Source organism: Pelagibius sp. Alg239-R121 (genome assembly GCF_947331435.1).
Classification (GTDB): domain Bacteria; phylum Pseudomonadota; class Alphaproteobacteria; order Kiloniellales; family Kiloniellaceae; genus Denitrobaculum.
Genome location: NZ_CAMZOF010000002.1, coordinates 400,240 through 630,925, shown reverse-complemented (window position 1 = coordinate 630,925; position 230,686 = coordinate 400,240). Strand labels below are relative to the sequence as shown.

Here is a 230,686-nt window from a genome sequence, read left to right as displayed (position 1 = left end):
GTGCCCATGACCATGCAGACCCTTGTCGTTCTCGCGATCGGCATGGCCTATGGCTGGCGCTTGGGGGCGGCGACGATACTTTTGTATCTCGCCGAAGGCGCTGCCGGTCTGCCGGTCTTTGCGGGAACACCCGAGAAAGGGATTGGTCTGGCTTACATGGTCGGCCCGACCGGTGGATATCTGGCCGGGTTCCTCGTCGCTGCCGTTGCCGTTGGTTGGCTTGCGGAGAGAGGTTGGGACCGCTCGATCCTCAAAACCGCTGCCGCAATGTTTATCGGCAATGCTCTGATCTATCTGCTTGGCCTTCTTTGGCTCGGAACAATCGTCGGCTGGGATAAACCCGTTCTGGACTGGGGTCTCCTGCCGTTCCTCCCGGGCGATGCCGCAAAACTCCTTCTGGCCGCCATTGCGATGCCGTTGGCATGGCGCCTGGTCAAACGCGACAAGCGTTAGACAATTGCGCTAGACGACGAGGAGGGGCTGGGTATGAGCGAGTGGATCGGTAAACCTCTTCGTCGGAAAGAAGATGCCAGGTTTGTCACCGGGGCGGGTAACTATGTCGCCGATGTTGCCGACAAGTTATCGGGCATCGTGTGTCTTCACATCGTGCGCTCGCCCCATGCCTGCGCGGAAATCGGAGCAATCCGTATAGATCGTGCCCTGCAGCAGCCGGGCGTTCTGGATATTTTTACTGGAAAAGAGCTGTCGGCGGCCGGCATTGGCGGTTTGCCTTGCGCCTGGCCGGTGAACAGCCGGGACGGCACGCCAATGGCTGCCCCGGAACACCCGGTTCTGGTTACAGGGCGGGCTCTGCATGTTGGTGATCCGGTTGTAGCCGTTGTCGCGAAAACAGCTGAAGCAGCCGAAGCAGCGGCCGAAATGATCGAAATCGACTATTCGGTCCTGCCCAGCCAAACGGACCTTGCAACTTGCCTGAAACCTCAGGCGCCCGTTGTGCATTCCGGTCTTTCGAACAATCAGTGTTTCGACTGGGAGCTGGGTAATGAGGCGCGCATTGCAGATCTCTTACAGAGTGCGCCGCATGTTGTAGAGCTTGACCTTGTACAAAACCGGGTCAATGCGAGCCCAATGGAAACCCGGGGAACGGTTGGCATCTACGACAGGGGGCGCGATCACTATACGCTCTATACCTCGAATCAAAACCCGCACCCAATCAGAGTGATGCTCTCGGCCAGCACCCTGAAGGTCCCCGAGGAGAAGATCCGCGTGATCTCGCCCGATGTTGGTGGTGGCTTCGGGATGAAGATCTATCACTACAACGAAGAAGTCCTGGTTCTGATCGCCTCGAAACGAACCGGCCGTCCGGTGCGTTGGATCGCGAGCAGGTCCGAGGCTTTTCTTGTCGATACCTACGCCCGGGATCATGTGACGAAGGTTGCGCTTGGGCTTGACGGAGATGGAAGATTCTTGGCGCTCAAGGTCGAGACCATCGCCAACATGGGAGCGTATCTTTCGACCTTCGCACCGGCCATCCCAACTTTCTTTTATGGCAATCCCCTCCCCGGTCCCTATGCACTGCGCGACGTTTATGTCCACGTCCGCGGTGCGTTTACAAATACCACCTCTGTCGACGCCTACCGCGGCGCGGGACGGCCCGAAGCGACCTATGTTCTCGAGAGGATTGTTGAGTGCGCCGCCGAAAAGCTCGGAATGGATCCCTTCGAGATCAGGCAGAAAAATCTGATAACTCCGCCACAGATTCCCTACGAAACGCCCTTTCTCTGGACCTATGATTCGGGTGATCTGCCTCGCGTGCTCAACTCTTGCCAAGAAGCGGCGGACCTGCCGGGGATTGCCGAGCGGAAACAACAATCCCGAGCACGCGGGCGGGCGCGCGGTCTTGGGATCGCCTTCTATATGGAAGCCTGCGGCATGGGACCGTCCGAAATGCTGATCGAGCAGGGTTGCGGTGGCGGGCAGTATGAAGTTTCCACTGTCCGGGTGAGCCCGACAGGCGGCATCACCGTTCTGACCGGCAGCCATTCCCACGGCCAGGGGCACGAAACGGCGTTTGCGCAGCTTGTTGCCGAAGAGACCGGGCTTGACCCCTCTCTCATAGAGATCGTCCATGGCGATACGGACAAGGTGCCCTATGGAATCGGTACCTACGGATCCAGATCTCTTGCGGTGGGCGGAAGCGCCATTTTGGGCTCGACGCGCAAAGTCGTCGCGAAAATGAAGCGCATTGCTGCGCGTATGCTCGACGCGGAACCTTCCGAGGTCGATCTTGAAGACGGAATCTTCAAGGCCCGCCCTACAAATCGGACTGCGACCTTTGTCGAGGTTGCGGGCCGGGCCTATGCGCCGGTGAACTTTCCGGAAGATCTGGAGCCGGGCCTGGAAGAAGTGACCTATTACGATCCGGAAGCCTTCACTTTTCCGTACGGATGCCATCTCGTCGAGCTGGAGGTGGACCGGGACACCGGCCGCGTATTCATTGAGCGCTATTTGGCGATCGATGACTTCGGGAGGGTCGTCAATCCGATGATCGTGGAGGGCCAGATTCATGGCGGGGCAGCGCAGGCGATTGGTCAGGCCTGCATGGAGGAATGCCGCTATGACAAGGAAACCGGCCAGCTTCTAACCGGATCCTTCATGGATTACGCCATGCCACGCGCATCCGATCTGCCTGCCGTCGAATTTCATTCCTTCGAAACCATCTGCAGCACCAATCCCGTCGGAGCCAAAGGTTGCGGCGAAGCAGCAGCCATCGCCGGTCCCGCGGCGACTATCAATGCGATTTGCAACGCCCTGCAGTCTGATGGCGTACGGCATATCGATATGCCGGCGACGCCCGAGAAAGTGTGGCGCGCGATCAACAAGGTTTAACAAGCGGCTGGATGTTCAGCGAAAGGCGTAGGGAATCGTATTCCGGACGTTGGGATCGACTTCCAGCGCGCGCTTTAAGGGTGGAACGGCCCGCTGGTGGCATCCTCGGCGCTCGCAGATGCGGCAGGAGATCCCGATGGGCTCGAAGGCTTGCTCGCGTTCAAGGTCGAGATCGTCCGCATAGACCAATTCCGAGGCATGTTTGATCTCGCAGCCCAATGCAAGGGCGTAGCGCTGAGCGGGATCGCGGAAACCGCCGCCACGCTTGGTCACCGCCATGGCGAGACAGAGATAGCGCATGCCATCGGGCGTTTCGGCCAGTTGCCGGATAATCCGCGTTGGGGTTTCGAATGCCCGATGAACATTCCAGAGCGGGCAGGCCGAACCGAAGCGCGCGAACTGCAGCTTGGTCGCGCTGTGGCGTTTGGTGATGGTGCCGGCCTGGTCGACCCGGGCGAAGAAAAACGGCACGCCCTTTTGCCCCGGTCTTTGCAGTGTGCTCAGGCGATGTGCGACCTGTTCGTGGCTGGCGCCGAATCTGTCACCCAGAAGATCGAGATCGTGTTTGAGTTCACGCGCTGCGCCGGCGAAGGTTTCATAGGGCAGCAAGGCACTTCCGGCGAAGTAGTTTGCGAGGCCAATACGGCAGACGGGAGCGGCATCCTGGGACCGGAACTCGGCGGTTTCCACAATTGAATCGATGATCCGACTGTGCTCCAGGATTGCGATCTGATGGGCAATCTGAAAGGCGTGAGTTGAAGGTGTGACGGTCGGGTTGAGTGTCAAAACCCGGCCTGTCGGGTCGTAGCGCCGGATCGCACCAGGCGCATCGGTATCGTTGCCGATCACAACCCGCACCCGATGGCGCCGTTCCACATAATCGGCGAGTACACGAACCCGGTTGCGCGAGCCGCCCGCGAGTTCGTTAGCGAGCTTTTCGGCTGCCAGATCCAGGTCGTGGATGTAGTTGTCGCGATAGTGAAAGAAATCCCGCACTTCCTCGTAGGGTGTCGGCTCGTTCAAGGCGCCGGAACGCTCCAGAGTCTCGTCCAGCTCCGCCAGCTGTTCGCCGGCGCGGCGCAGGGCCTGATGCATGGAAAGAAAAGCCCGCGCCATGGTCGGGGCGTTCTGGACCACGACCTTTAGGTCTTGTTTGGTGGGTTGCTGGCCGCCGAGGAGTGGATCGGCCACGGCCTCAGCCATATCGGCAATCAAACGGTCGTCGTCATGTTCCGACAAGCTTGAAATATCGATTGTAAAGGCTTCGGCAAGCGAAAGCAGGACCGGCGCGGTGATGTGGCGTTGATTGTTTTCGAGCTGGTTCAGGTAGCTTGTTGAGATGCCAAGCCGATCGGCGAAGGCTGCCTGGGTCAGGGTGTTTGCTTGCCGAATCTCTTTAATCTGGCGCCCGACAAAAAGCTTTCTTGCACGCATTGTTCGCTTTTTTGCAAATAATTAGTTGCAACATTAATAAATTAGCAACGCCACATTTTCAACCCTGATATTAGATCGGTAGGAGGTGTAAACAGCAGCCCAGGTTACCAAGACCCGGCATGTTTCCAAGATATGGAGAGATAAAGTGACATTGCATGCAGCGCTTTCGAAGAATTTTGACGAATCGATGCTCCGGAACGTCGGTATTGCTATTGTCGGGTCGTTGCTCCTGACGCTGTCGGCGAAGGTTTCGATTCCCTTTTACCCGGTTCCGCTGACCTTGCAGACCTTTGTCGTGATCGGTCTGGGTTTGGCTCTGGGTCCAACATTGGGCTTGGCTGCCGTGGGGCTTTATCTGATGCAGGGAGCATTTGGACTTCCGGTTTTTGCCGGCACCCCTGAAAAGGGCATCGGTCTTGCCTATATGGCCGGCCCAACCGGTGGTTACTTGCTCGGCTATCTCTTTGCCGCCTTTGCGGCAGGACTGCTGGCGAAGCGCGGATGGGACAGGAATGTCTTTGGCGCCTTTGCGGCCGCCTTGGTTGGGGGTGTCGTTCTCTATCTCCCCGGTCTCCTTTGGCTTGGGTCTCTCTTCGGTTGGGACAAACCAATCCTAGAGTGGGGGCTTTATCCCTTCGTGTTGGGCGATCTGACGAAAGCTGCCCTGGCAGCCGCCGTGTTTCCAGCGGCCTGGCGGTTCCTTAAGGCGCGGGGGATTGGCTGATGCAGGAGATCCTTGAACAGCTTGAGAGGCGTCGCGAACAGGCCTGGCTGGGTGGTGGTCAGCGCCGGATCGATGCCCAACATGCCAAGGGAAAGCTGACGGCGCGCGAACGGCTCGAAGTTCTGCTCGACGAAGGTTCCTTCGAAGAATACGACATGTACAAAACCCATCGCTGCAGCGACTTCGGGATGGGTGAGGTTGAAATTCCGGGCGATGGTGTGGTGACCGGTTGGGGCACGATCAATGGCCGTCCGGTTTATGTTTTTAGCCAGGACTTTACGGTTCTCGGCGGCTCCCTGTCAGAAACCCATGCCGAAAAGATCTGTAAGGTGATGGATCTTGCCGTCCAGAACGGCGTCCCCATTATCGGACTGAACGATTCCGGCGGCGCGCGCATCCAGGAAGGTGTTGCGTCTCTGGGCGGCTATGCCGAGGTTTTCTGGCGCAACGTTCAGGCCTCCGGCGTGATCCCGCAGATTTCGGTGATTATGGGGCCCTGCGCGGGGGGAGCCGTCTATTCGCCTGCCATGACCGACTTCATCTACATGGTGAAGGACACCAGCTACATGTTTGTGACCGGTCCCGATGTGGTCAAAACGGTCACGAACGAAATCGTTACGGCCGAAGAACTGGGCGGCGCCTCAACCCATACCAAGAAGTCCTCGGTTGCCGACGGCGCCTTCGAAAACGACCTGGAAGCTTTGCTCGAGATCCGGCGTCTCTTCGATTTTCTGCCGCTCTCCTTTCGCGAAGCGCCACCGGTTCTGCCGACAGCTGACGATCCGGAGCGGCTGGAAACGTCGCTCGATACCATCATCCCGGACAACGCCAATAAGCCTTACGACATGCACGAGGTTATCGCGAAGATCGCGGACGAGGGCGAGTTCTTCGAGGTTCAACAGGCGCACGCCGGTAACATTCTTTGCGGTTTCATCCGGCTGAACGGCTCGACGGTGGGGGTGGTCGCAAACCAGCCCATGGTGCTGGCCGGTTGCCTTGATATCGACAGCTCGAAAAAGGCCGGGCGCTTCGTGCGCTTCTGCGACGCCTTTAACATTCCGCTGCTCACCTTAGTCGATGTCCCGGGCTTCCTGCCGGGTGTCGGGCAGGAATATGGCGGAATCATCAAGCACGGCGCAAAGCTGCTCTTTGCCTACGCCGAAGCGACGGTGCCGAAGGTCACGGTGATTACGCGCAAGGCCTATGGCGGTGCCTATGACGTCATGGCCTCCAAACATATTCGCGCCGACGTCAACTATGCCTGGCCGACCGCACAGATTGCAGTCATGGGCGCCAAGGGCGCGACCGAGATTCTCTACCGTTCCGAACTCGGCGATCCTGACAAGATCGCGCAACGCACGAAGGAATACGAAGACCGTTTCGCCAATCCCTTCATCGCAGCGCAACGCGGTTTCATCGACGAGGTGATCATGCCGCACTCCACGCGCCGGCGGGTGGTTCGTGCTTTCGAGTCCTTAAAGACCAAGAAACAGAGTCTGCCCGAAAAGAAACACGACAACATTCCGATTTAGGTGGCTGAAATGTTCAAGAAAATACTGGTTGCCAATCGTGGTGAGATCGCCTGCCGGGTCTTTAAGACCGCCAGGCGCCTGGGAATCGGCACTGTCGCCGTTTATTCTGACGCCGATAGAGACGCCGTCCATGTTCAAATGGCGGACGAGGCCGTTCATATCGGTCCTTCGCCGGCCGCCGACAGCTATCTGGTGATCGACAAGATCATCGATGCCTGTAAGGAGAGCGGTGCGGATGCGGTGCATCCAGGGTATGGCTTTCTTTCAGAGCGCTCCGCCTTTGCCGAGCGCCTGAAGGCTGAAGGCATTACCTTTATCGGTCCGCCGCCCAATGCGATTGACGCCATGGGCGACAAGATCACCTCCAAAAAGATCGCCGCCGAGGCCAATGTTTCGACTGTCCCCGGCTATATGGGACTGATCGACAGCGCGGAACATGCCGCTGAGATCGCATCCGGCATCGGTTATCCGGTGATGATCAAGGCCTCGGCCGGCGGTGGCGGAAAAGGCATGCGCGTCGCATGGAACGACGATGAAGCGCGGGAAGGTTTCGAGCGCTCGAAGTCCGAAGCCGCGTCGAGTTTTGGCGATGACCGGATCTTTATCGAAAAGTTCGTCACTGAACCCCGTCACATCGAAATCCAGATACTCGCCGACCAGCATGGCAACTGTATTTACGCCGGTGAGCGGGAGTGCTCGATCCAGCGACGGAATCAGAAAGTCGTGGAAGAAGCGCCGTCGCCGTTTCTCGATCCGGAAACCCGTAAAGCCATGGGGGAGCAGTCGGTCGCGCTGGCCCAGGCGGTGGGCTATCACTCTGCCGGCACGGTTGAATTCATCGCCGACAAGAACCGCAATTTCTATTTCTTGGAGATGAACACCCGCTTGCAGGTCGAGCACCCGGTGACCGAACTGATCACCGGAATCGACTTGGTCGAGCAGATGATCCGCGTTGCGGCAGGCGAAAAACTCGACTTCACCCAAGAACAGGTGACTTTGAATGGCTGGGCGGTGGAAAGCCGGCTCTACGCGGAGGATCCTTACCGCAAGTTCCTGCCGTCGATCGGACGTCTGACCGGGTACAAACCGCCGGAAGAAACCGCGGGCTCGGATCTTGCCGTCCGCAACGACACCGGCGTCGTCGAGGGTTCCGAGATCTCGATGTTTTACGACCCGATGATCGCAAAGCTCTGCACCTGGGCGCCGACGCGTTTGGAGGCTGTCGATGCCATGGCGGATGCCCTGGACCAGTTCGTTGTCGAGGGCGTGGGGAACAACCTTCCCTTCCTATCGGCTCTGATGGATCATCCGCGTTGGCGCGACGGCCGGCTGACCACCGGCTTTATCGCCGAGGAATACCCGGACGGCTTTATGGGCGTTACGCCCGATGAAACTATGGAACGGCGCCTCGCGGCCACTGCCACCGTCTTGAACCGGATCCTGGAAAACCGGCGGGCAGACATCTCTGGGAACCGTTTCCGCAGGAAACAGGCTGCCGGCACAGAAAAACGTGTGGTTTGCCTTGAGGAAAAGCGCATCCTGGTCGGGTTGGAGACTGAGGTCGACGGATATCTCGTTTCCTTCGGCGGCGATGCGGGATTGGTTGTCAGGACGGCTTGGTCACCGGGATGCGCCGTCGCCGAAATGCAGATTGACGGGGCGGCATATTGGTTCAAGGTTTCCGCAATTCCTGGTGGCTTTCGCCTCCGGCATCGCGGGGCTGACTGCAGGCTTCAGGTCCTTGTGCCGCGCCTGGCAGAGCTTGCCGACCGAATGCCGCGCAAGGAACCACCGGATACCTCCAACCTGTTGCTTTGCCCCATGCCCGGCTTGGTGATCGCACTGCACGTAAATGAAGGCGACACCGTCGAGGAAGGACAGACACTCGCAATCGTCGAAGCCATGAAAATGGAGAACGTTCTGCGCGCCGACAAGTCGGCTGTGATCGGCAAGATACCGGTCAGCGTCGGTGACAGCCTTGCGGTCGACGACATCATCATGGAGTTCGCAGCATGAGTGATAACATCGATAGCTGGAACAGCCTGGCATCTCATGAGCTCAAAGGCGGTGATCTGGGCAAGCTGGAAAAAGCAACACCGGAAGGTCTGACGATCAAGCCGCTTTACACGGTGGATGATCTGCCCGAAGAGGCGGCCGGAGAAGTCCCCGGGGTCGCGCCCTTCACGCGCGGAGTGCGGGCGACCATGTATGCCGGCAGGCCCTGGACGATCAGGCAATATGCCGGCTTTTCGACGGCGGAGGAGTCCAACGCCTTCTATCGCAAGAACCTGGCAGCGGGGCAAAAGGGACTTTCCGTCGCTTTCGATCTCGCGACCCATCGCGGTTACGATTCCGATCATCCACGGGTGGTCGGCGACGTCGGCAAGGCGGGTGTTGCCATCGACAGCGTCGAGGACATGAAGATCCTCTTCGACAGTATCCCGCTGGATCAGATGTCGGTCTCAATGACCATGAACGGCGCGGTGATCCCGGTTCTGGCCATGTTTATCGTGGCTGGTGAAGAACAGGGAGTAGCGCCTGCCAAGCTATCCGGGACGATCCAGAACGACATCCTGAAAGAGTTCATGGTGCGGAACACCTATATCTATCCGCCCGAACCTTCCATGCGCATCATCGCGGACATCATCGCCTACACTGCAAAGGAGATGCCGAAGTTCAACTCGATCTCGATCTCCGGCTATCACATGCAGGAAGCCGGCTCAACCTTGGCGCAGGAGCTTGCTTATACGCTGGCAGACGGCATGGAATATGTCCGGGCCGCCATGTCCAAGGGGCTCGATGTCGACGACTTTGCGGGACGGCTCTCGTTCTTCTTCTGTATCGGCATGAATTTCTTTATGGAGGCCGCGAAACTCCGCGCCGCGCGTCAGCTCTGGGCCAAAATCATGACCGATTTCGGCGCCAGATCCGAGCGTTCGAAAATGCTGCGGACCCATTGTCAGACCTCTGGTGTGTCACTCACCGAACAAGACCCCTACAACAACGTCGTGCGCACGGCCTTTGAAGCCATGGCCGCCGTTCTGGGGGGAACCCAGTCGCTGCACACCAATTCGTTTGATGAAGCTATCGCCTTGCCGACCGAATTCTCGGCGCGTATCGCCCGCAATACACAACTTATTTTGCAACACGAAACGGGCGTGACCGACGTTGTGGATCCGTTGGGTGGATCCTATTACATCGAACGCCTGACCAAGGATCTTGCCGACGAGGCCTGGGCGATGATCCAGGAAGTCGAGGCGCTGGGCGGAATGACCAAGGCCGTCGAGCAGGGGCTGCCTAAGATGCGGATCGAGGAAGCCGCCGCCAAACGCCAGGCGCGCATCGATCAGCGCGAAGACGTGGTCGTCGGTGTCAACAAATACACTCTTGAGAACGAGCCGCCCGTCGATATTCTGGACATCGACAATGTCAAGGTACGCGAAGCGCAGATCGCCCGTCTGACACGTGTGCGCAAGACGCGAAACAAAGCGCTCTGCAATGACGCGCTGAAGGATTTGGCGGCGGTCGCGGCAACGGGACAGGGCAATCTGCTGGAAGCTGCCGTCGTGGCGGCGAGAGCCCGCGCCAGTCTGGGTGAGATCTCTAACGCCATGGAACAGGCCTTCGATCGGCACAAGGCGGCAACCCGGGTCATTGCCGGAGTTTATGACCAAGTCTATGCGGGGGATGTGGAGTACGAATCCCTCCAAAAGCGCATCCTGGATTTCGCCGAAAGTAACGGGCGTAAACCGCATATTCTGCTTGCCAAGATGGGACAGGATGGGCACGACCGCGGCGCCAAAGTGATCGCCACCGCCTTCGCCGACATGGGCTTTACCGTCGACCTCTCGGAAATGTTCGAAACCCCGCAGGAAGTGGCCGAGAAGGCGATCGCTTTGAAGGTTGATGTCGTCGGAGTCTCCTCTCTCGCGGCAGGACATAAGACCCTGATCCCGGAGCTGATCGAGACGCTCAAAGACAAATCGACCGAGGACATCACGGTCGTTTGCGGCGGGGTCATCCCGGAACAGGATTATGGCTTCCTGCGGGCTGCAGGTGTGGCCGACATCTTCGGGCCGGGCACCAATGTGATCGAAGCGGCCAATGCCGTGCTTGGCCGCGTATCCGGCTTCAGACGCAATCGATAGAGCCGAGGTTCGGAGTCTTCGCGGCGCCCCGCAGAAGTCTCCGCAATGGGAATGAAAGGGAGGTTCAGATGACAAGCAATTCGCGGTATCACGAGACCTATGCGCGTTGGCAATCGGACCCGGAGGCTTTTTGGGCAGATTGCGCGGAGGAGTTGGACTGGTTCGAACCCTGGAGCAAGACCTTTGACCCTGACGCCGGCGTCTATGGCCGCTGGTTCACTGGCGCGTCCTGCAACACCTGCTTCAATGCGGTCGACCGTCATGTTGATTCCGGCCGCGCAGAGCAGGCGGCCCTGATCTACGACAGTGCCATGACCGGTGCCAAGCGCAGCATCACCTATGCCGAACTGCTGAGCGAAGTCGAAGCGCTCGCGGCAGTGTTGCGCGAGCGGGGTGTCGAGAAAGGCGACAGGGTCATCATCTACATGCCGATGGTGCCGGAAGCCGCTGTTGCAATGCTCGCTGCCGCGCGACTGGGGGCCGTGCACTCGGTGGTCTTTGGTGGCTTTGCTGCCGCAGAGCTGGCAACCCGGATCGAGGACTGCACCCCCAAGGCCATCATTTCCGCCTCTTGCGGGTTGGAGCCAGGACGGACTGTTGCCTACAAACCGCTGCTGGATGCCGCCATCGACATGGTTGCGCAGAAACCCGATTGCTGCGTTATCCTGCAACGAGAACAGCTTGCCGGCGAGCTGATTGAAGGCCGGGATATCGACTACGCAACCGCCGTTGCTGCGCACAAAGCAGCCGGCACCAAGGTTGCCTGTGTTTCAGTGAAAGCGACCGACCCTCTCTACATTCTCTATACCTCTGGCACCACGGGACAGCCGAAAGGGGTGGTCCGGGACAACGGCGGCCATATGGTTGCCCTGCATTGGTCCATGAAGGCGATCTATGGTGTTGAGGCTGGCGAGGTTTTCTGGGCGGCTTCCGATGTCGGTTGGGTCGTTGGTCACTCCTACATCGTTTATGCACCTCTGTTGAAGGGCTGTACTTCAGTCATCTTCGAGGGCAAGCCGGTCGGCACGCCCGACGCTGGAACCTTCTGGCGTGTGATCGATGACCACGATGTATCTGTGCTCTTCACCGCACCCACGGCCTTTCGCGCGATCAAGAAAGAAGACCCCGCCGGCAGCCTGATCCCAAACTACGATCTTTCCAGCCTGCGGTCATTGTTCCTTGCGGGCGAGCGGGCCGATCCGGACACCATCGAGTGGGCGCAGGCTAAACTGGAAGTGCCGGTGATTGACCACTGGTGGCAGACGGAAACCGGTTGGACGATTGCAGGCAATCCCTTGGGACTCGGCGCTCTGCCGGTCAAGGTTGGCTCGCCGACCGTTCCCATGCCCGGCTACGATGTTCAGGTGCTGAACGATGAGGGGCACCCGGTATCACCCGGCACACTGGGGAACATCGCTGTAAAGCTGCCGCTCCCGCCGTCCTGCCTGCCGACGCTGTGGAATGCGGATGATCGTTTTAAGGATGCCTATCTCGACGAATTTCCGGGCTATTACAAAACGGCTGATGCCGGCTTGATGGATGAAGACGGCTATCTCTTCATCATGTCGCGTACCGACGACATCATCAACGTGGCTGGTCACCGTCTCTCGACCGGAGCGATAGAAGAAGCCATCGCCAGCCATCCCAGCGTCGCGGAATGCGCCGTAATCGGTGTTGAAGATGCACTGAAAGGCCAGATCCCGGTCGGCTTTCTGATCCTGAATGCGGATGTCGAACGTCCGACGGAAAGCATCGAAAAAGAAGTGGTTCAGCAGGTCAGAAATGTCATTGGCCCGGTTGCCGCCTTCAAACTTGCCGTTTGTGTCGAGCGCCTGCCGAAAACCCGTTCTGGAAAGATTCTGCGCGGAACCATGCAAAAAATTGCAGATGGTGCCGAATGGAAAATGCCGGCGACGATCGACGATCCGACGATCCTTGCGGAGATAACGGAAACACTCGACGCGCGCGGCATCGGAACCTTTGCTCCGTCGTGACAGTCAAGCAGGGGCGTCAGGTCGATGGCTGATGTGAATCCTGACGCAGGATAATCTCGCTTCTTATCCCCTGGCCGCTCGGCGAGGGGATAAGTTGAATTCTGCCGCCATGCTGCTGGACAACGTCGCGGGCGATTGCCAGGCCCAGACCGCTACCTGAAGTCGAAGCGGAGCCGTTCACGAAGGGCTCCAGCACCTTTTCGAGATCTGCCTTCGATATTCCGACTCCATTATCCTCGACATAGGCGGTGGCCTGTCCCGATTCAGTCGAAACCCTGACTGTCACCTCTGTTTTAGAAGGATTGTGCGCGAGGGCGTTGTCGATAAGATTGGAGACCGCTTCTTCGATCAGGGTCTTGTTGGCGGTTACCATGATGGGGTTTGCGGCCGACAAAAATTCCAGTGACTGGTCTTGCCTCATGGCTTTCGGTACGAAGTGGCGCGCGACCTCGCGAGTTGATTCCACGAGATCGAAACTCTCCAGACTCTCGGCCCCGCCTTGGGCTGAGTGTATCTTGGCACTGAGCAGCAACTGGTTCACCAGCCTGCTCATGCGATCGCTGGAGGTCACGATACCTTCGACTCTTTCGCGCATATCGTCCTGCGTCTTGGCATTTGCGGCGACCTCGGCTTGTGCTTTCAATCCTGCGATCGGATTTCGGAGCTGATGAGCTGCGTCGGCAATGAAACGCTCTCGCACATCGATGGACTGCTGTACTTTTTTGAAGAGGGCATTCATGGATTGCACGAGGCTTTGTACCTCTATGGGCACCGAACGGCGGATGGGTGACAGATCGGAAGAAGAGCGCTTTTCCACTGCATTCTGTAGGTTGCGCAGCGGTTTCAAACCAATCCGGACAGCGAACCAGACGATCAGACCCGCGCTGGCAACGAGCAAGCCGAGACGAAGCAGGGATTCTCCGAACAGGCGATAGGTAAGATCCTTGCGGGAGTTGATGCTTTGCCAGGCAGTTACGGTGATCCAGCCGTTTAAATTGCGTTCGGAGACGAGCTGCCGAATGGTCACCACACGAACCGGTGTGCCTTTGTAATTTCCATCGTAAAACACCGGCACGCCGCCTTCCAGGACGACACCAGGCGCGCGCGCGGGATAGCCGGTGTAGCCGGTAACGAAGACGTTGTCGGGACCTGCGACGTGATAGAAAAACTGATCGCCGAGGTTTTCGGTGAGAGCTTCCAGAACGTTCTCCGATAACAGGTCGCCGTTCGAAGCCAGGACGTTTTCCGACACTGTAAACATCACAGCCAGCAGCGTTTTGTCGTAAAGTTCGTCCGCCGTCTTTCTGGCGGTGAAGAAGGTCTCCAATGATTCGATGACCGCGATCAGGCTCAGCGGGAGGAGTAGTAACAGCAGCAGACGGGTGCGAATAGCGTGTACGCGCTTCATGGATTTTCTTCCATGCAGTAACCGAGTCCACGGAAGGTTTTGATCGTGAGGCCGCAGTCGACCAGGCGTTTGCGCAAGCGGTGAACATAGAGCTCTGCGGCGGCGGCGTCTGAATCCGACCCTGTGCCATACAAGTGATCGAGGATCTGTTCTTTCGAAATTACCTGCCCCACCCGGCCGGCAAACAGCTCCAGCAACGCAAATTCGCGGCGGGGGAGATCCAGCGGAGCACCAGCCTGATAAACCCGCCGGCCCACTTGGTCGAACACAAGATCGCCGACTCGCGTCTCGAGAGTTTGTTCGAGTGAGCTGCGTCGAAGGAGTGCGCGAACGCGCGCCAGCAACTCTGCCATGTCGAAGGGCTTGACCAGATAATCGTCGGCACCCTTGTCCAGGCCGGCCACACGGTCTTTCGTATCCGAGCGCGCAGTGAGTAGAATCACCGGTGTAGAGGCTCCGCCGGCGCGAAACTCGGCAAGAACGTCAATACCGCTTTTTCCCGGAAGATTGATGTCGAGAATAACCAGATCAAGCTGTTCCTGGGACAGGAACAAGCTCGCCTCTGAGCCATTGTCGATAACGTCAACGCCGTGGCCTTCGTCCATAAGGGACGTCGCAACAGCCTTCGCTAGGGCTAAATTATCCTCGATGACGACGATTCGCACCACTCTCTCCGGTACCTGTTACGCCTGATAGGTTGGTGAAAGGTTTGGGCAGTACTCATAGTATGAGCAACCTTGCCAATGTGCAAAAGCCTGCGCGATCAGCTGGTTGTTGTGAAAAAACAATCTGGTGAAGATCTGGGTAATAGCGTCCGGATCCACCGACGAAAAGTGTTTGGGAGGATTAAATGTCAGGACGTTTTCTTAGTTTTGCGGCCAAAACTCTAGCCGGGGTGGCAGCCGCAGGTCTGCTGGCCGGTTCGGCGCTGGCTGCGGATTTTTCGGGTGAAACCGTCGAATGGGTCATCCCCTTCAAGGAAGGTGGGGGATCCGACAAATGGGCGCGGTTCTACGCGCCGCTGCTTGCTGAGGCCTTGCCGGGCAACCCCAGCATAGTCGTGAAAAATATGCCGGGCGCAGGTTCCACCAAGGGCGCTAATTGGTTTGCAGAACGCGCGAAGTCTGATGGGCTTACAATTTTTGGGACCTCCGGATCGACCCAGTTCCCTTATCTTCTCGGGGATCCGCGCGTCCGCTACGAATATTCTGACTGGAACGTGGTGCTGGCGACGGCGACCGGTGGGGTTGCTTACCTGCCTGCGGATCTGGCCGCACGTTGGAAAAAAGACCCGAAGGATGTCATTGCCAACGTTGATTTTATTTATGGATCTCAAGGCGCAACGCGTCTCGACCTCGTGCCGCTTCTGGCCTGGGAAATGTTGGGCATGAAGGTCGAACCCGTCTTCGGGATCAAAGGCCGTGGTGCAGGGCGTTTAATGTTCGAACGGGGCGAAGTTAACATCGACTACCAGACCTCTTCGGCATTCCTATCCAAGGTAACGCCGCTGGTTGAGGAAGGTAAAGCCGTGCCGATTATGACCTGGGGCGCGCTTGACGCCGAGGGCAATGTCGTCCGGGACCCGACCTTCCCCGATATTCCGACCTTTAAGGAGGTCTATACGGACGTTAAGGGCGAGGCGCCGTCGGGCGATGCTTGGGAAGCCTGGAAAGCCTTCTTTGTTGCCGGCTTCCCTGCTCAGAAAATGGTCTTCCTTCCGAAGGGCACTGAACAGGATATTATTGATACCTATTCAGCAGCCTTCAAGGCTGTGACGGAGCGCGCAGATTTCGCGGATATTTCCAAGAAGCGGCTCGGTGTTTATCCACAGTCAGTAGGTGACGATGCCAAGGCGAAGCTGGTTCAGGGCACGGTCGTGAACCAAGCGGCTAAAGACTGGATCAAGGCCTGGTTGAAGGAACGCTACGGCGTTGAGCTCTGATGTTTGAAGCTGCGCCGGATTTATCACCGGCGCAGCCTTCCTTCTCTCGGGCTATCCGGCCACTTTAAGACCAACCGAAAGAATCACGATGGACTTGCTCTCAATCGCCTTGCCGGCGTTGAGCGAAGCCTTCTCGCTTATCCTGACCCCAACGGCGATGGGATACCTGGCGGGTGGCGTACTGCTCGGACTTTGCGTTGGCGTGTTCCCAGGGCTCGGCGGCATTGCCGGTCTCTCACTGGTATTACCTTTTGTGTACGGTATGGATCCGGTTTCGGGGCTGTCCCTGATGGTCGGCCTGGTGGCGGTGATCCCGACCTCCGACACCTTCGCGTCAGTGCTGCTGGGCATCCCCGGATCGTCGGCGTCACAGGCGACAGTCCTCGATGGCTTTCCGCTTTCCAAACAGGGACAGGCGGCAAGGGCGCTCGCTGCGGCTTTCGTTTCCTCGCTCTTCGGCGGCTTGTTCGGCGCAGTCGTCCTCACATTTTTTATCCTGATTGCGCGTCCTCTGGTGCTTGCCTTCGGCGTGCCGGAGTTGTTGCTGCTCACGGTTCTTGGTTTCTCGATGGTGGGCGTGCTCGCGGGCCGTAGCCTGCTGAAAGGCCTGATCGCGGTCGGGCTGGGTATGACCGTCGGTGCGATTGGTGAAGCGCCGGCCCAAGGTTCGGCGCGACTTGACTTCGGGTCCTGGTATCTGCAGGACGGCTTCAGCCTCGTAGTGATCGGCCTGGGCATCTTTGCGGTGCCGGAGATCATTTCGCTCCTGCGTCAGGATCGCGCCATCGCCAAGGATGCGAAGCTGGGCGCCGGTTGGGGAGACGGCATCGCGGACTGGTGGCGCAACAGATGGCTTTCCATTCGTTGTGCGGCAATCGGTGTTGTCGTTGGCGTGATTCCCGGACTCGGCGGTTCGGTCGTGGATTGGATCGCCTATGGCCATACCGTACAGACGACGAAGGACCGCAGCCGCTTCGGGAATGGTGAAATTCGCGGGGTGATCGGCCCGGAATCGTCAAACAACGCGAAAGAGGGCGGAGGACTGGTGCCCACGCTCCTCTTTGGTATTCCCGGTTCCGGTTCGATGGCTGTGTTCATTGGCGGAATGATTCTTCTGGGTTATGAAGCCGGCCCCCAGATGATCAGCAACGACCTTCCCATCACCTATACGGTGGTCTGGTCGCTGGCGCTCGCCAACGTGGTGGGTGCAGGACTCTGCATCTTTCTTTCCGGTGGAATCGCCCGGCTGACCACTATCCGCTTTCCGCTGCTGGTGCCTTTCCTCTTCATGATGATCTCGTTCGCAGCCTTTCAGTCGAAACAAACGCTTTGGGATCTGGGAGCCTTGGTTGCCATTGGATTGTTGGGCATCTTCATGCGGCGTTTCGACTGGTCTCGGCCGGCGTTCCTGATTGGTTTCGTGCTTGCGGATCAAGCCGAAGTCTATGCCTACCAGGCGACCCAGATCGCCATGGTCAAGGGCCGGACGGGTGGATTGGAAGGAATGCTGTCTTATCTGTTCACGCCCGTCGGACTGATCCTTATCGCGATTATCGTTGCGTCGGTTTGGCTGGGCATGCGGCAGTCTTCGACACTGCACCAGGATGAGTCCAAGCCGGAGACCGGGGATAAACGCGGACCATTGATCTTTGCGCTGCTGGTAACTGCGTTCCTTGCTGCGGCTTTCGCAGACGCAATTTCCGTGAGTGTCCTGATCGACAAGGTCTTTCCGGTCACCGTTGCGGGCCTGTCGCTGCTGGGGGCTGTGATACTTCTGCTTCAGATGCGTCTGAGGCCGGAGACCGACGTTGTCTTCTCAGATGGCGAACGGCACGGCGAGGACGCGACGGCGCCCATTGGCTTGTGGCCGACTCTGGCCTGGTTCATCTCGCTTCTGGTTCTCACGGCGCTCTTTGGCTTCGTCATTGCTTTGGTTCTTTTCTTCATTGCATTCCTCCGGGTGCGTGCGGGGGCGAGCTGGCAAAGCATTGCCGTCATGACGATTGGTGGCGTCGGCTTCATGCTGTTGATGGCTGGAGTTCTAAACCGCGACTTTCCGCCCGGTTTGCTACAGAATTTCGTTGAGCTTCCCTGGCCCTTTGGCGGTCGCTGAGCGTCATCGAGAAATGAAAGAAGGCACGTAATGCCCCAACTGGACATTCCTTGCATAGTGATGCGCGGCGGAACCTCTCGTGGGCCGTACTTCAATGCAGCCCATCTGCCCGAAGATCTCGATCAGCTTGCGCAGGTTTTGATCTCGGCAATGGGAGCGGGATCGCCTCTTCAGGTGGACGGTATCGGTGGCGGGCAACCGACAACCAGTAAAGTTGCAATGCTGTCACCTTCGCAAGACGACTGGGCGGAAGTCGACTATTTCTTTGCTCAGGTCCATGCGGAAAAGCCTGAAGTGGATTTCTCTCCGAGTTGCGGGAATATCCTGGCAGGGGTTGGTCCGGCGGCACTGGAATTGGGGTTGGTAGAGCCTCAAGGTGATGTTACCTCAATCAAAATCCGCAATGTAAACACCGATTCTTTGATTGAAGCGAAGGTTGAGACACCGGCTGGCAAAGTCAATTACCAGGGAGACGCCCGTATTGACGGTGTCCCCGGAACAGCCGCACCTGTGATCCTGAACTTCATGAATGTGATTGGGTCGAAAACAGGTAAGCTCTTTCCAACCGGCAAGCCAATCGATGTGATTGACGGGAAAGCGGTGACTTGTATCGATGTTGCGATGCCGATGATGATTGGCCGCGCAGAGGACTTCGGCCTTACCGGTTACGAAAGCCGGGAGGAAGTCGATGCAAACGAAGCGCTTTTTGCTCTAATCGAGCCTATCCGGATCAAAGCCGGCGAGATGATGGGTTTTTCGAATGTCGCTGAATCCGTCGTGCCAAAAGTTGGTCTGCTGGCTTCACCTCGCGCAGGTGGCGCCATCGCTGCGCGCTACCTGATGCCGTGGAAATGTCATCCAAGCTATGCCGTCACTGGGTCAATCTGCACGGGCTCCTGCGTGCTGGCGCCGGGAACCGTCGCAGAGGGGTTGGAGCATTTAAGCGATGAACGACCGCTTCCACTTAAGATCGAACATCCGTCAGGCGCCATCGACGTTGTCTTCGATTATGCATTGGATAACGGCGAGTTTTACCTGAAGTCCGCCGGCCTGCTGCGTACGGCGCGCAAGCTCTTCGCCGGATCCGTTTGTATTCCCGACGATGTCTGGCCCGCGAACTAGGGGTAACCCGGGCTAGGCGGATTCGCACTGGGCGATCTGTCGTCCCGGTGACTCTAAGCGAGCCCGCTGATCCGTTTCAAAGCCGCCAACTTCAATCAAGCGCCGCTCCGCGCGCCACAGCTGGCCGCAAGGCAGAAAAGAAGCCTGAAGGCGGTAGAGGTACGTTTGCGCAGAACAGGACGATTATCCCGACCAACAACAGCAGGAGCCTGTTTCTGGGTCGTGAAGCCGCCTGAAAATCCGCCAGAATGGCTGCTGCCGGTTGGACGTGAGAGGCGGCTACCTGTAGTTCGATTCCACCCAGGGCGTGTGTTAGGTGCCACGACAATGCCAAGGTATGCCATGGGTGGGCAAAGACCTTGATCCCGGATGACTCGAGCAGTGACATCGCAAAGGCGGCCTCGTATGTGCTGTAGGCGCGACCCACTGTCGTCAATGCCGGGTTGTCCATGGCCGATGGTCCCTTTCGTCGTCGTCGAAAGCACCAAGAATAGAGTTAAGCGCGATAGGCCAGCCAGAAAAAGTTCAGGGCACCGATGACCGTCAAGATGTCGACGAGCGTTCCATGTCCTTCGTTGGTCATGCGCCGCAGGATGGACCGCCCGATCCAGTTGCCGGGAATGGTCACCAGTCCGATAAGAACGCCAAGCGTCAGATAGCGTGCGTCGAGAAGCTCCAGGCCTCCGAAGACCGAAACCCTTGTGACATTGGTCGTGAGGGCGATGACCGCCAAAGTGGCGACAAAGGCCTCTTTCCGGAGACCATAACCGAGCATAAAGGGGATGAGGAGCATTCCGGGACCAATGGATGTGCCCGATAGACCGCCATAAACGGCGCCTGCCGCGTAGAGTGTCGGCTTGCCCGCTTTGATCTCCCGGGATTTGGCCCAGCGCCGGATCGGAATGGAAGACAGAATCACGCAGCCCAGAAGGATAGCGATGGCTGTTGGCTGCAATCGACCGTAAATCAGAGCACCGGCGACAATGCAGGGAATGGCCGGCACGGCGACGGAGAAATATACACTGCGGTCGAAATCCCGCATGTTCATAAGGGCGCGCGCACTATGGCTGATCAGGAGCGCGACACTGATCACCGGCACGATTGGCTTCACGCCGATTAAGGGCGCGATGGCCGCCGACATGAGGAAGCCGCCCGCAACCCCGGTTGCACCGTGAATGGCCGAGGTGACAAGGACCACGAAACCGATTCCGATAATGGTGTAGAGTCCGAATTCGTCAACTACGCTGCCGAGTAATGCCTCGATCACGACGCAAGTACTCTGATCGGCTGCCCATCGAGCCAGGCTTCGATGGCCTCCAACATCTCACGATAAAAGATCTCGTAGGTCTCGCGCGTGACGTAGCCAATATGTGGCGTCAAAAGCAGATTGGGAGTGCTCAAGAGAGGATGATCGGGAGGTAGGGGTTCATGGTCGAACACATCCAGTGCCGCGCCCGCAATTACCCCTCCGACCAGCGCGCGTTCCAGGGCGGCCATCTCAATTATCGCGGCGCGAGAGGTGTTGACCAGATAGGCGTCCGGTTTCATCAAGAAGAGCTCGTTTGCACCGATCAAGCCCTCTGTCCGCTTGGAAAGGCGAAGGTGAACGGAGAGAAAATCGGATTCCGCGAAGAGCTGGGTTTTTTCACGGTAATCAACCCCAACTTCCGCGCAACGCTCTGTGCTCAGGTTCTCGCTCCAGGCGATGACCTTCATGCCGAAAGCCCTGCCAAAAGCGGCAACCTGGCTTCCGAGCCTCCCGAGTCCAAGAAGCCCAAGCGTGGCGCCACGCAAATCGCGCCCGATTCCTGTTTGCCACCGGCCCGCCTGCAGACTGTTGGATTGAGGCAAAAGATTGCGGGCAAGGGCAAGGATCAGGCCGAATGTCAGCTCTGCTGTTGCGTGCCCCGGCGACGATGTGCCACTGACCACGATACCTCTTTCCTCGGCGGCAGGCAGATCAATGGCACCGTTCTTCATGCCGCTGGTCACGAGCAGTTTGAGATTCGGCAAGGCCTTGATGAGGTCGCCGGTGAACGCGGTGCGTTCACGCATCAGACAGATCACGTCGAAGGAACCCAGACAGTCGGTGAGCTGCGCTGGATCAGAGATAGGATCGGTAAAGAACTGGACTGATGCCCGGTCGCGCAGCCGGTTCCAATCGGCGAAGGATCGGGCAAGCGACTGGTAGTCGTCTAGAATCGCGATTTTCACATTCGTCCCTCTTGTGTTGAATTGTATGCATTTGTATGCAATATTGGCAAGAGAAGAATGGAAGGTGATGCAGGCGCGCAGTGGGGCGGATATCTACTCCCTCTTGATCCAGGCGATCGAGGATGGGGACCTGAAGCCGGGAGACCGCTTGCGCGAAACCGAGTTGGCGGAACGTTTCGGCGTCAGCCGCACGCCAATCCGCGAAACCTTAAAGCAGCTCGAAGCGCAGGGGTTGGCGCGCCATGAGCCCAATCGCGGCATGGTTATTCCCACCCTCGAGCATGATGAAATCAACCAGCTCTATATGGTTCGAGAAGTGCTCGAAGGCACTGCGGCTCGCTTTGCGGCGCAGCATGCGACCGATGTTGAAATCGCGATCCTGCAAGACGGGGTCGCTGCCGATCGCGAGATCATCGATGAAGTCGACAAACTGGTTGCCTCCAATCGGGTGTTTCATCGCCGCTTGACCCTGGCTTCGCACAACCGTTATCTGGTCCTGCAGGTTGAGCATATGAAGCAGTACCTTTTGCTCCTGGACGGAACCACCTTTACCGACCCAGACCGCAGAGCCGGTGCGGTGGAAGAGCACAGCCGCCTTATCGAGGCGGTTGCTGCGCGCGATCTCGACAAAGCGGAAGAGTACGCAAGGCTCCATATTCGCAAGGCGCATCGGGCCCGGTTGGAAAGCCTGTGATCTTTAGACTCTCGACGGCATCGCAGTTCCACGCTTTACTTCACCGTCAGGTATGGGGGCTGGAGCGCTGACAGCGTTCTTTTTCTCGGATGACGGCTGAATCGGCAGGCGGAACCAATGAAACACTTTCCGAATTCGGGGGCGCAGTTCTTAGTTGGTGCCGCTATTGGTTCAGGGAATGCGGCGCTTGCTGCCGAGCGGGGCGGCGCGGATTTCCTGCTGGCGATCAATGCCGGACGGTTGCGGAACATGGGGGCCCCGTCAATCGCCTGCATGTTGCCGATCCATGATGCGGCGCCTCTTACGCAGGGTTTTGCGCTGAGTGAACTGCTGCCGCAATGCAAAGTGCCTGTCCTTCTCGGCGTCAACGCCTGGGGGGAAAGCTGTGACGCAGCCGAAATCGCGGAGCAGGTCAAACGCAGCGGCTTCGCAGGCGCGGTGAATTTTCCGAGCGGCATGCACTATTCCCACGCCATGCAACAGCTTCTCTCGCGTGCCGGGCGTGGCATGGAAAAGGAAGTCGAGCTCCTGCGGGCCGTGCAGGACGTGGGCCTGACGACGATGTTTTACTGTGCGACCCGTACCCAGGCGCGGCTCGGTGCAGATGCCGGGCTGGATATGGTCTGTCTCAATCTCGGTTGGAACGCCGGCGGCGCCTTTGGTCATCGGATGCGCGCGTCGATCGAGGAGACGGCGTCGGTCGCCCGCGAAATCGGCCGCTTGATCAAGCGTATTCATCCTGATGTCGCATTTCTGTTGGAAGGCGGGCCAATCGTAACAGCTGAAGATCTGGGGCGCGTGACAGCGCGTGCACCGATCGATGGCTATGTCGGTGGTTCTACGATCGAGAGACTGCCGTTTGAGGCTTCCGTTGCCGATCAGATCGATGCCTACCGGCGGGCCAGCAAGCGGCGTGTGGCTTTGGATGCCGAGAGTGCGAAACTGGTTTCCTGGGGACAACGCTGCGGATTTATCGGCCGATCCAGTGTTTTGGTTGGTTTCCTGCGCCGGCTTCGCGCGCTTGCCAGCCTGCACACGCCGGTCATGGTTATTGCCGAGCCGGGTGTCGACGTCGGCCCGACCATCGCCGCACTGGCCAGTCAAAGCGCGCGCGGCAAAAAGACGGTTCTGGAAATCGACCTCTTGTCCGAGGATTTTCCGGCGGGAGTCGGGCGCAAACTCTTCGGCTCCGCCGAGCAAGGCGGCTTGAATTCCGGTGCGCTCGCGGACGATGGCTTGGGCATGATCATTGTTCACGCGCCGAGCGCCCTGCCGGCAACCGTACAACGCCGCTTGGCACGTGCTCTAAGAGAGGGAAACTTCGTTGTGACCGGCAGCCGCCGACGCCGCCAGATATTGCCCCGCGTGGTGTTGGTCGCTGACGACTGGGACCGGGGCGGTGCCGAGCAAAACTCTTCCAGTCTCGAGCTCTCCCGGGTTATGGCGGGCTGGACTTTGCGGTTGCCGCCTTTGCGGGAACGGATCGAGGATTTGCCTGCCCTTCTTGTCACAAATGCTGCAGCTCTTAACCCAAATGCCGATGGGCGCAGTGTCTTCTCCGCAGCAGCCAAAAAGCTTCTCAGCACGCATACCTGGCCTAGAAATGAAGCGGAACTGCGTGCTCTTTTGGGAAACCTGGCGGGTCGAAAACTACCGGGGCCGATCCAACCAGAGGACATCGCAGAATTGCTTAAAAGTCCCGATCCGGGTGAAAGCGATGCGCGCACGGAAAAGAACCGGGTCGTCGAAGCGCTGTGGCGCAACGGCTTTCATCGGACGCGCACGGCTGAAGCTCTGGGGATTTCCCGCAAGACGCTTTACAACAAAATGGCGAAGTACGGTCTCAAAGGTTAGAGGCTCGGCAGCCAAGACCTGGCTATTGTGGTTCCACTCCGGCGGTTTTCAGCCGTTTTGGACGGCAGACGACGCCGTCCAACACGTCGGGCCAGAGCGTTTCGTGCCCAACCTCTGTTTCTGCCGCAAGTCCAAGGACCGGACCGTGCCATCCGGCAGCACGTAGTACCTCGGCAACATCCCGCGCCGCGGCGCCGCGCTGGCGAAAGGATGGAAAGCCGGCCGCAAAATCGACAACACGCGGTATCACAATGATCGCTTGCGGACTGATTCTGGCGGCCGCCTCGGCAGCTTCCCTGCCAGCGACAACAGCAATCGAATTGAAACCAGATTCTTGTAGGGCCCCGAGCCTCTCGAACTCCAAGCTGCGGTCGAGTCCGACGTCACCAAGCAACTGCACAAACTCGTGGTCTTGTTGTTCGACTGTCGGGAGATTGGCTATCCACTCGATCCCGGCGTCACGCAACCGGCCGGCTTCTCTGCCGGCATGGAAAAACGGATCGGCAAGGAACAGGCCGATGGCCCGTTTCCCCAAGTCGGAGCGGTTCGACGCAACCTCAGATATAAGTGCTGATGCCCCGTCGTTGTTGGGCAGCAGCAAAGCAATTTCATCTGGCATCCCCGTGTCGTGGAATCTGGGTCCCGCAGTCAGGATCGCAGGCGGCAAAGCACCGCTTTCCCACTGTGACTCCCTGCGCAGGGTGATATCCCAAGTCAAGTGATTCCGTAGCATTGCTTAAAATTTTACCCAATATTACCCGAATTTACGCTCAATCTAGGTTGTTTCCAATAATTTTACTCTACACACTCATGGCAACGCCAAAAAGGCTGCAGCGGAAGTTCGTGAGCGCTCCAGGCATTATTGCCAGGGAAAAAGGTTCGGACTTACCCAAAAATATAATGCCGTTTCACTGGAATGAGGCGGCCTTGAGGGAGGCAGAATTGATCATGGCGTTCACGACCATGCCGTTTCGTTTCGCGCCTAGTTTACCGGGAACAACAATCTGCCGCAGCTCTGACCGAGCCTATCGGCAACGCGCCCTCCCTGGCGAGATTACTTGTGCGCGGAGGGCAGCGAGGTGAGGCGCTTCATCGAGCGTCATACCTTCTGGGCGATCATGATTCTGATCGTGGCGGGGATCTTTTTATGGATGATCTTTGCTGTCTGGCCCGACTGGTTGATCTCGGCAATCGGCCGTAAAAAGACCTTCGTAAACACTTTTCTCAATGGCTTGACCTTGGCCGGCCTCTACTTCCTGGTGGCCAGCGGCTTTACGCTCGTCTTTGGATTGATGCGCAACGTCAATCTGGCCCACGGTTCCATGTATCTCTTGGGTGCTTACATAGGCTATGAGGCCGCCGAAGCCTCGGGCAACTGGTTCGTTGGTCTTGGTGCAGCCTTTATCGCAATTGCCTTCGCCGGCATCCTGCTTCAGGTACTGGTTTTCCGGCGGATGGAAGGCGACGACCTGCGGCAAACTCTGGTCACCATCGGCGTTTCCATCGTCGCAGCCGACCTGATGCTGGCAATCTGGTCTGGTACGACCTATCAGTTCGCGCCGCCCGAATGGCTGTTCGGGGCGGCTGAACTCCCGATAATCTCGACCATCAGGTCTTCGGGAAAAGAAGTTTTCCTTAAATACCCGATTTACCGTCTGGCCGTACTCGCGGTTGCCATCGCAGTCGGCATCGCACTCTGGCTGTTCCTGAACCGGACCCGCATCGGCATGATGATCCGTGCCGGCGTTAATGACCGTGACATGCTCGCGGCAACCGGCGTCAACGTTCAGGTCGTCTTCGCGATGGTGTTTGCAATCGGCGCCGGCCTGGCGGGCTTTGCCGGCGTCATCGGTGGCACTGCACTATCGATCGCACCCGGCGAAGATATCCGCTACCTGCTGGCGTCCCTCGTGGTGGTGATCGTCGGTGGCATGGGTTCGGTACCGGGCGCCGCTATCGGCGCGCTATTGATTGGATTGGCCGAGCAGTTCGGATTGGCTTACTTCCCGACCTACGGCGTGGTTCTGACCTTTTTGATTATGGTGGTGGTACTGGCTGTGCGCCCCCAGGGCATCATGGGGAGTAGCTGAGCCATGGCGAATATCAGCCTCATCGCCGGGAAAGGCGTGCTGCCGAACATTCACCCGGCAGCCGCAATCACCGTGCTGTTTCTCCTCTTTTATCCTGCCTTCGCCTCAGACTTCTTTGTTTTTCAGATCGGCGCCTACTCTTTGGTGCTGGGCACCATTGCGCTGTCCTTGGTGATGTTGGCCGGCTACGGCGGCATGGTGAGCCTGTCCCAACTGACGGTCGCCGGACTGGCGGGCTATCTGATGGCAATTCTCGGACATAACTCTGTCGGTGTGATGGGCCTTGGTTGGCCTTGGTGGCTGACTGCGCTCACGGCGATTTTTGCAGCCTCGGTTTTCAGTGCGCTGATCGGGGCGATCTCGGTGCGGACCGAAGGCATCTATACCATCATGATCACGCTGGCGATCGCAGTCGCTTTCTTCTACTTCGTCCGCCAGAATTACGTCATCTTTAATGGATTTACGGGCTACGCCGGGGTGGTTCCACCGACCCTGTTTGGCATTTATTGGCGCGATCCCACGCCATTTTACTATCTCAGCCTCGCGGTTGCGGCCTTCTTTTTCTTCATGGTGGTTTATGGCGCGCGCTCGACCTTCGGGCTGAGTCTACAGGCCATCCGTGACAATCCCCGGCGCATGCGCGCCATCGGATACGACGTCACACTGCACCGGATCTTCGCCTATTTTCTGTCCGGTCTGATCGCGGGAACCGCTGGCGTTCTGATGGTCTGGTTCAATGGGCGGATCTCCCCCGGTTCGGTCGGCGTCGATGTTGTAATCGATATCCTCGTCATTGCCGTTGTGGGGGGTATGCGGCATCCGATTGGCCCATTCGTCGGTGCGCTTGCATTCGTTCTTTTGGAGAACTTCGCCATCGATCTGATCGACCGCGAGCGCTTCAACACAGTCATCGGCACAGCATTTCTTTTGGTCGTTTTGTTCTCACCGGACGGCCTTCTTGGGCTTTGGGCAAGAATCAGAGAGAGACTCAGGCTCAGGAAACACCCGCAGTCGGACGGCAGCGGCGTGCATTGACCGGGATCAGGCGAACGCGCCCGAGCACGGTAAACCTAAAAAGGGAGGAAAAAAAGATGATACCCGATAGTCGCACACTCATAGCCGCCGCCATCGCGGCCGTACTTGCCGGGCCTGCAATGGCGCAAGACGACAGCATCAAGATGGGCGCACTTGCGACCCTGGAGGGCGCCTTCACGGTCTTGGGCGAAGACAGCATGCGCGGGGTCAAGCTGGCCCTGGAAGAGTTTAAATATACAGCGGGCGGCAAAAAGATCGAACTGATCACTGGCTCGTCTGATGCCTCACCGGACAGTGCCATCCGCGCCACTCGGAAACTGGTCGAGCAGGACGGCGTACAGGTGCTGGTTGGACCGCTGTCGGGCTCGGAAGGCCTTGCGGTTAAGGATTACGCCAAGACCAAGCCGAACGTCACATTCCTGAATGGATCTTCGGCCGCCCAGGACACGACGCTGCGCGAGCCGGCGGAGAACTTTTTCCGTTTCGGTACCGAGGGCGCGCAGTGGATGGCGGGCTTGGGAGAGTATGTCTACAACGAAAAAGGCTATCGCAGTATAGCGGTACTAGCCGAGGATTATTCTTTCCCTTACACCCAGGTCTTCGGATTTCTGGAACCCTTCTGCCGTCTCGGCGGTAAAGCTCCGGCCGATGCGCGATTCTGGGTGCCGATCGGCAACAAGGACTACTCTTCTGTCATCGCAGCGCTGCCGGATGACGTCGATGCCATCTACGTCGCTTTGGGCGGCGCGGATGCGGTCAATTTCCTCACACAGTACGAGCAGGCAGGTGGCGATCTTCCCCTGGTCGGCGGGTCCATCACGGTTGATCAGACAGTACTGGGTTCCAAAGGCCGTACCCGTGACTTCGTAATCGGCACACCTTCTGCGGGCCCCATCTCGGATACCTGGGACGACGCAAGATGGCAGAAGTTCGTGGAAGCCTATAAGGCGCAGTTCCCGGACGGCTTTCCTTCCCCATCGCTGTTCGCGCACGCCTACTACATCAATACCAAGGCGGCCCTGTTGGCGCTTAACGAAGTCGGCGGCGATCTTTCGGACGGCGGCAAGAAGTACCGCGCAGTATTGTCAGGCCTTTCCTTCGAGACGCCGACGGGCATGGTGAAACTGGATGAGCGGCGCAACGCCGTTGCCGACATCTTCCTCACAGAGGTAAGCGAGGGGCCGGACGGCAATCTGCTCAACAAGACCATCAAGGTAATTCCTTCGGTCAGTCAGACCCTCGGCGTTTCCTACGATGAGTTCCTGAAGTATGGCCCGGTCAGCCGCGAAAATCCCAAGTGCGGTTGAGGTTGACTTAGTGCTCCGGACCGACGCCCTTACCCGTCTGCAGAGTACCGGCCAATATGCGCTGGAACTCGAGGCCGTCAGCCGCCATTTCGGCGCGCTGGTGGCCCTGGCGGACATTAATCTCACCGTTAAGGCGGGTGAGCGGCGTGCGGTTCTGGGGTCCAATGGTGCCGGAAAAACAACGCTCTTCAATGCAATCACCGGAGATTTTCCGCCCACGACCGGCCGGGTCAGGCTGTTTGGCGAAGACGTCACCGATCTTCCGGTCCATGAAAGAATTCGCCGCGGGTTGCGGCGCACTTATCAGATTTCACTTCTGTTCGACGGCCTGAGTGTCGTCGACAATGTCTATCTGGCCTGTCGCGGTGCGAGCCGGGGACGCCTGTCCCTGCGCCGGCCAAAGCCCGATGACGCCATGACACATGTTGCCGAAACTCTGCTCGATGCTGTTCATCTCGGTGCGGTTCGCGACAGCCTGGTTGCGGAGCTCAGCCACGGCCAGCAGCGCCAGCTCGAAATTGCCCTGGCTCTGGCCGGTGCGCCACGCTTCATACTTTTCGACGAACCCGCAGCAGGCCTCTCGCCGACGGAACGAAGCGAGCTCATCGAAATTCTTCAGTCACTGCCTCCGCACATCGGGTTTATCATCATCGAGCACGACATGGATGTCGCCCTGCGGGTCGCTGAGAGCGTTACCATGATGCACAACGGCCGGATCTTCAAAGAAGGCAACCCGAAAGAAATTGAGAGCGACCCGGACGTCCAGGAACTTTACCTGGGAGGTGGCCATGCCTGAACGCCGGCGCAGTAAGAAACCTGCAGATAGCGTCCTGCAAATAAGAGATTTGCATGTGTTCTACGGCAGCTCGCATGCGCTTCAGGGAGTCGATTTTACGCTTGAACATGGCGTGCAGGCCATTGTCGGGCGCAACGGCATGGGCAAGACGACCCTTTGCAACGCGATTATGGGCCTGGTGCCGGCAAGCCGCGGATCGATCCGGTTCCATGGCGACGAGCTGACGAAGCTGCCGCCGCACCGGATTGCGACCCTTGGCATCGGCTATACACCGCAAGGGCGGCGGCTATGGCCGTCCCTGACGGTCGATGAACATCTGAGGCTTTCGGACAGGGGCGGCAGCACCTGGACCATTGACCGGGTTTACGACACCTTTCCCCGGCTCGCCGAACGGCGCAGCAACGGCGGCGGCCAGCTTTCAGGTGGCGAACAGCAGATGGTCGCGATTGCCCGCGCACTGTTGCAGGATCCGGAGTTGCTGGTGCTGGATGAACCCACCGAGGGTCTCGCACCGGTTATCGTCCAGCAGGTTCAGAGCATGCTGGCCAAACTCGCCGAAGAAGGCGATGTCGCCGTTCTGCTGATTGAGCAGAACATTGGCGTCGCAACCGCAATCGCAGAAGATGTTGCGATTATGGTGAACGGCCGGATTAATCGTGTCATGCCGGCCCGCCAATTGGCCAATGACCGGAACCTGCAGGAGCGTTTGCTTGGTGTCGGACGTCATTCCCACGAGGATTTCGACCAGCCGCCGACTGTAGAGGCCGGACCCGGTCCAGCGCCGGATCCAGCGCCAAGTCCAGCTCGAGATGGGGCGAAGCCTGGCGCTGAGTCCAAACATGCTGAAGCTCAGGCGGAGACAACAACTGCTCCGCAAAAAGTGCTCTATGTTCCCCCCACGCGCTGGTCCAGTGCGGAATGGAAAACCAGAAACGAACATGACCGTCCGACCACACCATCGCAGGCGGCCGTGGAGCCACAAGATCCAGACGTCAAGGTGGCTTTGTCGGACCGTCCCTTCGACGCGAAGCCGGAACCGATGTTCTCGGAACCGCTGACGCCACTGGCCCAAATCCGCGGCAAAGAGGTTCTGGTCGTTGGCACCTTCGATACAAAGAGCAAGGAACTCCGTTACATCCGCGATCAAATCGCCGCGCAGCAGCTTTCCGTGCGCACGGTCGATCTTTCGACTTCAGGAAAGCCGTCCAGTGCTGATGTGCCGCCACATATGGTTGCCGCCTATCATCGTGGCGGCGCAAGTGCGGTCTTTACCGGTGACCGCGGCGCATCGGTCCGAGCCATGGCCAAGGCTTTCGAAGCCTGGATTCGGCGTCAACAGGGGATCGGCGGCATCATCTCGGCAGCTGGATCCGGGGGGACCGCTCTGGCCACCCCTGCTATGCGCAGCCTGCCTGTCGGCGTTCCAAAGGTGATGATATCGACGGTGGCGTCCGGCGATGTGGGGCAATACGTCGGCCCTTCGGACATCATGATGATGTATTCGGTGACCGATGTGCAGGGACTGAACCGTATTTCGCGGCAGGTGTTGTCAAATGGTGCAAATGCACTGGCCGGCATGGTTAAGCAATCCGGCGGCACCGCCAAAATAAGCACTGAAAACGCCGACCTGCCCGGTCTTGGCCTGACAATGTTCGGTGTCACCACGACAGCTATCAGCCAGATCACAGCGCAGTTAAACAGCCACTACGATTGTTTGGTATTCCATGCAACCGGTGTCGGCGGGCGCTCGATGGAGAAACTGATCGACAGTGGGATGCTGACCGGGGCCATAGATCTGACCACCACGGAAGTCTGCGACATGATGATGGGCGGTGTCTTTCCCGCCGATGATGACCGTTTCGGCGCCTTCATCCGCACGCGTGTCCCATACGTCGGTTCGGTTGGAGCACTCGATATGGTGAACTTCGGTGCGCCGGAAAGCGTGCCGCAGAAGTATAAAGGCCGCACCTTCGTCGAACATAATCCACAGGTCACGCTGATGCGCACGACGGCTGAAGAGAACCGGCTGATGGGGCAGTGGATCGTCGAGCGCCTGAATCAAATGGAAGGACCTGTGCGCTTTCTGCTGCCGGAGGGCGGTGTATCGGCGCTGGATGCACCAGGGCAGGTCTTCCACGATCCCGAGGCCGATCAGGCACTCTTCGACGCAATCGCACGCGGCTTTAAAGAGACAGGCAACCGGCGCCTTCTACGCCTGCCGCATAACATCAACGACCAGGCCTTCGCCCAAGCAGCGATCGCCGCTTTAGCAGAAATCGACAGTTATCTTGGGAGAGAGCGACATGCCGCGCTTTGAGCGTTCCGTCATGCTGGAAAAGTTTCAGCAAATGAAAACAAACGGCGAGCCCATTATCGGTGGCGGCGCGGGCACCGGTCTCTCTGCAAAATGCGAAGAGGCCGGCGGGATCGATCTGATCGTAATTTACAACTCAGGCCGTTACCGCATGGCGGGGCGCGGCTCACTCTCCGGTCTGCTTGCCTACGGCAACGCAAATGAGATCGTAATGGAGATGGCACCCGAGGTCCTCCCCATGGCACCCAATACACCGGTTCTCGCCGGTGTTAACGGAACCGACCCTTTTTGTATGTTCGACAGCTTTCTCGACGATCTCAAAAGAACTGGCTTCTCGGGTATCCAAAATTTCCCCACCGTCGGACTGATCGACGGAACTTTTCGGGCCAATCTTGAAGAGACCGGAATGTCCTACGGCCTGGAGATCGACGTGATTCGGATGGCCCATGAAAAGGATATGTTCACCACGCCCTACGTCTTCAGCGAAGACGATGCCGCGGCGATGGCCAGGGCCGGCGCAGATATCGTCGTGTGCCACCTGGGTCTGACGACCGGTGGTTCCATCGGTGCGGAAACCTCGCTTAAGCTCGAGGATTGTCCGGCGCTCGTGGATGCCTGGGCAGCGGCGGCGCTTCGGGTGAACCCGGATATTATCGTGCTGGTACACGGCGGTCCGGTCTCCATGCCGGCTGATGCCACCTATGTTCTCAACAATACAGAAGCCTGCCACGGATTTTACGGCGCCTCCTCGATGGAACGCCTGCCGACCGAGGTTGCGCTGACGGAACAGACCCGGGCCTTCAAGGCCATTAGCGGTCGCTGAAAATGGGAGGAGCAACATGACAAGCGGACTGATCGGCGCGGTCATACTTTGGCTTATCGTCGCGATCATCGGCATCGCGGTCGTCGTCTATCTCTTACATTGGCTTTACCACCGCTCGACCAAAGAGGTCTCATTCGTACGCACTGGCTTTGGTGGTGAAACCGTCGTGATCAACGGTGGCGCGCTGGTGCTGCCGATCATTCACGAGGTGACGCCGGTCAACATGAACGTCGTACGTATTCCGGTGCGCCGGAGCCGCGAGGAGGCGGTCATCACACGTGACCGTATGCGTGTAGACATAGAGGCAGAGTTTTTCGTGCGTGTCGCACCCAAACCCGAAGCAGTCACTGCCGCCGCCGCCACGCTTGGCCGGCGGACCATGGACCCGGATGGTCTGGCTGACCTGCTTTCCGGTAAGTTCATCGGTGCGCTGCGTTCTGTCGCGGCGGAAATGTCTCTGGACGAGATGCACGAAAAACGCGGCGACTATGTTGTCGAAGTCGAAGCGCGGGCGATGGATGTCCTCGCGCGCAACGGGCTGGAGCTGGAATCCGTTGCCATTACGGATCTGGATCAAACGGATTTGGAGTTTTTCAATCCGGCCAATCGTTTTGACGCAGAAGGCCTGACTCAGTTGATTGAGGCGATCGAGACCCGCCGCAAGGCCCGTAACGATATCGAACAGGATTCAATGGTTGCCATCCGCAGCCGTAACCTGGAGGCGGAAAAGGCCACGCTGGATCTTGAGAGAGAAAGCGAGAACGCGCGCCTGGCCCAGGAACGAGACATCGAAGCTTTGCGTGCCGCGCAACGGGCCGAGATCGTCCGCGAACAGGTCGAACGGGAAGCCGATGCGGCCCGTGCCCGGATCTCCACGGAACAGGAAACGCGCAAGCGCGAGATCGAGCGCAGGATTGCTCTGGAGGACACCGAAATCAAGGCGCACGAAGACGTCGAGAAAGCCCGTATCGCCCAGGAACAGGTTCTGGATAAGGCCCGCATCGAGCGGGAGAAGCTGCTCAGATCGCAACAAATCGCGCAGCGTCATGCCACCGAGGTTGCGGAAATCTCGGCAAACGAGGATGTCGAACGCGCACGCATCGTGTCTGAAAGGCAGCTCCGCGAAGCCCGGATCGTTGCCGAGGAGGAAACCCAGGCGCGCGAGATCGCCCGTGGACAGCAGATCGAAAGTGCCGAGATATCGGCGCGGCAGTCAGTCGAAGCTGCCCGGATCCTGCAGGAACAGGCGCTCGACAAGGCTCGTATCGATCGCGAGATGCTGCTCAAATCGCAACAGATCGCGGAACGCCAGGCCACGGATGAAGCCGAAATTTCCGCACGTGAAGAAGTCGAGCGCGCACGCATTGCTTCGAACCGGGGGCTGGACGAGGCGCGTATTCTGCTGGAGCGCGACCTCAAACGACTGGATGTCGAACGTCAGCAGGTCATCGAACTGGCCGAATTGGACAAGCAGATCGCTCTGTTGAACAAACAGTCCGACGAAGCGGCGGTCAGGGTCACAACGGAAGCTGCCCGCGCCGAAGCGGCCATCGCAGAAGAAAAAGTCGCGACCATTCGAGAGATTGAAGTGGCAGATCGCTTGGCCGCTATCGACCGGCTTCTTGCTGCCAAGGACGCTGACACCGCAAAGATCGCGGCCGAGGCCGAGAAAGTCAGAGCCGCGGTCGCTGCAGAGGCTCAACGGCTCATGAACGAGGCCGAAAACGTCCTGACCGACGATGCTCGCGCGAGCCTGCTACGCGGTAAGTTGATCGAGCGTTTGGAGGGGATCGTCCGCGAGTCCGTCCGGCCGATGGAAAATATCGAAGGCATCAAGATCCTGCATGTGGATGGATTGGCCGGCGGTGGTGGCAATGGCGGACCGCGCTCGCCTACCGATGAGGTCATCGAGAGCGCTTTGCGGTACCGCGCCCAGGCGCCGCTGATCGATGAGATGATGAAGGAGATCGGTGTCGAAGGTTCGAATGTCGCACGTATGGGCGATGTCTTCCGCGCTGCAAAGGACGCGCAGAGCCTGGCCAAGAGCAACAAAGACGCAAAGAAGGACGATTAGACTATGACGGAGGTCTACACCTCCTCGATTATCAACGCACCGGCCGACCGGGTCTGGGCGCGTATTCGGGATTTCAACGCACTGCCGTCATGGCACCCCCTGATCGCGGAAAGCCGCATTGAGGGCGGCGCACCACCGGACCAGGTGGGTTGCGTACGGGATTTTCGCTTGAAGGACGGCGGGCGTATTCGGGAAAAGCTTCTGGCACTCTCGGATTATGATTTCTCCTGTAGTTATTCTATCCTCGAGAGTCCGATGGGTGTCGACAACTATGTCGCCACCCTGAAACTTACGCCGGTCACCGATGGCAACCGCACTTTCGCCGAATGGTCGGCGGAATTCGACTGCGCCGCCGAGGCTGAAGCACAATTGGTGGCGGATATCGGCGATGATGTTTTTCAGGGCGGCTTCAACGCCTTAAAAGCGCACTTCGGGACTTAACATGGTCGAGGTTCGCCGCTCCACAGTGATAGATGCGCCGATCGACGAAGTCTGGCGAATCCTGCGCGATTTCAACGGTCATGACCGCTGGCATCCCGCTGTCGCCGTCAGCAAACTGGAGGGTGCCGATCACACGGATCAGGTCGGCGCAGTTCGGGATTTCCGGCTGACGGGCGGTGAGCGGGTTAGAGAGCAGCTGCTCAGCCTCTCCGACAAGACCCGCAGTTTCAGCTACGCAATCGTCGATAGCGACGTTCCGTTGAACGACTATGTCGCCCACGTGGCTTTAAAACCGGTCACCGACGGCACCCGGACCTTTTGGAATTGGCATTCGAAGTTCCGGCCGCCTGCCGGGCGCGAGCAAGAGCTGGCGGCGCTGGTCGCCGAAGGCGTTTATGAAGCGGGCTTCTCCGCCATTCGCACATTGCTGTCCGGACAAGCGGCAGCGCAGATTGCAGGATCGATCGAAGGCCAGGCGATCATGGTTGCGCGCCATGGCGGCCCGGAGGAATTGCGGCTTGCGCCGGTTCAGGTGCCACCACCCGGACCGGGTGAGGTTCGGATCGAACATTCAGCGATCGGCGTGAACTTCATCGACGTCTATTGTCGGACCGGCGCATTCGATCTGCTGCAGCCGCCGGGTATTCCCGGCATGGAGGCCGCGGGCATCGTGATCGATGTCGGTCCCGGCGTGCCACATCTGGCAGCAGGCGACCGTGTGGGATATGCCTGCCCGCCCGTGGGAGCCTATGCCACGCATCGCACAATGGCGGCGGATCTGGTTTTCTGTTTGCCCGATAATGTGAGCAACGAGGTTGCCGCAGCCTGCCTTCTGAAGGGCATCACCGCTGAGTTTCTGTTGCATCGGGTACACAGGCTCAAAGCCGGAGAAAACGTGCTGGTCTATGCGCCGGCGGGCGGAGTCGGCCGAATGCTCTGTCAGTGGGCGTCGCACTTGGGCGCGCGGGTGATTGGCGCCACGTCGAGTCCGGAGAAGGCTGAGGCCGCACGGGCGGCAGGCGCACGTGATATTGTTGTGCCGGATGGCAGGAGCCTCGAAGCTCAAGTGATGGAACTGACCAACGGCCAGGGCGCGAATGTGATTTTCGACGCGGTGGGCCGGGACAGCTTTGCGCATTCCCTTCGGTCGCTCGCTGTCTGCGGACATCTGGTCAGCTTTGGCCAGGCATCCGGGCCTGTCGGTACTTGGGACATCGGGGCTCTCTCGGCACGTTCCGCCACAATATCAAGGCCCAACTTCGGTCATTTTGTCGATACGCCGGAAAAGCTCACCCGCAGCACAGCACGGCTCTTCGAGGCCTTGCGCGATGGTGTCGTGACAGCGGGCACCACCCAGCGCTTTCCGCTGGCGGATGCGGCACTCGCACATCGTGCCCTGGAAGCGCGGCAGACAACGGGATCGACAATTCTCATACCGGGGGAAAGCGCGTGAAGATAGCCGTCTTTGAATGGAATGGAATTCGGCGTGCCGGCAAGGTCGACCAGACGGCCCAAACGGTCGCGCCTTTCGATCTGCCGCTCGGCGCGGCAGACGAAGCCGGTGTCGCGGCGCTGATCGACAGGCCGCTGCCGTCGATGGGCACGCCCCTCCCGCTTTCGGACGTGACCCTTTGTGCGCCGCTACCGAGACCGCGCCGGAACATCTTCTGCGTCGGCAAGAATTATCACGAACATGCGCAGGAATTCGCCTCATCGGGCTTCGACAGTTCTGCGGCAAAGGGGGCCGTGCCCGAGCATCCAATCGTATTCTCCAAGACCCCGGAGACCGTCATTGCCGCCGGTGCGCCGGTGAAGATCGACACTGCGGTTTCAGAAGCTATCGATTACGAAGCCGAATTGGCTGTCATCATTGGGAAGGGCGGACGCAACATCTCGACGGGCGATGCGCTCTCCCATGTCTGGGGCTACACCATCGTCAACGATGTCACGGCCCGCGATCTGCAAGGCCGCCACAGCCAGTGGTTAATCGGAAAGTCGCAGGACAGCTTTTGCCCGATGGGCCCCTGGGCGGTGACGGCGGACGAAGTAAATTTGGATGACGCGGCGGTCCGCTGCTGGATCAACGGTGAACTGCGCCAGGACTCGAACGTGAAACTGTTGATCTTCGACGTGCCAACCATCATCGCGGCGGTCTCGAATGGTTTGACTCTGATGACCGGAGACGTGATTGCGACCGGGACGCCGGCTGGTGTCGGGATCGGGTTTAACCCACCGAAGTATCTCAAATCAGGCGATAAGATGTCTGTCGAGATCGAAGGGATTGGTCGCCTGGATAATCCGGTAGAGGCTTTCTGACTCATGGTCGATATCAAACTTGGCAGCATGGTCAGTGAAATAACCGGAGACGGAGCGGCCGTCGTATTGATTCATGGTCTGGGCGGAAGCTCCAACAGCTTTCAGCCCCTGATGTCGGCCTTGCGTGGCTTTCGTGCGATCCGTCCTGACCTGCCAGGCGCCGGGCGCTCGGCCATTCGGCCGGGACTCGCGGGACTCAAGGGACTCGCGGCTGCCGTCGCCGAGATGCTGCGCGCACAAGCGATCGCAGAGGCACACTTTGTCGGCCACTCCATGGGCACGGTCATCTGTCAGGAACTAGCCGTATCGCAACCTGACCTCGTGAAGTCCATGACCCTCTTTGGCCCGATACTCGAGCCTCCCGCCGCTGCGCGCGAAGCTCTGAAGGTCCGGGCCGAAGAGGCCCGTAAAAATGGCATGAGTGGCATCGCGGATATGGTTTCGACCGCTAGTCTGTCAGCAAAAACCAAGGACACGAACAGCGCAGTCGCCGCCTTCGTGCGCGAAAGCCTCATGCGCCAGGACCCTGCCGGCTACGCCCGCCATTGTGAAGCGCTTGCTGACATGGAACCGCCCGACCATGATGCTATTTCCTGCCCGACCCGGTTGGTCACCGGCGCCGAAGACGTCGTGGCACCACCAAAAATGGGCGAGAATCTGGCCGCGCGCATTGCCGGCGCCGAACTCCATGTTCTGCCCAACTGCGGTCACTGGACGATGATGGAAATGCCGTCTGAATCTGCAGAACACTTATGTTTGCAACTCGGTGTAAATTGATCTGACGAAGCGGATAGGAAGGAAACAGCTATGGCCGATACCAACTATACCGATTGGGGCGGCGGTCGCAGCGGCCTCAGCGACAACGCCATCACCTTCACCAACGTCAGGGTTCTCGACGCCACCGGTGAAGCGCCCTACAGCGGCGAAGTCGTCGTTGAAGGTAACCGGATCAAGAGTGTCAGCCGTTCCAGCGGTGGATACGCCTGGGGGAACGGCGGCGGCCAGCGAATTGACGGACGCGGCGCGACCCTCATGCCGGGTTTGATTGACGCCCACCTCCATCTGAGCTGGAACAATGCGCCTGGCATCGCGCCAATCCAGATGATGCCATTGGAAGAACATGTTCTGGTGACCGCCGAGATGGCGAAAATCATGCTGGATGCCGGCTTTACCGCGGGCCGTGGCGCTGCAGCAGCCAAGCCGCGGCTCGATGTGGTGATCCGCAACTTTATCAATGAGGGGCGCATACCCGGACCGCGTTATACCGCTGCCGGACCGGAAATCACGACCGTTGGCGGCCTTGGTGACACTTCGCCGCCGCATATCCAGCACGAAGGGATGAATCTCGGCATTGTCGTATCGGGTCCGGAAGAAATTCGGCGCACGGTGCGCGAGCTGATCAAGTACGGGGTCGACACGATCAAGCTGAATCTCTCAGGGGAAGAGATCACGGGCATGGGGGCTGAGGAAACGCCGATGTCCGATGAGGAGATTGCGATGGCGGTTCGGGAAGCCCGGATACGCAACAAGTCTCTCGCAGCGCATGCTCGATCTTCCGATTCCGTCATTCAGTGCGTCAAGCATGGCATTGAGTACATCTACCATGCGTCCTTCGCCAACGAAGAGGCGCTGGATATGTTGGAGGCGGTTAAGGACAAACACTTTGTGGCTCCTGGCCTTGCGTGGCTGATCAACACTTCACGGAACGCCGGAGACTATGGAATCAAACCGGGTACGCCGATCACCATTGCCTACGAGCGCGAATTGGAGATGGCGGTCAACACGATGCAGAAGATGCACAAGCGCGGCATCCGCGTGCTGATCGGCGGCGACTACGGCTTTGCCTGGACGCCACAAGGAACCAATGCCACCGACATCCACACCTTTGTGGACCTGCTCGGTATGTCGCCCATGGAGGCCATACAGGCAGCCACCAAGTACGGCGGTCAGATCATGGGAATGGGCAACGAGCTGGGCATGATCCGCGAGGGTTTTCTGGCAGATCTCTTGTTGGTGGATGGCGACCCCATAGCCGATGTTCGGATTCTACAGGACAAGAAACGCCTGCTTGCAATCATGAAGGACGGCAAGTTCCACAAGGCGCCGTCGAACCTGGCATCGGATATGCGCATTACGGCCTGATCACCGTAAACAACCTTGCGCGGCGGTGACCGGTTCCGCCTTCATGAGTGGTTGCGCGCGAAAGCTAAAGCCGGGCATGGCCATTAGGTTGTTGCTGCGACTCCACGCGATGCCTATCGTGAAACCCGTCGTTGGGCACAAGTTCGGGGCTCAAGGACGAGCACTGCCTTTGCCTTTTGGTATGAGCGCCAGAGATGGAAGAGTTTTTTGAACCGGGTCGCTTCGCCGCCGAATTCCAGTCGGTCGTCGAGTGGACTCTGCATCACATCACCAATATCTGGACTCTGTTGCAGGTGGTGTTGCTGGTTCTGCTGTTCGGGCTCTCTGCCTATCTCGGGAAACATGCGCGTCCGGCCTTAAGCAGCCGTCTGGATCGCATCAATATACCGGCGCGCGTGGCCAGTCAGATCAGGGTGTTACCTACGGTATTGACGCCCCTGATTTATCTTCTTCTGCTTGGGACCGCGATCCTTGTCATTCAGCAACTGACCTGGCCGAGTCGCAGCTATCTTCTCGGGATTGCCACCAATCTTCTGACAGCCTGGATCGTCATCCGCCTGGTCACGACCTTTGTAAACAATCCGGCGCTTGCAAAGACTCTCGCCTTTTGCGCCTGGACCGTCGCGGCACTCAATATTACCGAGTTGCTTGATCCGACGGTGGCGCTGCTCGACTCTCTGGCGGTGAGTTTCGGCGATTTGCGGATTTCGCTGCTGACCATCGTCAAGGGCATGCTGACGCTGGCTCTGTTGCTGTGGGCCGCGTCTGCGCTGTCGCGATTTCTGGAACGACGGATCAATCAGGTTCCTGACCTGACTCCGTCGGTGCAGGTGTTACTCGGTAAGCTGCTGAAGATCACGCTGATATCGCTGGCGGTGGTTATTGCGATCAATAGTGTGGGAATAGATCTCACCGCGCTCGCAGTCTTCTCGGGAGCGGTAGGTGTCGGTATCGGTTTTGGCCTGCAAAAGGTCGTGTCCAATCTGATCAGCGGGGTCATCCTGCTGCTCGATAAGTCTATCAAGCCTGGTGACGTCATCGAACTGGGTGAGACCTTTGGTTGGATTTCTTCGCTTGGCGCACGCTACGTGTCGGTCGTCACGCGCGATAGCAAAGAGTACTTGATTCCCAACGAGGATCTGATCACGCAGCGTGTGGTGAACTGGTCATTCTCCGACAAACTTATCCGTATGGAGATCACCTTCGGTGTTTCTTACGACTGTGACCCTCATGAGGTCCGGCGGATCGCGCGGGAAGCGGCATCAAACCCGGATAGAGTGGTGTCCGAGAGGCCTCCGGTCTGTCATCTGACCGGTTTCGGCGACAGTTCGCTCGATTTCGTGTTGCGTTTCTGGATTAAGGATCCTTCGGGAGGCGTCGCCAACATCAAAGGTGAAGTCCTGCTCGCGCTTTGGGATGCCTTCAAAGAGCACGACATTGAGATTCCCTATCCGCACAATCAGATTATCGTGAAAGACCCGATCGTGGTGGAGAGCCGCAACCGGCCCACAGAGGCCTGAAGCCTGCTCATCTGAACGATACCCTTCATGCGGTCAGATTTTATGGGTCTCCTGCATCTGATTGCCGTGGTTTTTAACGCCCGGCATTTAATTCAAAAAAAATTTCCCGGATTTCTGCTGTTTTTCGCAACGCGTTGAATTTTTTGGGAAGGATTCTCCAAAGCAGTCGTTGTTCTCCTGAAACGCCCAATGATCTGGGCTGTGGATCAGGAGATACAGCTATGAAACGTTTATTCGTACCCCTTCTCGCCCTCCCTCTGGCTGCGTGTTCGGTAGGGACAGATATCGAGAGCTTTAAAGTTCCGTCATTGGGGACTTTGTTCGATAGTGCCCGGCCGGAGACCCAGTCTTTAACGGCGTCAATCTCGCCGGTCCAAAAGCCGACAGCGGCCGAACTGCGCAGCATGACCGTAACGAGCCTGGAAAACGGAGAGCGAATGAGCTTTTCCGTCCGGTCCTTTGGAAACGGTATTCGCGTCACTGAGGACAGCGGATGTGTATGGACCCGTGCCGGCGATTGGTTCTCACCTTCGGACAGTTGGTCCAACTGCGGTGTTTCGAACAACTGGCACACGGGACAAGCAAAGGTTCGCGAGCTCGATTCGCTGTACCCCTTGAAGGTCGGAAGCGTTGGCCGCTACGAACGCAGTGCGGTCTCGCACACCGGTCGATCTTATACCCGCGAAACCCGTTGTGAAGTGACCGATGCGGTTGAAGTGGTTCGACCCGGGCAGATTGCAACGCCCGCTTTTGTCGTCGAATGCAATGACAAAAGCCGCCGCCGCACGACCTGGTACGCGCCGGGGAAGGGCCCCGTTGCCTATCACGAAGTACATCGGCGCAACGGTGTGGAAGAAGCCTGGGTTCGCACCAACTGAAGCCGGCTGCCGGGCAAAGATGAATTCCAGATGAAATCGGAATTAATGCTTCACCAAGAAGATGTGAATAGAAATGAAAATTACTGTTAAAAATCAATATTGTAACTTCTCCATCGAGGATGCCGTGCTATGTGCAAAAGCACCAAATGGCGGCATCTTCCGAGGGTGCCGCCGGTTCAAAAGAATCAGCAGTCTTGCAGGAGCGGCGTTGTCCTGCGGCGCTCTCGAGGAGATTGTTATGAATTACTTCCGGTGTATCACATCCGCCATCGATACCTTGCCGTTCCTGAAAGAAATTGCATCGATCGAAGGTGCATGGAACCAATCCACCGGCCGCCAGGCCAAGATCAAGGTACAGCGTGAAGCACGTGCCATTCCACTACGCGGGTTGCGCAAGTCGGCAATTAACGGCCGCAAGCGTAGTGACGTGCACGAGAGCCGCTGGACGACCGGCTCGATCAGTTATCCGATCGCCTCTCGGTTTCTTCGAGATGTAGCCCGGGACGAGAACAGTCAGCTTGGCCGTGCCAAGATTGTGTGTCTGCCTGCGGGCCGGCGCGTCTATCCACATATCGACCGCGGCGAATACTACCTGCTTCGCAACCGATTTCATCTGGTTCTGAAATCGGCGCATGGTTCCTGGCTCAAAGCCGCGGACGAAGAGGTACGCATGCGCGAAGGCGAGCTTTGGTGGTTCGACAACAAGCAGGTTCATGAAGCTCACAACGACGGCGATCAGGACCGCATCCACATTATCTTCGATCTTTTGCCTCATGCCGCTACCGGCCGATCTTCGGTAGTGCGTTATGAAACTGCCTGAAAAGGACACTGAAATGCGTAATGCTATATCCAACCGGCCGATATCCACGCCGTCGGAATCCGTCACACTGCTGCATCGGCCTGCGAAGGGTAAAGCGGCGTTGGCCTGTTGGTTGGCCATGCCCTCGAATGTGGCGTCCGATGCCCAACCTCTCGTGGCTGTTCACGGGATTCAGCGTGGCGCCAAACAACAGGCAGAGCTTCTGGCTCCACAGGCCGCTGCACTCGGTCGCCCTGTAATTGCTCCGCTTTTCGACAAGCACCGCTGGCCGCGCTATCAGCAGGTTGTACTTGGCAAACGGGCCGATCTTGCTCTTCTTGAACTCATGACGGAGTTGCGTCTTGCCGGTATTTGGCGGACGCAGACCTTTGATCTGTCCGGTTACTCGGGTGGGGCGCAGTTCTCGCACCGTTTTGCCATGCTGTACCCTCAACTCGTACGGCGCCTGACGGTGTCTTCCGCCGGCTGGTACACCTTTCCAGATGCCGCAGCTTTTCCTTATGGTCTGGCCGCCAGGCCTGGTCGAACCGAAGACTGGGGACCGCGCCTCGCCGCTGGGATGGAGGAGTTTCTTCAGCGCCCAATCCAGGTTTGTGTGGGGGCTGAGGACTGCGTCTCCGACCCCAATACGCGCCATGGCCCTGAGATCGATAGGCAACAGGGAAAAGACCGGGTGACGCGTGCCGAACGTTGGGTCGCGGCGATACGGCAGGCCGCGGCGGCACGAGGTATCTCACCTCAGGTGACGATGACGATCATGCCCGACTGTGGTCACGATTTTCGAGATTGCATTCAACACGGCGGCCTCGCCGACTTGATTTTGCCGCCCGAAGAAGTCAGCCCCGATAGGCCCCGGTCGCAACATTGGGAATCGGCTCTACTACAGCCCGCCGGATAGCCAAGACGTGCCTTTCATCAGCTGTTCATCTGCTCTTGGAAGGCCATTCATCGCAGCGACAGACGGGTTTTAGAAAAAATCTGCACACTCAAAATTATCGAATTTCGGCCCTTCACCAAGTGCCGGATGAATCCAGGAGAAATTCTCATGACCGTCCTTTCCCCCATTGCCTTCGACATGCTGGATCAAGCGAAGTGGGCCTTTTCTACCCGGCGCGTTGAGCGGCAAGATGCCGTTAGCCTGCTCGATATGCTTACGCACGCTACCTCAGGCGACCTTGTTCTCGGCCGTGTCGAGCGGATCGGCTCCCACAAGAAAATTCAGCTGGCCAAGGGCCGCGCTTCCGAACTCTATGTCGGCGATCTGGTCGTGTTGGCCTGTGGCGACCGCTATGCCCCGGATCAATTTGAAGGACTTGCTGAACTCGATCCCGAAGGCGCGGACATGTTGGCCGGCGGCGGCGTGCTCGGAAGGATGCGGCATCGCCATGCGAAAATGTCGGCTCCGACCCGTATCATTCCTCTCGGAATGCTGGCCAACGCTGCCGGAAAAGCCATCAATTTAGCCGATTATGCGCTCAACAAGGCCGCGCGGCCCGATGGGCTGAAGGTCATTGGCATTGTCGGGGCGTCCATGAATTCTGGCAAGACAACCGCGGTTGCCGGCTTTGCGCATGGTTTGAGCCGCGCCGGTCACCGTGTCGCCGCCATTAAGGCGACCGGTACCGGCGCGTTCGGTGATTTCAATGCCTTCGTCGACACCGGTGCGCGTTATGTCGCGGATTTCACGGATGCGGGCATGGTCTCGACCTATCGCCAACCGCTGGTCCGCATCGAATCCGGACTTGATACTCTTTTGGCGCATGCCAAACGCGACGGCTGTGATGTCGCGGTGGTCGAGCTTGCGGATGGTGTATTTCAAAAAGAAACCGCAGATCTGTTGCGGAACCCCCGGGTTCGTGACGGCTTTGCCGGCGTCGTTTTCGCTGCGCCCGATGCTCTCGCCGCCGCTGGTGGCTGTGCTGCTCTTCGTGCCATGGGTGTCGAACCCGCCATTGTGACCGGCATGGTCAGCTGCTCACCGCTTGGTGCGGCGGAGGCTGAAACGGCAACCGGAGTGAGCGTGGTCACGCGCAGCACGCTGTGTGATCCGGCGCAGGCCAATGCCCTGCTCGCACAGATGCTCGCCAAGCGTTTCGATCATGCTGTGGCTGTATCGGACGTCGGAGTGGCGGCATGATCTGGTTGCGCAAGAGCCGGGTCTCCGCGAGTCGGCTGCCGCGCATTTTCGGCGAAGGGCGGCGACGCAGCATTGCGCTGGTCGCGGTCCTTGCCCTGGGCCAGGCACTTGCTGCCGGCGTGGCGGCTTTCGCGACGCGGGATGTATTCGCTGCGTTGCGTCTGAGCGAAGCCGATTTACCGCTGCTTGCTCTTTCTTTTATTGCTCTGCTCGGTCTCTCGATCGCTGTATTGCGGGTGGCAGAGCGGTTGGTTGCCGAGAGAGTCGGCCAGGACTATGCCGCGTCTCTGCGCCTTAAACTCTTCAAGCATCTTACGCGTATGTCCGCGCGCGATGTTTCCGCGCGCCGGAGAGGTGCACTGGCGATGCGTTTCGTCGGCGACCTTTCGGCCGTTCGCGGTTGGGTCAGCCTCGGTATCGCACGGCTGATTTCGGCCAGTATCGTACTGCCGGTCACGAGCGGCGTTCTGTTTCTCTTGAACCCCGATTTGGCGGCGGCCGCAGCGGTACCCATCGTGCTTGGATTGATCGTCATGGGGTTTATCGGCCCCTGCCTGGGACCCGCGCATCGACGTTTGCGCGCGCGCCGTGCGCGGCTGGCCGCCGACATGAGTGAACGCATTCCGCATGCGCCGGAGTTGCGGTTGCTGGGACGCAGTCAGATCGAGATATCACATCTTGTGCGCCGTACTGAAAAACTGATCTCGTCGGCTCTCGAGAGAGCACGGGGTGCGGCCTTGCTGCGTGCCGTGCCGGATGCCGTTTCGGGATTCGCCGCCGCCGCTGTTCTGTGGACGGCGTTGCGAACCGGCACCTCCGGGGCCGAAGCTGCCGGCGCCTTGGCTGCCGTAGGACTGTTGATCCAGCCTATGCGCGACCTCGCGGGCGTTTGGGATCGGCATAGGGCCTGGGTTGCGGCGCGTGACAAATGCGATGCGATGCTCGCAGCTCCGAAGCTCGATCTTCCACGCAGGCAGCCGGCCAAACCTTTGCCGGACGAACCGCGGTCCCTGAAGTTCAGGGGCGTATCGGCCGGATTGCTGCATGCGATCGACATAACCGCCCAGGCAGGCCAGAAGATCGCAATTGTCGGCGGTAACGGCGCAGGCAAGTCGACGCTGCTTGGCCTCGCCGCGGGATTGGAACAGCCGGACGAAGGCAAGGTGACGCTCGGCGGAAGAACGCCTATCAGTCTGCGCGCCTCTGAACGGCGACGCATTCTCGCACTGGTCGGCAAGCACTCGCCGATCCTTGCCGGCAGCCTGCGCCGTGCCCTGACGATGGGTGTCGCGAGCAGACCTGACGATGACGCGATCCTTGCGCAGGCGGAAGTCTTTGGACTGAAGGAGATGATCGGCCGGCTTGGTGGTCTCGACGGCAAAATCGCCGAAGCCGGACAAAATTTGTCCGCCGGCGAAGCGCGCCGTGTGCTGCTGGTGCGCGCTGCTCTTTCCCGACCGCAGCTCATGCTGCTCGATGAGCCCGATGACGTGTTGGATACGGACGGCCCCGATTTGGTCGAACATCTTACACGTCAAAGCGATGCGACCACGCTGGTCATCACCCATAGCCTGGCGGTCGCCCGGCGCATGGACCAGCTTTGGTTTATCGAGGATGGTCGGATTCTGGAAGCGGGCGCGCCCGAGGACCTGCTTGCCGGAGAGAGCGTCACTGCCCGGTTTTTCGCGCCTCGCCAGGCCGCGTAAGAGGGAATTGCAAGCTTGCGTTATCTGACAAAACTGACGCTGTCTTTCAGCGGGTTGCTTGCGATTGCGCTGATCTCTGCTGCGATCGCTTTTTGGAGCGCCCGATCCGCGGAGCACCATCTTGAGCGTTCCCAACTCGCCCATCGGGTCCACGGGCAATATCTTTCCTTGTCGACCCATACCTATCAGCTGTTCAAACAGTTCGGCGATGCGCTGCTGATCGGCGACCGCGACGGCGGGCGCGGTGAAGCGCTGCTTTTGACCGCAATTCGCACAGATATCCGCAGGCTCAGGGTTTTGATCGCCGAAGAAGTTCAGATCGCCGGCGAGGAAGAGATCGAGGAACTCGAACTCCTCGCCAGGATCGAGCGTCAGATCGAAGGCCTGCTGCAAGAATTCCTGCGCCTGCAATCGGGATTGCAATCAGCCGACCCGGACGGGTTTCAAGCGCGCCTTTCCAAGGTTCTCGACGAAAAGATCGATGCGGATTTCCAAGTGCTCCTCGCCGAGGCGCTGGCCGAAGAGCGCGAGGAAGTCGCGGAAACCGAGGCGGAAATGCAGGCCGCCATCAGTCTGTTTCAGACCGCGGCGATCCTTGCCGGTTTGATCGCAGCCCTGACCGCGGTCTTCGGTATTCTTTTTCTGCGCCGTGGTTTGTCCCGGCCGTTAAAACACCTTTTGGAAGGCGCTGAGGCTGTGGGCCGCGGCGAGCTGGATCATCGCGTCACTGCGTCGGGCGATACCGAACTCGGGCGTGTCGCCCAGGCCTTCAATCAGATGATTGCCAAGGTGGCGCAGCGGCAGGATTCGCTGAGTGCGTCCCGCGATGCATTGGAGAAGGAGGTTTCACGCCGCACCGAGCAGCTCCAAAACCTGCTGAAGACTCTGCGCGTGTCGGAAGAAAACCGGAAAAGACTGCTGGCCGATGTCAGCCACGAACTGCGCACGCCCCTGACCATCATTCGCGGCGAGGCCGACGTTGCCCTCCGCGGTGGCGACCGCTCAGCCGAAGAGTATCGCGAAGTGATGGTTCGCACGCGCGATGCCGCCGACCACACGGCACGGATCGTCGATGACCTGCTGTTTGTCGCCCGGCATGAAAACGGCGAGGTCCGGATCCAACTGCAGGAAACGGACCTTACCAGGTTGGTGGAGCGCGCGGTTGCCGCCGGCAAGGCGCTTGGCGACAGCGCAAAATCGGTGACTTTCGAGGCCATGGTGGCGCAGGCGAAACTGCGCGCCGATCCCAACCGTATCCAACAGGTCATTACGATCCTGCTGGAAAACGCGCTGCGGTACGGAGGCCAGAGCATAGAGGTGCGGCTCGATCAGACCCCGGGCGGTTTTGCGGTCACGGTTATCGATGACGGACCCGGTTTGGCGCAGAGTGAATTGACGCACGTCTTCGAGCGGTTTTTCCGCGGCACCAATGCGGCGACCCGTTATGACGGCGGTACCGGACTCGGGCTGCCGGTGGCGAAAGCAATCATCGAAGCGCACGGCGGTCAGATCGCTCTGACAAGCGAAACGGGGGAAGGGGTGCAGGCACGCTTTACCCTGCCGAACCGCCGTGTGCTTGCCGCTGCTTCCTGAGATTTTCGGCGGTTGATACCGGCCGGCAGAGAGCATTGGTCCCTGGCGGGCAATCCCTCTCTTTAGCGAGCGGCCTCCTTTTCGGCAGGACTTTTAAAGAGCTGTTTTTGTTGGAAATTCCGTCGAACAGATAATTGAATTTTGCCCCGATTTTGTCACAGCTGTGCAGGGATCAAATCATCGCAAGGGCCGTTGTTGTTATGAAAACGCCCCGGACGCCCAGACCTTTGGTTCGGACTTCAGAGGCAAATGGACATCGACCCACTGAGGTCCGTGTGACTTAGAGAATAAGTGGTCCCGCAGGTCTTGCGGCGAGCTGCGGCCTGTCACGCGAAAGCAGAAGGAATGACGACATGCCTCTCTCGCAACTCGGGATCGACCGGCGGCGGGTTCCGGCCCGGATTTCACCCGGACGTCTGTTGGAAGATTCGTTGGAAAACCGACCCGGGAAAACGCGCTGGCTGTCCCGGATCCAAATGGCCGGCGAGGGCCGGGTGCGATGAACCTTCTTCTTGTGGAAGACGAGGCACGGGTCGCCGACTTCATCGTGCGCGGTCTGCGGGCCGAGGGCTGGATGGTGACCCATGCACCCGACGCCGAGATCGCAACCGAACTCTCGCGCCAGGACAGCTTTGACGTCATCGTCCTGGACCTGGTCCTGCCGGGCATGCAGGGCAAGGATTTCTGCCGAAAACTGCGGGCCCGCCGGAACCTGACGCCGATCCTGATGCTCTCCGCGCTCGACGCCCTGGATGAGCGGGTCGAGGGCCTGAAGATCGGTGCCGACGACTACATGGGCAAGCCCTTCGAGTTCGACGAACTGATCGCCCGCATCGAGGCCCTGGCCCGCCGTTCCACCCAGTTCTGCGCCCCCGCCGCCGAAACCCTGATGCAGGCCGGCGCCATTGCCCTGGACCTGGAAAGCCTGGAAGCCAGCGTCGACGATGAACCCCTGGACCTGACCGCCAAGGAGCGCGAGATCCTGAAGCTCTTCCTCTCCAAACCCGGCCGCGTCTTCTCCCGCGAGCGCATCCTCAACAGCGTCTGGGGTGCCAGCGAAGACCCCCTGACCAATGTGGTCGATGTTTACGTCGGCCGCCTGCGCCGGAAGCTGGGGGAGCAGGGAGAGAAGCTGCAGACGGTCCGCGGTGCCGGCTATCGTTTGAGAGCGGAGTGACCGCCGCCGCGATCAGAAACTCAAGAGGACGAGACAGCTTGCCCGGCAGCGGCAAAAAGGGAAGGGGATGGCGGGGAGATTGGGGACAATGGGCATAGAACGCCGGCTTGGCCGTCGCCGGGCGTCGCTTGGGTGACCGTTGGCCTGCCCGCGGAGCCTAAACGGGGGACAGTGGGGACCAGCCGGACTCCGCCCTCCGTTCCAAGGCTCTGGCCCGCTTTCTTGAGACGGTCTTTCAGCTTTGCTTTTTGGGGCCCTTCTTGGGGGTCCTTTGAGGCCTTTTGTCGTCCCTTTTTGGGGACAGTGGAGAGCCTTTTTGCTTTTTCCCCCACGCTGGTCTTTCCTGGTCTTTCCCGGCCAAGCCACCGGTGACAGGGGATAAGTTCGGTTGCTGCGACCGGGTCGCTGCGGCCGGAGAGTTGTCTATACATTTCGAAGACCTGTTGAGGCTGGGTATAGTTTGTTGCTTGGATCTGGATCGTCACGACCTTGGCCAAAGAAAAATCTGAGCGCGCGATTTTCAACGTCATCGGCAGTGAAAGTTATGGAGGGTTTACGGATCATGTATGCTCTTTTTATTTAATATTATGTCCCTAATAATAATTGAACTCGCGATCAATTTGTAACTCTAAGTTACCTACGTATGCGCCGATGAGTTTTTGAGATCACATCGTTCGCGCTCGTCCTGCATGATATCGGCCGGAATAGAAGCAAAGTGGTAGTCTCCATCTCTTCTCTAATCCATCAGACTCCATCTCTGCCCCACCTCACCCATCCCTCACACACGCCTTCAAAATCTCCATCCCGCGCTCCAGTTCGTCCTCCGTGCTTGACGCAAAGCCGATCAAAAGTCCTTTCTTCGGGGCCTGGCGATTGCGGTAGTAGTAGGAGAGCTGCTCCACTCCGAGCCGGCCGTCGTTGCAGCGGGTCAGGATGTTGTCTTCGTCGCGGGACTGGTCCTTGAAGTAGCAGAGATTGTAGAAGCCCGCCGTGAAGTCCGGGGGCTCGAAGCTGTCGTGGAAGTTCCGGTGGAGAATTTCCAGGAGCCGTTCCTGCCGCCTGGCGTAGATGCGCCGGGTTTTGTGCAGGTGGCGGGTGAAATGGCCGTCTTCGATGAAGCGGGCCAGGATCTGCTCGCTCAGTTGCGGCATGGCGCGGTAGCGGACCTGGATCAGGCGCCGGCACTGCGCGGCGAGCGTTCGGGGCATGATCATGTAGCCTACGCGCAGGGTCTGTAACAGGGACATGCTGAAGGCGCCGATGTAGATCACGCGGTTGTCCTGGTCCAGGGCTTTCAGGGGCGGAATGGGGCGGCCCTTGTAGCGGAACTCGCTGCCGAGATCGTCCTCGATGAGGAGCGCGCCGCTCTCGGCGGCCCAGAGCAGGAGCTCCAGCTTTCGTTTGACCGGCATGGCGATGGTGAGCGGCTGCTGCTTGGCAGCGGTGACGAAGGCCAGCTTTACCTTGCGCGCCGACAGGGCCGTTGGATCCAGGGCTGCGGGATTCAGGGACGCAGTATCCAGGGCTGCGGGATCGGCGCCGAAGGCATCCACGGGCATCGGGTGAACGCGGCAGCCATGGGACTGGAAGATCGAACGAACCGCCGACATGCCGGGTTCTTCGAAGGCGACGTCGTCTTGTGGGTCAAGGAGCAGTTCGGTGAGCAGGCTGACCGCGTGATGGGCGCCGAAGGTGGTCACGACCTCCTCGGGCGCGCAGCGGATCCCGCGGCTCAAGGCGACCTGCGTTGCGATCTGCTGTTCCAGGAGCGAAGGCTCGTCCGTATCGCGGTAGTAGGCGGTGCGGCTGTCGATCCGCGACATGACTTCTTTGGTCAGTTTCGACCAGATCTGAAAGGGAAAGAGGCGGTGGTCGGGCGCGGACATGTGGAGATATCTGGCGCTCTTGTTCCTGGAGATGGACTCCCGCCAGCAGAGGCTCTGCGCCCGCTGTGACAGCAGCCGAAGCGTGTCGTTTGTTTCGGGCGCTTCGGCCGTGCCATCGCGTGCGTTGTCAGGTGTGTTGGCGCGCGCGCCGAGAGAGGCCAACGGTGGCGCCTGAAGGTTTGGAATGGCCTCGACAAAGATGCCGCTGCCCGCGACCGGCCTCAGATAGCCCTCGGCGATCAGCTGGTCCAGCGCGGTGACGATCGTGAAGCGGGAGACGCCCAGGCGCTCCGACAGCGCACGGGACGAGGGCATGCGGGCCCCGCTGGGCAAAACGCCCGACAGTACCAGTTCCCGGAGCCTGTTGTAGAGCTGCCGGTGCATCGGCACGCCGCCCGAGGGATCGAGAAGCAGTCCGTCGATGGGCAGGCCGTCATTCGATCTTCCGATGGGTGTGCCTCCCGGCTCTTTTACAGCAGCATGCCAACTGGACTGGTCAAATTTTTAATTTCTGGACATGTCAACAGTACGCTTTTGCGGAGTAGAAACAAGCCGCTTGCTCACGGGCTGATGTGAAACGGCCAAAACGAAGCGCGCCGCGAAAGGCTGCGGCCAACGGCAGGAAAGCCTGCTTCAGGGAGACGAATCATGACCGGACCTTCAAAGAAACTGTCGCGCCGCGGCTTTCTGCAACACAGTGGTGCGGCGGGACTGGCGGCCACCTCCGCCGGTCTTCTGCTGCCGCAGGCGGGCTTCGCGAACAGCCCCAGGAAAGGCGGGCATTTCGTCCTCGGCCTGAAGGGCGGCGAAAGCACGGATACGCTGGACCCGGCCTTGTCGCTGGGCAGTGCCAACTCCTACGCGCTCTATGCCTTTGGCGACTATCTGGTCGACATCACGCCCGACGGCGGGCTGACCCCGGCGCTGGCCGAAAGCTGGGAGGCTGCGGAGGGCGGAAAGGTCTGGCATTTCCGCATCCGTAAAAGCGTCGAATTCCATAACGGGAAGAGCCTGACCGCCGAAGACGTCCTGAAAACTATGCAGCGCCATTCCAACGAGGACTCCCAGTCCGGCGCACTCGGCATCATGCGCGGCGTCGAATCGATGAAGGCCGACGGCGATCTCTTCACCGTCACCTTGACCACCCCCAATGCCGACCTGCCTTACCTGATGACGGACTATCATCTGGTCATCCAGCCGAACGGCGGTATGGACAGCCCGGCGGACGGCGTCGGTTCGGGACCCTACAGGCTGACCGAGGAAGAGCCCGGGGTGCGCTACAGCTTTGCGAAGTTCGCGAACCACTGGAACGGCCAGGTCGGCCATTACGACACCCACGAGATCATCGCGATCAACGACGACACGGCACGGGTCGCGGCCCTGCAGTCCGGGCAGGTTCACGCCATCGACAAGGTGCCGCCCCGCATCGCGAACCTCGTGGGCCGGGCGCCGGGCGTCGCCGTCGGCATCACGCCGGGCCGCGGGCACTACATCTTCGTAATGCACACGGATACCCCGCCCTTCGACAACAAGGATCTGCGGCTGGCGCTGAAGTATGCGATCAACCGCCAGGAGCTGGTCGACACGGTTCTGAACGGATACGGATCGGTCGGAAACGACATTCCGATCAGCGATGCCTATCCGCTGTTCGACGAGACGCTGCCGCAGCGCGCATTCTCACTTGAAAAGGCAGCCGAACACTACGGGCTGTCGGGTCATGACGGATCGCCCATCATCCTTCAGGTTTCGGACGCGGCGTTCCCCGGCGCGATCGACGCGGCGCAGCTCTTTCAGCAGAGCGCGAAGGCGGCGGGCATCCCGCTGGAAATCAAACGCGAACCCGCCGACGGTTACTGGTCCGAGGTCTGGAACAAGCAACCCTTCTGCGCCTCCTTCTGGGGCGGGCGGCCGGTGCAGGACCAGATGTGGTCGACCGGCTATCTTTCCAGCGCCGACTGGAACGACACGCGCTTCAACAATCCCGAATTCGACGCATTGCTGCTGGAGGCGCGGGCCGAACTGGACCAGACCCGGCGTAGGGCGCTCTACGCGCGCATGGCCCGGATCGTCTGGGAGGAAGGCGGCTTGATCAATCCGATGTTCAATCAGTTCATCGACGGCTATTCGGAAAAGCTCGGCGGCTGGACGCAGCACTACAGCCAGATGATGAACGGATTTGCCGCCAAGCTGACCTGGTTCGCCTGAGGGTTACGATCCCGATGCACCCGATGTTAAAGCTTCTGATCCAGCGCCTGGCGCTGGGTCTGCTGCTGCTCTTCGCGTCCACCATATTGATCTTCGTCGGCACGTCGATCCTGCCGGGGGATGTCGCGCAGGCGATCCTGGGGCAGACGGCGACGCCCGAGGCACTGGAAAACCTGCGCCGCGAAATGGGGCTGAACGAGCCGGCTGTCGCTCGGTACTTTTCCTGGATCGGCGGGATCCTTCAAGGCGATCTCGGTACCGCACTGACCAATGGCGCCGATATAACGCAGTCTCTCGGCAAGCGGCTCGGAAATACGCTGTTCCTCGCCTTCTGGGCCGCGGTCGTTTCGGTGCCCCTGGCCATACTGCTGGGCGTCATTTCCGTCCGATACCGGAACCGTTTGCCGGACAAGCTGATTTCGGCGGTGACGCTCGCCACCATTTCGCTGCCCGAATTCATCATCGGCTACGTCGTGATGTTCCTTCTTGCCGTCAAGCTGCAGTGGGTGCCCTCGGTCTCCCTGATCAATGACGGCATGAGCCTGTTGGCAAAGCTCCAGGCGATCGCCCTGCCGGTCATCGTCCTGGTCTTCGTCGTCCTCGCCCACATGATGCGCATGACCCGGGCCGCGATCCTGAACGTGATGGAATCGGCCTACATCGAAACGGCGGAACTGAAGGGCCTGAACGGATTCCGGGTCATCGTCAGCCACGCTTTGCCGAACGCCGCCGCACCCATCGTCAACGTCGTCATGCTCAACCTCGCCTACCTGGTCGTCGGTGTCGTGGTGGTCGAGGTGGTCTTCGTCTATCCGGGCATGGGTCAGTACCTGGTCGATCACGTTTCCAAGCGCGACGTGCCCGTCGTGCAGGCGGCCGGCCTGATCTTCGCCGGTGTGTACATCCTGCTCAATACGGCGGCCGATCTGATCGCGATCCTCAGCAACCCGAGACTGAGGCATCCGAAATGATCCAGGCCGTAAGGAAGATGCCGCTCAGCGCGCTCGCCGGTCTGGTCATCACCCTGCTGTTTTTTCTGATGGCTCTTTCTGCTCCGCTGATCGCGCCTTACGGACTGGGCGAGGTCGTGGGCAAGGTCTGGGAACCCAGCTCCGCGCGCTTTTGGCTGGGCACCGACAATATCGGCCGCGACCTGCTGTCCCGCATGATCTACGGCGGAAGAACCACCATCTTCATCGCGTCGGCGGCGACACTAATTTCCTTCACGATTGGATCGGTGCTGGGCTTCACGGCCGTCGTCATGGGCGGCTGGTGCGATGTTCTGCTTTCTCGCTTTGTCGATCTGATCATGTCGATCCCGGGGCTGATCTTCGCGCTGGTGATCCTGTCGGTGGTCCCGGCGACGATCCTCGTTCTGATCCTGGTGATGGCCTTTCTGGACGCCACGCGCGTCTACCGCCTGAGCCGCTCGGTGGCGGAGAGTATCTATGCCATGGACTATGTCGAAGCCGCCAAACTGCGGGGTGAAGGCACGGGCTGGATCGTGCTGCGGGAAATTCTGCCCAATGCGCTCAGCCCGCTGGTTTCCGAACTCGGACTGCGCTTCATCTTCATGGTGCTCTATCTTTCCACCCTGTCGTTTCTGGGGCTGGGGATTCAACCGCCCTCCACCGACTGGGGCGCCATCGTAAAAGAGAACAGCGACGGCCTGGTCTACGGCATCACCGCGGCCCTGGCACCCGCCATCGCGATCGCGACCCTCGCAATTTCCGTGAACCTGGTCGCCGACTGGGTGCTGTCACTCACCACCAGCCTGAAAGGAGGCCGCTCATGAATAACAAGCTCCTCTTGCTTATTATCGACGGTGTTCCCTGGCGCAATTGGCGCCGTCTCTTCGGCAATCTGGAGGGGTGGGTGGATACAGGCGAAGCGCGGGTCTGGAAAATCCGCGCGCCTCTGCCGTCCGTCTCGGCGCCCTGTTATGCCTCGATACACACCGGCGTGGTTCCAGCCGTACACGGCTGCACCGGCAACTATGACGTAAACAGACTTTCGGTCCCGGACATTTTCTCGGAAATCCGCGGGGCCGGCGGCATAACCGGCGCGATAACGCATTCCTCCTGGTCGGAGTTCTTCAATCGCGCGCCTTTCGATCCGGTGCGGGACATCGAATACGACGAGCCGGAAAGCAGCAGCATCAATCACGGCCGGTTTCACACCATGTCGGGCGATTGGTCGGCCAATCAGATGACCCCCAGCGACGCGGATCTCTTTGCAACGCTGACCATGCTCACGGAACGCTTCGGGATCGACTACGGTATCCTGCATAGCTGTACGCTCGACAGCATGGGGCACCGCTTCAAGCACGACTGCGAGGAAACCGACGGGTCCTGCTATCTGCTGGACGCGCAACTGGCGCCCTATATCAAGCGCTGGCGTCAGGCGGGTTATGAGATCATCGTCACGGCCGACCACGGGCAGTCCGAACGCGGCCATCACGGCGGCCGGGGCGAGGATCAGCAGGATACGGCTCTATACTATTTCGGTCCTGCCAAAGGCCCAGAACCAGAGACGCTTTTACAGATCACCCAGATCGCCCCGACGGTTTTGACCCGGATGCAGGTTCCCCTTCCCGAGACGATGAAAGAAGCGAGCTTTCTCGACTAGAGCGTCGACCCTTTGAGCAAACGAGGGGCTATCTATCCCATTGGACCGTTAAGGTGGATTTACGGCCATCAATAGTTCGGCTAAAGATCTTGTTGCTGTCCTCCTGTGAGGGCGGGTGCCGGAGAAGAGCCGATGACCCAGGAAAACCCGCTTGATCTCTCGATCCGCGCCCTGCGCGTGCTGGTCGCCGTCGACGAGGCGGGCACGATGGCCAAGGCGGCTGAGCGCTTAGGGGCCAGCCCTGCCGCGGTGTCGCAGCAGATCGCCAATCTGGAGGCCTTTGCGCGCACGACGCTGCTTGACCGTTCGGAACGGCCGATCCGGCCCACGCCCGCTGGGGCGCTGCTGCTCAGCCATGCGCGCAAGGTGCTGATGGCGGTTTCGGAAGCGCAGGCGCAGATGATGGAACTCAATCTTTCCTCGCTGCCGCAGCTGCGCTTCGCCGTCATCGACGACTTCGATGCCTCTGTGACTCCGCACCTGATCGGCGGGCTGCACGCGGCCTATCCCAAGACCGCGTTCAGTGCGGTCTCCGGGCGTTCGGACAACATGACGGATCTTTTTGTGCAGCGGGAGGCGGACATTGCGGTGACCGGCCTGCCGCCGGAGGACCCGTCGATCTACGATGTTTTCCCGCTGCTGGAGGAAACCTTTTCCGTGGTCGCCGCGCGCGGTGTTCTGCAGAGGGATGCGCCGCTCCTGCCGCAGCTCCGCCAGCTGCCCTTCGTGCACCATAATGAAAAGATGCCGATGGGCCGGCTGGTCGAGCAGCATCTGCGGCGCCATCGCTTTTCGGCCGAGCGCCGCTTTTCCTTCGAGGCGCCCCGCTCGATCCTGGCCATGGTGGCGCAGGCCGGCGGCTGGAGCCTGGGCACGCCGCTCAACATTCTCGACAGCGCACGTTTTTTGGCGGAGACGGAAGTGATATCCTCGCCCTTCACCCGCCTCAGCCGGAAAATCTTCCTGGTGGCGCGGCGCGGTGAATTGGGCAGCCTGCCGGCCCGTGTCGCCTCGATGATCGGCAGCTTCCTGCGTGAGGACGTGGTGCCGCAGGCGGCGCGGCTTTCGGAGGGCGGGGAGGTGCTGTTCGAGGTGCTGGCGGAGGGGGAAGTAGCGCCAGACGTCGAGGTTTAAAACGGGAGAGTGGCAGTCCCACGTTTTGACACTCTATAGCGCGTCGACTGCGTAACGGTCAGAAGTTCTTGCAGACCCGCAGGGCATCGAGGATTGCGGCATGCAGGTTGCGGCCGGTGACGGCGTCGCCGATGCGCGCCAGCTGGAACCGGCCGTCCGGGTTATCTGTGCGGAAGGGGTCGGTGCCTTCGATCAGCGCCTGATGATCGAGCTGCCCCAGGTTTTTCGACTGTGATTTGAGCTCGTGATAGAGCGCATCCATGGGCGCGAGACCCTGTTCGACGACCACATGATCGACGAGGCGCTCGGTGATCGACCTGGTGAGGACATGGCGCAGACTAGCGCGCAGCTTGTTGCCGTCGCGGGCAACGGCGGTCAGTTCCTGAAGACAGGAAAAGGTGACGCCGTTGGCTGTCAGATCGCGCAGCGCGACGGCAGATGTGGTGGGGCCGAGGTCGTGCAGAAGAGTCCGGTCCGGGGAGACGATCTCGACGGCGGCGCCCGCACGGGCGAGCGTATCGGCGGTGACTGCCGCCGGGTGATCTCCCACCTCGTCGATCAGAAGAGTATCGCCGGTGATGCGGACTTCACCCGACAGCACGTCCCAGCTGGAGACCGTTAAATCGCTGCCCGGAATGGCGGGCGGTTCGGGCCAGCCGCCGGTCGCGACAATCACCAGATCTGGGGACTCCGACAGGACGTCCTGCGCTTCGACATAGCTGTTGAGGCGGATCTCCACGCCAAGAACGTTGACCTCGGAAATCAGCCAGTCCGCCGCGCCCCAGATCTGCCGGCGGGTCATGCCTTTGGCGGCGAGGTTTAGCTGTCCGCCCAGCCGGTCGGAGGCCTCGAATAAAATGACCTGGTGACCGCGCAGGGCACAGACCCGCGCGGCTTCCAGGCCGCCGGGGCCGCCGCCGATGACGACCGCCTTTTTCCGGCTTTCGGTTTTTTCGATGATGTGAGGCAGAGTTTCTTCACGCCCCGTTGCCGCATTCTGCCCGCAGACGGCGGGCTTGCCCTGATTGACGCGATCCACGCAATAGCCGAGCCCGACACAGGGGCGGATACGGTCTTCTTCGCCGCGCTGCAGCTTGGCGACAAGATAGGGATCGGCCATCTGCGCACGGGTCATTCCAACCAGATCGACATGACCTTCGGCCAGCGCGTGACGTGCTGTGGCAATATCTGCAATGCCCCCGGCGTGCAGGATCGGCAGGCGCACGGCCTGGCGGATGCGGCCGGCAATCCCGAGATGCGGCGCCGCCGGCAGGCCCATGGGCCGCACCCATTCCGCAAGACCGAGATCGTCGTAGGGCGCGCCCGCAAGAATGTTGAGGAGATCGACATGGCCGCTTTGCGCCAGTATCTGCGCCGCCGCGATGCAGTCCTCCGCGCTCAGGCCGTCCTCAATCAGCTCGTCCCCGGTCAAGCGCAGGGACAGGATGAAATCCGGACCGACCTCCGCGCGGACGGCGTCCAGCACCTGCAGGGTCAGACGCAGACGGTTCTCCAGTGCGCCACCGTAATCGTCCTCCCGCAGATTGGTCAGGGGGGAGAGAAACTGGCCGAGAAGATGCGAATGAGACAGCAGCTCGATGCCGTCGAAGCCGCCGTGTTGGCAGCGCCGTGCCGCTGCGGCAAAGTCGTCTGTTACGCGATCGATGTCCTGTTGCTCCATCGCTTTGGGAAAGGAACGGTGCGCGCGTTCGCGAACGCCGGAGGGCGCGAGAACCGGCAGCCAGTGCCCATCGTCCCAGGCAGTGCGCCGCCCCATGTGGGTGATCTGGCACATGATGGCGGCGCCATGCTTGTGCACGCCGTCGGTCAGGCGCTTGAACCAGGGAACGATGCTGTCGTCGCCGGCATAAAGCTGTCCGAAAACCGAGGGACTGTCGGGCGCGATGTTCGTCGAGCCGCCGACCATGGTCAGGGCGACCCCGCCTTTGGCCTTTTCTTCGTGATAGAGCCTGTAGCGATCCCGCGGGTGGCCGTCTTCAACGAAGTTCGGCGCGTGGGACGTGCTGACGATACGGTTGCGCAGGGTCAGATGTTTGAGTTGAAACGGGTCAAGCAGGTCGCCCAAACGCCTTCCTCCGGACAGGGAACTGAGGTCTCAGTCCCAGGTTGAGAGGAGACCTGACGTCAGGCTAATCGTTGTGACCCGGATTCGGTTTCGCCGCAAGCGACCTTTGTTCGGGAAATGGCGACGCTGGTGCCAATTCCTGAAGCCTCCAATCATCCGCCGTCCGGTTTCATGCGTTCTTCCGGCAGCAGGATATTGAAGCGGTCGCGGATCGCCCGGTCGGCGGCGGGATTAATGTAGTCCGGATAGTGGCTGGAGAGGATATCGTCCGCCCGGGTTTTGGCGCGGGTCCAGAGGTCGCTGGCGCCGGCCTCGGCCCAGGTCGTGGGTTCGTTCCGGTCGCCCAGCGTTGGGTAAAAGTAATCCCGCTGCATGGCGTCCATAGTCTGCGCCGCACCCAGGAAGTGGCCCTCGCCGGAGACCGCTTCGCGGATGGTCTCGAAGCCAAGCGTCTCCTCGGTGACCTCGATCCCGCGGATCGCGCGGTGGATGTGGCTGAGCATTTCGTCGTCGGCCACGAAGGCTTCGAAGGAGGCGCCCAGCAGGCTGGCCATCATGCCCGAGGATTCATAGATCATATTGGCACCGCCCAGACCTGCGGCCAGTGCCGACAGCGCCTTTTCCATACCCATCTGGGCATCCACGGCCTTGGCATCGGACATGGAGGACGCCACACCGCTCGGCAGACCAAGGTGGTTGCTGATCTGCCCCGAGGCGGCATTCATGATGGAGATCTCGCCGCCGCCGCCGCAAAAGGCACCGGTTCTGAGGTCGATCACCAGCGGCCAGTTGGAAAAGATCATCGGATAGCCCGGCGCGAAGAGATTGACCAGAATCAGGGCCGCGAGGGTTTCCGCGGTCGACTGCACCAGAAAGCCGGCCGGTGTTGCCGGGGCTGTCGCACCGGACATGGCGGCGACGATGGCATTGATAGGCACGCCGAGGCGGATGCATTCCAGGGTCACGCCGACCGCGTCATCGCCGTAGCGCAGGGGCGAGATCACCGGACTGATATGAGCCTTGCAGAAGGGACGTTCGCGGAATTTGCCTTCGCCGCCGAGGGCCATATCGAACATCTCGATTACCGGTGCGACGTACTCCGGCATGGTAAAGGAGGTGCCGACCGGTTTGGTCGTGCCCGCGAGCAGGGCGTAGGCCGTGTTGATGTCGAGATCGAAGTTGTCGGGGATGTCGGTTGCGACGCAGCAGCGGGTGAACCAGCTGACGTTGGGCAGGGTGTCGATCAGGCGGGCAAAGTCATAGAGGTCGGCCAGGTTCGAGGGGCGGTAGAGGCCGCTGTCCCGGTCGAGGGTCTGGACTGCGGCGCCGCCGGTGCCGAAATAGACCTTGTCGCCGCCGAGCTCGAAATCGTGTTTCGGGTCGCGGCCACGAAAAATAAAGCTTTTGGCCGCGCCGGCGATGATGTCCTCGACCATGGAACGCGGAAAACAAAGACGGCCCTGCTCATTGAGGTGAGCCCCCCGGCTCAGGGCCTGTTCCTGGACGACCGGCGGCACCTCGCTCATGCCGATTTCGCTGAGCACGCGGAAGGCATCGTTGCAGATGGCGGTCAGCTTGTGATCCGACAGCGGGCGGTAGCTGCCGCCCGCCTGGCCTGGAGGACAGGGATCGACTTCCACTTCCGGTGCCAGACGTGCAGCCTTCCGGGCCGCCCGGCCTCCACCGCGACGGCTGATCCTGGTTTCCTCCGACGTCATTGTTTCAAACTCCCGCTCTATGCCGGTGCAGTCTGCCTCAAGTTGGCGCTCCATGCATGATCCCACGCACCGGGTTCAGGAAAACCGAAGGGAGACCCTCAATCTGGCTTAACTTAATTTTTCTGCGTTATTTCCGGCGCCCCGATCGCGCATGCTGTCCGTGACGGTTTGCGTTTTTGGGAAAGAAGGAAGCGGTATGAAATCGCATGCGCGCGTGGTTGTGATTGGCGGCGGCATCGGCGGCTGCAGTGCGCTCTATCATCTGACGCAGGAGGGCTGGAGCGATGTGGTGCTGGTCGAGCGGGACGAATTGACCTCGGGCACCACCTGGCACTCGGCGGCACAGGTGACGAACTTTGGCGGCATCCAGGTCATGGTCGGACTGAAGAGCCACTCGATCCAACTCTACAAGGAACTGGCCGACGATCCGGACTATCCGATCAACTACCACCATGCCACCGGCGGATTGCGCCTGGCCTCGACGCAGGATCATCTGGACGGCTACCGCCACTTCATGTCGCTGGCCAAGGGCATGGGCGTCGAGTTTGAGCTGCTCGATGCGGCGGAGTGCAAGCGGCGTCATCCGCTGATTACCACCGACAATCTGCTGGGGGCACTTTGGGATCCCCTGGACGGCGACATCGATCCGGCGCAGCTCTGCCAGGCGCTGGCGCGCCGGGCACGACACGCAGGTGCCGAGATCTATCGCCACACCCCGGTAACGGACCTCACGCAGAAGCCGGGCGGCGACTGGATCGTCCATACCGAAAAAGGCGATATCCACTGCGAGATGGTCGTCAATGCCGGCGGTTACCGCTGCAACGAGATCTCCGCCATGATGGGCGTGGAGCTGCCGGTCGCCTCCATGGAGCACCAGTACCTGCTGACCGAGCCCATCCCCGAGATCGAAGCCCTGGATTTCCGCGTGCCGCTGTTGCGCTGTCCAACCAACGATTTTTACTCCCGCCAGGAGAAGCACGGCCTTCTGGTCGGCTTCTACGAACAGGACTGCAAAACCTGGGGGCTCGACGGCATCGACCCGAACTTCACCAACGCGCTCTGCCCCGATGACCTGGACCGCTGCATCGACACCATGGAGGGAACCTTCAATCGGCTGCCCTGCCTGCAGGAGGCCGGTATTCATACCATCATCAATGGGCCGATCACCTACACGCCGGACGGCGTGCCGCTGGTCGGGAAGATTCCCGGCAGGCGCAACGCCTGGTGCCTCACCGGTCTGCGCGCCGGACTGGGCGAGGGCGGCGGCCACGGCTGGCTGTTGGCGCAGATGATGGTACAGGGTGAAGCCTGCTACGATACCTGGGCGCTGGATCCCCGCCGGTTCACGCGCTATGCCAATGTCGAATATACGGCATTGAAGGCGATTGAAGACTACCAGAACGAATTCCGCTTCCACATGCCGCACGAGCATCGCCCGGCGGGACGGCCAATGAAGACCACGCCGCTGACCTCCAGCCTGAGGGAGATGGGGGCGGAGTTCGGTGTGGTGAACGGCTGGGAGCGGGCGCTCTACTTCAAGCCCGACCCTGATTTCCAGGAGCAGCATTCCTTCCGCTTCAACAATTGTTTCGAAGTGGTTGCCGCGGAGGTGAAGGCGGTGCAGACCGGGGTCGGCATCATGGAGGTTTCCGGCTTCAACCGTTACGAAATCAGTGGAAGCGGCGTGCGGGACTGGCTCGACGGGATCCTTTGCTCGCGGGTGCCCTCGAAGTCCGGCAAGCTGGCATTGACCTACCTTCTGAATGAACAGGGGAACGTGAAGGGGGAAGCGACCATTGCCAATCTGACGCCGGACCGGGTCGCGCCGGACCAGGTCGCGCCGGACCGGGTCGCGCCGGACCGGGTCGCGCCGGACCGGGTCTGGTACGGATCGGCCGCCGCTGCCGAGTACCACGATTGGGACTGGTTGCAGGAGAGGCTCCCCGCCGACGGCTCGATCAGCATCAGCAACCTGACCAACGACTACACTATCCTGGTGCTTGCCGGTCCCCGGTCCCGAGATCTGCTGGCCAAAGCGGCGCCGCGAAGCGACTGGTCCAAGGCGGCCTTTCCCTGGCTGTCGGTCCGCAAGGTCTTTATCGGCAACGCGGAAGCGATTGCCATGTCCGTCTCTTTCTCCGGTGAACTGGCCTGGGAAGTCCATATCCCCAACGCGCAGCTCGCGCTGGCGTTCCAGCATCTCCGCGAGGCCGGCCAAGCCTTTGGACTCAAGCCATTCGGTCTCTATGCAACGGAATCCATGCGCCTGGAAAAAGGCTTCCGGCACTGGAAGGCGGATTTGATCACGGAGTTCAATCCCTTCGAATCCGGGTTGGAGCGCTTCGTCAAACTGGATAAGACTTTCATCGGCAGGGATGCCCTGGAAAGAATGGTTTCGGACGGACCCCGGCGATGCTTTGCGGCCATGACCCTCGACGGCACCGAGGCACCTGCACAGCCCGGAGATTCCATTCTGCAGGATGACGAAGTCGTTGGGACCGTCACTTCAGCCGGTTGGGGGCACCGTGTCGGAAAAAACATCGCCATGGGCTTCGTCGATCCGTCCGCTGCGCCGATCGGAAGCCGCCTTGCGGTCGAGGTGATCGGCGAGAGCGTCGATGCGGTCGTTTGCGAGCCCTGTCTTTACGATCCGGAGTTCACCATTGTGCGTACTTGAGCATAAGAGCACTACGCGCCCCCGGCGACAGCTCACCCTTGCGGGGCGCCGCCGTGGACTTCCGCACAACGAGCGTGGTCTCAAGGGGCCGCGGCGCTGCGATGCGCTCGCCCTGCAATTTTGCAAGAAGATGCCGTGCCGCCTGACGCCCCATTTTTCCGCGCGGGGTCCGGACGGTTGTGAGCGGCGGCGAGGTTTGGCTTGCCAGCCACATGTCGTCGAAACCGGTGACCGACACGTCGCCGGGGACATTGAAATCCATATCGCGGGCTTCGAACAAGGCGCCGTAGGCGTGCGGCTCCGAACCACAGACAATCACGGTCGGTGGATTGGGCGCGGACATCAGGATGTGAAAAGCATCGCGGCCGGCGTCGGGATCAAACGGACGCTGAAGCAACTGGTCGTCTTCAAGGCTCAGGCCGTGCCGGGTCAAGGCGCTGCGGACTCCTTTCAGACGGGCTTGTGCCCGGTCGTTGTGTGCGATGAAGCCGGAAATCATACCGAAGCGCCGATGCCCGAGGGAAACAAGGTAATCGACCAGGTGCTCTGCGGCCGCGGCATTATCGAAACCGACGCAGTGATCGGTTCGGTTATCGCTCGATACCCAGGTCAGGACGTAGGGGATTCCCTGCTGTTCGATCTGGCGGTAGACCTGCGAATCACGCTGGGCGCCCACAAGCAGCAATCCGTCGACCCCGCTCTCCAGAAAATTTCGGACGTGCACCTGTTCCTGCTGATCGTCGTACTCGGAGCAGGCCACCGCGACCGTATAGCCGGCGCTGCCGATTTCTTTTTGAAAGGCCTCCAGCGGTCCACCGAACAGCATATTGTCGAGCGACGGCATGATGGCGCCGATCATTCTCGTTCTGCGGGAGGCGAGGGCGCGCGCTGCTCCGTTTGGAACATAGCCAAGCTGCTCGATCGCATCTTGAATACGGGTGCGTTTTTCGGGGCGCACACTGGCCGGTTGATTGATAAAACGCGAAACCGTCGCGGGAGAAACGCTGGCCGCTTGTGCAACGTCTTCCAGGGTGATGGTTTCACGCCGTTTCAATCTGAAAGCCTTTCCATCGAGAGCCTCGCTTATTCCGAAAAACCCGGTGCATCGAGCTTTTGCGGTCAACAGGCGATTTTTGCTTCCGGAGGCACAAATGGAAAATCACTCAAACATATCAATGCTAAAGTAAGAAGTGAGCCTCGCTTATTGACTCAATGCTAAACTATGTGATCTCCTCTTGGAAAGAGTGCAAATATGAAAGCGCTTTCAAGATCACGGCGGTGGCAGGCACAGTCGGCTGTGACAGAGACAGGGTTTGTAGGCAATGCAGATGGTCTTCAAACTGACGCCGGAGGCTGACAGGTAATGACGGCCTTGGACGGGCAGTGTGAAACAATGACCGGCGTGGTTTTCGCCGGCGATCTGAGTGCACCGGAGCCGGTTCCAGAAGCTGGAATCGAGGCTGCGGTTGGCCTGTTGCGTGACGGGCGGCTGTTTCGCTACGGCGAGGATCGCAATTCTATTCCCGAAGCCGCCCTGCTTGAGCAGGAATTCGCTGATTATCAGGGCCGGAAGTTCTGTGTCGGCGTGAATTCCGGCGGTTGCGCGCTCTTCATCGCTTTGAAGGCGGCGGGCGTTGAGGCCGGCGACAAGGTTCTGGTGAATGCCTTTACCCTGGCGCCCGTACCCGGCGCTATCTCCCATGCCGGCGGCGAACCGGTTCTTGTCGACATAGACGACCGCTATGTCGTTGATCTTGAGGATCTCGACCGCAAGGCCGCAAGCAGTGGTGCGCGGTTCCTGCTGATGTCCTATATGCGCGGCCATATTCCCGATATGGATGCCGTCGTTGAAATCTGTGCGCGGCACGACATCACGATGATCGAGGACTGCGCCCATACCATGGGTGGGGGCTGGGACGGCCGGCTCACCGGCACATTTGGCAAGGCCGGTTGTTTTAGCGCTCAGACTTTCAAACAGGTCAACTCCGGTGAAGGCGGCCTTATCGTCACCGACGACGAGGATCTTGCGGCACGTGCCGTTCTGCTCTCCGGCAGCTACATGCTGTACGCACAGCACCGCGCTCGACCATCTCTCGAGGTCTTCGACCGTCATCGCTTTACGACACCGAACTGCTCGATGCGGATGTCCGGCCTGGTTGCCGGTATTTTGCGTCCGCAGCTTGCCGAACTGGAGGATCGAAACCTCCGCTGGCGGCACATTTACAACAGGCTGGCCGCAGATCTGGCCGGGATCGAGGGGCTGAACCTGCCGGTGCGGCCGGCAAAGGAAGATTTTGCGCCAACTTCGATGCAGTTTTCCGTGAGCCGTGACGTCCTGGACGACACTCAGCTCGCGCAGTTTATCGATGAGGCTGACGCCCACGGTGTGCACGTGAAATGGTTCGGCGCACCGGATCCCATCGGTTTTACGAGCCGGCATGATCACTGGCGTTATATTGATGGAACACGGGCCGGCAGCGTGCCGAACGCGGATCGGGTGTTAAGCCGCCTTTGCGATTTTCGCCTGCCGCTGTGGCTCAGTGACGAAGACTGTCGGACGATCGCCGCAGTGCTGAGTGAGGCAATCGCAACGGCGCGTGCAAATCGCGTCAGCGCGTGCGCATGAAGAAGACGGTATTTCCGGCAGATATGCTGGAAAGGGCAGATATGCTGGAAAGGGCAGACAAGTTGGGGAATTTGTGCTGTCTGAAAGAGGAGAGGTTGGTGTAGCCGGTCTGGCGAAAAAGAAACCATCGCAGCCGGGTTGGAAAGCGACGATTTAAATAGCGACAACGAAAAGCGCAAAACAGGAGTAAGAGGCAATGAAACTTAACAAAGTACTTTCGAGCGTAGCAGTGGCAGCAGTTCTTGTTGCCGCCGTGCCCGCACAGGCGGCGGATGTCATCATCGGTGTACCGAACTGGCCATCCGTGCGCGTGACGGCACATGTTCTGAAAGTCGTTTTGGAAGATAATCTCGGCTTGGAAGTCGAATTGCAGAACGGCACAAATCCGGTTGTTTTCGAAGCCATGGATTCCGGAGCAATGCATGTGCATCCGGAAGTCTGGCTGCCGAACCAGGCCAACCTGAACAACAAGTTCGTCAATGAAAAGAAAACGGTTCGCGTCAACCCCAACGGCGTTGCCGGTGACCAGGCCATGTGCGTGACCAAGGGTACGGCCGAACGGACCGGAATCTCCGAGCTTTCGGACCTGACCAATCCTGATATGGCCAAGAACTTCGACACCGATGGTGACGGCAAGGGCGAGATCTGGATCGGTGCGGCCGGTTGGGCCTCGACCAACGTCGAGAAAATCCGTGCGAAATCCTATGGCTATTCCGAGACGATGAACCTGAAGGAAATCGACGAGACGCTGGCTCTTGCCGAAGTTGATAACGCGGTCGCTCAGAAGAAGGACATCGTATTCTTCTGCTACACCCCGCATCACATGTTCGCTCTGCACGACCTGGTCATTCTGAAAGAGCCGAAGTACGAAGAAGCCAAGTGGAATGTTATCCAGCCGACGGATGATCCCGAGTGGCTCGAAAAATCCGATGCGGGCGTTGCCTGGAACACCGCCTACCTGCACATCCACTACGCTGCCGAGCTCGAGGAATCTCAGCCGGGTGCGGCTGCGGTTCTGGCAAAGGTGAAACTCGACACCAACACGGTGTCCGCCATGACCTACGCACTCGTGGTCGAGAAGCAGGATCCGGAGGATTTTGCTAAGAAGTGGGTCAGCGAGAACGGCACGCTGGTTGACTCCTGGCTGAACTAGTCTGATCGATCGGTTATGCACCGGGCGCTGCTTTATGGGGGCGTCCGGTGTATCCCATTTGGTCAAGATATCGATCGTACTGGCCGGTTTTGGTCGGTTCGGCAGGTTCAAGTCAAAGCAGTTTGCGCTTAAGTTGATTCAAAATCCGCTGCCTCGCGATCAGCATGCTTCTGATTTCGAACGCGCATTTTGAGACCTTACGTTTCCAGAAAAACGCAAACCGCGATAGAGCGCGATCGTTCTGGGTTGACGCAATCTAAAACGTGAATCGCCCTCTAACTTAATCAGGAGGAGACTGATTCACGTTTTGCTTTGTCGCAAAGCACAGCGATCAGACTCCGGGGGAAGCTAAGTGCCGGAAAATGTAATTGAGCTTGAGGGCGTCTGGAAGATTTTCGGCGAGCGCGCTCAAGAAGCCATGGCTGCCATCAAGGCCCGTGACTTAGGTAAGCCGGAAGTCCTTCAAGAATTTGGGTGTGTCGTTGGAATCGCCGACTGTTCCTTTAACGTGGAGCGCGGCGAAATTTTTTGTGTGATGGGGCTGTCCGGGTCGGGAAAATCGACCATGGTCCGCCACCTCAACCGGTTGATTGAACCGACGGCGGGCAGCATTTCGCTATTGGGCCGGGATATGATATCGCTCGGCGGAGAAGAGCTGCGTGAAATGCGCGCCATGCACATCGGCATGGTGTTTCAGCATATGGCGCTTTTGCCGCACCGCACGGTGCGCGACAACGTCGGTTTTCCGCTTCAGGTGCGCGGCGAACCCAAATCCAAGCGCTGGGAGGTTTCGCAGAAATGCCTCTCCATGGTGAACCTCGACGGCTACGAAGACCGTTTTCCGAGAGAGCTTTCGGGTGGCATGCAGCAGCGCGTCGGTCTGGCACGCGCCCTGGCGTCCGACCCCGAGGTGCTCTTGATGGACGAGCCCTTCTCAGCGCTCGACCCGCTGATCCGCAGGCAGCTTCAGGATCAGTTCATGGCCTTGTCGGTAGAGCTGAAAAAGACGACCGTGTTCATCACGCACGATCTGGATGAAGCGATCCGCATCGGCAACCGCATCGCCATTATGAAGGACGGACGCGTTGTCCAGATCGGCACGCCGGAAGAGATCGTCACCCAGCCGGCTGATGATTATGTGCGGGATTTCGTCGAGGGAATTTCAAAGCTCAAGCTGGTGTTTGCGCACTCCATCATGCTGCCGATCGAGAGTTACCAGCCGAACCAATGGGAAGACCTCAGTAAATCACCCCGGGCACCGCACGGGACAGATCTGGATGAGCTCATCGACATCACGACGACCACGGACCAGCCGATCGTCATTCAGGACGATGACGGTAAGGACGTGGGCGTGATTAACAAAACGACTCTGCTCAAGGGCATTCAGGGAGGCAAGGCATGACCGATACAGGCCTCGAACTCGGGCCCAGAGCCCTCGACAGTTCCGTCGGCGAATTCGTCAAGGAAAAGGGAGATTACTACTCGGCAGAGTTCTCGAAGATTCAGGGCGCGACGGGCTTCGCCTGGTCCTGGAACCCCATGGCCGCCGTGTTCGGACCCCTCTGGGGTGCCTACCGCGGGCTCTGGGGTTTCTTCTGGACCTTCCTGGTCCTGGAGCTCTTTGCGCTGGTTCAGCTGGGGCGCGGCCTTTGGGCCGATCTTGGCGCCAGCAGCCTGGCAAGAGTCGAAAAGCTGACCGCAAACATCGAGGCACGCAGGCAAAAAGCCGCCGAGGCTCTTGCGGCCGGGGACGAAGCAACGGCGGCGTCCTCTACCAAGGTGGCCGATAACCTGGAAAAGGCGGTCGCAAAGGCGCAGGTGGCAGCCGATGCGGCGGCGGCCGATGCCTTTGCCATTCTTTTGGTCGGCATCGCTCTTTTCATCCTCGTAAAGGTCGTCGAAGGCTTCTACGCGAACGTAGCCTACGAAAAGCAGTATCTGCGCTGGCGCACCGATGAAAACACACCGTCGGGCCTGAACACCACGAGCGCGGGATTGGGTGCGCTTCTGCTGTTGGGGATCTGGCCGCTGACGCTCTATCGCTTCACGGTCTCGAAACCGCTCGACATCATCACCGAGTTTCCGGTCAAGAAGGAGTTCTTCACCCCGACGGCCAACTGGATGGAGGGTGGATTCGACTGGCTGGCGAACCAGTTCGGCGGCGTCTTCAAGGGCGTGACCACCTCGATCAAGTGGGTGCTGGACGGACTCGAAGTCATCCTGGTGGATACGCCCTGGCCGGTGGTCATGCTGGTCATCTTCGTGATGGCCTGGCGTCTGGCGGGACCGCGCGTTGCGGTCTTCTCGGCGGCGGCGCTGGCCTATCTGGCCTTCTTCGGGCTGTGGGAAGTCTCCATGGTGACGGTTGCCCTGCTGGGGGCCGCTGCCTTTCTCTGCCTGATCTTCGGAATCCCCCTGGGTATCTGGTTCGGCAAAAGCCAGCGCGCTTACAACGCGGCTCTGCCGATCCTGGATTTCATGCAGACCATGCCGGCCTTCGTCTATCTGATCCCGATCATCGCCTTCTTCGGCACCGGCAAGCCGCCGGGCGTCCTGGCGACGATCATCTTCGCCATGCCGCCGGTCATCCGCCTCACCGCGCTGGGCATGCGGCAGGTTCCGGCGGGCACCAAGGAGGCCGCGGTCGCCTTCGGCTGCACCAAGTGGCAGCTGCTGCGTGATGTGGAGATCCCGCTCGCCATGCCTTCGATCATGACCGGCATCAATCAGACCATCCTGATGTGCCTGTCCATGGTGGTGATCGCATCGCTGATCGGCGCCGGCGGTCTCGGGGCGAACATCCTGGAGGCGCTGCAGTACGCCGCCAAGGGGCAGGGTATGCTCGCGGGTCTCGCGATTCTGTTCTGCGCCATGGTGATCGACCGGATCATCCAGGGCAGCTACAGGCGCTCCGAAAACAAGTAGATCGGACGCAGTTTTGACAAGCCCCGGCTTCCATCGTGAGGCCGGGGTTTTTTCTTTGCGCCGCCGCTCAAATGCCTGGAAGTGTCCGGTGTGAGCTGGAAAGATCTGAGTTAGCAGCAGCTTTGCTTCGTTTTAGCTTCGGCTTTTACAGGAGTTGACCGAATGCCGTCTGTTGAATTTTCGAACACAGCTTTCAATCGCTTAAAGGCGCCTTGGATGTCTGCCCTGGGTGCGGCAATATTCATGCGGGCAAAGTCGACCGCGTTCTGATCGAACCATGTCCCCGGAGAAAACCCAAAGCCAGCTTCCGCGTATTTCTGTTTGAGGTCATCACCAGAAAATCCGGTCTCTGAGAAATCAAACCAGATCTGATAGGTCCCTTCGACCGGGTACATCTTCACCTCTGGCAGTTCTTCCTTCAGGAAGTTTTCGATCCAATCGATACTGTCCTTGAGGTAGATCAGCAGCTCGTCAACCCATTGGGCACCCTTGTCGAAAGCTGCAATGGTGGCGAAGGTGGTGAATGTATTGCCGTGACCCAGATACATGGAATCCGACACGCCATACATGGTGTCATAAAGCTCTGCGTTTTCCGTGTAAATATAGCCGTTCGAAATGCTCTGCATGCCGAAGGTTTTGGCCGGGGACCCGATCAGAGCCACGTGATTTTGAGCGTCGACGGACATCAGGCTTGTAAAGGTGTGGCCTGGATAAATGATATCTGAATGAATTTCGTCACTGATGATGGTTACGCCGTGCTTATTGGCAATCTCCGCAACTTTTTCCATCTCCTCTCTGGTCCAGACACGGCCAACCGGGTTGTGCGGGTTGCACAGGATCATGGCATTCACGTCATCTGCGCTCAGGTTGGTGTTCAGGTCATCGAAATCCATCTCATAGCGACCATCGACGATCTTGAGCGGGCTCTTCACGGCCTTGCGGCCAGCAGAGACAATCACTTTGTTGAACTGGTGATAGGCCGGTGCCTGGAACAGCACGCCGTCACCTTTTTTCGTCAGTTCGCGGATCAGCAGTGCGATGCCGGTCAGAACACCGGGCACCTGAACGAATTTCGCTGCGTCCAGCGTCAGATCGTGGCGCCGTTGATACCAACCTGTGATGGCGGCAAAAACGGCGTCGGAATTGAATTCATAGGCAAACTGCGCGCGGTCCGTGATCCGTTGAAGTTCGGCTTTGATCGGGTTGGCAACGGTAAAGTCCATATCGGCCACCCAGAACGGGGTCACGTCTGTTGTGCCGAATATGTCATTCAGCATCGATTCGCTATAGCGGACGAATGTGTTCTCAACGTCCTTGTTTGATTGATCAAAGTTGCTCATCTTGTGCTCCCTACAGAGTTGTGATCACGCGACAGGAATTGAACCGCGGTCGTCACAACGGATTCTTCAACTGATCCTTCGAAGTAACCAATGCCTTCTGCATCTGTTCACACAGTTCCAATTTTACCTGAAGTGCGGCGTCGCCACTGATGGCATTCGCATTGTTGAGCGCAGTGCGATTCATTCATACTATTTCCTTCGATGCATCGAACTTCGATGCTTTTGGGTAAATTTTTTTTACGAACGCTTCTCAATCATTGTGACGCAGTCTTCCAGAGCCCTGGTGATTTTCATCCATTCGCCCAGGCCAACTTTGAAAGCCTCACGCCCCGTTTGGGTGATGGTATAGATTTTCCGTTCACGGCCTGAAACGATCTCCGACTCGAACGTGACATATCCACCTTCCGTAAACTGCTTGAGAACCGGGTAGATCGTGCCCTCCCTGGGCGAGCAGCAGCCATCTGTTCGCCGTTCGACTTCTTTGGCGATGTCATATCCGTGCAGATCCTGTTCGTTCAAAACGCACAGGATAAAGAACTTCGATAAGCTCATCTTAATCGTACTGTTCCAGTAGACGGGGCTCAGTAGATCGGGAACATCGGCTTGCTTGCGCATATTGTTCATGTATACATCGATGGTCGATGCGTCAAGCCATTGCGTGAAGATAGTTACTTTGATCTCGCCGATACGGTTGCTGACGGCGATATCGCAGACCAGCGTTTAAAATCCCCGCCAGTCCACGCAGCAGATACAGCACCGCTAGCAATAGTTGCGAAGTCTCGCCCAACGACTGCTCAGCACTTCAGACCACCTTACAAAGGGCTATTCCTGGCCACCCCAGCGACCGGCAGAGTCAGCTTTCTGCACACTGCATCCATTCGGCAGATTGGGCTCAACCCAGCCCTTCGATACACCGCGCCAAGTTGCGCTATCATTGGCTCGCCAACGGCGGGTGGTGATGTGGCAGGGTGCGGCGTTCCGAAAAAAAGTAAATCGGACCCAGCTAAGAAAGTCCCCACCTCCATTGTGAGGCCGGGGCACTTTTTCGTCGCTTGCTGCAAGCCGGCTACAGGCTGGAGCTTTTCCCAGCAAAGGCGGTCACTTCACTTCACGGCCTCGGCAACGCGTAAACATCCCGAGCAATGCCATCGGGGAAGGTCTCTCGAACCATAAACACGCCGCCGAGCGACTTAACGAGAGATATTGCGGCTGCGTTCTCATCCTTCATGTAGGTCTGAACCAGTTCCCACTTCATCGTTTGGTAGCCAAAGCGAATGGCAGCCTTCGATGCCTCGGTTGCAAAACCCTTGCGGCGTGCGTGGGGGGCGATCCACCATGTCAATTCAGGTCTCGACCAGCCGTTGTGCAAAAACAACCCGCAGCCGCCGACGACTTCCTTGTCGTTTTTTCGCTCAAGAATCCATGGCCCGTATCCGCGCAGATGCCAATGGCCAACGTCGCGGGCGAGCTTGAGCCAGGCCGCATCAGCAGCTAAGGGGCCGCCATAGAACTTCGAGGCCTCGCCATCGGCATAAAAATCCTGATAGGCTTGCGTATCGCTTTCGCGCGGCGCACGCAGCACCAGTCGCTCGGTTTCCAATGTTGGAATTTGCTGCATTGAAACTCTCGTTAAAAATCGCGATCAGCGCGGTGCCCGGACTCTACTGGAAGTACCGAACGGCAGCAAACGTCACACAGCCTGCAACACGCAGGCATTTTAGGACGTCTGAGAAGGGCTCGAAGCGGTTCCAGAGCGGTCATTGGGATTGGGTGATACGAATGGCTGAATAGCGGACAAGCCACCGGTCTTAATTTGGTTGGGTGATCTACCTACGACATATCTCTCACCGTCACTTATGCAAATAACGGGCATAAAACGGGTAGTCTAAATGCCGATTGTTGCATGATTTGGTTTGTGTCGCCTGCACTAATCGAACCTATTTACTCTGTAGGGACTGATGTTGATGTCAGTCTGTTTCCCTGAAATTAGGTCCGCGACGGTTCTGCCAATTCGAGGCCCCATCGTCAGGCCGATATGTTGACCGCCAAAGGCAAAATAGATCGACGGTGCTTTGGGAGACGGCCCAAGCAAAGGCAGGCTATCAATTGTAGACGGTCGCTGCCCCATCCATTTGGTCTCTCCTTCCCACGTCAAATCAGGATAGACGCGCCGTATCTGCCGTCTGATCGCATCGAACACGCGCTCGTTTGGCACTCCGTCAACGCCACCGAAATCCACTGCACCGCCAAAACACAATCCCTCCTCCATTGGACAAACACCCAAGCCTGTGTCGGGAACATTCAAGACGGCTGGCGGCATATGACTTGCCCCTCTAAGCATCAAGTGATACCCGCGCTCTGACTCCATTGCCGCCTGGTGGCCTAATCGGGAAGCAAAGCGCCCAGACCAGACCCCGGCTGCCAATACCACACGATCCGTTTCAAGCCGTCGACCGTCTGTCAATTCCACGACCGCTTTGCTTTGTTTCAGCTGTCTTATATCGACAGCCTCATTGCACAGAATGTTCCCGCCTGATTGCCGAAAATGATCCGCCAATGCGGTGACATATTTAGAAGGCGAGGTAACAAAGACATAATCGCGCATGGCGGTGGCAAAGATATAGGCGCCTGAGATCGCGGGATCATATGCGTCTATTGCCATGCGATCCCATTCTTCCCAAACTGCGCCATGTTTTTTTCTCAGTTCATTCGAAAAAGTATTCCTGGCGAACTCTTCTCGCGCTCGAAATAGGGTGACGTAAGTCCCACGTTGGAGGAAACGTTCGGCAGCGGTCCCAGCCGCCAGCGCAAAATGCTGTTCATTAGAATCTTGAACCAGCGACGACAGGTCTTTTGCGATCTGATACACCTTCTCGCGCCGGCCATTCCACAGGAACCGAACCAGCCAGGGGATCAGCTGAGGCAAATAGCGCCACCTCAAAAAAAGCAGGGTATCAGGATTGCGCAACATTCCCGGTGCCTGCAAGAAAAGACCCGGCGTGGACACCGGCACGACGCTATTGCGCCCCACAATCCCGCAATTGCCATAGGACGACTGTGTCACGTCACCAGGATGAACCCGATCAACTATCGTGACGTCATGTCCATCACGTCGAAGCCATTCGGCTACAGAAACGCCAGTGATCCCGCCACCTACAACTACTACCTTCATTAACTTCCCCGCTCTAAAAATCCGTTGTTTCCTTCAATCTGGCGATAATTGCGTTCGTGTTGACATGCTGCAAACGAATATCCAGTATAGCTAACATGAATTTCACGAATGTCTGGGTGCAAATGTGAAACTCGAAAGCGATTTGATGCGGTGCTTTGTCACCGTCGCCGATCTGAAGAATTTTACCCATGCTGCAAACGCGTTGGGTCGCACTCAATCTGCCATCAGTGTGCAGATAAAACGTCTCGAAGAAATTGTTGGGAAACCACTATTCGATCGAGGACCACGCGGTGTTACGCTTACCGGCTTTGGGGATGAACTTCTCGTAAACGCTCGGCGAATCGTCAATCTACTCGACGAGACAGCGGCATACATCATCGCACCCTCACTAAAAGGTCAGGTAAGGATAGGTCTTCCAGAAGAATATGGATCAGAGATAGCGTCTCACGCCTTGGCTTTGTTCGGCAAGGTGCACAAGAACGTCGAGGTATTGGTCAGATCGGCCTGCTCAAATGTGCAAAAGCAGGCACTGCAAAAAGGCGAACTAGATCTAGCCGTGATCTTTGATTGGGAGCGCTCGTAACAGAGCGAGATCTTGATGTCTGATCCGACTGTCTGGGCAACATCGGATACCCACAGACTGCACGAACAATCACCACTACCGATTGCTATCTACGATCATGGTAATTGGTCCAAAGACTACGCCATCAGATCTCTACAACTGCGAAAGCGAGAGTTCCGCGTTGTCTATCGTGGTGATACGGGGGCCGCTCTTAAACTTGCTGTGTCCGCAGGGCTTGCGATTGCGCCGCTGTCACGTAGCAAAATCCCTCCAGATTGCCGAGAACTGACGGCGGCCGACGGTTTTGATCAAGTCGACATGACAAATATAGTGCTATGGCGGAACAATGACGCGGCTAGTGAGACTGTATCTGCAATGGAAAAAGCGATACGCTCCGCCTTTCAGGTAAGTTCAGTTTGACGAAGGCGAAAGTGTAAATGCCCGTGACGGGCGTCAATTTCGCCGACTTAAAATCATACGCGCCAAATTGCCCGCCTTCCAAACCGTAGATCTATTTTAGATCGCTCGGTTCAGGCTTGCGGTAAGTCTCCCAAGCTGCAGAATCGAAACCGGCGCGCCGGCGATCATCGAGAAAGCTTCGGGAGAATTTATGTCCCTGCCCAACACGCAGGCGTCCCTTCGGGATGATCTTTCCACACTGGGACTTGAACCCGGTACGACCGTGATGGTGCATTCGTCGTTGGGGCAGGTCGGCTGGACGGTCGGCGGGCCGGTCAGTGTCATCCGGGCGCTGCTTGAGGCGCTTGGAGAGGCCGGAACCCTGGCCATGCCGGCCGAGACGCCACAGCTCTCGGATCCAAGCATCTGGAACGACCCGCGCGTGAAGCCCGAATGGCATGATGTCATAAGGGCGCATCTGCCGCTCTTCGATCCTGCGACGACGCCGACGACTATGGGCGCAATACCGGAGGCTTTTCGGACTTTTCCCGGAACGCTCCGCAGTCTGCATCCGCTGGTGTCGGTTTGCGCCAACGGCCGGCACGCCGAAGAGATCACCAGGGATCATGCGCTGGAATTCTGCGAGGGGAGGGGCACGCCTTTCGAGAAGCTGTACAATCTCGATGGCTACACCCTGCTGCTGGGTGTGGGCTTCACCCGCTGCACCTCGCTGCACTACGCCGAATCCCTGGTGCCGAAGCGCAGAACCGAGAGGAACCGTTATCCCCTGCTGCGCGACGGGACGCGGACCTGGGTGGAGGTCACCGACATGTCCACCGATGGCGGGCAGCACTTTCCTGTCGTCGGCGAACTCTTCATGGAGACGGGCGCGGTGCGCAAGGGGCGCGTGGGAGAGGCTGAGGCTCTGTTGTTTTCCACCCGCGCCCTGGTGGATCTCGCGGAGACCTACTTTTCCCGCGTCCTGTAGCGGCACTTAAAGGCTGCATCTGCGACCGGCGGCAATTTGCCCTCAGCGGCCGTCGTCCGGCTTATGCCCCGAGGTCTGAAAGCAGTTGATAATCCAATTGATGACGGTACGGACCGAGGTGTTCCGGGACAGGTCCGGATGGGTGATCGTCCAGTAGTCGGCACGCAGCTCTTCGATGGGCGCCGAGAGCCGTACGAGACCGGGGAGGGAATTGCCGAGGAAAACGGGCAGCACCGCGACGCCGATTCCCTCGGTAGCCGCGACGGTCATAAGGTTGATGTTCATCAGCCGGGCGGCCGGTGGGCGGTCCCGCATCTGCGTGCGGAGCCAGCGCATGGTCACGTAGTGTTCCTGCTCTTCGACGAAGCCGAGCCAAGGAAGAGTTGACAGATCCCTGGGCGCGAGCGGCAGGGTCCGGCCCTCCGCGAAGGCCGCTACCCCGTAGAGCGCGCAGCTGATCGATCCGGCCCGCCGGGTCAGGCCGCTTCCTGCGTCCGGGAGGCCGTGCTGAACCAGAATTTCCGGACTCCGGCCCGTGCCGGATGAGGGAAGTCCCGTGACCAGCAACTCGATATTCGGTCCCTCGGCTATATCCTTCAGGCCACGCGCAAGCACGGCCGCCGCGGTTTCGCCGGCTTCGACCCTCACGGTCTCCGTCAGGCGCCCGACCAGACCAAGCGAACGCTGTTGCACGCGCAAGGCGGCGGTCTCGACCGCGCGGACTTCCGGCAGGAGTTGGGCTCCCGCAGCGGTCAGCCGATGACCTTCGCGGTCCCGTTCGAATAGCGGGATTCCCAGATCGGCCTCCAGTGTTTGGATGCGCCGGGCGATGGTCGGCTGGGTGACGTCCAGCATATCCGCAGCCTGACGCAGGCTTCCGAGTTGCGCCACCGCCAGGAAAGCGGGGAGATCAGACCAGTTCATGTTAAAATTTTTTAACGCATGAGATGGAAATATGCAATTTATGTCTTACGATCCCTATGAGACCTTGCGGCTGTTCAGTCTGTTGGAGCCGCTTCCTTGCACATACCATTGCTTGTCACCATCGGCGCCGTTTTGTCCTGGGCGGCGCTGAGCGCCGTCAGCCGGATCCTCCTGCTGCGGCTGGACCTCGATCCCTGGGCTTTCAGCTTCGTTCAGCTCTTTGCCGGTGGCGTCGCCCTGGTGGCACTCAGCGGACGGCCGTTGTTGGAATTCTCGAGCTTTCTGCGGCCTACAACTTGGCTGCTCGGGATTCTGAGGGTGCTCTCGGCGGCTTTTTACACAGCCGTTCTTGCATGGGTCAGCGTTCTGGAGGCCGGGATACTGGGGGCGGTCAACGTGCCGATGATTGCCATCGCGGTTTGGGTGGCGTTCGGGCGGCGTCCGGCCCGCGGCGAGTGGCTCGGCCATCTCGTGATCCTCGTCCCCATCCCCTTCCTGGTCCTGAATCTGGAAGGCGGGATCTGGCATCCCGTGGTTGGGCTGATGCTGCTCAATGAAGTCTGTTTGGTCGCCAACACTCTCCTGGCGGAACGGCATCCCGACAATGTTTCCGATGAGCCGGGCCTGCGTCTTCGCTTTACGGGCAGCGTTTTGCTGATCACCGCGGCACTGTTTCTTGCCGTCCGGGTCATGCAGGCCGGAGCAGGGGGCGGACTTGAGGGAGGACCGCAGGGTGTGATGACGGGTGGTATCTGGGACTGGCGGTTATGGCTTGCCGGTGCCGCCGTCGGGGTCACACTTCGTGCGCCCTCGATGCTCCTGTCCTTCTGGTCCATCCGTCTGGTGGGCGGGCAGAACTATATGGCTGCGGTTTCGCTGCTGCCGCTGTCCGGCATGCTGTTCGAACAGGCCGCTCTCGCCGCAGGACTGCTCGATGTCTCACGCTTCCGGGTGGAGACCGTTGTTCTGGCCCTGGGCATTTTGGCGGGAAGCCTGCTGGTGGTCGCTGCACGGTTCCGGGAGGCGCGCGCGGCAGCGGTGCAGTCGTGAACGGCCGTTCAGCGAGGCCGTGTATTTTCGTCACGCTTCGTGGCACAGACCAATTACCCGCGCAGTTTGGATTGGATGGATGTCGAGCGGGTTTCTTGGAAACAGATGCAGCCGTCTTTTGTGCTCAATCCAGCAAGAGGTTCGGCAACCAGGTTGCGATGGCCGGGATGTAGGACACCAGAAACAGCACGATGATGTTGGTCAGCAGGTAGGGCGCGATGGCCTTGACCACCGGTGTCAGCGGCAGCTTGGCGATGTTGGCGCAGACGAAGAGGCAGACCCCGACCGGCGGGGTGGTGAGGCCGATCATCAGGTTCAGCACGGCGAAGGTCGCGAAATGCAGCGGCTCCACGCCCACGCCCTGCGCCAGTGCCAGCAGCGGCACGAAGAGAATGATCAGCGCCGCGATCGTCTCCATGAACATTCCGACGAACAGCAGCAGCAGGTTGATGAGCAGGATCACCAGGAATTTGTTTTCGGTGACCGACAGGACGCCTGCCGCGATCGTTTGCGGGATCCTCTCCGAGACCAGGATCCAGCCGAAGACGTTGGCAAAGCCGACCAGTGCCAGGATTGCGGCTGAAGATATCGCGCTGTCGATCACGATGCGGGGCACGGCGCTCATGGGGAGTTCACGGTAGACGAAGCAGCCGACGACGAAGGCGTAGACGCTTGCGACCACCGCCGTTTCGGTCGGTGTCGCCAGCCCACTCAGCAGCCCGCCGATGATCAGCGCCGTCATGGCCAGTGCCCAGAAGGCGCCGAGGAAGGCGCGGCCGAGTTCAGGAAAGCCCTGCCATTGCTGGCGCGGAAAATTCCGGCGCACGGCGACGACATAGGTCGTCACCATCATGGCGATGCCCATGAGCAGACCGGGAATGGCCCCGGCCAGAAACATCTTGCCGACGGAAATTCCGGATAGCGCGCCGACGATAATCATCGGGACGCTGGGGGGAATGATGGGGCCGACCGTCGAGGAGGCCGCAGTGACGGCGGCGGAGAAATCGGCCGGGTAGCCGGCCTTCTTCATGCCGGGAATCATCATGCCGCCGATAGAGGCGGCGTCGGCGACGGCGGTGCCCGAAATTCCACCGAACAGCATGGAGCCTGCGACGTTGGTCAGGCCCAGCCCGCCGCGCATCCAACCGACGACGGCGTTGGCGAAACGGATGATGCGTTCGGTGATGCCCCCGTGGTTCATCAGATTGCCGGCCAGAATGAAACCTGGAATGCACAGCAAAACGAAGACGTCGATCCCGGCGTACATTTTCTGCGGCATCACGACCAGCGGGATATCTGCGGCCAGGAGATAGCATAGGGACGCGAGACCCAGCGTGACGGCAACGGGAATGCCGGCGGCCAGGCCGCCGACGAAGACTGCAATCAGAATGGCCAGGTTCACGGCAGCTCATCCGTCTTTGGGGGTTGGTCCTCTTGTCTCCGCGCCAATCCGTCCGATGCGCCCGTGAGCATGGCGAGGACACGCAATGCCGCAAACAGGAAGAGTGTGAGCAAGAGGACGAGTACGCTCGCGTGGATGAAATCCATTCGCCAGCCGAGCGCAGGCGAGGTCTGCAGCGCCCCGATCGAAGTGTAGGTCCAGGCCGGCAGGATCAGCATCGCGCAGAGTACCAGGGTTGCGACGGCGGCGAGGAGGCGGGCAAGGCGGGGGCCGCGTCCGGGCAGGGCCTCGCAAAGAAGATCGACATTCACCAGTTCGCCGTTGCGGTAGGACGGCCCGGCACCGAGGGCGGCAAGATAAAGCAGGGCAAAGCGTGTCAGTTCTTCGGTCCAGACCGGTGAGCTGGAAAAGACGGAGCGGCCCAGGACCTGAATGATGACGGCTGCCATCAAAACCACAAAAGCGAGCCCGGTGGCTATGCGGATGGGCCTCTCCAGCCAGGACTGCATCTGCCAGGACTGCATTTGTTTGAACATCACTTGAAAGCTGATCCCAACGAAACCGGCTACGCGCATCGCTTAGAAGAATAAGCGATCAGGAGGATTGGCGCCGCTGCGCGTTTTTCAAAGATGCAGCGGCGCCTTTCCAGTTTACTGCTTAAAGAGATCTTCGACGATAGGCCGGATCTCGTCCTTGACGTTGGCCAAAACCGCATCCTTGGCCTTGGAGGCAAAGGCGGCGCCATCGACGTCGACGAAGGTCATGCCCTTGCCTTTCAACTCGTCGACCAGTTTCTTTTCATCCGCGAGAAACAGCTCGCGCTCGTAGGCCTGGGCCGTGGCGGCGGCCTGCATGACCGCTTCCCGGTCGCTGTCGGAAAGCTTGTCCCAGGTAATTTCCGAGATGACGAGATAGATCCAGGACCGCACATGCTCGGTCTTGTTGACGAAGCCCTGGACCTCGTTGAAGTTCGCCGACTTGATCAGTGCCAGAGGGTTTTCCTGCGCGTCGATGGTGCCGTTCTGCAGCGACGTGAAGACTTCCGAGAAGGCCATCGGCGTCGGTTGGGCACCGAGGGTCTTCCAGACATCCACGAACAGCGGGACGTTGGGCACACGCAGCTTCAGGGCATCCAGATCGTCCGGGCTTTTGATCGGCCGCTTGGAGGTCAGGTTGCGCGGACCGCGGGCAAAGTAGGCAATGGGCCGGACCCGGGCCTTGTCGATGATCTCGGCCTTGATGTCGTCACCGATTTTGCCGCCGGCGACCTCGTCCATGTGATCAAGCGATTTATAGGCATAGGGAACCGCAAGCAATGCCGCCATGGGCGCCCAGTTCTGCAGGCTCTCGCCCGAGATCGTCATGTCGGCAGTGCCCAGTTGCATGCCGTTGATCAGGTCGATTTCCTTGCCGAGAGATTCGTTGGGGAAGACCTCGACTTCGATCCGGCCCTTGGTCAGCGTGCTCAGCTCCTCACCGAACTTCACCGAAGCCTTGTGCCAGATGTTTTCTTCGTTGGCGAGGTGACCAAGCTTGAGTGTGATATCGGCTGCGAGTACAGGTCCGCTCGCCATGGCACCTGCCAAGGTGACGCCGGCGAGGCCGGCAAAAAAGGTCTTACCAATATTATCAAATGACAGCATGAGTTCCTCCCTCGTTTGCTGTGTTCGCATTGCGAACGGCTTGGGCTTGGCGCCCTATCGGATGGCTTCGAAAAACTCCGGTTTCGCCTTGGCGATGGCCGGCAGGTCGGTCAGAATTTCACGAAGGTGTTCGCGCAGTGCCGTGTCGGCCCTTTCGGGCGTACCCTTTTCGATGGCGTCTACCACCGCTTCGTGCTGCGCGATCAGTTTATTCATTGGAAAATGCAGCAGGCTCAGGTAGCGGACCCGGTCCATCTGCGCCTTGACGTCTTCGATAATTTTCCAGGCGTAGGGTTTGCCTGCAGCTTCCGACAGGGTGCGGTGGAAAAGCTCGTCGAGCTTCATGAAGCGCTTGTGGTCGCTCGGGGCGACGGCCCGCTGAAGGGCGATCTGCGCGCGCAGCTCGGAGACGACGGCAGGGTCGCTCTTTTCCGCCACCAGTTTCACGACGTCGGCCTCGATGGCTTCGCGCACGAAGCGGGCATCCCTGACCGCGTCCATCGAGATCTTTCGAACGAGCGTCCCTCGTTGGGGTCTGACTTCCACCAGGCCGTCTTCGCTGAGTTTGATGAAGGCTTCGCGCACCGGCTGGCGGCTTAGGGAGAAGGCGCGGGCGATCTCGGATTCTGAAATCAGGCTGCCCGGGGTCAGTTCCGCGCGGATAATTCTTTTACGCAGGATCCGGTAGACCTGAGGTCCGACAGGTGATCCCTGTTCAATCGTCCAGTCGGTTTCAGCTCTTAATTCCACCTGTCTCTCCCCTCGTGCTTTATTATTTCCATACTTCCATACTAGTCAACGGATATCTTAATTTTCTGTCTTCGGAAATGAACTCACTTGATAGAAAACGGCTGTATCCTGGTCGCGCCGGATCACGGTTAAGACCTTGGAATCAAGTACATCTGCCCTTCGATCTCGAGCTCAAGACGAGCCCAATGCGCCGTCTGATCCCATAAGCCGCGATGGAAAGAGTCGCGGTGGATTGAGGTGCCTTGCGGCGTTCATTCCTCATCGCAACTTGACAGTCTTGTATGTGATTGGTTAAAAATGAACAGGTCTAAACAAGTATAATGAACAGGTATGACATTGAGCAGGAAGGCGATGGCTGGAACCAGCCCCGGGGTTGCCAAGCCCGAACGGGTGGCGAACGCGCTTGAGCAGGATATCCGGTCCGGCCTTCTGGGGTTCGGTGATCAGCTGCAGAGTGAGAACGAACTGGTTCAGCGCTTTTCGGTCAGCCGCAATACCGTCCGCAAAGGTCTCGAGGAGCTGAACAGCCGCGGGCTGATCACGACCAGGATGGGGATCGGTTCTTTTGTTACCTTCAACGGGCAGACGATTAATGCCGGCGTGGGCTGGTCACGTGCCCTGGCCGACACGGGGGTCGAGACGGAGACACGGACACTTCGCGTCGAAATCATTCATGACCAGTCCCTCGCGGCTTCGCTTGAAATAGAAGCCACGGAGTTCGTGGCGGTCGACCGTCTTCGCAGCCTGGCCTCGACGAAGCTTGGGATTTCTCTCGAGCGGAGCCGGCTACCGCTTCTCCCCGAACTCGAGGACGTTCCTCTACGCGGCCTGCGGGATGGTTCGCTCCACGAGACCATGCGGGCGGCCGGTCTTATTGCGCACCACGGTGACGAATGGGCCGATATCGAGATGCTGAACGAGGAAGATGCGGCTGTGCTCGGATGCGATCCGGGCGCTGCTTTTTTGCGGGCGCGCAGATTGACGCGCGCCGCGGACGAACGGCCGATCGAATATGTGGTGAGTCTGCTTAACCCGGCCTATTTCGCCCTTCATCTGGAGTTCTGAAGGTTGGTAACAGCTTCGGACGACCAACGACTGGATCGCGCCCTTGGTGCCCTCATCGGAGGCGCCCTGGGGGATGCGCTCGGCATGCCCACGCAACTGCTGTCGCCGGGCGAAATTGCGCAAACCTACGGTTATGTCGACGACTTCGTTGCGCCCACGGCGGATCACCCGGTCTCCAAAGGCTTGCCCGCCGGCGCCATCACGGATGACACCGAACAGACTCTTCTGCTGGCGCGCGTTCTGCTGAACTCGACAGAGGGATTCGATCATGCGGGTTGGATCGAAGCCCTGGTCGAATGGGAGCGCGACGTGCGCGCGCGCGGCAGCCTCGATCTTCTCGGCCCTTCGACCAAGCGGGCGATTGAGGCCATCAAGAATGGCGCGAGTGCGGAGGAAGCCGGTTCGTCCGGCGATACGAACGGCGCGGCCATGCGCATCGCACCGGTTGGAATTATGGCTCACTTTGAGCCGCTCGAGGATCTGATCGAAAGGGTCGCCGATACCTGCCGCGCGACCCACAATACTTCGGTCGCGATTGCCTCCGCCGCAGCCGTTGCGGCGGCGGTGAGCTATGGCGTTGCAGGCGGTGACTGGCGCGCGGCCAGCCTCCTTGCCATTGAGGCGGCGGACCGGGCCGCCGGACAGGGGCATTGGATTGCCGGCGCAGACATTGCAGCCCGGATCAAGTGGGCGCGGGATCTGGTGAGCGGCTGCGACCGGCAGGAGGCGATCACGCTTGTGGTCGATCTTGTGGGTACCAGTGTTGCCTCGCAGGAATCGGTTCCGGCGGCCTTCGCAATTCTGGAGATCGCGCAGGGCGACCCCTGGCAGGCGGCCGTGATTGGCGCCAACGTCGGCGGCGACACCGATACCATCGGCGCCATCGCCGCCGGGATGGCGGGCGCCTGCACAGGCCTGACGGCTCTACCTTCCGATAAGATTGCCAGGCTTAAAGGCATAAATTCGGCTGACGTCCGGCAGTTGGCGGCAGATCTTTTGGCCGTTCGTCCGCAGGAGGGCGAACGCGAGCCGGCCAAGGCCGGTGACACGGATTCAAATGGAAAAGACGCCGCATGACCGGATCCCGACTCCTTCACATGGGCGGCGCGGTCGTCGACTTCGTCTACCGCATTTCACATCTTCCCGCGCCCGGCGAAGAATCCCTGGCGAGTGCCTTCGAGACCTTACCCGGCGGCGGATTCAACATGATGGCAGCAGCGGCAGGCAGCGGCATGACGGTTGCTTACGGCGGGCAGCACGGTACCGGCCCTTACGGCGATCTGATCCGCGCGGCGCTTTCGGAAGAGGGAATTACCATTCTTCAAACCGTGAATTCGTCACTCGATAGCGGAACCTGCGTGGTTCTGGTAACGGCGGACGCGGAACGGACCTTTGTTTCCTGGCCCGGTGCGGAAGGGATTATGGTGCCCGGTGATCTCGCGTCCATCGTTCCCCGACCGGACGATTGGGTTTTCATTTCAGGCTACACGCTGAGCTACGCCGACAGCGGTGAGGCGCTCGCGGCTTGGGTCACGGCGATTCCAGACGGCATTCCGGTGGTTTTCGATCCTTCGCCGCTGGTGGGCAGCATCTCCAAGGACAATCTCGCAAGCCTATTGCAGCGCGCAAACTGGCTGAGCTGCAATCGCGCAGAAGCCGGGACGATCGCAGGTCCCGGCGGGACAGAAGCACAGGCAGATGCTCTCATGGCCACGCACTGTCCAAAGGCGCAGGGCGTCATCATACGTGCGGGCGCCGACGGCTGTTTCCTCAAGCTGCCGGGAAGGGCGTTGGAGCCTGTCCCGGCTTTTGCCGTCGATGCGGTCGATACCAATGGGGCGGGCGATACGCATATCGGTGCGTTCCTCGCCGAGCTTAGCCGCGGTGCCGAACCGCACGAAGCTGTCGTCTACGCCAACGCCGCAGCGGCCATATCAGCGACGCGGGCCGGTGGGTCCAGCGCGCCGGACAGGTCGGAAACCAAGGCGTTTCTGCGCGATAACGCGCATAGCCGGAATCGGAGGGCAGGTTAACGGCCCCCATACCAGATCAATAAATTCAACTAAACTCAGGAGAGGAAGCGGCAATGAATAAGCCAAAACGGATTGCCACGATAACAGCAAGTTTTCTGACGGCGGGGTTGCTCGCCGGTGCGGTGCAGGCGGCAGATCTGCATGTGCTCAACTGGAAAGGGTACGGCACCGACGAGACCTGGGCAGTCGAAGCCTTCGAAAAGGCAAGCGGCCACAATGTTATCCACGACTACTTCAACTCCGAGCAGGAGATGCTGACCAAACTCCGGACCAATCCGGGGACTTACGACGTCGTGATGATCAATGCCGCCTTCACTGGTCAGGCGCTCAGTGAAGGCCTGATCCAGCCGGTTGATGTTTCGAAGATTCCCAACGTCGCGGATGTCGCATTGGAAATGGCCGAGTCTCCCATGCTCAACGCCGATGGAAAGACCTACGGTGTGCCCTGGGTCTGGGGCTTGACCGCAATTGCCGTCAATGAAAATGCCTTTTCACAGCTGCCGACCTCCATCCAGGTGATGTGGGATGAAAAGCACAAGGGCAAGGTCGTACTGCGCGACGACGCGCTGGAAGCCGTGCAGTTCGGGGCGATCGCCACGGGCCAGAACATCAACGACATAAAGGATCTCGGGGCCGTGCGCGCAAAGCTTGCTTCGCTGATGCCCCAGGTCCGCGCCTTCTGGGGTTCGGAGAACGAATGGAACCAGATGGTCGCGTCGGGCCAGCTCGATGTCGGAACTTACTGGAGCGGTTCGGCGTCGCGCGCAAAGACCAACTTCAAACTGCCCGTGGCTTTCGTCATTCCCGAGGAAGGCGTGGTCGGCTGGCTTGACGGCCTGTCCATTCCGACCGGCGCAAAAAACGTCGAGGGCGCCGCTGCCTTCATCAACTACATGATCGATCCGGGCTTCTATGTGGAATGGGATACAAAGGTCGGCGCGCCGGTCTCCGCCAACAGCAAGGCTGTGGCGGCTTTGCCCGAGACGGCTTTTAACCGCACCGTGCTCGGTGATCCGAAAGTCGCCGCCCGTATTCAGTTCCAGGCGCCCGTGTCCGATGCCGACCGCGAGAAGTATCTGGCGCTTTGGCAGGAGTTGAAGGTCGAGGTGAAATAGCGCCGCGCAGGGGGAGGAAGAGCCGTGCCGCAAACCGACGTGAGCCAGCGCGCATCGACTGGACCCCGGTCGCAGTGGCGGCCGGCGCTTCCCTTACTTCTGCCGGCCTATCTCTGGCTGACGGTTGCGATCTTTCTGCCGCTTTCGGCCATGGCTTTCTTCAGCTTCATGACCGAACTGCCGCTTTCGGGAAAGCCCTGGGCCTTTACCCTGGCCAACTACGCGGCCTTTTTCGAAAAGAGCTTCTATGCGGTCCTGCTGCGCGACTCTCTGAGACTGGCCCTTGAGGTTACGCTCTGGTGCGCGCTGCTGGGGTTTCCCTGTGCCTATGTGCTCGCAAAGATACTGAAGGGCAGAAGCCGGGAAGCGATCTTCCTGTTGGTGATTCTGCCCTTCTGGAGCAACGGCCTGGTGCGGGTTTTCTCCTGGGCGATCGCGCTGAGAGGGAACGGGCTCCTGGACCGGACCCTCAACGCGATCCTGCCGTTTCAGGTCAATGTCGATCTGATGTTTTCCTATCCGGCAATCGTCATCGGGCTGGTTCACTCCTATCTCCCCTACATGGTCCTGACCTGTTATCTGACCCTGCAGGCGATCGACGACTCTCTAATTGAAGCAGCGCGATCGCTGGGTGCGTCACGCTTTACCGTACTGCGGCGGCTGATCATTCCTCTGTCCCTTCCGGGCCTGGTTGCCGGCAGTGTGCTGATCTTCGTGCCGGTGGTGGGCTCCTTCATGGAGCCGCGTATTCTCGGTGGCCGTGCAGGAACCTTTTACGGGACGGTGATCGAGGACCAGTTTGTGGCTGTCTTCAACTGGCCGCTGGGGGCGGCTCTGTCCTTCATCCTGCTGGCGGTCGTTTTGATCATTCTCGGCGCAGCCTCGCCGATCCTCAAGAGGGCGGCATGATGGGCACCACGCGATTGCTTGAACTGCTGGGGCGCGCTTTCGTCGGGCTGATGCTCGCCTTTCTCTATCTGCCGATCTTCATCATGGCGTTGATGTCGTTCAACGCCTCGCCCTTTTACCAGTTGCCTATGGACTGGACGACGAGTTGGTATGAAGCTCTCGCCCGCAACAGCGGGCTGATCGACGCGACCTGGAACAGCCTGCGGATTGCGGTCCTGACAACCGTGATCGCGACGATCCTGGGGACCGCCGCCTCCCTCGCCCTGCGCCGCTATGTCTTTCCGGGCAAACGCCTGCTGAGGGCGCTGCTGTTTCCGCCGATTGCGATCCCCTGGCTGATCACGGGCACGGCCATGCTGATCTTCTTTTTCGGCGTCGGGATCGGCAGGGGACTCCATGCGATCGTGCTCGGGCATGTCGCGCTCGCGCTGCCCTATGTCATTGTGGTCGTGTCCGCGCGCCTTGAAACCTTCGCACCGGAATACGAGGAAGCGGCGCGTTCCCTGGGCGCGACCCAATGGCAGGTCACGACCCGCGTGACCCTGCCCTGGATTGCACCGGGCGTGGTTGCGGGCGCGCTCTTCGCCTTTGCCGTGTCGTTCGATCAGTTCGTGGTGTCCTATTTCCTCTCGACGCCCGGCGAAGCCACTCTGCCAGTCGAGATCTACGCTGCGATCCGCAAGGGCTTCACGCCGGAGATCAACGCCGTTTCAACCATCATCATGACCGTATCCATGGGCTCGATGCTGCTCGCAGCACGGTTCTTCAGGTTCGGAGGAGAAAAGTAATGGCCGGCGTTCAGGTTCACGGCGTCTCGAAGACCTTCGGCCTGCATCGGGCGCTCGATGAGGTATCGGTCGACTTTGCCGACGGCGGTTTCTATGCCCTGCTCGGTCCCTCGGGCAGCGGTAAGACGACGCTTCTGCGCATGATTGCGGGATTCGACTTTCCCGATGCGGGGCGGATAGTCATCGGCGATGAAGGGGTGGAGCGAGTGCCTGTGGAGCGCAGGCGTATCGGCATGGTGTTTCAGAACTATGCGCTCTTTCCCAATATGTCCGTTGCCGACAATGTTGCTTTCGGGCTCTCCGTACGCGGCGAAGCGAAGACGGACATTGCACGCGAGGTGAAGCAGGCGCTGGATCTCGTGCAACTCGAGGAGCTCGGCCAACGCCGTCCCCATCAGCTTTCCGGTGGCCAACGGCAACGTGTGGCCCTGGCGCGCGCGATCGTCACCCGCCCGCGCGTCCTCCTGCTCGACGAGCCGTTGAGTGCCTTGGATAAGGCATTGCGCGTGGATATGCAGATCGAACTGAAACGCATTCAGCGCGAGGTGGGGATTACGACGATCTTCGTCACCCATGATCAGGAAGAGGCGCTGACCATGAGTGACCGGATCGGCATCCTGCGTGACGGCAGGCTGGTTCAGGAAGGGCCGCCGGAAGAGATTTACAATTCACCGGCCAGTGAGTTTGCCGCCACCTTTCTGGGCGATGCCAATATTCTACGCGGCAAGGCGTCGGAGGAGGGTATCGAACTGGGCGATGGCACGGTCATTCGATGCTGTAACGCCGGCCATAACCCTGCCGCGAACAGCAGCTGCGCGGTCCGTCCCGAACGTATCCGGATTGAAGCGGCGGAAAGTCCGGAAGCGTCTTCCGGGGAAAATCGCCTGAAGGCGCGTGTCACAAAGCGAATTTTTGCCGGGAACAGCACGACCTATTTTCTCGATCGAGACGGCCAGACCCTGAAGGTTCTGGTACAGAATTCGGGAGGAGAGAGTGTTGCCGACGGGGCGGATGTGATGCTGTACTGGCCAGCGGAAAGCAGCGTACTGGTCGCCTGAGAGCCATATAGACTCAGCGAATTTCACCATGAACGTAGAGCGTGCCGCCGGTCTCGGAATAGACCTCGTCGTGCACGGTCTGCCCGGAAATGACATGATAATCCCCGGCTTTCAGATGAAGTTCACCAATCCAGATCTCGCCGGAGAGCATCAGGCACTCTTCCGTCATGCGGTGGGCGTGGGCCGAAAAGCGGGCGCCTGGAGCCAATCGGATCAGATAGGATTCCGTCCCGAGCGTGGGGTCGGTAAACAGCGGCTTTTTCGCGATGCCCTTGGAGAGTTCTTCCCAGCGACCGTCTGTGCTTCTGATTGTTGTGGAAAATGATTTACTTTCACCGTCCGGCCGCGTCGACTGTTCAATTGCAGCGTCGATTTTATGCCACAGATCACTTGGGGGTGCGGCCTGGGGTTCTGCGTGAGGTTCTGCGTGAAGTTCTGCGTGAGGTTCTGCCGGGGGGGCGGCCTGCGGATCGAGATCGGCCAGCCCGGACAGTCTGTCTTCCCAATTCGCAACTGCCTGGCGTAACGCTTCGGATTCCGACAGTTCGCGCTTGAAGGCGGCGTGCGATTCGGCGCTCAAGGTTCCGAGCACATACTCAGCAGCGCCGAGTTCCTTGTGATCGTGTGCCATCGCTTCAAACTGATCCTTGCCGGTGTGGACCGTGACTATTTTTCGATCCTTCCGGATCGTAAAATCCCTATAGAGAGTCCGGGTTTCTGCGACGGATTTGGTGAAAAATGCGCATCGGGCTTTATAGGCAATCGAACAAATGGTGATTTACGCTGAGAGGTCAAGAGCGTGGCGTTTTCACTTTCGTTCACCGGATTGAGAGCCTCTCGGTATCAGCGCTCCTTGGTATTAGTCGGCTCCTTCCTGCTCGATCGCGGCAAAGTGCGTGCCGCCAAAATCGGTGAGTCGGGCGATTGACGGTACGTAGTCCAAAGATTGAATCGGGCTGGGGACCTCGCCGGTCGGCAGAACGCGGTCGGTCCGGCGCCGCGCCGGATCGGCGATGGGAACCGCGTCGAGCAGCCTCTGTGTATAGGGGTGTTGCGGATTTTCGAAGACCCGGTCGCGGGGTCCTATCTCGACGATCTGACCCAGGAACATAACGGCCACCCGGTGGCTGATCTGTTCAACGACGGCCATATCGTGGGAGATGAAGAGATAGCTCAGCCCCAGTTCGGCCTGAAGCTCATCGAGAAGGTCGAGCACCTGTGCCTGAACCGACACGTCAAGCGCCGAAACGGATTCGTCGGCGATGATGACCTTCGGACCCAGACTCAGAGCCCGCGCGATACAGATCCGCTGGCGCTGGCCGCCGGAGAATTCGTGCGGGTGACGATCCATCATGGCCGGGTCCAGCCCGACGCGGCGAAAGAGTTCCGCCACCCGGTCCGTCAACTCACCGCCCTGGGCGAGGCGATGAATGATCAGCGGTTCGCCGACCAGCTCACCAACGGTCATGCGCGGGTTCAGGGCGGCGTAGGGATCCTGGAACACCAGCTGAATGTTGCGGCGGATCGGCTGCATGTGCACAGAGGACAAGCCGGCAATTTCCTGCCCGCCGATTTTGATGCTGCCCGTCCAGGGGATGAGATTGACCAGCGACTTGCCGATGGTCGACTTGCCGCAGCCGCTTTCGCCGACGAGAGCCAGGGTCTCACCGGGAAAGAGGTCGAGCGACACCTGCTCTACGGCATGAACCCGCTTGACCGGGCGCTGCAGCAGTCCGCCGTGAATGTCGAAACGAACCGTCAAATCCCGAATTTCCACGATTGCCTGCCGGTCCGGCTTTCCGGCTTCGGACTCGACTTTCTCGCCCTGTTTGCTGCCAAGCTGGGGAACCGCCTCCAGCAGTTTTTGCGTATAGCTGTCTTGCGGCGTCGCGAAGAGGTTCATGACCGCCTGGGATTCCACAATGCTTCCGCCGTTCATCACCACGACCCGGTCCGCCATCTCGGCGACAACGCCCATGTCATGGGTGATCAGCATGATGGCTGTACCGAAATCCCGCTTCAGATCGTTCATCAAGGCCAGGATCTGGGCCTGAACCGTGACGTCGAGCGCCGTGGTCGGTTCGTCGGCGATCAGGACCTTGGGGTTGCCCGAAAGCGCCATGGCGATCATCACGCGCTGCCGCATTCCGCCCGAAAGCTCGTGCGGGTATTGCACGAGCCGGCGTTTGCTTTCCGACATGCGCACGGCATCCAGGGCTTCCAGCGCTTTGGTCCGGGCGGCGCTGCCGCGAAGACCGTGGTGCGCGGCAATGGCCTCGACAAGTTGGGCGCCCACGGTCATGACCGGGTTGAGCGAGGTCATCGGTTCCTGGAAAATCATGGCGATGTCGCCGCCGCGAACGTCCTGCATCTGCCGGTCGTTAAGTGTCAGGAGGTTGTGGCCGGCCAGAAGGACCTCGCCGCTTTTGACGCGCGCGGAGGGTGGCAGCAGACCCATGATCGACAGCGAGGTGACTGACTTTCCGGATCCGGATTCACCCGCTACGCAGAGAGTCTCACCCTGAGCGAGCTGAAACGAGACGTTGTCGATAATGGTCTTCGAGCCCTCGGATGTCGCAACCTCTGTCGTGAGATTGCGCACATCCAGTATGGCCCGCTGGTTCATCGCCTGATCAGTTTCCGCCGACACTTATTCTGCTACTCCAAGACCACGCGTGGGAAGTAGAAGGAGACGACCCAGTTCGGCTGATCGACGATCTCGCTGATCCGCAAGTCACCACAGACCGAACAGAGCATATAGGCGTCGACCGGCGCCATGTTGTAGCGCCCGGCGAGCAGGTCGACCATCTGGCTCAAGGCTGCGCGCGCGCCGGCGAAGAGGTCTTCGCCGATACCTGTCGTCACCTCGTAGCCTTTCTCGTCCAGATGTCGCGTCACCGGACCCGGCGTCGTAAAGCGTGGCATGGTGAGTTTGGCGTCTTTCACCAGATCCAGCGTTACCGTCACGTTCATCGGGCTTTCGATGGCTGTGCCGCAGACTTCACCGTCGCCTTGTGCGGCGTGGGTGTCGCCGATTGAGAAGAGGGCGCCCGCGACCTCCACCGGCAGATAAAGTTCCGCCCCGACGGAAAGATCGCGGATATCCATATTGCCGCCGACACGGCGGGGCGGCACGATGGAATGCAATCCCGGTTCCGCGGGCGCAAGACCGATGGTCCCGGCGAAAGGCTTCAGCGGAACCTTGCCGCCAGGCCCGTAGAGTGACGGCGCCATGGAGTCCGGATCGTATTTCCAGATATGGAGGGCAGGCTCTTCGAACTGGTCTGCGAGCAGCCCGAACCCCGGAATGTTCGCGGTCCAGCCGAAACCGGAAGGTTCGAACTGCCGGATCGTTACTTTCACCGCATCGCCGGGCTCTGCACCGTCCACGAAAATCGGTCCGGTCACCGGATTGATCTTGCCGAAATCGAGGGTGCCTACATCCTGGACCGTCGAATCAGGAGTCAGCTGCCCCGCCGAGGAGTCGCGGCATTCGAAATATATTGTGGATCCCGGGGCGACGGTCTCGACGGGTGGGATCGAATGATCCCACCCGAAGTGATGATGCGCGCCGTGGATCGTGTAATCGCTAGGCCCGCACATGATTACTGCGCGCCCTTGTCATAGACGTGATCGTAGTGCACGGGGATGTGCACGGGATCCACGAAGATGCCTTCGGGACCGTCCAGACGGCTCGAACGGATTGTGAAGCGCTGTTCGTTGAAGATCGGCACCCAGGGAGCTTCCTCCTGGATCGCGGTGAAGATCTGCTTCCACTCCTCAATCCGGGCGTCGGCCTGCGAGGGATCGGTCATGGCATCGGCCTTCTTGGCGCGTTCGTCCAGCTCTGCATTGCAGTACCAGGACCAGTTCCAGCCGCCTTGAACGGCACCGCCGCAGCCCAGGATCGGGCCGTAGAAGTTGGAGGGATCGGGGAAGTCCGCAATCCAGGCCATGCCGCCGGACCAGATCATGGGCGCCTGATCTTCTTCACCGCCGGCGGCGATGACGTTGGACTGGGCGAGCGATCTGATTTCCGCCTTGATGCCGATACCTGCCAGATCCTGTTGGATGGCCTGGGCGATGCGCGGCTGCGGATCGGTATTCGCCACGTAGAGTTCAGTGGTGAAACCATCCCCCAAGCCGGCCTCGGTCAGTAGTTTGACCGCGCCCTCGATATCGTAGGCCTGGCCGCTGTACTTGCTGTCGTAGCCGGGCATCAGCGGCGGCAGAGGCTGGTTCGCCGTGACGGCCCGCCCGTTGATGATGCGCACGATGCGGTCCTTGTTGATCGCCATAGCAACGGCTTTGCGCACCCTGACGTCGTCGAAGGGTTTCATCTTCACGTTCATGGTGACATAGCCGGTGTGCAGCTGCTTACCCTCAACGATTTGATCCTTGAACTTCGGATCCTTCATGGTTGCAAGGAACTTCGCCGGAGGAATGCCGTCACCGGCGATATCCACCTCGCCGCGTTCCAGGCGCAGCAAGGCAACGATGGGCTCCTGGCCGACTTCGAAGGTGATTTTGTCGAGCTTTGGCAGACCGGCGTGGTAGTAGTCCGCGTTGCGTTCGAAGACCACGTGCTGGCCACGCGTCCAGTCGGTCATCTTGTAGGCGCCGGTGCCAACCGGATTGGTGCCGAAGTCCTCACCGTGCTCGGCGACGGCTTCTTCCGGGACGACGGACGCGAAGTTCAGCGCCATGACGTGCAGGAAGGTCGCGTCGGGCCGCGCCAGGGTAATGCGGATCGTGCTGTCGTCGGCAACCTCGACGCCCGACAGTCCGCCTGCCGAGCCGTCCGATGCCGCGTCGAAGCCTTTAATCGAGCCAAAGAAACCCGCGCCCGGACTCTGGGTCTTGGGATTGGCGACCCGGTCCAGGGAGTATTTGATGTCCTTGGCCGTCATTTCACGGCCGTTGTGGAATTTCACGCCTTTGCGGAGCTTGAAGGTATAAACCAGTCCGTCGTCCGAGATCTCGAAGCTCTCGGCCAGGTCCGGCACCAGTTCGGTCGTGCCCGGTTTGTAGTCCATCAGCCCGTCAAAAAGGCTTTTGATCATCGACCAGTTCTGCCAGTCGTAGCCGATGGCGGGATCGAGCGTGGACACATCGTCTTTATAGGTGACGATCATCGACCCGCCTTGTTTGACCTCCGCTAAGGCCGTTCCGGCGATGCCGAGCATGGCGGCGCTTGCGACGCCGGTAAGAAGCCATTTTCTCATTTTCTGTCTCCCTTTGTTGAACTGCGGCCGAAAGATGGTCCGGCCCCTCCCTTAAAAATTCTCGTTATTTCAGTTTGATTCTCGGATCGACGAACAGCGCGACGATGTCGGCGAGCAGATTGCCCATCACGATCGAAAAGGCGGCGACCAGCGTCACGCCCATGATGATGGGAATGTCGACCCGCTGGATGGCCTGCCACGCAAGCTGGCCGATGCCCGGCCAGCCGAATACGGCCTCGACCACAACGATGCCGCTCATGAAGATGCCGATATCGATCCCGATCATGGCGATGATCGGCAGCAGGGCGTTGGGCACGGCGTGACGAAAAATGATGCGCGCCTTACCCAGTCCCTTAGCCCGTGCGGTCCGGATGAAATCCTGCCCCAAAACGTTCAGCATGGAGGAACGCATCATGCGCGAATACCAGCCAGCGCCCATGAACCCGAGGGTCATGGCGGGCAGCACCAGATGGCTGAAGGTTCCGTAACCGCCGATCGGGAACCAGCCGAGCTGGGCGGCGAATACATAGAGGAGCAGGAAACCGACCACGAACTGCGGGGCCGATACGCCGACGAAGGAAAGCACCATCAGGCTTTGGTCGGTAGCGCTGTTCCGGCGGATCGAAGAGACGACCCCCATCGTTAGGCCCATGACCAGCTCGGCGAAGATCGCCGCGACCATCAGCAGCAGGCTGGCGGGAAGGCGGGCGGCGATGAGTTCGGACACTTCGCTGCGCTGGATATAGGAGCGCCCGAGATCGCCTTGTACGAGCGAAGAGAGATAGCGCCAATACTGCTCGTAAAACGGCAGATCCAGGCCGAGCTGCTGGCGGATGTTCGCGATGGTTTCCTGTGTGGCGCTGCGGCCGGCGATCTGACGTACGGGATCGGCCGGCAAGAGATACAGCAGGACATAGGTGACGAGCGAGATTCCCAGCAGGATGAACGCGGCTTCGACAATCCGGCGAAAGAGATAGGCGGCCATCAGTGCCTTCCCTTCAGGGTGGGGTCGAGGATTTCGCGCAGCGCGTCCCCCACCAGATTGAATGCCAGGGCCAGTGTCACGATGGCAAAGCCGGGAAAGAACACCAGCCAGGGAGCGCTTTCAAAATAAGATTGGTTCTCGAAAACGATATTGCCCCAACTCGGCGTTGGCGGTTGTACGCCGACCCCTAGGTAACTGAGGGTCGCTTCCAGCAGCACGGTCGTCGAGATGCCGAGCGTACCGAAGACGACGATCGATGACAGAAGATGGGGCGCGATATGGCGAAGCAGGATCCGGATCCGGGATGCCCCGATACTGCGTTCGGCCTCAATGAAGTCGCGCTCGGCCAGAGACACCGTCTCCGAATACATGATCCGGGCAACCTGAACCCAATTGACCATGGCGATGACCATCGCGACGATCCAAAGGTTGGGTTTGAAGATCGCCGAGAGGACGATCGCAAGCAGCAGGGCGGGAAAGGCCATCATCAGATCGGTGAAGCGCATCAGGATCGCGCCGACGGCGCCGCGCATAAAGCCGGCGACGATGCCGACCAATGAGCCGATGAGCAACGAGACACCGTTGGCGACCACACCGATGATGAGCGAGGTCTGCGCGCCGTAGACCAGCCGGGAGAAGAGGTCGCGCCCGAGGGTATCCGTACCCAGCCAGAACTGACCATTGGGCGGAAGGGGCGCACCTTCCAGCGTCAGGCCTTCGAAGGGCTGATAATCGGGCGCGTAGCGTGTGATCCAGTCCGCCGACAGCGCCGCCAGGACGGTGACTGAGATCACCAGCAATCCAAACAGCGAAAGTTTTCGCCGTATGAGCTTCCCCAGAATTGTCATTCCTCGACGCGCCACTTGTCTCTTGATTGATGACGGATCAACTGCGCGAGCCGGTCGGCGTCCAGGCGGCTGCAGAACTCCTCAATGGTGATGCGCTCGTCCATCGCTGCCGAGCGGAGGCAGCTGAAGGCAGTGTCCTCATCCAGCAGCCCGAGCTGCATGAGATTGACCACGGCCCGGATCACGTCCGGTCTGCGCCCCAATCGCGCCTGCAGTTCTTCAAACTGTTCCTGCTGCGTTTTCGCGGCGTCGAAATTTGAGGCGGCGATCACCAGCGCACTGAAGACGCCGCTCGACTGCACGGGCTTGACCACATGGGATGCGATACCCTGGGCCAGCGCCCATTCGAGCCGGCCGGGCAGTTCCGAACCGAGCAGAGCGATCAGCGGCATGGGCGCCTCGCCCTGCGCCCAGGGAAACAGGCCGTCGAAGCCGTTGTCGGCATCGAAGAAAACGACATCCGCGCTACTGCCTTCTGCCGGAAAATCCGGCCAGCAGACTTCGACCGTCATGCCCAGGCGTTCGAGTTGCCGGGCGAGTTGACCGGTACCCTTGCTGCTCCGGTGCAGAATGATGGCGTGACGGCCGCGAAAGTTGGGGGTGCGGAACCTGGTCATTTCACCAGCCTCAGATGCGAGCTGCCGTCGGTTCTTGCCCGGCCGACCTCTTCCGCGAAGGCCTGCGGGTCGAAATCCACCAGATAGGGGTCTGCGGGAACCGGCGATTCCGCGGCCAGGACGATATCGAAACCACCTTTGTCGTTGATGCGCCCGAGATGGGGGATCAAGGCGGCATGATTGGTTTTGGCGTCGATTGTGATGGGGCCCTGTGCCGTATCGAAGGTCTTGGTGAAGAGGGCCTGTTTGACCGGCTCGATCTCATCTGTTCCAGCGCCGGCTATGGCTTCGGCAATCATATGAATCGCCGCATAACCGCCGACCAGGAAGGCTGAGAGGGGACGGTCTGCGCCGAACTTTTCAGTGACTTTGGTGCGGAACAGCGCATTCAGCGGATTGTCCACATCCTCGAAATAGACCGCCGAGCAAAGGTGGCCGGCGGCGGCCTCGAAACCGATATCGGCCAGCTCGCATTCGGTCAGATCGCAGCTTACCACCGGGCGCTTGGCTGGCAGGAAATCGGCGTCTTTGAGGCCCAGTTGGTGATAGGCCTGCAGGAAGGCGTAACTCGAGGTGCCGATCAAATTGTTGAGGATGAAATCCGGCCGCTTCTGTTCGACCTCGGTGATCATCCGTTCGACATCGGTGTCGTCCAGCGGCAGATATCGCTCGCCCAGGATCTCGCCTTTCGTCGCCAGGACAAGTTCCCGTGCGATCCGGTTGGTCTCCCAGCCCCAGATGTAGTTGGACCCGGTCAGATAAACCCGGTTCCCATAGGTGGGGATCAGGTGAGCGAAGAGCGGAAGGATGTGCTGATTGGGGGCGGCACCGGTGTAGATCACGTTTTCGCAGGCTTCAAAGCCCTCGTAGGGCAGGATGTACCAAAGCAGCGCATCGTATTTTTCGATAATCGGGATGACTTCCTTGCGGCCGATCGAGGTGATGGTGCCCACAACATGCCGGCATCCCTGTTCGCGCAGCATCGCCTCACTCATACGGTGGTAGCTGTCGATGTTGCCGCCGGGATCTTTGGAGACGGCCTTAAAGCTGATCGGGCGGGTTTCGTCGCGGTTGATTTCTTCCAGGGCGAGGAGCGCGCCATCGAGCGCGTCACGCCCAATGGCGCCGTAGGTTCCCGTAACCGAATAAAGCAGACCGAGCGGAATTTCCCGGCGCATACAAGCCTCCTGCGAAAACGAAAAAAGCCCCACGCGCCAGAATCCCTGCGGAATTGGCTGTGAGGCTTCGTCGCCGATTGCGGTTTTCCCGCATCATGTCTGCGCGCCACAAATAACGAGGCGCGATTTGGTTTAGCTTAGCCCTTTCGCTGCGCTTGTCAAATGGCCTCGGCCGCGGTCTGCCGCGTTGCACGCGACGGTAGCCGATTGTACCGCGGTGCGCTGCGCCTGCATCGAGATGATGGCGGTCTCCTCGATATGGGCGCCTTGTCAGCCCTTTTTCCGGGCCGGTCCGTCCAGCAGTTCAAGCAGGGCCGTTTCGTCTGAGATGAGATCTCCCAGGCTGTAGCGATCCAGCACGGCGATGTAGGCATCAAGGGCATCCGAGAGCACACCGCGCAGCCGGCAGGCTTTCGTGATCAGGCAGCTGTTGCGTTCCGGATCGAAGCATTCCACCAGGCGGAAGTCGTCCTCAGTCGCGCGCACCACATCGCCGATCCCGATCTCCGCAGGCGGTTTCGCCAGGCGCAAGCCGCCCCCACGTCCACGATGGCTTGCCACGTAACCCGACACGCCGAGTTGATGGGCGACCTTCATCAGGTGGTTCTTGGAAATGCCGTAAGCGTCAGCGATCTGCTGAATCGTGCAGAGATCATCTGGATGGGTGCCCAGATACATCAGAATCCGCAAGGCATAATCCGTGTAAACCGTCAGCCGCACACTGCGCTCCTCGATAAGATGTATTTAAAATATTGCTTTTAGCGGCCGGAGGCAATATATGATCCATCAAAGAGGTATTTAAAATACAGATTACACTGTTTTAAGTGAAGGCTATGACGGACCAGACGCGGAAGAAATCTCCGGAACCAGATGCTGAAGCTGTGCAGAGCTTGGGTGCGATACCAGATCCCCGCTCCGGTTATCCAAAACCTCTGCGCCAGCCCCTGCATCCCGAGATAACCGAAGAGCTCATCGAACAGCTGGTCCGCAGCTTTTACACGAAGGTGCGCGCGGATTCGGACCTGGGTCCGGTTTTTGCGCGTGAAATCGGCGAAGACTGGGAGCCGCACCTATCCAAGATGTTCGATTTCTGGTCTTCGGTCACGCGAATGACCGGCCGCTACCGGGGCAAACCCACGGCGGTTCACCACCGCCTGACGGGCGTCGAACCGGAGCATTTTCTGCGCTGGCTTACGCTGTTTCGCGAAACCGCACGCACGCTTTGTGCGCCGGAGGTGGCGGCTATCTTCATCGATCGCGCGGAACGTATTGGCGAAAGCCTTCAGCTGGCCATGTTCTTCGATCCGGCAAACCCCGGGCGGATACTGCCGCTGCGCGAGACACCTGCCTGAACAGCTGGTCCTGAACAGCTGGTAACGGAAGGAAGGACGGTATGACCATGGCGGGGACGGAACGGCAAGGGCTCTCAATCCCGCTGCTGGAAATGGGTTTCCGTCCGTTCTACCTGCTTGCTGCGCTCTCTGCGGGGCTTGCCGTGCCGCTGTGGCTGGCGAACTTCGCGGGCCTGCTGCAGGGGGGAAGCTACTTGACCGGCGCCACATGGCACAGCCATGAGATGCTGTTCGGCTTTGCGGCGGCCGTCATCACCGGATTTCTCTTTACCGCTGCCGCGAACTGGAGCGGCCGGCGCACGCCGCGCGGTGCCGTCCTGGCGGGCTTTGCGGTGCTCTGGCTATTGGGGCGGGTTCTGGTCGTCACCGGACCGGGGCTGCTTGCCGCAATTGTTGATGTGCTGTTCCTTCCGCTCGCTGCCCTGGCGGTGGCGATACCACTCCTGCGTAGCGGTAATCGGCGGAATCTCTTCGTTGTTGCAATTCTCCTGCTGCTCGGCACAGCCAACGCCCTGTTCCACCTGGAGCAGCTGTTTCCAAGCCAGGCACTGGATCTGGGTGCGTTTGCCGTGCGGCTGTCGGTGGACGTGATTGCCATCCTGATGGCGGTGATCGGCGGGCGAATCATTCCCGTCTTTACGGCAAATGCTGTGCCGGACGCGCGGCCCGTAAGATTGATGCCCATCGAGAGTCTGGCGATCCTCTCGCTCCTCGCCATCGCAGTTGTGGACGTTCTGGAGCCCTGGCGCCCGATCGGCGAGACCTTATTGGCGGTGCTGTTGTGCTTTGCCGCGTTGCTGCATGGTCTGCGGGTTTTGCTCTGGGCACCCTGGTCGACCCGCCGAGAGCCGCTGCTTTGGATTCTGCCGCTGTCTTATGCCTGGATCCCGATCGCTCTCGCCCTGCGTGGCGCTTCGCTCGTGTTCGAGGAGGTTCCGCCGTTGTTGTCGCTGCACGCCATGACGGTCGGGGCGATGGGGGGGCTGATGCTCGCGATGATGATGCGCAGCTCCCGCGGCCACACCGGGCGGGCTTTGTCCGCTTCGGGTCCCGAGACCCTGGCCTTGGTCCTGGTGCCGCTGGCTGCGGTGACCCGGGTATTCCCGGCTCTCTTCTGGCCGGAGGCCTCGCTGACGTTTCTAACGATTTCCGCCGTCTGCTGGTCGGCGTCCTTTCTGATCTTCTTCGGCCTCTACTGGCCGATCCTGACAAGGCCGCGGGCCGATGCCGGGACTGCGTAACGGCAACCGCCGATCTCCTTTTTAAAGAAGACCGGCGGGGTCTGTTTTCGCCTGTTATGCAGATTAGGCTTGCGAAGCCGGCGCTTCCGGCGGGCTGTCGCTGCTCGGCAGAATTTGCGCAGCTTTGCCGTTCAGCTGCTCATTGAGCGCGGCGGTCATGTTGCTCCAATCGCCGTTCTCCAGACCCAGTTCTTTCAGCAGGCCGTCGACCAGCGGTGCCTGCGCCCGGTACTTCAGCGCGCTTTGCACGATCTGATCGGCTCCGCCGCCTCCGGTTCCATTTCCGGCGCTGGCCGCACCGTTGCCGCCCATTGGGGCTATGCCGTCAAGCTGCAGGATCTTGATGGAGTCGATGTTCTCCATCGGCTTGACCGATTCGCGGATGATATCGCGCATCTGCTCGATCAGGGCCAGGCGCACCTTCATCTGCACGATGTCATCTGACAGCAGATTGTCGGCCTCGTTGAGTGCCATGCGACCCTTGGCATCAACTTCGTAACGCAGCCGCGCAGCTTCCGCCCGCAACTTTTCAGCCTCGGCATCACCTTCGGCTTCGATGCGGCTCTTGCTTGCGCCCGCCTGTGCCAGCGTGGTGATGGCATCGGCCTCGTCTTCCGCCGCCATTTTTTCGGCTTCCGCCTTCACCTGGACGGCAATGGCGCTACGTTCGGCCTCTTTGCTGGCTTCGATCAGCTCGATCGCCTTTTCGCGCTCGGAGCGTTCGGTTTCCCGTACCGTCACGACCTGCTCTTCGGCCTGCACGGCAATGGCGCGGGCGCGGTCGGCCTCTGCCTGAGCAGCAGCCTGTTGCTGGGATTTTTCAGCGATTGCGATGGTCCGGTCCTGATTGGCGACCTCGACCGTCTTCTCGCGATCGATATCCTTTTCGCGGATGGTCCGCTCCTTCTCAATGCGGCGCTCTTCCGTCTCCCGTTCCGCACTGATCTTCGCCAGTTCGACTTCCTGGGCGGCAAGAATCCGCGCTTCGTCCGCAATCCGCGTGCGTTCGGCTTCTTCGCGTGCGATTTCACTGGCTTGCGTGGCTTTACGAACCGAGACTTCGCGTTCCTGTTCCAGCCGGGCGTATTCGACATCGCGGGAGATCTGCAGGCGCTGTTGCTCGGCCTGCATATTTTTCTGTTCGATTTCGACGCGCGTATCCTGCTCGATGTCGTTGCGCCGTTTGCGCTTTGCCTCGATCTCCTCGGTCAGCTTGGTCAGACCGGCCGCATCGAACGCGTTGTCGGAGCTGAAGAACTCCTTCTTGGTCTGATCGAGACCGGTGAGCGAGACGGATTCCAGCTCGAGACCGTTCTGCAGCAAGTCCTCGGAGACAGCTTTCTGCACTTTTTGCACAAAGCTGACACGTTGCTCGTGCAGTTCTTCCATGGTCATTTCTGCCGCGACCGCGCGCAAGGCGTCGACGAATTTGCCCTCGATCAGGTCTTTCAGGGCATCGGGCTGCATTGTCCGCTGGCCCAGAGTCTGAGCGGCCGCAGCGATGGATTCCGAGGTCGGCTGAACCCGCACGTAGAACTCGGCCAGCACATCGACGCGCATACGATCGCGTGTGATGAGCGCCTGTTCGTTGGAGCGTTGCACTTCGAGGCGCAGGGTGTTCATGTTCACCGGGATCGCCTCGTGCAAAACCGGAAACACCAGGGTGCCGCCGTTAAGCACAACTTTCTGTCCACCCAGACCCGTTCTCACAAAGGAGACTTCCTTTGAGGCCCGGACATAAAGCCGGGCAAAGATCAAGCTGATGGTGATTAAAGCCAGCAGGGCGAGGCCTGCTGTAATTCCAATACCAATTAAATCATTCATACCAATACTCCTTACGCCGTTATCGAAAATCTATTGTTCGTAGAGGGAATCGCTCGGTGCCGGGATCGCGCGGAAAATGCTGCTTTCGCGGGACACCAAAAGGACGCTGCTTCCCTCCGGGAGAGTCTGGTGGTCCTGGTCGGGTTCCACCAAAACCACGTGACTGTGGCCTTTCTGGTCGTGCAGCCGTGCTTGGGCAGGCTGGCCCTGTTGCGCCGTTCCCACGGTGATCCTGGCCACCCGCCCAACGAAGGTTTCCGAAGACACCGCGTCGGTTTCGACGCTTGGGATCAGTCTTCCGAAGAAGAGCGCGATACGGCCACTCAGGGACGACCCGAGGATCAAGGCAGGCATCGACGCGATGGTTGCGGGAAGGTAAGTGCCTGTGAGCGCTTTAACCAGATACTGCTCCGCCAGCCCGACCAGACCGAAAGAGGTCAGGAACGCGACCAGGACGACGAGGAACGGCACCGTGCCAATGCCGAAAAACCCCAACACACCTTGAAGAAACGACGGGCCGTTGCCGTCAGGCAAATCCGCGTCGGCCTCGATATCAGCATCCAGGTCCAGATCTACGCCCGCGCTCAATCCTTCCGGCAGCACCGCATCGATCAGCTGGGATATTCCCCCCAGGCCGCCAAGCAGGAAACCTATTTCGAGTACCGCAAGGCCGGACATCATTGCTAGGGCGACCGAGAAAGGTCGTGAGTCTGAGGCCAGAAGTAAATCGATCATGAGCAATCTCCCCTACTTGAGTGCGATCGTTTGTGTCGGATTCGGTCAGGAACATTAATCCTTTAACCTGTTGAAAGAGGCACCGGTTGCGGAGCTATCCCCGTTCTCTAAAGGCCACCATGCGTTCCTTTACGCGGTTTCTGCGGGCAAGCTCTTCCAGCTCAGCAGTAGCGGCCAACGTCTTACGGTCGAGGGCGATATCGCCGCGCCCCACACCACTGGCGCGCTCCATGATCCGATCGAAACTTTGGGAGGCTTTTTCCACCCGGCGTTCAACACCGCTGGCACTGTCGGCCGCTCCCAACACTTCAGGCTGAGTTGCTGCGGATTGCGTCGCGTTCAGAAATTGTTTCAACTCCTCCCGCATTTCTCTGCGGCGGGCCTGTAGCGCGCTGATGTAACCTTCCAGTTCCGCCTGCGTTTCCCGGGTTTCCGCGAGGACTGATTCGAGCAGAGGAATCTGTGCTTCGATGTCGAGCAGCCGGGCCACTCCCGCCTCCGCCAGATCCGCGCGCTCCTCCCGGAGGGCAACTCTGATTTTCTCGCTTAAGTCTTCATGGCGCTGATTTTCAGAGCCGATCCGCTGGCTCGCGTGATACTGCCGGGTCATCACCTGGCCAAGCTCGACACGGATGTCGTCGATGGCGGTATCGATCTCGCGGATCGCTTCCTCCATAACCATTTCGGGCGCCATATCTTCCATCGCTGAGACGACCATGTTGGCGCTTCCAGAGATCAGTCGTTTCACACGACCGGCAAGAGATTCACTCATTTTCGTTCTCCATAATTGATGGCGACGACACTATCCAGAAGCCGGGAGACCGCGAGCACAGAAGGCATGCGCTGCAGCAGAACTTTCGGCTCGTAACACTGTTGATCCGCGGTTATTGCCATATTCAGAACCGCAATCATCAAGGCGAAAACACGATCTGCGAGCTCCTGTTCGAGCTCTGCAAGCTGCTCTGGATTAAGCGTTTTCTCGCCGGATCTCGTCATTGCCAGGGCGATGACGTCGGGTAGCCAGTTCAGAACCTGGAGCAGAAACTCCGAGTGAAGATGGTGTCTTGCCTCCGCGACTCTCACATTGTGCGCGGTCGGATTGACCTGCTCTTCGCTCAACTCCAGCGCAGCGTCGAATTGATGCTTCGCCGTTTCCCTCCTGTAGGCGTCTCGAACGAGTTTTCGCAGCTTTTCGCTGGGGGTGATGGCGCCTGGCAATACAAGAGAAGACAGCATTGCCATGTCGTTCGCGCTCATGCGAACGCTCAAGGGAACAGACTTTTCGACCATGTGATTTCACCCAGGGAAAGCGCAATTCAAGACTGAACATGAATCGATTTATATACACTTATAGGAGAAATGTCAACATATGTAGTACAAATAATTACAAATGTAATTTCTCGATCAGGTTGTTTTGATGATAAAGGGGCAGTGTTCGCCGGAGACCGGAGACCGGAGACCAGAAACCGGAAACCAGGGGCCGGTCACAGGTAAGACTCTTGGGGCGTGCCGCCTGTTTCCTGTACCGCGATACCGTGAGAGGGATTTGTGCCTGCGTGCTTAGCCGCGCCGCCGTGCGGTTTGGATCGTCAGGTAGTTCCCGAGGAACACGATGACACCGCCGACGAAAACCCAGATGTCGAGGCTTTCGCCATAGACGATCATGCCGACAACAGCGATCAGGGGGAGCCGAAGGAAATCCATCGGTGCCACGATGGAGGCGTCGGCATAGCGGAAAGCCTGGGCGATGCTGAAATGCGCTGACAGACCGCAGATGCCGACCAGAAGAACCCAGGGAATCGTCGCCGCTTGGGGGATAATCGGCACGCCCTTCAGCATGACCAGCGCCATGACCGTCTGCGACAGGGTCATCCAGAACATGATTGTCAGCGTGGTTTCCGTTCCGGTGAGTTTCTTTGTGCCGATGACAGTTCCGACAAAGCCGGCGACACAGGCGATGGCGGCAAGTTCACCCGGGCCGAGGGTCGTGAAGCCGGGGCGAACGACGATCAGGATACCGATGAAACCGAGTATGATCGCGCCGAGACGCAGGGCCGTAAAGCGTTCGCCCAGCAGCAGAGGCGCCAACAGGGCAACCCAGATCGGCGTGGTCAGTTCGAGTGCGAAGACCTGCGCAAGAGGCACCAGCGCAACCGCGTAAAACCATAGGTTCTGCCCGGCAAAATGGAACAGGTTCCGGATCAGGTGCAGCGGCAGTCGACGGGTTTTTACGGCCGAGACGCCTCGTCGAAAGACCAGGAGGAAACTGAGCACCAGCGTCAGACCGAAAAGGCTGCGGTAGAGCATGATCGAAAAAGTATCGAGATCGGGCGCGATTTCCCGGCCCGCAACCGCCATCACAGAGAAGGAGACAAGTGCCACCGATATCCAGGCCACGGCGCGGCCGATCGAGGGCACGGGCGCGGTCAATTCGTTGGTGGCCGGGATTGAGGACATTGATACCTGTCTAATAAACTAACCGCTGCGCCCGTTCGACGGGTGCCACACTGCGTGGTGTCTGCTTTTGTGCGTTCATTAAGGAATGCGGGAGCAGCACCTAAAGATCATTCTCAGAAAACGCAACGGCCCGACGTCTTACCGCGTGACCAGGACGCGGTAAAGGCTTAGCGTCACCGCTTTAAAGCGGCTTCTTAACACCAAGGATCGACACAGATGCGCCTGACCCGGCTCGATATTGCAATGGGCATCGCCGTTGCCTTCACCTGGGGTATGGGCATTGTCGTGGCGAAGGCTGCCATCGATCACTTTCCGCCGATCCTGCTGATGTCCCTGCGTTTCACGGTTACGGCCTTGGCGCTGGTATGGTTCGTAAAGCCGCCGGTCTGGGCATTGGGGAGGATCTGCGGAATTGCGATCATCTCGGCCGCCATTCAATACAGCCTGACCTTTACCGGGATGCTTGGACTGGATGCGTCGGTTACGGCGCTTGTCGTGCAGCTGGAGGTGCCGTTTCTCGTGTTGTTCGGAGTCCTGTTTCTGAAGGAGCAGCCGAGCGTAAGAAAGTGGTTCGGGATCGCCATGGCTTTTGGCGGCGTGATGCTCATTGCCGGCGAGCCGAAGCTGAACGGTGCCTGGAGTTCAATGTTCATGGTGGTCGGCGGTGCCTGCGCCTGGGCTTTCGGGCAGATCCTGATCCGGAAGCTGAAGGAGATTGACGGCATTACCATGACCGCCTGGGTCGCGGTTTTTGCCGCACCGCAGCTTCTCATTATGTCGCTGGTTTTCGAAGAGAATCATATGCAGGCGATGACCTCGGCCGGTTGGGTCGTGTGGGGGACCGTGCTTTACCTCGGGCTGATTATGACGGCGGCCGGTTATGGTCTTTGGTACACGCTTTTACGACGGCATCCGGTCAACATGGTCGCGCCGTTTCTCCTGCTGTTGCCGGTGTTCTCGGTTATCGGAGGTGTTCTTTTTCTCGGCGAAACGCTGAGCCTGCAGGTCATGGCCGGCGGTGCAATTGTCATCGCGGGTGTTGCGGCCATCCTTATCGAACGAGGTGGCCAGAAGGAAGCTTGCCCGGAAGTATGAAGAGTTATTGTCAACGCTGCTTGGTGTTGATTGCCGGCTCTGCTCTGAGGGATCAGTTCCAAACAAAGGATTGAAGCAGGAAGTCGGGCGTCGCCCCGTGCTTTTCGAAAAGTTCCGAGAGATCCCTGTTGTTGGTATCGGCAAGGATCCCCGCTTTTATCAGAACGCTTGCGGCGCCGATGCCGCCGGCGCCTGCAATGTCGTGTTCGACGCTGTCGCCTATACCGATCACGCGTTCAGGGGCCGGATTACCGCTACGCTCCATGGCGAAGCGATAGATGGCGGACCAGGGCTTGCCGATCCACTGTACAGAACCGCCGAGTGACTCATAGAGCTCGGCGATGCGACCTGCGCCAAAATCCAGGCCAGCCGGTGTAATCATCAATTTGTCGGGATTGGTGCAGAGGCAAGCAACGCCCCGTTGGGCTGCGGGCCGCAGCCGTTCGGCATAGACTTCCAATCCGATCTGGCTGCCTTCGCTGCCGGAAATCAAGACGATGTCAGCCTCGGTACCGTCTTCAACCAACTGCAGATTCAAGCCCTCAACCGCGGACCGGTCGCCGCCTCGCGACAGCAGAAGACAGCGCCGTTTTTCCAGCGTTGCAGTGTTGGAGGAGAGTTGATGCCAGGCAACTTCGCCTGAGGTGACCAGCAGGTGGTAAAGATCTTCCGTAAACCCCAAGCGGCTCAAGCGCTCCGCATTTGGTGCCGAGCGTTTGCCCGAGTTGGAAAGCAGGACGATTTGCTTTCCGCAGGATTTCAACTCTTCGAGAACGCGGATTGCGCCGGCGTAGGGCGTATGCCCATCGTGCAGAACGCCAAACTGATCGACCAGAAAGAGATCGTAGTTCCCGGCAATTTCTTCCAGCCCGCCAAGTGTTTTGGAAGAGGTCATATAAGGCCCGCAGTATGCGCCCCGGACAGGGCCAGCCGGGCCGTTCCCGCGGCAGCGTCCTGGGAAGCCGGCGTCACGAAGGGAACGGAAAGCTTTCTTTGGCGTATGGCCGTCCAGGCTGCGTTCTTCGCGCCGCCGCCTACCGTGCGAAGAAACTTGAGATCCGGCGCGCCAAGTTCTTTGAGGCGCTGATATCCGAGCGCCTCCACATCGGCTATTCCTTCCAGGATCGCTTGCAAATACTGACCGTCACTCAAAGGCCGTGGATCCATACGGGGCGGTAATTCCGGATCATTGATCGGGAAGCGCTCGCCCGCCTTGGTGAGTGGATAGTAGCCGAAGTCCAGAAGCTTATCGGGATCGATCTCCGCGGAAAGCGCTTGGATGCGCTCGGGAGTGAAGTGTTTCGCCAAAACCGCTCCGCCGGAATTCGAGGCGCCGCCTGCGAGCCAGCGATCGCCGATACGGTGACTGTAGAGGCCGTACTCGGGCGCGAAAAGCGGTTCATCCGAGAGCATTTTGAGCACCAGTGTCGAGCCGAGGGCGGTCACGGCGTCGCCGGGCTTTTCGGCACCGGTCGCCAGGAACGAAGCGCAGCCGTCCGTCGTGCCCGCCGCGACCACGGCATTGCGGGCAATCGCGAACTGCGCGGCAACATCCGATTTAATTTCGGCGATGACGCTGCCGGGCTCAGCGACGTCCGGCAGCAGTGGTAATTTGACAGCGGTTTGTTCAAGCCAACCGGGCCAGCAGCGTTCTACGGGATCATATCCGGTCTTCAGCGCATTATTCTCGTCACTGATATCGAAGCGTCCCGTGAGACAGCCAGCAATCCAGTCGGCCTGATGGACAACTTTCGACGTCCCCTCGGTATCCTGCAATCGAATGACTTTCAGCAGGCCGGAGGTCGGGCCGTGGGCGGCAGACGTCTTGGGCGCGTGTGCCGCGAGATCGGCGATGGCGTCCGGAGTGCTGGCCACATCGTTGTACATCAGGGCGTTGCCGAGCGGCATTCCGTTGGCATCGATTGCCAAGAGTGTTCCGGAGGTGCCGTCCACGGCGACGGCCTTGATGCGAGACATATCCACTTCATGCATCAAAGCTTGAAGCGTTCTAGTCGTGGCGGTCCACCAGACTGCCGGACTGCGCGGGTTCGGTCCGGCGATCGCCATCGGCGTGTCTGCGCGGGCAACCTCGGTACCTGATTCATCGATGGCCACGGCTCTGACACCCGTCGTACCGACATCAATTCCAAGCGCCAAATTATCTGAAACTTTCTCTCCGCCGATCACTGCGTGTATCTTTCCTGCGTTGTTTTTACTTTTAGAGTGCGATGCTGAAGCCGAAATCAGGCTCTAGATCGGATCATACAGTTAAGGTGGATTCACCGGGACGACTGATCACCTAAGGCGATTCCGTCTAAACATGTGAATCCGCTCTAAATCATATGGTTAGAGTAGATTCACCGGGACGACAGATCGCCTAAGGCGATTCCGTCTAACCCGGATCTACTCTAGGCACCAACGTCCAACTGCTTTCGGTATTTTTCCGCATCCCAGTTCAAGAGCTCGTAATCCTGTTCGGCTGTCAAATAGCGTATCTCGCTGTCTTCCTGAATACGGCTGGTGACATGCGCGAGACAACGTGCCAGTTCCTCGCCGCTGTCGGAGACCGAATCATGGAGCAGTACACCGACACCTGGAATAAGCAGCATAGCCGGTGCCAGGTTGCCGGAGGCTTCCCGGTCCGAGATCAGCGCCTGCAGAGTCTCGCCGGATTTCAGTGCCGTGCAACCGGTTCCCAAAAAGATCACGTGATCCGGATAGAGTGAACCGCCAAGGGCAGCGCGACGAGACAGAGGGTCGATCGCGACGGCGTGCGTGTCCCTGTGGCGCGGCAGGTGATACGGCGTATCCCTTGCGATCTCTTCCAAGGCGTCAATGTCAGTTTCCGGCAGAGACCGTGCCGCTTCTCTGAGGGCGTCGCAAACATCCTTCAGCAATGCTTCGGCTTCAGCGACCGTATCAGCTGCAACGACAAGCCCGTGATTGGCCAGAACCAGGACGGAGGTGTCCGGATCCGTTCGTTCCGCGATCGCGCGTGAGAGCGGCAGGCCGGGACGGACATAGGGGATCCAGGCCCAATTGAAGGCACTCATGCGGTCCTGCAGCTCGGCTTCGCCGTCCTGACGGATCGACCAGGCGATCGTTTCCACACAGTGGGCGTGGATGACCACCTTCTGCGGCATGGCCGCATGCAGCGTGGTTTCGATCGACGGCCGGAGGCCTTCCGGGTTGGCGTCTTTGACCACAAAGCTCTGGGCTTTTTCCGCTGCAGGGTCGCCGGCGGCAAGGGCCGACTGCAGGGGCTTTAAGCGCACGGGGACCATGATATTCCGATCATGCGCCTGGCTCAACCAAGTGCCCGATGCTTTGATCCAGAGTATGCCGTCATGCTTGATCGAGGTGTTGCCGCCGGCTGCCTGCACAAGGGCGGGGTCCTTACCGATACGTACGGAGAGCGCGCGAAGAGCCCGAAGCTCGTCGAGACTGTCTGCCTGCTGGTTCATGTCATACTGCCTTTGCGATTACGCCTGAGCACCAGGCCTCGAAGCTCTGCCGCTGTTCTTTCGACAGATGCAGCCCATGCTTTGTGCGGCGTTCCAGAATGTCTTCGGTTGTCATGGCCCATTCTCTGTCCATCAGATAGCGGGCTTCGGCTTCATAGAAATCTCCGCCGAAGTGGATACCCAGTTCGCTCAGCGAATTCGATTGGCCGAGAAGGTCGTGCAACCGGGTGCCGTAGAGGCGCCCATAGTGATCAGCGAGACTATCGGGCAGCCAGGAATAGCGTTGTTTGACCGCTGCATGGAAAGCACTGTAGTCGGCATTTTCGATGCCGCCGCCCGGTAAGACCGAGGAGGCGGTCCAGTCCGGCCCCAGGCCTGGAAAATAGGGTTGAAGCTTTTGCAGCGCATGTTCCGCGAGTTTGCGGTAGGTGGTGATTTTGCCGCCGAAGATCGAAAGCAGCGGTGCCCCCTTACTCGCGTCGAGATCGAAGACATAGTCACGGGTGACGGCGCTCGGGTTCTCCGCAGCATCGTCGTAAAGCGGCCGCACGCCGGAAAAGCGATGGATTACGTCTTCAACGCTCAGCTGCTTCCGGAAATAGCGGTTCACCGCCGAGAGAAGATAGTCGACCTCTTTATCATCCACAGTGACGTCGTCGGCCTTACCGCTGTAGGGAGTGTCAGTCGTTCCGATTAAGCAGAGATCGTTTTCGTAGGGATTGATGAAGATCACCCGCTTGTCACTGTTCTGAACCAGATAGGCCTGGGGGCCGTCCCAGAATTTCGGCACCACCAGGTGGCTGCCCTTGACCAGGCGGACAGCGCGCGAGGAATTGAACCCGGTGACCTTGCTCAAAACCTCCTGCACCCAGGGGCCCGCGGCGTTGACCAGGGTCTTCGCGGCTATGGTCCGGGTCTGACCCGTCCGGCCATGCCGCAGCTCGACCCGCCAGAAACCATCTTCACGGCGCGCGGAAATGCAGGCCGTCCGGGTATGGATCTCTGCCCCGCGCTCGCAGGCATCCAACGCATTGAGCACAACCAGACGCGCATCATCAACCCAGCAATCGGAAAACTCGAAGGCCTTACGGTAGTTCTCCTGAATTGCGGCTCCCTCAGGTGCGCTGCGCAGGTCAAGCGTTCGCGTGCCGGGCAGGCGCTTGCGGCCGCCCAGATGGTCGTAGAGAAACAAGCCGATCCGGATCAGCCAGGCCGGCCTGTCCTGTGGACTGTGCGGCAGCACAAACCGCAGGGGCCAGATGATGTGCGGGGCGCTCTCCAGCAGGACCTCGCGCTCGATAAGCGCTTCGCGTACCAGACGGAACTCGTAATATTCCAGATACCGTAACCCGCCATGCACGAGTTTGCCGGACCGCGAAGAGGTCCCCTGTCCTAAATCATCTTTCTCACAGAGTACGACCGAAAGCCCCCGGCCGGCTGCGTCACGGGCGATCCCGGTCCCGTTGACGCCGCCGCCGATCACGCAGAGATCGACGATGCCAGGCTCGCTGCCAATGTCCTTTTCCAGCGTGTTCGTTGCGGTGGGCGGCGGTGTCATTGTTCCGGTTTTGCAGATGCGGGCCGGTCCCGGCCCGGATTCAAGTTACGCGCGTTTCTTTGCTTTGGGTTTCGTTCGGGGTTTTGCCTGGATTTTCGCACGAGGTTTCACTTGCGCTTTTGCGCTGGGTTTAGCTCGCGCTTTCGCGCCCGGTTTAGCTTGCGCTTTCGCGCGGGGCTTGGCGGCGGCCTTAGTCTTGCGGCTGCTGTTCGCAGGCTTTTTGTCCTGGAGACCGTAGCCTTTGAAGCGTTCCTTTACGTTGGCGATCTCTTCGTTGCTCAAGAGGTTAGGGCCGCCGATCAGAAGACTCTGGTAATACTGCTTGGCAATGGTCTCCAGTTCGACGGCAAGCCACATGGCCTTTGCAACGTTGGCGCCTGTCGCGATCATGCCGTGATTGGCGAGAATACAGCCGGTTCGGTCTTCCAGGGCTTTCAGGGCATTGGCCGAAAGCTCCTCAGTACCGAAAGTGGCGTAGTCGGCGCAGCGGATCGTCGGGCCGCCGAAGGCCGCGATCATGTAGTGGCAAGCAGGGATTTCCTTGCCCGCGATGGAGAGGATCGTGGCGTAGGTCGAGTGAGTATGAACGATGCCGCCCACGTCGGGACGATCGATCATGATGTCGAGATGAAAGCGCCATTCGGTCGAGGGTTTGAGCGGACCTTCCCAGGAACCGTAGTTCTTGCCGATCGGCATGGTGGCGAGATCCGACGGCTTAAGAACCTCATAGGCAATACCGCTGGGGGTGATGATCATCACGTCTTTGTAGCGGGCGCTGAGGTTGCCCGAGGTACCCTGATTGAGGCCTGTCGAATTCATCTTCAGGCAATTCTCAACGATTGCCTTACGTATTTCCCGTTCCGTCATGGATCTCTCCGTTGTCCTTGCCGCGCCGGCGTTCAAAACTTCTTGGCGCTCTATCTAGTTGCTTGACCTGCTCGTTAACAGGGATTCTTTGGTGGCTTTCCGTTCAGGAACCGCCGGACCTCGTCGGCTGCCTGTTCGGCCGCATAGGTCACAGTCCGGACCGAGGCACCGGCGATATGCGGTGTGAGTGTTACATTCGGAAGCTGGAGCAGCGGCCAGTCGGCCGGCGGCGGCTCTATTGCAAAGGTTTCCAGCATGGCGCCACCCAGGTGACCTGATGTCAGGGCGTCGTAAAGCGCGTCGTAGTCGACCATCGGCCCGCGGGCCGTGTTGACGAAGAGGCTGCCCGGCTTCATCCGGGCGAAGGCCTCCGCGTTTATGAACTTGGTGGTCTCAGGGGTCACACGTGCATGCAGCGTGACCACATCGGACTGTTCCAGAAGTTCCTCCAGGCTGACCTGCTCGACCCCGGCCTTCATATCGGCGGCCGACAGCTGGACGTAGGGGTCCGAGACCAGGACCCGGCTGCCGAAGGCGCGCAGAAGCGGCACGACGAGGGTTCCGATGTTGCCGTAGCCGATGACCCCGATGGTCATTTCGTTCAGCTCCCTACCGGTCCTGTCCGCGCGGTAGAGGTCGCCGCGCCACTCGCCCTTGCGCAGGGATTCGTGGCCCATCCGTATCAGGCGGGTTTCCGCCAGAATGGCACCGATGGTGAACTCGGCGACAGCGCTGGCGTTGCGCCCCGGGACATTGACCACCCGGATGTTACGTTTGCGGGCAGCGTCCATGTCGATGTTGACGGGGCCGCCACGGGAAACCGCCACGAACTTAAGATTTGGCAGGCGCGCCATCATTCCGTCCGACAGCGGTGCGAGATGGGTCACGAAGATCTCGGATTCGCCGATAAAATCGACCACTTCGTCCGGATCGCCCATGTATTCCTTCAGGCCGTCCATGCCGGGCTTGGCGTAGCCGTGTTCCATGGGTTCGTCCGGCCAGGCAAACTCCAGGCTTCGAATCTGGTGCTCTGCGCCGCAGGCCTTTTCGATGGCATCGCTAAATGCCCCCGCCATCATAAAGCGATCGCCGATGATCGTGATCTCACTGGCCATGGTCGGCTCCATTCCTCTGCGTCAGAGACCGCCAGAGCGGTGGCAGATTGCGCCGGGCTTCCTCGTAGACTGCGAAGGTTGCTTGATAGATTTCGGCGAGATCCGGATCCGGGTCCTCGACTTCACCGAGATAAGGCGAGACCCACTTTGCGGCGCAGGCAGCCATATCCGGATAAACGCCAAGGCAGACGGCAGCCATCATGGCAACGCCGGCGGCACCGGCTTCTTCCCGTCCGCTGGTCCGGACACCTGAATTCAGGGCGGCGCTCAGTATATGACGGATCTGCCTGCTGCGCGCCGCACCTCCGGTCAGGCGCACTTCATTGGGCAAGGGCCCCATGGCGCCGTAGCAGTCGCGGGCCGCGAAGGAGAGGCCTTCGTAAGTTGCGCGCAGGAAGTCGCCATAGCCGTGCCGGGTCGACAGGCCCAGAAAGGCCGCGCTTGCGGTGGCGTCGGTGAAGGGACCGCGTTCGCCCGCTTCTGAAATATAAGGCTGATAAAGCAGGTTGGCAGGTTGCGCCGCGGCAACCAAATCGTCTGCTTTGGACAACAGGTCTGCACGGGACCGCTCGACACCCTCGCTGGAAAGCACGCCGAGCGCCACATCCAGGAGCCAATCGATGTTCAAGGTTCCCGCCAGATTCGACTGCATCTGGGCATAGCTGCCAGGCACCGGGAAGGGCATGGTGTAGCCGGTGCTATGCGGGTTCAGCACAACCTCGTTCGCTGATTTGACGAAACGCATGTGCATGCCGGTGGAACCGACAATGGTGCATCCCAGATCGACGCCCGGTTCGTAAAGGCCGGCCCCCAGCGCCGCGCAGATGACGTCGACATACCCGAGCACGACCGGCGTCCCTTCCAACAGTCCCGTATCCCCTGCCGCTTCGGCGGTCAGGCTGCCGTGCTGACTGGTGCCTTCGATGATTTCCGGCAAAAGATGGATATGGTCGATGAGGCCAAGGGAAGCGACGACGTCGTCTGAATAGTTCCGCTTGCGAAAATCGCCGTAGGTAAAGGTTCCTTCCGACGGATCGGTGACCCGGTCGCCGCAGAACTTATAGTAGAGCCAGTCTTTGCAATGAAAGGCGGTTGCGGCCTTGGCAAGAACCTCCGGTTGATGCCGCTTCATCCACTGAAGCTGCGGGCCTTGCTGGCAGGCGGCAAGGCCGGTGCCGGTGATCTCGAAACGCGCACGGTCGTCCGGCGAAGCCCGCATCTCGTGGACGATCTCCGCGGCACGGGCGTCCAGCCAGACCCAGGCAGGTCCTACCGGTTCGCCCACTGCGTCGATCAGCCAGGTGCCGTCGCCCTGGCCGGTCACGGCGACCCCCACTGTCCGTTCCGCGAGACCGGGCAGTTGTTCGGCCAACCCGCAAATCGACTTTGCCGCATCCCGCCAGGTGCGGCCGATATCCTGCTCGACGCCGCCGTCTCGAAGGTTCTCGTAGCTGTTTGTGCAGGCATAAACGGCAAGCTGTTCGCCGCCGGTCGAAAAGGCGATGGCCTTAATGACTGATGTACCGGCGTCGATTCCGATCAGGACGTCTTTCATCCGACAGCCTCCGTGCCGTGGAGAAGAGCTCTGCCGTCATCCTGGGCAAAAAGATGGATCGCCTGAGGCGAAAGGGAAAAGGTGATTTCCGCGCCGACCTGCTCATCCACACGGCCATAGCTGACGGCAACCATGGTCTGGCCTGCAGCCTCAATGACCACATGGGTCTGATCGCCGAGCCATTGATTTGACACCAGGAGGCCTTTGTTGCCGCCTCTGCCCAGGGAAACGCTGTGCGGGCGCACACCGAGATGAACCGCCGCGCCGCCTGTTAGCCTGCTGCCGGCCGGCCGCGAAACCTCGCCCAGATCCAGGGTGAATCCGGCCGCGGCACCTTCACCTTCCACCACCACATGCAAATGACCGTTATCGTCGGCAAGTCTGGCGGGGAAGACATTCATGGGCGGTTCGCCGATAAAGGTCGCAACAAAGAGGTTGGCAGGCCGGTCCTTCAGTTCCGCGGGGCTGGCGATCTGCTGCAGTACACCGTCTTCCATCACGGCAATTCGGTCGGCGAGCGCATTTGCTTCGGTCTGGTCGTGGGTTACGAAGACCGAGGTCAGGCCGTGTTCGATCAGGTAGCTCTTGATGCGGCCGCGCAACACCGAGCGAAGCTGCGGTTCCAGTTGAGACATGGGTTCGTCGAGCAGATAGAGATCGGCTTTGCGAATCAGGGCGCGGGCGAGACTGGCGCGTTGCTGCTGGCCACCGGAGAGCGAAGAGGGATATTTGCCCAGGATCGTCTCGATTTCGAGCAGGTCTGCGATATGGTCGACTTTTCGATCCACTTCGCCCTGTTCGAGTTTCGCGGCTTTGAGTGCGAAGGCGATATTGTCCCGCACGGTCAGGGGCGGATAGAGCGAGTAGCCCTCGAAAGCCATCGCGACGTTACGCTTGGCGGGGCGGAGTTCGTCGATGCGGCGTCCCGCCAGCTTGATCTCGCCCCGGCTCACAGTCTCAAACCCGGCGATCATGCGGAGGGTCGAGGTCTTGCCGCAACCGGATGAGCCCAACAGCGCAACGATTTCGCCTTCCGCGACCTCCATGGAGAAGCTCTTTACCGCATGCACGGCCGGGTTGGCGGGGTCGCCGTAGAACTTGTCGACGGCATCCAGGTGAAGTGCGGTCCGGGCGGAGGTATTTCCCGCATCCGTTATAACCGGTGCCTGTCCGGCTGTATCAAGCCCGGGTGATGGTGGTTTCACGGCTTCAATACTCATTGCGTCTGCTGCCCAGAGACTTGCGGCCCGGCGTCCAGCGGGTGGATGCGCTGTCCGCTGTCACGGTCGAAGACGAGGACGGCGTCGGGTGCGATACGCGCGAAGGCCGGTCCATGACGGCGGGTCCCGGTCGCGCCATCTTCCGGCGAGGAGGCAAAGAATTCCGTGCCGTCTGCGAGATGCAACAGCATCACGACACGCTCGTTGAGAGGCGTGACGGCGATTAATTCGACCGGCAGTGCGCCTTCGAGGGGCGTTTCCGACACCGAGATCGCCTCGGGCCGAACGCCGACAACGATATCGCGTCCATCCGCATGGTCGTAACCTGTGCCGAGTTCCACGGTTGTTCCAGCGAGGTCGGCCTGCGCACGCCCGTCTGCCACCGTGAGGCGCGTTTCGATCAGATTGATGGTCGGATCCCCGAACAGCTTGGCCACCTCGACATTTACAGGATTGTTGTAGATGTCCTGAGGGGTCGCGACCTGTGCGAAATCACCCTTCAGCAACACTGCGATCCGGTCGCCCAGCGCCATGGCTTCTTTATAGTCCTGTGTGACGTAGAGCGTGGTCGAACCAAAATCCCTGAGCAGGCGAGGTAATTCCAGACGCATCTCGAAACGCAGCTTAGCATCGACATTTCGCAAGGGATCGTCCAGCAGCAGGATCTTCGGGCCGGCGACCAGCGCGCGCGCCAAAGCGGTTCGCTGCTTCTGGCCATTCGAGAGTTCCTTGGGCCGATGACTCAGGACGTGGTCGATTTTCAGCAGTGTGGCGATCTCGCGCACCTTCTCCATGATCTGCGCCGCCGTCCCGCCGCGGGCTTCCAAGGGGCTGGCGATATTGTCGGCCGCTTCCATGTGGGGATAGAGGGCGAAATTCTGAAAGGCCATGCCTATGCCGCGATGCTCGGGCGCGATGCCGACGACGGAACTGCCGTCGAGCCGGATGTCGCCATCGTCGGGGTCGTAGATGCCTGATATCAAGCGCAAAAGAACTGTCTTGCCGGTGCCGGACGGCCCAAAAACCACGACGGTCTCCCCCTCCGTTGCCGATAGGGAGAGTCCGGAAAGAACCTGGTCGTTCTTGAACGACTTGCTGACGGCGTTCAGCTCCAAGCTTGTCATCGCTTTATCCCTTCACAGCGCCGAGAGAGAGACCCTCGACCAGATAGCGTTGGGCATAGAGCGCCAGCAACAAGGTTGGTGTAACCGATAGCACGATGGCGGCAGCCACCTGACCGTACTGAATGCCTGATGCCGTCACGAAGGCCAGAGCGCCGACCGTCACCGGTTGCTTGTCGGCGGAAGCCAGCACCAGGGCGAAGACGAAGTTGTTCCAGCAGAAGATGAAAGCCAGAAGGCTGGCGGCGGCGATGCCTGGCCGTGCAAGCGGAATGGCAATCTTACGGAAGGTCTTGGCCCAGGAATGGCCGTCGATCCGGTAAGCGTTTTCGATATCCGGACTGATGTCCTCGAAATAGCCGCGTACGATCCAGAGAATCAGCGGCAGCGCGATCAGCTGATAGACCCATACGAGACCGAGGTAGGTGTCGCTGAGGCCCAGTTCGCTGAAGTAGAGCGACAGGGGCAGCAGCACCAGCAAGGGCGGCGCGAAACGGAAGGACAGCAGCGTAAAGGCAATGTTCTCCCCTAGACGGAATTTGAAGCGCGCGAAGGCGTAGGCCGCCGGCACGCCCAGGATCAGTGCGACACCGACCGAGAGGCTGGACAGCAGCACCGAATTCCAGAGGTTCCGCATAAAGGCGATGTCCAGATCGCCCGCCACGGTCGACAGACGCCCGGAGATCAGCGCCACGTAGTTTTCAAGCGTGGGCGTGAAAAACAGGCTGGGCGGAATGCGCAGGATGTCCTCGTTGGTCTGGAACGACATCAGGAAGATCCAGAAAATCGGGAACAGGAAGAACAGCAGAACCAAGGTCAGAAGGAGGCCCCGGATGATGCGTTCGGCTGTTGAAGTGTGGTTCATATTCGTCGCGGCCTCACGCGTTGCCGTGCGCGCGTTCGCGCAGCTTCAGCCAGTGTTTGACGAAGAGGTTTGAGAGGAAATAAGTGATGGCCCAGAGCACCATGAGCAGGGCGGCCGAACGCCCGACGTTGGTGTATTGAAAGAACTCCAGATAACTCTGCACCTGGAACACCATCAATTTGTCGCCGGGACCGCCTTGGGTCATGGCATAGATGATGTCGAACTGCTGAATTGAATCAAGCAGGCGGAAGAGAGTCGCCGTGATGATGTAGGGCATCAGCATGGGAAGCGTGATGCGGAAGAAGACGAAGGAGCGCGGCACGCCGTCCAGTTCGGCGGCCTCGAAGGGCTGACGCGGCAGCGAGCGCAGGCCAGCCAGCAGCAGGATCATGATGAAAGGGGTGTAGACCCACATATCCACCAGCACGACGGTAAAGAGCGCCGAGGAGGGCGAGGAGGCCCAGCGGAAATCGTCGAAACCGATCAGGCTGATCAGATAGCTGAGCACGCCGAAATTCGGATTGGTCATCAGCTTCCACATCAAGGCCGCAATCGCCGGCGCCGTCATCAACGGCAGCAGCAGCAAGATCGAAACCATGTTGTTGAAGCGCCCCGGTGTGCGCAGCAAAAGCGCGATACCGAGGCCGAGCAACAGCTCCAGCACGACGGTCAGAAACGTGTAGAGCAGAGAGATCTCAATGGTGTTCCAGAACGCAGAGTCGGAGAAGAAATCGATGTAGTTTTCAAGACCGATAAAACCGCGCGCCTGCGGAAAGGAAAGATTGTAGCGCTGGGTCGAATAGTAAACCGCGGTTCCAAAAGGAATGAGAATGCCGATGCAGACAAGCAGAGCGGGCAGACTCAGCATATAGGGTAGGGCGCGGCGATACACCTAACGGTCTCCGATCAATAAGCGGATAATGTTATACAGCAAAACCGAGTCTCAAGGGTCGTGGCAAGGCTTTGAAGCCGGTCAAATTTTCGACGGGCAATCTGACCGGATGATCTGCCATTTGCTCTCAAGCAGGTTCGTCCACTGACCTTAGGGATGCGGGGCAGCCATGGGAGAACGGCCGCCCCGCAGAGCTCCGGAGTTTTCGCTCCGGAGGCCCTTTGGCGCGCGGCAGTCCTCAATCGAGGCCAATCGAGATCCACCGCGCTCCCTAGCCCGTCAGTCCTTAAAGGCCTGCCGATTTCAGCTGACGATTGACGCTTTCCGCCAGCTGATCGAGACCCTCGTCCACAGGGACTTCCTTGGTGACCATCTTTTGCAATCCGGCCGCCCATTCAGTCGTCAGTGTCGAGAACAGCGGCTGCGGCGTGAAGTAAATCTTCGCGTCCGGCGCCGAGGCTTCGTACTGCTCAATGTAGCCCGGATAGCTCTGAGCGATCCGGTCCCGGAACTCCTGATCCTTCCAGACCGCACCGCGGACCGGATTGACGAAATCCATCTTGCGTGCGCCGAACAGGCCGTGATCTGCGCTCGAGGCCCACTGCATGAAGTACCAGGCCGCGTCCTTTTCCTTGGAGAAGTTGGACATGGCGAGTGACCAGATCCAGACGTTCGACGTCGGTGTCGCCGCATCGGGGTTTGCCTTGAAGGAGGCATAGGCCAGATTGCCGGCTTCCTTGTTGTCGCCGCCGTTCATGAAGTAGCCGAGGATGTCGGCGTCGTAGATCATGCCGGATGCGCCTGCGCCCAGATCGGTTCCGACCTGATACCAGGTATAGGTTGCCCAGTCCTTGGGGCCCGAATCCTGGATCATCTTGACCCACTGCGCCGTGAAGGCCTTGGATTCCGCAGAGTCCATTGCCGCGCGCAGTTTCCCGCCGTCCTGTTTCAGGTCCTTGCCGCCGAAGTTGGTATAGGCGGAAAGGAAACCCGGGTGGATCGTGGCCCAGGAGCGCGAACCGCGTACACCGATACCGTAGGGGCCGCCGGCATCCTTGGTGATCTTGGCCGCGACTTCCATCATGTCGGCCATGTTCTCCGGCGGTGCGAGACCCAGCTTGTCGAAGATCTTGCGGTTGTAGGCGACGTTGTTGAGCTCAAAGCCCCAGGGGATGCACCACTGTTTCGAGTCCGCACCGCCGAGCTCGGCGCCGGGAACGCCGGACCAGGCGGTCGAAGCACGCAGGCCGGGCAACACATCGTCCCAGTTATAGTTCGGGTTCGTTTTTTCAGGATCGCCGATGTATTCGTTCATGTCGGCAATCCAGCCGGCCGGGCCGTATTGCCAGGTCTGATAGGCGCCGGTCATGAAGGCGTCGTACTGGCTCGACTTGGACGAGAGCGCTGCGGTGACCTTGTCGAAATAGACGTCTTCCGGAAAGATGTCGTAAGTTACGTCGACGCCGGTCATGGCTTTGAAGTTGTCGATGTTCGCAATCATGGCATCCGCGTAGGGATGCTTGTTCAACAGCAGTTTGACCGATTTACCCTTATGCTTCATCCAGTCGAAATCGGCCGCCATGGCCGCGGTCGAAGCGCTGTTTAACAGGAAATTTGCCGTCCCGGCCGCAATGCCGAGCTTGAGTGATTTTTCAATCAGCTCACGGCGGCTCATTTTCTGGGCCGCGTAAGACTTAAAGAGATCTTGTTCTCTACTGTACATGACGTTCCCTCCGTTTGAGTGGGGCGATTTTTTCGCCTCTGGTACCTGCTATCCCTTCGCCGATTTAACTGATTTCGGCGGCGAGCCTGCGAGTACATTTGCCGTGAACTCGTTGGTGATCAGGCCCTTTAAAAATCCGCTCTTCAGAATTGAGCGGATGGCATCGGTTTTTTCGCTTCCCCCGGCGACGGCAATCAATTTGCGGTCCCGCAGGTCGTCGCGTGTGAGCGAGAGCGTGCGGTCCGACAGATCGGTTTTGACCGGTGCACCGCTGCGGTCGAAGAAATGCCCAAGCAGTTCGCCGCACCCGCCCTTGCGTTTGATGTCATTGATCTCTTTCCGTTCGATCATGCCCGTCGCCACCAGCGATGCGCCCGGTTCGGCCGTGCCGATGCCGACGATCAGCAGGTTGGCCTGTTTGGCGAGATCGACGACGTCGCTGATGCCGCGCTGATTCAGCAGAACCGAGCGGTCTTCGACCGAATTCGCAAAAAACGGCACAGGCATGACATAGGCTTCGGCGCCGGTGCGTTCCGCGAGACGGTGGATCACATCGTGGGGGTTTGCCGCGAACTTGCGGGTCAGCCCGCCCAGCAGGGAAACGAAGCGGGTTTTTCCGGCAGAGGTTCGCGGCAGATAATCGATACAGGCAGCCAGCGTCCGGCCATGACCGACGCCGATGAGCTGGTCTTTGTCACGTTCGAGGGCCAGTTTGAGATACTGCGCCCCGGCCATGCCGAGCGATTTCAGCGGCAGGGCACTGTTATCGTTTTCTCCTTCATCCAGATCCGGGACGACCTGGCAGAACTCCAGCCCGTAGCGCGCACTCAGCTGTTCTTCCAGTTGGACGCATTCGGAAATCTCACCGTCGATATAGACCTTGATCAGACCTTCGCGGCTGGCGCGCGCAATCAGACGGTGGGCTTTGAGGCTGGTCAGTCCCAGACGCTTGGCAACCTCGGCCTGGGTGAGGCCGCCGGCGAAATGCAGCCAGGCCGCACGGGTCGCCGTACTCGCGTCACTGTCCCTGAGTGCTCCGTTCGCCGATTTGCCTGCCATGAGCCCAAGATAGAAAAAATTATCAACTAATGAAAATTTTTTCATACACAAGGAAAAGAGTCAAGGAGAGTCGGCTCCGGGGCGCGCACGATGCCGGGTAGCAATTGGTCTTACTGGCCTTGGTGAGCTGTGTTTTCGCCACATCTCAATGCGAATCAGTGTTTCGTATGGCCGGACGCACGAGAGGCAGGTTCAGGAACCCGTTCCGGACCCGAACTCAAAGTTGAGTGGCGGCGTTGAATGTCGCGGTGTTTAACTTGATAAGTCCCGGGTGGCTTGCCTAACATCACCTCAGCTCAAGTCATTCAGAGCAATCGGCAAATCAAAATTGGATCGGAATCCTGCATGACGAATTTTCGGCGGCTGGCGCTTGTTATTTCGGCGGTACTGGCGCTCTCAGGGTGCGCGAGTGGCCCCTATGATATCGGAGAACACGATGCGCCGCTTAGTTCTGAGCAAAGCGTTGAGGGTAGTTCAGGGGTGGTCGTTTTCTCGACTCAAACGCAGTACCAGATTTTAAATAATTTATACATCTACTTCATTCGTGAAGGAGCGGTAGATGGCGATTTAAGCCAGATGATTAAAATCTATCGTCCCGGTGGAGTCTCTATTTTGGGAACAAACTCGACATCTAGAGAGTACCAATTGCTACAGATTCCACCGGGAAAATACACGCTGTATGGGCATTCAGTAGGTAGTTTTGGGACTTTAGTGCCTGGGGCAGCGGTATATACAGCAACCGCGGCTACTTACGCTGCCAGACTGTACCCTCGAGGATTGGTAAACTTCGAAGTGATATCCGAAAAAACCACCTATATCGGTGATATTTGGCTGGAGGCGCCGTATTTCGAGGGTGAGCAAGAACCTGACACGAGAGATATGGAAGATCTGTCGGTTCACATAGCGGAACCAAGATTGGATGAGGTGCGGGCGTTTCTCCAAGGTTTTCCCAACATAAAGCGGCAATTGGTAAGTAAGACCGAGCATTCCGACTCATTGGAGTCAAACGTGAAGTGCGAACGGTTCGAGGGGGAATTGGTCAGGCCTTGGACCTGCCCGGATGAATGAAGAATGCTGATGGCTCTGCGGCCAAATGCTGACCTTCGGTTTCACACTGCGTGAATTTGGCTGAGGTCTGATTTTTCGTTGAAGGATGAAAGTGCCAAGCGGGTGGTTCGTAACTCAATGCAGTGCAATGCGCCTGCTTAGGCTGAGAACTCTTACGCGTCTTGAAGCTCTAACCCTGTCCGCCGCGTGCGATAGAGGAAATCGTCGCTTCCTGCGTGCGAGTCTTCCTGTGCCAGTGCCTGGAGCAGTTCATGCTCGGGGGAGAGGGCGCAGGCCGGGTCGACGTTGTCCGCCGCGCCGGTAATTGCGAAGGCCTGGCAGCGGCAGCCGCCCCAGTCGATTTCGCGCCGGTCGCAGGACCGGCAGGGCTCTGGCATCCAATCCGTACCCCGGTAGGCGAGAAAGGCGTCCGAGGTCTCCCAGATTTCCCGCAGGCTCTTGTCGGGAAAGCGGTCGAACGATAGCGAAGTGATCGATTCCGCCGCGTGGCAGGGGAGCACCTTGCCGGCCGGCGAGATGTTCAGGAACTGCTGGCCCCAACCACCCATGCAGGATTTCGGACGCTTGGCATAGTAGTCGGGCACCACGTAGTCGATGACCAGAATACCTTTCAGGCGTTCACGGGCTTCCTCGACGATTTCGGTGGCGCGCTCAAGCTGGGCGCGCGTTGGCATGAGAGCAGCGCGGTTGACGTAAGCCCAGCCGTAGTATTGCACATGAGCGATCTCGACCCGCCGTGCCGTGAGCTCGACAGCCAGCTCAAGCATGGTTTCAAGATTGGCGAGATTCTGCCGGTGCACCACCATGTTCGCTGTCAAAGGAAGGTCGAGCGCATTGACCGACTTCGCGAATTCGAGTTTCTTTTCGAAACCGCCTTTGAACCCGCCGATCCGGTCACAGCCAGCCGCTTCGCTGTCCTGAAAGCTGAGCTGAACGTGGTCCAGGCCTGCGTCTGCAAGGCTGCTCAGACGGTCTTCGCCGACCAGGACTCCCGCCGTGATCAAATTGCTGTAGAGACCGACCTCATTGGCTTTTCTGATCAGGGTTTCCAGATCTTTGCGCGATGTCGGCTCGCCGCCGGAAAAATGAATCTGCAGGGCGCCCAGCTCGGCGACCTCTTCGATTGCCCGCAGCCAGGTGTCGGTATCCAACTCCGCACTGGCGGCTTCAAGGGCCACGGGGTTGGAGCAATAGGGGCATTGCAGCGGACATCGGTGCGTCAGTTCCGCCAGGATGGCCAGCGGAAAGCCGGGGGGCGTGCCTGAGGGCTCGCTGCCTGAGGGCTGGCTGGTCATGCGGTCAGTATCCGCTTGTCCGTGAGATCCTGCAGCAGCGCGATGACGTCCTTCATGACCACGTCTTTGGGCGCGGAAAAGCTGGTGGCGAGGTCATCGGCGATTTCATCGATGTTTGCTTCGCCTTTGCAGCGCTTGACGATTTCCAGCGCGATACTGTCGAGCACGAAGAGGCGTTCAGGTGCCAGAAGCACCCATTGATCGCGCTGTTTATCGAACCGCAACTTGACCCCGCGCGGCAGCGCCGGGACTGAGGTTTCGGTGATTTCTATGCGCTCGGTCATGACACTTCGCCTGATGACCGGCCGACGCGGTGGTGGGTTTCGCCCGTATGTCCATCGGGCACAAAGGCACCCGGCGGGATGTGGCCGGGCGAGACATAGGCGTGATAAAGCGCGTCAAGCTGCGCCCAGAGGACGTCGGTCTTAAAGCGCAGCGCAGCGATGACCTGTTCCTGCTGCTCGCGGTTACGGGCTTCCCGTATGACATAGGCCAAACCGAACTTCACATCCTTCGGCGCCTCGTTCAGGCGATTGGTGAAGTAGGCGATTGTCCGGTCATTGGCAAAATCGTAGTGCTCCAGCAGGCCGGCTATGCGTTCTTCGTGGATCTTGGGCGCAAAGAGCTCGGTCAGCGAGGACGCGACAGCTTCCAGCAGGGACTTGTCGCGCACGAAGCGGACATAGGCTTCGACCGCGAATTTCGTCGCCGGCAGAATTCCATCTGTTGAAGCCACGTAATCGCGTTTCAGACCGACCGCTTCGGCCAGCACGAACCAGCGTTCTATGCCGCCGGCATTTCCCGCATGGCCGTCGTGGTCCTCGATCCGCTGGCGCCATTCGCGCCGCAGGTCGAGGTCTTCCGCGCGCGATAGCAGCGCCGCATCTTTCAGGGGAATGCGGCTTTGATAGTAGAAGCGGTTCAGCACCCAGGCCTGCACCTGCGCGTGGCTGCAGCCGCCGGAATGCAGGAGCTTATGGAAGGGGTGAAGATTATGGTAGCGCTCGGCGCCGACCTTGCGCAGGCGGCGTTCGAATTCCTCTGCGTCAAGAAAGTCGTCAGGGCCGTAATGCGTGATGGCAGACTCAGCGGCGAGGGTCATATGGTTATCTCCATGCCGTCGTAAGCGACCTGCCAGCCCGCGTCTTCGACCGCTGCGCGTTCGGGCGAGTCGGAGAGCAGGATCGGGTTGGTGTTGTTGATGTGAATGAACACCTTGCGTTTGACCTTGCTGTCGGCAAAAGCTGCAAGCGTGCCGTCCGGGCCTGAGAGGCTCATATGCCCCATACGGCGTCCGGTCTTGCTGCCTGCACCTTGCACCGGCATTTCATCGTCCTGCCAGAGGGTTCCATCGAACATGAGCAACGAGGCTTCGTCCAGTTGGCTGGTAAGTCCGCTGGAGAGTTTGGCGCAGGCGGGCACGTAAAGGAAGTAGTCGCCGCTTTTCGTATCCTCGATGCGCAGCGCAATCGTGTCTTCTTCGACCGTTCCGAAATTGTCGCCGGCGGCATCGTCTTCCAGATAAAGGGCAACCTTGCCCGGGACCGCGAAGGGCACGATACGAAGCCCTGTCCCGGTTCCGTCTTTCGTGCGCGGCTCGAAACCTTCGTCGAGAGTGATGGAGCGCCGCTCGACGAATTCAGGATTGAGGACGTTGAAGATGGAATTGGCGCGCAGAACCTCCAGCACCCGGCCAGTGGCATAGATCGCCAGAGGATAACGCTCGCGGAGCGTGAGCAGCCCGGCCACGTGATCGACATCGCCGTTGGTCAACAGCACGCAGGCGATCGGACTGTGCCGGACACCGATTTTGGGATGAAGCTGGTGGTTGTCGTTGATCTGCTGCCGTATGTCCGGCGAGGCATTCAACATCACCCAGTTTTCACCGTCAGCGGAAACAGCGACCGAAGACTGGCTCGACGGCCGGGCAGCAGGGTCGCCACGCCGTGCGCGCTGCGACGCTTCGTTGTTGCTGTTCCACTGTGGAAAGCCGCCGCCTGCCGCAGCGCCTAGCACTAAGACACGAAGCACCCAAACTCTCCTGGGATTAAAAATGAAAAAAGCCGGGAGCGTTTATCCGAAAACAGTGGATGACGCACCCGGCTTTTTAAATAACCACTCCGAAGTGGAGTTTCACAACTCCGCGCAAGCGTAGCAGTTGATTTCCATACCTACGGAGATCTCGATGACTTTTGGGGTTGCCCAGCTCATTTTTTTCTCCTCAGAAACACGTTGGTCTTAGAAACACGTTGGATAAGCGTCCCTCAATGCAAACGACCGTCGTAACGGAAAGCTGCGGCAATCCACAGTCGGGTCTTTGCAATGCTGGCTATGTTAACCTGTCGGCTTGTCCGCGCCCATCCTACTAAAGTCCTAGTCTTGAAGGATTCTAAACTAGCGCGGTCCGGATAGGATGGCAACCTCGCTGTTGAGGGTTCTATCTATTTGATTTGACGACGCTATCCGAACCGATCAAATCAGCGTGAATTCTACGGCGAGATCAGCAGAATATTGCGGCGCAGCAATCGGGGTCAGGCGGCAACGAGCTTTATTTCTGCCGCCAGAAGAGGCAGGATCAAGAAAAAACGACATAAAAATCAGCGGTTCCTGGCAGGTAAGCTATAATCGGGACTGCATATGGGAGGCAACAATGTATCCGGCGGCAGCACAGGAGTCGGCGCAGATTACGACCGGCGTGTCCTGTGCACAGGATCCGGCGTCTGCAGCGAAAGAGTTTTTCGAAGCTGTTAATCGGCCGAATCTGGACACGGTTCTATTCTTCTGCTCTCCGCAGTATGACCTCGCTGTTCTGAGTGGTGAGCTGAACACGCTGTTCGGAGATGTGCATCTGGTTGGGTGCACGACGGCAGGGGAAATCACGCCGCGCGGATATATCGAAGGCAGTATCACCGGTGTTGGGTTCTCTGCGCCGGATTTTGTCGCAGTCTCCGAGGTCATAAGCGACCTGAAGCATCTCAGCATATCTCTGGTCCGCGAAGTGGTCCAAAGCGCCATCGCGCGACTCGATCAGAAAGCACCGAACAGAAGTCCGGGCACCACCTTCGCGTTTTTGATGATAGACGGCATGTCCCAGCAGGAAGAGCAGGTGGCTTCATCCGTCTTCAATGCCCTGGGGGATATTCCTCTGCTGGGGGGATCAGCCGGTGACGATCTCTCCTACGTGGCCTCCTACGTTTTTCAAAACGGCAGTTTCCATAGCGCATCCGCAGCGCTGGTGCTGGTTCACACCCGTCACCCCTTCCGGATTTTTAAAACCGAGCACTTCAGCAGCACCGGTAAAAAAATGGTCGTCACGGCGGCCGGCAGTGACCGGCGTGTGGAAGAACTGAACGCGGTGCCGGCGGCGCGGGAGTACGCAAGGGTCATCGGATTGCCGAAGGAGGAGCTCAATCCTTTGGTTTTTGCGGCTCATCCGCTCGTGGTACGGGTTGGCGGTGAGTATCATGTTCGTTCGATCCAGCGGGTGAACGAAGACGACAGCCTGAGTTTTCTCTGTGCCATCGACGAGGGAATTGTCCTGACAGTGGCCGAAAGCGGCGACATCGTGCAGGATTTGGAAAATCAGTTCGCTGAGCTGCGGGCGTCCGTCAACAACGTGCAGGTCGTCATTGGGTGCGACTGTATCCTGCGGCGCCTTGAGATGGAGCGCAAAGAGGTCAAATCGGCAATTTCGGAAATACTGCTCGGAAACAAGGTCATAGGTTTCAGCACCTACGGTGAACAGTATCATTCGATGCACGTCAACCAGACCTTTACCGCCGTCGCAATCGGACTCGAGCCCGACTGATGTCAATTCAAAACACGGATTCACCGGATAGCTCAGAGACGAAGGCCGATCCGAAGTCACAAAAGACGTCGGGACAATCCTCCGCCGAGCTGATGTCGTTTGAGGAGCATCAAGATTTGGCCGGGACGGACGGCGCGCAGCCCGATTCTGCTCAACTTGACTCTGCCCAGCCGGATTTGGCCCAGCCGGATTTGGCTCAGCTGGATTTGGCCCAGCTGGATTTGGCGCAGCCGGACCTGGCACGAACGGACCCGGCGGAAAGAATAGAAGAGCTCGAGCAGCAGGTTGCGCGGCTGAGCAAGATAAACGACGCGCTGATGAAGCGTGTTGAACGCAGTATCGATTACCACGGCAACTCCTTCTCCTTGTTTCAGACTGCGATCCTGCTGGAAAATCAGGTGCGCGACCGCACGGAAGAACTGAAACACGCCCTCAACAACCTCGAGCACTCCAATACGGCGCTTACCATCGCCAACGAAGAAGCTGAAACCGCAAGGACACGCCTGGCCGACGCGATTGAATCTCTCTCCGAGGGCTTTGCACTCTTCGATGCCGACGATCTTCTGGTTCAGTCGAATTCCAAGTTCCGGGCACTTTATCCGGATATGGAAGATACGATCGCTCCGGGTATGACCTTCGAAGAGTTCCTGCGCAGCATTCTCGAGCGTGACGTCCTGGCAATTCCCAAGAGCGATCATGAAAGCTGGATCGAGCAGAGACTCAGACATCACCGCGACCCGGACGATGCGATTCTGCTGTCTTTGGCGAACGGCCGCTGGATCCAGGTCAGCGAGCGCCCGACCAAAAACGGCACGGTCGGCATCTATACCGACGTTACCGAGATCAAGAAGGTCGAATCGCAAAGGCGTGAACGGGAACTGGAAGAAAAATCGATCCAGCTTACGGCCACCCTGGACAATCTCGCACAGGGCGTTTCTGTGTTCGATCACCATCATCACCTGGCTTATTGGAACAAGCACTTTGTATGGCTGACCGGTCTGTCTCAGCCGATGGTGCGCGAAGGCATGCGTTTCGATCAGATTCTTGGTTCGCCGGAGGTCAAGCGGGCCTTTCCCGACACCGACATGGTGTCCGATCTTGTCGATTGGCTGCGCTATGAAGGGGGCGCGCAGCCGCTGCGCGCCGAGTATCATCGGCGCGACGGCGTCGTGATCGAAGTGCGCCGCAACGCGATACCTGACGGCGGCTTCGTTTCGACCTACACCGATGTGACCGAGCAGCGCCGCACCGCCAAGGTTCTGGAGGAAGCGAAGGAAAATCTCGAAATCCGGGTCCAGGAGCGGACAGCGGAACTGACCGAACTGAACGAGCAGTTGAAGACCGCGAAAGCCATGGCCGAAGAGGCCAACCTCAGTAAGACCAAGTTTCTGGCCGCAGCCAGTCACGATCTTTTGCAGCCCTTGAATGCAGCCCGGTTGTTTGTTTCCGCCTTGCTGGATTCCGATCCTTCCGACGAGGTCAACCGCCTGATCGAACGGGTCTATACCGCATTGGAATCGGTCGACGGTCTGCTCAAGGCCCTGTTCGATATTTCCAAGCTGGACACCGGGACCGTGACACCGGAGTGGCGCGAGTTCCCCGTCGATATTCTGCTCGAAGCTCTGGCCAGTGAGTTTGCGCTTCTGGCCGAAAACAAGGGCTTGGTTTTCCGGGTCGTGCCCAGCCACGTGGTCATCAAGAGCGATATGCTGCTGCTGCGCAGAATTCTCCAGAATTTCGTCAGCAACGCTGTACGCTATACATCGGAAGGGCAGGTGCTGTTGGGCTGTCGCCGAAAAGCCAATGCGCTTTCGATTGAGATCTGGGATACGGGTCCGGGCATCCGCGAAGAGCATCAGCGGGCCGTATTCGATGAATTTCAGCGGTTTGTACATCCCAACTCGGGGAACGATACGGGTTTCGGACTTGGGCTGGCCATCGCCAAACGCTCCGCAAGGATCCTGAATCATCCCTTGAAGCTTCGTTCAGTGGCCGGACAGGGGGCGATGTTTGCGGTCGAGGTTCCCTATGGCCGGGTCAACAGCCTCGACACCATGGACCTGACTCCGGCGCTCCACAAAAACTATGGCCTCGGCAATGCGACGATTATCTTTGTCGAGAACGATCAGGATAACCTGGAAGCCATGGCGGCCTTGCTCGAGCGCTGGTCCTGCCACGTGATCGGCGCCCATGACGGGGTCGAGGCGAGCAGCCTGATGGAGCAGGAACAGATTCATCCCGATTTGATCATCGCTGACTATCATCTGGACGACGGCCGCACGGGTATTGCGGCGATTTCCGAAATCCGGCGGCACTGCCGCTCGCCGGTACCGGGTATTATCGTAACTGCGGATCACACCTCTGCGGTGCGGATGGAAGTCAAGGATGCGGGTTTCGAACTGCTGCAAAAACCGGTCAAGCCTGCCGAACTTCGTTCACTGATGTCGCATCTGCTGGCGTAACACCAAAGGGCGAAACGTCCTCAGTTCCCAGGGTTGCTTTGCCGGGGGAGCTAGTCTTCGCCGGATGCCAGGACGTTTTCGAATTCGATGTTCTGCGCCTTGATGACGGCTTGCGTACGGCTGTAAACCTTCAGCTTGCGTAGAATGGCCGACACGTGGGCTTTTACAGTCGTCTCGCCAACGCTGAGCTCATAGGCGATCTGCTTATTCAGCTTGCCCTCACTCAACATGCGGAGCACGCGGAACTGCTGCGGCGTGAGGGTGGCGAGCTGCTGCGCAAGATCGTTCCCGCCTTCGGAGCCGCTTTCTTCGTCATTGGCATCGCGCTGATAGCTCGGGGGCAGAAAGACGCCGCCGTCCAGGGTCTCCAGAATTGCTTCCTTCAACATGGACTTCGGTGAGGACTTTGGAATGAAACCGACCACGCCATAGCTCAAAGCCTCCGCCACTATGCGCCGGTCGTCATTGCCTGAAACCACCACAACCGGCAGCTTCGGATGCTGGGTCCGGATCGTCAGCAGGCCGTTGAAGCCTGTCGTATCGGGTATATTCAGATCGAGAAGCACCAGATCTATGTCGGAATTGTCGGATATGATCTCGACCGTTTCCTGAAGGTTGCGTGCCTCAAGCACCTCGGCACTTTCGAAAGCCTGCCTGATCGAACTGCAGACGGCTTCGCGAAACAAAGGATGGTCATCGACAATCAGAATTTTTTGCATTGTTTGTTCCAGGTCGGCGCACGCTGGTCCAATCTCGGGTTCCTGGAGAGCGGTTGCTCATGACGGTAAAAGTCAAGAACTTGAAGCGCCCCCTATCCTATCAAATGAGAGGCTGATTCACGTTTTCCGCTGTGCAGTGAAAAACGATCAGACTCTAGCTCGGTCAGTCTCGTGAACACAGGATCAAGCGTGCTCACCTCAGCGAGGTCCGATGCCTTGACATCATTTTTCGTCAATTGGTCTATCGTCCCTTGGCGACCGTCCCTGGTCTTATCGGACCTGCCACAATCCGGATCGTCGTTTTGTCCATCCGACCGGCGCCCAACAGCTCGTAACCCTATTCAACGGCTAGATAATTTCCTGAAGAAGGTTGTCGCACGGTCAAACATTTTGCAACAGGCTTAATCGCTGAGACAGTTTATCCATACCTTTGGGGATTACCGCATAGGACTTTCGTATCACACTCTTCGGAATGCGCTGTTATGGGTCTTCGAATTAGCAGATTGGCGGGGGTTTTCGGGCAGGCAATGGGCCAACGGTCAGGCGATCATCCGGGGCCGGTTGCATCGGTTGCAGGGGGCGTCTTTGCCGGTTCATCCCGGCAGACCCCCGACCAGGGCGGACGCGCAGATGAATAGAGCGCGCCAAAGATATTTTGCCGGGCGAGCCAGGATGCCTGAACCCGATAGGCCTCGCGTTCCCGCAGCGCCCAGTTCATGCAGGGCGTGTTGTCTTCATAGGCGCTGTTGTGTTCCTGAAGGTAGTGAACAAGTTCGTGCAGCAACACGCCTCTGGCCTTTATGTTCAAGACCGGATTCAGCCGCTCGTCGAGAAAAATTTTGCCGCCATATGGATACCAGCCGAAAACTTCACAGGGTGTCTTACAGGCTTGGCGTTGAAGTTCTGCCTGCGCAACGAAGACGACGTCAGGGCGGTCGTTCGCAGGGGCATAGCCCGTAAAGCTTTGCGCGAACAACAGGAGTTCGGCCACGATTTCAGCAAGCTGCGTCAAATGACGGCCCGTGCCGGCGCTACCGGCACCCGCAACACTGAAAACCGAAGCACCCTTCGCCGGGTCGTCGATGCCCTCGGTCCCAGTGTTCCCAATCGGGATATCAGGGCCTTATTGTTCATAGGCATAATTGCTCCGGTTCGCCGGTCTTGCTATCAAGCTATCCAAGGGCAAGTTATATTGGACCTGTGATGACTCCCGATTTTTGGGAGAATTGTCGGGGTCGGCGAAAAGCGAGGTAACGATATGCGGAATCATTTGATCTTACCCGCTTTGTGGATGGCATTGTTGCTGCCCATCGCCGCAACATCTGATGTTTTTGCACACGATGTTACCAACGACTACAGCACGGCGACGCGGGCCGACTACGTTTTTGCCTGTATGTCGACCAATGGTCAAACTCGTCAGGTCCTGGAACGCTGCTCCTGCAGCATCGATGTCATTGCCTCCATCTTACCCTATGAACGCTACATCGAGGCTGAGACCGTCCTGCAGCTCCGCCACCTGGGCGGTGAAAAGGGATCGGTCTTTCGGGCGGGCGTGGGGTTCAAGAATGCGGTTGCCGACCTGAGGCGCGCGCAAGCAGAAGCCGAAATCCGCTGTTTCTGACGTGAACCGCCCTCCAGCAATAGGAAATGGGCCGGCGGTTACCCGAACTGCAACCCCGCCTAAATCATTAGCGCCCTGACGTCAGGAACCTGATGATGCGGATTGGATGTCCCAGGACTTCGTAAAAACCTGATCTTCCGTATCTTCGATCACGACATTGAGCTGGCTGCTGCCATTCGGCACATAGTGAAAACGGATCGAGGGGTCTTCGCTCAATGAAATGGCGCCTTCAACCGCCAGGATAACTTCATCGCCCTGCCGGACTTCGATGTCGCTGACGTAATGTGCGGGAATGAAATAGCGTGTGATCTGGTCCATCTGCAGGCCGGAATGGTTGGGATGGCGGATCATGATCTGCGCTTCCCGCAGCTCACTCATCCCGCCGCTCACGGCGGTTGAGACTTTCGGTGCTGCGGGTTTCGTGGACATGGGGAACTGCCGAAGTTTCATCCTGCCCATGCTGGCCAGGGCCTCGTCGGGATCCTTGCCGGCCGGCGCCGAGCAACCGCCGGAAGCCTTCACAAAACGGCTGACCATGTAGAGTTGTCCATCGTTGGCTTCGGCAATGGCGCGAATGTGGGAATAAGCGTTTACCCGCACCCGGGTCGAGAGCGAGGCAAGGCCGATGGACTTGCCCAGATGAAATACGGCGGCGACCGGCGCCGGGTTTTCATCGATCACCAGGGTGATGGATTTGATGTAGCGGTCTTTCTCCTGCGGACGCAGGGCGGCGATATCGATCGGCACAACCGCGGCGTCGTGTGCGCGGTAGGGGGCTTCGAGCTGAACCCAGTCCTGGCCATCCAGAATGGGGCGATCCCCGAAGATGTCTTCCTTCAGTTCAGGCCAGATGTCTTCCGCGGCAACAGCTGCGCCTGCGGGCAGACTGGCCACGGCGAAGAGTGCCAGAGATGTTAAGAAACGGCGCGCCATATTTGCGCTGGTCAGGGTTAAAGCTCTCATACTTCTACTCCATCCGCTGTGCCGCATGTTCTCCAAGCGGCCAGAAGTCTATGCGAATTCCGTCATCCGGTCACCCTCTGAGGACCGAACTCCGGTCAAAACCGCGTTATTCCCACTCAAGTTCGGCAAAACCTGCCGTGGCATTGCGGGTGTTGAACTCTTCGAACAGCAGCCACTTGTCACGTTCCGACTGCCCCGCAATCGATGACGCATGGCGCATGGTTTTACCTTCGGCGATCAAGCCGCGAAGATCGCCGGCGAGCTTGGTCAAATAGGCGCGCTGGGGTTCCAGAGCCTCGGGCCAGGGTAAAGAGACCGGTCCGTGGCCGGGCACTGCCCGCGTGACCGGCAGGGCCGACAGTTTGTCCATGACCTCAAGCCAGCCCTTCAGTCGCCCATCAACCACCGGCAGGTGTTTCTGGAAGAGCAAATCGCCGGTCCATAGGGTTCCTGTGCTTTCGTCCAGGACCGTTAAATCGGCATCAGTGTGCGCGGTCTTGACGGCATCGAGAACCAGACGCCGTTCTCCAAGGTCGATAACGCTCTGAGACTCCACCGTTTGCGATGGCGGAATAACCTCGGTTCCTTCGAAGGCTGCGGCAGACATCAAAAGCTTGTTGGCCGCCAGATAATGCGCGCCACGGGCCTGCATGGCGCGGGGAAGGTTGCGGTGGCCGATAAAGATCGGCGTGTCCTGTAAAAAAGCGGCGTTGCCGAAGATGTGGTCCGGATGAACGTGCGTGTTGATCACGTAACGGATGGGCAGGTTGCTGCGCTGTTTGATCGCGGCCCGCAAACGCGCGCCGTCCAGAAAACTGCCGCCGCTGTCGATGACCGCAATGCTTTCGCTACCGATGACAAATCCGATATTGGCGATGCCCCCGGCGTTGTTCTTGTCGATCAGGGCGTGAACGCCGTGACGGACGAAGGCCCCCGGGGCGACTTCGGTGACGTCGGCCGGCGTAATTTCCGCGGCTGATACCGGTGCTTGCAGGGATAGCAGGAAGACCGCGAGGGCTGAGGTCAGGCTGAGGTGCATTCTGGTTCAGCCTCAGTCAAATACCGCTGAATTCGCATTCAAAGCCTGATCCAGATCGATGATCTGATCCACGCCGCTGGCGCCGTTGAAGCGCGCACTCTCGATATCCGCTTTTCTGAAAACCGCCCCGCTCAATTCGGCACCGGTAAAGCGGGCGCCCGCCGCCTCAACCTGCATCAGGTTCGCGCCGGTCAGTCTGGCGTTGGAGAAGTCCGCGAATTCAAGCATGCCCATGGCGAGGTCGGCGTTTTCCAGATTCGCGCCGGTCAGATCCGCCTTGATCAGAGAGACCCGCATCAGGCCCATGGGCTGGTTCTTCATATCCGCCGAAAGGGTGGCACCGGACAGATTGGCATCGTGGAGTTTTGTGCGTTCGAAATTGGACACCAACCGCGCACCGCGCAGGTCCGTGCCCGACATATCACTCTCGGCGAAAACGGTCGAAAAGGCGCTGGAGTTTCGCAGGTCCGCGCCTACCAATGTCGCAGCCCGAAAGATCGCCAGATCCAGGTTTGATTCCGAGAGGTTCGCGCCGGTCAAATCAGCCTTCTGAGCCTCAATCCCGCGCAGATTGGTCTTTGAGAGGTCGGTGTTCTTCAAGATGGAGCCGCGCAGGTTCGCACTCAGAAAGTCCAGACCGGAGAGATTCAGGCCGGAAAGGTCCTGCCCGGAAAAGTCCGGCTGTTTCGACTCCTTCGCGGCGACGGCCAGCTGTGCTGCAACCTGCTCTGTCGTCAAGTCCTGCGCGCTCACGGGGTTTGCCACCGAGAGCGTCAACGTCAAGACCACGATGCAGGCGGACCAAAACAGGTGTCGTTTCGATAGGCCGAATGTACAGGCAACAGCGAGCATCTGCATGTGGGCTCCTCCCGGTCGCGAAGACAAACAGTCGCAACAACGGCCTGCACCCATGATGACCTATCGATGGGCGAGGTTGCTTTGCGCCGGTGGTTTCGATTCACAGTTGCAGACTAGCGCAAACACAGGCCTCGCCCCAATGCTGCTATGGTATAAGACCATCGATCGCCCGGTTGATCCGTTGCGCCAGCCCGTCGGTGACGGGCATCATAGGCAGGCGCACCTCAGGGCTGTCGATGAGGCCACCGCGCCAAAGCCAATGCTTGACCGCCGACGGACTTGGTTCCGAGAAGAGTAGCTTCGGGACGCTCGAAAGTTGTTGCCAGTCCGACAGTGCGCCCGGCTGGTCACCTCGCAGCAGGCGGTTCCGAATATCGGCGAAGGCCGCTGTCATGACATGGCCCGAGGCAAGAATGCCGCCGTCCGCCCCCTGGCTCAGTGCGCTGTAAAAGAGAGCATCTTCGCCGGTCAGGACGGAAAAGCCAGAGGGCCGGTCGCGCAGCAGTTCAAAGGATTGGGCCGCATCGGCGCAGCAATCCTTGAGCCCGACGATGTTCGGGCGTTCCGCAAGCTGCAAGAGGGTTTCGTTGCCTAGATTGACGCCCGTTCTATAGGGGATGTTGTAGATCAGGATGGGCTTTTCAGTGCCTTCCGACAGAGCTGCAAAGTGTTGGTACAGTCCCGCCTGAGATGGCCGCGAGTAGTAGGGGCAGGCAATCAGGTAGCCCTGGATGGGCCAATTTGCGGTGTGCGCCAGGGTTTTGGCGAGCTTCCGCGTGTCGCTGCCCGAGAGCCCGAGATAGAGCGGCAGTGGCTTGCCGCTATCGGCGATCACCTCAGCGCTGATCGAAACGAGCTGTTCGACCTCCGTTTCATCCAGGGTCATGGCTTCACCGGTTGTTGCTGCCAGGATGAGGCCGTCGACCGCTTCGGCCAGATAGTGCGAAACCAGGCGCCGTACGGACGCAGCGTCGAGCGCACCGTCGCGAAAGGGGGTGATGAGCGGCAGCCATAACCCGCTGAGGCCCGATGAGTTGCTGTTCATGGTTTTTCGTCTCCTGTTGGGCCGGAGACGAGACAAAAATAAACCCCGTCCAAACCGGCGGGGTTCAATGCGATCTCTATGTCTGCGCTATTTACCGCGCACGATAATCCCAGGTCCCCTTGAAGAGAACCCGTTTCAAAGCGAAGAGTTTCGTGCCTGCGTAAGTCATGTGCCGACCCTGCAAGCAAGCGTTCATTTTGTCAAGCTGTGTCGTGTGGCGAAGTCTTTCCGGGGCTGCCGGTCTGTTTTTGATGCCCAGCCTACTCTTGATTCACGGCTTACTCTTGAAACAACGTGCAATGCTCACGCTGAAACAGGCGCTGCAAGTAACGGAGGACGTTGGGAAGTCCTTCGTCCAGGTAACCGCAGCGCCGGCCCAGGTTGGCCGCATATCCGACGATGATGTCGGCAACCGAAAAACGATTGCCAATCAGATAGTCGGAGCGCTCCAGTTCAGCATCAAGCAGTGTGGCGCTTCGTTTGAAGAGAAAGGCCATCTGGGGACAGATCTCGGGAACGTGCTGTTCTTTCGACAACAATAGTGTGCGACTGTTCAAAACAGCCGTCCAGGCCCAGGCTTCCAACTCGCTGAGTGCAAAAGAAGTCCACTGGTAGTGCAGATTGCGTTCCCAGGTGCCTGGCTTGCCAATCAGATGCCGCTTCGGTGCAAGATCGGCGACGGCGGTCACAATGGCGGAAGATTCGAACAGCGCTTTTCCCCCGATGACAGCCGCCGGTAGCTTTCCGAGCGGGTTGACCTCCTTCAGCTCTGTGCTGCCTATGACCGAGTAGCTGTTGCCCCGCGATTCATAAGCGATGCCGGCTTCGAGCAGTGCCCAGCGACATTTCGCGGAGCGGGTGGGTTCGTATTCGTACAGAATGACAGCTGGCATCTCTAATCCTCAAGTTACGATGGCGTTACCGACAAAACGTCGGCCTGACTCGGATTCACAACTACGACAGAGCGCCCTCATCGATTCTATCTAACCTCGACCCGCTCTAAGCACTGGAGTTTGCGGTGTATTTTATATATGTTCAAAGACATATTAAAATACACCGGCGCAGCTGCACGCCTGAATGATTGGAGAAGCCCCTTGCCTTTGAGCCGTGAACACAAGCGTAACACCCGCCACCGGGTGATCGAGGCCGCGCGCCGCCTCTTCAATCAACGCGGTTTTGTCGAGGTCTCTATCGATGACATCATGGGGGCAGCGGGTTTGACGCGCGGTGGTTTCTACAATCACTTCAAAAACAAGGACGAGGTCTACGCCGAAAGCCTGCGTAGTTTTGTAGCGCGGCGACGCAGGACGATTGGTGAGATCCCGCATAGCGGATCCGATTTGCTCAAGCTCGTCGTCCAAAGCTATGTCTCACGGGATCATCTCGATAACCTCGGCGAGCAATGTCCGTTGATGGCTTTATCTTCCGATGTCGCGCGTGCGGGGCCCGAAGTCAGGCAGGCTTACCAGAGAGCATTCGAAGGTTTGGTTGCGCTTTTTGAGGAGAATCTGGATCGGGAGAAGGATCAGTCCCTGCGTCAGCGCGGAATTGCGGCGGTGGCGGTCTGTGTTGGCGCAATGGTTCTTGCGCGCACCGTTGAGGACTCAGATTTAGCCGCAGAAATCTGCGATACGGTCAGTGCGTTCGCTCTCGAGACAGTCGTCTAAGAGACCATCGTTTAAAGACTGTTCCGGGAATGCCGCGTTCGCATCGGCAGGAAACACGCCTTGAAACCCTAAACAAAACAAGGTTGTGTCCTCGCACCGACCTGTTTCTCTCCGAGAATCGAGTAACCTGCGATATGAAACATCCGATCCACCATGCGCGCGTCACCCCTGAGAAGATCGCCTATCAAATCGCGCAAGACGGCGCGTCCATCACCTTTGCGGAGTTGGATTCGCGCGCCAACCAGGGGGCGCAGGCCTTGCGCAAACTCGGAGTCGAGAGCGGCGATCACATCGCGTTCCTGCTGGAAAACCGCTTGGAATTCATGGAGATCTGCTGGGCCGCGCAGCGCGCAGGCGTCATCTTCACGCCGATCAGCCGCTATTTGCAGTCCGAGGAGGCGGCGTACATCGTGGCCGATTGCGGGGCAAAGGTCTTCATCACCTCCACACGCTATGCCGAGATGGGAGTGCAAATCCGGGCACTTGCCGGCAAGGAATTTCGAAGTCTGACGGTGGACGAAGCGGTGGAAGGATTCGAAGACTGGAATGCCTTGGTTGAATCCATGCCGGACCAGAGGCTGCCGGACGAATCCCCAGGCGCGACCATGCTCTACTCCTCCGGCACGACCGGTCGCCCGAAGGGAATCCTGAAGCAAAATCAGAGCAGCTCGATCGAGGCTCTGAGTCCGGTCTTTCTCAAACTGCTGGGGGAGATTGCGGCGATGGATGCGGAGTCAGTCTACCTTTCCCCTGCACCGCTCTATCATTCCGCGCCGTTGGGCGCGGCGATGGTTGCTGCGGGGCTTGGCGCGACCACCATCATCATGGAGCGTTTTGATGAAGAAGGCCTGCTTCGGGAGATCGAAAGCGCCGGGGTGACGCACACCCAGGTCGTGCCAACCATGTTCGTGCGCCTGCTGAAGATGCCCACCGAGACTCGCCTGCGCTATGACACCGGGAGCCTGGTGACGGCGCTTCACGTGGCGGCCCCCTGTCCGGTCGACATCAAACGGCAGATGATCGGCTGGTGGGGACCGATTCTCCTGGAATATTACGCCGGAACCGAAGGCAACGGCGTGACAGCCGCCACGACCGAAGAATGGAATGCGCATCCAGGGACGGTAGGCCGCGCGCTATTCGGATCGATCCGTATTCTCGACGATGAGGGGCTCGAATCGCCGCGCGGAGAAATTGGAAACGTTTACTTCGACACCGGACTCAACTTTTCCTACCACAACGATCCGGAAAAAACCGCACAGGCCTACAACAAAGAAGGCTGGTCGACACTCGGCGACATCGGCTGGCTTGACGAGGATGGCTTCCTTCATCTGACCGACCGCCGCGCCTATACCATTATTTCTGGCGGAGTGAACGTCTATCCACAGGAAACCGAAGACCTGCTCGTGACTCATCCTTCGGTTGCCGACGTCGCCGTCTTCGGCGTACCAAACGAAGAACTGGGCGAGGAGGTGAAGGCGGTGGTCCAGCCCGTGGATACTCATTCCGCCGGACCGGAACTGGAGGTTGAGTTGATCGCCTTCTGCCGGTCAAAACTTTCGGTCATCAAGACACCGAAGAGTATCGATTTTCGCCGCGAACTGCCGCGCACGGCAACCGGTAAGCTGATCAAACGTCATCTGAAGGCGGAGTATTGGCCGTCGTAGGCAAGCGTCGAAACAGGGTTCAAAGATCAAAAACGGTTACCCACTCCGATTCCACCACCTTGAATCCACGGACCCAAAGCAGATGCCGTAAAACGGCCCGCATATGCCGGGCGCCGAAGAGAACGCCGATGTTCAGCTTTTTGCCATCGGATTTTGCCTGTTCGCGGGCGATGACGTCGATCAGGTGTCGGTCTCGCCAGTCCAGGATGATTTCACCGGCTTGACCGAGGTCCGGACCCTCAAGCGATTCATGCCTCGTTTTCTTCAGATTCATACTCATGCCTGTCGCGACGTCGGCTCTGGTTCCAAAGTGTCGCATGTAGAGACCGAAAAGCGGTGCGGCCAGCGGCAGACCGTAGCGTTGCCAGAATGGCAGTTCGGACCATCGCTTTTCAAAGGCGGATCCCGTCACGTCCGCATGTACCAACCGTTCTTCGAATTTTGACAGGTTCAGCTGATTGTTCTGCAACACAAGGTCAACGCGCGGGACGTCGGCATAAAAACGGTATGACATGGTGAGCAGATTGCCGACCGGCGACTTGATGCCCTCACAGAGAATGGTATCGCAAGCTTCCAGTCGGCGTGTGACTTCGCTGTAGAACGCGGGCTCACCCACGTGGATCATCGGAAACAGGGTAAAGCTTGCTGTATCGCTGTTCGATTCAAGATGCATGACGGCACTGCGCACAGCCCAAGGAGTCGATTCGATAATCTGCATCTGCCAGTAACACCCGAATGCCTTAACCAGGTATCAAACTCATCGCTTCGTGCATGACGACCAAATGCAAAACATGAACAAGGTTAATGTACGCCAGGACGATCTTGAATTTGGGAGCAAGGCGTTTATCCGCCGATGAGCATGTCTTCCTCAATAAGCATTGCGCTTGATCCTGCAAGGCCTTTGCGATCTTGCATCGGGCCGTTGGCAATCCTGTAATCGTTTCCGTGTTCCATGAAGCCGCTCAAGTGTTGTGCGAAGGTACAATTGCCCGCTTACAAGGCCTTTCCTAGGATGCACATAAGCCGACGTTACTGCAAAGCCCAGCCCGTCGACTTGCCGTTTATCGCGTTGGGTTTTGCATAGCGTCGGTGTTTAAGAAACAGGTTCGCAGTGCTTTCGTCGCAAGACGAAGACGCAAGCTGCCGGGTACCTAAAAAGCGACACACCGTGTACGGCAGATTCAATAGCTGCCGATAAAAAATCGGTGGCAATGAAGACTGTTTTCACCCCTGAAAACAGAAGTCGGCAACAAATTTAGGGAGGAACCGGAGTGAAAAGGACTCTCAAATATTCTGGTGTTGTCTTGGCATCGGCCTTGCTCGCGTCTGCGGCGGCTTCAGCCAGTGACGAGCTCTTGAATATGCAGAAGAACGCAGACGATTGGGTAATGCCAACCGGCAATTACGCCAATCAACGCTATAGTGAGCTCGACCAGATCAACAAAGACAACGTGGGCGATCTTAACGTCGCCTGGACGTTTTCAACCGGTGTGCTGCGTGGCCATGAAGGTGGCCCGTTGGTGATCGGCGATACCATGTACGTGCATACGCCTTTCCCGAACATCGTCTATGCCTTAGACCTGAACGACGACGGGCGGATCATCTGGAAGTACGAGCCCAAGCAGGATCCCGATACGATCCCTGTGATGTGCTGTGACACCGTTAATCGCGGTGTTGCTTATGGTGACGGCAAGATCATCCTGCACCAAGCGGACACTTCTGTTGTAGCACTCAATGCCAAGACGGGTGCTGTCGAGTGGAAGGTCGCCAACGGTGACCCCAAAATGGGCGAGACCGGTACTGCGGCACCAATGGTCGTTAAGGACAAAGTGTTGATCGGCATCTCCGGCGGCGAGTTCGGCGTCCGGGGCAGCATGACCGCATACAACATCAAGGATGGTTCGCGCGTGTGGCGGGCCTATTCCATGGGTCCGGACTCGGATATCCTGGTGGATCCCGAAAAGACGACCCATCTGGGTGAGCCGGTCGGTAAAGATTCCGGTACGAACACCTGGGAAGGCGATCAGTGGAAAATCGGTGGCGGAACCACCTGGGGCTGGTTTGCCTATGATGCTGAGCTGGACCTTGTCTACTACGGCACCGGCAATCCCAGCACCTGGAATCCCGCCCAGCGCCCTGGCGACAACCGTTGGTCCATGGCGATCTTTGCCCGCAATCCCGACACCGGGATGGCAAAGTGGGTCTATCAGATGACACCGCATGACGAATGGGATTTCGACGGCGTCAACGAGATGATCCTGTCCGACCAGGAAGTCGGTGGCCAGATGCGCAAGCTGCTGGTCCACTTTGACCGGAACGGCTTCGGCTACTCCCTCGATCGTGACAATGGTCAGTTGCTGGTGGCCGAAAAGTTCGACCCGGTGGTCAATTGGGCGACCCACGTCGATCTGAAAACCGGTCGTCCGCAGGTCGTTGCCAAGTATTCCACGGATCAGAACGGTGAAGATGTCAACACGACTGGTGTCTGCCCTGCCGCTCTGGGTTCCAAGGATCAGCAACCTGCCGCCTTCTCGCCGAAGTCCGGCCTGCACTACGTGCCGACCAATCATGTCTGCATGGACTACGAGCCTTTCCGGGTCTCCTACACTGCCGGGCAGCCTTATGTCGGTGCGACGCTTTCCATGTATCCGGGTCCTGATGGCGACCATATGGGCAACTTCATTGCCTGGGACGCCACCGAAGGCAAGATCGTCTGGTCCAAGAAAGAGAAGTTCTCTGTATGGTCCGGCGCACTTGCAACGGCTGGCGATGTCGTCTTCTACGGCACGCTGGAAGGTTATCTGAAGGCGGTCGATTCCAAGACGGGTGATGAACTTTACAAGTTCAAGACTCCTTCGGGCATCATCGGCAATGTCACCACCTATATGCAGGGCGGCAAGCAGTACATCGCGATCCTGTCTGGTGTCGGCGGCTGGGCTGGAATTGGCCTTGCAGCTGGTCTGACCGACCCGAATGCTGGTCTGGGTGCAGTGGGTGGTTATGCCGCTCTCAGCAACTACACCGCACTGGGCGGGCAGTTGACCGTGTTTGCTGTCGACTGATTTCTAGCTAATCCCTGTTGCCCGGTATTACGTTGTCTCCATCGTAGTACCGGGCATTTTTTTTCAGATCAGGAATATGTGCCGAATGAAGACCGGTACGGATGATCGAGGTTTTGATAACCTGTCCTGCCCACGAGGAAACGAGATGAAATTTCGCCTGCCGTTGATGTTTGCTTTTGCTCTGGCACTCCTGTTGCCGGGTGTAGCTGTACAGTCCAACGAGATTGCCAGTTCCGAAGACGGAAAGTATTTCGATGCGGATGACAATCCAACTTACAAAATCGGCGAAGACGGCACAGTGGATTGGTTCACCTACAGTGGCTTCAGGCGTTACCATTCTGAATGTCACGTCTGCCACGGACCGGATGCGTTGGGAAGTTCCTTTGCGCCGGGATTGGCAGAATCCCTGAACACCATGGATTACGAAGGCTTTCTTGAGGTCGTTATCAACGGCCGCGAAAAAGTCGGCGCCTCTGATAACAGCAAGATGCCGTCTTTCGGCGTTAACCGGAATGTCATTTGCTATCTCGACGATATCTACGTTTATCTGAAGGCAAGGTCCGATGGCGCGCTTGACAGAGGGCGGCCCAGAAAAAAGGAAGCGAAGTCGGATGCGACACGCGAGGAGGAAAACGAGTGTCTTGCCGACTAGAGCTGTCCGAGGCACCGGTTTCGTGAGGATCCGGTCTGCAAAAAAATTGAGCCTTCCCGGCTGTTGTTTTTTGACGGCCGCCGTTGCTGTCTTTGTGGCACCCGCGCAGGTTTCGGCGCAAACATCCGATCTGGTCGACCGTACCGCATTGCGTGTCTGTGCCGACCCGGCCAATATGCCCTTCTCGAGCAGGGAAGAAACGGGGTACGAGAACAAGCTCGCCGATCTGCTCGGTGAAAAGCTGGGCCTTCCCGTCACCTATACCTGGTTCCCGCAGGCAACCGGATTCGTCCGCCGGACGCTACGTCTGCGCAAGTGCGACGTGATCATAGGCTATGCCCAGGGGCACGAGCTTGTGCAGAACACCAACCACTATTTCCGTTCCGCCTACGTCCTGCTGCATCGCAAAGACTCTGATCTGAAAGGAATCGTGAACCTCGACGATCCAAGGCTCGCGGACAAGAAGATCGGCGTTATCGCCGGTACCCCGCCCGCGACGGTGATGGCGTTGAACGGATTGCTCAAGAACGCCAAGCCCTATCAGCTTGTGGTCGATCGCAGGTACTCTTCGCCGGCAGAAGACATCATATCGGAAATTGCCACGGGCAAACTCGATGCCGGCCTGTTGTGGGGGCCGATCGGTGGGTATTACGCCAAGCAAAGCGACACACCGATTACCATCGTGCCATTGGTCAAGGAGACCAAGGGACCGCGCATGAGCTACCGCATCACAATGGGGCTGCGCCCTCTCGAACCGGACTGGAAGCATCAGCTCAACGATTTCATCAAGGACAATCAGGCGGAGATCGACAAGATTCTGTTCGACTTCGGGGTGCCGCTTCTGGATGAGAAAGACCAGTTGATCGAGCAGTGACAATAGCACCTGAGTTCACTTTCGCCCTGGTCCGGCGAATAACAATCGCTTCGGCTCTGGCGCTAGGATTGTGGAGCCTTGAAAACGGTGCACATGCTCAGGCCGTCGAAGAGCTTGCCGGCTATCGCATGGAGGGATTTCGCGCACCGGTTCCCGATCGTTTGACGGGGGCGGAAGTCGTCTCTACCGAGGAAGTGATGGATCTGCATGAGGCAGGGGGCATCATCTTCATCGACGTCCTGCCTCGTCCGCCGAAACCCAAGAAACTGCCCAAAGGTACCGTCTGGCGTCCTCGGCCGCGCAGCAATATTCCCGGCAGTGTCTGGCTGCCCAACGTTGGTTTCGGTGCGCTCAATCCTGAAGCCGAAAGCTATTTCCAGGATAGCCTGGCTCAGCTTACCAAGGACGATAAGGCTGCGCCTATCCTGATCTATTGCCTGTCAGACTGCTGGATGTCCTGGAACGCCGCCAAGCGCGCGTTATCCTACGGTTACGCCAAGGTCTACTGGTATCCCGATGGCACGGACGGCTGGACGGGCTTCGGCGGTGACGTTGAACCATCCGAACCGGTGCCGATGGCCGAGTAGGGCCGCAACAGAAAACGGCTGCACAGCAGTTCGCCGCGCAGCCGGTCTTCATCAAATCGACTATTTAAGCTTGTCGTTGATCCCATCGAATCCGGCAGTGTAGATGCCGCCGATGATCTTCTGCGCTTCGGCTTCCTCGACACCCGCGGGCTCAAAGCTCGAGGACCATTCGATAACCGATTGACCAGCCGTGTCGCCGGGGCGCACCGTTATTTTGGAGACGTAGTTCTGCACCGGCAACGGGCCTTCGACGATGCTGTAGCTGTAGGACATGTCGTCCAGCGAGTAGCTCTGCAGTTTCTCTTTAAGCACGGCGCCGTCGGGCAGGGTCAGCGTCCGGAACAAGCCGTTGCCGCCATCACCGCTGAGTTCCAGCTTGACCACGGCCGGATGCCATTTGTCGAGGTGACCGTATTCGCCGATCAGGGCCCATACCTCTTCGGCTGGGTGATCGATCACCGCAGATTTCATCACATCCGTGGCATTGGCGCCTGATGCGCCACCCAGGCCGGATGCGGCGAAAGCCGCCAGAGAGACAAAAGTTGCAAACTTCATGGTTCTATCCTCCTTGTAGATCTCTTGTCGTTATTACGGGATTGTTTTATTCCAGGTGCGTTGCCAGCTGTCGCGCCAGCGCGAACAGACGCTGCTCCAACAGGACCGGAACTTCGCAGACGTAAGTCAGGGACTGTTCCCGTTCATCGAAGACCCGCGTATCCCACAACAGCTGTTGATCCAGTTCCTCTGCACGATTGAGATCGGCCTGAGTGGCGCCGGTTTTGCTCTGCAGCTCGTTTGAACTCGCAGCCGCCTTCTTGATTTTTTCGGAAAGGGCGATCTGACGGCGTGCAAACTTTTCGATCCCCGCCATGATTTCCGAGCGTTCCGAATTGGTGCGGCTGAGAAGTCCGGTAAAGAGCAGTGTGAGCTTGGTTTGCCTGTCTTCCGTCAGACCCTCGGCATAGTTGTCGATCCGCTGTTCGGCTTCTTCGATCGGCAATCTTCGGGACGAAAGCGTTTCCACGAGGTTTGCCATCTCGGCATCCTTGCGCCAGCTGCGGTCGGACTCGTCGACCAGTGGTCCGCCCCACATCATTCCTGCGGAGATATGCGGTACCTTGCGCTGGATGCAGGGCCAATAGGGGTTGTCCGGGTCAGCCGCGAAGGCCGTGCTGCCCGCGATGGATGCTGTAACAGCGACCGCCGCCGCAGTTACAGGCCCAAGCAACATTCCTCGGGAGTTTATTTTCAAAGGTCTCTTTGCTGCGGTCATGCCGTCAGCCTCCTTTCGGGCCGGGAGCATTTCCACCGGGGCCTCCGCGCCGGGCGATGAGCCCCTTCGAAGGGTTGTAGGCGAAAATTGCGCCGCCGAGAAAAACGACGGTGAAGCCTGCGACGATCGCGAGCGCCTGCAGATTGAGTTGTCCATAGAGTGCAAAGCGGATCAATTCGACGATATAGGTGAAGGGATTGTACTGGCAGATCTCATAGAGCAGCGGACTGGTCTCCTTCATCCGCCACAGCGGGTAGAGGGCCGAAGAGGCGAAGAACATCGGGAAGATCACGAAGTTCATGATACCCGCGAAGTTCTCCAACTGCTTGATGCCGGATGACAGCAGCATGCCCAGCGCCCCCAGCATCAGACCAGACAGGATTAACGCAGGAATGACCGCGAGGTAGCCAAACAGCGGCGGTTCAACCTCCCAGAACCAGGTGATTGCGAGAAACACTGCGACTTGCAGCAACGACACGGCGACGCCGGCCATCAACTTTGAAGTCAACAGGAACCAGCGTGGATAGGGGCTGATGAGCAGCGTGCGCATATTGCCCATCTCCCGGTCGTACACCATGGAGAGCGACGATTGCATACCGTTGAAGAGCTGGATCATCCCGACCAGCCCGGGTGTCACGTAGACTTCGTAGAGTACATAGGTCTCGTAGGGCGGAATGATCGAGACGCCGAGCACCGACCGAAACCCGGCCGCGAAGATAAACAGCCAGACCAGCGGCCGCACCAGCGCCGCGACAAAGCGTTCGCGCTGTTGGAGGAACCGCAAGGCCTCGCGCCAGACGATCCCGCGCATACAGTTGAGATAGCCGGACAGGCTCAAACCGGACACTTCCGAGCGGTTGGGCACGGGTGCAGAGGTCATGCAGCAGCGCTCCCCACGGCTTTATCCTGCGTCAGTTTCGCGAAGGCCGCGCTGATATTTTCCGTTGCGCTGCCCGACAGAACCGCATCATGACTGCCGTCCGCCACAACCTTGCCGTGGTGCAGCATGACAATCTGGCTTTCCGGCGTGACTTCGTCGATCAAATGCGTGGCCCAGAGCACAGCGAGCTGGTCGTCCTGGCAGAGGGCCACGGTGCGCTCCAGGATATCGCGCCGGGAGTCGATGTCGAGGCCCACAGTCGGCTCGTCGAGTAACAGCAGTTGTGGGTCATGGAGCAGGGCGCGCGCGATTTCGACCCTGCGCATCTGACCGCCGGACAGGCGCCTCGCCTTGTCCTTGGCCCGGTCCAGGAGTTTGACCCGTTCCAACTGGCTCTCGGCCCGCGCCCGCGCTTCGCGTGGCGTAAAGCCGTGCAGGGCCGCATGATACAGCAGGTTCTGCATCACCGTCAGATCGAGATCCAGCGTTCTTTGCTGGAACACAACGCCCAGACGTTGCAGCGCCGCACCGGGCGACCGCCGCACATCATGACCGTAAACCCTGATCGCACCGGAAGTGTTGCTGTACAGGCGTGTCACGAGAGAAAAGAGCGTGGTCTTGCCGGCGCCGTTTAGACCCAACAGAACGCAGAACCGCGAAGGGTCGATCGTAAAATTCACGTCGTCCAGCGCTTTGTTCTGCCCGAAAGCGTGCGTAAGACCGGAGATCTCCAGCGCGCGCGGCGGATTTGATCCCGCGGTATCCGGACCAGGGGAGCTCATCGCCTGGACCAATTCCGGCCGGCAGTCAGAAAACGGTCATTATTCATTGGAGATCGCAATGCCCCAGGGAAAGCGTCCAACGCCGATTGATTTCACGACCCGGAGTTTTCCGACATCGATCACCGAGATATCGTTACTGACGCCGTTCGAGGTAAAGAGCAGTTTTTCGTCTGGCGTGAAGGCCAGCTGCCAGACCCGCTGGCCGACCAGCAGGTATTTCTCGACTTCGTGGCTTTCACCATTGATCACTGCGACCCGGTTGGAAGGGCCAAGCGCCACGAAGGCGCGTTTGCCGTCCTTGGTCACGCGCAAGCCGACCGGCTGAATGGCTTCCGGCTGCACCCCGGGTATATCGAAGGAGATTTTGGTGATGATCTTCCGGGTCTTAGCGTCGATGACCGCCACTGTTCCACCGATTTCGGAGGTGACCCACAGCTTGTCGCCCGCATCGTTGAACTCGGCGTAACGTGGCCGGCTATCCACTAGAATGTTATCGAAGATCTCGTTGGTTTCGGTATCGATGAAATGCGCCATATTGGTCGTCTCGGAAGTATTGACCAAGACCTTGCCATCGGGGCTGATCCCCATGCCTTCCGGCTCCACGCCGACGGGAATCTCCGCAAGAACCTTATCGGCCGCGATATCGACCACCGTGACCAGATTGTCATCTTCGTTCGCGATGTAGAGCGGGTTGCCGCTCGGGTGCAGGACAAAAAGTTCCGGGTCGGGGCCTGACGGCAGTTCCTTAACCAACTGCTTGGTCTTGACGTCGAAGACCTGAACTGTGTCGTCGTCACTTGCGCAGATCAGCAGGTGCTTTCCGTCTTTGGTGAGCAGGATGCCTCGTGGTCTCTGGCCGACGTCGATTGTATCGGTCACCTCCAGGCTTGTGCTGTCGATGATGCTGACCGTGTTGTCCTTTTCATTGGATACGTAGACCGTATAAGCAGGTGCGGCCGTCACGACGCCAAAAGACCCCGCAAAGGCGGCAGCCGTCAGAAACTTGATCGTCTTTCTCATACGTTCGTCTTCCTCCTGAAGTTCCGACCCGGCCCCGCCTATTCGCTAAGCGGCGATTGTCGTCCGGTTATTCGAATCGGCATTTAGACTCCGGTTCATCGAGGCCCATGGTATCGAGCAGCGAGCGTTCATGTAGAAAACCCTGCTGGGGTGACGTTGAGACCAACGCCCGCGCCGCCGTCAGCAGGATCGGCTGCCTCAGCTGGCCGTTCCATTTGCGAAAGGTGAGCTTCTGCCCCTTAAAGCCACCCAGTTCAAAGTCTGCACTGCGAATGTAGCCTTCCACATCGGCAAATGCGGCCGATTGGCTGCGCGTGGCTCCCTCGCCGATGGTGCGGATTGCTGCCCAGACGTGGTAATCGAGCGGCAGCATGAAACGGCCGTTTGCCTTTAAAAAGCGACTTTGCAACTGCGCGGCACCCCATTGTTCGTGGGTTCGGTGCCAGGTGGTCGGCGTTAGTCCCTGAGTGCCGACAATTACCTGCGGGTCCCAGGTCCGATAGGCCAGATACTCGCCGAACTCGCCGATTTCATCAGCCACAACCAGAACATCGTATTCGGCATCCTGGGTAAAGGCAGGAACTTCTGCCTGCGCCGTACGGCGTGCATCCGGCCCGTAATCCCAGCGCTTTTCCTCGACGATCTTGCCGCCGAAACGTTTGGCGGCGCGTTTTAAAGCTTCGCCGAAGAGGACATCACCATCCCGGCGCCCAACCACCAGAAACCAGTTTCGCCAGCGCTTCCAGGCCAGAAACTGCGCCAGGGCATCGGCCAGCATGGCACGGCTCGGAACAATGTGAAGAACGTTGGCCCGGCAGTCGGCGCTCCGCAGCCGGTCGTCCATGGCACCGGCGTTAAACAGCAAGACGTCTTTCCCCTTGGCGCGGTCGGCCATCTGCAGCAAGGCGTCGGCCGGTACGTTCAAGACGAAATGCTGGATACCTTCCGCCAGCAAACTGTCGAAGGCCGCCAGGGAATCGCCATCGGTCGGGACTTCGACGTGCTTCAGTGAGAACTCCTGTCCCATGAAGCGTCCGGTCGTGTTGTTGTCCTTGATCGAAAGCTGCCCGCCTGCGAGACCTTCATTGTCCGGCGGCAGGTCGAGGTTGGAGAGCTTCGGGGGCCGCTCGACAACCTGAACCAAATAGGCGATCGGAATTTTCTGCACGTCCGCGGCACTTACCTGCCCGGATGGAGTCGAGAAGCTCAGACTCAGGAGACAGGCGGCTAAGAGTCGAAAAGGCGTCAGACAGCTCCGCCTCTGCTCAGCGGCACCGATCCGTCCGTCAACGGTGCGGCAGTGAATTGCAGTCCTTCCGCCAAATTGATTGGCGATCCATGCGAGCATCGTGGTCAGGGTCATTGCGGTGCCGGTACGCTCCAAAGTTAGTAGGACCAAGCGATAAAATATCACCTGAAGACAAGTCTCTAAATAGCGTTTGCTCGCTTCAGCCTAGTACTATTTGCCAATTGTTCCCAGCCGTCGGCTACGGAGAATTGCAAGAGGTCGTCAGTTCCAGTGCTTTGTGGTCGTCACCTTTTTCTAAAGCTGGTTCTTCTGAAAAGCAGCTTGTGTGAGGACAGATGCGCGTTTCATTCGCTCCAACTTCGTTTTTCCGATCACGGACCGTGTCGGTGGGAACGCTTTTTCTTGCGCTGATGTTCGGCTTTGCAGATTTGTCGATCGCCGATCCAGGCACTCCGCGGGCTGCTGTGTTCAATTTCGAGCTTATCGACACCAGCCTTGAAGGATCGGTGAAGGGAATCAATGACAACGAGACCAAGCGCCTGGTTCTGATCAGCGACTTGCTGAGGGAAAAGCTGTCCGAGTCGGGCCGTTACGAGATCGCCGATATCTCTCATTTGCAGGTACAGATCGAGGAGGCCGGTTATCTGCACAGCTGCAACGGCTGTGAGAGCAAAATTGCGGCGCAGGCAGAGGCGCAGGTCGCGGTGACCGGTGTGGTCCAGAAAGTCAGCAATCTCATCCTGAACATCAATGTTTACTTTCACGATGTGGAAAGCGGCAAATTGATCAGGAGTGCGAGCGCTGATATTCGAGGAAACACGGACGAATCCTGGGCGCACGGGATCTCATGGCTGGCGCGCAATCGGCTGTTAAAGCCGTAAGGAGTTAGGACCATGGTTACGAGATTCTTCCGCAATGCACTACCAACTCTGTTGCTTCTCTGTGCGTCTGCGGCGTCAAGCGACGCCATCGCCGAATCGACAGCGTTGAAAGTCGGCGTTCTGAAGTTTGGAACGGTGAATTGGCAGCTCGACAGCCTCAAGTTCAACGCCTTTGACTCGGCTCAAAGCCTGGATCTGGAAGTTGTCGCACTGGCGTCGAAAAACGCCACCAGCGTTGCTTTGCAGGCTGGGAACGCAGACATGATCGTGTCCGACTGGATCTGGGTGAACCGGCAACGGGCGGGCGGCGAGGATTTTGTTTTCGTTCCCTATTCCAATGCGCTGGGGGCACTTGTTCTAGGACCTGACAGCGCTGTCACGGATGTCACAGGGCTCAAGAACAAGAAGATCGGAATCGCAGGCGGGCCGGTCGATAAGAACTGGCTGTTGTTGAGAGCCTGGACCCGGAAGTTTCACGGTTTCGACATTGCCGACAGTGCCGAGGCCATCTTCGCTGCGCCGCCTTTGCTGAATGAACAGCTGCGCACCGGCCGTCTTGATGCGGTTCTCACCTTCTGGCCTTATGCCGCGCGCCTGGAGGCAGGCGGTGCCACTCGGCTATTCGATGTGAGCGATCTGGTGAAGGACCTGGGCGTTACACAGCCAACGGCGCTGATCGGATATGTATTTCGAGAGCGGCTTCTGAATGAACGGCCGGGTGCGGTAGAAGCATTTTTCGGCGCCGTCAGCGCGACCAATGTCCTGCTCGAAAAATCCGACAGCGAATGGAAACGACTGCGTCCGGCGATGCGTGCCAAGAGCGACGCAGAGTTCGAGGCCTTGAAGTCGGGCTTTCGCCAGGGTATGGCGATGCCGTTCGCTGGCGCAGAAGAGGGCGGCGAAGATCAGGACAGAGACCGCAAGGACGCGGAGCTCCTGTTTGGCATTCTGGCTACTGTCGGCGGCGAGAAACTGGTTGGCCGAAACGTAACGTTTGATCCAAATACCTTTTGGACGCCCGAGACTTCGAAGCCGGACAGCATGACCCCGGATACGCCTGAAGCGAAATGATCGCCCGACTGGCGAGTGCGGCTTATTTTGTCCTGTCGCTGGGTCTTTTCCTATTGCTCTGGCAACTCGCGGCGCTCTGGAGCGATAGTCCGGCCCTGCCGATGCCCATCGCGGTGCTGGAAGCCTTCGTCGAGGCTGTTCAGAGCCGCGAACTGCCCTATCATCTGGCCGTCACACTAGCGCGCACCTTAGTGGCATTCGTTCTCTCGATGATCATCGGCGCGAGTATTGGCCTCGTGATGGGGCGCAGCGGCCGCATGGACCGCTTCTTCGACTCCTGGCTGATTCTCTTTTTGAATATCCCGGCGCTGGTGGTCATCATCCTTTGTTATATTTGGTTCGGTCTGACGGAAGCTGCGGCTGTGTTGGCGGTTTCAATCAATAAGATTCCGAACGTCGCGGCGACAATGCGCGAAGGCGCGCGCGCGCTCGACCGGCAATATATGGACCTGGCGCGCAGTTACCGTTTCGGCACATGGAAAACGCTGCGGCATGTCATCTTGCCTCAGCTTTCGCCCTTTTTCGCGGCGTCGGCACGTTCGGGTCTGGCTCTGGTGTGGAAGATCGTCCTTGTGGTCGAACTGCTTGGGCGCAGCAATGGCGTGGGATTTCAACTTCATTTGTTCTTTCAGCTCTTCGACGTTCCGTCGATCCTTGCCTATACGATCGCCTTCGTGATTGTGATCCAGATGATCGAGATCTTTCTGTTCAAGCCCTGGGAACGCCATGCCAACAGGTGGCGCCCATGACCTGGCTGTCGATTGAGATCGCGCGTAAGGGGTATGATTCCAAACCCAAAGTCAAACTCTCCGCGGCGATAGGGCTGCCCAAACTCAAGGATGCGGAGTCCGATCAAAAGGCGACGGTGCTGAAGGATATCAAGCTGGAGGTCGGCTTCGGGGAATTCGTCTGCATCCTGGGACCTTCGGGTTGCGGCAAAACGACGTTGTTAAATCTGGTTGCCGGGCTGGATGGGACTTTTGATGGCCGGATCTCAGTCAGGCAGACCAACGGTCGGAGCGAACCGCGGATCGGCTATGTCTTTCAAAACCCCGCGCTCCTTCCCTGGCGGACCGTGGGTGAAAATCTCACGCTGGTCATGCGGCCCGATCAGCTCGGCACGGGGGTGGAGCGGGACCTGCTCGCCGAGATGGGCTTGGGGGACTGTTACGACGCTTATCCAAAGGATCTTTCCCTTGGTATGAGCCGCCGGGTCGCCCTGGCCCGCGCTTTGGTGATCGAGCCGGACCTTCTGCTGATGGACGAGCCTTTCGTGTCCCTGGACGAGAGCAAGGCGTCCGAGTTGCGGCGGCTATTGACGCGGGCCTGGAAATCGAGACCGATGACGGTGCTCTTCGTCACCCATGACAGCCGGGAGGCGATCCAACTTGGACAGCGAATCATCGTGATGGCGGGATCGCCGGCGACGATCCAACGGGACGATATGGTCATGCTGACGCACGATCAGCGCATCGATCCGCTCTATATCGAGGCGGTTCGACGTCAGATCCTGAGCGAAACCAGACCGCGGCTGTGATCCGTTGCCGCCGTAGTATTCTCTGCACTTTATAGGTAAGCTAATTAGAGGCGGTACGCGTCGGATGATAGTGCCGATTCGTTTTGCAATGGGATGCTGCCGTTGGCGAGGTTTAGGGTTTTACTGGGGAGGGGAAGGCGATGCGGAGCGTGATGGGAAGATTGGCCTCTGTGCTCGTAGTGCTCGCGCTGTCGGGCTGCGGAACGGTCAAGTTCGTCGAGGATTACGATGTTGTTCTCGATCAGGGCCTGTCCGACTATCAGGGCGAAATGGCCGCCTTTATGGCCCGGATGGCGGCGCTATCAGGCAGCGACGAAGGTAAATACGGCAATGCCGACGTTCAGGCCTTCTATGCGCGCACCTCGGCGGAACTCCAGACCTTCGTTGAACGTGCGGAAGCCATTGATTCGACTGGCAAGTGCGTGACTGCCGACTACCTCGGGCGCGGCATTAAAAGTGTCGTCGAGCGCAGTGCCGGTTTCATCGACGCACAGGAACTTCCGCTGGGTAAATATACCAGCGTGACCGAAATCATCCGCAGCTATGGGGAGGGCGCGGATGAGGTCAGCATGGGAAACTGCACCGTCGTCATCTTGAAAGTCGTTCAGGATAATCATGGTGTTGTGATGGAACTGCATAAGACCAACGGCTCCCTCCCCAAGGTCATCGTCGATATTGCCGGACCGCTTCTGGATCAGTCGGCGCGGATCGCCATCAAGAATGAAGTTCTTAAGAAAACCCGGGGAGATCAGTGATGTCGGTGAATCTACAAGCGTTGAACGTGTCTGCAATCTTTCCGCCGATGCTCTCGGCGGCAAAAGATGTTGCCGGATCCGGTTGGGATGAGATCCGCACGATCGTAAAGATCGAGTTCAAGGCCGTCGCCAAGCGAATCAAGGAAATCGGAAAGGCTTTTGCCGACGGCGAGATCAACAAGCCGACGGCCAAGATGCTGATGAAGATGGTCCGCAACAACGTGGTCGCTGCGATTGCCCTGGTCACAAATCAGATCATGATCGTGGTCGAGAAGATCGTGAACGCGGCACTGAAGATCATTAAGGATGTCGTCAACACGGCATTGGGATTTGCGATTCTCTAGAGTCTCCTTAAATGTGACCCTTCGGATTGGATCAGACATTGGACCATGGGCTGGTTCCTCGGCCGGACCGATGATGGAGGGCGCAAGGGATTGAACAGAGGGTCGGCGTATCTCCTGCGGATCGTCTCCAGCGTCGAATCCACCCTGGTGTCGGCGGTTGGCGACATACGCTGGACCGGCTGGTTCGGCCGCTTGTCCCTGCTCGCCGTTCTCGTCTTCATCGCGCCGCTTGCCCTGCACAGCCTTTCGAACCTTGGACTTCAGGGTTACGCTGACGATTTGCTGGCTGAGACCAGGAAGCGCATTGTCCCGCGCCTCGAAGATGCTACCGGGCGCGAGCTCGGTGTCATGCCCCGGCGTTACTTCGGACAGAGGGGCATTGTGCATGAGGCGGTTCCCAGGAGTTTCGCCAGGATGTACTGGGCCTGTGAAGATGAGCGCGCCAACAGCTATTTCGCGCAGGCTGGCGTCGATCCGGTCGCGATCCTTTCTTCCGTGGCGCAAACTCTGCTGACCGGGCAACTGCGCGGTGCGTCAGGCGTCTACATGCAGGCCGCCCGGACGATGCGATCATCGGCGGCCGGCAACTGGTCCGCAAAGCTCAGACAGATACTCGATGCCGTTGCGCTGGCGCCAAGATTGACCACCCGCGAGGCTCTGGAGCTGATGGTCGCGAACCATGACTTTCTCGATCGGGTGCCGGGACGCCATTCCGGCCTCGGTTTTGCGTCCCGCACGCTCTTCGGTCAGGCTCCCGCGTCGCTCTTTCCAGAGGAAGCTGCGATCCTGGTTGCCGCAGTACGCCGTCCATTTCGTTTCGGCGATCAAGCCCGCTGGGACAATCTGCGCAAGCGCGCCCGCCACTGCCTGCGTAAATCCGGATACGATGCGCCGCTGGTAATGCGCCGCTTGAGCAATCTGGGCGCGCCGGAGGTAGGCGCCGCGCGTCGAAATTCTCCGGTGCGCATCGCTGGGGCGGGGACGGCGGCCGTGCTGTCCGATGCCAGCTTCGAGGCCCTCCTTTCGGGGCACGGCAATGACACTCAACTCCTGTTCAATCTGTCGGGTAAGCGGCAGAAAGCTTGCGACCTGAGCGTCCGGCGGGCGCAAAAGCGCGGTGCACTTGCGCGCTTTAAATTTGCCGAACCCTGGCACGACGTCGGTGGTGCCGAACTCTTAATCGCTGTGCGAGATGAAACCGGATTGCAGTGCCTCTTGTCCTACGGCACGCAGGCGGGAAGATTTCATGGTGCGGCACCCGCCTGGTCGGGCGGCGGTTTCGACTCCGCACAGGATCCCTTTCCGCTTGCTTCGACCGCCAAGATTATTGGCCTGCTTCATCTGAGCGACCGGGCAAACCTGCGCGAACGCTGGTGTCCCGAAGTGGCCTTTGCCAAAGACGGCAAGCCCTTGAAGGCCGGCAAAGACCTGGGTGTGAGTGACTGCGACCGGGCGCAGGACCGCTATCTCGCTGTGCAGGAGGCCATGGCGATTAGCCATAACCTGGCTTTCAACTGGCGCCTGCGCCGCAGCGATCAGGCCGATCTTGCCGGCTTGATCGATCGCCTCGGTTTTTCTACTCCCGACGATATCAACCCCGCCTACGCGGTCTCCTTTGGTCAAGTGCATGCCTCACCGGCACAGCTGCTCGCGTTGATGGATGCGGTTGCAGAATGCGTTCAGGGCAAGCCCGGAGGCTGGATGCCTGCGAGCCTCTTGGCCGTGGATGACGCTTCCGCAACGACCGCATTACAGCGGCAGGTTCGTGCCGTGGTGCGGGAGATCTGTGATTCCGACTCTGCCCGCCTGTTTCTCAGGCGAACCCTGGAAGCGCCGGTTCTCGGTAAGAAGGGCACGGCCAGAGCGACCGTCTTCAAGCCGGGTCGTATGGCACTCGATTTTTCGCTTCGAAAAACCGGCACGCACGATCTGGAGAATGGTCAGACTAAGGTCGTCTGGCTGACCGGCAGTGTCGTGCGGGGTGCGAAGCGCTACTCCTTCGTTGCGCGTCTCGGTTCCGGTCGAGGTGGCGGCAGCCTGGGGCGCCGCAATCTTTACGGGGCCAATCTGACGGCGGTTGCCGATGCTGCGCTCTGTGCCGTGAGCGGGTTTGAGTGCAGGCCGAAATGAACATTCGTTTTTTTCTCGACGGCGTTCTGGAAACCATCCTCACCGCGATTGGCACCGTTGCCATTCTGGCGCTCTTTGTCGAGCGGTTCGACGAGACGGCGGTGATTTGGGTGCCGGTCGTGGTCCTGCTGATCGTGGCATTGAGTATCGTCCGGCGCCTGGCCGCACGCCACATGTCCTATCGGCCACCGCTTTATTTGCTATCGCTCGCCCGTGCCGTCGGCGTGCTGGTGCTCTGTTCCTTCCCGCTGTTTTATTATCAGTCGACCGTGCGGGATCCGGGCGTGCGCAGCGCGACCAACGAAATTCTGAGCCTGGAGGCGGCGAGGATCGGGAGTTATCTTTCGGACTTCGCGGCGACTTCGCAGGCGATCCGCAAACGCGAAGTTGCCAGCGGCTTCACCTGCCCACAAAGCAAAGGCCCTTTGAGGGGCCGGGTGTCCGAACAATGGGGCGATGCCGCGCGCGAATTGCGTCGGTTGGAAGGCGAGCTGACCGGAGTTTTGAACCGCTACGAGCGTGCCCGAATCGGTTTCTACAATGCCTGGAATGATGTTGCCAACATTGCCAGCGCCTTCGAGCGGCCGGTCAATCTTGCCCCCTGCAACGCCGAAGATTTCGTCCTGTCGCTCAATCTGGCCAGTTGGCAGTCGCTGCTGCGCCTCGGCCTGCTGCCGCTGAAGGTGCAGATCTTCGCTGGGCTGGGACCACTGTTTAAAATCGAGCTCTCCTGGAGCTCGACGGTCCTGCTGCTGATCGGCGTAGTGGTTTTTTACACTGCAATCCGTCACATGATTTCGCGTCAGCGTAGATTCGGCCGGTTGTCTGAAAACAGTACGCAACAATTCCAGCACCTGCGGTCACTTGCCCGGGACATGGTCCCGGTCGGCGAACGCTACATCCTTTCGCTTTCGCCCGATGGTCTGAGCGAAGGAAAGAAGGCGGACCTGCGCGCGCTCGAACAAAGCCGGGCGGTTGCCCACGCCGGCTGGCTCGCCTCGTTCATCCTGCGCCGCCATCTGGGGCTGCGGGAAAAAAGGCTGTTTCGCTGGATCGACGATGCGGAACTGGCCCGCCGGGTACTTGAGACGCAGCGCGACGAGCCGGTGTATGAGCACCGGACCTGGGAGCAGGAAGACTCCGCAGATCATGACGAGAACGCTGCCGGTGGCAGAGACTAACGGACCTGGCTTTGTCACCTCATGGGACGACTGTCCAAGGAAGAAAACCGTCAGAATCGATTGGGCGCAGCTAACTTTCGGCGAGGACTCATGGTCTAGTCTCCTGCCATCTCTTGTATTTCAAAACCGCAGACAGACAGTGCTGCGTATAATCGATGCGAGTGAAGGGCTTCTTACGCCCGGCGATGAAGGCGCCGCTATAACCTTTGAGATTGGGCGATTGCAGATGGGTTTCGTCGCCTAAATCGAGCTGGTTCTGATTCGGTTGAATTTGAAGCGCCAGGTTTTTGCGCAGTTCCCAATCGATCCGTTCTTCCAAAGACCTGGCCAAAGAGCTCTCGGGTACACTCAAGGCCAGTGCCGGAATAAGGCCTTCAAGGGAATAGCAGGTGTTTGAATTGAGGCTCCGTCTGGGCCTGAGTTCAGTCAGATAGATTCTCGACTGATCCAGGGCGAAATGCCGAAGCTCTTCTCGACCGGTATCGTGAAACCGCAATGACGCTGCCATGGCGCCCCAATGAAAGAAACCGATGTGCGGCGTGGTTCCGTAGATCGTCATCATGGCGTGGTCGATCTCGGTGAGCAGCGGTTCCAGATGTTCCGCGTCGAAGGTCTGCTTGTAGAAGGCGAGCGCCAACCAGATCTCGCCGTTGTAGTAGTGGGATTCTTCCTGAGCATCGGGCGATTTCAGGAAACCTGCACCGGGTCGATGTAATGCGAGAAGCGCGCGCAGCCAAAGCTCGCGGTCCTGCGCGAACCGACCGTCACCGCTGGACCGATAGTAATAGAGTTCTGAGAGCAGGGCGAGGGCGGAGGCCCCCGCCTTGATGCCGGTCCTTTTGCCGTTGAAGGAAACCAGCGCACCCTTTCCAACCTGGATGGACTTGCCGGCCAGTGCCGCGACCGCCTTTTGAAGCGGCAGCCGCAACTCACTCTTGCGCTGCTGTGAAAAGGCTTCACCCAAAGCGTAGGCCGCGCCAGCCTGTCGAACGATGTTGTTTTTGCCCGTACCTTTGCCGAGCAGAAAATCGAAATCGTAGGTGAATAAGCCGTCTTTTTCTTGAGCTCGCAGCAACTGTTTTGTGGCGAGACCGGCTGCCGATTCCAATTGCGCTGTATAAGCGTTGGTCGCTTCAGCGCCGTTCGCCGCCGTCAGGGAAAATGTGCCCGATAAGAGAACACACAGCCCGAAAACGTGAAGACGGCCAGTGCGAACGTGGTCGTGGAGGGCTCTCTGTTGAGGGTTTCCGCCTGCGCTGGCCCGGGGGCGGCTCTCCTTCACTGCCAATCCGACTGCAGGAGGCGGCTTTCAGCAGCGCCATCAAGCGGTGCATCCTTCATAATTCTGTTCACGAACAGTCCGAGTACGTCGTGGTCCTCGCCGGCCGGCTGATAATTGGTGCTCGTTGAAACCTGCTGGGAGACCGCTATCTGCTGTGTCCAGGAACCGCTGTCGGTCCGGCATGCCACGCCCATCAAGTCCTGCACTCCAAAGGTCGTCTTGCCGATGATACGATATTCGCGGCAATAGCGTTGGTTGGTGTCGATGAAGGTCTGTTGAGGCTCGATCCGATTGCTCGTCAAACCGTCCTCGGAAACCTCCTCGAGCGCCTCCAGGCTGGGCGTGCGTTCGAGCGCGGCATGCAACAGAGATTGTTCCGGGATGGTTCCGGCGGCGACGACGGAGGGTGCGGAGGGTGAAGTGAAGTTTGAAAGCCCGAGGCCGCCGCCGATACCAACGATCAGTGCGACTGACGCAGCAAGAGGGAGGGCATGGCGCCTAAAAACGCTACTACCGTTGGAAGCGGTGGGAAAGCCAGGCTTTTTCGCCTGCCGCGCCGTGCGCTGCTGTGACAGATCTGCGACATTAGAATCTCCCGTGATGCGCGCCTCTGATCCGGGTGTTTCCGCAGCGGGCTCCTCAAAAACTTTCAGCAAACGCTCAGGCACATCCTGTTCAAACGGTGCCGCGAAAGCCTCGGACGCCAACTGGGCCGCCGTTCGAAATTGTTCGATGATTTCCCGGGCCGCCGGATCCTTCTCCAATGCGGACTCTACCTCGGCCGCAGTCTTTTCATCCAACTGACCATCCGAGTATGCGATCAGAACGTCGTCGTTGAGATCAACCATTGTTCGATTCCATGGCCGGGGCCGAACTGATTTTCGCCGTTGTTTCGTATGCGACTTCGTACAGCCGCCGCCGCGCACGCGCCAACCGGCTGGTGATCGTACCTATGGGGACATTGAGGAATTCGGCCGCTTCCTTATACGATCGGCCGTCGATCGATATCAAAGTCAGAACCAGCCTTTGGTCCTCGGGCAGTTCGCCAACGGCGGCCCGGACCCGTTTTAAGGTCAGGCGGGCTTCCATGGCGCGCTCACCATCGTCGCCGGCGATGTCGTTCGCCGCATCCAGGTCATAGCTGTGACCCCGGACCTTCTTCGCCCGCATCTGATCGATCCAGATTGTCTGCATAATCCTAAACATCCAGCTGTCCAGCCGGGTCCCTTGTTGCCATTGGTTCAGCCGGCTAAGTGCACGCTCGCAAGCCGCCTGGACCAGATCGTCGCCAAGATCGGTGGATCCTGTGAGAGCATAGGCAAAGCGGCGTAAACGTGGCAGCATCGCTACCATTTCTTGCTTGGTCTCTTGCGTCACAGGTCAACCAATCCACTCGTGATATACAGACAACGGGTTATCGGCGCATTCCTTCCCCCTAAAAGCAATTTTTTTCATTTTCTTTTAATCTGGGCAAAAATAACCCGGAAAATTCAGTTATTTTTGGAAGTTTTTGACCCTTAAACCGTTGTAGCTATGGATATGTTAAATCAATCCTTATCGAGACACATGCAAAGTTCCATAGATTGAAGTGATTTAGACCTCTATGACCGCGTTGTTTACACAAATTATTCGCATTCTCATTGTATCAGCGCTCGCGTTCTCGTTGATCGTGGCAGCTCGCGTTTTGCCGTTTTTAACCGGCGACGAAAGCACGTTTGTGTCGGCTGCATTAGCTGCGGACGACGACGACGATGATGACGATGATGATGACGATGATGACGATGATGACGATGATGACGACGATGACGATGATGACGACGACGATGATGACGACGACGACGACGACGACGATGAGGAAGGTGACGAGAAAGATGACGATGACCGTCAGGACGGTGGTTCATCCAGTGAAACTGATGGCGCGGGTTACTCTTTCGAGCCCAACGAAGTACTGGCAGTAAATTCCGATGCGCAGTCATTGCGGCGGGCAGCGGATTTAGGCTTCGTCGTAAGATCTCAATCCATCTTCAGCAATTTCCGGCTCGTCGTGACGCGGCTGGGTCTGCCGCCGCAAACCGATGCGATAGCTGCGCGGCGTTTGTTGGCTGAGAACGTACCGGGTGTCTACGAACTCAACCATCTCTACCGCGTCGCGGACGGTAGTTCGAAAACAGCTGCGGTCCCCGACGCTTGTGGTCCGGACCTATGTCTCGGACGGGCAATGATCGGTTGGCGCAACTCAGGCGGCAGTTGCGGTGCCAAGATGAGAATCGGTCTGGTGGATACAGCGGTCAACAGGACACACCGGGCCTTGCAAAACAGCACGATACAAGCACGCAGCTTTACGGGACCCGACCAGATTGACGCCGCGGACGGGCATGGGACCGCGATCGCCGCCCTGATGGTTTCGACCGACCCTGAAGGTGTACGGGGACTGTTACCGACGGCGGAACTCTTTGCGGCCAATGCCTTCCACCAAGAGGAGGACGGCAGTTCAGCCGCCAGTGTCGTGTCCCTGCTGGACAGCCTCGATTGGCTTGCGTCCCAGGGTGTCTCGATCATCAATATGAGTTTGGCCGGACCGCCAAACCTCGCATTGGCGGCTTCGATCAAGCGCCTGGAAGAAGCGGGTATCCTGGTGGTAGCTGCCGCCGGCAACGGTGGCCCGGCTGCGCCAACCGCCTATCCGGCAGGTTATGAGACGGTTGTCGCGGTTACGGCGGTTGACAGCAACCGGCGCCCCTACCGCCATGCAAACCGCGGCGATTACCTTTCGCTTGCCGCGCCTGGTGTGAAGATCTGGGCGGCGAGCGACAACTCCGATGGAAAATTTCATTACGGAACCTCCTTCGCGGCCCCGTTCGTCACCGCCATTGCGGCGGGCATGATCGGCAAGCACCAGAGCCTTGATCCCAGTGGGATTCGCCGTCAGCTGCGCAACGCGGCAGTCGACCTCGGAGCGCCAGGCAAGGACCCGATCTTCGGCTGGGGCTTGATCCAAAGCTCAGACGCTTGCATTGAATAATGCCTGGGCCGGGTTCCTAACCCGGGACAGCCTGGGCGTGGGAAAGAGGACCGACTTCCGTTCCGAACGACGGGTTGGAAATGGCGTCCTTCCCGGGTGGGTGACCGCACTGGCCGAACTCGTTTATGCTGTGCGTCCAGAAACCGAAGCCACCGTTGTTTCCCCATATTGAGAAAACCATATGATCCCCCTTATCGGTTATACCGACCGCCTCTCCGGCAGGCCGGGTGACAAGATTGAATTCAAAGTCTCTTCACAAAGTCCCAAAGCCTATTCTGCCCGCCTCGTTCGGATTATCTCGGCAGATCCAAATCCCGCTGGTCCCGGAATCAGAGAGGTGGAGATCTCGGCTGAGTTCGAGGGCGCCTATCCGTCCCGCAGCCAGGCCTTTTATCCCGGCTCTTATGCACGGGTGAAGGTGCCGGACAGTGTGGTCCACTTGGACAGCTTTACGGCCAGTGCCAACATCTGGCCGACTCTGCCCGATGCAGGTCGTGAACAGGCGATTTTATCTTGGAACGCACCTGATGGCTCGGGCGGACTGGTGTTGTTGCTTGATGAGGCCGGCCGGCCGTCAGCCCGCATCACCGATCTGGAAGGGCGCTGCGTTACGGTATCTAACGGCCAAGCGGTCAAGAACCGGGCTTGGGTTCGCATCTGGGCGTGCTTCGATAGCGGCAAGCAAACTCTGGAGGTTGGGGTTTCGCCTCTGGAGGCATCTGCACGCGCCGGGGAGCGAAGTGCTCTGCAAGTTTCAGGATTTACGCCTGCGCAATCCGCCAGTGACATCCTAATTGCGGCGTCGGGAGGAGGCGGCCGCGGCGATAGAATCACCGCCTGTTTCAACGGCAAGATAGAGGGGCCTGCACTTTATCGCCGCGCGCTGACGTTTGAAGAACTCAAGTCTGCTGATTTGAGCGTGTTGCCAAGCGAAGACATCCTGGCGCAATGGGATTTCTCTCTACGCATCGCGAGTACCGGGATCGAAGATATCGGGCCGTCGGCACTCCAGGGTGAACTCGTCAACCTGCCTGCCCGTGCCATGACCGGTTCGAACTGGACGTCCCGTGAAATCTGTTGGCGTCACGCGCCAGCCGAGTATGGGGCGATTCACTTCCATGATGATGACATTTACGATTTTGGCTGGGAAACGGATTTCAGCTTCACGATCCCTGAAAGCCTGAAGCCCGGCGTCTACGCCGCGCGCCTGACCTGCGGCGACCATGAGGACGCCATTCCCTTTTTCGTGTGCCCGCCGAAGGGCCGGCGGCAGGCGGACCTCTGTGTCCTGGTTTCAACCTTTACCTATTCGGTCTATGGCAATCACGCACGCCCGGATTTCACGGAAAGCTGGAAGGAACGCTTTGCCACTTGGAATGCCTATCCCTGGAATCCCGCCGAACACACAAAATATGGCCTATCGACCTACAACGATCACAGGGACGGCAGCGGGATTTGTCATGCCTCCCATCGCCGCCCCCTGATGAACCTTCGGCCCGGTTACGTCACCTATGGCTACGGCGAGAGCTCGGGTCTGCGGCATTTTCAGGCCGACAGTCACCTGATCGCCTGGCTGGAGGCAAAGGGTTACGACTACGACATCGTAACCGACCAGGAACTTCATGATGAAGGCGTTGCGGCCATCGCTGGTTATGCGGCTGTCACGACTGGAAGCCATCCGGAGTATCACACCAGCGAAACCCTGGATGCTTTGACCGCTTATCGCGATCAGGGCGGGAAGCTGCTGTACCTCGGTGGCAATGGTTTTTATTGGCGTGTCGCGCTGCATGAAAGTGAGCCGGGCGCGATCGAGATCCGCCGCGCGGAAGGGGGTATCCGCGCCTGGGCCGCTGAACCGGGGGAGTATTTTAACGCCTTCGACGGCGCCTACGGCGGGCTCTGGCGACGTAGCGGCCGCCCGCCTCAAAAGCTGGCAGGTGTCGGGTTTTCCGCACAGGGCCAGTTCGAGGGGTCTTACTACAGGCGCAACAGAAAAAACGAACCGCCCAGCGCCGATTGGGTCTTTGCGGGGATCGACGATGACATCCTTGGCGATTTCGGCCTGTCCGGTGGCGGTGCGGCTGGCTTTGAACTTGATCGGGCGGATGTCCGCCTTGGATCTCCGGAGAACATCGAAGTTCTGGCCAGCTCGGAAGGCCACAGCGCCGCCTTTGTTCTGGTACCTGAAGAACAGCTGACTCACATTACCAACTGGCCCGGCGAGCCGGTCGAACATCTGCTGCGTGCCGATATGACCTACTTCGAAGGACTCAACGGTGGCGCGGTTTTCTCGACCGGATCCATCACCTTTTGCGGCAGCCTGCCCCACAACGATTTCGACAACAATATTTCCAAGTTGCTGGAGAACGTTTTACGACACTTCCTGAAAAAAGCCTGACCACAAAAGCAAAGCAAATTGGCCCCTCCCTTTCAGTAGAAATGGCTCTTGGTTGAGGCCACTTGGCGGCTGTAGTGTCCTCTGGAATACCGGAAAGAATGGATACGCCATGAGTAGCCAAGAGACAGTGACGACCAAGCCGACGATTTGCCCGTTGGATTGCCCGGATACCTGCAGCCTGTCGGTCGAGACCGACGGTCGCAGTGTTCTGAAGGTCAGGGGATCCCGTGCCAACCCTTATACAGCCGGTGTCATCTGTAAAAAGGTCTCCAGCTACTACCCGGACTTCGTCCACGGTGACCGCAGGCTGACGGTTCCGTTGCAACGCAGTGGCCCGCGTGGCAGTGGCGAATACAGCCCGATTTCCTGGGAAAAGGCGCTCGATGTGATCCACGAAAAGGTCACGTCGGTGATCGAGACTCACGGTGCTCAATCGGTCGTACCCTTCAATTACGCCGGCCCGCATGGTCAGATCGCCGGCGGCTCCATGGACCGGCGCTTTTTTCATAAGCTGGGTGCCAGCTTCGTCGACCGGGGCCCCCTTTGCGGTGCGGTTCGCGGTGCGGCTTATACTTCTATCTTTGGCTCAGCGCCGGGCATGCCGCCTGAACAGGCGAAACATGCAGATCTGATTGTGGTGGTCGGCAATAACGTCACCGTTTCCAATCTCCACTTCGCGCGCGCGATCAAGGCGGCCCGCCGCAACGGGGCCAAGTTGATTGCGATCGACCCCAAGCGGACCAAGATTGCGGCGCAGGCTGATCTTTTCCTGCAGATCAGGCCCGGCACCGATGTCGTGTTTTTCCTGGCGCTCGCCGCGGAGCTGGAGCGGCGCGGCGGTTTCGATCAGAGCTTCATCGACCAATGGGTCGACGGTTGCGAGACTTACATGCTCGAAGCCCGGAAAATCAGCCTTGCAGCAGCCTGTGATCTTTGCGGCCTGGCCCCGTCGGATGTGGAGAGCTTCATCGAACTCTACACCTCTGCGGACAAGGTGGCTCTTTCGGTCGGCAATGGACCGGAGCGCGGCCATAGTGGCGGGTCCTCTATCCGGGCGGCGATATCGCTGCAGGCCCTCACCGGTAATTTCGGCAGGTTGGGTGCGGGTGTCTTTGCCAAGCCGGGTCTGGCTTTTCCGGCCACGCCCGCGAAGCTGCAACGCCCTGATCTGGCGCCGGAAGGCACCCGTACGCTCAACATCGTAGACATTCCCCGGCACATCCTGGATGACGATATCGATCCTCCGATCCGCGCCGTTTTCCTCTACAACCATAATGCCGTCTGCACCCATCCGGATCAAAACCGCTTGCGCGCGGCCCTTAGCCGGGAAGAGCTTTTCATTGTCGGCTGCGATGTCGAGATGAACGACAGCATGAGCTTCGCGGATATCATTCTGCCTGCCGCCACGCATTTCGAATTCGACGATATCTACGCCGCCTATGGTCAGGCTTACCTGCAGCGCGCCGAAGCTGTGATCCCCCCGCTTGGCGAGGCCCAGCCGAACAGCGAAATTTTCAGGCGCCTGGCGGCGCGGTTTGGCTTCGACGACCAGATCTTCAAGGCAAGTGATGCGGAATTGATGGACGACGCCTTTGATCCCGAGGATCCGCGCCTTAATGGCCAACGACCGAGCGAACTGCCTTTGGATGGCGCGCTGGCCATGACCAGTGGCGGTGAAGAGCTGATCATGTGCAAGACCGTCACGCCGGGTACGCTCAGTGGCAGGATCGAACTCTTTTCCCAGGATTTGGAAACGCGTTTCGGATACGGCATCCCCAGGTACGAGGCAGTGCCAGGAAGCTATCCTCTGGTCTTGATTACGCCATCTTCCTCAAAGCGCACCAACGCGACCTTCGGCGGGCATGCTGAATCACAGGGTCCGGAGCGTCTTGAGATTCATCCGGTCGATGCGGCAGCGCGCGGTATCAAGCAAGGCGACAGGGTCAAGCTGTTGAACGACCTGGGGACAGTCGTCCTGATCGCCGAGATCAGTGAAGATGTTCAGCCAGGTGTGCTTTATTCGCCGAAGGGCACCTGGCTCAGCACCAGTGAAACCGGTCAGACGGTGAACGCGTTGATTTCTGCGGATCTGAAAACCGACATCATGGAAGGCGCCTGTTACAACGACACCTATGTCGAAGCCGAGAGGATCGGTCACTGATCTTGCAATTGGATCGGTTGCAGGTCGGTCCCGTCGGCAAAACGCGTTGTCAGTTCTTCGCGCAACAGCGAGATAAAAGCCGCAGCGGCGGGCGATAACGAAGAGCCGCGGCGCGAGAGCAGGCCGACTTCGCGGAAGGCGGTTGCGTCGTTGATATCCAGAGTCGCGACGCCGGGCGTGTTGCGCGGGACCGAGAGGCGCGGCAGGAGGGTGACGCCGATGTTGCTGCGCACCAGTCCCAACAGCGAAGTGACGTTGCGGACCATGAGTCCGGTGTGCTGCGCCAGATTTTTATAACCCACTGAGGATATGACTCCCGCGGCGCCATTGTCGATCAGGACGTATTCACGAAGATCCTGCCAGTCGACGGCGGTTGCCCGCTGGGCCAATGCGCTTTCCGGCGCGCAGACCAGCACAAATCGGTCCCGGAACAGGGGTTCGAAATCCACCGGCCCTTTTCCACGCGGCTGTCCGGCGATACCGAGATCGATCCGGCTGCGTTCGACCGCGGTCTCCACCGCTGCGGTGTCGCTGTCGCGCAGATCGAGTTCGATCCCCGGCCGCTGTTTAATGAAACGGCCGATGATGTCGGGTAAGAGCTGCGATGCGACCGATGGGACACAGGCAATATCCAGACGTCCGATCTCGTTGCGGGCATAGGCCCGCATGGCTGCGACGGCCCGGTCGAAATTACGCACCTCGCCGCGCGACAGATCGAGCGTGTATTGCCCGAGGGCAGTCAGTTTGGTCTTACGGTCGCTCTCGAACAGCGCCCCTTCGAGGTTTTCTTCCAGCTGTTTCAGGGCCATGGAAATAGCCGAGGGCGTGCGGCCCAGTTTGTCTGCGGCGTCGCTGATGTTGCCAAGTTCGGCAACCTGCACAAAGACTCTCAAGGCCTCGAGTTTGATAGCCATGATACTTCCGTTCGCGCATAATTCAAATTATCTGAAATTAATAACAAAAATTTCGATTTGATTGAAATGATTTCTTCGGGCAGCTTGAACCCTGCACCGGCTATGAGGTGCGGACCCTGATTTTTGGGCGTGGTTTATCCTAGAGGAAACGTAAGAAAATGGCTGACCAATTCGGGAATTACATCGCTGGCCAATGGCGCGAAACTCCGCAGAGCGTTCCCAATGTCAATCCCTCTGATCTTACCGACACGATAGGTCTGTACGCCCAAGCGACGCCCGGTGATCTGGAGGATGCGCTGGAAGCCGCAAAGCGTGCGCAGGCCATCTGGGGCCGCAGCGGTTTGGAAAAGCGCTACAACGTCCTGATGTCGATCGGGGCCGAGATGATCGCCCGTAGCGGAGAACTGGGTGAACTGTTAGCTCGCGAAGAAGGCAAGCCCCGCGCAGAGGGTGTTGGTGAAGTCTACCGTGCCGGCCAGTTCTTTACCTACTACGCCGCAGAAGCGCTGCGCCAGCAGGGTGATACAGCGGATTCCGTGCGCGACGGGATCGAGGTCGATGTGCGCCGCGAGGCCATGGGTGTGGTGGCCGTCATTTCGCCTTGGAACTTTCCGACCGCGACGGCGAGCTGGAAAATCGCCCCGGCCCTCGCCTACGGCAATGCCGTGCTCTGGAAGCCGGCGAACCTGACCCCTGCAAGTGCCTGGGCACTGGCGGAGATCATTTCCCGTCAGGATTTACCCGAGGGCCTCTTCAGTCTGATCATGGGTTCCGGTGGCGCGATCGGCCAGGCACTGATCGAAAGCCGCAAGGTCGACGCCGTGACTTTCACCGGCTCCTACGAGGTTGGCCGCCAGGTTGCGGCTGCGGCCGCCGGTAATCTGACCAAATTCCAGCTGGAACTGGGTTCCAAGAACGCCTTTTTGGTGATGGACGATGCCGATCTGGATCAGGCCGTCGATTGCGCAGTCAACGGCGCTTACTTCGGGTCGGGCCAGAAGTGCACCGCGTCCTCGCGTCTCCTGGTCCACGAGAAGGTTCACGACGCCTTCGTCGAGAAGACAGTGGCGAAACTTGCCCAGCTCAAGATCGGCCATGCACTGGAAGAGGGCACACAGCTCGGCCCCATCGTCAGCGAGGGCCAACTTCAATCTAATCTGAACTACCTGGAACTGGCAGGGCAGGAGGGCTGCAGCCTGGCCTTTGGCGGCGAGCGTCTGGAGCGTGCGACCGAGGGCTACTACATGGCGCCGGCTCTGCTGACGGGCTCGACCAATGCCATGCGGGTCAACCAGGAAGAGATGTTTGGCCCGATCGCCTGTGTGCAGTCGATCGGCAGCTACGAGGAAGGCTTGGCGATCGCAAATGACACCGAGTATGGCCTTACAGCCGGCATCGCGACCCGTTCTCTCGCACGCGCAACGCATTTTCGGCGCAATGTTGAGACCGGCTGCGTTATGATAAATCTGCCGACCGCCGGAACCGACTATCATGTGCCCTTTGGGGGCCGTAAGAATTCGAGCTTCGGTCCGCGCGAACAGGGCCGTTACGCAGCCGAGTTCTATACGCAGGTCAAAACGGCTTATATCAGGGCAGGGGAGCCGGACTAAAGCGGATTGAACTGTTGAAATTGTGACTGACTAAGGCGGTCTGGCTAAGAAATAGGGGAAAGTTCCGTGATCATCGACGCTCTGCAATACAGCAATTGGTCGGAAAAGATTTTCCGGCAGATGAATGAAGGCGGCGTGTCGGCGGTACACGTCACCATCTGTTATCACGAGGACTTCCGGGAGACTGTCGAGCAGATCTCGGCCTGGAACCGGCGTTTCGAGCGCTTCAGCGACCTGATCTTCCAAGGCTTCACCGCGGATGATGTGCGCCGGGCAGAGAGCGAAGGCCGCACTGCGATCTTTTATGGTTTTCAGAATTGTTCACCGATCGAAGATGATATCGGACTTGTCGAAGTTTGCCACCGCCTGGGCGCGCGGTTCATGCAGCTCTCCTACAACAACCAGTCTCTCCTGGCGACCGGCTGTTATGAGGCCGAAGATCCCGGCATAACCCGAATGGGCCGGCAGGTGATCAAGGAAATGAACCGGGTCGGCTTGGTCGTCGACATGAGCCATTCGGCACAGCGTTCCAGTCTCGAAGCCATCGAGATTTCTGAGCGGCCGATCGCCATCACGCACGCCAATCCTGCCTTCTGGCATGCCGCCCTGCGCAATAAATCGGATGATCTGCTGAAGGCCTTGGCCGCTTCAGGCGGCATGCTGGGCTTCTCGATGTATCCGCATCACTTGAAGGAAAAGTCGGACTGCACGCTTGAATCCTTCTGCGAAATGGCGGCTCGCACTGCAGAACTGATGGGCAGTGGGCAAATCGGACTTGGCAGCGATCTTTGTCAGGACCAGCCCGACAGCGTCGTGCAGTGGATGCGCAATGGCACCTGGACCCGGGAAATGGATTACGGTGAGGGATCCGCCAATCAAGCTGGATTTCCTGCCCAACCCGAATGGTTTCGGGACAATCGCGACTTTGCCAACATCGCCGCAGGCTTGCGCGCAGTCGGCTTCAATCAGGCAGAAGCCGATGGGATCATGGGCGGCAATTGGCTGAACTTCTTCGAGCGGTCTTTCGGATCGCACCAGGCCGGTAGTCAAGAGCAGGCGGAGGTTGTGGACTTAGCGAAGGAGCGCAGCCATTCGCTCTGATCACATTCATAAGAACTGGGAAGACCCGGTTGTTGCCCTTCGGTCTCCCGATCAGGTGATGCGGCTTGAGCGCTTGGGAAGCTTTTTTCCATCGCGCCTGAGTTTCATGCCGACTCTGATCCGGCGATTGGTGCGCGAAGACTGGCGTTTCGACCGGCCGCTTTTTCAGCTGGACGCGCAGGGTTTCGGCCATGCGGTCTATCGGGTGTCGCGGGGAGAGCGGCGCTATTCCCTCATCGTCTTTTCTCACGAGCTGGCACCTGAAGATCGCACTGACCGGGTGATTGCCGAAGCCTGGGATGCAACTTTCGTGCTGTTCGACGGCGATCCGACTTCCGGTGACATTGAGCGCTTGTCGCAAAACGCGCCCAAGCAGGAGGCCGGACGGTTCCTCGCCAGCGAACTGGTTCTGTCGCGAGCGAACAAGAGCACCCGTTTTTTCGGCCACCTGGTCGAATGTTTGTCTCAGGGGCGGCAACCCGACCGGACGATGGTCGTTGACGTCGGCTATCTGATGCGAACCACGGCAGTCTACGGGAATGGCAAGTTCGGTATTGCCGATCGGGCCAAGATCGAGGCGCGTCCGGAACTAATGGGGCCTTTTCAGGCCGAAATGCTGACGGTTTATCTCTTCCGCTGTTTCACGCTCGATCTGGTTGAGCATGTGGCACGAACGCGGGCGCCGGAGAGCTTTGTTGAATTGGATCCCGAGCTGCGGCGCTTTATCGGCATCGGCAACTCGACCGGCCTGGGCATGGCGCCGTTTTTGGTGACCCATCCCATCCTGATCAACAATTGGGTGACTGTGCGTGAAACAGCGTTGGCGCGCGTGCGTAGCCTTGCGACTGTGGAATCTCACCGTTTAGCACGTTTCAGGTCGTTACTTTCCCGCGCTATCGGTCATGTTGAAGAATGGTCGGTGGCGGACGAACGCCAGATGAACCGGGTATTGGTTCTACGCGGCGAATTGCAGCGCTTGAACGAATGGGCTGATGACGAGGCGCGGTTCTTGTCCCAGGCTCTACCCTGGGACTGGCTCTACCGACAGTGCGAAGCGGAGCTTTCCACGGAGGCGCAGGAGTTTCTGGTCAGTCTGCTGTTGGAACCTTACGGCGATGAGGTCGATGGCCTGACCGACTGCATGAACAGCGATGCGGTCGCCAAACTCCAGCCGGCCATGACCTTGGCGGAGCTCAGGCATCTGCTCGAAACACATTATGCCTGGGCCTTGCGACTGAACTTCGATGCGCCGGAATCGCAGAGGCAGTTCTGGTATGTCTCGGAAGAAAAGCTGGAGCCACGGTTGGGCGACCGCTATGCCGAACCGGGGGCCGACAAGGAAATGCCTTTGGCCATCGGCCGCGATATCCAGAAACTGCAGGCTGCCGTCATCGACTGGATCGATGCGGGTGGTGCAGATGAATCGATTGCGGCGTTTCTTCTGCAAGTTCCCGGTTTTCGCCATGTCGTACGCCGAGTGCAGACCATGGCCCGGCACCCCTACGGCGAAATCCGCGACAATCTGATCGACCGGAGTTGTCTGCCCATCGATTTGCTGCGCTGTAAGCTATCGTTCTTTGGTGCGTCCAAGTTTGATCCCAAGTCTGATCGCTGGACCCGCATTACCATGTATCAGGGTGCTCCTCTGCCTGAGGATCTCACGAACGGCGACGATGTGCTCGATCCGACCGATTGGTGTTTCCCGAGCTTAAGTCCGCAAGTGGAGGAAACCGGCGGCAGGCAGGTGATCTCGTGATTGTTTCGCTCAATGAAATCGAGGTGAACCTCCGTAAAGCCGGCACAGGTGCAGGCCTGCCATATGGCCTGGCGGAAGATCTGGGGCGGGCTGCGGCATGGTTGGCGGTGTCGGGGTTTTCATCTGTTGCCCTCTGTGTCGATGCTCTGGAACGCCTGGCCGCTGCTACGGTTGCGACACCGGTCTTTTCGAAGGATGAGCAGGGGTTTTGGTCAGCGACCGGCGCCGATCCGTCAGAGAATCAGGCGATGTCTTCGCTCTATGCGGGACCCGCGGCAGGTGATCTGGTCTGTGCCGCCGGTGCGGGCAAACACCCGGCGCTGCAAGTCGATCTCGCGGCCATCGACAATCCCCTGCTGTTTCTGGCTGAGGTCTGTGCCCTTGCGCCGATCAGGCCTGATCTGAGTCTGCGGTTTATCTGCAAGACTTCAGGCGGTGACTCAGTCCTGGCGATTTGGGTCGGGGGTGAAGCGATGGTGGCCGCCGACACGGACAGGTTCGACCAGGCATGTGGCATGAGGCTTGAGATATTGCCGGTCGATGATGCGTTGAACACACAAGGTCTGACTAAGAACGACAGTTATACCGAGCGCCACCGGATCGCCGCAGAACAAGGTGTGGAGGTTTCCGGCCTGGATTGGCGGAGAGTCCAGGATTTGGTTGCCGAAACGCTGGTGCCGGCATCCGAGCTCTCGCGTCTGCAGGGTGCGGGCGCAGGGCTTCGAGACAACGATTAATCAATACCTAGAAACGGGGAAGACGTTATGGAGACGCAGCAACTCAACCTGCAGGAAGTCGAACAACTCGCGCTGGACGCATTGCGTGGCGCCGGGGCCAGTGTGCAGGCCGCCGCCTCCGTCGCGAAATCCACCTATGCTGCTGAACGCGACGGTATTCGCAGCCATGGTCTGCTCTACGTGCCGATCTACTGCGAGCACGTCCGCTGCGGCAAGGTCGATGGTCAGGCCGTACCAGCCGTGACCCGCCCCGCTGCTTCAGCGATCCGGGTCGATGCCGGCAGTGGCTTTGCTCATCCGGCAATCGATGCCGGTTTCGAAGCCCTTACAGATGCCGCGCGTCAAAACGGCTGTGCGGCGCTGACGGTCTATAACTCTTATAACTGCGGGGTGCTTGGCTATCACGTGGAACGCCTTGCGGAAGCGGGTTTCTTGGGCCTGGGTTTCACGAATGCTCCGGCGTCAATCGCGCCGGTAGGTGGCAAGGTCAAGGTGATCGGCACCAATCCCTTTGGCGTTGGCGTGCCGGACGGTAAGGGTGGAGCAGCCATTGTGATCGACCAATCGGCAAGCGTAATCGCCAAGAGCGAGATCGCCATGCGCGCCCGGGAAGGGATGGCGATCCCCGAAGGCTGGGCTTTGGATCCGGACGGCAACCCGACAACCGATCCGGCGGTGGCGCTTCAGGGCAGCATGACCCCCAGCGGCGGCTACAAGGGATTTGGTGTTGGGTTGCTTGTCGAATTACTGGCAGCTGCCTTGAGCGGCGCCACCCTCGGCAAGGATGCCAGCCCCTTCGCGGGCACGGCCGGCGGTCCGCCGCGCACCGGGCAGTGTTTTATCGCTCTGGCTCCGGATCCCATGTCCGGCGGCGGTTTCGCCGAACGGGTTGAAGGACTCGTTGATGCGATCACAGGACAGGAAGGCGCCCGGTTGCCGGGGGCACGCCGGCAGGAGAACCGCCAGCGCATTGAAGCTGAGGGCGTCGCCGTGGACCGGAAGCTGATCGAGACCATCTCCAGCTATATTTCGTAGCGACACCTCAAGCTTCCTCTAAAAGCCATTCCTGGAAGAGCAACGTTTCCGGTTTCTGGCGAACCTCGCCGTCGGGAATTAGCAGGTAGTGGGAGAGCTCGACCGGAATTTCCGCTTCGACCGGGACGACGAGACGCCCGGACTCGACGAACGACTCTGCGAAAGAATTCAAGACCATGGCGCAACGCGGTCCCGTGGCCGCCAGTTCCAGGGCTGCGAGTGACGTATCGACGTTCACCCGGCTGTTAGTTCGGCTGCCTTCGACACCAGCGGCTTGAAAGAACTGGCTCCAAAGGTCTTCAAAGCCGGTGGTCATCACGAGGGGGCAGTCGGCCAATGCCGCAGCGCTGTCAGGTAGGCCGTCCGCATAATGATGAGGACTGCACAACGGAACGGCCGCTTCGTTGCGGATCAGCTTGGCTTCGAAACCTGGCCAGTCACCTCGGCCGAGCCTGATATCAACGTCGGTTTCCTCAGGTGTCAGACCTTCTGCCCAGATTGCCGAACAGACCCGGATGTCAATGCTCGGATGGGCCTGAAGAAACGATTGCAGGCGTGGCGCGAGCCACAGTATGGCGTAGGAAATCGGCGCTCGTATGGTCAGGGACCGGTCGCCGACGGGGCCAAAAAGGCTTGCCGTCGAGCTGGTGAGTTCGTCGAACGCCTTTCTAACCGAGGGAAGATAAGCCCTGCCCATATCGGTCAGTCGAAGGCTTCGGGGCAAGCGTTCGAAAAGTTGAAACCCGAGATGCTGCTCCAGCATACGTACCCGATGGCTGACAGCTGCCTGGGAGAGGTTGAGTTCCGTCGCAGCCGCGGAAAAGCTCAAAAGCCGTGCGGAAGCCTCGAAGGCATGCAGCGCGGTGAGAGGTGGAACTTGGTAACGCATGGGATGGTCGCATCTGCAGCTGAAATTATGTGGCGCATCTTATCGCAGGCTGCGAGGAATGCGACCTAAACAAACCTGCAACCCCGTCCTGCCTACTTAACCCTCGACGGGGAAAGCCACTGCGTTGGTCAAGGCGCCGTGAATCTTCGCCCGCGCGTTTTCCTTCTGCATGTCGCTGCGTGAGAGCAGGCCGATGGTCCGGAAGGTCGGCGGAGCCCCAAACTCAAGCACCCTCAGGCTCGGCGCGAAAGACATACGCATGCCTGTATCGGGGATGATTGAGGCTCCGAAACCCGCGGCAACCATCATGCAGATTGATTCGATCGATTCGATCTCGGCGCGGGTGTCCATGGAGATTCCCATTTCTTCCAGGCGGCTCTCGATCAATGGCGCTGCCCAGGCGCCGCGATTAAAACGGATATAGGGGTGGGCGCCGAAAACCTCATGGGCATCTCTTTCGGTAGAGTCTGGCGGAGCGACGATGACGATCTTCTGGCGTGTAACGGGCTGCCAATCCAGATCGTTTTGCAGGCTGGTCGGTTCGCTGATCAATGCAGCATCAAGTTCGCCTTTGCGCACCTGTTCGGCAAGCGCGCCCGACAAACCCGAAATGACGTTCAGGGTCAATCTTGGCTCGCGTTCGGTCAGCAGCATGACTGTCCGCGGCAGGATGTTGGTCAAAGTCGTCGGGACGGCGCCGAGACGAAATACGCCCGAATAGGGTTGAGTTTCCGAGAGGGCGTCTTGAATTCCATCGTAATGACGCAGGATCTCCCGGGCCTTGGTCAGGACGATCTGTCCAGACTCCGTGAGGCGGAGCGGACGATGGCTCCGGTCGAACAGGGGGGTGCCCAACGATTGCTCCAAGGCATTGACCTGCATGCTGACCGCGGACTGGGTCAGGTGCAACATCTCGGCGGCGGCGCTGAAGGATCCGTATTGGCTCGCAGCAACCAGGGCTTTGAACTGCTTAATAGACACAGCAGCCTCTCAAAGTTAAATATCAAGTTTATTGATGATAACGAAAAAAAATTCCGCTTTGTAGAAGAAAAATTGGTGTTATCTTGATAGCATTCCTGGTGGATTGATCCGCACGGTTGTGTTCGAGGTCAGTTACAATAGCCGAAGTGCAAGTCGGCACTCGCCAGCGAAACATATGGGAGGAAAAACGTGATCAAATCTATGAAGCCTTGCGGTCTTGCCTTAGGCGCTCTGTTACTTGCGGCTGCGCCGCTGGGTCTTTCCGCTGCGGAGCTTCCTGAGAAGCCAGCCGGATTCGGTGTGCGGCCGCTGACGATGATTGTACCTTTCGGTGCTGGGGGCGGTTCCGACCAGCTAGCCCGATCCATGGCCAAAGCCATGGAGGAAGTTGCCGGTTTGAACTTTCAGGTGGTGAATAAACCTGGCGGTGGCGGTACGGCCGCGATCCCAGATTTCATGCTCTCGCCCGGTGACGGCTACACGGTGATGGAGCATATCGACAATGCGATTTCCGCCTATGCAAAGGGTGACATTAAGGAAAATCCCGCTGAGGATTGGACTCCGCTCTGCATGACGCAAATCACCTTCAGCCAGATTTATATTCGCGGCGACGAAGACCGTTTCACCGACTGGAATTCCTTTCTCGAATACGCGAAGGAGAACCCGGGACAAGCTTCTATGGCCAATCTGGGTAAGGTAGGCTCTATGGAGCTGGTGGTCATGTCGCAGCTTCAGAATGCGCTCGGTGTGAAGGTCAAGCAGATCGCATTCGACAAGCCTGCTGAGCGCTATGGCGCGTTGATCGGTGGACATGTCGATGTCCTGTTTGAACAGCCGGGCGATGTTCGTACGTTCTTGGACTCCGGTGCGATGAAGCCGATCCTGACGTTCCTCGACGAACGTCCAGGCGTTTTTGCCGATACGCCAACTCATAAGGAAGTCGGGGCTGATTTCGACGCCTTGACCCGGTTCCGTGGGTTCTATGTCAAGAGCGACGTTCCGCGCGACCGCATGGAATATTTGGCCGCTGCCTGTGAGGCTGGTTTCAAGACCGAGGGTTTTCAGGCCTTTAACGAGAAAAAATATATGAATCTGATCAACAGCTATCGGGATACCGAAGGCTCGGTGACGTTGATCAACGACGCGGTAGACACCTATCGCGCTGTCTACAAGGAACTGGGAATCGGAAAGTAATCTTTCCGCTTGCCGTGCCATCGGATGTGGCGTGGCGAAAATGACGTTCGGAACACCTTCGTTGGAAATTGACGAAGTCGAGGAGCAAGCATTGGCATTGTCCCGGCGAAGGGTTCCCTGCGGCATCATCGCTGCGCCGATCCGATCCTGATACCGGCATCTCCGGCTGTTGCGTCCCCAAGGCCGTTTACAATCTGTCGGTCAAGTGATGCCGACTTACCCATGAGGGCCATCGTGACCCGATCCGATACAAAACTCGAAACGCAGGACCGGACGGTTTCAATCTTTCCGCTCTTTTCGCGCCCCGTTTTGGAATGGCTGTTTTGGCTTCTGCTGGCGGCTGTTGTCTATTCCCTGACCGGCGGTTTCGACGAGCCGATTGCCGAGTACCGTTTCGGTGCGGCTGGTTGGCCGCGCGCCCTTTGTGCCGCTCTGGCATTCGGTGCGACAGGGCAACTGATCTACAAGCTGACGAAAAAGCGGCCTTTGGTGGATCCGCAGGCAGAAGTGGAGCCAGAGGCTGCCTCCCAGAGCCTGTCGTTTCGGGCGAGGCTGCAGCGGATCGGTGTTTTCGTCGCACCCTTCATCTATCTCTACGCGACGCCGCAGATCGGTTTCTACGTCGCGACGCCATTTCTGATTCTCGCCATCCTGTTGTTGCTGGAAGTGCGCAAGCTGAAGGCCTTGGCCGGCGTGACCTTCGTGGTCTACGGGCTGGTTCTGCTGGTCTTCACGCGCTTTTTCTATGTGGCGCTGCCGGTCGGCCGTATCGAAACCTTCTATGACATAAATAACTGGATCATCGCTTTGGTCCGAACCGGAATGTGAGGCTGGTGCGATGGTTGAATTTATTGGCGGTACGCTGACACTTTTCGGGGACCCGACCGCAGTGATGCTGTTCGGACTGGGATTGATTGGCGGCATGTTGTTCGGGGCCATCCCTGGTGTAAATATGCTGACCCTCGGCGCGGTCCTGCTTCCCTTTACCATCAACATGGAAGCGCCTCATGCGGTGATGCTGTTTTCAGTTATCTACTGTTCAGGTGTCTTCGGCGGCGCGATCACGGCGATCCTGTTTAATATTCCAGGCGCTCCGGAAAATGCACCGACCTGCTTTGACGGTTATCCCATGACGGTCAAGGGCCAGTCCGGCAAGGCCATTGGCGCCGCAGTTTCCTGTTCGGCCATCGGCGGCGTGGCCTCGGCCGTCGTCATGATGGCGGCAACACCCTTAATTGCGGGTTGGGCGGTGCGCGCCTTCGGTCCGCAGGAGATCTTTGCATTGATCTTTTTCGGGCTCGCGGTCTCCGCATCGGTTGGCGCGGAGACACTTTGGAAAGGCTGGCTTTCGGTCTTCGCTGGCCTGATCATTGCAACTATCGGGACGGATCCCGTCGGTGGCGTGCCGCGCTTCAATGAAGGCTCGGTGCTGGGTATGGAGTTTTCCTCCTACTATCTCTCGGCAGGAATCCACTTCATACCGATGATTCTTGGTTTCTTTGCGGTCTCCGAAGTCTTTACCCAGGCGATGAGCATTGCCGAGGGTAACCGCAAACGGCCAAAGGCGAACCTGGAGTTCCCGAGTCTCGCCGAATTCTGGGCGGTTCGCTTTACCATGCTGCGCTCCATGTTCCTTGGTTTCTTTGCCGGTATCCTGCCGGGAATCGGCGCGACCCTGGCAGCATTTTTGGGGTACAGCCAGGCGGTCCGTTGGTCCAAGACTCCGGAGCGCTTCGGTAAAGGCGAGTTGGCGGGCGTGGTCGCTTCCGAGACTGCCAATAATTCGGCAACCGGTGCAGCGATGATTCCTCTGCTGGCACTTGGTCTGCCGGGCGGCGCCTTGACCGCCATGATCATGGGAATATTTCAGATCCATGGTATGGAGCCAGGGCCGTTGATTTTCATCAACTCCAGTGATTTGGTCTGGATAACCTTCGCGGCGATGTTCTGGGCCAATCTCTGCATCGTGTTCCTGGGCTGGCTCCAGACCAAGACGGTTGTGCACATTCTTAACGTGCCTTTCCGCTGGCTGGCGCCGGGGATCCTGCTGCTCGCGACAATCGGTGCCTACGCGCTGCGCAATCTCATGGTCGATGTCTGGGTCATGTTCCTGGCCGGTGCCATCGGGTTCTTCCTGCGCCGGACCGGTTATTCGGCAGCAGGCATTGTGCTCGGCCTGATCCTCGGCAAGCTCGGCGAATCAGCCTTCGCCAAGTCAATGCAGCTGATGGACTATGACTTTCTCGGCTTTTTCTCCCGGCCTATTGCCGCGTTCCTGATCATCGCTGCGGTGCTGACCATCGTGAGCAGCATCTGGAACGAAATTCGCGGACGGGAGTTACAAAAGGCGCTGATCGACTGAGCGGCTTTTCATAAATCAAAGTTTCAATACGACGGACGCGCTGCAGTACGGCAGCGCAAGTTAAGGAAGGGATGAAGTATCATGTCGGCTAAGGTATCAGCACTCGAACCCGCGCCCTGTTCTGCCGAGCAGGCGGTAACGGATCTGATGCGGCGGGCGCGCGCTGCCATGGAGACATACGAAAATCACGACCAGACCCGCGTCGATGAAGCGGTGACCGCCTTGGCCTGGTCGATCTACAAGCCCGACAACGCTCAGATGCTTGCCGAGCTCGCAGTCGAAGACACGGGTCTGGGTAACGTCGACTCAAAGATTATCAAGAACACGCGTAAGACCTTCGGAGCGTTGCGCGATCTGCTGCGCGCCAAGACGGTCGGCGTGATCGATGAGGACCCGGACAAGGGGATGGTGAAGTACGGCAAACCCGTCGGCGTGGTCGGCGCGGTCTGCCCTTCGACCAATCCGGCGGCGACCCCTGTCAACAAAGCCATGATGGCACTGAAGGGCGGCAATGCCGTCATCATTGCGCCCTCACCGGCCGGGTACGGAACCACGGCCAAGACCGTCGAGCTGATGCGCGCCGAACTGAAAAGATGCAACCATCCGGAAGACCTTGTGCAGATTCTGCCGGCGCCGGTTACCAAGGACATGACCCAGGCCTTGATGAACAGTTGTGATCTTGCTGTGGTCACCGGATCTCAGAATAACGTCAAGCGGGCCATGACCTCCGGGACTGTCGCGATCGGTGTCGGCGCCGGCAACGTGCCGGTGATCATCGATGATACGGCGGACTTCGACGACGCAGCCGAGAAGATCACAGCTTCGAAGATCTTCGACAATTCGACCTCCTGTTCATCGGAAAACGCCGTCATCATCCTGGAGTCTGTCTACGAACAGGCCATCGAAGCCCTGAAACGTGCGGGCGGACATCTCTGCGACAGCGGTGAAAAATCCAAGGTCCTGGATGGCCTGTGGCAGAACGGTCATCTCAACCGTCATGTCATTGCCAAGGACATGAACGTCTTTGCCGAAGTGATCGGACTGTCGCCGGCGGCCGCCACGGCGAAGTTCGCTATGGTCGAAGATGACCGGCCCGGTCCGGATCGCCCGCTGTCGGACGAGAAACTGTCCCTGATTTTGACAATTTATCGAGCCACGGACTTCGCCGATGCCAAAGCAATCGCCAAAGCCATTCTCGAGGTCAAGGGCAAGGGGCATTCGGTTGGCGTGCACACAGCAAATATGGAACACGCCCGCGAACTCGCCGAGGAGACCGACGTGGTCCGCGTCCTGGTCAATCAGGCCCATACCTTCGGCAACGGCGGCAGCTTCAACAATGCGCTGCCCTTTACCCTCTCGATGGGTGGGGGAACCTGGGCAGGTAACACGATCAGTGAGAATCTGAACTATCGCCACTTCATCAACATCACGCACTTGGTGACAACGATTGGCGAAGATAAGCCCTCGGAAGAGGCTCTGTTCGGTGACTACTGGACGAAATACGGCAAGTGAACTGCCGTAGAGGGAATAAGTCTTATGAATTTCGAAGAATACAGAGCAAAACCACTGCTTGTGAAATCCGGGATTGCCGTTCCAGACAGTGATCTGGCCTCGGACGCTGCCACAGCAAAGGCGATTGCCGAACGCATCGGCAACTGCGTGGTCAAGGCGCAAGTGCCGACCGGCAAGCGCGGCAAGGCAGGCGGGATCAAGTTGGCATCCTCGCCGGATGAAGCCAAAGCGCATGCGGAAGCGATCATCGGCATGGAAATTGACGGCCATCGTGTCGAAAAAGTGCTGATCGAAGCTCAGGTGCCCATTGCAAAAGAACTCTATGCCGCGGTTCTGAACGATGCTTTATCCAAAAACCCCATGGTTCTCTTTTCCATGATGGGCGGGATGGACGTCGAAGAAGTTGCCGAGACAGACCCTGACGCCATGCGCAAGATTCCGGTCGAAATCACTAAGGGCTTCGATCTTGCGGCTGCGCGCCGCGCGCTAGAGGGTTGCGGTCTCGCGGAGGCAGAACAGGCAGTTGCAGATGTGCTGGTGCGTTTGTATCAGGCTTACAGGGAGCTCGATGCGGAATTGCTGGAAATCAATCCACTCGTGCTGACTTCCGACGACCGGGTGATTGCCCTGGACTGCAAGCTGACGATCGACGATTCGGCTTCGCCGCGCCAAGCGGATATCGCCGAACAGGCGGCACCGGAAATCATGACCGAGCTGGAAAGAAAGGCGCAGGCAGCGGGCCTGAAGTACATTGCACTCGGTGGTTCCGTCGGCGTACTCGCCAACGGGGCCGGACTGACCATGACGACCATGGATGCCATCACCCATTACGGCGGCAAGCCTGCGAACTTTTTGGAGATCGGCGGCGAGGCCTACACGAAAGCGAAGATCGCGCTGTCGATTCTGCTGGAAAACACCGACATCCGCAGTTTGCTTGTCAACTTTTGCGGCGCCTTCGCCCGCACCGATGTGATGACCGAGGGACTGGTCGCGGCCTGGAAGGAACTGGCGCCGGATATTCCGATCTTTTTTACCATTCACGGCACGGGTGAAGAGGAGGCGGTGAAAATCGTGAAGGAACAGTTGGGGATCGAGCCTTTCGATCTCATGGATGACGCGGTGCGGGCCGCGGTCACGGCAGCAGCGGAGGCGGCATAACATGATCGTCAGAAAAGAACATAAGGTCCTGGTGCAGGGCATCACCGGCAAGCAGGGGACCTTTTGGACAAAAGCGATGCAGGACTACGGCACCACTGTCGTTGGCGGCGTCAATCCAAAAAAGGCAGGCTCCCAGCATCTGGGGCTTCCGGTCTATGCCACCGCCGTGGAAGCGGCGCGCGACCAGGAGCTCGATGTTTCGGTGATGTTCATTCCGCCGATGGCCGCCAAAGCGGCCGCGATCGATGCCTGCGAAGCCGGTGTGAAGATGGTCGTCTGCCTGACCGAGCATATCCCAGCCCACGATGTGATGGAAATGCATGCCGCGGCCGCTTCGAACGGCGTGCGGATTGTTGGCCCCAACACAGCGGGTTTGGTGACACCGGGCGAGTGTTTTGTCGGTATCATGCCGGCTTTCAATTCCAATGTGTTTCAGCCTGGAGAAATCGGCGTGATTTCCCGCTCGGGCAGCCTGGGAACTCTGGTCAGTCTGAATCTTACCCAGAGTGGCTTTGGTCAATCGGCCTTCTACGGCGTTGGCGGCGATCCCATGATCGGGACGAATTCGCGCGATGCTCTTGAAATTCTCAATGCGGACGAAAGCACAAAGGCGGTCGTTCTCTGTGGCGAGATCGGCGGTTCTGCGGAGGAAAGCGCTGCCGAATATGCGGCCGCCATGTCCAAGCCTGTAGTCGCGTTCATCGCCGGCCGGGCTTCACCACCGGGTAAGAAGATGGGGCATGCCGGCGCGATTGTTTCCGGCAGCAGCGGCGCTTACGATTCCAAACGCGCGGCACTTGAAGCGGCAGGCGTCGCGGTTGCCGACGTGCCCAGTCAGATACCGGTGTTGCTAAAAGAAGGCCTGGACCGGAAAGCCGCCTGACCGAGCGGGTGAAAGGCCATTTGACTCTTGCGGGCTTGAGGCAGATTTTGAGGGTCTGACCTCATCGGTGACCGGCGGAGTTACCCAAACCAAAGTTTGGTTTTTTGCCAACCTGAACTGATCGCTCGGAGGATAGAATGCCTCCGGAAAAGCGTGTTTCGCACAATGGTTGTTTTGCCTAGTGATTGTTGCGCGATAAAGAGGTGTTTTGGCGAAAAATTGCGTGTTTTTGGTAATTTGGGTCTCATTTATGGTGGTTTTTGTCGCGAAACTCCCCTATTCGTACGTTCAATCTATTCCGTTTAATTGGGTGAAGCCCGGAGGCCGTCAGGCGCTGCCGGCGATTTCTCTCATCGTGGGGATGCGTTGATGTTTGCTTCGGTCATTGCATTGAAAGTATGGACGTCATTGGCGGGCGGATGCGCGCGCCTCAGCGGGGGAGGATGGTACGCATGAGCCTGTTTGAACGAGAGCCGGTGGAGACATCTCCCAAAGTCTCTGACGAGGTCCGCAAGACGACCTGTTACATGTGCGCCTGCCGCTGCGGCATCAACGTGCATCTGCGTGACAACAAGGTCCGCTACATTGAAGGCAACCGTGATCACCCGGTCAACAAAGGTGTTCTCTGTGCCAAGGGTTCTGCCGGAATCATGCAGCACTATTCGCCTGCACGCCTGCGCAAGCCGCTGAAGCGTGTCGGCCCGCGCGGCAAGGGTGAATTTCAGGAAATCGAGTGGGACGAGGCGCTCGGTCTTGCGACCTCCTGGTTGAAGGATATTCGTGAATCCGATCCGAAACGCCTCGCATTCTTCACCGGCCGGGATCAGAGCCAGTCGCTAACCGGCTTTTGGGCGCAAGCCTACGGTACGCCGAACTACGCTGCCCATGGCGGTTTTTGTTCGGTGAATATGGCTGCCGCCGGTATCTACACCATGGGCGGCGCCTTCTGGGAATTCGGTCAGCCGGATTGGGAACGCTCCAAGATGTTCATGATTTTCGGTGTCGCCGAGGATCACGATTCCAACCCGATCAAGATGGGCTTAAGCCGACTCAAAGAGCGCGGTGCCAAAATCGTCGGCGTGAACCCGGTGCGCACCGGCTACAACGCCATTGCCGATGAATGGGTGGGGATTACGCCGGGAACGGACGGTCTGTTTATCCTGGCGCTCATTCATGAGCTGCTGCGCGCGGGAAAGGTCGATCTCGACTACTTGATTCGCTACACCAATGCGCCCTGGCTGGTGATCCGTGATCCGGATGCCAATGATCATGGCCTCTTCGCGCGCAATGAAGACGGCGAAGCTTTGGTCTGGGACAGGGCTTCCAACAGTTGCGTCTCGCACAAGCAGTCCGGTGTAAAACCCAGCCTTAAGGGTGAGGTGACTCTGCCTGATGGCCGTAAAGCGGTGCCGTCATTCGAATTGCTGGCGGAAAAGTATCTCGACGGTGCCTACGCACCGGACGCCGTGACCGAACAGACAGGTGTTCCCGCTGCACAGATCAAGCGCCTGGCCGCTGAACTGGCACGCACCGCCTTCGAAGAAGAAATCGTTATCGAGCAGCCCTGGACCGACATGAAGGGCGAGCGCCACGAACAGATGATCGGCCGCCCGGTCGCGTTCCATGCCATGCGCGGAATCTCCGCCCATTCGAACGGTTTCCAGACCTGCCGTTCCCTGCATCTGCTACAGATCCTGTTGGGTTCCATCGAGTGTCCGGGCGGTTTCCGTTTCAAACCGCCCTATCCCAAGCCAATGGAAGCCCATCCCAAGCCACACGCGGAATATGCGGCCAACAGCCCGCTTCCGGGTCCGCATCTGGGTTATCCGCGCGGACCGGAAGATCTCGCTATCAACGAGGACGGCAGCTGCAAGCGCATCGATAAGGCCTTTTCCTGGGATGCGCCCATGTCGGTGCACGGCATGATGCACATGGTGATCTCGAACGCCTATGCCGGGGATCCCTATCCGGTTGACGTCCTGTTCATGTACATGGCGAACATGTCGTGGAATTCCTCGATGAATTCGCGCGGTGTGATGGAGATGCTGGAGGCCAAGGACGACAACGGCGAGTACGTCATTCCCAAAATCATCTATTCGGATGCCTATTCTTCCGAGATGGTCGCCTACGCCGATCTGGTTCTGCCGGACACGACCTACCTTGAACGGCACGACTGCATTTCTCTGCTCGACCGGCCGATCTGCGAGCCTGACGCGGCGGCGGATTCGATCCGCTGGCCTGTGGTGGAGCCGGACCGCGATGTGCGGGGGTTCCAGTCGGTCATGATCGATCTCGGCGCACGGCTGGGTTTGCCTGGCTTTGTCAACGAGGACGGGTCCGCCAAGTTCAGCGACTACGCTGACTACATCGTCAATCACGAGCGCAAGCCGGGCATCGGCCCACTGTCGGGATGGCGTGGCGAAAACGCCGACGAGGCAGGCCGTGGCAAGCCCAACCCCGATCAGCTCAAGCGTTACATCGAGAACGGTGGTTTCTGGATCGAGCATATTCCTGCCGAAGCCCAGTACTTCAAGCACGCCAATGCCGGTTATCAGGACTGGGCCGTCGGCATGGGTTTCTACGATGCGCCGCAGCCGGTCATCTTCCAGCTTTATCTGGAGCCACTCCGGAAGTTCCAGTTGACGGCGGAAGGCAAAGCGGACCAGAAACCGCCCGAGCATCTTAAGGCGCGCATTCGCGATTGTTTCGATCCGCTGCCGATTTGGTATGCCCCATTTGAAGGCGAACAGATTGACGAAGCGGAGTATCCTCTGCACGCCATTACCCAGCGTCCGGCCGCGATGTACCACTCCTGGGGTTCGCAGAACGCCTGGCTGCGACAGATCCACGGCACCAATCCCATGTATGTGCCCGGTGAAGTTTGCGATGCGCAGGGACTGGAAGACGGCGATTGGGCCTGGGTGATTTCTCACCATGGCCGCATCAAGGTTCCGGTCATGCGGATGGACGCCGTGAATGCCAAAACCCTCTGGACCTGGAACGCGATTGGTAAACGCGGCGGTGCCTGGGGTTTGTCGTCCGATGCACCTGAAGCCAAAAAGGGCTTCCTGCTAAACCATTTGATTCACGAACTGCTGCCGGCCAAGGGCGATGGCATGCGCTGGTCCAACTCCGATCCGATCACCGGCCAGGCCGCATGGTATGACCTGCGGGTCCGTGTCGAAAAGGCGGAGCCGGGTGATGAACTGAGCGAGCCCCGGGTCGAAGCCCAGAAGGGACCCGCCCAACCCGGTCCTTCGGAACTGCGCTATGGGAAGGAGTGGACGAAATGACAACTTTGCCCGCTCAAACCGACAAATCACTCGGTCTGGTCATCGACCTGGACGTCTGCGTTGGCTGTCACGCCTGCGTGGTGAACTGCAAAGAGTGGAACACCGGCGGCTACGGCGCGCCGTTGTCAGACCAAAACCCTTATGGTGCAGATCCGGTCGGCTCTTGGCTCAACCGGATCCATACTTTCGAGGTCGATGCCTCGCAAGGCGGGGGGTGTTCGGGGTCCGAGGCCCAGATTCTTGCCGATGGCAAGGATACCCGGGTTGTTCACTTTCCGAAGTCCTGTCTGCATTGCGAGGACGCGCCTTGCGTAACCGTCTGCCCAACCGGCGCCAGCTATAAGCGCAGCGAAGACGGCATCGTTCTGGTCAACGAGGACTGGTGTATCGGCTGTGGACTTTGCGCCTGGTCTTGTCCTTACGGCGCCCGGGAAATGGACGCCGCCGAAGGGGTCATGAAAAAGTGCACGCTCTGCGTCGACCGGATCTACAACGAAAACTTGCCGGAAGAAGACCGGGAACCCGCTTGCGTACGGACCTGTCCCGCTAATGCCCGGCACTTCGGCGATTTCAGCGATCCAAATTCCAACGTTTCGGTGATGGTCGCCGAGCGCGGCGGAATGGACCTGATGCCCGAGCAGGGGACCAAGCCGGTCAACAAGTACCTGCCGCCCCGGCCAAAAACGTCTCCCGTCCAGAGCGCGCCCAGCGATCTGGTCGCACTGGCTGAACCTGAAGCCAAGGGCTTCCTGGGTTGGCTCGATGCCGCTCTAGAGAAAATGGGGTAAGACAATGCATCCTGCTTCCTCGATTATTGTTTTCACCACCTTCTCCGGCATGGGCTTCGGCCTGATTGCCATGCTCGGTCTTGGCGCCGCACCCAGTGACGGGACGGCAGGTTTCGTTACCTGTGCCCTGGCATTCATATTGACCAGCGTGGGTTTGGCGTCTTCGACCTTTCACCTTGGGCATCCGGAGCGGGCCTGGCGCGCATTAAGCCAGTGGCGGTCGTCCTGGCTGTCGCGCGAAGGCGCTCTCGCCGCTGTGACCCTTGGGCTATTCGCCATTTATGCGGTGCTTTGGATCTTTGCTGATGACCGGGTGGCCCCCATCGGCGTTTTGCTGACGGTTCTCTCGATCGTGACGGTGTACGCCACTGCGATGATCTACGGGTCTTTGAAGACCGTGCCGCGCTGGCAAACGGGTCTGACGCCGCTGTGCTACCTTCTGTTTGCCGCCGCCGGTGGCGCGCTCCTGGCTGCCGCGCTATCGAGCCTGTTGGGAGCCTTCTCCGAAACAGCTGTATTAACCGCGCTGGGCCTTATGGTCGTCGCCTGGGTAGCCAAATTCGTCTGGTGGGGCCGCGCGGACCGCACGACACTCGGTTCGAACGGCTCTTCGCCGGAGACCGCGACCGGCCTTGGCCATATCGGCAAGGTGCGATTGCTTGAAGCGCCACATTCCTCGCCGAACTATTTGATGAAAGAGATGGTTTACCGCGTCGGCCGCAAGCATGCCCGCAAACTGCGCCTCTTGGCCGTTGCCCTGGGCGGCGCGGTCCCGGTGCTTGGTCTCTTGGCCGCGATTGCATTGGACGGGGGCGCATTTTTCCTGGTGGTGGCGGTGCTGTCGCATCTGATCGGGATGTTGGCGGAACGCTGGTTGTTCTTCGCAGAAGCGGAGCATTCAGTGTCCCTTTACTACGGACATAGATAATGAGGTGCAGCGTCCCTCTTTTCGGGCGCGAGGAATTTGAATATCTGAATCCGGAGCGAGGTCGTTTTTGACGGAAACGGTCAGGATCGTGGATCGCTCTCTCATCTATCGACCAAGAGCCTGATTGCCGGAAAGGGATCGGCGAGTGAGTTTCAGCAGTGAGTTTTTCAGCAGGGCGCTGCCCTGCTTGACCTGGCTTCCATCAGTTGACAGGGGGACTCTGCGCGCCGATCTTTTTGCCGGTTTCACCAACGCAACGATCGTTTTGCCCCAGGCGATCGCATTCGCCACGATCGCCGGCCTTCCACCCGAGTTCGGAATCTATACGGCAATGATCACGCCGATCGTTGCTGCGATCTTCGGCTCTTCGATGGTAATGATCTCCGGGCCGACAACGGCGATCTCTGCCGTTGTCTTCAATGCGCTTTACCTCAAGCACGACCCCGGCTCTGCCGCTTTTATCGAATCGGCCCTTATCCTCACTCTTCTTGTCGGAGCATTCCAGCTCGCGCTCGGCGTGGCCAAGCTTGGCCGTCTCGTGACCTTTGTCTCGCATTCCGTCCTGGTTGGCTTCACCGCTGCCGCGGCAGTGCTCATCGGTATCAGTCAGATGGGCGATGTGCTTGGAGTCCAAGTGGCGCGCGGGGGAACCGTGGTCGAGCGCGCCTACAATCTCGTGACGTCTGTCGACGTGGTGAACTGGCGATCGATCGTGATTGCCGTTTTCACATTGATTCTGGTTCTTGTGTTCCGCAGGATTTCCGTGCGCCTGCCTGGCTTCATGCTCGCGCTGATTGGCGGTGGGCTACTCGCTTGGTTGCTGGACGCCAGGGAGAATGGTGTCTCGATGGTCGGGGAGCTGCCTTCGATTACGCCGAGTTTTTATCTCCCGAACGTGACGCTGGAGAGCGCCGGCAGCCTGTCGGAAAGTGCGTTCGCTATTGCACTGATTGCGTTACTTGAGGCCGTTTCCATCGGCCGGGCGTTCGCGACTCGGACACATACGCGCTTTAATGCGAATCAGGAGATCATCGGACAGGGGATGTCGAACCTTGTGGGCGGGTTGTTCCAGGCCTATCCAGGTTCCGGATCCTTTACCCGCAGCGGCGTTAACTACGAGGCCGGCGCCAAGACCCCGATATCGGCCATTATCTCCTCGATACTGCTGGGAGGCATGCTGTTTTTCGTGGCGCCTCTGGTCAGCCTGACGCCCCTGCCTGCTATGGCCGGTATCATTCTCTACGTCGCCTGGAAGCTAATCGACCGCAAGGAAATCCGGCACGTCCTGCGCTCCAGCCGCTCCGACAGTGCCGTTGTAATCGCGACGATCCTGGCCGGCTTGTTCGTGCGCCTTGAATTCGCGATTTATGTCGGCGTGATTCTCTCCCTCCTGATTTTCCTCTCGAACTCCGCACGGCCGAAGCTGGCGATCAGTTCACCGGACCCCGGCAGCACCCGGCGAAGTTTCCGCAACGTCATTGCGCACAGTCTGGTGGAATGTCCTGAAATCGTCTTCGCGCGCATCGATGGAGCGGTCTATTTTGGGTCGGTAGAGACCATTGAGGCAGAATTCCGCAAGCTGGAACGCGACCACGCCGGTCAGCTTCATCTGGTGCTGGTACTCAAGGGAGTCGGCGAGATCGATCTGGCGGCCGCGGATATGATGGTTGAGGAACACCTACGCCGTCAGGCGCGTGGCGGTGCATTGTACATTGTTGCGCGCTACCCTCCGATGTTGAAGCGTCTGCGTAAGCTGCGGGTTATTGAAACAATCGGTGCGGAGAACGTCTTCGAGAGCAAGGGGACCGCGATCGAGCAGTTGGTTTCTCGGCTCGCTGACGATACCTGCCGGAATTGTTCGGCACGGGTCTTCCTGGAATGCAAAGGCAGGCCCGGTGCGCCCGAGCTTGAACCCCGCACGCCTGAAGCGGAGGAAGCCAAAATCATCGAAGCACTTGCCAATGCCCGTGAGGAAGAGCTGGCGGCAGTATCGGATGCAGCTGCTGCGCCGGTCGGTCAGGACGAGGCCCCCCCGGCGAACGATGAGTCCGACGAAGCCACCTCTAAGCGTCCACCGGCAGCCGCAGCTGACGCCTGATCACTTTTTCCAATAGGTTTGAGGCCGATCAGATGATCCGGCCGCTCTATTCAAGCGACTCGGTCGCTTGGGTTTAAGCGACCCGGTCGCCTGGTTCCCGGCCGGCGAAAACGGCATCCAGGTTATCGATGGCCCGGAACCCCATAGCATCGCGCGTGTCTTTGGTCGCTGATCCGACGTGCGGCAGCATAAAGACGTTGTCCAACCTGCTCAGTTCCGGATTGCCGCCCGGCTCGTCACAAAATACGTCCAGCCCGGCAGCAAAAAGGCCCCCATTCTTTAGGGCGTCAATCAGTGCAGCTTCGTCGATCAATGGTCCTCTTGCCGTATTGACCAGTACGGCGTCGTTTGGCAATAAGGCAAGGCGTTCGGCGTTCATCAGACCCTTGGTTTCGGGGGTCGAGGGACAGTGCAGGGACAGAACATCGCAGTTTGGTAGCAGGTCCTCGACCGTCTCATGAAAGATCGCACCCTGTTCGAGGTCCTGTGGCAAGCGGCGGCGGTTACTGTAGTGAATCTCCATTCCGAAACCTCGGCCGCGCATTGCCATCACTTGACCGACCCTGCCCATACCGATGATTCCCAAGCGTTTGCCCGTCGTCTGTACGCCGACCATGAAAGCCGGGCTCCAGAAATCCCACCGGCCTTCCCGAACCATTCTGTCACCTTCACTCGCTCTCCGTGCCGCGCCCAGCATGCAGAGGATCGCGATTTCAGCCGTCGCGTCAGACAGGACATCCGGCGTGTTTGTGACGATCACACCTTTTTCTTTGGCTGCCGTTAGGTCCACGTGATCGACCCCCACGGAGTGATTGGCAATGACCTTCAGGCGTTCCGGCAGCGCCGCAATGACCTCGGCAGAGAAGAGTTCAGAGTGGCAGGGAATCACCGCATCTACTGACTGGCATTTGGAAACCAGTTCGCTTTGATCGAACACCCGGTCTTCAAGGTTGAAAACCGGATTGTAGTTCTTCTCCAGGCGCGCATGGACGGCATCGGTCAATCGGCGGGTGACCAGGACAACGGGGCGGTCGGACATCGGTGTCTTCTCCTGCTTATCTGGGGGCTTGCTTCTGCAGCGCGGGGACTGCGCGGCGCAGTGATCAGTTTCTGTGCTGATCTTCAGGTTTGACCCTCGACCGTCAGATTACGGATTGCTGGCGCGCAGACAAGCAAGCCGGCGTGTGAATTCTGCATCGTGGGATGTGGGCTGCGTTACAGACCAGTATTCAACCAGAACCTGTAAATACTGGCGACACCTAGCGTGAAGTGACCACTTCTAAGCTAATTGCGAAGTGAGCGTTATTTAAACATTGCAAGTGCGAGTCATTCTCATTATTGATTGAGTCGAAGTGAGAGTTGCGGCGACCGGGCTCCGCATCGTTGGGTGCCGGTCACCAAGAACCCTCATGTTTGAGGAGAACAAATAAGGTCCCGCAACTCGTTGCTGTGGAGCGGCAATGCTGGAAAAGCCCGAGCGTAGACTCGGCTTCAGTGCGAAATCGAGCTGCGGGAAAAGTCAGGAAGACAATATGACTGTGAAGCCGAAGGAAAGCGGGCGCAATCCGCTCCATCTCGATGGAGTGGGTATGCCGAACCTTTCTTCGCGCAAGATTAAAATGTTGCACAGCCGGGACCTCTTTGCCGATTCCAATGAAGTCGTGATTGAACATGACGGCGAGCACTACCGGTTACGTGCCACCAAGAAAGGGAAATTGATTCTTACCAAATGAACCCAGCCGGCCAGGTTTTGCAGGCCCGGCGAAACGTTCATTTGGCAATAAAACGACGCGTTACGAAGTCCAAGCCAGCCACCCAAGGCCAAGCCGCTTTCGCAAGCCAGCCAGGACACGACATCCAAAGCTTAAAGCCAAGGGGAAGCATTTATGGCTGGTTTCATTCGCCCGAAGAACACGGGCGCGGCGATGACCGTATCGATTATCGGATCCTGTCTTATCTCGGTCGCCGTTCAGGCTCAAGACGGCCTTAAGCCCAGTGAGCCTTTGTCGCTCGTCGACGGACGACCGGAAGGCCAGGGCGAGATAGTCCCGGCAAAAGAACTTGCTCAGAACGACACGGCGAAAAAGGACTCCGAAAGCGGCGCGGTCACTTACGACAAGATCCTGGATCCGATTTCGGTCACCGCGACCCGTAATCCGATCAAGGCTTTCGAATACCCAGGCATGGTCTCGGTCATCGGTCGAGAGGAGATTCAAAGCCGGCAGGCTTCGACACCTGACGACATCCTGCGGTTCGTTCCCAATGTCGAGTTTACGGGCGGGCCGCGCCGTACGGGCGAAGTGCCAAGTATCCGCGGTTTCGATGGCCCAGATGTCATTGTTTTGATCGATGGCGCACGGCAGAATTTCGGTTCGGCCCACGATGGCCGCTTTTTCATCGACCCCAGTCTATTGAAGCAGGTCGAAGTCCTGCGCGGCCCTGCGTCTTCACTCTATGGCAGCGGCGGCACAGGCGGTGTGATCGAATTCCGGACCATCGATGCGAGCGACTATTTGGCCGCAGACGAAACCTTCGGCCTGTCAGCGTCGACCGGCTATCAGACCGTTAACCGGGAAACGAGCGGGACGGTGACCGGTTATGCCACGCCGATCGAAGGTCTCGATTTTATCGGCAGTGTAACCCGGCGGGATTCCGGCTCCATCGAGTTGGGCGACGGCACCGAGCTGGACAACACCGACGATGAAATCATCTCCGGCTTGTTTAAGGGAAGCTACGAGTTTGCCGAGTACCACCGCATCGAAGGCTCTTTCACCACCTTCCGCAACGATGCACAGGAACCCAACAACGGTCAGGCCATAAGCGATGAGGTCTTCGACAAAGAGGTTCTGTCAGACACCTACCGGGTTGCCTACAGCTACAAGGATCCCGACAACGATCTGATCAATCTGGACTTCCTGGCCTACTACACTGATCTGCAGGTTGATGAAGTTGAGTTGGATCCGACGACTTTCGCAGTAACCGGCGCGCTCTTGGAGCGTGATGTCGAAACCATCGGTTTCCGCCTCGACAACCGGTCTAATCTGACGCTCTCGGAAGATCTCGCGGTAACATTCACCTACGGCGCGGAGTACTACGAGGACGAGCAGGACGGCGCTCAGGGTTCTGCGGAGCGGGGCGGCGTGCCGGATGCAGAAGACAGTTTTACGGGCATCTATTCTCAAGCGGAAATTACATTTTCTGAGCCTTTCGGAGTCATCCCGGGTGACCTCCTGATCATTCCGGGCCTTAGGTTCGACAGTTACGAGGTGTCCAGTTCGGTCTCGGACAGCAACACAGAGACTGCGCTCTCTCCCAGACTCGGTGTCAGCTATCTGCCGACCGACTGGCTCCTCGTATTCGCCAACTATGCCGAGGCCTTCCGCGCACCTACGTTTGACGATCTCTTCACGACGGGTGTGCATTTTCAGATTCCTATCGGTCCTGGCATCACCAATCGTTTCGTACCAAACAGCGATCTGAAGCCACAGAAAACCAAGACCATCGAGTTCGGAGGTGGCGTGACCTTTGAGGATCTGGTGGATGCCGGCGATCAATTTCAGGTCAAGGCATCCCACTTCCTTATCTGGGGTGACGACTTCATCGATACAGCGGTCGATCAACCAACACCCTTTGTCGACTGTAATCCCTTCATTCCAGGGAATTGCGATGGTACGACGACGACCTTCAATGTGCCCGAAGCAAAGCTATGGGGCTCAGAGATCGAAGCTTCTTACGAAAGCGAGCGCTTCCTGGTGTCTCTGGGTTTCTCACGAATTGATGGTGAGAACGAAGAGACAGGCGAAAAACTGGGCACTCTGACGCCTGACGAAGTGACCCTCAACACCGCTGTGAAGCTGCCTGAGATCAACTCTCTGGTTGGCTGGCGCGTGCTGGCTGCCGATAAATTTGACGAGGTCGACACGCAGGCCGAGGAGCGCGACGGCTACGCGGTCCACGACATCTACTTTTCATGGCAGCCGTCCGACGACGTGTTGAGCGGTCTGAGGCTCGATCTGGGGATCGATAACGTTTTCGACAAATCCTACGCACGGGTCAACACCAACGCACTGGAACCGGGTCGTAACTTCAAAGGCCTCGTCAGTTATTCGCTGAAATGGTGAGGACGAAGATGTTCAGAACGAGCGTTGTAGCGAAAGGAAGAACAGAATGACCGAAACTGTCGTCATTGACGAAATGGAGCTCAGTGATATCGACGTGTTAGAGCTCAAAACCCGATGGCAGGTCCTAAGAGCGACGGAGCCGCAGCTGCGTGCACGGGATGCGGCCGGGCGGCTGGGCGTTTCCGAAGGCGAGTTGGTGGCTTGTCGCTGTGGCGAAGATGTCAGGCGTCTTGTGGGCCGATGGGGTGAGATTATCAAGAGCTTCCCGAACCTCGGGCAGGTGATGGTGCTGACCCGCAACGATCATGCGGTTCACGAAAAGGTCGGCGTGTTCGACAAGATTTCGATCTTCAAGTCCATGGGCCTCGTTCTGGATGAAGATATCGACCTTCGGCTGTTCCTGGACCACTGGCGTAGCGGTTACGCGGTTACGGAAGAGACCCGCAGCGGAGTGCGCCACAGTCTGCAGTTCTTCGATCTGGACGGAACCGCCGTGCACAAAGTCTACTTGCGCGAGGACAGCGACCGGCAGGCCTATGAAGCCTTAGTGGCGGAGTATCTCGATCCAAATCAGGAACCTGGACTGGAGGTCTCGGCGTTACCGGCACGCCAGCCTGAACGCCCTGACCCCGAGATCGATCCCGCGGAGCTGCGCAAGCGTTGGCGCGAATTGCAGGACGTGCACGATTTTCATGCGATGCTGAAGGACTTGGGTGTTGGCCGTGTTCAGGCTTTCAGGTTGGTCGGCGAAGATTTTGCCTATCGAGTCGATCCCACCAGTTTCCGGTCTGCTCTAGAGACGGCCTCCAGCACCTGCACGCCGCTCATGATCTTTACCGGCAACCCGGGCGTTATTCAGATTCATACCGGTCCGGTGCAGAAACTGAAGGCTTTCGGGCCCTGGTTCAACGTTCTGGACGAAGGCTTCAACCTGCATCTGCGTATGGATTCGATTGCTGCGGCCTGGGTCATCCGCAAGCCGACCCGTGATGGCGTCGTGACGTCGCTCGAGATCTTCGATTCCAGAGATGATCAGATTGCCTGGATGTTCGGCAAACGCAAACCCGGTGAGCTGGAGCGGGATGACTGGCGGAGCTTGATTGCCGCTTTTGAGCCCTACGGAGAGATAGTGTGAGCTTGCTGTACAGTCTTGTGAGGCTGCGTGTTGCCGCTGTGTTCGCGGCTTCGCTAGCCATCCAATCCCAGGTAGCCTTTGCACAGTCGCCGATGGTCGATGCGACCGGCAATAGCCTCGTGATCGCAGACAGTGGCTCGGTGGTGTCGGTCGGAGGCTCGGTCACGGAGATCGTCTATGCGCTTGGACTCGCGGATCGTGTTCTCGCCGTCGATTCCACCAGTCTTTTTCCGGCCGAGGCTACAGACTTACCGAATGTCGGCTATATGAGGCAATTGGCAGCCGAACCCATCCTGGCCATGGGGCCTTCGCTCATTCTGGCCGTGGAGGACTCCGGTCCGCCCGCCGTGCTCGAGCAACTGCGTGACGCCGGCCAACAGATCGTCCTGGTGCCTGACGACCCGACACCACAGGGAATTTCGAACAAGATTCGACTGATTGCCGACGCAATGGCTGTATCGGAAAAGGGTCTGGCGCTATCCCGCAAGGTCGAGAGCGACCTCAAGCATTTGAAGCAAGCGGTCGCCGATGTCGGAACCAGGCCGAAGGTATTGTTTTTGCTTTCCATCGGTAACGGTGGAGCACCACTGGCGGCTGGAAATGAAACATCGGCGGCCGGGATTATTGAACTTGCGGGTGGAGTGAACGCGGTCGATGCCTTTAAAGGCTACAAGGCTCTGTCGCCAGAAGCGCTGGTTGAAGCAGCGCCAGATGTGTTGCTGGTAACCAACCGTTCACTGACCCTGTTGGGCGGATCAGAAAACCTGATGCAGGTTCCAGAAATCGCCGAAACCCCGGCGGGCCGGGATGGACGGATCGTTTCGATGGATGGCCTTCTGCTCCTTGGTTTTGGTCCCCGTACGCCTTTGGCGATCGAACAGCTTGCCGCAAAGCTGCATCCGGACTTTGCCGGTGCAATGAAAAAGGAACCGTAATTGTCCAGATATGTACCGCGTTAGGTTCATGACAAACAGTGTGAGGGGTTATGGCAATTAGTAGTCTGGCTGCCGGCCAGGTTATGACGATCGCTCTGAGACGTCGGCAGCGGACGACCCTTTTTCTCTGGGCCCTTGCGGGTTTGTTGCTGGTCGGTTTCGTGGTTTCCGTTGGCTGGGGGGCCGTCGGCATATCGCTGCCTCAAATCATCGCCATTTTTGGCCACGCTCTGGGATTGCTAAGCGAACACGCCGTCGATGATGCCGGGTTCCAGAACTCGTTGTGGGCCTTCGGCCGGCGGGAAGAGACGGTTCTGCTTGCGATCCGTTTGCCTCGAGCCTGCCTGGCGATCCTGGTCGGAGCCGCGCTCGCTGTGTCCGGGGCGGCTCTACAGGGTCTATTTCGGAATCCGTTGGCGGACCCCGGGCTGATCGGTGTTTCAACCGGCGCCGCTTTGGCGGCGGCGACAACAATTGTATTGGGCAATAGTCTTGCGATAGTTCTGGGCCAGTTCTTTGGTTTCGAACCCCAAGTCCCCGGCACCTCGCCGTTCTCGTTTCTGGCCTTGCCGCTTGCCGCCTTTTGCGGTGGCCTCATCTCAACATTTCTGGTGTATCGCATTGCCAGTCATGCTGGGCAAACTGACGTCGCAACCATGCTGCTTGCAGGTGTCGCCATGAATGCCATCTCGGCGGCCGGGGTTGGTCTGCTGATCTTCCTGAGCAACGATCAACAGCTACGCGACCTCAATTTCTGGATGTTAGGCAGTCTTGGCGGCGTGACCTGGACAAAAATCCTGACAGTCGCTCCCTTCATTGCCGGTGCAACCATCGTATTGTCGCTATTTGCCAGGCATCTCAATGCGCTCCTGCTCGGTGAACGTGAAGCCCAACACCTTGGCTTTCAGATTCAATGGACAAAGCGCGCGGTGGTTCTGCTCGTTGCACTCGCAACGGGAGCCTCGGTAGCGATTACCGGTGTTATCGGTTTCGTTGGTCTCGTAGTGCCGCATCTGGTGCGACTGACACTGGGCGCGGATCATAAGACCCTGCTGCCGGCTTCAATTTTGCTGGGTGCCAGCCTGATGCTTTTCGCCGATCTGGCCGCGCGCTCCGTTGCTCTTCCCGCCGAGCTACCGATCGGCATCCTGACCAGTTGTGTCGGCGGCCCATTCTTTCTTTGGCTGCTGGTGCGGTCCCGTTCCAAGGGAGGCTGGTAGTGCTCGAAGTCAAGAATATCAAGGTTGAGCTTGGCGGGTCCAATATCTTGAATGATGTGTCTCTTAGCGTTGCTGCGGGAGAACTGCTGTCGGTTGTCGGCCCCAACGGCGCCGGTAAATCGACGTTGTTTTCCGTTATGTCGGGCGCTTTCAAGCCACAAGCCGGCTCAGCATTTCTCGAGGGCAGGGCCATGGCGGACTGGCCGGCCGAGGCGCTGGCCCGCAGACGCGCGGTCTTACCGCAGCATTCGGAACTCACCTTTCCCTTCCGCGTTCTGGAGGTGGTCTTGCTTGGCCGCTCGCCCCACGCCGGCTTCAGCGACCAGGGCAAGGACTTGACCATTGCGCGCTTAGCACTGCTGGAAACGGAAACCCTGCATCTGGTGGATCGCGTCTATACGACGCTGTCCGGCGGAGAGCGTCAGCGTGTGCAGCTGGCACGGGTTTTAACGCAGATAGAATTCAGTGATTCTGATGTGAAGGGCCGACAGGTCGAACAAGCGGTGAAAGAAACAGGTGGCCGTTTTCTTCTATTGGATGAACCAACATCAAGTTTGGATCCCTCCCACCAGCACGCGACCCTTCAGGCTGCGGTGCGAGCGTGCGGGCGTGGGATCGGAGTGGTCGCGGTTCTGCACGACCTGAACCTAGCCGCAATGTACGCGGACCGCATTGTGATGCTGAAGGAGGGGAAGGTGGTGGCTCAGGGCAAGCCCGTCGAAGTTCTGACGGAGGGGCTCATCGAGACGGTGTTCGAGTTGCCGGTGAGCGTCATGGCGCACCCGAGGCGTGGCTGTCCTTTTGTGGTTGCTGCCTGATGACCGATCTTACATTTCAGGACGCCGGCACTTTGATGTCTGAAGATCGCGAAGATGGTCACCTGGCCGCTTTGTGTCTTGCTGTCCTGGTTTCGTTTGCAATTCATTGTGCTATGCTTTTCTTTCTGCCCGGCCAGCAAGACAGCGGGGTTGCGAACTTCGGTCAGGGTGGAACGGTGATCTCTCTCGGCCCTTCCGGACGCGAAGCAGGGGGTGAAGTTGCTACGGCAGAAGGAGACCCTGACGCGCCTGAGGAAGTGGCTGCGAGCGAACTGCAGGCTGTCGAGGCCTTCGAGTCTACGGAAGCCATCGACGCTGAAGAGCTTACGCCTGTACTTGAAGCTGATCTGTTAAGGGAGCAAGAGGCGCTTGATAGCCCAGAGATCCATCAACCCGAACCCGCCGAGCAACCCGCGCTGGCCGAGGCGGTTGAGTTGGAACCTGACGCTTCTACAATTTCTGAACCGCTTCTAACCGACACTGACGAAATCCAGACGGCAGAAGTTGTACCTGTCCAGGAAGATCTGACCCAGGCGGCGGCCTCAATAGCCCCGCCCGTCCCGAAACGCCGGCCCTTGATCGAGAAAAAAATACCACCTCCGGCACTGCAAAAGACCGAGAAAGTTGCCGCGCCTCGAAAGAACAAGCAACTGCGCAAAACGCTCAGCGCGGCAGAGCCGACGCAGGACGCTAAATCGCAAGACGCAGTGGAGCAGGTAAAAAAAGGCTCCGCCGAAGGTCAGGATGCGACTGCCAGCGAAAACCAGGTCGCAGGAGAGGGGGGACGTTCAGGCCATTCCGGGCAAAGTGAAATCGGACAGGGTGACAATACTCCAGGCGGCGGCAGACCCGGGGCCGATAGTGATTATTACAAACAGGTCCTGGCCTGGTTGGAGAAACACAAACGTTATCCGCGCCGCTCCAAACTCAGGAACGAAGAGGGGGTTGTCTTGTTGCACTTCGTTGTTACACGCGACGGATCGGTCACCCTCTTCTCCATCAAGGAGAGTTCCGGCCACAAGCGCCTGGATAAGGAGGCACTCGGTATGATCGAGCGGGCGCAGCCTCTGCCGGCCATGCCGGGTGACATGCGGCAAGCCAAGCTTGATTTGGTCATACCGGTGAAATTTCAGCTTCGATAACTGACGAGCCTGCTTGATCTGGATCGCGACCTGAATGACAGCACGGGACCGGATCGCTCGATTTTCCGGCGCTTCCCAAATGACTTTTCGTGACCACGACCAGGGCACGCCGACGTATTTCGTTCTCGGAGGCAAAAAAAACCGCGCAGGTGTAACCCACGCGGACCAGATTTCGATTAAGCGCTCCCTGTTTGGCGCGCCGGGCGGCGTGGACGGTTGTAACCCGCCCTATGCACCAGCCCCACCCCTCGATCTCACCCGACAAGGCTGGCGCCTCATCGACTTGGCGATAGTCCTACACCAAACGAACTCATTTGTCAGCGTTTTATCCAGTTGGTGGAGCCGCGCGGACCGTTATTCGCGCGAATCATCATGTTTTCGCCTGCGGCCTCCAATTGGCGCAATGCTTCAGTGTAGAACAGAGGCTGCCCTTGGAGGTGTGGTGTCCGAGCACGCAGGATTATGAGATCCGCAACGCTGAGGAAGGAGCAAGCCGTGCCTCCGCATGTGGTTTGCGAGGCGGAAACCCGCTTCCATCATCTCTCCTGTGCCATCTGCCTTGATCAGCCATTCTGCAAGCGAGCGCGCCAGCAGGGGTTGCCGGTTTTGACAGGCGGCGACGAAACAGACGACGCTGACTTCATCGGCCCCAAGGTAAGAACAGCAAGGCTGATGATAGCAGATTCTCCGGCGCGCATTGCATTGCAGCGCCTTCAGCAGCCCGGCGAAACCGGAAAGGGCATCGCGCCCGTCCTGGGGGCCGAGCTGGCGTGCAAACTCATTCCAGACGAAATTCCATTGGTCTCCAGTGTTCTGCTTAAGGCCTGAAACCCAGCGGCGAAAGGACCAGACAATGAACTGTTCGGCGGGAGCGAGCTCCGCCGTGGATGTGGGCCATGGCATCTCGGCTTTGTCAGTCTGTGAAATAGGCAATCTTTGCTCCCGGCGTTCGGTCGGTCCCACCGCATTGCTTGGATGCCAAGCGCATTGGTGTGGGCGTTTGAGTATCGTATTAAGAATGATTATCATTATCAAATTATTTAGATAGAAAACTTGTCTTCCGACGCCTTGGCAAGTGCCTCATAAAGAATCTTAAAAAAAATGCAATTGACAATCATTCTTAACGTTTCCACATTATAGGAATGCTGGAGCCTGGGCGTTTCATCTTTGTTCAAGATGGGATGTGTGTCGGTCTCTCGTTCAACGTGGCAGAGCGCCTTACGAGCGATTTAGCGAAGGGCTCTCTTGGAGATATGAATGTACGTCTGTCTTTGTAACGGATATCGAGATTCTGAAATCAGCGAAGTTGCCCGTAGCGGTGTTCGTTGCGCCCGGCGCGCCTATTTCGAAATGGGAAGCGGGCCGCGTTGTGGTCAATGCCTGGAGATGGCTCAGGATATCATCGACGAGGTCCACGAAGAAAAGACGCCCTTAAGGCACGCTCAATCCATGGAAGCGGGCCAGCCCACGCCCCGCGCTAAATACAATCACGGTGTTTCCAGCCAAACTTAACTGAGTCTGTGCCCGTCACTCCCGCAGGATGATCCGTCGGCCGTCGACGACCTGATCGGAGGGATGCAGGACGACCGATTCACCTTCCGCCAGACCATCGAGGATCTGAACCGCAAGTCCGGTGCGGTGGCCCAGTGTCACTTTGCGTAGAGCCGCCCGGCCTTCATGCAGCGCAAAAACCGACCAGTGCACGCCATTACGGAATGGCGCGGTTGACGGCACCTGTAAGACCTCCTGGTTTTCCCAAAGAACGACATCGACTTCGACCCGGTAACCATGACCGAGCCGGGACCAATCTTGCGGCGGATCCTCGAGATCGATGATGACATTAACCCGTTGTTCCTCGATCCCGAGCGCTGAGATCTTCGTAAAACCGTATGGTTCGACGCGTTGAACCCGTCCGGTGAGGGGTTTGGCGCCACCCCAGGCATCGATGATCACGCGTTGACCAGCCTCGATCTTGACTGCATCCTCGGATAGGAAATCGGCCTCGATCTCGAGTGCTTGCGGGTCGCCGATCTCTGCCAGCGCCTCGCCGGCACCGACGACACCCTCACTCTCATGCAGGATCTTGAGAATACGCCCGCTGACCGGTGCAGTGATCGCCACGCACTCGCAGATTCCGCCTTCCGCGCGAACTTGAACCGGCGAGAGCAGGCGCGAGCGCGTCTGTTGCAGCTCCCAGTCGCGCATGCGTAAACGGGCCTTTGCGGTTTCGACGGCGGCTGATTTGGTGCGAAAGTCGCGCTCGGCGTCGTCGAGCCGGCGCTGTGTGATGGTGCCGGATTTGATCAGACGCCGGGCCCGGCTGAGTTCGGTTGTCGAGAAGTCCTGCTCGGCTTCGGCTTTATCCACTTCTGCCAGCGCCAGATGCTGGGCAGCCAGGGCGGTCTCGACCGCAGCCTCGGCTTCGGCTTCGCTGCGGCGATCGAGGAAGGCGGGATCGACCGGTTCGATCTGCGCGACAACTGTCTCGCCGGCGACCACCCGGTCACCGACTTCCAGATCGATGCGCAGGGCGCGCCCGGCGATCGGTGCCGAGAGCACGAAGACATCCATGATCCTGGTTTCGGCCTCCTCATCGAGGGTCACCACCAGGGGCGCGCGCTCAACCTGGGCCAGATCGACCGGCAAGGGTTTCGGCCAGAAAGCATAGGCAAGTCCAACCGCCAGGGCCAGGCCTGCCGGGCTCCAGATCACTACGCGTCGTGACAGATTCGACACTTTTGAGTTACTCCCGTGTCTTGAGGACTTCGATCAGGTCGAGTTGATCGAGCCGACGCCTGACCAGCAAGCCGGACAGTAAGGTGGAGACCAGCGTTGTCGCCACCGCCACACCAAAGGTTGCGGGCGTGATTGCCAGAGGCACTCGAAACAGCTCGCTCTCGAAGCCAAGAGATATGAACCAGGCGAGGGTGAGGCCAAAAAGGCAGCCCAAAGGCAATGCAATGGCGATCAGCAGGCCGGTTTCACCCAGCAGGATGTATGAGATTTCCCATCGACTGAAGCCAAGCACCCGAAGTGTGGCGAGCTCGCGTCCGCGCTCCGAGAGAGCGATGCGTGCGGCATTGTAGACCACGCCGACAGACAGCGTACTGGCAAAAACAATGAAGAAACCGACGAAAACAAGCAGCGAACGCCCCATGGTTTCGTTGAAGCGATCGACCAAAGCCCGCCGCAACGCGACGGCTGCGACCTCTGGCAGGTCTTTCAATTCGGCAAAGAGCGTAACTTCTTGAGTGCGGTCGACGAGGAGGGCGAGCGTGGCGACCCGGTGCGGCTCGCGCATTATGCGGTTAAGGGCCTCTAACTCCATGTATGCAGGCATGCCGAAATATGTTTCAAAGACTCCTGCGACGGTCAGTTGTGTATTCGGTCGCCGCCCCTCCAGTACTTCGACCCAAACCTGATCGCCGACGCTGACGGCGAGTTTTTGAGCCAGCATTTCAGATAGGATCAAGCCGTCTGGCGGCGGCCGTACGATGCCACCGTCGGCATCATAGACGACCTGCAGACGGGCGTCGGCGCTGATCCCCTCGATCGACCCGCGATGACGCCGTGTCCCACTGTGGAACGACGCCACGACAGTGCGGCTGCCTTCGGCGGCGAGTACGCCTGGAAGCGTGGCGAATTCCAGGGCAACGCGTTGGCCCTGGGCTTCGGACAGACCCACGGTCATATCCTGCCGTTGGGCTTGAAAGAAGTCGATGTCAATCATGTGATCGATTGCATCGACCCAGTGCAATGAGGTGATCATCACCGCGACTGCGAGCCCGACACCGGTAATGGTGGCGGCGGCACGCAGCGGCCAGCGAAGAACCTGACGAAAAATCATACGTGTCGGCTGGTCGATCCAGTTGCGTGCGCTGCGGCCACGTCCTGAGGCAGAACCGTGGTGGCGAAAGGATGGTGGCGCGGGCGGCTGCATGGCCTCTGCCGGCGACAGGCTTACCGCTCCGCGCACGGCGATCATGGCGCCGGCAAGCGACGCAGCCAGGCTGACCAATGCAGCGGTCGCAAAGGAATCCGGCCCTGGCCGAAACAACAGAAAGGGAAAATGAAAGAGTTCTGCATAGATTCCCGTGTTGTAGCGGCCCAGCCAAAATCCGAGTGCCCAGCCCAGAAGAACGCCCAAGGCAGTCATGGCCACTGCCATCTTTGCGTAATGCCATCCGACCGCGAAATTGCTGTAACCGAAGGCCTTCAGCAGACCAATCTCGCTGCGTTCGATGGCGATCAACCGTGCCAGAATCATGTTGGTCAGAAAGGCTGCGACCAAGAGGAAGATAGACGGAAGGATCCTGGCCATGGAGCGCAGCTGCTCCAGCTCATTCATCAGGAACCAATGCGAAATCTGATCTTTTCGTTCATAAGCTCCGATTCCACCGTACCGCGCCAATAGGAGGTCGAGGCGCTCCACGACGTCTTTAGGATTGGTTCCGCGTAGAAGGGACAAGGTGACGTTATTAAAGGCGCCATCCAGGTCGTAGGCCGCTTCCATTGTCTTCCGGCCGATCCAGAAAACGCCGTAGCGCTGGTCATCGGGCATCAGTGCGCCCGGCCCGATGGCATAGACAAACTCAGGCGAAAGCGCCATGCCGACGATGGTCATTTTTCGCTTATTGCCACGCATGATCACTGACACTTGGTCGCCGAGCTCCAGTCCATGGCTTTCGGCGAAGGGGGTGCTGACAATGACCTGATCGTCCCGGTTCGGTGCCACCCAGCGCCCGCGCTCGAGAGCGAGGCGGTTGAGAATCGGTTGCCCTTCTTCGGGCAGAGAGACCAGAACCGCCATCACCGGCTCCGCGAAACCGGAGACATCGATCACAGCCTGCTCGGTGATCCGGGTTTCGGCCGCCTGGACGCCCGGAATTGCCTCAATCCGATGGGCCAACGGCGCCGGTGCCCGTTTCACGTCGGCGAAGACTCCTGCAAAGCGGTAACGTTCGTAGTAGGCATCCGCTGTTTCGCGCAAGGCTTCCAACGAAGTCAGGGACATGACCAGGAGCGCGATCCCGGATGCAACGATGAGGGCAATAGCAATCACCTGGCCTCTGAGGCGCCAGAGATCGCGTATTAGCTTTCTATCGAGCATGTTCATGCGCCGGTTACCACTGCAGCTCCTCCGGGTCGCACCGCTCTGAATTGACGCGCACTTCGACAATCCGGCCGTCGCCAAAGGACACCACGCGATCTGCCATGTCGGCGATCGCCGCATTGTGGGTGATTAGCGCAGTGGTGGTCCCGAGTTCCCGATTGACCTGCTGAATGGCGCGCAACACCAGGATCCCGGTCTTGCTGTCGAGCGCGCCGGTCGGTTCATCGCAAAGCAAGACCTTCGGCCGTTTGGCGATTGCACGGGCGATCGCAACGCGCTGTTGCTCGCCACCGGAGAGCTGCGCGGGAAAGTGATCCAGCCGATCGTCCAAGGCGACCAACCCCAAGGCTTCGGCTGGATCGAGCGGCGCCTGTGCGATCTCGGTTACCAGAGCGACGTTCTCCAGCGCGGTCAGGCTTGGGATTAGGTTATAAAACTGAAAGACGAAACCGACGTAGTCGCGGCGGTAACGGGTCAGCGCCGATTCGCCATAACTGGTCAAAACCTGATCGTAAAAGGTCACCTCTCCCGCTGTTGGCTGGTCGAGACCACCGAGGATGTTGAGTAGAGTCGATTTGCCGCTGCCCGACGGCCCGAGGAAGACAACCAATTCACCCTCGAAGAGCTCGAGGTCGATGCCGCGCAGGGCTTGAACTTCAACCTCGCCGGTGCGGTAAAGCTTTGTCAGACCGCGTGTCGCGAGCGTGACAACAGGCGAGCCGGTGGGCGCGGCGACGGGAGCTGTCTGGTCCATCGCGATTGATCTCGCAGAAGGCAAGGCAAAGGTTTCGGCGCAATCTCCTTTGCTGACGGAGACCGCACCACGCCATTATTGCTAGATCAACGGCGCCCGTTTGGCTTTGATGCAAATCAACCGGAGATTCAAATTGAACGAGCTGGCGTGTCTCCAGGCCGTTCAATGTGCGTGCGCGCGGCGATCGCGTGCTCACCAACTGACGAAGAGCCGGAGCCCCAATGGGAAAAGCGGGGTGAGTGCCGATACCAGGCCTGCACCTCCTGGCCTATGGGGCGTTCAGTCTTCGGCGGGACTGCTTTGGAGCTGCGTGTAATTCTCGATACCCATGCGCTCAATCATATCGAATTGCGTCTCGATGAAATCGATGTGTTCTTCTTCGCTGCTCAGGATCTCGCGAAAGAGGTGGCGCGTGGCGTAGTCGCCGACCTTCTCGCAATGGGCGATGCCGTCGCGCAGCGTCGGAAGGGCGTCATGCTCGAGCTTCAGGTCGCACTCCAGGATCTCTTTGACACTCTCTCCGATCATGAGCTTTCCGAGATCCTGAAGATTCGGCAGGCCGTCCAGAAACAGGATCCGCTCAATCAACTCGTCGGCGTGCTTCATCTCATCGATGGATTCTTCGTACTCGTGCTTGGCGAGCTTTGAGACACCCCAATCCTTGAGCATTCTCGAATGCAGAAAATACTGATTGATTGCCGTAAGTTCGTTCTTGAGCGCTGCGTTCAGGAACTCGATGACTTTTTTGTCGCCTTTCATCTCACCACCTCGCTGTTCGAATCCGCTTTCGCCCTAACTATCTTCACTTGTGAAGGAAGCCAGGCGACGGATTTTTGCGTCTTTTAAATTGTCGTTAGAAACTCGGAAGCCAGAGCCTGGAAGAATAGAGTTTAATTTGGTTTTTAACAAGAAAAAATGAATAGAATCAATTGGATAGATGAGAATGAAACGCAATAACCATGATAATGATTGTCATTGCCACATGGAGTTGGGAAGCAGTAGCGAGAGCACAGGAAATGCGACCAGCAGGGCGAGCACGACGATATCCATAGCGAGGAACCTGAGGATGCCTGCAAAGATGCGCTCCAGGGGCACCTCGCTGCCGACGACACTGGAAATAACGAAGACATTCAGTCCGACCGGTGGTGTGATCAGACCGATCTCCAGCAGCTTCACCACCACCACGCCAAACCAGATCAGGTCGAGTCCCATACCCTCGACCAGCGGCACGACAAAGGGCAGGGTGAGAACCATGATGCCAAGAGGATCCAGGAACATTCCCATGGCCAGATAGATGGCTACGATCGCAAGGAGCACCAGCCACGGAGCCAGCTGCGATGCTTCCACCGAGCCGACCAGCGTGGGTGCGATGCCGGTCAGAGCGATGAAGGCGACGAACATCTTTGCACTGGCCGCGATGAAGAAGATTGCCGAGGTTTGGGTCACCGTCTCCCACATTGCGGACTTGAAGTCGGCGAGCGACAGGCGCCGTTGCAGGACGCTGATCAGCAACGTGATGGACAGGCTGATTGCGGCGGCTTCAGTGGCGGTAAAGACGCCGCCGTAAATACCGCCGATCACAATGGCGAACAGCAAAAAGGCCGGCCAGGCCTTGAAAGCGGCGCTGCTGCGTTCTTCAGTTGTGATGGCTGAACCGGGCGCGGGACCGGCGCCCGGATCCCGTTTAACCCAGATATAGATGACCACCAGGAAACCCAGCAGTGACAGCAGCCCGGGGATGACGCCGGCCAGGAACAGCTTGTTGATCGAGGTCTCGGTGAAGATCCCATAGATAATGAACAGGACGCTGGGTGGAATGAGAGAGCCGAGCGTTCCCCCGGCGGCGACCGAGGAGGTTGCCAGCCTTGGATCGTAGTTGAAGCGCAGCATCTCGGGAACGCAGATCCGTCCCATGGCCGAGGCGCAGGCAACACTGGAGCCGGTGATCGCGGAAAATCCGCCGCAGCCGATGATCGAGGCCATGGCCACGCCACCGGGAATCCGCGCCAGCCAGATCCGTGCTGCATGGTAGATGTCAGTGGTGATTCCAGCCCGGTAGGCGACATGGCCCAGCGCGATAAAGAGCGGAACCATGCTGAGGTTATAGGAGTGAATCAGTTCGAAGGTGTTGGAAAAGAGGATCGTTGTGGTCGGCCGGATCGCACGGACCAGATCGAAGTTTCCCGATTTTGTCGCAAAGAACAGAAGTGTGCAGATAGCCGCCATGCCTGCCAATGCAAAGGCGATGGGCACTCGAATGGCGAGTAGAAGCAAAACGACGAGGAAGCCCGCCGCGCCGAGAACGATGGGATCCACCTGCTAAACTTTCCCCGAATGACCGGCACTCGACCCTGCACGCCAGGCTGCTTTAAGATCGCTTGCGGTGAGGAGACAAAGCCGGAGCACAAAAAAGAACAGCCCCACAAAAAATGCCATTTTTCCGGGCCACTCCGGCAGCTCGAGATCGCCAAAGAAATAGGTCTCGGATTCGTATGCGTACACGAATTCGTGCCAGGCAGCGTAGGTAAGCGGTAAGAGCGCGAGGAACCCGAACGCGGTTCCAAAGGCCATGAGATAGATCTGGGTGCGCCGGCCAAGCCGGTTATACAGAACCTCGACCGCGATGTGACTTCGGCTGCTGGTCACATAGGCAAGCGGCAAGATGATCGCGCCGATCATGAGCTCCTGCACGATCGTAACGTCGTCCGGAATACCCCACCCCAAAAGCCAGCGGGAGACGACGGTGCCGGTTATGACGAGACAGAGACCAATCACACAGAGAGCCGCAACGCCGGAAAGAGCGCGTTCGACAATTCCAAGCATCACACTGCTCCCCGTGTCATTGGATTAAGAGAAGTCAGCGTGCCCAGGGATAGCCTTTTTCATCGCGTTCCGTCTGGTATTTCGCGATCAGGCCTTGATACTCTGCCAGAACCGCGTCGCCCGGCATGCCGTTGTCGTTTGCCTTACTGACCCACTCCGACACGTACTTCTTGCTGGCTTCGAGAAGCTTCGCGCGCTCTGAAGCTTCCAGGCGGATGATTTCGACCTTACGGCCATCAATGCCGTCCGTGAAGGCCTTCTCAGCAGCAGTGTTCGCCTTCTCAAGCATTGCGCCGTAGTGATCCGCGAACTCGCCCGAAACTTCCCGCAGAACCGCACGTTGCGAGTCCGAGAGGGCGGCGAGGCTGTCCTTGTTGCCGAACATCACAAAGGCGCCGATCTGGCCCCAGTCGAATATCGTCAGACTGTCAGAGACTTCATACTGTTTCAGAGCCCGGATGGCGTAGGTGTAGCCCTGTGAGCAGTCGATCAGGCCGGTATCCAGTCCCTGATAGGCTTTGTAGATGCTCATCCGTACCATATTGGCACCGAAGTCCTTGAAGACCTTGCCGTAGGCGCCGATGCCACGAACCTTTTTGCCTTTGATGTCTTCGACGGTCCGGATCGCATCACCCTTACAGGCGATCTGGACGGCTGAGGTCGAAAACGCCGCTACGAAGCCGACGTTCTGCTTGTCGAACGAGGCTTTCAGAGCTTCGTTTTTCAAAGCAATATCATAGGTTGCCCGCATGCCGACCCAGCCGTCGGGATTGCCGAGCGGCAGGTCTGCGACCGCAAGGGCATGCATCTGCTTGGGGACATAGGCGGCAATGACCGAGCCCATATCGGCAACGCCGTCACCGATGCCTTTCAACGCCGACTTGGCGTCGAACAATGCCCCGCCCCATTGGAATTCGATCTTCAAATCACCGTTCGAGCGCTTTGCGATCTCATCGGCAAACCAGTTGAGCGCTTTGGCGCGCGCGCCGCGGTTTGGCGATGCCTCTGCATAGGTGAGAACCGTTTCGGCACGCACAGCCACGCCCGTCGTCAGTACGGCTGCACCAGCCACAGCTGCCGCTGTCGCGGCACCTGCGAATTTTGTCCATAAGCTCATTGCGTTCCTCCGCCTTGATGTTTCCTGTCTGCCGGTTTCTTCGAACCGTGTTGCCGGGTGCAGTCTTGTTCCTCGTTGCCGATGATGAGAAACACACCCTCTAACCATACGAATGAAGCCCCGATTCGCGCTTTTCACCGGTTTGGCGGTTCACGGTCAGGCTCTCGTCTTTTTCCACGAAGTTGAAGCCTGTCCCACAGTGATTCACCGTGAAGTGATCAGGATCGCAGGTTTCCAACCTCATCAGCGCCCCAAGAGGCGTTAGTGCCTCGCAACGGTCGCTTAGTTTCAATTCCAACATGCGGAATATAATTCTGCATGTTGACCGAGATGCTACCGCATGATTTTCTGTTGAGCAATCGGCAATCATAATTCCACTCTGTTGCCGCTGATATTCACGGAGTCTGATCGTTCTTCACGAAATCGGCGCATCACGTGAATCAGCTTCCGCGTTAATTGAGTGTACGGCTTTCATCGCCCATTGCACTATGTGCTTGGAGCATTGCAGCCTAAAGACGACAGGAAACAGAATGTCATGTGGCTTTGGGCGAATTTGGCTCGTCCGTAGTTTCGTATTGAGATGTGAAGATAGGAGCGGCAAAGGTTTTGAAGGGCGAGGTCTCCATGCGGCGGATCCATGAAATGCTCGATCTCTGGCTGGAAGAACGGCCGGAGGCGCAGGCCTGCATCGACTTTGATGGCCGGTCGCTTACCTTCAGAGCATTTTCTGACGCCGTGGCACAGGCGGCCGGTCTGCTCCAAAGTGCCGGTGTGCGAGCGGGTGATCGAGTTACGCTGGTCTCCGAGAACTCGGTAGCGTCCGCCGCGGTGATACTTGCCTGCAGCCGGCTCGACGCCTGGGTGAATCCCTTGAACGCGCGCATGACCGAAAGCGAGATCAAACGTATCGTTGCCCACTGCAAGCCTCGGGTTATGATCTTTACCCACAAGTCGTCGGATGCAGCGGCCCGGCATGCGGCCACCTTTTCTGCAAGCGAGTCTGACAAAGCCGCCTTTGGCCAGGTCATGCTGTCCAGCTTTCCCGAGGTTGAAGCAGAGCCGGTTTTCGCAGCGCCCGAGGAACAGGTTGCGGCCCTTCTCTACACGACAGGTACCACGGGCGATCCCAAAGGCGTCATGCTGAGCCACCGGAATCTGCTTTACATGGCCGAGGCCTCTAAAAACGTTCGAGGCCTGCTCGCCGGTGAGTATCTTTATTGTGTCCTGCCGATGACCCACGTTTTCGCGTTCGCCTCGGCTTTTCTCGCATCGATCCGTGCCGGAGCCTTAATTCGCTATGTGCCGCGTTTCGTGCCAGCGGACGTGCTCGCCGCCTATGCTGAGGGTGTCTCGGTGATGCAGGGTGTGCCTGCTATGTATGCGCAAATTCTGAAATACTGTGCCGATCACGATATCACTGACCTCGAGGCGCCGAAGCTGCGCTACCTCTCGGCGGGCGGTGCCCCGCTGGATGTCGATTGGAAGCGTAAGATCGAGGATTTTTTCGGCCTCACTCTGCACAATGGCTATGGGATGACCGAGACCTCGCCTGGAATTTCCGCGACGGTTCCCGGGCATGAGCGCAGCGACGATAGCGCAGGACCGCCTTTGCCCGGTCTCGATGTTCGCCTGATGCCGCCGCCGGGGCAAAGCGAGTTGCGCGATGGCGTCGGCGAGATCGTGGTCAAAGGGCCCAATGTCATGATGGGTTACTACAAGAACCCGCAGGCGACCGCCGAGGTGATCGATGCCGATGGTTATCTCCACACCGGTGACTTGGGGCGGTTCGACGAGACCGGCTGGATCTATGTGGTTGGACGCTGTAAGGAACTGATCATCCGTTCCGGCTTCAACGTCTATCCGCCCGAAGTCGAAACGGCATTGAACAGCTTTCCCGGCGTCGTGCAGTCCGCCGTTGTTGGCGAGCGCATGAAAGACGGCAATGAAGACGTGATTGCCTTCGTCGAGATTCGCAAGGCCGCGGGCGTGACCGAAGAGGCCCTGCGCCGCCATGTGAAGGATCGCCTCGCCCCTTACAAGGTGCCGTCGCGCATGATCCTGACCGACAGATTGCCTGCAGCCGGCACCGGCAAAATTCTCAAACACAAACTGATCGATTTTTTTGCCCGACCTGATGGGGAAATGGCAACCTGAATCGACTCGTGACCTGCTCTCAACCCTAAAGAAAGCCTGGAATTTCTGACAATGCTCGATGCTTACATTTACGATGGATTGCGCACTCCCTTCGGTCGCCATAGCGGCGTTCTCGCTCCGGTAAGACCAGATGATTTGCTTGGACACGTCATGCGTCAGGTCGTCGAGCGTGCGCCATTCGCCAAAGAAGATTATGAAGACGTTGTCATCGGTTGCGTCTGTCAGTCCGGCGAAGACAGTCGCAATGTCGGGCGTTTTGCCGGTCTGTTGGCGGGACTACCTGTCGAGACCGGTGGTTTGACGGTCAACCGGCTCTGCGGGTCGGGCATGTCGGCGGTGCTCGATGTGGCACGCTCGATTACAGTAAAGGAAGCTGATCTTTACATCGCCGGCGGGACCGAGAGCATGACCCGGGCGCCGTTAGTGATGGGTAAGTCGGCCACACCTTATCAGCGTACCTTTGAGATGTATGACAGTGCGATCGGCAGCCGTTTTCCTAACCCCAAAATTGCCGCGGACTTCGGCGTAGAGTCCATGCCAGAGACCGCCGATAACATCGACAAGGACTTCGATATCGGCCGTGAAGCCTCCGATGCCTTCGCTTTCGGCTCGCAGCAAAAATACGAAGCGGCCCGGGCAGACGGCTTTTTCGAAGAGGAAATCTGCGAGACCGAAGTGCCGCAGGGCCGCAAGAAACCGTCTTTGAGTGTCACGGCTGACGAGCACCCGCGGCCGGAAGCGACGCTGGAGAAGATGAATTCACTGCGGCCGTTGTTCGATGGAGGTGTGGTTACGGCGGCCAATGCCTCGGGCATCAATGACGGCGCGGGCGCGCTGATCATGGGATCGCGTGCCGCCGGCGAGAAAGCGGGGGCCGCGCCTAGAGGCCGCGTTATTGCCGGTGCGATCGCCGGTGTGCCGCCGCGCATCATGGGAGTCGGGCCGGCTTACGCCATTCCAAAGGCTCTGGCGCGCGCCGGACTCGAGATGAAGGACATGGACGTCATCGAGATCAACGAGGCATTCGCGACCCAGGTGCTCGGCTGCTGTAAGATCCTTGGTCTAGACGGTGACGATCCGCGCCTCAATCCCAACGGAGGCGCAATCGCGGTGGGCCATCCGCTCGGTGCCTCAGGTGCACGCATTGTCCTGACGGGCTTGCGCCAATTGGAACGCACCGGGGGCCGTTATGCCTTGCTGTCCATGTGCATAGGTGCAGGACAGGGCATCGCCATGGTGATCGAACGGGTCTAAAGCTCAATGCAGAGACCTAGAGATCCGATCGGTTTATTGCAGGCCGACCGGGTCGACGATGCCGTCGTTGCAGCCGGGCGATGTTTTGTCCCCGGCGCCGATGGCGGCTGCAAGGTCTGCGTCTTCGCCGAGCGGTCCGGCCAGGTGGATTTTTAGTTCGGTGATGAGACGGCGGCCGCCATCGTTCTTGCAGGTCACCTGCACGCGCTGACTGCTGCCTGCTCCGAACGACTTCTCAAAAGCCTCATGAATGTCGCTCGTTGAGATGTTCTGACCCACGTTTGCAGCAAAGAGCGACTTAACATCGGAGTTGTTGAGTTGCTCCATCACCCTCAGAGAATCCCGATAGTAGGTTTCCGGTTTTTCCGAATAACAGGTGCCGTGCTTCACCCACTCATGGCGGTGGAGAAAAGACGCGGTGCCGGGCATAACCTTATTCAGTTCTGTACGCGTGCCGGCAGTGAGGTCGAGAAGGGGAAGCCGGTCCCAGCGACGATCCTTGTCGTCCCTCTTCATGCCTGAATCGACGTCGCAATAGACATTGTCGCGTGGCTGCGGCCAGAGGCCGTGAAGGGTGAAGTTCGAAGCATCGAAGCGTTCCTCATGTTGGCTGCGGCATTCCTTTTTGTCGGGACGGGTTTCACAGAAGGCTGGCTGCCAGGACACGGCAAGCAAAAGAGCCGTCTTGCGTGGCGGAACTTCGCGATCGTCATCGTTGCCGTCCCCACCATCCCCGCCTTTGCCGTCGCCACCTTCGCCGTCCCCGTCTTTACCATCATTGTCATCGTCACCGCCCGTAGGGACGTCGGTTCCTGGGTCGTCGAGTTCGGCGCGGACGACATGGATACCACAGGAGACCTTGACCCATCGGTCGGCCTTGCTTTCCGGATCGAGCCTGATCTGATAGTGGGTGGCCTCTGCCTTGTTCTTGCCAAGCATCCGGTAGGCCCGGTCCAACTCCAGCTGTTCCCCGGTCGAAGCGCGCAGGCTTCTCGTGGCGATGCAGGCTTCCTCCGCAATCAGCCATCCTTCCTCTTTGACGAAGGCCGAAGCTTCGCTGGAAACGCTCAGGGAAAAGATTGCGAGGAGTGCATGGGGCGAAAAGCGTTTCATCGGGCCTCTCCGAAACGGTCGTAAATTCAGATGAGTCAGTAGAAGTTTATCACATTTCATACGTATGCGTATAAAAATCGTAATCTCAGCGGTATTTCATCGCAATTTCTCTGGGTTTTGGATTTCGCGCAGGGGTCACGCTGCGAACAAACACTCTGTCTCAACTTATGCCAAAGAAGGTAACAATGAAGAAGGAAATCAACAAAGTAGGAAGGCAAGAGGCGATGCCAACAATCTCAATCCTAACAGAACGGCATGCGCTGTTGAACGCGACTCTTCTCCTGTAGTCAGGCCAAATAAACAAGGACGAGACGCCGGGGAAAATGAAGAATACAAGTAGAAAGAAGTCAATAGCGTCAGAAGGGTCGGTAAGGTCGATTTTCGATCCGAGCGCGACAATCAACGCTATCACACCAGCGTAAAGCAATGATGTCATCGTGATGACGATTGACAGTAGATAGCAACGAAACAGCAGCGTGCTTGGCAGTTGGTACGTTGCCATGAAAAACGCGTTCCTTCGTACGGCGGGTCTTGTCGACGGTCAGTTCAGGACTCCACCGCTGGCGGCGGGAAGCGGAAGTGGCCGATGATGCGGTTGGCGAAAAGCTGGTCGTTGCGGCGGGTGCCCAAGCCACTGTTGTGGATGATCAGCGGGCGCTTGCCGTCGCGGCTGGCGCGGTCGCTGACGATGGCAATGTGGGTCCGGGCGCGGGGAAAGAGATAAGCGACCACGTCGCCGGGCAGATAGTCCGAAGGTGTCTTTGAGTTCGCAAGCGAGGCACCCTGGCGGCTGAAGTAGGTGACCAGGTTCGGCACCCGGCGGTGATCGATGTTGGGATCGGGTTTCTTTAGTTTCCAGAGTTTCGGATAAGCGGCGAAATCGCGGCGCATGTCTTCGTGCACGGCGCGCTGCAGATCCAAGGCGAAGGCATCGCGGTAGGCACGCACGATTACGTCCGTGCAGACGCCGCGCTCAATTGGAATGTCGCCACTGGGGTAGGAAATTCGAACGTAGGCGGGATCGTATCGGACAGTCTTGCCAATCTGGCTCTCCGCCGCCGTAACAAGTTTGGCTGCCCAGCCGTCCGGCGTCATGTAGGGTTCCGGTGGACCGAGAACCGCTTGTTCGAGTTCCGCTTGCAGCACCGGTGCCGCGCGTCCAATGCGGTTTCGTTCCAGATAGGCCCAGCCCGATACCGCAGCGAAGCCCAATCCGGCAGCTAAGAAGCTGCGCCGTTTGATCGTCATGGAATGGGAGTGTCGGCAGGAACTGTGACTTAACTGTGATCGCTTTTGGGCAAGCTTGGGTAAATGCTTAGCTTGCGCTGATCGCGTTCAGGCGCTGGCTCGCCCGAACCATCTCCTGTTCGAACCGTCGCACGATGTCGGCGAGCGGTTCGATGGCATCGGCGAAGACCACCGATTGTCCAACCGACAAAAGTCCGCGGGCGCAGTCGCCGGTCTCGTAGGCCTGCCGTCCAATCTTGCCGGAGACGTAGGGGATCAGATCCTGGATCGTGACCTCTTCCTGCTCCGCCTCGATCCGGGCGACGATCTCGGTGGTCTCGTTGCGCAGGGCGCGCACTGTGTTGCGCACCGACTGCATGATCATGGTGGTGTCGCGTTCATTGGCTTCAATCAGACGGTTTTTATAGCCGTCGTGCGCCCAGATCTCCTTGGCAATGGTAAAGCGCGTGCCGACCACAACACCCGCCGCGCCCATGGCCAGGGCAGCGATGACCTGCGAACCCGTGCCTACGCCACCGCCAATTAAGTAGGGAATCTGGATCTGTTCGTCGGCCATGGCGCTTTGTACGAAGCTGCCGATGACGTCCAGGCCCGGGTGGCCACCGCATTCTGCGCCGACGATGGAGACCGCGTCCACACCGACCGACTGTGCCTTGGCGGCGTAGCGGACCGCCGGCACCTTGTGCAGGATCACGATTCCGGCTTCTTTCAAGGGCGGCAGGTAAGGCTCGGGATTACGTCCTGAAGTCTCTACGAAGCGCACACCCTCTTCGACGATTAGTGCGAAGATCTCGTTGGTCCGCTCACCCTGAACCAGTTTCGGCAGCATCGAAACGTTAACGCCGAAGGGCGCTCCGTCGCAGAGGTCGCGGCACTTGCGGATCTCGTCCCGCAGGCTCGCGATGTCGGGGAAGCTGGCGGCGGTGATAAAGCCGATGATTCCGGCGCGGCCGGCGGCCGAGACATAGTCGGCGTTGGCAAGCCATTGCAGGCCGCCGGCGACGACCGGCAGGCGGATGCCGAAGAGTTCCGTGGCGGTGGTCTTGTAGGCGAGGGGCACAGAATTATCCAACACGGTTTTTATCCAACATGCTTATGCGTCTCCAACCTCATCGTCCGTTGCCGGACGAAAGTTGGCTTTGCGTTTCTCCAGAAAGGCGGCGATGCCCTCGGCCCCTTCCGGCGTGCCGAATGATGCCGCCATGGATTGGGCCTCAAGATCGAGTTGGGTTTCGAGGTCGTTGGTGGCGCCTGCGTCGACCAGGGATTTGATGCGCGCCATGGATTGGCCCGGGCCGCTGGCCAGACGATGAGCGATCTCCTCTGCCGCGTCCAGGGCTTCGCCAGCTTCGACGATCCGATTGATCATGCCGAGGTCGTGGAGCCGCTGCACATTGACCCTGTCACCGGTCAGGCAGAGTTCGTTGACCAGCTGGCGCGGCAGGCTGCGCGCGAGAAAGGCGGTGGCGCCGCCATCCGGCGTGAGGCCGATCTTGACGTAGGCCACCGAGAAGTAGGCGTCTTTGGCCGCAACGATCATATCGCAGGCCAACGCCATCGAGACACCGGCTCCGGCGGCCCCACCCTCGATCGCGGCGACGATGGGCTTGGGGCAGGCACGCATCGCGGAGATCATGCCGTGCAGCTTATCGATGCCCTGGCGGCGCTCTGCTTCGTTCATGCTCGTGCGCGCCTTGAGACCCGCAACATTTCCACCGGAGCAAAAGAAGTTTCCGGCGCCGGTCAAGACAATGGCGGCAACGGAGGGATCGTCGTGTGCTGTTTCCAGCAATTCGCGAAAGCCGCTGTAGAAGTCCGGCGTAAGGGCGTTGCGTGTTTCCGGCGCGCTGTTGATAACGACCAGGACTGCGCCTTCTTTTTTCGTCTCGATCATGAGGGCTTTCTAATTCGACCGCTTGAAGACGCCGGTCGCCGTGGCGATGAGGCGGTTGTCTTCGTCCCGGACTTCCGCTTCTGAAAAGAGCGTCTTGTAGCCGCCGCCTGTCACGCGAGCGATGGCGCGGATCGTTCCTTCGGCGACCGGCGCGATAAAGTTTGTAGTCAGGGACATGGTGACAAAGGGGATACCGGCATCCTCGGCGGCATGGCGGCTGCAGGCATAGCCGCAGGCGGAATCCATCACGGTTACGATGATGCCTCCGTGCAGGACGTCGCGTCGATTCCTGTGTTGCGGCCCGATGGTCAGAAACACCTCCGAACGCTCGGGATACACCCGCGCCATGTAGCCCATGGATTTTTGGGCTCCGGTGTCGTTCTGGAAAATCAGCGCGCCGTCGTCGTCGCGGCGGCCGTGGCTTGCGGTTTCGTTGGTCATTGCGTTGCGCTTTAAGAAGCCTGGGACAGCGCAGCGAAGCGCTCCAAGTGATGGTCCGCATCACCAAAGAGATGATCGATCATGGTGAGGCGCTTGGCGAAGTGCGGCAGGGCGTACTCCCAGGTCATTCCGATGCCGCCGTGCATCTGGATGGACTCTTCGGCCACCAGGCGCGCTGTACGGCCGACCAGATTCTTAGCTGCACTGAGAGCCGCTTCGCGAGCAGCACGATCTTCGTTCATGCGTCCCGCGGCCAGGATCGTCGCAGAGCGGGCCTGTTCGATCTCCAGGCACATCTCGACCATACGATGCTGCAGGACCTGGAATTTGCCGAGCGGCGCTCCGAACTGTTTACGGGTCTGGAGATACTCCAGAGTCATGTCTTTTGCGGTTTCCATGGCGCCCAGGGCTTCGGCACACGCGGCCAGAATGCCGCGCCCGACGGCGCGCTCAATGACGGGGAAGGCCTCGCCGACCGTGCCGACCATGTCTTCGTCCGAAACCTCGACGCTATCGAGTGTGATCTCTGCCGCCCGGCCTCCGTCAACCGTTGCGTAGCCGCGACCGGACAGCCCCTTGGCATCTGCATCTATGAGGAAAAGCGTCAAGCCGCTTTCCGCGTCATCGGCACCGGAGGTCCGCGCCGAGACGATGATTTTGTCAGCCGTGTCGCCATTGAGCACGACCGCTTTTTGCCCAGAGAGGAACCAGCCGTTGCCAGTCTTCTCCGCACGGCAACGGACTTCCGACAGACTGTAGCGGCTTTCCGGTTCGCCGTGGGCGAAGGCGAGCAATCGTTCGCCCGCGATGACACTTTCCAGCAGCGATCTTTGCGTCTCCGACCCGGCGTCGGCCAGGATCCCGGCGCCAAGCACGGCGGTGGGCAGAACCGGTTCGACCACGATGGCTCGGCCCAACTCCTCCATCACCGTCATGATGTCGAAGCCCTCGCCGCCAAAACCACCGACCTCTTCCGGCAGCATGGCACCAATCAGGCCGAGTTCCGCCATCTGAGCCCAGAGTTCCCGGCTGAAACCCTCCTCGGACCCGGCGATCTCGTTGCGGGTTTCGAAGCCGTAGCGGTCCTGCAGAAAACGCGAGAGGCTTTCCTTCAGCATGCGGCGGTCGTCAGACAGATTAAAGTCCATGGTCCGTCTGTTCCTCTACAAGCCCAGCATCATCTTCGCGACGATGTTCTTTTGAATTTCGTTCGATCCGCCGTAGATCGAAACCTTGCGCATGTTGAAGTACTGCGAGGCGACCGGATTGGCCTCATCAGGCCCGATCGGCGGTTCGTTATAGCCCGCGTCCAAAGCCTCCGGTACGAAGGGTGCGGCGTAGGGGCCGAGCGCGCGGCGCAGCAGGTCGGTAATCTCCTGGCGGATCTCCGTGCCCTTGATCTTCAACATCGAGCTTTCGACACCGGGCACGCCGCCGTGCTGGGCCGCCGAAACAATGCGCAGGTTGAAGGTTTCCATGGCCATGAGGTCGATCTCGACCTGCGCGACACGGGTGGCAAAGAGCGGATCTTGCGCCAGGGGTTTTCCGCCCTTCATCTGGCGTGACGCAACCTGTTTCAGGTGAGCGAGACCGCTCTTGGCAAAGGCCACACCCGCGATACCCGTGCGCTCGTAGGTCAGCAGGTACTTGGCATAGGTCCAGCCTTTGTTCTCCTCGCCGACAAGATTACCCACCGGTACGCGCACGTCCTCGAAAAAGACCTCGTTGACCTCATGCTCGCCGTCCAGGGTAATGATTGGTTGCACCGTAATGCCGGGAGTCTTCATGTCGATCAGCAGAAAGGAAATACCTTCCTGCGGCTTGCAGTCGCTGTCGGTGCGCACCAGGCAGAAGATCCAGTCGGCGAAGTGCCCTAATGTGGTCCAGGTCTTCTGACCATTGACCACATAGTGATCGCCATCGCGTACAGCCTTGGTCTTCAGCGACGCGAGATCGGAACCGGAGCCGGGCTCTGAATAACCCTGACACCACCAGTCGTCACCGTTGAGGATTCGCGGCAGGTAGTGGGACCGCTGTTCGTCACTGCCGAACTTGATCAGGACCGGCCCCAGCATGTTAAGGCCGAAGGGCACCACTCTGGGCGCACCGGCAGCGACGCACTCTTCCTCAAAGATGTGTTTTTCGATCGGTGTCCAACCGGTGCCGCCGTGCTCGGCCGGCCAGTGCCAGGCCAGCCAGCCGCGTTTTTTCAGGCGGTCGTGCCAGAGCTCGTAGTCGGCCTTGCCCAGGCGCTTACCACCCTTGACCTTAGCGGCCAACGCGTCCGGCAGCCGGTCTGCTAGAAAGCTGCGGGCCTCGTTGCGGAAGATTACCTCCTCGGGCGTGAAGTTCATATCCATGACGCTTCGCCTTTCCCTAAGCGGACTGATTCAGGCTCTCGAAGTTCTCGCCGCGCTCGACCAAGTCGACCAACAGTTTGGCGGGTTGCCAGGCGAAGGCATCCTCTTCGGCGTAGCCACGGATGTCGGCGAGGATCTGATCGAGACCGACCATGTCGGCATATTTCATGGGGCCGCCGCGCCAGCGCGGAAAGCCGTAGCCGTAGAGCAGGGTGACGTCGATATCCAGCGGGCGCAGGGCGATGCCTTCCTCCAGCACCTTGGCGGCTTCGTTGATCATGGCGGCCAGATAGCGGCGCTGGATCTGTTCCGGCGACAAGGCTTTCGCTTCGATACCCTTCTTGCGGCGTTCCTCGATCACGATGTTTTCGACCACCGGATCCTTCGCGCCACGCCGGTCGCCGTCGCTGTAGAGATACCAGCCTGCGCCTGATTTCTGGCCCATACGGCCGGCTTCGTAGAGCCGGTCAGCAACTTCCACGTAACGTTCCCGTGGATCGCGGGTTGCATCCAGGCGGCGGCGGGTCATCCAGCCGATGTCGACGCCTGCCAGATCGCTGACCTGGAAAGGGCCCATGGGAAAGCCGAAGGCGCGGATGGCCTCATCGACTTCGTAGGGGCTGGCGCCATCTTCGACCATATAGTCGATCTGCTTGCGGTAGGTGGCCAGTATGCGGTTGCCGATAAAGCCATCGCAGACCCCGGCGCGCACGCCGATCTTGCCCAGGCGCTTTGCCAATGCAAAGCCAGTCGCGACAACCTCGGGCGCGGTCTGATCGCCAACCACGATTTCCAGCAGCTTCATGACGTGTGCGGGCGAAAAGAAATGCAGTCCGATCACGTCCTCGGGGCGCGAGGTTCCGGCCGCAAGGGCATTGACGTCAAGATAGGAGGTGTTGGTCGCGAGGATGGCTCCGGGTTTCAGGACGGCATCAAGTTCCGCGAAGACCGCCTTCTTGACTTCCATATCCTCGAAGACCGCTTCGACAACGATCTCGACATCTGACAGCGCGCCATACTCCACAGAACCGGCGAAGCTCTCCGCCATGACGGCAGCTTTGCTGTCCTCCGTCAGCTTGCCGCGCTTTACTGAGGCATCCAGGATTTTGTCGACGGTTGCCAGACCACGCGCGAGGCTTTCTTCGTCCCGTTCGATCATCATCACGGTCAGGCCGGACAGCAGCATGGAGACGGCGATTCCGGCGCCCATGGTTCCGCCACCTACGACACCGGCGGACATCAGTGGCCGCCGTGCCGCGCCCTTCAGGCCGGGGACCTTGCCGACTTGCCGCTCGACAAAGAAGGCGTGAATCAGGCCGGCACGCTGCGGTGAATCAAGGCATTCACGGAACAGTTCCCGCTCGCGCGTGATGCCATCGTCGAAGGGCAACTCGATTGCGGCCTGAATTGCATCGACGATCTTGTGGGGCGAGAAGAGGCCGCGGGCCGTCTTTTGCAGTTTGGCCCGCGCTTCATCGAAGACTTCGGTCTTGCCCCGATCGGAGAGGATTTCGTCCTCCAGGTCACGGACCCGGCGGAGAGGATAGGCGCCGTCCACCACCTGGCGGGCAAAGGCTAAGCCTGCTTCCATCGGTGTTTTGGCGCCGCTGACCTGGTCGATCAGGCCGAGTTCCAGCGCCTTGTCGGCGGCCACGAAGTCGCCCGAGAGAATCATCTGCAACGCTTTCGCTGCGCCGATCAGCCGTGGCGTGCGCTGGGTGCCGCCGGCGCCAGGCAGGATGCCGAGTTTGACCTCGGGCAAACCGACTTTCGCGTCTGCGAGGGCAACCCGGTAATGGCAACCGAGTGCGACCTCGAAACCGCCACCCAGAGCCGTCCCGTGCAGGGCAGCGATGATCGGCTTCGGACTGGCGTCCATTTCTACGATAACGTCGGGGAGGGAAGGCGGCTGCGGCGGCTTGCCGAACTCGCGGATATCGGCACCGGCGATAAATGTTCTGTCGGCACCGAGAATCAGAATCGCATGGATTGCGTCGTCGCCGACGGCTTCGGCGAGCCGTTCCGAGAGGCCTTGCCGAACGGCCTGGCCCAGTGCATTGACCGGGGGATTGTCCACCACGATGGCTGCGATATCTCCGTGGCGTTCAAGACGCACCACTTCACTCATTCCGATCTCCCGGCTTCTGCTGCATTGCTGTTTTCAGCTGTTATTCTAAAGCAAGTGCCCGGCGTCTTCGACGCCTTTCGGACATGACGATCAGACGCCTAACAAGCGTTTGCCCGAAGGATAACGATCAAGTTTCTTAATTCCAACATTTAAAATATAATTCCGCATATCGGAATTCGACGAAATCGAATTTAGATGCTTGATCATCTTGATTGAGGACAAATTTGTGCGGTCTTACCTTGCCGCTATCTGCCCCGTCATCGATTCCAAGTCGCCGATTCTGCGCCGTAGGAGGGGACCGACTTCCGTCAGTATCCTCTGTTCCGACAGGTTTTCCTGCAGCGCGCCGCAGTTGAAGACGAAGGCCTGCGAGGCCTCGTGGCTGCGGAACGGCACGGCGACTGCGTTGATGGTCTCCACCCAGCTGCCGATCGAAGGCATAAAGCCGAGGGAGAAGAACTGCCGCCGGGACTCCTTGACGATCCCGTCGAAGGCTGCACCGGTCAACTCGCCGGAGGTCTCGAAGTCCCGGCGCAGCTCGCGCAGTTCCAGTTCCGATGCCGAGGCCAGGAAACAGCGTCCCGAAGCCGTCTTGTCGATGGGGATCTTGCGTCCGACTTCAAGCCAAATGGTCGCCACGTTGCGCGGCCGCCAGCAGTGGGCGTAGAGCATGGAAAGGTTATCGCGGACGGTAAAAGCCACCAGCGTGCCGGTTTCGTCAGCCAATTCCTGCATAATCGGTTGAGCGGCTTCCAGAAATGACAGATTGACCCGCGCAATGTTGCCAAGCGCCAACACGGCCGGGCCCAGGCGATACTTTTCGATCGAGCGAAGATGATCGAGATATCCAAGTTGAGACAGCGTGTAGGTCATGCGCGAAACCGTCGACTTGGGGAGTCCCGTGCGTTCCGCCAGATCCTGGTTGCCGAGCGGGCCGTCAGAGGTGCGAAAGGCGCGCAGAACGCTCAAACCACGGGCGAGTGTCGTGGCGAAGCGGCGGTCCGGACCTGAGGTCTCATCGCCCTTATCGTCAGTGCCGCCTGATTTTTCTGTCGGATTCACGCCCGTACCTTCGTCCCTGTCATGAAACCGGACTACAGCAGAAACCCCACGCGGGTCAAATAATCCAAAGGGAGGGAACGATCACCCTGTTCGGCGCGCAGTGGTTAGTTCCAACCATTCTGTAAGGCGATTCTCGGGGTTTTCGGCCAGTAAGACATCGGTGACCGCTGAGATAACGTCTGCGCCGGCATCGTAGACGGCGGGCGCGCGTTCGACGGTCATGCCCCCGATAGCAACGAGCGGTATCGTTCCGACCTTTTCTTTCCAGCCGGTGACTTTCTCAACGCCCTGTGGCGCCCATTTCATAGCCTTCAGGATGGTGTGGTAGACCGGCCCGAGCGCCACATAGTCGGGTGCCAGATCAAGGGCGCGGAGCAGTTCGCTGTCATCATGGGTGCTGACGCCCAGGCGCAGGCCGCCGGCGCGAATCGCCGCCACATCAGCGTCGTCCAGATCCTCCTGACCCAGATGCACGAAGTCGCAGCCCAGGTCCAAGGCCAGGCGCCAGTAGTCGTTGACGACCAGTTGGCAGCCCGCTTCGGCGCAGACGGCCTTGGCGTCCCTGATCTGGGCACGTAGCTCCGCTTCCGGTTGATCCTTGATGCGTAATTGAACCAGCTTCAGTCCGAGCGGCAGAAAACGCGGCAACCACTTGGCGTCGTCGATAATGAGATAAAAGGGATCGAGCATCAGCTGTTCCAAAAAGGCGTTCCCGCAACGGGTGTGGATGGGGCCGCCATGTCGCGGGCCTCTATGGGATCGGCCTCGAAAGCAGTTCGCCCCGCCGCGATGGCGGCGGCGAAAGCCCCGGCCATGGCCGGTGGATTACCGGCTTTGGCGACGGCGGTGTTGAGCAGGATGGCGTCGTAGCCCAATTCCATGGCCTGGGCCGCATGGGAGGGCAGGCCGATGCCCGCATCGACGATCAGAGGGATCTTCGGAAAATGCGCGCGCAGGCTGCGCAGGCCATAGAGGTTGTTGAGCCCCCGGCCACTGCCGATCGGTGCACCCCAGGGCATCAAAACTTCGCAGCCTGCGGCCAGTAGTTTTTCGGCGACCACAAGATCTTCGGTGGTGTAGGGAAAGACCTCGAAGCCCTCCGCGCAGAGGATGCGTGCGGCCTCAACCAGACCGAAGACGTCCGGCTGCAGCGTGTCGTCTTCGCCGATGACCTCCAGCTTCACCCAGGGCGTGTCGAAGAGTTCGCGCGCCATTTGCGCGGTGGTGACGGCTTCCTTGACGGTCTTGCAGCCGGCTGTGTTCGGCAGGACTTTGGCGCCGGAATCCTTAATCAGCGACCAGAAAGCCTGACCGGCGCGTTCGGTACCCGACTCTCGGCGCAGTGAAACCGTGGCAATCTCCGCGCCTGAGGCCTTAAGGGACTCCAGCATGATCGCGGGAGAAGGGTAGAGCGAAGTGCCAAGTAGCAGCCGTGAAGTGACCGATATCCCATAAAGTTCGAGGCTCATGTCCTCAACCGCCCTTCATTGGCGCGATCACTTCGATCTGATCGTGTTCGGAAACGGCCATCTCCAGGCGCCGGCCTTTGGGCGCGAACTCGCCGTTGAGGGCGGTGGCCACGACTGCTCCGTCGTATTCCAGTTCGCTCAAGAGCTCGGCGAGCGTGGCAGCCGTGGTCTCGTGCGGCTTGCCGTTAACCGTGACCCTCATTCGTAGTCTCCTTTGGTGCCGATATCCTCCGGCACCCTCCCTTCAAGCACAAAATCGGCTGCCCGGCGCGCCACGGCGGGTGCGGCCAGATAGCCATGCCGGTACATCCCATTTACACGGATCGTCCGCCCATCTCTGCGAATCCGCGGCAGATTATCTGGAAAGGCGGGACGCGCGTCGACACCGATTTCGATAATTTCCGCTTCGCCGAAGGCCGGATGCAGCGCATAGGCAGCCGACAGCAGCTCCAGCATCGAGCGAACCGTCGGACGAACTCGTTCTTCGCTTTCTATCATGGTCGCCCCGACCATGAACAGGCCTCCGTCGCGCGGCACGATGTAGAGCGGAATACGTGGGTGCAGCAAACGGACTGGCCGGCTGAGGGTGACTTCTTCGGTCTTGAGCAGCAGCATCTCGCCCTTGACTCCGCGCAGATCCGGCAGCTTGTCGCGCGCCGCTAGGCCCCGGCAGTCGATCCGCCAATCCGCCTCCGGATCCGACGCCAGATGACCGTCCGTCAGGGTTTCCTCGAATCGAAAGGAAACACCGAGAGATTTCAGGCGCTCGACCAAGGCTGGAAGGACTTCGCGTGGATCGAAATGGGATTCTTCCGGGAAGAAAAGACCGGTAGCGAAGCGTTCGACAAGGTCCGGCTCCAGCGCGGCAATGCGGGTGGAATCAGCGGTTTCCCAACCTTCTGTGACCCGTCCGAAGCGCTTCAGATCGGGCGTATCGCGCGCCGCGGCAACCACGAGCGTTCCGTTCTTGGCGGGCTTCGGATCAAGCCGGTCCCAGAAGGCCATGCTCTCATTGCCCAACACCCCGATGATCGGTTCAGCGGATTCCATCTCACAACCGGGCGCAAGCATTCCGCCGGCCCACCAGGAACAGCAGCTTTCGTCCGGCCCTTTGCTACCTGCGACAAGGGTTACGGCGCAACCGCGTTCCGCAAAGGTCAGGGCACAGGTCAGGCCGACGACCCCCGAGCCGACGACTTCGACTCGGGGGGAGGAGGATTCAGAGTTCGGCATTGGACTCCTTTTCCGCAACTTGCGCGTCGATGTAGAGATTACCGCCAAGGCGTTTGAAGGTTTCGCTCATCTGGGCCATGCCCCGCTCTTTGTAGTCCATGGGTTCTTCGTCGTTCAGACGGTCGGCGAAATCCCGGACCTCCTGACTGATTTTCATGGAACAAAATTTGGGACCGCACATGGAGCAGAAATGCGCGACCTTATGGGCTTCCTTGGGCAGGGTTTCGTCGTGGAACCGTTGCGAGGTCTCAGGGTCCAACGAGAGATTGAACTGATCCTGCCAGCGGAAATCGAAGCGGGCCTTGGAGACGGCGTCATCGCGGATCTGCGCGCCGGGATGGCCCTTGGCGAGATCCGCGGCATGGGCGGCGATCTTGTAGGTAATAACGCCGACCTTCACGTCGTCCCGGTTGGGCAACCCCAGATGCTCCTTGGGTGTGACGTAGCAGAGCATGGCGCAGCCGAACCAGCCGATCATGGCGGCCCCGATGCCCGAGGTGATGTGATCGTAACCCGGTGCGATGTCGGTGGTCAGCGGACCAAGGGTATAGAAGGGGGCCTCGCCGCACTCGCGCAGTTGCTTATCCATGTTGATCTTGATTTTGTGCATGGGCACGTGACCGGGGCCTTCGATCATCACCTGACAGCCTTTGTCCCAGGCAATTTTGGTCAACTCGCCCAAGGTTTCCAGCTCGGCGAACTGGGCCCGGTCGTTGGCGTCGGCGATGGAGCCTGGCCGCATGCCGTCTCCCAGCGAGAAGGAAACGTCGTACTTGTTGCAGATGTCGCAGATGTCGGCGAAGTGCTCGTAGAGGAAGCTTTCCTTGTGATGGAACAGGCACCACTTGGCCATGATCGAACCACCGCGTGAGACAATGCCGGTCACGCGTTCGGCTGCCAGATGCACGTAGCCCAGACGCACGCCCGCGTGGATGGTGAAGTAGTCGACGCCCTGTTCGGCCTGTTCGATCAGGGTGTCGCGGAAGACCTCCCAGGTTAGATTCTCCGCCACGCCGTTGACTTTCTCCAGAGCCTGATAGATCGGTACCGTGCCAATGGGCACCGGAGAATTGCGGATGATCCATTCGCGGGTGTTGTGAATATTCCGGCCGGTGGAGAGATCCATGACCGTATCTGCGCCCCATCGGATCGCCCAGACCATCTTCTCGACTTCTTCTTCAACTGAGGAGGTCACCGCCGAATTGCCGATGTTGGCGTTGATTTTCACCAGAAAATTCCGGCCGATGATCATCGGTTCCAGTTCCGGGTGGTTGATATTGGCCGGGATGATCGCGCGCCCGGCGGCGATCTCGCTGCGCACGAATTCCGGCGTGATGAATTCGGGAACCTCGGCGCCGAAGCTCTCGCCGTTCTTTAGGGTTTCGGTGGCGTCGGGGAGCGCCTGTTTGCGGCCCATGTTCTCGCGCTCGGCGACGTAGACCATCTCCTCGGTAATGATTCCGGCTCGCGCGGCCTGGAACTGGGTCAGGGGCTTGCCGCCCTTGCCGCGCAGCGGGCGATTACGGATCGGGAAAGCGCGGGCGAGATGGTCGCCGCTGACGTTCCCGTTGTCTTCGGGCCGAATATCGCGGCCTTCATAGGCTTCGACGTCGCGGTCGTTCGTCCAGTAAAGCCGGTGGCGAGGCAGGCCCTGCTCGACGTCGACCTCGACGCCCGGGTCGCTGTAGGGACCCGAGGTGTCATAGACCCGCACAGGCGCTTCCGCCGGATCGCTCAGTGCGATTTCCCGGAAGGGCACGCTCAGGTCCGGTTTGGCATCGGGATGGGTGTGAATCTTGGTGGATGCCGGCAGGGGGCCGGTCGTTACGCGGGGGGCTGCAGTGGTGGATTCAGAAAAGGTCGTTTCAGTCACGAAAAATCTCCCGGAGAAAAGGCGAGTGAAAAGACCCGGGGAAAGCTCTGGGAGATTGTGGGTATGTATTTATCTGTAACATTGAGACTCCACTCCCTTCGCCGGCATGACCCGGATCAGGTTCTAAGAGTCCGACGCGGCGTCAGCGTCATCTCAGTCCTTTGCCAAAAGGACACCCCTAGGAATAGTCAAAGCGATATCACGCACACCCGCGTAGTACCAGTATTTTATTGGGTTTTAGTAGCCTTTTAGCGGCGATCAAAGGCCAGCTTCGCCGCCAAACCCAAAAAGATGGAGCAGGTCACCCAGCGGTAGGCGGTCGTCAAGGCGGCGCTTGATGTCAGGGTGCGGCCGATGCTTCCCGAAAAGGCGCCGACAGCGCAGTTTATGACCGTCCCACCCACATTGAGGATCGCGCCTAGGATCAGGAATTGTAGCATCGTCGAGCCCCGGGCCGGATCAACGAACTGCGGGACGAAGGCGAGAACGAAGATTGCCACCTTGGGGTTGAGGAGGTTCACAAGTGCTCCGTCGCGCCAGGCGACGAAGATGGTTCCCGATCCGACCTGCGCTGCAGACAGTGTGGCGTTGCGGTTCCAAACCGCCTGGATGGCTAGCCAAACGAGATAAGCCACACCGGCCCATCGTACGATTTCAAAGGCGAAGGGATAAGCGGCGAGCAGGGCGGCCAGTCCGAAGGCAGCGAGCAGTATATGGATCAAGGAGCCCGAAGCGACGCCAAAACTCGCGGCGATCCCGGCGCGGGGACCGGACTTCAGTCCCTGTCCAAGGCAAAACAGCATATCGCTGCCTGGGGTTAGATTGAGTGCCAGGGCGGCAGGGATGAAGATTACAAGCTGTGCCAAGTCGATCATCTATCCAGACCTCGCCGTTTGCGGATGCGGAAGCTTCGAATCAGGATGGTGTTTTAGCCGGTTTTGTCGAACAAGATGCCCTCGATCTTCTCCTGAACGCTGAGGGCCTCCTGCGGCGTCGCCAGCAGGTGCGGTTCTCGACGCAGGCAGTTGTCGAGTTCGTTCAACTGGCGCTGCAGACTGTCCCGGCGCGGGTCGGCAGGGCGTTGCAGGACTTCGGCGAAGGTCTCGCCCTCGGAGGACCAGAGTTGATAGAACTCGGAGATCCGATAGCTGCGCAGAGCTCCTTTTATCGTGACCTCCTGTCTGTCCGGTTGCGCGCCACCGACCGATCCCAGGATCGTAACCGGCACGCCGTGCGCATTCTCCAGCCGTGCCAGCACGTGGGTCTCGCAGAGCTCTGCGTCAGCCGGATAGCTGGGTTGGGCTGCGACCAGTGTCGTTGGACCGATCACCCGCTCGCTGAAGAACAGGAAATGCGAGATGACCTCGCGCGTGAAGCCGCCTTCGGCTCGAAAGCGGAGCCAGTCGGCATCGACCTGCCATGCACGCGGCCAGGCGGGGTAGGTGACGACGATGTCGACCCCCTTCAACTCTCCCATCTCACCGGCTTTTGACGCCCGCTGTACTTCCGAGAGCGCGCGGCCGGCTGCCTGCGTGAAGTTGACCGCGGCCGGTACCATCGCCTGCTCCAGACGCAGCACCAGATCGCGGCTTTCCACGATGTCGATGCCAAGGGGCTTTTCCAGGAACACGGCCTTTCCCGCTGCCGCTGCCGTCAGGGCGTAGCTTTTGCGCGGCACAGGGGGACAGGCGAGGTAGATCACGTCGCCTGCCGCAATGGCCTCTTCCGCCGACGCGCTAATCGGCACCTCGGGCGCTTCCGACCTTGCCTTGTTACAGGCGTCTTCGGAAGGGTCCCATAGTGCAACCGGTTCGAAGGCTTCATGAGCCTGCAGACTGGTGAGCAGACGCCGCCCCATGATGCCAAGGCCGATTACCGCGATTTTGTGTTTGGAGGTCATTATCTCTTCCTGATTTGTACCGAACCCTACTTCCTTGCGGGGCCTTTGCGTTCTGCCGAGGCTGCCCAGAGATTGACGCCGCCTTCGACGGCGTAGCGGTCAATCTCGGCCAATTCTTCGGCTGAGAAATCTAGATTGTCCAGAGCTTCGACGGAATTGCGCACCTGTTCCGGTCGGCTCGCACCGATCAGGGCTGTGGTGACCCGGCTGCCGCGCAATGCCCAGGCGATTGCCATCTGCGCCAGGCTCTGCCCACGCCTTTGAGCGATCTCGTTGAGCGCGCGAATACGGTTCAGATTGTCTTCCGTCAGGAAGGACTGCCTGAGGGCGCCGCCTTGGGCAGCGCGGCTATCCTCGGGA

200 protein-coding genes, 1 pseudogene and 1 riboswitch (2 of these 202 running past the window's edge) are annotated in these 230,686 nt (G+C 59.0%); of the genes and pseudogenes, 103 read left to right on the top strand and 98 right to left on the bottom strand.

The window, feature by feature from the left end:
• Together QMZ18_RS10085 and QMZ18_RS10080 are read left to right on the top strand one after the other, a co-directional pair.
• Positions 1-453, top strand: partial view of a biotin transporter BioY gene (locus QMZ18_RS10085; RefSeq protein WP_282606152.1) — the 3' portion only. Its footprint begins 144 nt before the window's first position; the window shows 453 of its 597 coding nt (coding positions 145-597); its start codon lies beyond the left edge, outside the window; it ends in the stop codon at positions 451-453.
• A gap of 33 nt (positions 454-486) precedes the next feature.
• Complete coding sequence (locus QMZ18_RS10080) at positions 487-2,850, top strand: xanthine dehydrogenase family protein molybdopterin-binding subunit (protein ID WP_282606151.1); 2,364 nt, start codon at positions 487-489, stop codon at positions 2,848-2,850.
• Positions 2,851-2,865: 15 nt separating this feature from the next.
• Here the strand turns inward: QMZ18_RS10080 and QMZ18_RS10075 are convergent, their stop codons facing one another.
• Positions 2,866-4,284: a short-chain fatty acyl-CoA regulator family protein gene (locus tag QMZ18_RS10075; protein ID WP_282606150.1), complete on the bottom strand. Its 1,419-nt coding sequence runs from the start codon at positions 4,282-4,284 to the stop codon at positions 2,866-2,868.
• A gap of 145 nt (positions 4,285-4,429) precedes the next feature.
• Here QMZ18_RS10075 and QMZ18_RS10070 point away from each other — a divergent pair, with 145 nt between their 5' ends.
• The 5 genes from QMZ18_RS10070 (at position 4,430) to QMZ18_RS10050 (ending at position 12,682) form a co-directional block, all read left to right on the top strand.
• Entirely contained in the window at positions 4,430-5,008 is a 579-nt protein-coding gene (locus QMZ18_RS10070; RefSeq protein ID WP_282606149.1) for a biotin transporter BioY, read from the top strand.
• Positions 5,008-6,540 (top strand): acyl-CoA carboxylase subunit beta, encoded by a 1,533-nt coding sequence (locus QMZ18_RS10065; protein WP_282606148.1) that lies wholly within the window; start codon positions 5,008-5,010, stop codon positions 6,538-6,540. The genes QMZ18_RS10070 and QMZ18_RS10065 overlap by 1 nt, the downstream gene beginning before the upstream one ends.
• Positions 6,541-6,549: 9 nt before the next feature.
• Positions 6,550-8,556 carry an acetyl/propionyl/methylcrotonyl-CoA carboxylase subunit alpha gene (locus QMZ18_RS10060; RefSeq protein WP_282606147.1) on the top strand — a complete coding sequence of 669 codons (2,007 nt, stop codon included), beginning with the start codon at positions 6,550-6,552 and terminating at the stop codon, positions 8,554-8,556.
• Positions 8,553-10,688 carry a methylmalonyl-CoA mutase gene (scpA, locus tag QMZ18_RS10055; RefSeq protein ID WP_282606146.1) on the top strand — a complete coding sequence of 712 codons (2,136 nt, stop codon included), beginning with the start codon at positions 8,553-8,555 and terminating at the stop codon, positions 10,686-10,688. The genes QMZ18_RS10060 and scpA overlap by 4 nt, the downstream gene beginning before the upstream one ends.
• Before the next feature lie 68 nt (positions 10,689-10,756).
• On the top strand, positions 10,757-12,682 hold the full coding sequence (locus tag QMZ18_RS10050; RefSeq protein ID WP_282606145.1) for a propionyl-CoA synthetase: 1,926 nt from the start codon (positions 10,757-10,759) through the stop codon (positions 12,680-12,682).
• A gap of 16 nt (positions 12,683-12,698) precedes the next feature.
• On the opposite strand, the gene QMZ18_RS10045 is transcribed toward QMZ18_RS10050, so the two are convergent.
• Both QMZ18_RS10045 and QMZ18_RS10040 read right to left on the bottom strand, forming a co-directional pair.
• Positions 12,699-14,090 carry a sensor histidine kinase gene (locus QMZ18_RS10045; protein WP_282606144.1) on the bottom strand — a complete coding sequence of 464 codons (1,392 nt, stop codon included), beginning with the start codon at positions 14,088-14,090 and terminating at the stop codon, positions 12,699-12,701.
• On the bottom strand, positions 14,087-14,755 hold the full coding sequence (locus QMZ18_RS10040; RefSeq protein WP_282606143.1) for a response regulator transcription factor: 669 nt from the start codon (positions 14,753-14,755) through the stop codon (positions 14,087-14,089). The genes QMZ18_RS10045 and QMZ18_RS10040 overlap by 4 nt, the downstream gene beginning before the upstream one ends.
• 185 nt (positions 14,756-14,940) lie before the next feature.
• Between QMZ18_RS10040 and QMZ18_RS10035 the strand changes: the two genes are divergently transcribed.
• The 3 genes from QMZ18_RS10035 to QMZ18_RS10025 all read left to right on the top strand — a co-directional run bounded on the left by QMZ18_RS10035 (position 14,941) and on the right by QMZ18_RS10025 (position 19,267).
• Complete coding sequence (locus tag QMZ18_RS10035) at positions 14,941-16,032, top strand: tripartite tricarboxylate transporter substrate binding protein (protein WP_282606142.1); 1,092 nt, start codon at positions 14,941-14,943, stop codon at positions 16,030-16,032.
• 88 nt (positions 16,033-16,120) lie between these two features.
• The gene (locus QMZ18_RS10030) at positions 16,121-18,145 is read left to right on the top strand and encodes a tripartite tricarboxylate transporter permease (RefSeq protein ID WP_282606141.1); all 2,025 of its coding nucleotides are present in this window, start codon (positions 16,121-16,123) and stop codon (positions 18,143-18,145) included.
• Positions 18,146-18,175: 30 nt separating this feature from the next.
• Complete coding sequence (locus tag QMZ18_RS10025) at positions 18,176-19,267, top strand: 4-oxalomesaconate tautomerase (RefSeq protein WP_282606140.1); 1,092 nt, start codon at positions 18,176-18,178, stop codon at positions 19,265-19,267.
• A 91-nt stretch (positions 19,268-19,358) separates the two neighbouring features.
• Here the strand turns inward: QMZ18_RS10025 and QMZ18_RS10020 are convergent, their stop codons facing one another.
• From QMZ18_RS10020 to QMZ18_RS10010, 3 genes are read right to left on the bottom strand one after another with little or no spacing between them, the layout of a single operon-like run.
• Entirely contained in the window at positions 19,359-19,718 is a 360-nt protein-coding gene (locus QMZ18_RS10020; RefSeq protein ID WP_282606139.1) for a hypothetical protein, read from the bottom strand.
• 45 nt (positions 19,719-19,763) lie between these two features.
• Positions 19,764-20,534: a sulfite exporter TauE/SafE family protein gene (locus QMZ18_RS10015; RefSeq protein WP_282606138.1), complete on the bottom strand. Its 771-nt coding sequence runs from the start codon at positions 20,532-20,534 to the stop codon at positions 19,764-19,766.
• Complete coding sequence (locus QMZ18_RS10010; RefSeq protein ID WP_282606137.1) at positions 20,531-21,481, bottom strand: D-2-hydroxyacid dehydrogenase family protein; 951 nt, start codon at positions 21,479-21,481, stop codon at positions 20,531-20,533. The genes QMZ18_RS10015 and QMZ18_RS10010 overlap by 4 nt, the downstream gene beginning before the upstream one ends.
• A gap of 67 nt (positions 21,482-21,548) precedes the next feature.
• Between QMZ18_RS10010 and QMZ18_RS10005 the strand changes: the two genes are divergently transcribed.
• Together QMZ18_RS10005 and QMZ18_RS10000 are read left to right on the top strand one after the other, a co-directional pair.
• Positions 21,549-22,175 carry a GntR family transcriptional regulator gene (locus QMZ18_RS10005; RefSeq protein ID WP_282606136.1) on the top strand — a complete coding sequence of 209 codons (627 nt, stop codon included), beginning with the start codon at positions 21,549-21,551 and terminating at the stop codon, positions 22,173-22,175.
• A 117-nt stretch (positions 22,176-22,292) separates the two neighbouring features.
• Positions 22,293-24,029: a phosphoenolpyruvate hydrolase family protein gene (locus QMZ18_RS10000; RefSeq protein WP_282606135.1), complete on the top strand. Its 1,737-nt coding sequence runs from the start codon at positions 22,293-22,295 to the stop codon at positions 24,027-24,029.
• A gap of 22 nt (positions 24,030-24,051) precedes the next feature.
• On the opposite strand, the gene QMZ18_RS09995 is transcribed toward QMZ18_RS10000, so the two are convergent.
• Positions 24,052-24,762, bottom strand: a complete 711-nt coding sequence (locus tag QMZ18_RS09995) for a hypothetical protein (RefSeq protein WP_282606134.1) — start codon at positions 24,760-24,762, stop codon at positions 24,052-24,054.
• 346 nt (positions 24,763-25,108) lie between these two features.
• Between QMZ18_RS09995 and QMZ18_RS09990 the strand changes: the two genes are divergently transcribed.
• The 21 genes from QMZ18_RS09990 (at position 25,109) to QMZ18_RS09890 (ending at position 49,198) form a co-directional block, all read left to right on the top strand.
• Entirely contained in the window at positions 25,109-26,119 is a 1,011-nt protein-coding gene (locus tag QMZ18_RS09990) for a branched-chain amino acid ABC transporter permease (RefSeq protein WP_282606133.1), read from the top strand.
• Positions 26,120-26,122: 3 nt separating this feature from the next.
• Positions 26,123-27,154: a branched-chain amino acid ABC transporter permease gene (locus QMZ18_RS09985; protein WP_282606132.1), complete on the top strand. Its 1,032-nt coding sequence runs from the start codon at positions 26,123-26,125 to the stop codon at positions 27,152-27,154.
• Between the two features lie 56 nt (positions 27,155-27,210).
• Positions 27,211-28,461, top strand: coding sequence for an ABC transporter substrate-binding protein (locus QMZ18_RS09980; RefSeq protein ID WP_282606131.1), 1,251 nt, complete (start codon positions 27,211-27,213; stop codon positions 28,459-28,461).
• A complete protein-coding gene (locus tag QMZ18_RS09975) occupies positions 28,424-29,257 on the top strand; it encodes an ABC transporter ATP-binding protein (protein ID WP_282606130.1) in 834 nt (277 codons plus the stop codon). Before QMZ18_RS09980 ends, QMZ18_RS09975 begins: the two co-directional genes overlap by 38 nt.
• Positions 29,250-31,574, top strand: coding sequence for an ABC transporter permease (locus tag QMZ18_RS09970; RefSeq protein ID WP_282606129.1), 2,325 nt, complete (start codon positions 29,250-29,252; stop codon positions 31,572-31,574). Before QMZ18_RS09975 ends, QMZ18_RS09970 begins: the two co-directional genes overlap by 8 nt.
• On the top strand, positions 31,561-32,394 hold the full coding sequence (locus QMZ18_RS09965) for a phosphoenolpyruvate hydrolase family protein (RefSeq protein WP_282606128.1): 834 nt from the start codon (positions 31,561-31,563) through the stop codon (positions 32,392-32,394). Before QMZ18_RS09970 ends, QMZ18_RS09965 begins: the two co-directional genes overlap by 14 nt.
• A gap of 16 nt (positions 32,395-32,410) precedes the next feature.
• Positions 32,411-34,468, top strand: coding sequence for a flotillin family protein (locus tag QMZ18_RS09960; RefSeq protein ID WP_282606127.1), 2,058 nt, complete (start codon positions 32,411-32,413; stop codon positions 34,466-34,468).
• Positions 34,469-34,471: 3 nt separating this feature from the next.
• The gene (locus QMZ18_RS09955; RefSeq protein WP_282606126.1) at positions 34,472-34,909 is read left to right on the top strand and encodes an SRPBCC family protein; all 438 of its coding nucleotides are present in this window, start codon (positions 34,472-34,474) and stop codon (positions 34,907-34,909) included.
• Position 34,910: 1 nt separating this feature from the next.
• Entirely contained in the window at positions 34,911-36,362 is a 1,452-nt protein-coding gene (locus QMZ18_RS09950) for an SRPBCC family protein (RefSeq protein WP_282606125.1), read from the top strand.
• Positions 36,359-37,225: a fumarylacetoacetate hydrolase family protein gene (locus QMZ18_RS09945; protein WP_282606124.1), complete on the top strand. Its 867-nt coding sequence runs from the start codon at positions 36,359-36,361 to the stop codon at positions 37,223-37,225. The genes QMZ18_RS09950 and QMZ18_RS09945 overlap by 4 nt, the downstream gene beginning before the upstream one ends.
• Positions 37,226-37,228: 3 nt before the next feature.
• The gene (locus QMZ18_RS09940) at positions 37,229-38,002 is read left to right on the top strand and encodes an alpha/beta fold hydrolase (protein ID WP_282606123.1); all 774 of its coding nucleotides are present in this window, start codon (positions 37,229-37,231) and stop codon (positions 38,000-38,002) included.
• Between the two features lie 30 nt (positions 38,003-38,032).
• On the top strand, positions 38,033-39,367 hold the full coding sequence (locus tag QMZ18_RS09935; RefSeq protein WP_282606122.1) for an amidohydrolase family protein: 1,335 nt from the start codon (positions 38,033-38,035) through the stop codon (positions 39,365-39,367).
• 194 nt (positions 39,368-39,561) lie between these two features.
• Positions 39,562-40,887 carry a mechanosensitive ion channel family protein gene (locus QMZ18_RS09930; RefSeq protein ID WP_282606121.1) on the top strand — a complete coding sequence of 442 codons (1,326 nt, stop codon included), beginning with the start codon at positions 39,562-39,564 and terminating at the stop codon, positions 40,885-40,887.
• 221 nt (positions 40,888-41,108) lie between these two features.
• On the top strand, positions 41,109-41,765 hold the full coding sequence (locus QMZ18_RS09925) for a hypothetical protein (RefSeq protein WP_282606120.1): 657 nt from the start codon (positions 41,109-41,111) through the stop codon (positions 41,763-41,765).
• Positions 41,766-42,003: 238 nt separating this feature from the next.
• On the top strand, positions 42,004-42,585 hold the full coding sequence (locus QMZ18_RS09920) for an aspartyl/asparaginyl beta-hydroxylase domain-containing protein (protein ID WP_282606119.1): 582 nt from the start codon (positions 42,004-42,006) through the stop codon (positions 42,583-42,585).
• A 13-nt stretch (positions 42,586-42,598) separates the two neighbouring features.
• Positions 42,599-43,483, top strand: coding sequence for an alpha/beta fold hydrolase (locus tag QMZ18_RS09915; protein ID WP_282606118.1), 885 nt, complete (start codon positions 42,599-42,601; stop codon positions 43,481-43,483).
• Positions 43,484-43,630: 147 nt separating this feature from the next.
• The gene (locus tag QMZ18_RS09910; protein WP_282606117.1) at positions 43,631-44,722 is read left to right on the top strand and encodes a hypothetical protein; all 1,092 of its coding nucleotides are present in this window, start codon (positions 43,631-43,633) and stop codon (positions 44,720-44,722) included.
• Positions 44,719-46,428: an ABC transporter ATP-binding protein gene (locus tag QMZ18_RS09905; RefSeq protein ID WP_282606116.1), complete on the top strand. Its 1,710-nt coding sequence runs from the start codon at positions 44,719-44,721 to the stop codon at positions 46,426-46,428. The genes QMZ18_RS09910 and QMZ18_RS09905 overlap by 4 nt, the downstream gene beginning before the upstream one ends.
• A 15-nt stretch (positions 46,429-46,443) precedes the next feature.
• Entirely contained in the window at positions 46,444-48,021 is a 1,578-nt protein-coding gene (locus QMZ18_RS09900) for a cell wall metabolism sensor histidine kinase WalK (RefSeq protein WP_282606115.1), read from the top strand.
• 353 nt (positions 48,022-48,374) lie between these two features.
• A complete protein-coding gene (locus tag QMZ18_RS09895; RefSeq protein WP_282606114.1) occupies positions 48,375-48,524 on the top strand; it encodes a hypothetical protein in 150 nt (49 codons plus the stop codon).
• On the top strand, positions 48,521-49,198 hold the full coding sequence (locus QMZ18_RS09890; RefSeq protein ID WP_282606113.1) for a response regulator transcription factor: 678 nt from the start codon (positions 48,521-48,523) through the stop codon (positions 49,196-49,198). The genes QMZ18_RS09895 and QMZ18_RS09890 overlap by 4 nt, the downstream gene beginning before the upstream one ends.
• A 767-nt stretch (positions 49,199-49,965) precedes the next feature.
• Here QMZ18_RS09890 and QMZ18_RS09885 read toward each other — a convergent pair.
• Positions 49,966-51,468 (bottom strand): PLP-dependent aminotransferase family protein, encoded by a 1,503-nt coding sequence (locus tag QMZ18_RS09885; RefSeq protein ID WP_282606112.1) that lies wholly within the window; start codon positions 51,466-51,468, stop codon positions 49,966-49,968.
• 264 nt (positions 51,469-51,732) lie between these two features.
• Between QMZ18_RS09885 and QMZ18_RS09880 the strand changes: the two genes are divergently transcribed.
• From QMZ18_RS09880 to QMZ18_RS09860, 5 genes are all read left to right on the top strand, one after another.
• Positions 51,733-53,289, top strand: a complete 1,557-nt coding sequence (locus tag QMZ18_RS09880) for an ABC transporter substrate-binding protein (RefSeq protein WP_282606111.1) — start codon at positions 51,733-51,735, stop codon at positions 53,287-53,289.
• Positions 53,290-53,303: 14 nt separating this feature from the next.
• Positions 53,304-54,260, top strand: a complete 957-nt coding sequence (locus QMZ18_RS09875; protein WP_282606110.1) for an ABC transporter permease — start codon at positions 53,304-53,306, stop codon at positions 54,258-54,260.
• Complete coding sequence (locus tag QMZ18_RS09870) at positions 54,257-55,084, top strand: ABC transporter permease (protein ID WP_282606109.1); 828 nt, start codon at positions 54,257-54,259, stop codon at positions 55,082-55,084. Before QMZ18_RS09875 ends, QMZ18_RS09870 begins: the two co-directional genes overlap by 4 nt.
• Positions 55,081-55,917, top strand: coding sequence for an alkaline phosphatase family protein (locus QMZ18_RS09865; RefSeq protein ID WP_282606108.1), 837 nt, complete (start codon positions 55,081-55,083; stop codon positions 55,915-55,917). Before QMZ18_RS09870 ends, QMZ18_RS09865 begins: the two co-directional genes overlap by 4 nt.
• A gap of 132 nt (positions 55,918-56,049) precedes the next feature.
• Entirely contained in the window at positions 56,050-57,051 is a 1,002-nt protein-coding gene (locus QMZ18_RS09860; RefSeq protein WP_282606107.1) for a LysR family transcriptional regulator, read from the top strand.
• 58 nt (positions 57,052-57,109) lie between these two features.
• On the opposite strand, the gene QMZ18_RS09855 is transcribed toward QMZ18_RS09860, so the two are convergent.
• Both QMZ18_RS09855 and QMZ18_RS09850 read right to left on the bottom strand, forming a co-directional pair.
• Positions 57,110-59,137 carry an NADH:flavin oxidoreductase gene (locus QMZ18_RS09855; protein WP_282606106.1) on the bottom strand — a complete coding sequence of 676 codons (2,028 nt, stop codon included), beginning with the start codon at positions 59,135-59,137 and terminating at the stop codon, positions 57,110-57,112.
• Positions 59,138-59,289: 152 nt separating this feature from the next.
• Complete coding sequence (locus tag QMZ18_RS09850) at positions 59,290-60,855, bottom strand: trimethylamine methyltransferase family protein (protein ID WP_282606105.1); 1,566 nt, start codon at positions 60,853-60,855, stop codon at positions 59,290-59,292.
• Positions 60,856-61,051: 196 nt separating this feature from the next.
• Here QMZ18_RS09850 and QMZ18_RS09845 point away from each other — a divergent pair, with 196 nt between their 5' ends.
• The gene (locus tag QMZ18_RS09845) at positions 61,052-63,532 is read left to right on the top strand and encodes an FAD-dependent oxidoreductase (RefSeq protein ID WP_282606104.1); all 2,481 of its coding nucleotides are present in this window, start codon (positions 61,052-61,054) and stop codon (positions 63,530-63,532) included.
• On the opposite strand, the gene QMZ18_RS09840 is transcribed toward QMZ18_RS09845, so the two are convergent.
• Positions 63,513-64,586 (bottom strand): LacI family DNA-binding transcriptional regulator, encoded by a 1,074-nt coding sequence (locus tag QMZ18_RS09840; RefSeq protein WP_282606103.1) that lies wholly within the window; start codon positions 64,584-64,586, stop codon positions 63,513-63,515. The genes QMZ18_RS09845 and QMZ18_RS09840 overlap by 20 nt on opposite strands.
• A 309-nt stretch (positions 64,587-64,895) precedes the next feature.
• Between QMZ18_RS09840 and QMZ18_RS09835 the strand changes: the two genes are divergently transcribed.
• The 4 genes from QMZ18_RS09835 (at position 64,896) to QMZ18_RS09820 (ending at position 70,236) form a co-directional block, all read left to right on the top strand.
• Positions 64,896-66,158, top strand: a complete 1,263-nt coding sequence (locus QMZ18_RS09835) for a DegT/DnrJ/EryC1/StrS aminotransferase family protein (protein WP_282606102.1) — start codon at positions 64,896-64,898, stop codon at positions 66,156-66,158.
• Between the two features lie 196 nt (positions 66,159-66,354).
• A complete protein-coding gene (locus tag QMZ18_RS09830; RefSeq protein ID WP_282606101.1) occupies positions 66,355-67,311 on the top strand; it encodes a glycine betaine ABC transporter substrate-binding protein in 957 nt (318 codons plus the stop codon).
• 352 nt (positions 67,312-67,663) lie between these two features.
• Positions 67,664-68,713 carry a glycine betaine/L-proline ABC transporter ATP-binding protein gene (locus tag QMZ18_RS09825; RefSeq protein WP_282606100.1) on the top strand — a complete coding sequence of 350 codons (1,050 nt, stop codon included), beginning with the start codon at positions 67,664-67,666 and terminating at the stop codon, positions 68,711-68,713.
• The gene (locus QMZ18_RS09820; protein ID WP_282606099.1) at positions 68,710-70,236 is read left to right on the top strand and encodes a proline/glycine betaine ABC transporter permease; all 1,527 of its coding nucleotides are present in this window, start codon (positions 68,710-68,712) and stop codon (positions 70,234-70,236) included. The genes QMZ18_RS09825 and QMZ18_RS09820 overlap by 4 nt, the downstream gene beginning before the upstream one ends.
• A 110-nt stretch (positions 70,237-70,346) precedes the next feature.
• On the opposite strand, the gene QMZ18_RS09815 is transcribed toward QMZ18_RS09820, so the two are convergent.
• The 5 genes from QMZ18_RS09815 to QMZ18_RS09795 form a co-directional block, all read right to left on the bottom strand.
• Positions 70,347-71,576 (bottom strand): MalY/PatB family protein, encoded by a 1,230-nt coding sequence (locus QMZ18_RS09815; RefSeq protein ID WP_282606098.1) that lies wholly within the window; start codon positions 71,574-71,576, stop codon positions 70,347-70,349.
• Positions 71,577-71,628: 52 nt separating this feature from the next.
• Entirely contained in the window at positions 71,629-71,760 is a 132-nt protein-coding gene (locus QMZ18_RS09810) for a hypothetical protein (RefSeq protein ID WP_282606097.1), read from the bottom strand.
• Positions 71,761-71,813: 53 nt separating this feature from the next.
• Positions 71,814-72,200, bottom strand: coding sequence for a PadR family transcriptional regulator (locus tag QMZ18_RS09805; protein ID WP_282606096.1), 387 nt, complete (start codon positions 72,198-72,200; stop codon positions 71,814-71,816).
• A gap of 484 nt (positions 72,201-72,684) precedes the next feature.
• Positions 72,685-73,194, bottom strand: a complete 510-nt coding sequence (locus QMZ18_RS09800) for a GNAT family N-acetyltransferase (protein WP_282606095.1) — start codon at positions 73,192-73,194, stop codon at positions 72,685-72,687.
• Between the two features lie 309 nt (positions 73,195-73,503).
• Complete coding sequence (locus QMZ18_RS09795) at positions 73,504-74,748, bottom strand: FAD-binding oxidoreductase (protein ID WP_282606094.1); 1,245 nt, start codon at positions 74,746-74,748, stop codon at positions 73,504-73,506.
• Positions 74,749-74,893: 145 nt separating this feature from the next.
• Between QMZ18_RS09795 and QMZ18_RS09790 the strand changes: the two are divergent.
• Positions 74,894-75,730: pseudogene (locus tag QMZ18_RS09790) on the top strand (LysR family transcriptional regulator).
• Between the two features lie 190 nt (positions 75,731-75,920).
• The gene (locus QMZ18_RS09785; protein ID WP_282606093.1) at positions 75,921-76,697 is read left to right on the top strand and encodes an aminoglycoside N(3)-acetyltransferase; all 777 of its coding nucleotides are present in this window, start codon (positions 75,921-75,923) and stop codon (positions 76,695-76,697) included.
• Positions 76,698-76,739: 42 nt separating this feature from the next.
• Here QMZ18_RS09785 and QMZ18_RS09780 read toward each other — a convergent pair whose 3' ends face one another.
• Entirely contained in the window at positions 76,740-77,621 is an 882-nt protein-coding gene (locus QMZ18_RS09780; protein WP_282606092.1) for a LysR family transcriptional regulator, read from the bottom strand.
• Between the two features lie 96 nt (positions 77,622-77,717).
• Here QMZ18_RS09780 and QMZ18_RS09775 point away from each other — a divergent pair, with 96 nt between their 5' ends.
• Complete coding sequence (locus tag QMZ18_RS09775) at positions 77,718-78,671, top strand: hypothetical protein (protein ID WP_282606091.1); 954 nt, start codon at positions 77,718-77,720, stop codon at positions 78,669-78,671.
• 124 nt (positions 78,672-78,795) lie between these two features.
• On the opposite strand, the gene QMZ18_RS09770 is transcribed toward QMZ18_RS09775, so the two are convergent.
• From QMZ18_RS09770 to QMZ18_RS09755, 4 genes are all read right to left on the bottom strand, one after another.
• On the bottom strand, positions 78,796-80,073 hold the full coding sequence (locus QMZ18_RS09770) for a TRAP transporter large permease (protein ID WP_282606090.1): 1,278 nt from the start codon (positions 80,071-80,073) through the stop codon (positions 78,796-78,798).
• Complete coding sequence (locus tag QMZ18_RS09765; RefSeq protein WP_282606246.1) at positions 80,070-80,609, bottom strand: TRAP transporter small permease; 540 nt, start codon at positions 80,607-80,609, stop codon at positions 80,070-80,072. The genes QMZ18_RS09770 and QMZ18_RS09765 overlap by 4 nt, the downstream gene beginning before the upstream one ends.
• A gap of 114 nt (positions 80,610-80,723) precedes the next feature.
• Complete coding sequence (locus QMZ18_RS09760; protein WP_282606089.1) at positions 80,724-81,716, bottom strand: TRAP transporter substrate-binding protein; 993 nt, start codon at positions 81,714-81,716, stop codon at positions 80,724-80,726.
• Positions 81,717-81,770: 54 nt separating this feature from the next.
• Complete coding sequence (locus tag QMZ18_RS09755; RefSeq protein ID WP_282606088.1) at positions 81,771-82,466, bottom strand: GntR family transcriptional regulator; 696 nt, start codon at positions 82,464-82,466, stop codon at positions 81,771-81,773.
• Positions 82,467-82,817: 351 nt separating this feature from the next.
• On the opposite strand from QMZ18_RS09755, the gene QMZ18_RS09750 reads away from it, so the two are divergent.
• From QMZ18_RS09750 to QMZ18_RS09720, 7 genes are read left to right on the top strand one after another with little or no spacing between them, the layout of a single operon-like run.
• Complete coding sequence (locus QMZ18_RS09750) at positions 82,818-83,531, top strand: GntR family transcriptional regulator (RefSeq protein ID WP_282606087.1); 714 nt, start codon at positions 82,818-82,820, stop codon at positions 83,529-83,531.
• 3 nt (positions 83,532-83,534) lie between these two features.
• Complete coding sequence (locus tag QMZ18_RS09745; RefSeq protein ID WP_282606086.1) at positions 83,535-84,608, top strand: ADP-ribosylglycohydrolase family protein; 1,074 nt, start codon at positions 83,535-83,537, stop codon at positions 84,606-84,608.
• Positions 84,605-85,564, top strand: coding sequence for a PfkB family carbohydrate kinase (locus QMZ18_RS09740; RefSeq protein WP_282606085.1), 960 nt, complete (start codon positions 84,605-84,607; stop codon positions 85,562-85,564). The genes QMZ18_RS09745 and QMZ18_RS09740 overlap by 4 nt, the downstream gene beginning before the upstream one ends.
• A 53-nt stretch (positions 85,565-85,617) precedes the next feature.
• Positions 85,618-86,679: a PotD/PotF family extracellular solute-binding protein gene (locus QMZ18_RS09735; protein WP_282606084.1), complete on the top strand. Its 1,062-nt coding sequence runs from the start codon at positions 85,618-85,620 to the stop codon at positions 86,677-86,679.
• A gap of 24 nt (positions 86,680-86,703) precedes the next feature.
• Positions 86,704-87,588 carry an ABC transporter permease gene (locus QMZ18_RS09730; protein WP_322097182.1) on the top strand — a complete coding sequence of 295 codons (885 nt, stop codon included), beginning with the start codon at positions 86,704-86,706 and terminating at the stop codon, positions 87,586-87,588.
• On the top strand, positions 87,585-88,376 hold the full coding sequence (locus tag QMZ18_RS09725; protein WP_322097181.1) for an ABC transporter permease: 792 nt from the start codon (positions 87,585-87,587) through the stop codon (positions 88,374-88,376). The genes QMZ18_RS09730 and QMZ18_RS09725 overlap by 4 nt, the downstream gene beginning before the upstream one ends.
• On the top strand, positions 88,376-89,434 hold the full coding sequence (locus QMZ18_RS09720) for an ABC transporter ATP-binding protein (RefSeq protein WP_282606083.1): 1,059 nt from the start codon (positions 88,376-88,378) through the stop codon (positions 89,432-89,434). The genes QMZ18_RS09725 and QMZ18_RS09720 overlap by 1 nt, the downstream gene beginning before the upstream one ends.
• Before the next feature lie 13 nt (positions 89,435-89,447).
• Here QMZ18_RS09720 and QMZ18_RS09715 read toward each other — a convergent pair whose 3' ends face one another.
• The 9 genes from QMZ18_RS09715 to QMZ18_RS09675 all read right to left on the bottom strand — a co-directional run bounded on the left by QMZ18_RS09715 (position 89,448) and on the right by QMZ18_RS09675 (position 99,007).
• Positions 89,448-90,065 carry a cupin domain-containing protein gene (locus QMZ18_RS09715; protein ID WP_282606082.1) on the bottom strand — a complete coding sequence of 206 codons (618 nt, stop codon included), beginning with the start codon at positions 90,063-90,065 and terminating at the stop codon, positions 89,448-89,450.
• Positions 90,066-90,293: 228 nt separating this feature from the next.
• Positions 90,294-92,084, bottom strand: coding sequence for an ABC transporter ATP-binding protein (locus QMZ18_RS09710; protein ID WP_322097180.1), 1,791 nt, complete (start codon positions 92,082-92,084; stop codon positions 90,294-90,296).
• Positions 92,085-92,092: 8 nt separating this feature from the next.
• On the bottom strand, positions 92,093-93,037 hold the full coding sequence (locus QMZ18_RS09705; protein ID WP_282606081.1) for an acetamidase/formamidase family protein: 945 nt from the start codon (positions 93,035-93,037) through the stop codon (positions 92,093-92,095).
• Between the two features lie 2 nt (positions 93,038-93,039).
• Positions 93,040-94,659, bottom strand: coding sequence for an ABC transporter substrate-binding protein (locus QMZ18_RS09700; protein ID WP_282606080.1), 1,620 nt, complete (start codon positions 94,657-94,659; stop codon positions 93,040-93,042).
• 64 nt (positions 94,660-94,723) lie between these two features.
• A complete protein-coding gene (locus QMZ18_RS09695; RefSeq protein WP_282606079.1) occupies positions 94,724-95,644 on the bottom strand; it encodes an ABC transporter permease in 921 nt (306 codons plus the stop codon).
• The gene (locus tag QMZ18_RS09690) at positions 95,644-96,492 is read right to left on the bottom strand and encodes an ABC transporter permease (RefSeq protein ID WP_282606078.1); all 849 of its coding nucleotides are present in this window, start codon (positions 96,490-96,492) and stop codon (positions 95,644-95,646) included. Before QMZ18_RS09690 ends, QMZ18_RS09695 begins: the two co-directional genes overlap by 1 nt.
• Positions 96,489-97,109, bottom strand: coding sequence for an ANTAR domain-containing response regulator (locus QMZ18_RS09685; RefSeq protein ID WP_282606077.1), 621 nt, complete (start codon positions 97,107-97,109; stop codon positions 96,489-96,491). The genes QMZ18_RS09690 and QMZ18_RS09685 overlap by 4 nt, the downstream gene beginning before the upstream one ends.
• Positions 97,106-98,287, bottom strand: coding sequence for a transporter substrate-binding domain-containing protein (locus QMZ18_RS09680; protein ID WP_282606076.1), 1,182 nt, complete (start codon positions 98,285-98,287; stop codon positions 97,106-97,108). The genes QMZ18_RS09685 and QMZ18_RS09680 overlap by 4 nt, the downstream gene beginning before the upstream one ends.
• A gap of 270 nt (positions 98,288-98,557) precedes the next feature.
• Positions 98,558-99,007, bottom strand: a complete 450-nt coding sequence (locus QMZ18_RS09675; RefSeq protein ID WP_282606075.1) for an Rrf2 family transcriptional regulator — start codon at positions 99,005-99,007, stop codon at positions 98,558-98,560.
• 113 nt (positions 99,008-99,120) lie between these two features.
• On the opposite strand from QMZ18_RS09675, the gene QMZ18_RS09670 reads away from it, so the two are divergent.
• Together QMZ18_RS09670 and QMZ18_RS09665 are read left to right on the top strand one after the other, a co-directional pair.
• Entirely contained in the window at positions 99,121-99,639 is a 519-nt protein-coding gene (locus QMZ18_RS09670; RefSeq protein WP_282606074.1) for a group III truncated hemoglobin, read from the top strand.
• Positions 99,640-99,680: 41 nt separating this feature from the next.
• Positions 99,681-100,880, top strand: a complete 1,200-nt coding sequence (locus QMZ18_RS09665) for an NnrS family protein (protein ID WP_282606073.1) — start codon at positions 99,681-99,683, stop codon at positions 100,878-100,880.
• A 63-nt stretch (positions 100,881-100,943) separates the two neighbouring features.
• Here the strand turns inward: QMZ18_RS09665 and QMZ18_RS09660 are convergent, their stop codons facing one another.
• From QMZ18_RS09660 to QMZ18_RS09640, 5 genes are all read right to left on the bottom strand, one after another.
• Entirely contained in the window at positions 100,944-102,704 is a 1,761-nt protein-coding gene (locus QMZ18_RS09660; protein WP_282606072.1) for a flotillin family protein, read from the bottom strand.
• A 30-nt stretch (positions 102,705-102,734) separates the two neighbouring features.
• Positions 102,735-103,439: a YqiJ family protein gene (locus QMZ18_RS09655; protein WP_282606071.1), complete on the bottom strand. Its 705-nt coding sequence runs from the start codon at positions 103,437-103,439 to the stop codon at positions 102,735-102,737.
• Between the two features lie 94 nt (positions 103,440-103,533).
• Positions 103,534-104,211 carry a PspA/IM30 family protein gene (locus tag QMZ18_RS09650; protein ID WP_282606070.1) on the bottom strand — a complete coding sequence of 226 codons (678 nt, stop codon included), beginning with the start codon at positions 104,209-104,211 and terminating at the stop codon, positions 103,534-103,536.
• A complete protein-coding gene (locus tag QMZ18_RS09645; protein ID WP_282606069.1) occupies positions 104,208-104,729 on the bottom strand; it encodes a hypothetical protein in 522 nt (173 codons plus the stop codon). Before QMZ18_RS09645 ends, QMZ18_RS09650 begins: the two co-directional genes overlap by 4 nt.
• 270 nt (positions 104,730-104,999) lie before the next feature.
• Positions 105,000-105,896 (bottom strand): DMT family transporter, encoded by an 897-nt coding sequence (locus tag QMZ18_RS09640; RefSeq protein WP_282606068.1) that lies wholly within the window; start codon positions 105,894-105,896, stop codon positions 105,000-105,002.
• A 216-nt stretch (positions 105,897-106,112) separates the two neighbouring features.
• Here QMZ18_RS09640 and QMZ18_RS09635 point away from each other — a divergent pair, with 216 nt between their 5' ends.
• Positions 106,113-106,991 carry a DMT family transporter gene (locus tag QMZ18_RS09635; protein WP_282606067.1) on the top strand — a complete coding sequence of 293 codons (879 nt, stop codon included), beginning with the start codon at positions 106,113-106,115 and terminating at the stop codon, positions 106,989-106,991.
• Between the two features lie 52 nt (positions 106,992-107,043).
• Here QMZ18_RS09635 and QMZ18_RS09630 read toward each other — a convergent pair whose 3' ends face one another.
• The 13 genes from QMZ18_RS09630 to QMZ18_RS09570 all read right to left on the bottom strand — a co-directional run bounded on the left by QMZ18_RS09630 (position 107,044) and on the right by QMZ18_RS09570 (position 122,430).
• On the bottom strand, positions 107,044-107,886 hold the full coding sequence (locus QMZ18_RS09630) for a TIGR01459 family HAD-type hydrolase (protein ID WP_282606066.1): 843 nt from the start codon (positions 107,884-107,886) through the stop codon (positions 107,044-107,046).
• Complete coding sequence (locus QMZ18_RS09625; protein WP_282606065.1) at positions 107,883-109,178, bottom strand: FGGY-family carbohydrate kinase; 1,296 nt, start codon at positions 109,176-109,178, stop codon at positions 107,883-107,885. The genes QMZ18_RS09630 and QMZ18_RS09625 overlap by 4 nt, the downstream gene beginning before the upstream one ends.
• Before the next feature lie 221 nt (positions 109,179-109,399).
• A complete protein-coding gene (locus QMZ18_RS09620) occupies positions 109,400-110,455 on the bottom strand; it encodes a class II aldolase/adducin family protein (protein WP_282606064.1) in 1,056 nt (351 codons plus the stop codon).
• Position 110,456: 1 nt separating this feature from the next.
• Positions 110,457-112,013, bottom strand: coding sequence for a glycerol-3-phosphate dehydrogenase (locus tag QMZ18_RS09615; RefSeq protein WP_282606063.1), 1,557 nt, complete (start codon positions 112,011-112,013; stop codon positions 110,457-110,459).
• Between the two features lie 45 nt (positions 112,014-112,058).
• A complete protein-coding gene (locus QMZ18_RS09610) occupies positions 112,059-112,880 on the bottom strand; it encodes a class II aldolase/adducin family protein (RefSeq protein WP_282606062.1) in 822 nt (273 codons plus the stop codon).
• A 74-nt stretch (positions 112,881-112,954) separates the two neighbouring features.
• The gene (locus tag QMZ18_RS09605) at positions 112,955-113,995 is read right to left on the bottom strand and encodes a 2-hydroxyacid dehydrogenase (protein WP_282606061.1); all 1,041 of its coding nucleotides are present in this window, start codon (positions 113,993-113,995) and stop codon (positions 112,955-112,957) included.
• Positions 113,985-115,550, bottom strand: coding sequence for an FGGY-family carbohydrate kinase (locus QMZ18_RS09600; protein ID WP_282606060.1), 1,566 nt, complete (start codon positions 115,548-115,550; stop codon positions 113,985-113,987). Before QMZ18_RS09600 ends, QMZ18_RS09605 begins: the two co-directional genes overlap by 11 nt.
• Complete coding sequence (locus tag QMZ18_RS09595; RefSeq protein ID WP_282606059.1) at positions 115,547-116,770, bottom strand: ABC transporter ATP-binding protein; 1,224 nt, start codon at positions 116,768-116,770, stop codon at positions 115,547-115,549. Before QMZ18_RS09595 ends, QMZ18_RS09600 begins: the two co-directional genes overlap by 4 nt.
• A complete protein-coding gene (locus QMZ18_RS09590) occupies positions 116,767-117,894 on the bottom strand; it encodes an ABC transporter ATP-binding protein (RefSeq protein ID WP_282606058.1) in 1,128 nt (375 codons plus the stop codon). The genes QMZ18_RS09595 and QMZ18_RS09590 overlap by 4 nt, the downstream gene beginning before the upstream one ends.
• A gap of 4 nt (positions 117,895-117,898) precedes the next feature.
• Positions 117,899-118,756, bottom strand: a complete 858-nt coding sequence (locus QMZ18_RS09585) for a carbohydrate ABC transporter permease (protein WP_282606057.1) — start codon at positions 118,754-118,756, stop codon at positions 117,899-117,901.
• Between the two features lie 13 nt (positions 118,757-118,769).
• Entirely contained in the window at positions 118,770-119,648 is an 879-nt protein-coding gene (locus tag QMZ18_RS09580; protein WP_322097179.1) for a sugar ABC transporter permease, read from the bottom strand.
• Positions 119,649-119,934: 286 nt separating this feature from the next.
• Positions 119,935-121,371 carry an ABC transporter substrate-binding protein gene (locus tag QMZ18_RS09575; RefSeq protein WP_282606056.1) on the bottom strand — a complete coding sequence of 479 codons (1,437 nt, stop codon included), beginning with the start codon at positions 121,369-121,371 and terminating at the stop codon, positions 119,935-119,937.
• A 48-nt stretch (positions 121,372-121,419) separates the two neighbouring features.
• Complete coding sequence (locus tag QMZ18_RS09570) at positions 121,420-122,430, bottom strand: sugar-binding transcriptional regulator (protein ID WP_282606055.1); 1,011 nt, start codon at positions 122,428-122,430, stop codon at positions 121,420-121,422.
• A 345-nt stretch (positions 122,431-122,775) separates the two neighbouring features.
• Between QMZ18_RS09570 and QMZ18_RS09565 the strand changes: the two genes are divergently transcribed.
• The gene (locus QMZ18_RS09565) at positions 122,776-123,498 is read left to right on the top strand and encodes a hypothetical protein (protein ID WP_282606054.1); all 723 of its coding nucleotides are present in this window, start codon (positions 122,776-122,778) and stop codon (positions 123,496-123,498) included.
• A 152-nt stretch (positions 123,499-123,650) separates the two neighbouring features.
• On the opposite strand, the gene pqqE is transcribed toward QMZ18_RS09565, so the two are convergent.
• The 5 genes from pqqE to pqqA all read right to left on the bottom strand — a co-directional run bounded on the left by pqqE (position 123,651) and on the right by pqqA (position 127,004).
• Positions 123,651-124,793 carry a pyrroloquinoline quinone biosynthesis protein PqqE gene (gene pqqE / locus QMZ18_RS09560; protein ID WP_282606053.1) on the bottom strand — a complete coding sequence of 381 codons (1,143 nt, stop codon included), beginning with the start codon at positions 124,791-124,793 and terminating at the stop codon, positions 123,651-123,653.
• Positions 124,790-125,077: a pyrroloquinoline quinone biosynthesis peptide chaperone PqqD gene (gene pqqD, locus QMZ18_RS09555; protein WP_282606052.1), complete on the bottom strand. Its 288-nt coding sequence runs from the start codon at positions 125,075-125,077 to the stop codon at positions 124,790-124,792. Before pqqD ends, pqqE begins: the two co-directional genes overlap by 4 nt.
• A complete protein-coding gene (gene pqqC, locus QMZ18_RS09550) occupies positions 125,074-125,895 on the bottom strand; it encodes a pyrroloquinoline-quinone synthase PqqC (RefSeq protein WP_282606051.1) in 822 nt (273 codons plus the stop codon). Before pqqC ends, pqqD begins: the two co-directional genes overlap by 4 nt.
• Positions 125,892-126,824 carry a pyrroloquinoline quinone biosynthesis protein PqqB gene (gene pqqB / locus QMZ18_RS09545; protein WP_282606050.1) on the bottom strand — a complete coding sequence of 311 codons (933 nt, stop codon included), beginning with the start codon at positions 126,822-126,824 and terminating at the stop codon, positions 125,892-125,894. The genes pqqC and pqqB overlap by 4 nt, the downstream gene beginning before the upstream one ends.
• Before the next feature lie 102 nt (positions 126,825-126,926).
• Positions 126,927-127,004, bottom strand: a complete 78-nt coding sequence (pqqA, locus tag QMZ18_RS37040; RefSeq protein WP_142895147.1) for a pyrroloquinoline quinone precursor peptide PqqA — start codon at positions 127,002-127,004, stop codon at positions 126,927-126,929.
• Positions 127,005-127,443: 439 nt separating this feature from the next.
• Between pqqA and nosP the strand changes: the two genes are divergently transcribed.
• Positions 127,444-128,601 carry a nitric oxide-sensing protein NosP gene (gene nosP / locus QMZ18_RS09535; RefSeq protein WP_282606049.1) on the top strand — a complete coding sequence of 386 codons (1,158 nt, stop codon included), beginning with the start codon at positions 127,444-127,446 and terminating at the stop codon, positions 128,599-128,601.
• Positions 128,601-131,063 (top strand): NahK/ErcS family hybrid sensor histidine kinase/response regulator, encoded by a 2,463-nt coding sequence (locus tag QMZ18_RS09530; RefSeq protein ID WP_282606048.1) that lies wholly within the window; start codon positions 128,601-128,603, stop codon positions 131,061-131,063. Before nosP ends, QMZ18_RS09530 begins: the two co-directional genes overlap by 1 nt.
• Positions 131,064-131,113: 50 nt before the next feature.
• On the opposite strand, the gene QMZ18_RS09525 is transcribed toward QMZ18_RS09530, so the two are convergent.
• Both QMZ18_RS09525 and QMZ18_RS09520 read right to left on the bottom strand, forming a co-directional pair.
• Positions 131,114-131,782, bottom strand: coding sequence for a response regulator transcription factor (locus tag QMZ18_RS09525; RefSeq protein WP_282606047.1), 669 nt, complete (start codon positions 131,780-131,782; stop codon positions 131,114-131,116).
• A 547-nt stretch (positions 131,783-132,329) separates the two neighbouring features.
• On the bottom strand, positions 132,330-132,794 hold the full coding sequence (locus QMZ18_RS09520) for a hypothetical protein (protein WP_282606046.1): 465 nt from the start codon (positions 132,792-132,794) through the stop codon (positions 132,330-132,332).
• 246 nt (positions 132,795-133,040) lie between these two features.
• Here QMZ18_RS09520 and QMZ18_RS09515 point away from each other — a divergent pair, with 246 nt between their 5' ends.
• Complete coding sequence (locus QMZ18_RS09515; protein WP_282606045.1) at positions 133,041-133,403, top strand: hypothetical protein; 363 nt, start codon at positions 133,041-133,043, stop codon at positions 133,401-133,403.
• Positions 133,404-133,484: 81 nt separating this feature from the next.
• Here the strand turns inward: QMZ18_RS09515 and QMZ18_RS09510 are convergent, their stop codons facing one another.
• The 5 genes from QMZ18_RS09510 to QMZ18_RS09490 all read right to left on the bottom strand — a co-directional run bounded on the left by QMZ18_RS09510 (position 133,485) and on the right by QMZ18_RS09490 (position 138,201).
• Entirely contained in the window at positions 133,485-134,366 is an 882-nt protein-coding gene (locus QMZ18_RS09510; protein WP_282606044.1) for a quinoprotein dehydrogenase-associated SoxYZ-like carrier, read from the bottom strand.
• Positions 134,367-134,472: 106 nt separating this feature from the next.
• On the bottom strand, positions 134,473-135,405 hold the full coding sequence (locus tag QMZ18_RS09505; protein ID WP_282606043.1) for a quinoprotein relay system zinc metallohydrolase 2: 933 nt from the start codon (positions 135,403-135,405) through the stop codon (positions 134,473-134,475).
• A gap of 12 nt (positions 135,406-135,417) precedes the next feature.
• Positions 135,418-136,263: a pentapeptide repeat-containing protein gene (locus tag QMZ18_RS09500; RefSeq protein ID WP_282606042.1), complete on the bottom strand. Its 846-nt coding sequence runs from the start codon at positions 136,261-136,263 to the stop codon at positions 135,418-135,420.
• Positions 136,264-136,408: 145 nt separating this feature from the next.
• Entirely contained in the window at positions 136,409-137,308 is a 900-nt protein-coding gene (dapA, locus tag QMZ18_RS09495) for a 4-hydroxy-tetrahydrodipicolinate synthase (protein WP_282606041.1), read from the bottom strand.
• A gap of 278 nt (positions 137,309-137,586) precedes the next feature.
• On the bottom strand, positions 137,587-138,201 hold the full coding sequence (locus QMZ18_RS09490) for a glutathione S-transferase family protein (protein WP_282606040.1): 615 nt from the start codon (positions 138,199-138,201) through the stop codon (positions 137,587-137,589).
• Between the two features lie 201 nt (positions 138,202-138,402).
• Here QMZ18_RS09490 and QMZ18_RS09485 point away from each other — a divergent pair, with 201 nt between their 5' ends.
• Together QMZ18_RS09485 and QMZ18_RS09480 are read left to right on the top strand one after the other, a co-directional pair.
• Positions 138,403-138,975 carry a TetR/AcrR family transcriptional regulator gene (locus QMZ18_RS09485; RefSeq protein WP_282606039.1) on the top strand — a complete coding sequence of 191 codons (573 nt, stop codon included), beginning with the start codon at positions 138,403-138,405 and terminating at the stop codon, positions 138,973-138,975.
• A 134-nt stretch (positions 138,976-139,109) separates the two neighbouring features.
• On the top strand, positions 139,110-140,639 hold the full coding sequence (locus tag QMZ18_RS09480; protein ID WP_282606038.1) for an acyl-CoA synthetase: 1,530 nt from the start codon (positions 139,110-139,112) through the stop codon (positions 140,637-140,639).
• Between the two features lie 19 nt (positions 140,640-140,658).
• On the opposite strand, the gene QMZ18_RS09475 is transcribed toward QMZ18_RS09480, so the two are convergent.
• On the bottom strand, positions 140,659-141,357 hold the full coding sequence (locus QMZ18_RS09475) for a hypothetical protein (protein ID WP_282606037.1): 699 nt from the start codon (positions 141,355-141,357) through the stop codon (positions 140,659-140,661).
• Between the two features lie 553 nt (positions 141,358-141,910).
• Here QMZ18_RS09475 and xoxF5 point away from each other — a divergent pair.
• The 4 genes from xoxF5 (at position 141,911) to QMZ18_RS09455 (ending at position 145,814) form a co-directional block, all read left to right on the top strand.
• On the top strand, positions 141,911-143,701 hold the full coding sequence (xoxF5, locus tag QMZ18_RS09470; protein WP_282606036.1) for a lanthanide-dependent methanol dehydrogenase XoxF5: 1,791 nt from the start codon (positions 141,911-141,913) through the stop codon (positions 143,699-143,701).
• A 145-nt stretch (positions 143,702-143,846) separates the two neighbouring features.
• Positions 143,847-144,353 (top strand): c-type cytochrome, methanol metabolism-related, encoded by a 507-nt coding sequence (locus tag QMZ18_RS09465; RefSeq protein ID WP_282606035.1) that lies wholly within the window; start codon positions 143,847-143,849, stop codon positions 144,351-144,353.
• A gap of 70 nt (positions 144,354-144,423) precedes the next feature.
• On the top strand, positions 144,424-145,227 hold the full coding sequence (locus QMZ18_RS09460; protein ID WP_282606034.1) for a substrate-binding domain-containing protein: 804 nt from the start codon (positions 144,424-144,426) through the stop codon (positions 145,225-145,227).
• Positions 145,224-145,814, top strand: coding sequence for a PQQ-dependent catabolism-associated CXXCW motif protein (locus QMZ18_RS09455; RefSeq protein WP_322097178.1), 591 nt, complete (start codon positions 145,224-145,226; stop codon positions 145,812-145,814). The genes QMZ18_RS09460 and QMZ18_RS09455 overlap by 4 nt, the downstream gene beginning before the upstream one ends.
• 60 nt (positions 145,815-145,874) lie before the next feature.
• Here the strand turns inward: QMZ18_RS09455 and QMZ18_RS09450 are convergent, their stop codons facing one another.
• From QMZ18_RS09450 to QMZ18_RS09425, 6 genes are all read right to left on the bottom strand, one after another.
• The gene (locus tag QMZ18_RS09450) at positions 145,875-146,369 is read right to left on the bottom strand and encodes an SRPBCC family protein (protein ID WP_282606033.1); all 495 of its coding nucleotides are present in this window, start codon (positions 146,367-146,369) and stop codon (positions 145,875-145,877) included.
• A gap of 46 nt (positions 146,370-146,415) precedes the next feature.
• Positions 146,416-147,087 carry a hypothetical protein gene (locus tag QMZ18_RS09445; protein ID WP_282606032.1) on the bottom strand — a complete coding sequence of 224 codons (672 nt, stop codon included), beginning with the start codon at positions 147,085-147,087 and terminating at the stop codon, positions 146,416-146,418.
• A gap of 4 nt (positions 147,088-147,091) precedes the next feature.
• Positions 147,092-147,967 carry an ABC transporter permease gene (locus tag QMZ18_RS09440; RefSeq protein WP_282606031.1) on the bottom strand — a complete coding sequence of 292 codons (876 nt, stop codon included), beginning with the start codon at positions 147,965-147,967 and terminating at the stop codon, positions 147,092-147,094.
• Complete coding sequence (locus QMZ18_RS09435) at positions 147,964-148,749, bottom strand: ABC transporter ATP-binding protein (RefSeq protein WP_282606030.1); 786 nt, start codon at positions 148,747-148,749, stop codon at positions 147,964-147,966. The genes QMZ18_RS09440 and QMZ18_RS09435 overlap by 4 nt, the downstream gene beginning before the upstream one ends.
• A 39-nt stretch (positions 148,750-148,788) precedes the next feature.
• The gene (locus QMZ18_RS09430; RefSeq protein ID WP_282606029.1) at positions 148,789-149,769 is read right to left on the bottom strand and encodes a YVTN family beta-propeller repeat protein; all 981 of its coding nucleotides are present in this window, start codon (positions 149,767-149,769) and stop codon (positions 148,789-148,791) included.
• Positions 149,770-149,836: 67 nt separating this feature from the next.
• A complete protein-coding gene (locus tag QMZ18_RS09425; RefSeq protein WP_282606028.1) occupies positions 149,837-151,168 on the bottom strand; it encodes an ABC transporter substrate-binding protein in 1,332 nt (443 codons plus the stop codon).
• Between the two features lie 236 nt (positions 151,169-151,404).
• Between QMZ18_RS09425 and QMZ18_RS09420 the strand changes: the two genes are divergently transcribed.
• From QMZ18_RS09420 to QMZ18_RS09385, 8 genes are all read left to right on the top strand, one after another.
• Positions 151,405-151,899, top strand: a complete 495-nt coding sequence (locus tag QMZ18_RS09420; RefSeq protein ID WP_282606027.1) for a DUF3280 domain-containing protein — start codon at positions 151,405-151,407, stop codon at positions 151,897-151,899.
• Positions 151,900-151,911: 12 nt separating this feature from the next.
• Positions 151,912-152,970: an ABC transporter substrate-binding protein gene (locus QMZ18_RS09415; protein WP_282606026.1), complete on the top strand. Its 1,059-nt coding sequence runs from the start codon at positions 151,912-151,914 to the stop codon at positions 152,968-152,970.
• Positions 152,967-153,719, top strand: a complete 753-nt coding sequence (locus tag QMZ18_RS09410) for an ABC transporter permease (RefSeq protein ID WP_282606025.1) — start codon at positions 152,967-152,969, stop codon at positions 153,717-153,719. The genes QMZ18_RS09415 and QMZ18_RS09410 overlap by 4 nt, the downstream gene beginning before the upstream one ends.
• A complete protein-coding gene (locus tag QMZ18_RS09405) occupies positions 153,716-154,507 on the top strand; it encodes an ABC transporter ATP-binding protein (RefSeq protein WP_282606024.1) in 792 nt (263 codons plus the stop codon). Before QMZ18_RS09410 ends, QMZ18_RS09405 begins: the two co-directional genes overlap by 4 nt.
• A gap of 140 nt (positions 154,508-154,647) precedes the next feature.
• Positions 154,648-155,262, top strand: a complete 615-nt coding sequence (locus QMZ18_RS09400; RefSeq protein WP_282606023.1) for a hypothetical protein — start codon at positions 154,648-154,650, stop codon at positions 155,260-155,262.
• Positions 155,262-155,606 carry a hypothetical protein gene (locus tag QMZ18_RS09395; RefSeq protein ID WP_282606022.1) on the top strand — a complete coding sequence of 115 codons (345 nt, stop codon included), beginning with the start codon at positions 155,262-155,264 and terminating at the stop codon, positions 155,604-155,606. Before QMZ18_RS09400 ends, QMZ18_RS09395 begins: the two co-directional genes overlap by 1 nt.
• Positions 155,607-155,651: 45 nt before the next feature.
• Positions 155,652-157,736, top strand: a complete 2,085-nt coding sequence (locus tag QMZ18_RS09390) for a transglycosylase domain-containing protein (RefSeq protein WP_282606021.1) — start codon at positions 155,652-155,654, stop codon at positions 157,734-157,736.
• Positions 157,733-158,917: a hypothetical protein gene (locus QMZ18_RS09385; protein ID WP_282606020.1), complete on the top strand. Its 1,185-nt coding sequence runs from the start codon at positions 157,733-157,735 to the stop codon at positions 158,915-158,917. The genes QMZ18_RS09390 and QMZ18_RS09385 overlap by 4 nt, the downstream gene beginning before the upstream one ends.
• 88 nt (positions 158,918-159,005) lie before the next feature.
• Here the strand turns inward: QMZ18_RS09385 and QMZ18_RS09380 are convergent, their stop codons facing one another.
• The 3 genes from QMZ18_RS09380 to QMZ18_RS09370 are packed head-to-tail and all read right to left on the bottom strand — an operon-like array spanning position 159,006 to position 161,543.
• Positions 159,006-160,199: a hypothetical protein gene (locus QMZ18_RS09380; protein WP_282606019.1), complete on the bottom strand. Its 1,194-nt coding sequence runs from the start codon at positions 160,197-160,199 to the stop codon at positions 159,006-159,008.
• Entirely contained in the window at positions 160,196-161,047 is an 852-nt protein-coding gene (locus QMZ18_RS09375) for a hypothetical protein (RefSeq protein ID WP_282606018.1), read from the bottom strand. The genes QMZ18_RS09380 and QMZ18_RS09375 overlap by 4 nt, the downstream gene beginning before the upstream one ends.
• Entirely contained in the window at positions 161,040-161,543 is a 504-nt protein-coding gene (locus QMZ18_RS09370; RefSeq protein WP_282606017.1) for an RNA polymerase sigma factor, read from the bottom strand. The genes QMZ18_RS09375 and QMZ18_RS09370 overlap by 8 nt, the downstream gene beginning before the upstream one ends.
• A gap of 373 nt (positions 161,544-161,916) precedes the next feature.
• On the opposite strand from QMZ18_RS09370, the gene QMZ18_RS09365 reads away from it, so the two are divergent.
• The 3 genes from QMZ18_RS09365 (at position 161,917) to QMZ18_RS09355 (ending at position 167,780) form a co-directional block, all read left to right on the top strand.
• Positions 161,917-163,221, top strand: coding sequence for a S8 family serine peptidase (locus QMZ18_RS09365; protein WP_282606016.1), 1,305 nt, complete (start codon positions 161,917-161,919; stop codon positions 163,219-163,221).
• A 181-nt stretch (positions 163,222-163,402) separates the two neighbouring features.
• Positions 163,403-165,619, top strand: coding sequence for a N,N-dimethylformamidase beta subunit family domain-containing protein (locus QMZ18_RS09360; RefSeq protein ID WP_282606015.1), 2,217 nt, complete (start codon positions 163,403-163,405; stop codon positions 165,617-165,619).
• A gap of 109 nt (positions 165,620-165,728) precedes the next feature.
• Entirely contained in the window at positions 165,729-167,780 is a 2,052-nt protein-coding gene (locus QMZ18_RS09355) for a molybdopterin-dependent oxidoreductase (RefSeq protein WP_282606014.1), read from the top strand.
• Here the strand turns inward: QMZ18_RS09355 and QMZ18_RS09350 are convergent.
• Positions 167,774-168,694 carry a LysR family transcriptional regulator gene (locus QMZ18_RS09350; protein ID WP_282606013.1) on the bottom strand — a complete coding sequence of 307 codons (921 nt, stop codon included), beginning with the start codon at positions 168,692-168,694 and terminating at the stop codon, positions 167,774-167,776. The two genes, QMZ18_RS09355 and QMZ18_RS09350, sit on opposite strands and share 7 nt — an antisense overlap.
• Before the next feature lie 158 nt (positions 168,695-168,852).
• On the opposite strand from QMZ18_RS09350, the gene QMZ18_RS09345 reads away from it, so the two are divergent.
• From QMZ18_RS09345 to QMZ18_RS09325, 5 genes are all read left to right on the top strand, one after another.
• The gene (locus QMZ18_RS09345; protein WP_282606012.1) at positions 168,853-170,304 is read left to right on the top strand and encodes an aldehyde dehydrogenase family protein; all 1,452 of its coding nucleotides are present in this window, start codon (positions 168,853-168,855) and stop codon (positions 170,302-170,304) included.
• A gap of 66 nt (positions 170,305-170,370) precedes the next feature.
• Complete coding sequence (locus QMZ18_RS09340; RefSeq protein ID WP_282606011.1) at positions 170,371-171,405, top strand: membrane dipeptidase; 1,035 nt, start codon at positions 170,371-170,373, stop codon at positions 171,403-171,405.
• Positions 171,406-171,511: 106 nt separating this feature from the next.
• Positions 171,512-173,161, top strand: a complete 1,650-nt coding sequence (locus tag QMZ18_RS09335; RefSeq protein WP_282606010.1) for a hypothetical protein — start codon at positions 171,512-171,514, stop codon at positions 173,159-173,161.
• Positions 173,101-173,898: a DUF3726 domain-containing protein gene (locus tag QMZ18_RS09330; RefSeq protein ID WP_322097177.1), complete on the top strand. Its 798-nt coding sequence runs from the start codon at positions 173,101-173,103 to the stop codon at positions 173,896-173,898. Before QMZ18_RS09335 ends, QMZ18_RS09330 begins: the two co-directional genes overlap by 61 nt.
• A 27-nt stretch (positions 173,899-173,925) precedes the next feature.
• Complete coding sequence (locus QMZ18_RS09325; RefSeq protein WP_282606008.1) at positions 173,926-174,933, top strand: Ldh family oxidoreductase; 1,008 nt, start codon at positions 173,926-173,928, stop codon at positions 174,931-174,933.
• Between the two features lie 7 nt (positions 174,934-174,940).
• On the opposite strand, the gene QMZ18_RS09320 is transcribed toward QMZ18_RS09325, so the two are convergent.
• Complete coding sequence (locus tag QMZ18_RS09320) at positions 174,941-175,822, bottom strand: LysR substrate-binding domain-containing protein (protein ID WP_282606007.1); 882 nt, start codon at positions 175,820-175,822, stop codon at positions 174,941-174,943.
• A 96-nt stretch (positions 175,823-175,918) separates the two neighbouring features.
• Positions 175,919-176,803 carry a LysR family transcriptional regulator gene (locus tag QMZ18_RS09315; protein WP_282606006.1) on the bottom strand — a complete coding sequence of 295 codons (885 nt, stop codon included), beginning with the start codon at positions 176,801-176,803 and terminating at the stop codon, positions 175,919-175,921.
• A gap of 189 nt (positions 176,804-176,992) precedes the next feature.
• Between QMZ18_RS09315 and QMZ18_RS09310 the strand changes: the two genes are divergently transcribed.
• The 10 genes from QMZ18_RS09310 to QMZ18_RS09265 all read left to right on the top strand — a co-directional run bounded on the left by QMZ18_RS09310 (position 176,993) and on the right by QMZ18_RS09265 (position 191,019).
• Complete coding sequence (locus QMZ18_RS09310; RefSeq protein ID WP_282606005.1) at positions 176,993-177,997, top strand: tripartite tricarboxylate transporter substrate binding protein; 1,005 nt, start codon at positions 176,993-176,995, stop codon at positions 177,995-177,997.
• A 234-nt stretch (positions 177,998-178,231) separates the two neighbouring features.
• Positions 178,232-178,825 carry a tripartite tricarboxylate transporter TctB family protein gene (locus QMZ18_RS09305; RefSeq protein WP_282606004.1) on the top strand — a complete coding sequence of 198 codons (594 nt, stop codon included), beginning with the start codon at positions 178,232-178,234 and terminating at the stop codon, positions 178,823-178,825.
• Positions 178,826-178,835: 10 nt separating this feature from the next.
• A complete protein-coding gene (locus tag QMZ18_RS09300; protein ID WP_282606003.1) occupies positions 178,836-180,359 on the top strand; it encodes a tripartite tricarboxylate transporter permease in 1,524 nt (507 codons plus the stop codon).
• An 81-nt stretch (positions 180,360-180,440) separates the two neighbouring features.
• Positions 180,441-181,871, top strand: coding sequence for an aldehyde dehydrogenase family protein (locus QMZ18_RS09295; RefSeq protein WP_282606002.1), 1,431 nt, complete (start codon positions 180,441-180,443; stop codon positions 181,869-181,871).
• A 24-nt stretch (positions 181,872-181,895) separates the two neighbouring features.
• Entirely contained in the window at positions 181,896-183,029 is a 1,134-nt protein-coding gene (locus QMZ18_RS09290) for a succinate--CoA ligase subunit beta (RefSeq protein ID WP_282606001.1), read from the top strand.
• Between the two features lies 1 nt (position 183,030).
• Entirely contained in the window at positions 183,031-183,912 is an 882-nt protein-coding gene (gene sucD / locus QMZ18_RS09285) for a succinate--CoA ligase subunit alpha (protein ID WP_282606000.1), read from the top strand.
• A 452-nt stretch (positions 183,913-184,364) separates the two neighbouring features.
• On the top strand, positions 184,365-187,205 hold the full coding sequence (locus tag QMZ18_RS09280; protein ID WP_282605999.1) for a molybdopterin oxidoreductase family protein: 2,841 nt from the start codon (positions 184,365-184,367) through the stop codon (positions 187,203-187,205).
• Positions 187,202-187,993, top strand: coding sequence for a 4Fe-4S dicluster domain-containing protein (locus QMZ18_RS09275; protein WP_282605998.1), 792 nt, complete (start codon positions 187,202-187,204; stop codon positions 187,991-187,993). Before QMZ18_RS09280 ends, QMZ18_RS09275 begins: the two co-directional genes overlap by 4 nt.
• A 4-nt stretch (positions 187,994-187,997) precedes the next feature.
• Entirely contained in the window at positions 187,998-188,921 is a 924-nt protein-coding gene (locus QMZ18_RS09270) for a DmsC/YnfH family molybdoenzyme membrane anchor subunit (RefSeq protein ID WP_282605997.1), read from the top strand.
• Between the two features lie 145 nt (positions 188,922-189,066).
• The gene (locus QMZ18_RS09265; RefSeq protein WP_282605996.1) at positions 189,067-191,019 is read left to right on the top strand and encodes a SulP family inorganic anion transporter; all 1,953 of its coding nucleotides are present in this window, start codon (positions 189,067-189,069) and stop codon (positions 191,017-191,019) included.
• A gap of 73 nt (positions 191,020-191,092) precedes the next feature.
• Here the strand turns inward: QMZ18_RS09265 and QMZ18_RS09260 are convergent, their stop codons facing one another.
• Positions 191,093-192,058, bottom strand: coding sequence for a D-glycerate dehydrogenase (locus tag QMZ18_RS09260; RefSeq protein WP_282605995.1), 966 nt, complete (start codon positions 192,056-192,058; stop codon positions 191,093-191,095).
• Between the two features lie 550 nt (positions 192,059-192,608).
• Here QMZ18_RS09260 and hemP point away from each other — a divergent pair.
• From hemP to QMZ18_RS09215, 9 genes are all read left to right on the top strand, one after another.
• Positions 192,609-192,752, top strand: a complete 144-nt coding sequence (hemP, locus tag QMZ18_RS37035; protein ID WP_367575945.1) for a hemin uptake protein HemP — start codon at positions 192,609-192,611, stop codon at positions 192,750-192,752.
• A 153-nt stretch (positions 192,753-192,905) separates the two neighbouring features.
• The gene (locus tag QMZ18_RS09250; protein ID WP_282605993.1) at positions 192,906-195,140 is read left to right on the top strand and encodes a TonB-dependent hemoglobin/transferrin/lactoferrin family receptor; all 2,235 of its coding nucleotides are present in this window, start codon (positions 192,906-192,908) and stop codon (positions 195,138-195,140) included.
• A gap of 46 nt (positions 195,141-195,186) precedes the next feature.
• On the top strand, positions 195,187-196,275 hold the full coding sequence (locus QMZ18_RS09245; RefSeq protein ID WP_282605992.1) for a hemin-degrading factor: 1,089 nt from the start codon (positions 195,187-195,189) through the stop codon (positions 196,273-196,275).
• Complete coding sequence (locus QMZ18_RS09240) at positions 196,272-197,210, top strand: hemin ABC transporter substrate-binding protein (RefSeq protein WP_282605991.1); 939 nt, start codon at positions 196,272-196,274, stop codon at positions 197,208-197,210. The genes QMZ18_RS09245 and QMZ18_RS09240 overlap by 4 nt, the downstream gene beginning before the upstream one ends.
• Positions 197,211-197,260: 50 nt before the next feature.
• On the top strand, positions 197,261-198,430 hold the full coding sequence (locus QMZ18_RS09235) for an iron ABC transporter permease (RefSeq protein WP_282605990.1): 1,170 nt from the start codon (positions 197,261-197,263) through the stop codon (positions 198,428-198,430).
• Positions 198,430-199,248, top strand: a complete 819-nt coding sequence (locus QMZ18_RS09230) for a heme ABC transporter ATP-binding protein (RefSeq protein WP_282605989.1) — start codon at positions 198,430-198,432, stop codon at positions 199,246-199,248. The genes QMZ18_RS09235 and QMZ18_RS09230 overlap by 1 nt, the downstream gene beginning before the upstream one ends.
• Entirely contained in the window at positions 199,248-200,390 is a 1,143-nt protein-coding gene (locus QMZ18_RS09225) for an energy transducer TonB (RefSeq protein ID WP_282605988.1), read from the top strand. The genes QMZ18_RS09230 and QMZ18_RS09225 overlap by 1 nt, the downstream gene beginning before the upstream one ends.
• A 495-nt stretch (positions 200,391-200,885) precedes the next feature.
• Entirely contained in the window at positions 200,886-201,218 is a 333-nt protein-coding gene (locus QMZ18_RS09220) for a hypothetical protein (protein WP_282605987.1), read from the top strand.
• Between the two features lie 429 nt (positions 201,219-201,647).
• Positions 201,648-201,902, top strand: coding sequence for a bacterioferritin-associated ferredoxin (locus QMZ18_RS09215; RefSeq protein WP_282605986.1), 255 nt, complete (start codon positions 201,648-201,650; stop codon positions 201,900-201,902).
• 15 nt (positions 201,903-201,917) lie between these two features.
• Here the strand turns inward: QMZ18_RS09215 and QMZ18_RS09210 are convergent, their stop codons facing one another.
• The 7 genes from QMZ18_RS09210 to QMZ18_RS09180 all read right to left on the bottom strand — a co-directional run bounded on the left by QMZ18_RS09210 (position 201,918) and on the right by QMZ18_RS09180 (position 210,197).
• Complete coding sequence (locus QMZ18_RS09210; protein ID WP_282605985.1) at positions 201,918-203,126, bottom strand: efflux RND transporter periplasmic adaptor subunit; 1,209 nt, start codon at positions 203,124-203,126, stop codon at positions 201,918-201,920.
• 7 nt (positions 203,127-203,133) lie between these two features.
• Positions 203,134-205,500 carry an ABC transporter permease gene (locus QMZ18_RS09205; RefSeq protein WP_282605984.1) on the bottom strand — a complete coding sequence of 789 codons (2,367 nt, stop codon included), beginning with the start codon at positions 205,498-205,500 and terminating at the stop codon, positions 203,134-203,136.
• Between the two features lie 13 nt (positions 205,501-205,513).
• Positions 205,514-206,257, bottom strand: coding sequence for an ABC transporter ATP-binding protein (locus QMZ18_RS09200; RefSeq protein WP_282605983.1), 744 nt, complete (start codon positions 206,255-206,257; stop codon positions 205,514-205,516).
• A 279-nt stretch (positions 206,258-206,536) separates the two neighbouring features.
• The gene (gene bfr, locus QMZ18_RS09195; RefSeq protein WP_282605982.1) at positions 206,537-207,016 is read right to left on the bottom strand and encodes a bacterioferritin; all 480 of its coding nucleotides are present in this window, start codon (positions 207,014-207,016) and stop codon (positions 206,537-206,539) included.
• 213 nt (positions 207,017-207,229) lie between these two features.
• Complete coding sequence (locus QMZ18_RS09190; protein WP_282605981.1) at positions 207,230-208,573, bottom strand: TRAP transporter large permease; 1,344 nt, start codon at positions 208,571-208,573, stop codon at positions 207,230-207,232.
• 3 nt (positions 208,574-208,576) lie between these two features.
• Positions 208,577-209,080: a TRAP transporter small permease gene (locus tag QMZ18_RS09185; RefSeq protein WP_282605980.1), complete on the bottom strand. Its 504-nt coding sequence runs from the start codon at positions 209,078-209,080 to the stop codon at positions 208,577-208,579.
• A 34-nt stretch (positions 209,081-209,114) separates the two neighbouring features.
• Positions 209,115-210,197: a C4-dicarboxylate TRAP transporter substrate-binding protein gene (locus QMZ18_RS09180; protein WP_282605979.1), complete on the bottom strand. Its 1,083-nt coding sequence runs from the start codon at positions 210,195-210,197 to the stop codon at positions 209,115-209,117.
• Between the two features lie 624 nt (positions 210,198-210,821).
• Between QMZ18_RS09180 and QMZ18_RS09175 the strand changes: the two genes are divergently transcribed.
• Positions 210,822-212,351: a class I adenylate-forming enzyme family protein gene (locus tag QMZ18_RS09175; RefSeq protein ID WP_282605978.1), complete on the top strand. Its 1,530-nt coding sequence runs from the start codon at positions 210,822-210,824 to the stop codon at positions 212,349-212,351.
• A 51-nt stretch (positions 212,352-212,402) separates the two neighbouring features.
• Positions 212,403-213,605 carry a 3-oxoadipyl-CoA thiolase gene (locus tag QMZ18_RS09170; RefSeq protein ID WP_282605977.1) on the top strand — a complete coding sequence of 401 codons (1,203 nt, stop codon included), beginning with the start codon at positions 212,403-212,405 and terminating at the stop codon, positions 213,603-213,605.
• A 33-nt stretch (positions 213,606-213,638) separates the two neighbouring features.
• Here QMZ18_RS09170 and QMZ18_RS09165 read toward each other — a convergent pair whose 3' ends face one another.
• From QMZ18_RS09165 to mgrA, 17 genes are all read right to left on the bottom strand, one after another.
• Entirely contained in the window at positions 213,639-214,718 is a 1,080-nt protein-coding gene (locus QMZ18_RS09165; protein ID WP_282605976.1) for a ribonuclease T2, read from the bottom strand.
• A 546-nt stretch (positions 214,719-215,264) separates the two neighbouring features.
• On the bottom strand, positions 215,265-215,966 hold the full coding sequence (locus tag QMZ18_RS09160) for a DUF1287 domain-containing protein (RefSeq protein ID WP_282605975.1): 702 nt from the start codon (positions 215,964-215,966) through the stop codon (positions 215,265-215,267).
• Positions 215,967-216,033: 67 nt separating this feature from the next.
• Entirely contained in the window at positions 216,034-217,041 is a 1,008-nt protein-coding gene (locus QMZ18_RS09155) for a nitronate monooxygenase family protein (RefSeq protein ID WP_282605974.1), read from the bottom strand.
• An 18-nt stretch (positions 217,042-217,059) separates the two neighbouring features.
• Positions 217,060-217,860, bottom strand: coding sequence for an oxepin-CoA hydrolase, alternative type (locus tag QMZ18_RS09150; protein WP_282605973.1), 801 nt, complete (start codon positions 217,858-217,860; stop codon positions 217,060-217,062).
• Between the two features lie 9 nt (positions 217,861-217,869).
• Complete coding sequence (locus tag QMZ18_RS09145) at positions 217,870-218,301, bottom strand: PaaI family thioesterase (RefSeq protein WP_282605972.1); 432 nt, start codon at positions 218,299-218,301, stop codon at positions 217,870-217,872.
• Positions 218,302-218,312: 11 nt separating this feature from the next.
• Complete coding sequence (locus QMZ18_RS09140) at positions 218,313-219,449, bottom strand: acyl-CoA dehydrogenase family protein (RefSeq protein ID WP_282605971.1); 1,137 nt, start codon at positions 219,447-219,449, stop codon at positions 218,313-218,315.
• Between the two features lie 15 nt (positions 219,450-219,464).
• Positions 219,465-220,661, bottom strand: coding sequence for an acyl-CoA dehydrogenase family protein (locus QMZ18_RS09135; RefSeq protein ID WP_282605970.1), 1,197 nt, complete (start codon positions 220,659-220,661; stop codon positions 219,465-219,467).
• A gap of 16 nt (positions 220,662-220,677) precedes the next feature.
• Positions 220,678-222,789, bottom strand: a complete 2,112-nt coding sequence (locus QMZ18_RS09130) for a 3-hydroxyacyl-CoA dehydrogenase NAD-binding domain-containing protein (RefSeq protein ID WP_282605969.1) — start codon at positions 222,787-222,789, stop codon at positions 220,678-220,680.
• A 234-nt stretch (positions 222,790-223,023) separates the two neighbouring features.
• On the bottom strand, positions 223,024-223,851 hold the full coding sequence (locus QMZ18_RS09125) for an IclR family transcriptional regulator (RefSeq protein ID WP_282605968.1): 828 nt from the start codon (positions 223,849-223,851) through the stop codon (positions 223,024-223,026).
• 81 nt (positions 223,852-223,932) lie between these two features.
• Positions 223,933-224,541, bottom strand: a complete 609-nt coding sequence (locus tag QMZ18_RS09120; RefSeq protein WP_322097176.1) for a thiamine phosphate synthase — start codon at positions 224,539-224,541, stop codon at positions 223,933-223,935.
• Positions 224,541-225,320: a thiazole synthase gene (locus tag QMZ18_RS09115; protein WP_282605967.1), complete on the bottom strand. Its 780-nt coding sequence runs from the start codon at positions 225,318-225,320 to the stop codon at positions 224,541-224,543. The genes QMZ18_RS09120 and QMZ18_RS09115 overlap by 1 nt, the downstream gene beginning before the upstream one ends.
• Before the next feature lie 4 nt (positions 225,321-225,324).
• Entirely contained in the window at positions 225,325-225,522 is a 198-nt protein-coding gene (thiS, locus tag QMZ18_RS09110; protein WP_282605966.1) for a sulfur carrier protein ThiS, read from the bottom strand.
• On the bottom strand, positions 225,519-226,553 hold the full coding sequence (locus QMZ18_RS09105; RefSeq protein WP_282605965.1) for an FAD-dependent oxidoreductase: 1,035 nt from the start codon (positions 226,551-226,553) through the stop codon (positions 225,519-225,521). Before QMZ18_RS09105 ends, thiS begins: the two co-directional genes overlap by 4 nt.
• Positions 226,540-228,426: a phosphomethylpyrimidine synthase ThiC gene (thiC, locus tag QMZ18_RS09100; protein WP_282605964.1), complete on the bottom strand. Its 1,887-nt coding sequence runs from the start codon at positions 228,424-228,426 to the stop codon at positions 226,540-226,542. The genes QMZ18_RS09105 and thiC overlap by 14 nt, the downstream gene beginning before the upstream one ends.
• A 75-nt stretch (positions 228,427-228,501) precedes the next feature.
• Positions 228,502-228,616: riboswitch (TPP riboswitch) on the bottom strand.
• Positions 228,617-228,674: 58 nt separating this feature from the next.
• The gene (locus QMZ18_RS09095) at positions 228,675-229,301 is read right to left on the bottom strand and encodes a LysE family translocator (RefSeq protein ID WP_282605963.1); all 627 of its coding nucleotides are present in this window, start codon (positions 229,299-229,301) and stop codon (positions 228,675-228,677) included.
• A 53-nt stretch (positions 229,302-229,354) separates the two neighbouring features.
• Positions 229,355-230,326: a Gfo/Idh/MocA family protein gene (locus QMZ18_RS09090; RefSeq protein ID WP_282605962.1), complete on the bottom strand. Its 972-nt coding sequence runs from the start codon at positions 230,324-230,326 to the stop codon at positions 229,355-229,357.
• 26 nt (positions 230,327-230,352) lie between these two features.
• Positions 230,353-230,686: the final stretch of an L-glyceraldehyde 3-phosphate reductase gene (gene mgrA / locus QMZ18_RS09085; protein ID WP_282605961.1), read on the bottom strand. 713 nt of this gene lie beyond the right edge of the window; only the last 334 of its 1,047 coding nucleotides appear in the window; its start codon lies off the right edge, out of view; it ends in the stop codon at positions 230,353-230,355.

Excerpts from the sequence above, each read along its gene's own strand:
- QMZ18_RS09325 (WP_282606008.1), top strand. The coding sequence starts at position 173,926 with ATGGAGACGCAGCAACTCAACCTGCAGGAAGTCGAACAACTCGCGCTG.
- QMZ18_RS09430 (WP_282606029.1), bottom strand. The coding sequence starts at position 149,769 with ATGAGAAAGACGATCAAGTTTCTGACGGCTGCCGCCTTTGCGGGGTCT.
- QMZ18_RS09090 (WP_282605962.1), bottom strand. The coding sequence starts at position 230,326 with ATGACCTCCAAACACAAAATCGCGGTAATCGGCCTTGGCATCATGGGG.
- QMZ18_RS09400 (WP_282606023.1), top strand. The coding sequence starts at position 154,648 with ATGCGGAGCGTGATGGGAAGATTGGCCTCTGTGCTCGTAGTGCTCGCG.
- QMZ18_RS09725 (WP_322097181.1), top strand. The coding sequence starts at position 87,585 with ATGATGGGCACCACGCGATTGCTTGAACTGCTGGGGCGCGCTTTCGTC.
- QMZ18_RS09275 (WP_282605998.1), top strand. The coding sequence starts at position 187,202 with ATGACAACTTTGCCCGCTCAAACCGACAAATCACTCGGTCTGGTCATC.
- QMZ18_RS09970 (WP_282606129.1), top strand. The coding sequence starts at position 29,250 with ATGCCTGAACGCCGGCGCAGTAAGAAACCTGCAGATAGCGTCCTGCAA.
- QMZ18_RS09845 (WP_282606104.1), top strand. The coding sequence starts at position 61,052 with ATGAAATCGCATGCGCGCGTGGTTGTGATTGGCGGCGGCATCGGCGGC.
- QMZ18_RS09440 (WP_282606031.1), bottom strand. The coding sequence starts at position 147,967 with ATGACCTCTGCACCCGTGCCCAACCGCTCGGAAGTGTCCGGTTTGAGC.
- QMZ18_RS09920 (WP_282606119.1), top strand. The coding sequence starts at position 42,004 with ATGAATTACTTCCGGTGTATCACATCCGCCATCGATACCTTGCCGTTC.
- QMZ18_RS09150 (WP_282605973.1), bottom strand. The coding sequence starts at position 217,860 with ATGATCGAGACGAAAAAAGAAGGCGCAGTCCTGGTCGTTATCAACAGC.
- QMZ18_RS10005 (WP_282606136.1), top strand. The coding sequence starts at position 21,549 with ATGCAGGCGCGCAGTGGGGCGGATATCTACTCCCTCTTGATCCAGGCG.
- QMZ18_RS09105 (WP_282605965.1), bottom strand. The coding sequence starts at position 226,553 with ATGCCGAACTCTGAATCCTCCTCCCCCCGAGTCGAAGTCGTCGGCTCG.
- QMZ18_RS09735 (WP_282606084.1), top strand. The coding sequence starts at position 85,618 with ATGAATAAGCCAAAACGGATTGCCACGATAACAGCAAGTTTTCTGACG.
- QMZ18_RS10045 (WP_282606144.1), bottom strand. The coding sequence starts at position 14,090 with ATGAAGCGCGTACACGCTATTCGCACCCGTCTGCTGCTGTTACTACTC.
- QMZ18_RS09175 (WP_282605978.1), top strand. The coding sequence starts at position 210,822 with ATGCGGCGGATCCATGAAATGCTCGATCTCTGGCTGGAAGAACGGCCG.
- QMZ18_RS09940 (WP_282606123.1), top strand. The coding sequence starts at position 37,229 with ATGGTCGATATCAAACTTGGCAGCATGGTCAGTGAAATAACCGGAGAC.
- hemP (WP_367575945.1), top strand. The coding sequence starts at position 192,609 with ATGCCGAACCTTTCTTCGCGCAAGATTAAAATGTTGCACAGCCGGGAC.
- QMZ18_RS09750 (WP_282606087.1), top strand. The coding sequence starts at position 82,818 with ATGGCTGGAACCAGCCCCGGGGTTGCCAAGCCCGAACGGGTGGCGAAC.
- QMZ18_RS09300 (WP_282606003.1), top strand. The coding sequence starts at position 178,836 with ATGGTTGAATTTATTGGCGGTACGCTGACACTTTTCGGGGACCCGACC.
- QMZ18_RS09670 (WP_282606074.1), top strand. The coding sequence starts at position 99,121 with ATGACGGACCAGACGCGGAAGAAATCTCCGGAACCAGATGCTGAAGCT.
- QMZ18_RS09635 (WP_282606067.1), top strand. The coding sequence starts at position 106,113 with ATGCGCCTGACCCGGCTCGATATTGCAATGGGCATCGCCGTTGCCTTC.
- QMZ18_RS09875 (WP_282606110.1), top strand. The coding sequence starts at position 53,304 with ATGCACCCGATGTTAAAGCTTCTGATCCAGCGCCTGGCGCTGGGTCTG.
- QMZ18_RS09655 (WP_282606071.1), bottom strand. The coding sequence starts at position 103,439 with ATGATCGATTTACTTCTGGCCTCAGACTCACGACCTTTCTCGGTCGCC.
- QMZ18_RS09960 (WP_282606127.1), top strand. The coding sequence starts at position 32,411 with ATGACAAGCGGACTGATCGGCGCGGTCATACTTTGGCTTATCGTCGCG.
- QMZ18_RS09355 (WP_282606014.1), top strand. The coding sequence starts at position 165,729 with ATGAGTAGCCAAGAGACAGTGACGACCAAGCCGACGATTTGCCCGTTG.
- QMZ18_RS09620 (WP_282606064.1), bottom strand. The coding sequence starts at position 110,455 with ATGAACCAGCAGGCAGACAGTCTCGACGAGCTTCGGGCTCTTCGCGCG.
- QMZ18_RS09835 (WP_282606102.1), top strand. The coding sequence starts at position 64,896 with ATGACGGCCTTGGACGGGCAGTGTGAAACAATGACCGGCGTGGTTTTC.
- QMZ18_RS09605 (WP_282606061.1), bottom strand. The coding sequence starts at position 113,995 with ATGGCCAGTGAGATCACGATCATCGGCGATCGCTTTATGATGGCGGGG.
- QMZ18_RS09160 (WP_282605975.1), bottom strand. The coding sequence starts at position 215,966 with ATGACGATCAAACGGCGCAGCTTCTTAGCTGCCGGATTGGGCTTCGCT.
- QMZ18_RS09565 (WP_282606054.1), top strand. The coding sequence starts at position 122,776 with ATGACGAATTTTCGGCGGCTGGCGCTTGTTATTTCGGCGGTACTGGCG.
- QMZ18_RS09805 (WP_282606096.1), bottom strand. The coding sequence starts at position 72,200 with ATGAACAATATGCGCAAGCAAGCCGATGTTCCCGATCTACTGAGCCCC.
- QMZ18_RS09870 (WP_282606109.1), top strand. The coding sequence starts at position 54,257 with ATGATCCAGGCCGTAAGGAAGATGCCGCTCAGCGCGCTCGCCGGTCTG.
- pqqC (WP_282606051.1), bottom strand. The coding sequence starts at position 125,895 with ATGACCCTCGCCGCTGAGTCTGCCATCACGCATTACGGCCCTGACGAC.
- QMZ18_RS09500 (WP_282606042.1), bottom strand. The coding sequence starts at position 136,263 with ATGCAGATGCTCGCTGTTGCCTGTACATTCGGCCTATCGAAACGACAC.
- QMZ18_RS09685 (WP_282606077.1), bottom strand. The coding sequence starts at position 97,109 with ATGACCAGGTTCCGCACCCCCAACTTTCGCGGCCGTCACGCCATCATT.
- QMZ18_RS09260 (WP_282605995.1), bottom strand. The coding sequence starts at position 192,058 with ATGTCCGACCGCCCCGTTGTCCTGGTCACCCGCCGATTGACCGATGCC.
- QMZ18_RS09145 (WP_282605972.1), bottom strand. The coding sequence starts at position 218,301 with ATGACCAACGAAACCGCAAGCCACGGCCGCCGCGACGACGACGGCGCG.
- QMZ18_RS09525 (WP_282606047.1), bottom strand. The coding sequence starts at position 131,782 with ATGCAAAAAATTCTGATTGTCGATGACCATCCTTTGTTTCGCGAAGCC.
- QMZ18_RS09225 (WP_282605988.1), top strand. The coding sequence starts at position 199,248 with ATGACCGATCTTACATTTCAGGACGCCGGCACTTTGATGTCTGAAGAT.
- QMZ18_RS10020 (WP_282606139.1), bottom strand. The coding sequence starts at position 19,718 with ATGGACAACCCGGCATTGACGACAGTGGGTCGCGCCTACAGCACATAC.
- QMZ18_RS09335 (WP_282606010.1), top strand. The coding sequence starts at position 171,512 with ATGCCGACTCTGATCCGGCGATTGGTGCGCGAAGACTGGCGTTTCGAC.
- QMZ18_RS10050 (WP_282606145.1), top strand. The coding sequence starts at position 10,757 with ATGACAAGCAATTCGCGGTATCACGAGACCTATGCGCGTTGGCAATCG.
- thiS (WP_282605966.1), bottom strand. The coding sequence starts at position 225,522 with ATGAGGGTCACGGTTAACGGCAAGCCGCACGAGACCACGGCTGCCACG.
- QMZ18_RS09585 (WP_282606057.1), bottom strand. The coding sequence starts at position 118,756 with ATGAACCACACTTCAACAGCCGAACGCATCATCCGGGGCCTCCTTCTG.
- pqqD (WP_282606052.1), bottom strand. The coding sequence starts at position 125,077 with ATGACCGAGCGCATAGAAATCACCGAAACCTCAGTCCCGGCGCTGCCG.
- QMZ18_RS09800 (WP_282606095.1), bottom strand. The coding sequence starts at position 73,194 with ATGCAGCAAATTCCAACATTGGAAACCGAGCGACTGGTGCTGCGTGCG.
- QMZ18_RS09350 (WP_282606013.1), bottom strand. The coding sequence starts at position 168,694 with ATGGCTATCAAACTCGAGGCCTTGAGAGTCTTTGTGCAGGTTGCCGAA.
- QMZ18_RS09955 (WP_282606126.1), top strand. The coding sequence starts at position 34,472 with ATGACGGAGGTCTACACCTCCTCGATTATCAACGCACCGGCCGACCGG.
- QMZ18_RS09140 (WP_282605971.1), bottom strand. The coding sequence starts at position 219,449 with ATGGACTTTAATCTGTCTGACGACCGCCGCATGCTGAAGGAAAGCCTC.
- QMZ18_RS09695 (WP_282606079.1), bottom strand. The coding sequence starts at position 95,644 with ATGGCCGCCTATCTCTTTCGCCGGATTGTCGAAGCCGCGTTCATCCTG.
- QMZ18_RS09345 (WP_282606012.1), top strand. The coding sequence starts at position 168,853 with ATGGCTGACCAATTCGGGAATTACATCGCTGGCCAATGGCGCGAAACT.
- QMZ18_RS09390 (WP_282606021.1), top strand. The coding sequence starts at position 155,652 with ATGGGCTGGTTCCTCGGCCGGACCGATGATGGAGGGCGCAAGGGATTG.
- QMZ18_RS09780 (WP_282606092.1), bottom strand. The coding sequence starts at position 77,621 with ATGAACTGGTCTGATCTCCCCGCTTTCCTGGCGGTGGCGCAACTCGGA.
- QMZ18_RS09410 (WP_282606025.1), top strand. The coding sequence starts at position 152,967 with ATGATCGCCCGACTGGCGAGTGCGGCTTATTTTGTCCTGTCGCTGGGT.
- QMZ18_RS09370 (WP_282606017.1), bottom strand. The coding sequence starts at position 161,543 with ATGCTGCCACGTTTACGCCGCTTTGCCTATGCTCTCACAGGATCCACC.
- QMZ18_RS09700 (WP_282606080.1), bottom strand. The coding sequence starts at position 94,659 with ATGAGAAAATGGCTTCTTACCGGCGTCGCAAGCGCCGCCATGCTCGGC.
- QMZ18_RS09630 (WP_282606066.1), bottom strand. The coding sequence starts at position 107,886 with ATGACCTCTTCCAAAACACTTGGCGGGCTGGAAGAAATTGCCGGGAAC.
- QMZ18_RS09660 (WP_282606072.1), bottom strand. The coding sequence starts at position 102,704 with ATGAATGATTTAATTGGTATTGGAATTACAGCAGGCCTCGCCCTGCTG.
- QMZ18_RS09205 (WP_282605984.1), bottom strand. The coding sequence starts at position 205,500 with ATGCTCGATAGAAAGCTAATACGCGATCTCTGGCGCCTCAGAGGCCAG.
- QMZ18_RS09295 (WP_282606002.1), top strand. The coding sequence starts at position 180,441 with ATGTCGGCTAAGGTATCAGCACTCGAACCCGCGCCCTGTTCTGCCGAG.
- QMZ18_RS09590 (WP_282606058.1), bottom strand. The coding sequence starts at position 117,894 with ATGACAAGCTTGGAGCTGAACGCCGTCAGCAAGTCGTTCAAGAACGAC.
- QMZ18_RS09785 (WP_282606093.1), top strand. The coding sequence starts at position 75,921 with ATGTCCCTGCCCAACACGCAGGCGTCCCTTCGGGATGATCTTTCCACA.
- QMZ18_RS09250 (WP_282605993.1), top strand. The coding sequence starts at position 192,906 with ATGGCTGGTTTCATTCGCCCGAAGAACACGGGCGCGGCGATGACCGTA.
- QMZ18_RS09180 (WP_282605979.1), bottom strand. The coding sequence starts at position 210,197 with ATGAGCTTATGGACAAAATTCGCAGGTGCCGCGACAGCGGCAGCTGTG.
- QMZ18_RS09880 (WP_282606111.1), top strand. The coding sequence starts at position 51,733 with ATGACCGGACCTTCAAAGAAACTGTCGCGCCGCGGCTTTCTGCAACAC.
- QMZ18_RS09865 (WP_282606108.1), top strand. The coding sequence starts at position 55,081 with ATGAATAACAAGCTCCTCTTGCTTATTATCGACGGTGTTCCCTGGCGC.
- QMZ18_RS09270 (WP_282605997.1), top strand. The coding sequence starts at position 187,998 with ATGCATCCTGCTTCCTCGATTATTGTTTTCACCACCTTCTCCGGCATG.
- QMZ18_RS09395 (WP_282606022.1), top strand. The coding sequence starts at position 155,262 with ATGTCGGTGAATCTACAAGCGTTGAACGTGTCTGCAATCTTTCCGCCG.
- QMZ18_RS09885 (WP_282606112.1), bottom strand. The coding sequence starts at position 51,468 with ATGCACCGGCAGCTCTACAACAGGCTCCGGGAACTGGTACTGTCGGGC.
- QMZ18_RS09120 (WP_322097176.1), bottom strand. The coding sequence starts at position 224,541 with ATGCTCGATCCCTTTTATCTCATTATCGACGACGCCAAGTGGTTGCCG.
- QMZ18_RS09515 (WP_282606045.1), top strand. The coding sequence starts at position 133,041 with ATGCGGAATCATTTGATCTTACCCGCTTTGTGGATGGCATTGTTGCTG.
- QMZ18_RS10025 (WP_282606140.1), top strand. The coding sequence starts at position 18,176 with ATGCCCCAACTGGACATTCCTTGCATAGTGATGCGCGGCGGAACCTCT.
- QMZ18_RS09135 (WP_282605970.1), bottom strand. The coding sequence starts at position 220,661 with ATGGATATGAACTTCACGCCCGAGGAGGTAATCTTCCGCAACGAGGCC.
- QMZ18_RS09690 (WP_282606078.1), bottom strand. The coding sequence starts at position 96,492 with ATGACAATTCTGGGGAAGCTCATACGGCGAAAACTTTCGCTGTTTGGA.
- QMZ18_RS09650 (WP_282606070.1), bottom strand. The coding sequence starts at position 104,211 with ATGAGTGAATCTCTTGCCGGTCGTGTGAAACGACTGATCTCTGGAAGC.
- bfr (WP_282605982.1), bottom strand. The coding sequence starts at position 207,016 with ATGAAAGGCGACAAAAAAGTCATCGAGTTCCTGAACGCAGCGCTCAAG.
- QMZ18_RS09475 (WP_282606037.1), bottom strand. The coding sequence starts at position 141,357 with ATGCAGATTATCGAATCGACTCCTTGGGCTGTGCGCAGTGCCGTCATG.
- QMZ18_RS09600 (WP_282606060.1), bottom strand. The coding sequence starts at position 115,550 with ATGAAAGACGTCCTGATCGGAATCGACGCCGGTACATCAGTCATTAAG.
- QMZ18_RS09490 (WP_282606040.1), bottom strand. The coding sequence starts at position 138,201 with ATGCCAGCTGTCATTCTGTACGAATACGAACCCACCCGCTCCGCGAAA.
- QMZ18_RS09170 (WP_282605977.1), top strand. The coding sequence starts at position 212,403 with ATGCTCGATGCTTACATTTACGATGGATTGCGCACTCCCTTCGGTCGC.
- QMZ18_RS09185 (WP_282605980.1), bottom strand. The coding sequence starts at position 209,080 with ATGCTTGGAATTGTCGAACGCGCTCTTTCCGGCGTTGCGGCTCTCTGT.
- QMZ18_RS09165 (WP_282605976.1), bottom strand. The coding sequence starts at position 214,718 with ATGAAACGCTTTTCGCCCCATGCACTCCTCGCAATCTTTTCCCTGAGC.
- nosP (WP_282606049.1), top strand. The coding sequence starts at position 127,444 with ATGTATCCGGCGGCAGCACAGGAGTCGGCGCAGATTACGACCGGCGTG.
- QMZ18_RS09820 (WP_282606099.1), top strand. The coding sequence starts at position 68,710 with ATGACCGATACAGGCCTCGAACTCGGGCCCAGAGCCCTCGACAGTTCC.
- QMZ18_RS09450 (WP_282606033.1), bottom strand. The coding sequence starts at position 146,369 with ATGAAGTTTGCAACTTTTGTCTCTCTGGCGGCTTTCGCCGCATCCGGC.
- QMZ18_RS09905 (WP_282606116.1), top strand. The coding sequence starts at position 44,719 with ATGATCTGGTTGCGCAAGAGCCGGGTCTCCGCGAGTCGGCTGCCGCGC.
- QMZ18_RS09950 (WP_282606125.1), top strand. The coding sequence starts at position 34,911 with ATGGTCGAGGTTCGCCGCTCCACAGTGATAGATGCGCCGATCGACGAA.
- QMZ18_RS09415 (WP_282606026.1), top strand. The coding sequence starts at position 151,912 with ATGGTTACGAGATTCTTCCGCAATGCACTACCAACTCTGTTGCTTCTC.
- QMZ18_RS09510 (WP_282606044.1), bottom strand. The coding sequence starts at position 134,366 with ATGAGAGCTTTAACCCTGACCAGCGCAAATATGGCGCGCCGTTTCTTA.
- QMZ18_RS09930 (WP_282606121.1), top strand. The coding sequence starts at position 39,562 with ATGGAAGAGTTTTTTGAACCGGGTCGCTTCGCCGCCGAATTCCAGTCG.
- dapA (WP_282606041.1), bottom strand. The coding sequence starts at position 137,308 with ATGAACAGCAACTCATCGGGCCTCAGCGGGTTATGGCTGCCGCTCATC.
- QMZ18_RS09445 (WP_282606032.1), bottom strand. The coding sequence starts at position 147,087 with ATGACCGCAGCAAAGAGACCTTTGAAAATAAACTCCCGAGGAATGTTG.
- QMZ18_RS09320 (WP_282606007.1), bottom strand. The coding sequence starts at position 175,822 with ATGCGTTACCAAGTTCCACCTCTCACCGCGCTGCATGCCTTCGAGGCT.
- QMZ18_RS10030 (WP_282606141.1), top strand. The coding sequence starts at position 16,121 with ATGGACTTGCTCTCAATCGCCTTGCCGGCGTTGAGCGAAGCCTTCTCG.
- QMZ18_RS09570 (WP_282606055.1), bottom strand. The coding sequence starts at position 122,430 with ATGGCAGGCAAATCGGCGAACGGAGCACTCAGGGACAGTGACGCGAGT.
- QMZ18_RS09935 (WP_282606122.1), top strand. The coding sequence starts at position 38,033 with ATGGCCGATACCAACTATACCGATTGGGGCGGCGGTCGCAGCGGCCTC.
- QMZ18_RS09095 (WP_282605963.1), bottom strand. The coding sequence starts at position 229,301 with ATGATCGACTTGGCACAGCTTGTAATCTTCATCCCTGCCGCCCTGGCA.
- QMZ18_RS10080 (WP_282606151.1), top strand. The coding sequence starts at position 487 with ATGAGCGAGTGGATCGGTAAACCTCTTCGTCGGAAAGAAGATGCCAGG.
- QMZ18_RS09665 (WP_282606073.1), top strand. The coding sequence starts at position 99,681 with ATGACCATGGCGGGGACGGAACGGCAAGGGCTCTCAATCCCGCTGCTG.
- QMZ18_RS10035 (WP_282606142.1), top strand. The coding sequence starts at position 14,941 with ATGTCAGGACGTTTTCTTAGTTTTGCGGCCAAAACTCTAGCCGGGGTG.
- QMZ18_RS09810 (WP_282606097.1), bottom strand. The coding sequence starts at position 71,760 with ATGAATCGCACTGCGCTCAACAATGCGAATGCCATCAGTGGCGACGCC.
- QMZ18_RS09895 (WP_282606114.1), top strand. The coding sequence starts at position 48,375 with ATGCCTCTCTCGCAACTCGGGATCGACCGGCGGCGGGTTCCGGCCCGG.
- QMZ18_RS09290 (WP_282606001.1), top strand. The coding sequence starts at position 181,896 with ATGAATTTCGAAGAATACAGAGCAAAACCACTGCTTGTGAAATCCGGG.
- QMZ18_RS09860 (WP_282606107.1), top strand. The coding sequence starts at position 56,050 with ATGACCCAGGAAAACCCGCTTGATCTCTCGATCCGCGCCCTGCGCGTG.
- QMZ18_RS09760 (WP_282606089.1), bottom strand. The coding sequence starts at position 81,716 with ATGCTGTCATTTGATAATATTGGTAAGACCTTTTTTGCCGGCCTCGCC.
- QMZ18_RS09385 (WP_282606020.1), top strand. The coding sequence starts at position 157,733 with ATGAACATTCGTTTTTTTCTCGACGGCGTTCTGGAAACCATCCTCACC.
- pqqE (WP_282606053.1), bottom strand. The coding sequence starts at position 124,793 with ATGACCAGCCAGCCCTCAGGCAGCGAGCCCTCAGGCACGCCCCCCGGC.
- QMZ18_RS09465 (WP_282606035.1), top strand. The coding sequence starts at position 143,847 with ATGAAATTTCGCCTGCCGTTGATGTTTGCTTTTGCTCTGGCACTCCTG.
- QMZ18_RS09115 (WP_282605967.1), bottom strand. The coding sequence starts at position 225,320 with ATGAGCCTCGAACTTTATGGGATATCGGTCACTTCACGGCTGCTACTT.
- QMZ18_RS09375 (WP_282606018.1), bottom strand. The coding sequence starts at position 161,047 with ATGGTTGATCTCAACGACGACGTTCTGATCGCATACTCGGATGGTCAG.
- QMZ18_RS09640 (WP_282606068.1), bottom strand. The coding sequence starts at position 105,896 with ATGTCCTCAATCCCGGCCACCAACGAATTGACCGCGCCCGTGCCCTCG.
- QMZ18_RS09850 (WP_282606105.1), bottom strand. The coding sequence starts at position 60,855 with ATGACGTCGGAGGAAACCAGGATCAGCCGTCGCGGTGGAGGCCGGGCG.
- scpA (WP_282606146.1), top strand. The coding sequence starts at position 8,553 with ATGAGTGATAACATCGATAGCTGGAACAGCCTGGCATCTCATGAGCTC.
- QMZ18_RS09130 (WP_282605969.1), bottom strand. The coding sequence starts at position 222,789 with ATGAGTGAAGTGGTGCGTCTTGAACGCCACGGAGATATCGCAGCCATC.
- QMZ18_RS09915 (WP_282606118.1), top strand. The coding sequence starts at position 42,599 with ATGCGTAATGCTATATCCAACCGGCCGATATCCACGCCGTCGGAATCC.
- QMZ18_RS09910 (WP_282606117.1), top strand. The coding sequence starts at position 43,631 with ATGACCGTCCTTTCCCCCATTGCCTTCGACATGCTGGATCAAGCGAAG.
- sucD (WP_282606000.1), top strand. The coding sequence starts at position 183,031 with ATGATCGTCAGAAAAGAACATAAGGTCCTGGTGCAGGGCATCACCGGC.
- QMZ18_RS09595 (WP_282606059.1), bottom strand. The coding sequence starts at position 116,770 with ATGAGTATTGAAGCCGTGAAACCACCATCACCCGGGCTTGATACAGCC.
- QMZ18_RS09890 (WP_282606113.1), top strand. The coding sequence starts at position 48,521 with ATGAACCTTCTTCTTGTGGAAGACGAGGCACGGGTCGCCGACTTCATC.
- QMZ18_RS09715 (WP_282606082.1), bottom strand. The coding sequence starts at position 90,065 with ATGGCACACGATCACAAGGAACTCGGCGCTGCTGAGTATGTGCTCGGA.
- QMZ18_RS09830 (WP_282606101.1), top strand. The coding sequence starts at position 66,355 with ATGAAACTTAACAAAGTACTTTCGAGCGTAGCAGTGGCAGCAGTTCTT.
- QMZ18_RS09530 (WP_282606048.1), top strand. The coding sequence starts at position 128,601 with ATGTCAATTCAAAACACGGATTCACCGGATAGCTCAGAGACGAAGGCC.
- QMZ18_RS10065 (WP_282606148.1), top strand. The coding sequence starts at position 5,008 with ATGCAGGAGATCCTTGAACAGCTTGAGAGGCGTCGCGAACAGGCCTGG.
- QMZ18_RS09705 (WP_282606081.1), bottom strand. The coding sequence starts at position 93,037 with ATGTGCGGGCCTAGCGATTACACGATCCACGGCGCGCATCATCACTTC.
- QMZ18_RS09645 (WP_282606069.1), bottom strand. The coding sequence starts at position 104,729 with ATGGTCGAAAAGTCTGTTCCCTTGAGCGTTCGCATGAGCGCGAACGAC.
- QMZ18_RS09405 (WP_282606024.1), top strand. The coding sequence starts at position 153,716 with ATGACCTGGCTGTCGATTGAGATCGCGCGTAAGGGGTATGATTCCAAA.
- QMZ18_RS09925 (WP_282606120.1), top strand. The coding sequence starts at position 41,109 with ATGAAACGTTTATTCGTACCCCTTCTCGCCCTCCCTCTGGCTGCGTGT.
- QMZ18_RS09280 (WP_282605999.1), top strand. The coding sequence starts at position 184,365 with ATGAGCCTGTTTGAACGAGAGCCGGTGGAGACATCTCCCAAAGTCTCT.
- QMZ18_RS09505 (WP_282606043.1), bottom strand. The coding sequence starts at position 135,405 with ATGCACCTCAGCCTGACCTCAGCCCTCGCGGTCTTCCTGCTATCCCTG.
- QMZ18_RS09680 (WP_282606076.1), bottom strand. The coding sequence starts at position 98,287 with ATGCGCCGGGAAATTCCGCTCGGTCTGCTTTATTCGGTTACGGGAACC.
- QMZ18_RS09980 (WP_282606131.1), top strand. The coding sequence starts at position 27,211 with ATGATACCCGATAGTCGCACACTCATAGCCGCCGCCATCGCGGCCGTA.
- QMZ18_RS10060 (WP_282606147.1), top strand. The coding sequence starts at position 6,550 with ATGTTCAAGAAAATACTGGTTGCCAATCGTGGTGAGATCGCCTGCCGG.
- QMZ18_RS09235 (WP_282605990.1), top strand. The coding sequence starts at position 197,261 with ATGGCAATTAGTAGTCTGGCTGCCGGCCAGGTTATGACGATCGCTCTG.
- QMZ18_RS09740 (WP_282606085.1), top strand. The coding sequence starts at position 84,605 with ATGACCGGATCCCGACTCCTTCACATGGGCGGCGCGGTCGTCGACTTC.
- QMZ18_RS09995 (WP_282606134.1), bottom strand. The coding sequence starts at position 24,762 with ATGCTACGGAATCACTTGACTTGGGATATCACCCTGCGCAGGGAGTCA.
- QMZ18_RS10000 (WP_282606135.1), top strand. The coding sequence starts at position 22,293 with ATGAAACACTTTCCGAATTCGGGGGCGCAGTTCTTAGTTGGTGCCGCT.
- QMZ18_RS09610 (WP_282606062.1), bottom strand. The coding sequence starts at position 112,880 with ATGACGGAACGGGAAATACGTAAGGCAATCGTTGAGAATTGCCTGAAG.
- QMZ18_RS09720 (WP_282606083.1), top strand. The coding sequence starts at position 88,376 with ATGGCCGGCGTTCAGGTTCACGGCGTCTCGAAGACCTTCGGCCTGCAT.
- QMZ18_RS09795 (WP_282606094.1), bottom strand. The coding sequence starts at position 74,748 with ATGAAGGTAGTAGTTGTAGGTGGCGGGATCACTGGCGTTTCTGTAGCC.
- QMZ18_RS09245 (WP_282605992.1), top strand. The coding sequence starts at position 195,187 with ATGACCGAAACTGTCGTCATTGACGAAATGGAGCTCAGTGATATCGAC.
- QMZ18_RS09435 (WP_282606030.1), bottom strand. The coding sequence starts at position 148,749 with ATGAGCTCCCCTGGTCCGGATACCGCGGGATCAAATCCGCCGCGCGCG.
- QMZ18_RS09765 (WP_282606246.1), bottom strand. The coding sequence starts at position 80,609 with ATGTTCAAACAAATGCAGTCCTGGCAGATGCAGTCCTGGCTGGAGAGG.
- QMZ18_RS09975 (WP_282606130.1), top strand. The coding sequence starts at position 28,424 with ATGGCCCGGTCAGCCGCGAAAATCCCAAGTGCGGTTGAGGTTGACTTA.
- QMZ18_RS09575 (WP_282606056.1), bottom strand. The coding sequence starts at position 121,371 with ATGTACAGTAGAGAACAAGATCTCTTTAAGTCTTACGCGGCCCAGAAA.
- QMZ18_RS10075 (WP_282606150.1), bottom strand. The coding sequence starts at position 4,284 with ATGCGTGCAAGAAAGCTTTTTGTCGGGCGCCAGATTAAAGAGATTCGG.
- QMZ18_RS09965 (WP_282606128.1), top strand. The coding sequence starts at position 31,561 with ATGCCGCGCTTTGAGCGTTCCGTCATGCTGGAAAAGTTTCAGCAAATG.
- QMZ18_RS09360 (WP_282606015.1), top strand. The coding sequence starts at position 163,403 with ATGATCCCCCTTATCGGTTATACCGACCGCCTCTCCGGCAGGCCGGGT.
- QMZ18_RS09215 (WP_282605986.1), top strand. The coding sequence starts at position 201,648 with ATGTACGTCTGTCTTTGTAACGGATATCGAGATTCTGAAATCAGCGAA.
- QMZ18_RS09815 (WP_282606098.1), bottom strand. The coding sequence starts at position 71,576 with ATGAGCAACTTTGATCAATCAAACAAGGACGTTGAGAACACATTCGTC.
- pqqA (WP_142895147.1), bottom strand. The coding sequence starts at position 127,004 with ATGAGCTGGGCAACCCCAAAAGTCATCGAGATCTCCGTAGGTATGGAA.
- QMZ18_RS09480 (WP_282606038.1), top strand. The coding sequence starts at position 139,110 with ATGAAACATCCGATCCACCATGCGCGCGTCACCCCTGAGAAGATCGCC.
- QMZ18_RS09200 (WP_282605983.1), bottom strand. The coding sequence starts at position 206,257 with ATGGACCAGACAGCTCCCGTCGCCGCGCCCACCGGCTCGCCTGTTGTC.
- QMZ18_RS09615 (WP_282606063.1), bottom strand. The coding sequence starts at position 112,013 with ATGACACCGCCGCCCACCGCAACGAACACGCTGGAAAAGGACATTGGC.
- QMZ18_RS09985 (WP_282606132.1), top strand. The coding sequence starts at position 26,123 with ATGGCGAATATCAGCCTCATCGCCGGGAAAGGCGTGCTGCCGAACATT.